209 protein-coding genes and 2 tRNA genes (2 of these 211 running past the window's edge) are annotated in these 230686 nt (G+C 65.6%); 85 read left to right on the top strand and 126 right to left on the bottom strand.

Going from position 1 to position 230686, the window contains the following annotated elements; all coding sequences use genetic code 11:
• The 6 genes from DNX69_RS02970 to DNX69_RS02995 form a co-directional block, all read left to right on the top strand.
• Window positions 1–1192, top strand: partial view of an ABC transporter substrate-binding protein gene (locus DNX69_RS02970; protein WP_425327288.1) — the 3' portion only. 23 nt of this gene lie to the left of the window's left edge; 1192 of the gene's 1215 nt are visible here — the last part of the coding sequence; the start codon falls outside the window, past its left edge; it ends in the stop codon at window positions 1190–1192.
• 196 nt (window positions 1193–1388) lie between these two features.
• Window positions 1389–2264 carry a branched-chain amino acid ABC transporter permease gene (locus DNX69_RS02975; RefSeq protein WP_110784525.1) on the top strand — a complete coding sequence of 292 codons (876 nt, stop codon included), beginning with the start codon at window positions 1389–1391 and terminating at the stop codon, window positions 2262–2264.
• A gap of 1 nt (window position 2265) precedes the next feature.
• On the top strand, window positions 2266–3189 hold the full coding sequence (locus DNX69_RS02980) for a branched-chain amino acid ABC transporter permease (RefSeq protein ID WP_110784526.1): 924 nt from the start codon (window positions 2266–2268) through the stop codon (window positions 3187–3189).
• Window positions 3189–4673, top strand: coding sequence for an ATP-binding cassette domain-containing protein (locus tag DNX69_RS02985; RefSeq protein ID WP_110784527.1), 1485 nt, complete (start codon window positions 3189–3191; stop codon window positions 4671–4673). Before DNX69_RS02980 ends, DNX69_RS02985 begins: the two co-directional genes overlap by 1 nt.
• A 42-nt stretch (window positions 4674–4715) precedes the next feature.
• Window positions 4716–5495 (top strand): SDR family oxidoreductase, encoded by a 780-nt coding sequence (locus tag DNX69_RS02990; RefSeq protein WP_110784528.1) that lies wholly within the window; start codon window positions 4716–4718, stop codon window positions 5493–5495.
• A gap of 199 nt (window positions 5496–5694) precedes the next feature.
• On the top strand, window positions 5695–7071 hold the full coding sequence (locus tag DNX69_RS02995) for a GH1 family beta-glucosidase (protein ID WP_110784529.1): 1377 nt from the start codon (window positions 5695–5697) through the stop codon (window positions 7069–7071).
• 15 nt (window positions 7072–7086) lie between these two features.
• Here the strand turns inward: DNX69_RS02995 and DNX69_RS03000 are convergent, their stop codons facing one another.
• Window positions 7087–8199: an SbmA/BacA-like family transporter gene (locus tag DNX69_RS03000; protein WP_110784530.1), complete on the bottom strand. Its 1113-nt coding sequence runs from the start codon at window positions 8197–8199 to the stop codon at window positions 7087–7089.
• Window positions 8200–8297: 98 nt separating this feature from the next.
• Between DNX69_RS03000 and DNX69_RS03005 the strand changes: the two genes are divergently transcribed.
• The 6 genes from DNX69_RS03005 (at window position 8298) to DNX69_RS03030 (ending at window position 14517) form a co-directional block, all read left to right on the top strand.
• The gene (locus tag DNX69_RS03005) at window positions 8298–9770 is read left to right on the top strand and encodes an amidase family protein (protein WP_207803105.1); all 1473 of its coding nucleotides are present in this window, start codon (window positions 8298–8300) and stop codon (window positions 9768–9770) included.
• 99 nt (window positions 9771–9869) lie between these two features.
• Window positions 9870–10097 (top strand): ferredoxin, encoded by a 228-nt coding sequence (locus DNX69_RS03010; protein WP_110784532.1) that lies wholly within the window; start codon window positions 9870–9872, stop codon window positions 10095–10097.
• A 68-nt stretch (window positions 10098–10165) separates the two neighbouring features.
• Entirely contained in the window at window positions 10166–11365 is a 1200-nt protein-coding gene (locus tag DNX69_RS03015; protein ID WP_110784533.1) for a cytochrome P450, read from the top strand.
• A 21-nt stretch (window positions 11366–11386) separates the two neighbouring features.
• Entirely contained in the window at window positions 11387–12052 is a 666-nt protein-coding gene (locus DNX69_RS03020) for a sulfite oxidase-like oxidoreductase (protein WP_110784534.1), read from the top strand.
• Between the two features lie 227 nt (window positions 12053–12279).
• Window positions 12280–13503, top strand: coding sequence for a bifunctional alpha/beta hydrolase/OsmC family protein (locus tag DNX69_RS03025; RefSeq protein ID WP_110784535.1), 1224 nt, complete (start codon window positions 12280–12282; stop codon window positions 13501–13503).
• Between the two features lie 51 nt (window positions 13504–13554).
• Window positions 13555–14517 (top strand): fatty acid desaturase family protein, encoded by a 963-nt coding sequence (locus DNX69_RS03030; RefSeq protein WP_110784536.1) that lies wholly within the window; start codon window positions 13555–13557, stop codon window positions 14515–14517.
• A gap of 464 nt (window positions 14518–14981) precedes the next feature.
• On the opposite strand, the gene DNX69_RS03035 is transcribed toward DNX69_RS03030, so the two are convergent.
• Both DNX69_RS03035 and paaZ read right to left on the bottom strand, forming a co-directional pair.
• Window positions 14982–15719 (bottom strand): hypothetical protein, encoded by a 738-nt coding sequence (locus DNX69_RS03035; RefSeq protein ID WP_110784537.1) that lies wholly within the window; start codon window positions 15717–15719, stop codon window positions 14982–14984.
• Between the two features lie 229 nt (window positions 15720–15948).
• On the bottom strand, window positions 15949–17988 hold the full coding sequence (gene paaZ, locus DNX69_RS03040; protein WP_110784538.1) for a phenylacetic acid degradation bifunctional protein PaaZ: 2040 nt from the start codon (window positions 17986–17988) through the stop codon (window positions 15949–15951).
• A 150-nt stretch (window positions 17989–18138) separates the two neighbouring features.
• Between paaZ and paaG the strand changes: the two genes are divergently transcribed.
• Genes paaG through paaK form a run of 3 tightly spaced genes read left to right on the top strand, consistent with a single transcriptional unit; the run spans window position 18139 to window position 20725 of the window.
• Window positions 18139–18924 (top strand): 2-(1,2-epoxy-1,2-dihydrophenyl)acetyl-CoA isomerase PaaG, encoded by a 786-nt coding sequence (gene paaG, locus DNX69_RS03045; protein WP_110784539.1) that lies wholly within the window; start codon window positions 18139–18141, stop codon window positions 18922–18924.
• A 53-nt stretch (window positions 18925–18977) separates the two neighbouring features.
• Window positions 18978–19379, top strand: a complete 402-nt coding sequence (gene paaI, locus DNX69_RS03050; RefSeq protein ID WP_425327289.1) for a hydroxyphenylacetyl-CoA thioesterase PaaI — start codon at window positions 18978–18980, stop codon at window positions 19377–19379.
• A gap of 14 nt (window positions 19380–19393) precedes the next feature.
• A complete protein-coding gene (paaK, locus tag DNX69_RS03055; protein ID WP_110784541.1) occupies window positions 19394–20725 on the top strand; it encodes a phenylacetate--CoA ligase PaaK in 1332 nt (443 codons plus the stop codon).
• A 178-nt stretch (window positions 20726–20903) separates the two neighbouring features.
• On the opposite strand, the gene DNX69_RS03060 is transcribed toward paaK, so the two are convergent.
• Genes DNX69_RS03060 through DNX69_RS03070 form a run of 3 tightly spaced genes read right to left on the bottom strand, consistent with a single transcriptional unit; the run spans window position 20904 to window position 23738 of the window.
• On the bottom strand, window positions 20904–22133 hold the full coding sequence (locus DNX69_RS03060; protein WP_110784542.1) for an MFS transporter: 1230 nt from the start codon (window positions 22131–22133) through the stop codon (window positions 20904–20906).
• Window positions 22134–22170: 37 nt separating this feature from the next.
• Window positions 22171–22824: a DNA oxidative demethylase AlkB gene (alkB, locus tag DNX69_RS03065; RefSeq protein WP_110784543.1), complete on the bottom strand. Its 654-nt coding sequence runs from the start codon at window positions 22822–22824 to the stop codon at window positions 22171–22173.
• Window positions 22821–23738, bottom strand: coding sequence for a LysR family transcriptional regulator (locus DNX69_RS03070; RefSeq protein WP_110784544.1), 918 nt, complete (start codon window positions 23736–23738; stop codon window positions 22821–22823). The genes alkB and DNX69_RS03070 overlap by 4 nt, the downstream gene beginning before the upstream one ends.
• 102 nt (window positions 23739–23840) lie before the next feature.
• On the opposite strand from DNX69_RS03070, the gene DNX69_RS03075 reads away from it, so the two are divergent.
• Both DNX69_RS03075 and DNX69_RS03080 read left to right on the top strand, forming a co-directional pair.
• Window positions 23841–24461 carry a pyridoxamine 5'-phosphate oxidase family protein gene (locus tag DNX69_RS03075; protein ID WP_110784545.1) on the top strand — a complete coding sequence of 207 codons (621 nt, stop codon included), beginning with the start codon at window positions 23841–23843 and terminating at the stop codon, window positions 24459–24461.
• A gap of 68 nt (window positions 24462–24529) precedes the next feature.
• Entirely contained in the window at window positions 24530–24922 is a 393-nt protein-coding gene (locus DNX69_RS03080; protein ID WP_110784546.1) for a YkgJ family cysteine cluster protein, read from the top strand.
• Here the strand turns inward: DNX69_RS03080 and DNX69_RS03085 are convergent.
• Entirely contained in the window at window positions 24868–25275 is a 408-nt protein-coding gene (locus DNX69_RS03085) for a hypothetical protein (protein ID WP_110784825.1), read from the bottom strand. The genes DNX69_RS03080 and DNX69_RS03085 overlap by 55 nt on opposite strands.
• A gap of 246 nt (window positions 25276–25521) precedes the next feature.
• On the opposite strand from DNX69_RS03085, the gene DNX69_RS03090 reads away from it, so the two are divergent.
• On the top strand, window positions 25522–25905 hold the full coding sequence (locus DNX69_RS03090; RefSeq protein ID WP_110784826.1) for a hypothetical protein: 384 nt from the start codon (window positions 25522–25524) through the stop codon (window positions 25903–25905).
• A 45-nt stretch (window positions 25906–25950) separates the two neighbouring features.
• Here the strand turns inward: DNX69_RS03090 and DNX69_RS03095 are convergent, their stop codons facing one another.
• The 4 genes from DNX69_RS03095 to DNX69_RS03110 all read right to left on the bottom strand — a co-directional run bounded on the left by DNX69_RS03095 (window position 25951) and on the right by DNX69_RS03110 (window position 30673).
• Window positions 25951–28167, bottom strand: a complete 2217-nt coding sequence (locus DNX69_RS03095; RefSeq protein ID WP_110784827.1) for a sensor domain-containing diguanylate cyclase — start codon at window positions 28165–28167, stop codon at window positions 25951–25953.
• A gap of 293 nt (window positions 28168–28460) precedes the next feature.
• On the bottom strand, window positions 28461–28865 hold the full coding sequence (locus tag DNX69_RS03100) for a DUF3307 domain-containing protein (RefSeq protein WP_110784547.1): 405 nt from the start codon (window positions 28863–28865) through the stop codon (window positions 28461–28463).
• 238 nt (window positions 28866–29103) lie between these two features.
• Window positions 29104–29988, bottom strand: coding sequence for a DUF6537 domain-containing protein (locus DNX69_RS03105; protein WP_110784548.1), 885 nt, complete (start codon window positions 29986–29988; stop codon window positions 29104–29106).
• 10 nt (window positions 29989–29998) lie between these two features.
• On the bottom strand, window positions 29999–30673 hold the full coding sequence (locus DNX69_RS03110) for a Crp/Fnr family transcriptional regulator (protein ID WP_110784549.1): 675 nt from the start codon (window positions 30671–30673) through the stop codon (window positions 29999–30001).
• Between the two features lie 302 nt (window positions 30674–30975).
• Between DNX69_RS03110 and DNX69_RS03115 the strand changes: the two genes are divergently transcribed.
• Complete coding sequence (locus DNX69_RS03115; RefSeq protein ID WP_110784550.1) at window positions 30976–31758, top strand: enoyl-CoA hydratase/isomerase family protein; 783 nt, start codon at window positions 30976–30978, stop codon at window positions 31756–31758.
• A gap of 355 nt (window positions 31759–32113) precedes the next feature.
• On the opposite strand, the gene DNX69_RS03125 is transcribed toward DNX69_RS03115, so the two are convergent.
• The 8 genes from DNX69_RS03125 to DNX69_RS03160 all read right to left on the bottom strand — a co-directional run bounded on the left by DNX69_RS03125 (window position 32114) and on the right by DNX69_RS03160 (window position 41841).
• The gene (locus DNX69_RS03125) at window positions 32114–32809 is read right to left on the bottom strand and encodes a nitroreductase (protein WP_110784551.1); all 696 of its coding nucleotides are present in this window, start codon (window positions 32807–32809) and stop codon (window positions 32114–32116) included.
• Between the two features lie 163 nt (window positions 32810–32972).
• Window positions 32973–34217, bottom strand: a complete 1245-nt coding sequence (locus DNX69_RS03130) for an acyl-CoA dehydrogenase (RefSeq protein ID WP_110784552.1) — start codon at window positions 34215–34217, stop codon at window positions 32973–32975.
• A gap of 146 nt (window positions 34218–34363) precedes the next feature.
• Window positions 34364–35611, bottom strand: coding sequence for an acyl-CoA dehydrogenase (locus tag DNX69_RS03135; protein ID WP_110784828.1), 1248 nt, complete (start codon window positions 35609–35611; stop codon window positions 34364–34366).
• Window positions 35612–35726: 115 nt separating this feature from the next.
• Window positions 35727–36854: an acyl-CoA dehydrogenase family protein gene (locus DNX69_RS03140; protein ID WP_110784553.1), complete on the bottom strand. Its 1128-nt coding sequence runs from the start codon at window positions 36852–36854 to the stop codon at window positions 35727–35729.
• Window positions 36855–37001: 147 nt separating this feature from the next.
• Complete coding sequence (locus DNX69_RS03145; RefSeq protein WP_110784554.1) at window positions 37002–38876, bottom strand: AMP-binding protein; 1875 nt, start codon at window positions 38874–38876, stop codon at window positions 37002–37004.
• Window positions 38877–38925: 49 nt separating this feature from the next.
• Complete coding sequence (locus tag DNX69_RS03150; protein WP_110784555.1) at window positions 38926–39732, bottom strand: enoyl-CoA hydratase/isomerase family protein; 807 nt, start codon at window positions 39730–39732, stop codon at window positions 38926–38928.
• Window positions 39733–39956: 224 nt separating this feature from the next.
• A complete protein-coding gene (locus tag DNX69_RS03155; RefSeq protein ID WP_013503496.1) occupies window positions 39957–40715 on the bottom strand; it encodes an SDR family NAD(P)-dependent oxidoreductase in 759 nt (252 codons plus the stop codon).
• A 460-nt stretch (window positions 40716–41175) separates the two neighbouring features.
• The gene (locus DNX69_RS03160) at window positions 41176–41841 is read right to left on the bottom strand and encodes a TetR family transcriptional regulator (protein WP_425327290.1); all 666 of its coding nucleotides are present in this window, start codon (window positions 41839–41841) and stop codon (window positions 41176–41178) included.
• Between the two features lie 142 nt (window positions 41842–41983).
• Here DNX69_RS03160 and DNX69_RS03165 point away from each other — a divergent pair, with 142 nt between their 5' ends.
• The 4 genes from DNX69_RS03165 (at window position 41984) to DNX69_RS03180 (ending at window position 47816) form a co-directional block, all read left to right on the top strand.
• Complete coding sequence (locus tag DNX69_RS03165; protein WP_110784557.1) at window positions 41984–43159, top strand: acetyl-CoA C-acetyltransferase; 1176 nt, start codon at window positions 41984–41986, stop codon at window positions 43157–43159.
• 222 nt (window positions 43160–43381) lie between these two features.
• Window positions 43382–44935: an acyl-CoA synthetase gene (locus DNX69_RS03170; RefSeq protein WP_110784558.1), complete on the top strand. Its 1554-nt coding sequence runs from the start codon at window positions 43382–43384 to the stop codon at window positions 44933–44935.
• Between the two features lie 120 nt (window positions 44936–45055).
• Window positions 45056–45910: a hypothetical protein gene (locus tag DNX69_RS03175; RefSeq protein WP_110784559.1), complete on the top strand. Its 855-nt coding sequence runs from the start codon at window positions 45056–45058 to the stop codon at window positions 45908–45910.
• 433 nt (window positions 45911–46343) lie between these two features.
• Window positions 46344–47816, top strand: a complete 1473-nt coding sequence (locus tag DNX69_RS03180) for an amidase (protein ID WP_110784560.1) — start codon at window positions 46344–46346, stop codon at window positions 47814–47816.
• Between the two features lie 130 nt (window positions 47817–47946).
• Here DNX69_RS03180 and DNX69_RS03190 read toward each other — a convergent pair whose 3' ends face one another.
• Window positions 47947–49734, bottom strand: a complete 1788-nt coding sequence (locus tag DNX69_RS03190) for an acyl-CoA dehydrogenase family protein (RefSeq protein WP_110784561.1) — start codon at window positions 49732–49734, stop codon at window positions 47947–47949.
• Window positions 49735–49877: 143 nt separating this feature from the next.
• Here DNX69_RS03190 and DNX69_RS03195 point away from each other — a divergent pair, with 143 nt between their 5' ends.
• Window positions 49878–50621, top strand: coding sequence for a sulfite exporter TauE/SafE family protein (locus tag DNX69_RS03195; RefSeq protein WP_110784562.1), 744 nt, complete (start codon window positions 49878–49880; stop codon window positions 50619–50621).
• A gap of 11 nt (window positions 50622–50632) precedes the next feature.
• Here DNX69_RS03195 and DNX69_RS03200 read toward each other — a convergent pair whose 3' ends face one another.
• A complete protein-coding gene (locus DNX69_RS03200) occupies window positions 50633–50839 on the bottom strand; it encodes a DUF1127 domain-containing protein (RefSeq protein WP_110784563.1) in 207 nt (68 codons plus the stop codon).
• Window positions 50840–51084: 245 nt separating this feature from the next.
• Here DNX69_RS03200 and DNX69_RS03205 point away from each other — a divergent pair, with 245 nt between their 5' ends.
• On the top strand, window positions 51085–51582 hold the full coding sequence (locus tag DNX69_RS03205) for a CinA family protein (RefSeq protein WP_425327285.1): 498 nt from the start codon (window positions 51085–51087) through the stop codon (window positions 51580–51582).
• 66 nt (window positions 51583–51648) lie between these two features.
• Here the strand turns inward: DNX69_RS03205 and DNX69_RS26515 are convergent, their stop codons facing one another.
• The 3 genes from DNX69_RS26515 to DNX69_RS03220 form a co-directional block, all read right to left on the bottom strand.
• Complete coding sequence (locus tag DNX69_RS26515; RefSeq protein ID WP_234826848.1) at window positions 51649–51858, bottom strand: PepSY domain-containing protein; 210 nt, start codon at window positions 51856–51858, stop codon at window positions 51649–51651.
• A gap of 357 nt (window positions 51859–52215) precedes the next feature.
• Window positions 52216–52851 carry a pyridoxamine 5'-phosphate oxidase family protein gene (locus DNX69_RS03215; protein WP_110784565.1) on the bottom strand — a complete coding sequence of 212 codons (636 nt, stop codon included), beginning with the start codon at window positions 52849–52851 and terminating at the stop codon, window positions 52216–52218.
• A 19-nt stretch (window positions 52852–52870) separates the two neighbouring features.
• Window positions 52871–53254: a M20/M25/M40 family metallo-hydrolase gene (locus DNX69_RS03220; protein ID WP_234826827.1), complete on the bottom strand. Its 384-nt coding sequence runs from the start codon at window positions 53252–53254 to the stop codon at window positions 52871–52873.
• A 229-nt stretch (window positions 53255–53483) separates the two neighbouring features.
• On the opposite strand from DNX69_RS03220, the gene DNX69_RS03225 reads away from it, so the two are divergent.
• Window positions 53484–54344 carry an AraC family transcriptional regulator gene (locus DNX69_RS03225; RefSeq protein WP_110784566.1) on the top strand — a complete coding sequence of 287 codons (861 nt, stop codon included), beginning with the start codon at window positions 53484–53486 and terminating at the stop codon, window positions 54342–54344.
• Between the two features lie 67 nt (window positions 54345–54411).
• On the opposite strand, the gene crcB is transcribed toward DNX69_RS03225, so the two are convergent.
• The 3 genes from crcB to DNX69_RS03240 all read right to left on the bottom strand — a co-directional run bounded on the left by crcB (window position 54412) and on the right by DNX69_RS03240 (window position 56968).
• The gene (gene crcB, locus DNX69_RS03230) at window positions 54412–54786 is read right to left on the bottom strand and encodes a fluoride efflux transporter CrcB (protein WP_110784567.1); all 375 of its coding nucleotides are present in this window, start codon (window positions 54784–54786) and stop codon (window positions 54412–54414) included.
• A 151-nt stretch (window positions 54787–54937) separates the two neighbouring features.
• On the bottom strand, window positions 54938–55534 hold the full coding sequence (locus DNX69_RS03235) for a superoxide dismutase (protein WP_110784568.1): 597 nt from the start codon (window positions 55532–55534) through the stop codon (window positions 54938–54940).
• Window positions 55535–55732: 198 nt separating this feature from the next.
• Window positions 55733–56968, bottom strand: coding sequence for an MFS transporter (locus DNX69_RS03240; protein WP_110784569.1), 1236 nt, complete (start codon window positions 56966–56968; stop codon window positions 55733–55735).
• Window positions 56969–57241: 273 nt separating this feature from the next.
• On the opposite strand from DNX69_RS03240, the gene DNX69_RS03245 reads away from it, so the two are divergent.
• Together DNX69_RS03245 and DNX69_RS03250 are read left to right on the top strand one after the other, a co-directional pair.
• Window positions 57242–58615 (top strand): MATE family efflux transporter, encoded by a 1374-nt coding sequence (locus DNX69_RS03245; RefSeq protein ID WP_110784570.1) that lies wholly within the window; start codon window positions 57242–57244, stop codon window positions 58613–58615.
• Between the two features lie 132 nt (window positions 58616–58747).
• On the top strand, window positions 58748–59194 hold the full coding sequence (locus DNX69_RS03250) for a DUF2147 domain-containing protein (RefSeq protein ID WP_110784571.1): 447 nt from the start codon (window positions 58748–58750) through the stop codon (window positions 59192–59194).
• Here DNX69_RS03250 and DNX69_RS03255 read toward each other — a convergent pair.
• The 5 genes from DNX69_RS03255 to DNX69_RS03270 all read right to left on the bottom strand — a co-directional run bounded on the left by DNX69_RS03255 (window position 59184) and on the right by DNX69_RS03270 (window position 61884).
• Window positions 59184–60353: a DUF3095 domain-containing protein gene (locus tag DNX69_RS03255; protein WP_110784572.1), complete on the bottom strand. Its 1170-nt coding sequence runs from the start codon at window positions 60351–60353 to the stop codon at window positions 59184–59186. The two genes, DNX69_RS03250 and DNX69_RS03255, sit on opposite strands and share 11 nt — an antisense overlap.
• A 71-nt stretch (window positions 60354–60424) precedes the next feature.
• Window positions 60425–60559: a hypothetical protein gene (locus DNX69_RS26760; protein WP_283809320.1), complete on the bottom strand. Its 135-nt coding sequence runs from the start codon at window positions 60557–60559 to the stop codon at window positions 60425–60427.
• A gap of 125 nt (window positions 60560–60684) precedes the next feature.
• Complete coding sequence (locus DNX69_RS03260) at window positions 60685–61068, bottom strand: GNAT family N-acetyltransferase (RefSeq protein ID WP_349626948.1); 384 nt, start codon at window positions 61066–61068, stop codon at window positions 60685–60687.
• A gap of 135 nt (window positions 61069–61203) precedes the next feature.
• Complete coding sequence (locus DNX69_RS03265; protein ID WP_110784574.1) at window positions 61204–61479, bottom strand: DUF1778 domain-containing protein; 276 nt, start codon at window positions 61477–61479, stop codon at window positions 61204–61206.
• 328 nt (window positions 61480–61807) lie between these two features.
• Window positions 61808–61884, bottom strand: a tRNA-Met gene (locus tag DNX69_RS03270).
• A gap of 288 nt (window positions 61885–62172) precedes the next feature.
• Here DNX69_RS03270 and DNX69_RS03275 point away from each other — a divergent pair.
• Window positions 62173–63606 carry a coniferyl aldehyde dehydrogenase gene (locus DNX69_RS03275; protein ID WP_110784575.1) on the top strand — a complete coding sequence of 478 codons (1434 nt, stop codon included), beginning with the start codon at window positions 62173–62175 and terminating at the stop codon, window positions 63604–63606.
• 68 nt (window positions 63607–63674) lie between these two features.
• The gene (locus tag DNX69_RS03280; RefSeq protein ID WP_110784576.1) at window positions 63675–65279 is read left to right on the top strand and encodes a GMC family oxidoreductase; all 1605 of its coding nucleotides are present in this window, start codon (window positions 63675–63677) and stop codon (window positions 65277–65279) included.
• Between the two features lie 320 nt (window positions 65280–65599).
• Here DNX69_RS03280 and DNX69_RS03285 read toward each other — a convergent pair whose 3' ends face one another.
• Complete coding sequence (locus DNX69_RS03285; protein ID WP_110784577.1) at window positions 65600–66361, bottom strand: glucose 1-dehydrogenase; 762 nt, start codon at window positions 66359–66361, stop codon at window positions 65600–65602.
• A 108-nt stretch (window positions 66362–66469) separates the two neighbouring features.
• On the opposite strand from DNX69_RS03285, the gene DNX69_RS03290 reads away from it, so the two are divergent.
• On the top strand, window positions 66470–67252 hold the full coding sequence (locus tag DNX69_RS03290; protein WP_110784578.1) for an SDR family oxidoreductase: 783 nt from the start codon (window positions 66470–66472) through the stop codon (window positions 67250–67252).
• 54 nt (window positions 67253–67306) lie between these two features.
• On the opposite strand, the gene DNX69_RS03295 is transcribed toward DNX69_RS03290, so the two are convergent.
• Entirely contained in the window at window positions 67307–67933 is a 627-nt protein-coding gene (locus DNX69_RS03295; RefSeq protein ID WP_110784579.1) for a response regulator transcription factor, read from the bottom strand.
• A 446-nt stretch (window positions 67934–68379) separates the two neighbouring features.
• On the opposite strand from DNX69_RS03295, the gene DNX69_RS03300 reads away from it, so the two are divergent.
• A complete protein-coding gene (locus DNX69_RS03300) occupies window positions 68380–70971 on the top strand; it encodes a hybrid sensor histidine kinase/response regulator (protein WP_110784580.1) in 2592 nt (863 codons plus the stop codon).
• Between the two features lie 26 nt (window positions 70972–70997).
• Here the strand turns inward: DNX69_RS03300 and DNX69_RS03305 are convergent, their stop codons facing one another.
• The 6 genes from DNX69_RS03305 to chpT all read right to left on the bottom strand — a co-directional run bounded on the left by DNX69_RS03305 (window position 70998) and on the right by chpT (window position 77865).
• Window positions 70998–72251 carry an EAL domain-containing response regulator gene (locus DNX69_RS03305; RefSeq protein WP_110784830.1) on the bottom strand — a complete coding sequence of 418 codons (1254 nt, stop codon included), beginning with the start codon at window positions 72249–72251 and terminating at the stop codon, window positions 70998–71000.
• Window positions 72252–72471: 220 nt separating this feature from the next.
• Window positions 72472–72783, bottom strand: a complete 312-nt coding sequence (locus DNX69_RS03310) for a PilZ domain-containing protein (RefSeq protein WP_110784581.1) — start codon at window positions 72781–72783, stop codon at window positions 72472–72474.
• Between the two features lie 11 nt (window positions 72784–72794).
• Window positions 72795–73670: a CheR family methyltransferase gene (locus DNX69_RS03315; RefSeq protein WP_110784582.1), complete on the bottom strand. Its 876-nt coding sequence runs from the start codon at window positions 73668–73670 to the stop codon at window positions 72795–72797.
• 53 nt (window positions 73671–73723) lie between these two features.
• Window positions 73724–74194: a chemotaxis protein CheW gene (locus DNX69_RS03320; RefSeq protein ID WP_207803111.1), complete on the bottom strand. Its 471-nt coding sequence runs from the start codon at window positions 74192–74194 to the stop codon at window positions 73724–73726.
• Between the two features lie 26 nt (window positions 74195–74220).
• Window positions 74221–77019: a hybrid sensor histidine kinase/response regulator gene (locus DNX69_RS03325; protein WP_110784831.1), complete on the bottom strand. Its 2799-nt coding sequence runs from the start codon at window positions 77017–77019 to the stop codon at window positions 74221–74223.
• Window positions 77020–77208: 189 nt separating this feature from the next.
• The gene (gene chpT, locus DNX69_RS03330) at window positions 77209–77865 is read right to left on the bottom strand and encodes a histidine phosphotransferase ChpT (protein ID WP_110784584.1); all 657 of its coding nucleotides are present in this window, start codon (window positions 77863–77865) and stop codon (window positions 77209–77211) included.
• Window positions 77866–77999: 134 nt separating this feature from the next.
• On the opposite strand from chpT, the gene DNX69_RS03335 reads away from it, so the two are divergent.
• Window positions 78000–78827, top strand: a complete 828-nt coding sequence (locus tag DNX69_RS03335) for a 3'(2'),5'-bisphosphate nucleotidase CysQ family protein (RefSeq protein WP_110784585.1) — start codon at window positions 78000–78002, stop codon at window positions 78825–78827.
• Between the two features lie 8 nt (window positions 78828–78835).
• Here the strand turns inward: DNX69_RS03335 and DNX69_RS03340 are convergent, their stop codons facing one another.
• Complete coding sequence (locus DNX69_RS03340; RefSeq protein ID WP_110784586.1) at window positions 78836–79342, bottom strand: YHS domain-containing (seleno)protein; 507 nt, start codon at window positions 79340–79342, stop codon at window positions 78836–78838.
• A 111-nt stretch (window positions 79343–79453) separates the two neighbouring features.
• Between DNX69_RS03340 and DNX69_RS03345 the strand changes: the two genes are divergently transcribed.
• The 3 genes from DNX69_RS03345 to DNX69_RS03355 all read left to right on the top strand — a co-directional run bounded on the left by DNX69_RS03345 (window position 79454) and on the right by DNX69_RS03355 (window position 81785).
• Window positions 79454–80047, top strand: a complete 594-nt coding sequence (locus DNX69_RS03345; RefSeq protein ID WP_110784587.1) for a DUF1134 domain-containing protein — start codon at window positions 79454–79456, stop codon at window positions 80045–80047.
• Window positions 80048–80287: 240 nt separating this feature from the next.
• The gene (locus tag DNX69_RS03350) at window positions 80288–81571 is read left to right on the top strand and encodes a hypothetical protein (RefSeq protein ID WP_110784588.1); all 1284 of its coding nucleotides are present in this window, start codon (window positions 80288–80290) and stop codon (window positions 81569–81571) included.
• Window positions 81572–81710: 139 nt separating this feature from the next.
• Window positions 81711–81785: transfer RNA gene (locus tag DNX69_RS03355), tRNA-Val, on the top strand.
• A gap of 230 nt (window positions 81786–82015) precedes the next feature.
• Here the strand turns inward: DNX69_RS03355 and DNX69_RS03360 are convergent.
• Window positions 82016–82864, bottom strand: coding sequence for a hypothetical protein (locus DNX69_RS03360; RefSeq protein WP_110784589.1), 849 nt, complete (start codon window positions 82862–82864; stop codon window positions 82016–82018).
• A 244-nt stretch (window positions 82865–83108) separates the two neighbouring features.
• Between DNX69_RS03360 and DNX69_RS03365 the strand changes: the two genes are divergently transcribed.
• Window positions 83109–83426 (top strand): hypothetical protein, encoded by a 318-nt coding sequence (locus DNX69_RS03365; RefSeq protein ID WP_110784590.1) that lies wholly within the window; start codon window positions 83109–83111, stop codon window positions 83424–83426.
• Window positions 83427–83628: 202 nt separating this feature from the next.
• Here the strand turns inward: DNX69_RS03365 and DNX69_RS03370 are convergent, their stop codons facing one another.
• Both DNX69_RS03370 and DNX69_RS03375 read right to left on the bottom strand, forming a co-directional pair.
• The gene (locus DNX69_RS03370) at window positions 83629–84060 is read right to left on the bottom strand and encodes a DUF5413 family protein (protein ID WP_110784591.1); all 432 of its coding nucleotides are present in this window, start codon (window positions 84058–84060) and stop codon (window positions 83629–83631) included.
• Between the two features lie 109 nt (window positions 84061–84169).
• Entirely contained in the window at window positions 84170–85714 is a 1545-nt protein-coding gene (locus DNX69_RS03375) for an acetolactate synthase large subunit (protein WP_110784832.1), read from the bottom strand.
• 185 nt (window positions 85715–85899) lie between these two features.
• Between DNX69_RS03375 and DNX69_RS03380 the strand changes: the two genes are divergently transcribed.
• Both DNX69_RS03380 and DNX69_RS03385 read left to right on the top strand, forming a co-directional pair.
• Window positions 85900–86481 (top strand): L,D-transpeptidase, encoded by a 582-nt coding sequence (locus DNX69_RS03380; protein WP_110784592.1) that lies wholly within the window; start codon window positions 85900–85902, stop codon window positions 86479–86481.
• 68 nt (window positions 86482–86549) lie between these two features.
• Window positions 86550–87392 carry a DUF2927 domain-containing protein gene (locus DNX69_RS03385; protein WP_234826829.1) on the top strand — a complete coding sequence of 281 codons (843 nt, stop codon included), beginning with the start codon at window positions 86550–86552 and terminating at the stop codon, window positions 87390–87392.
• Here the strand turns inward: DNX69_RS03385 and DNX69_RS03390 are convergent.
• Both DNX69_RS03390 and DNX69_RS03395 read right to left on the bottom strand, forming a co-directional pair.
• Window positions 87389–88183 carry a class I SAM-dependent methyltransferase gene (locus DNX69_RS03390; RefSeq protein WP_110784593.1) on the bottom strand — a complete coding sequence of 265 codons (795 nt, stop codon included), beginning with the start codon at window positions 88181–88183 and terminating at the stop codon, window positions 87389–87391. The two genes, DNX69_RS03385 and DNX69_RS03390, sit on opposite strands and share 4 nt — an antisense overlap.
• 104 nt (window positions 88184–88287) lie before the next feature.
• The gene (locus DNX69_RS03395; protein ID WP_110784594.1) at window positions 88288–89460 is read right to left on the bottom strand and encodes an isovaleryl-CoA dehydrogenase; all 1173 of its coding nucleotides are present in this window, start codon (window positions 89458–89460) and stop codon (window positions 88288–88290) included.
• 345 nt (window positions 89461–89805) lie between these two features.
• On the opposite strand from DNX69_RS03395, the gene DNX69_RS03400 reads away from it, so the two are divergent.
• The 5 genes from DNX69_RS03400 (at window position 89806) to mdlC (ending at window position 96338) form a co-directional block, all read left to right on the top strand.
• Window positions 89806–91071 (top strand): cytochrome P450, encoded by a 1266-nt coding sequence (locus DNX69_RS03400; protein WP_110784595.1) that lies wholly within the window; start codon window positions 89806–89808, stop codon window positions 91069–91071.
• Window positions 91072–91105: 34 nt separating this feature from the next.
• A complete protein-coding gene (locus DNX69_RS03405) occupies window positions 91106–92278 on the top strand; it encodes an acyl-CoA dehydrogenase family protein (RefSeq protein WP_110784596.1) in 1173 nt (390 codons plus the stop codon).
• 205 nt (window positions 92279–92483) lie between these two features.
• The gene (locus DNX69_RS03410; protein WP_110784834.1) at window positions 92484–93578 is read left to right on the top strand and encodes a CaiB/BaiF CoA transferase family protein; all 1095 of its coding nucleotides are present in this window, start codon (window positions 92484–92486) and stop codon (window positions 93576–93578) included.
• Window positions 93579–93602: 24 nt separating this feature from the next.
• Window positions 93603–94460 carry an FAS1-like dehydratase domain-containing protein gene (locus DNX69_RS03415; RefSeq protein WP_110784597.1) on the top strand — a complete coding sequence of 286 codons (858 nt, stop codon included), beginning with the start codon at window positions 93603–93605 and terminating at the stop codon, window positions 94458–94460.
• A gap of 249 nt (window positions 94461–94709) precedes the next feature.
• The gene (gene mdlC, locus DNX69_RS03420) at window positions 94710–96338 is read left to right on the top strand and encodes a benzoylformate decarboxylase (RefSeq protein ID WP_110784835.1); all 1629 of its coding nucleotides are present in this window, start codon (window positions 94710–94712) and stop codon (window positions 96336–96338) included.
• Between the two features lie 64 nt (window positions 96339–96402).
• Here the strand turns inward: mdlC and DNX69_RS26520 are convergent, their stop codons facing one another.
• From DNX69_RS26520 to grxD, 4 genes are all read right to left on the bottom strand, one after another.
• On the bottom strand, window positions 96403–96864 hold the full coding sequence (locus tag DNX69_RS26520) for a hypothetical protein (protein WP_234826830.1): 462 nt from the start codon (window positions 96862–96864) through the stop codon (window positions 96403–96405).
• A gap of 219 nt (window positions 96865–97083) precedes the next feature.
• A complete protein-coding gene (locus tag DNX69_RS03430; protein WP_110784599.1) occupies window positions 97084–98364 on the bottom strand; it encodes a serine hydrolase domain-containing protein in 1281 nt (426 codons plus the stop codon).
• Between the two features lie 58 nt (window positions 98365–98422).
• Window positions 98423–98965 (bottom strand): O-acetyl-ADP-ribose deacetylase, encoded by a 543-nt coding sequence (locus DNX69_RS03435; RefSeq protein WP_110784600.1) that lies wholly within the window; start codon window positions 98963–98965, stop codon window positions 98423–98425.
• Window positions 98962–99288, bottom strand: a complete 327-nt coding sequence (gene grxD / locus DNX69_RS03440; protein ID WP_110784601.1) for a Grx4 family monothiol glutaredoxin — start codon at window positions 99286–99288, stop codon at window positions 98962–98964. The genes DNX69_RS03435 and grxD overlap by 4 nt, the downstream gene beginning before the upstream one ends.
• A gap of 285 nt (window positions 99289–99573) precedes the next feature.
• Between grxD and egtB the strand changes: the two genes are divergently transcribed.
• From egtB to DNX69_RS03455, 3 genes are all read left to right on the top strand, one after another.
• Window positions 99574–100833 (top strand): ergothioneine biosynthesis protein EgtB, encoded by a 1260-nt coding sequence (egtB, locus tag DNX69_RS03445; protein WP_110784602.1) that lies wholly within the window; start codon window positions 99574–99576, stop codon window positions 100831–100833.
• A 45-nt stretch (window positions 100834–100878) separates the two neighbouring features.
• Window positions 100879–101859: an L-histidine N(alpha)-methyltransferase gene (gene egtD / locus DNX69_RS03450; protein ID WP_110784603.1), complete on the top strand. Its 981-nt coding sequence runs from the start codon at window positions 100879–100881 to the stop codon at window positions 101857–101859.
• 358 nt (window positions 101860–102217) lie between these two features.
• Complete coding sequence (locus DNX69_RS03455; protein WP_110784604.1) at window positions 102218–103306, top strand: fatty acid desaturase; 1089 nt, start codon at window positions 102218–102220, stop codon at window positions 103304–103306.
• 41 nt (window positions 103307–103347) lie between these two features.
• Here DNX69_RS03455 and DNX69_RS03460 read toward each other — a convergent pair whose 3' ends face one another.
• Both DNX69_RS03460 and DNX69_RS03465 read right to left on the bottom strand, forming a co-directional pair.
• Window positions 103348–104070, bottom strand: a complete 723-nt coding sequence (locus tag DNX69_RS03460; protein WP_110784605.1) for a hypothetical protein — start codon at window positions 104068–104070, stop codon at window positions 103348–103350.
• 139 nt (window positions 104071–104209) lie between these two features.
• The gene (locus DNX69_RS03465; protein WP_107346500.1) at window positions 104210–104446 is read right to left on the bottom strand and encodes a BolA family protein; all 237 of its coding nucleotides are present in this window, start codon (window positions 104444–104446) and stop codon (window positions 104210–104212) included.
• A gap of 164 nt (window positions 104447–104610) precedes the next feature.
• On the opposite strand from DNX69_RS03465, the gene DNX69_RS03470 reads away from it, so the two are divergent.
• Both DNX69_RS03470 and DNX69_RS03475 read left to right on the top strand, forming a co-directional pair.
• Window positions 104611–104973: a DUF427 domain-containing protein gene (locus DNX69_RS03470; protein WP_110784606.1), complete on the top strand. Its 363-nt coding sequence runs from the start codon at window positions 104611–104613 to the stop codon at window positions 104971–104973.
• Window positions 104974–105047: 74 nt separating this feature from the next.
• Window positions 105048–106229, top strand: a complete 1182-nt coding sequence (locus DNX69_RS03475) for an acyltransferase family protein (RefSeq protein WP_110784607.1) — start codon at window positions 105048–105050, stop codon at window positions 106227–106229.
• A gap of 50 nt (window positions 106230–106279) precedes the next feature.
• On the opposite strand, the gene DNX69_RS03480 is transcribed toward DNX69_RS03475, so the two are convergent.
• Window positions 106280–107527, bottom strand: coding sequence for a cytochrome P450 (locus DNX69_RS03480; protein WP_110784608.1), 1248 nt, complete (start codon window positions 107525–107527; stop codon window positions 106280–106282).
• Window positions 107528–107647: 120 nt separating this feature from the next.
• Window positions 107648–108877, bottom strand: a complete 1230-nt coding sequence (locus tag DNX69_RS03485; protein WP_110784609.1) for an ABC transporter substrate-binding protein — start codon at window positions 108875–108877, stop codon at window positions 107648–107650.
• Window positions 108878–109144: 267 nt separating this feature from the next.
• Between DNX69_RS03485 and DNX69_RS03490 the strand changes: the two genes are divergently transcribed.
• On the top strand, window positions 109145–109813 hold the full coding sequence (locus DNX69_RS03490; RefSeq protein WP_110784610.1) for a TetR/AcrR family transcriptional regulator: 669 nt from the start codon (window positions 109145–109147) through the stop codon (window positions 109811–109813).
• Between the two features lie 269 nt (window positions 109814–110082).
• Here DNX69_RS03490 and purL read toward each other — a convergent pair whose 3' ends face one another.
• Window positions 110083–112293 carry a phosphoribosylformylglycinamidine synthase subunit PurL gene (purL, locus tag DNX69_RS03495; RefSeq protein ID WP_110784611.1) on the bottom strand — a complete coding sequence of 737 codons (2211 nt, stop codon included), beginning with the start codon at window positions 112291–112293 and terminating at the stop codon, window positions 110083–110085.
• A gap of 403 nt (window positions 112294–112696) precedes the next feature.
• Window positions 112697–114061 carry a TrpB-like pyridoxal phosphate-dependent enzyme gene (locus DNX69_RS03500; protein ID WP_110784612.1) on the bottom strand — a complete coding sequence of 455 codons (1365 nt, stop codon included), beginning with the start codon at window positions 114059–114061 and terminating at the stop codon, window positions 112697–112699.
• Window positions 114062–114219: 158 nt separating this feature from the next.
• On the opposite strand from DNX69_RS03500, the gene DNX69_RS03505 reads away from it, so the two are divergent.
• The 8 genes from DNX69_RS03505 (at window position 114220) to DNX69_RS03540 (ending at window position 119869) form a co-directional block, all read left to right on the top strand.
• The gene (locus DNX69_RS03505; RefSeq protein ID WP_110784613.1) at window positions 114220–114708 is read left to right on the top strand and encodes a PaaI family thioesterase; all 489 of its coding nucleotides are present in this window, start codon (window positions 114220–114222) and stop codon (window positions 114706–114708) included.
• Window positions 114709–114790: 82 nt separating this feature from the next.
• A complete protein-coding gene (gene murI, locus DNX69_RS03510) occupies window positions 114791–115585 on the top strand; it encodes a glutamate racemase (protein WP_110784614.1) in 795 nt (264 codons plus the stop codon).
• Between the two features lie 53 nt (window positions 115586–115638).
• On the top strand, window positions 115639–116034 hold the full coding sequence (locus tag DNX69_RS03515; RefSeq protein WP_110784615.1) for a cupin domain-containing protein: 396 nt from the start codon (window positions 115639–115641) through the stop codon (window positions 116032–116034).
• Window positions 116034–116810: an acyltransferase gene (locus tag DNX69_RS03520; RefSeq protein ID WP_110784616.1), complete on the top strand. Its 777-nt coding sequence runs from the start codon at window positions 116034–116036 to the stop codon at window positions 116808–116810. The genes DNX69_RS03515 and DNX69_RS03520 overlap by 1 nt, the downstream gene beginning before the upstream one ends.
• A 50-nt stretch (window positions 116811–116860) precedes the next feature.
• Complete coding sequence (locus DNX69_RS03525) at window positions 116861–117115, top strand: hypothetical protein (RefSeq protein ID WP_110784617.1); 255 nt, start codon at window positions 116861–116863, stop codon at window positions 117113–117115.
• The gene (locus DNX69_RS03530) at window positions 117099–117641 is read left to right on the top strand and encodes a helix-turn-helix transcriptional regulator (RefSeq protein WP_110784618.1); all 543 of its coding nucleotides are present in this window, start codon (window positions 117099–117101) and stop codon (window positions 117639–117641) included. The genes DNX69_RS03525 and DNX69_RS03530 overlap by 17 nt, the downstream gene beginning before the upstream one ends.
• Before the next feature lie 204 nt (window positions 117642–117845).
• The gene (gene rpsD / locus DNX69_RS03535) at window positions 117846–118463 is read left to right on the top strand and encodes a 30S ribosomal protein S4 (protein ID WP_110784619.1); all 618 of its coding nucleotides are present in this window, start codon (window positions 117846–117848) and stop codon (window positions 118461–118463) included.
• Between the two features lie 338 nt (window positions 118464–118801).
• Complete coding sequence (locus DNX69_RS03540) at window positions 118802–119869, top strand: threonine aldolase family protein (protein WP_110784620.1); 1068 nt, start codon at window positions 118802–118804, stop codon at window positions 119867–119869.
• A 3-nt stretch (window positions 119870–119872) separates the two neighbouring features.
• Here DNX69_RS03540 and DNX69_RS03545 read toward each other — a convergent pair whose 3' ends face one another.
• The 3 genes from DNX69_RS03545 to trhA all read right to left on the bottom strand — a co-directional run bounded on the left by DNX69_RS03545 (window position 119873) and on the right by trhA (window position 121906).
• Window positions 119873–120148 (bottom strand): hypothetical protein, encoded by a 276-nt coding sequence (locus tag DNX69_RS03545; protein WP_110784621.1) that lies wholly within the window; start codon window positions 120146–120148, stop codon window positions 119873–119875.
• Between the two features lie 202 nt (window positions 120149–120350).
• Entirely contained in the window at window positions 120351–121151 is an 801-nt protein-coding gene (locus tag DNX69_RS03550) for an SDR family oxidoreductase (protein WP_110784622.1), read from the bottom strand.
• A 59-nt stretch (window positions 121152–121210) separates the two neighbouring features.
• Window positions 121211–121906, bottom strand: coding sequence for a PAQR family membrane homeostasis protein TrhA (gene trhA, locus DNX69_RS03555; protein WP_110784623.1), 696 nt, complete (start codon window positions 121904–121906; stop codon window positions 121211–121213).
• A gap of 243 nt (window positions 121907–122149) precedes the next feature.
• On the opposite strand from trhA, the gene DNX69_RS03560 reads away from it, so the two are divergent.
• The 4 genes from DNX69_RS03560 to DNX69_RS03575 all read left to right on the top strand — a co-directional run bounded on the left by DNX69_RS03560 (window position 122150) and on the right by DNX69_RS03575 (window position 127035).
• Window positions 122150–123619 carry a YcjX family protein gene (locus DNX69_RS03560; RefSeq protein ID WP_110784624.1) on the top strand — a complete coding sequence of 490 codons (1470 nt, stop codon included), beginning with the start codon at window positions 122150–122152 and terminating at the stop codon, window positions 123617–123619.
• On the top strand, window positions 123616–124722 hold the full coding sequence (locus tag DNX69_RS03565; RefSeq protein WP_110784625.1) for a YcjF family protein: 1107 nt from the start codon (window positions 123616–123618) through the stop codon (window positions 124720–124722). Before DNX69_RS03560 ends, DNX69_RS03565 begins: the two co-directional genes overlap by 4 nt.
• Window positions 124723–124815: 93 nt before the next feature.
• Window positions 124816–126594, top strand: a complete 1779-nt coding sequence (locus tag DNX69_RS03570) for an adenylate/guanylate cyclase domain-containing protein (protein ID WP_110784626.1) — start codon at window positions 124816–124818, stop codon at window positions 126592–126594.
• Between the two features lie 198 nt (window positions 126595–126792).
• Complete coding sequence (locus tag DNX69_RS03575) at window positions 126793–127035, top strand: hypothetical protein (RefSeq protein ID WP_110784627.1); 243 nt, start codon at window positions 126793–126795, stop codon at window positions 127033–127035.
• A 72-nt stretch (window positions 127036–127107) separates the two neighbouring features.
• Here the strand turns inward: DNX69_RS03575 and DNX69_RS03580 are convergent, their stop codons facing one another.
• On the bottom strand, window positions 127108–127755 hold the full coding sequence (locus tag DNX69_RS03580; RefSeq protein ID WP_110784628.1) for a hypothetical protein: 648 nt from the start codon (window positions 127753–127755) through the stop codon (window positions 127108–127110).
• A gap of 147 nt (window positions 127756–127902) precedes the next feature.
• Here DNX69_RS03580 and putA point away from each other — a divergent pair, with 147 nt between their 5' ends.
• The 3 genes from putA (at window position 127903) to DNX69_RS03595 (ending at window position 133372) form a co-directional block, all read left to right on the top strand.
• On the top strand, window positions 127903–130911 hold the full coding sequence (putA, locus tag DNX69_RS03585; protein WP_110784629.1) for a bifunctional proline dehydrogenase/L-glutamate gamma-semialdehyde dehydrogenase PutA: 3009 nt from the start codon (window positions 127903–127905) through the stop codon (window positions 130909–130911).
• A gap of 165 nt (window positions 130912–131076) precedes the next feature.
• A complete protein-coding gene (locus DNX69_RS03590; protein WP_110784630.1) occupies window positions 131077–132285 on the top strand; it encodes a CaiB/BaiF CoA transferase family protein in 1209 nt (402 codons plus the stop codon).
• 313 nt (window positions 132286–132598) lie between these two features.
• Window positions 132599–133372, top strand: a complete 774-nt coding sequence (locus DNX69_RS03595) for a ferredoxin--NADP reductase (RefSeq protein ID WP_110784631.1) — start codon at window positions 132599–132601, stop codon at window positions 133370–133372.
• Window positions 133373–133580: 208 nt separating this feature from the next.
• Here DNX69_RS03595 and DNX69_RS03600 read toward each other — a convergent pair whose 3' ends face one another.
• Entirely contained in the window at window positions 133581–134546 is a 966-nt protein-coding gene (locus DNX69_RS03600; RefSeq protein WP_110784836.1) for a hypothetical protein, read from the bottom strand.
• A 209-nt stretch (window positions 134547–134755) separates the two neighbouring features.
• Here DNX69_RS03600 and DNX69_RS03605 point away from each other — a divergent pair, with 209 nt between their 5' ends.
• Complete coding sequence (locus tag DNX69_RS03605; RefSeq protein ID WP_110784632.1) at window positions 134756–135367, top strand: glutathione S-transferase family protein; 612 nt, start codon at window positions 134756–134758, stop codon at window positions 135365–135367.
• Window positions 135368–135400: 33 nt separating this feature from the next.
• Here the strand turns inward: DNX69_RS03605 and DNX69_RS03610 are convergent, their stop codons facing one another.
• From DNX69_RS03610 to DNX69_RS03640, 7 genes are all read right to left on the bottom strand, one after another.
• On the bottom strand, window positions 135401–136291 hold the full coding sequence (locus DNX69_RS03610) for an NAD(P)/FAD-dependent oxidoreductase (protein WP_110784633.1): 891 nt from the start codon (window positions 136289–136291) through the stop codon (window positions 135401–135403).
• 9 nt (window positions 136292–136300) lie between these two features.
• Window positions 136301–136741, bottom strand: a complete 441-nt coding sequence (locus tag DNX69_RS03615) for an RrF2 family transcriptional regulator (RefSeq protein WP_110784634.1) — start codon at window positions 136739–136741, stop codon at window positions 136301–136303.
• Window positions 136742–136839: 98 nt separating this feature from the next.
• On the bottom strand, window positions 136840–137337 hold the full coding sequence (locus tag DNX69_RS03620) for a TPM domain-containing protein (RefSeq protein WP_110784635.1): 498 nt from the start codon (window positions 137335–137337) through the stop codon (window positions 136840–136842).
• Window positions 137338–137350: 13 nt separating this feature from the next.
• On the bottom strand, window positions 137351–138268 hold the full coding sequence (locus DNX69_RS03625) for a TPM domain-containing protein (RefSeq protein WP_110784636.1): 918 nt from the start codon (window positions 138266–138268) through the stop codon (window positions 137351–137353).
• Window positions 138269–138272: 4 nt separating this feature from the next.
• A complete protein-coding gene (locus tag DNX69_RS03630; RefSeq protein ID WP_110784637.1) occupies window positions 138273–138887 on the bottom strand; it encodes a LemA family protein in 615 nt (204 codons plus the stop codon).
• Window positions 138888–138964: 77 nt separating this feature from the next.
• The gene (locus tag DNX69_RS03635) at window positions 138965–141295 is read right to left on the bottom strand and encodes a xanthine dehydrogenase family protein molybdopterin-binding subunit (RefSeq protein ID WP_110784638.1); all 2331 of its coding nucleotides are present in this window, start codon (window positions 141293–141295) and stop codon (window positions 138965–138967) included.
• 277 nt (window positions 141296–141572) lie between these two features.
• Window positions 141573–142448, bottom strand: coding sequence for a dihydrodipicolinate synthase family protein (locus DNX69_RS03640; protein ID WP_110784837.1), 876 nt, complete (start codon window positions 142446–142448; stop codon window positions 141573–141575).
• Window positions 142449–142578: 130 nt separating this feature from the next.
• Here DNX69_RS03640 and DNX69_RS03645 point away from each other — a divergent pair, with 130 nt between their 5' ends.
• From DNX69_RS03645 to DNX69_RS03655, 3 genes are all read left to right on the top strand, one after another.
• Window positions 142579–144696, top strand: coding sequence for a S9 family peptidase (locus tag DNX69_RS03645; RefSeq protein ID WP_110784639.1), 2118 nt, complete (start codon window positions 142579–142581; stop codon window positions 144694–144696).
• Window positions 144697–144858: 162 nt separating this feature from the next.
• Window positions 144859–146154 carry an O-acetylhomoserine aminocarboxypropyltransferase gene (locus DNX69_RS03650; protein WP_110784640.1) on the top strand — a complete coding sequence of 432 codons (1296 nt, stop codon included), beginning with the start codon at window positions 144859–144861 and terminating at the stop codon, window positions 146152–146154.
• Between the two features lie 3 nt (window positions 146155–146157).
• Entirely contained in the window at window positions 146158–146940 is a 783-nt protein-coding gene (locus DNX69_RS03655; protein ID WP_110784641.1) for an alpha/beta fold hydrolase, read from the top strand.
• 319 nt (window positions 146941–147259) lie between these two features.
• Here the strand turns inward: DNX69_RS03655 and cbbX are convergent, their stop codons facing one another.
• The 6 genes from cbbX to DNX69_RS03685 all read right to left on the bottom strand — a co-directional run bounded on the left by cbbX (window position 147260) and on the right by DNX69_RS03685 (window position 155489).
• Window positions 147260–148198, bottom strand: a complete 939-nt coding sequence (cbbX, locus tag DNX69_RS03660; protein ID WP_110784642.1) for a CbbX protein — start codon at window positions 148196–148198, stop codon at window positions 147260–147262.
• A 2-nt stretch (window positions 148199–148200) separates the two neighbouring features.
• Window positions 148201–148623, bottom strand: coding sequence for a ribulose bisphosphate carboxylase small subunit (locus DNX69_RS03665; protein ID WP_011157119.1), 423 nt, complete (start codon window positions 148621–148623; stop codon window positions 148201–148203).
• A gap of 120 nt (window positions 148624–148743) precedes the next feature.
• Complete coding sequence (locus DNX69_RS03670; RefSeq protein WP_110784643.1) at window positions 148744–150201, bottom strand: form I ribulose bisphosphate carboxylase large subunit; 1458 nt, start codon at window positions 150199–150201, stop codon at window positions 148744–148746.
• A gap of 230 nt (window positions 150202–150431) precedes the next feature.
• Window positions 150432–153821 (bottom strand): PAS domain S-box protein, encoded by a 3390-nt coding sequence (locus tag DNX69_RS03675; RefSeq protein ID WP_234826831.1) that lies wholly within the window; start codon window positions 153819–153821, stop codon window positions 150432–150434.
• Window positions 153822–153919: 98 nt separating this feature from the next.
• Complete coding sequence (locus DNX69_RS03680; RefSeq protein WP_110784645.1) at window positions 153920–154771, bottom strand: response regulator; 852 nt, start codon at window positions 154769–154771, stop codon at window positions 153920–153922.
• A 22-nt stretch (window positions 154772–154793) separates the two neighbouring features.
• Window positions 154794–155489, bottom strand: a complete 696-nt coding sequence (locus DNX69_RS03685; RefSeq protein ID WP_110784646.1) for a response regulator — start codon at window positions 155487–155489, stop codon at window positions 154794–154796.
• Window positions 155490–155906: 417 nt separating this feature from the next.
• On the opposite strand from DNX69_RS03685, the gene DNX69_RS03690 reads away from it, so the two are divergent.
• Window positions 155907–156875, top strand: a complete 969-nt coding sequence (locus DNX69_RS03690; protein WP_110784647.1) for a LysR family transcriptional regulator — start codon at window positions 155907–155909, stop codon at window positions 156873–156875.
• Between the two features lie 357 nt (window positions 156876–157232).
• Here DNX69_RS03690 and hemA read toward each other — a convergent pair whose 3' ends face one another.
• The 14 genes from hemA to bchF are packed head-to-tail and all read right to left on the bottom strand — an operon-like array spanning window position 157233 to window position 173063.
• Window positions 157233–158444: a 5-aminolevulinate synthase gene (gene hemA / locus DNX69_RS03695; RefSeq protein WP_110784648.1), complete on the bottom strand. Its 1212-nt coding sequence runs from the start codon at window positions 158442–158444 to the stop codon at window positions 157233–157235.
• Entirely contained in the window at window positions 158441–159502 is a 1062-nt protein-coding gene (gene puhE, locus DNX69_RS03700; RefSeq protein WP_110784649.1) for a putative photosynthetic complex assembly protein PuhE, read from the bottom strand. The genes hemA and puhE overlap by 4 nt, the downstream gene beginning before the upstream one ends.
• A 13-nt stretch (window positions 159503–159515) precedes the next feature.
• Window positions 159516–160613 (bottom strand): magnesium-protoporphyrin IX monomethyl ester (oxidative) cyclase, encoded by a 1098-nt coding sequence (acsF, locus tag DNX69_RS03705; protein WP_110784650.1) that lies wholly within the window; start codon window positions 160611–160613, stop codon window positions 159516–159518.
• Window positions 160610–160909 carry a hypothetical protein gene (locus DNX69_RS03710; RefSeq protein WP_011157110.1) on the bottom strand — a complete coding sequence of 100 codons (300 nt, stop codon included), beginning with the start codon at window positions 160907–160909 and terminating at the stop codon, window positions 160610–160612. Before DNX69_RS03710 ends, acsF begins: the two co-directional genes overlap by 4 nt.
• A 2-nt stretch (window positions 160910–160911) precedes the next feature.
• Complete coding sequence (gene puhC, locus DNX69_RS03715; protein WP_110784651.1) at window positions 160912–161418, bottom strand: photosynthetic complex assembly protein PuhC; 507 nt, start codon at window positions 161416–161418, stop codon at window positions 160912–160914.
• Window positions 161419–161430: 12 nt separating this feature from the next.
• Window positions 161431–162093, bottom strand: a complete 663-nt coding sequence (gene puhB, locus DNX69_RS03720; RefSeq protein WP_110784652.1) for a photosynthetic complex putative assembly protein PuhB — start codon at window positions 162091–162093, stop codon at window positions 161431–161433.
• A complete protein-coding gene (puhA, locus tag DNX69_RS03725; RefSeq protein WP_110784653.1) occupies window positions 162090–162857 on the bottom strand; it encodes a photosynthetic reaction center subunit H in 768 nt (255 codons plus the stop codon). Before puhA ends, puhB begins: the two co-directional genes overlap by 4 nt.
• A 22-nt stretch (window positions 162858–162879) precedes the next feature.
• Entirely contained in the window at window positions 162880–164313 is a 1434-nt protein-coding gene (locus tag DNX69_RS03730; protein WP_110784654.1) for a BCD family MFS transporter, read from the bottom strand.
• Window positions 164310–165011, bottom strand: a complete 702-nt coding sequence (gene bchM / locus DNX69_RS03735) for a magnesium protoporphyrin IX methyltransferase (RefSeq protein WP_110784655.1) — start codon at window positions 165009–165011, stop codon at window positions 164310–164312. Before bchM ends, DNX69_RS03730 begins: the two co-directional genes overlap by 4 nt.
• Window positions 165011–165949 (bottom strand): ferredoxin:protochlorophyllide reductase (ATP-dependent) iron-sulfur ATP-binding protein, encoded by a 939-nt coding sequence (gene bchL, locus DNX69_RS03740; protein WP_110784656.1) that lies wholly within the window; start codon window positions 165947–165949, stop codon window positions 165011–165013. Before bchL ends, bchM begins: the two co-directional genes overlap by 1 nt.
• On the bottom strand, window positions 165946–169692 hold the full coding sequence (locus DNX69_RS03745) for a magnesium chelatase subunit H (protein WP_110784657.1): 3747 nt from the start codon (window positions 169690–169692) through the stop codon (window positions 165946–165948). The genes bchL and DNX69_RS03745 overlap by 4 nt, the downstream gene beginning before the upstream one ends.
• Window positions 169667–171289: a ferredoxin:protochlorophyllide reductase (ATP-dependent) subunit B gene (bchB, locus tag DNX69_RS03750; protein ID WP_110784658.1), complete on the bottom strand. Its 1623-nt coding sequence runs from the start codon at window positions 171287–171289 to the stop codon at window positions 169667–169669. Before bchB ends, DNX69_RS03745 begins: the two co-directional genes overlap by 26 nt.
• Before the next feature lie 2 nt (window positions 171290–171291).
• Window positions 171292–172581 (bottom strand): ferredoxin:protochlorophyllide reductase (ATP-dependent) subunit N, encoded by a 1290-nt coding sequence (locus tag DNX69_RS03755; protein ID WP_110784659.1) that lies wholly within the window; start codon window positions 172579–172581, stop codon window positions 171292–171294.
• Window positions 172578–173063, bottom strand: coding sequence for a 2-vinyl bacteriochlorophyllide hydratase (gene bchF, locus DNX69_RS03760; RefSeq protein WP_110784660.1), 486 nt, complete (start codon window positions 173061–173063; stop codon window positions 172578–172580). Before bchF ends, DNX69_RS03755 begins: the two co-directional genes overlap by 4 nt.
• Before the next feature lie 279 nt (window positions 173064–173342).
• Between bchF and DNX69_RS03765 the strand changes: the two genes are divergently transcribed.
• Together DNX69_RS03765 and DNX69_RS03770 are read left to right on the top strand one after the other, a co-directional pair.
• Window positions 173343–174275 carry a cobalamin B12-binding domain-containing protein gene (locus DNX69_RS03765; RefSeq protein ID WP_234826832.1) on the top strand — a complete coding sequence of 311 codons (933 nt, stop codon included), beginning with the start codon at window positions 173343–173345 and terminating at the stop codon, window positions 174273–174275.
• Window positions 174276–174335: 60 nt separating this feature from the next.
• Window positions 174336–174998, top strand: coding sequence for a heme oxygenase (biliverdin-producing) (locus tag DNX69_RS03770; RefSeq protein WP_110784662.1), 663 nt, complete (start codon window positions 174336–174338; stop codon window positions 174996–174998).
• A 33-nt stretch (window positions 174999–175031) separates the two neighbouring features.
• Here the strand turns inward: DNX69_RS03770 and DNX69_RS03775 are convergent, their stop codons facing one another.
• The gene (locus tag DNX69_RS03775; RefSeq protein ID WP_110784663.1) at window positions 175032–177227 is read right to left on the bottom strand and encodes a GAF domain-containing protein; all 2196 of its coding nucleotides are present in this window, start codon (window positions 177225–177227) and stop codon (window positions 175032–175034) included.
• Window positions 177228–178616 carry a transcriptional regulator PpsR gene (gene ppsR, locus DNX69_RS03780; protein WP_110784664.1) on the bottom strand — a complete coding sequence of 463 codons (1389 nt, stop codon included), beginning with the start codon at window positions 178614–178616 and terminating at the stop codon, window positions 177228–177230. It lies immediately after the preceding gene.
• Between the two features lie 322 nt (window positions 178617–178938).
• Here ppsR (DNX69_RS03780) and DNX69_RS03785 point away from each other — a divergent pair, with 322 nt between their 5' ends.
• On the top strand, window positions 178939–179358 hold the full coding sequence (locus DNX69_RS03785; RefSeq protein WP_110784665.1) for a c-type cytochrome: 420 nt from the start codon (window positions 178939–178941) through the stop codon (window positions 179356–179358).
• A 181-nt stretch (window positions 179359–179539) separates the two neighbouring features.
• Here the strand turns inward: DNX69_RS03785 and DNX69_RS03790 are convergent, their stop codons facing one another.
• The 17 genes from DNX69_RS03790 to DNX69_RS03870 form a co-directional block, all read right to left on the bottom strand.
• Window positions 179540–179812, bottom strand: a complete 273-nt coding sequence (locus tag DNX69_RS03790; RefSeq protein WP_110784666.1) for a hypothetical protein — start codon at window positions 179810–179812, stop codon at window positions 179540–179542.
• Window positions 179813–179845: 33 nt separating this feature from the next.
• Window positions 179846–180310, bottom strand: coding sequence for a TspO/MBR family protein (locus DNX69_RS03795; protein WP_110784667.1), 465 nt, complete (start codon window positions 180308–180310; stop codon window positions 179846–179848).
• 20 nt (window positions 180311–180330) lie between these two features.
• A complete protein-coding gene (locus DNX69_RS03800) occupies window positions 180331–181536 on the bottom strand; it encodes a geranylgeranyl diphosphate reductase (RefSeq protein ID WP_110784668.1) in 1206 nt (401 codons plus the stop codon).
• Between the two features lies 1 nt (window position 181537).
• Entirely contained in the window at window positions 181538–182860 is a 1323-nt protein-coding gene (locus DNX69_RS03805; protein WP_110784669.1) for a BCD family MFS transporter, read from the bottom strand.
• A 2-nt stretch (window positions 182861–182862) separates the two neighbouring features.
• Window positions 182863–183756, bottom strand: a complete 894-nt coding sequence (chlG, locus tag DNX69_RS03810; protein ID WP_110784670.1) for a chlorophyll synthase ChlG — start codon at window positions 183754–183756, stop codon at window positions 182863–182865.
• Window positions 183749–185182 carry a transcriptional regulator PpsR gene (gene ppsR, locus DNX69_RS03815; RefSeq protein ID WP_110784671.1) on the bottom strand — a complete coding sequence of 478 codons (1434 nt, stop codon included), beginning with the start codon at window positions 185180–185182 and terminating at the stop codon, window positions 183749–183751. Before ppsR (DNX69_RS03815) ends, chlG begins: the two co-directional genes overlap by 8 nt.
• A gap of 283 nt (window positions 185183–185465) precedes the next feature.
• A complete protein-coding gene (pufM, locus tag DNX69_RS03820) occupies window positions 185466–186389 on the bottom strand; it encodes a photosynthetic reaction center subunit M (RefSeq protein WP_110784672.1) in 924 nt (307 codons plus the stop codon).
• A 27-nt stretch (window positions 186390–186416) separates the two neighbouring features.
• Complete coding sequence (gene pufL / locus DNX69_RS03825) at window positions 186417–187250, bottom strand: photosynthetic reaction center subunit L (protein ID WP_110784673.1); 834 nt, start codon at window positions 187248–187250, stop codon at window positions 186417–186419.
• A 131-nt stretch (window positions 187251–187381) separates the two neighbouring features.
• Window positions 187382–187573, bottom strand: a complete 192-nt coding sequence (pufA, locus tag DNX69_RS03830; protein WP_011157087.1) for a light-harvesting antenna LH1, alpha subunit — start codon at window positions 187571–187573, stop codon at window positions 187382–187384.
• A 15-nt stretch (window positions 187574–187588) separates the two neighbouring features.
• A complete protein-coding gene (gene pufB / locus DNX69_RS03835) occupies window positions 187589–187786 on the bottom strand; it encodes a light-harvesting antenna LH1, beta subunit (RefSeq protein WP_011157086.1) in 198 nt (65 codons plus the stop codon).
• Between the two features lie 154 nt (window positions 187787–187940).
• A complete protein-coding gene (locus tag DNX69_RS03840) occupies window positions 187941–188165 on the bottom strand; it encodes a hypothetical protein (RefSeq protein ID WP_110784674.1) in 225 nt (74 codons plus the stop codon).
• A 77-nt stretch (window positions 188166–188242) separates the two neighbouring features.
• A complete protein-coding gene (gene bchZ, locus DNX69_RS03845; protein ID WP_110784675.1) occupies window positions 188243–189691 on the bottom strand; it encodes a chlorophyllide a reductase subunit Z in 1449 nt (482 codons plus the stop codon).
• Complete coding sequence (bchY, locus tag DNX69_RS03850; RefSeq protein ID WP_110784676.1) at window positions 189691–191280, bottom strand: chlorophyllide a reductase subunit Y; 1590 nt, start codon at window positions 191278–191280, stop codon at window positions 189691–189693. Before bchY ends, bchZ begins: the two co-directional genes overlap by 1 nt.
• Window positions 191281–191303: 23 nt before the next feature.
• Window positions 191304–192302, bottom strand: coding sequence for a chlorophyllide a reductase iron protein subunit X (locus tag DNX69_RS03855; protein ID WP_110784838.1), 999 nt, complete (start codon window positions 192300–192302; stop codon window positions 191304–191306).
• On the bottom strand, window positions 192302–193240 hold the full coding sequence (gene bchC / locus DNX69_RS03860) for a chlorophyll synthesis pathway protein BchC (RefSeq protein WP_110784677.1): 939 nt from the start codon (window positions 193238–193240) through the stop codon (window positions 192302–192304). The genes DNX69_RS03855 and bchC overlap by 1 nt, the downstream gene beginning before the upstream one ends.
• Before the next feature lie 88 nt (window positions 193241–193328).
• Window positions 193329–194450: a methyltransferase gene (locus DNX69_RS03865; protein WP_110784678.1), complete on the bottom strand. Its 1122-nt coding sequence runs from the start codon at window positions 194448–194450 to the stop codon at window positions 193329–193331.
• 49 nt (window positions 194451–194499) lie between these two features.
• On the bottom strand, window positions 194500–195366 hold the full coding sequence (locus tag DNX69_RS03870) for a polyprenyl synthetase family protein (RefSeq protein WP_110784679.1): 867 nt from the start codon (window positions 195364–195366) through the stop codon (window positions 194500–194502).
• A gap of 120 nt (window positions 195367–195486) precedes the next feature.
• Between DNX69_RS03870 and crtD the strand changes: the two genes are divergently transcribed.
• Both crtD and DNX69_RS03880 read left to right on the top strand, forming a co-directional pair.
• Window positions 195487–197046 (top strand): 1-hydroxycarotenoid 3,4-desaturase CrtD, encoded by a 1560-nt coding sequence (crtD, locus tag DNX69_RS03875; protein ID WP_110784680.1) that lies wholly within the window; start codon window positions 195487–195489, stop codon window positions 197044–197046.
• 4 nt (window positions 197047–197050) lie between these two features.
• Window positions 197051–198004, top strand: a complete 954-nt coding sequence (locus DNX69_RS03880) for a carotenoid 1,2-hydratase (protein WP_110784681.1) — start codon at window positions 197051–197053, stop codon at window positions 198002–198004.
• Between the two features lie 37 nt (window positions 198005–198041).
• Here the strand turns inward: DNX69_RS03880 and DNX69_RS26215 are convergent, their stop codons facing one another.
• The 7 genes from DNX69_RS26215 to DNX69_RS03905 all read right to left on the bottom strand — a co-directional run bounded on the left by DNX69_RS26215 (window position 198042) and on the right by DNX69_RS03905 (window position 204344).
• Window positions 198042–198194 carry a hypothetical protein gene (locus DNX69_RS26215; protein WP_165825171.1) on the bottom strand — a complete coding sequence of 51 codons (153 nt, stop codon included), beginning with the start codon at window positions 198192–198194 and terminating at the stop codon, window positions 198042–198044.
• A complete protein-coding gene (locus DNX69_RS26765) occupies window positions 198191–198325 on the bottom strand; it encodes a hypothetical protein (RefSeq protein ID WP_283809321.1) in 135 nt (44 codons plus the stop codon). Before DNX69_RS26765 ends, DNX69_RS26215 begins: the two co-directional genes overlap by 4 nt.
• A 73-nt stretch (window positions 198326–198398) precedes the next feature.
• Entirely contained in the window at window positions 198399–199313 is a 915-nt protein-coding gene (hemF, locus tag DNX69_RS03885) for an oxygen-dependent coproporphyrinogen oxidase (RefSeq protein WP_110784682.1), read from the bottom strand.
• Window positions 199314–199660: 347 nt separating this feature from the next.
• Window positions 199661–200728 (bottom strand): phytoene/squalene synthase family protein, encoded by a 1068-nt coding sequence (locus tag DNX69_RS03890; RefSeq protein WP_110784683.1) that lies wholly within the window; start codon window positions 200726–200728, stop codon window positions 199661–199663.
• Window positions 200725–202260 carry a phytoene desaturase gene (locus DNX69_RS03895; RefSeq protein WP_110784684.1) on the bottom strand — a complete coding sequence of 512 codons (1536 nt, stop codon included), beginning with the start codon at window positions 202258–202260 and terminating at the stop codon, window positions 200725–200727. The genes DNX69_RS03890 and DNX69_RS03895 overlap by 4 nt, the downstream gene beginning before the upstream one ends.
• A 75-nt stretch (window positions 202261–202335) precedes the next feature.
• Window positions 202336–203223, bottom strand: coding sequence for an alpha/beta fold hydrolase BchO (gene bchO / locus DNX69_RS03900; RefSeq protein WP_110784685.1), 888 nt, complete (start codon window positions 203221–203223; stop codon window positions 202336–202338).
• Between the two features lie 158 nt (window positions 203224–203381).
• Entirely contained in the window at window positions 203382–204344 is a 963-nt protein-coding gene (locus DNX69_RS03905) for an alpha/beta fold hydrolase (RefSeq protein ID WP_110784686.1), read from the bottom strand.
• A gap of 140 nt (window positions 204345–204484) precedes the next feature.
• On the opposite strand from DNX69_RS03905, the gene hemE reads away from it, so the two are divergent.
• Window positions 204485–205501, top strand: a complete 1017-nt coding sequence (hemE, locus tag DNX69_RS03910; RefSeq protein WP_207803113.1) for a uroporphyrinogen decarboxylase — start codon at window positions 204485–204487, stop codon at window positions 205499–205501.
• 345 nt (window positions 205502–205846) lie between these two features.
• Window positions 205847–206575 carry a PilZ domain-containing protein gene (locus DNX69_RS03915; protein WP_110784687.1) on the top strand — a complete coding sequence of 243 codons (729 nt, stop codon included), beginning with the start codon at window positions 205847–205849 and terminating at the stop codon, window positions 206573–206575.
• A 42-nt stretch (window positions 206576–206617) separates the two neighbouring features.
• On the opposite strand, the gene DNX69_RS03920 is transcribed toward DNX69_RS03915, so the two are convergent.
• Genes DNX69_RS03920 through hemC form a run of 3 tightly spaced genes read right to left on the bottom strand, consistent with a single transcriptional unit; the run spans window position 206618 to window position 210407 of the window.
• A complete protein-coding gene (locus DNX69_RS03920; RefSeq protein ID WP_110784688.1) occupies window positions 206618–208390 on the bottom strand; it encodes a magnesium chelatase subunit D in 1773 nt (590 codons plus the stop codon).
• A complete protein-coding gene (gene bchI, locus DNX69_RS03925; protein ID WP_110784689.1) occupies window positions 208387–209409 on the bottom strand; it encodes a magnesium chelatase ATPase subunit I in 1023 nt (340 codons plus the stop codon). Before bchI ends, DNX69_RS03920 begins: the two co-directional genes overlap by 4 nt.
• Before the next feature lie 5 nt (window positions 209410–209414).
• On the bottom strand, window positions 209415–210407 hold the full coding sequence (gene hemC / locus DNX69_RS03930; protein ID WP_425327286.1) for a hydroxymethylbilane synthase: 993 nt from the start codon (window positions 210405–210407) through the stop codon (window positions 209415–209417).
• A gap of 237 nt (window positions 210408–210644) precedes the next feature.
• Between hemC and DNX69_RS03935 the strand changes: the two genes are divergently transcribed.
• From DNX69_RS03935 to DNX69_RS03955, 5 genes are all read left to right on the top strand, one after another.
• On the top strand, window positions 210645–211958 hold the full coding sequence (locus DNX69_RS03935; RefSeq protein ID WP_110784841.1) for a DUF3422 family protein: 1314 nt from the start codon (window positions 210645–210647) through the stop codon (window positions 211956–211958).
• On the top strand, window positions 211958–213562 hold the full coding sequence (locus DNX69_RS03940) for an alpha/beta hydrolase (RefSeq protein WP_110784690.1): 1605 nt from the start codon (window positions 211958–211960) through the stop codon (window positions 213560–213562). Before DNX69_RS03935 ends, DNX69_RS03940 begins: the two co-directional genes overlap by 1 nt.
• On the top strand, window positions 213562–214050 hold the full coding sequence (locus tag DNX69_RS03945; RefSeq protein WP_110784691.1) for a CIA30 family protein: 489 nt from the start codon (window positions 213562–213564) through the stop codon (window positions 214048–214050). The genes DNX69_RS03940 and DNX69_RS03945 overlap by 1 nt, the downstream gene beginning before the upstream one ends.
• A gap of 60 nt (window positions 214051–214110) precedes the next feature.
• Complete coding sequence (locus DNX69_RS03950; RefSeq protein ID WP_110784692.1) at window positions 214111–215340, top strand: Coenzyme F420 hydrogenase/dehydrogenase, beta subunit C-terminal domain; 1230 nt, start codon at window positions 214111–214113, stop codon at window positions 215338–215340.
• Window positions 215341–215450: 110 nt separating this feature from the next.
• The gene (locus tag DNX69_RS03955) at window positions 215451–215900 is read left to right on the top strand and encodes a ferritin-like domain-containing protein (RefSeq protein ID WP_110784842.1); all 450 of its coding nucleotides are present in this window, start codon (window positions 215451–215453) and stop codon (window positions 215898–215900) included.
• A 457-nt stretch (window positions 215901–216357) separates the two neighbouring features.
• On the opposite strand, the gene DNX69_RS03960 is transcribed toward DNX69_RS03955, so the two are convergent.
• From DNX69_RS03960 to pufB (DNX69_RS04000), 9 genes are all read right to left on the bottom strand, one after another.
• Window positions 216358–216813, bottom strand: a complete 456-nt coding sequence (locus DNX69_RS03960) for a hypothetical protein (RefSeq protein ID WP_110784693.1) — start codon at window positions 216811–216813, stop codon at window positions 216358–216360.
• 115 nt (window positions 216814–216928) lie between these two features.
• Window positions 216929–220096 carry a multidrug efflux RND transporter permease subunit gene (locus tag DNX69_RS03965; RefSeq protein ID WP_110784694.1) on the bottom strand — a complete coding sequence of 1056 codons (3168 nt, stop codon included), beginning with the start codon at window positions 220094–220096 and terminating at the stop codon, window positions 216929–216931.
• 9 nt (window positions 220097–220105) lie between these two features.
• Window positions 220106–221293 carry an efflux RND transporter periplasmic adaptor subunit gene (locus tag DNX69_RS03970; protein WP_425327287.1) on the bottom strand — a complete coding sequence of 396 codons (1188 nt, stop codon included), beginning with the start codon at window positions 221291–221293 and terminating at the stop codon, window positions 220106–220108.
• A 394-nt stretch (window positions 221294–221687) separates the two neighbouring features.
• The gene (locus DNX69_RS03975; RefSeq protein ID WP_234826834.1) at window positions 221688–223229 is read right to left on the bottom strand and encodes a flavin-containing monooxygenase; all 1542 of its coding nucleotides are present in this window, start codon (window positions 223227–223229) and stop codon (window positions 221688–221690) included.
• Between the two features lie 140 nt (window positions 223230–223369).
• Window positions 223370–223663: a hypothetical protein gene (locus DNX69_RS03980; protein ID WP_110784696.1), complete on the bottom strand. Its 294-nt coding sequence runs from the start codon at window positions 223661–223663 to the stop codon at window positions 223370–223372.
• A gap of 16 nt (window positions 223664–223679) precedes the next feature.
• Entirely contained in the window at window positions 223680–224327 is a 648-nt protein-coding gene (locus DNX69_RS03985; protein ID WP_110784697.1) for a hypothetical protein, read from the bottom strand.
• 18 nt (window positions 224328–224345) lie between these two features.
• Window positions 224346–225782: a PucC family protein gene (locus tag DNX69_RS03990; protein WP_110784698.1), complete on the bottom strand. Its 1437-nt coding sequence runs from the start codon at window positions 225780–225782 to the stop codon at window positions 224346–224348.
• Window positions 225783–225969: 187 nt separating this feature from the next.
• Window positions 225970–226149 carry a light-harvesting protein gene (locus DNX69_RS03995; protein WP_011157053.1) on the bottom strand — a complete coding sequence of 60 codons (180 nt, stop codon included), beginning with the start codon at window positions 226147–226149 and terminating at the stop codon, window positions 225970–225972.
• A 12-nt stretch (window positions 226150–226161) separates the two neighbouring features.
• On the bottom strand, window positions 226162–226317 hold the full coding sequence (gene pufB, locus DNX69_RS04000) for a light-harvesting antenna LH1, beta subunit (protein ID WP_011157052.1): 156 nt from the start codon (window positions 226315–226317) through the stop codon (window positions 226162–226164).
• Between the two features lie 420 nt (window positions 226318–226737).
• On the opposite strand from pufB (DNX69_RS04000), the gene DNX69_RS04005 reads away from it, so the two are divergent.
• The 3 genes from DNX69_RS04005 to DNX69_RS04015 form a co-directional block, all read left to right on the top strand.
• Entirely contained in the window at window positions 226738–228975 is a 2238-nt protein-coding gene (locus tag DNX69_RS04005) for a GAF domain-containing protein (RefSeq protein WP_234826835.1), read from the top strand.
• Between the two features lie 18 nt (window positions 228976–228993).
• Entirely contained in the window at window positions 228994–229665 is a 672-nt protein-coding gene (locus tag DNX69_RS04010) for a response regulator transcription factor (RefSeq protein ID WP_110784844.1), read from the top strand.
• Between the two features lie 132 nt (window positions 229666–229797).
• Window positions 229798–230686: the 5' portion of a CaiB/BaiF CoA transferase family protein gene (locus DNX69_RS04015; protein WP_110784700.1), read on the top strand. 320 nt of this gene lie beyond the right edge of the window; the window shows 889 of its 1209 coding nt (coding positions 1–889); its start codon is at window positions 229798–229800; the stop codon falls past the right edge of the window.

Raw genomic sequence — 230686 nt, forward strand, 5'->3', positions numbered from 1 at the left:
TGCGATCGGATTCGGTGCATCGTCGGCACTCGCCGCCGATCCGATCAAGATCGGCGTGATCGCCGAAGCACAGGCTATCGCCGGCGCATCGATTCCGCAGGCGGCCCAGCTCGCCGCCGACGAGATCAACGCCAAAGGTGGGGTCGACGGCCGTAAGATCGAGATCATCAGCTACGACAATCACTCGTCCTCGGCCGATTCCGTGCGTGCATTTCAGCGCGCGGTGAATGAGGACAAGGTCAATGCGGTGATTGCCAGCTATATTTCCGAGGTCGTGCTGGCCTTGATGCCCTGGGCATCGCGATTGAAGACGCCGTTCGTCACTCCCGGCGCGGCCTCGAACGAGATCACCAAGGCGATTCACAAGGACTACGAGAAGAACAAATACACGTTCCACGGCTACCTCACCTCCGGCGAACTCGCACAGTCGGTGTGCGACGCGGCCAAGGATCTGCTGGTCGACGCCCGCCACATGAAGAGCGCGGTGATCATGAGCGAGGACGCCGCCTGGACCAAGCCGCTCGACGTCGGCTACCAGGAGTGTCTGCCGAAGATCGGCCTGAAGGTTCTCGATCACATCCGGTTCTCTCCCGACACCACCGATTTCACCCCGATTTTCAACAAGATCGAAGGCTCGAAGCCGGACGTGATCATCACCGGCATCTCGCATGTCGGCGTGCAGCCGACGGTGCAGTGGAAGAACCAGCAGGTGCCGATTCCGATGTTCGGCATCTCCTCGCAGGCCACCAACGAGACCTTCGGCAAGGATACCAACAACGCCTCCGACGGCGTGCTGTATCAGGGCGTGTCGGGACCGGGTGTCGCGGTGACGCCGAAGTCGGTGCCGTTCGCCGAGAACTTCAAGAAGAAGTACGGCAACTATCCGTCCTACGCCGGCTACACGTCCTATGACGAGGTCTACTACATCGCCGATGCGGTGAAGCGTGCCGGCTCGACCGACAGCGACAAGCTGGTCGAAGCGCTGGAGAAGACAGACTACGAAGGCACGATCGGCCGCGTCCAGTTCTACGGCAAGGACGATCCGTTCACCCACGGCCTGAAATACGGCAAGGGCCTGCTCACCGGCCTGATGCTGCAGTGGCAGGATGGCAAGCAGGTCGCGGTGTGGCCGCCCGAAGTGGCCAAGGCCAAGATCAAGTTCCCGGCCTTCATCAAGGCCGCCGCGAACTGAGCGCTCCGCCGAAATGCTCCCGCCGCCAACGACGGGAGCATTTTTCGTCGGGCTGCAAGCTTCTCCACATCGTCATTCCGGGGCGCGGGCAACGCCCGCGAACCCGGAATCTCAGAACAGCTCGGGATTCCGGTTCTGCGCGCCCGCGGCGCGCATCCCGGAATGACGTCCCGGATTTGGCAACTGAAAGTCCCGAATGCTCGCCCTGCAAATCCTGATCGACGGTTTCGCCATCAGCGCGTTGTATGCGCTCGGCGCGACCGGCTTCACGTTGATCTTCGGCGTCTCCGGCGTGCTGAACCTGTCGCACGGCGCCATCATGGTGGCTGCTGCGGTCGCAGCCTGGGCGGCGTCGAGCACCTTCGGCATCGGCAGCTACGCCGGCGCGCTGGTCGGCATCGCCACCGCGCTGGTGATCGCGCTGCTCACCTATTTCGCAGTGGTGCAGCCGATCCAGCGCTCACGGCGGATCGCCAATGAGGAGAAGGAGATCTTCGTCCTCACCGGCACGCTGCTGTGGGGCATCATGATCCAGGAGGCGATCGCTTACTTTTTCACCAACAACGCCAAGACGGTGTTGCCGATCGTCACCGGCGTCGTCGAGATCCTCGGCGTGCGCACCCCGCGCAACCAGATCTTCACCGCGCTGGTCTGCTGCTTGGTGATCGCCCTGCTCTGGCTGCTGGTCAACCGCACCAAGATCGGCAAGGCGGTGCTGGCGGCGTCGATGAACCCGCGCGGCGTCACCCTGCTCGGGCTCGAACTGACCAACATCTATGTGGTGGTGTGGATCATCTACGGCGTGCTCGCCGGCATCGCCGGCGTGCTGCTCGGCATGTTCCTCGGCGTGTCGTCCTACAGCGTCGGGCCGCTGACCGCGAGCGCGTTCTCGATCGTGGTGCTCGGCGGCCTCGGCAGCGTGTCCGGTTCGCTGATCGCCGCCTTCGTGGTCGGCTATCTCGAAACCATCACGGCCTACATGATTTCGCCGGCGTATCGAACCATTCCGGCGCTGCTGCTGCTGGTGACCGTGATGTATCTGCGGCCTCAGGGCCTGCTCGGGAGGCGCTGAGATGGGTTTGTTCACATCACGACTGTTCTGGATCTCGCTTCTCGTCGTCGCGGTCGCAGCGACGCTGCCGCTCTACGTCTCCGGCTACATCCTCGGGCTGCTGACGGTGGCGTTCTATTTCGGGGTGTTCGCGATGTCCTGGGACCTGCTGTTCGGTTTCGCCGGCGAGGTCAATTTCGGCCCGACCTTCCTGATCGGCACCGGCGCCTACACCGCAGGCATCATCAACAACCTCTACGGCGTGTCGCCCTATATCTGCATCTTCATCGGCGCGATGGCCGCGGTGGTCGCAGGCTTCATCCTGGCGCTGCCGGCGCTGCGGGTGCGCGGGCCGTATTTCGGCCTGACCACGCTGGTGGCGGTGCTGATGCTGCAGAATTTCATCGTGGTGTTCGCCGAACTCACCGGCGGTGAGATCGGCCTGACCATCCCGGACGTGATCACCATCAATGCCGGCGCCAACTACTGGATCGCGCTCGGCTTCATGACGGTGAGCGGCGCCATCCTGTACGGGCTGTCGCAATCGCCGATCGGCCTGGTGCTGCAGGCCTCGGGGCAGGATCCGGTGCAGGCCGGCGCGCTCGGCTTCAACATCGTCAAGCACAAGCTGTTCGCCTTCGTGGTCAGCGCGTTCTTCTCGGGCCTGTCGGGGGCGCTGCTGGTGTTCTACTTCGGCACCGCCTCGGTCGGCACGGTGGTCGACGTCGCGGTCGGCGTGAACGTGATCGTGGCGGCCGTGTTGGGCGGACGCCGAACCGTGATCGGCGCGGCGCTGGGCGCGGTGTTCCTGATCGTCGCTGGCGAGTTCCTGCGCCCGACCGGCGAACTCGCCACCTTCATCGTCTCGGCGATCGCATTGCTCGTCGTGCTGTTCTTCCCCGGCGGCTTCCTCGGTGCCGCCATGTCGCGCGAGGCTCGGACCTGATGGACGCGGTCTCCGGCAACTTTGCTCCCACCCTCGAAGTCCGCGGTCTCACCAAACGGTTCGGCGGCCTCACCGCGGTGAAGAACCTGTCGTTCGATCTGCGCGCCGGTGAGATCTTCGGCCTGATCGGGCCGAACGGCTCCGGCAAGTCTACCGCGATGAAATCGATCATGGGGATCGAGCGCCCGACCGCCGGCGAGGTCGTATTCCAGGGCGAAGACGTCGCCGGGCTGCCGGCGCACAAGATCGCCCGCAAGGGCTTCGGCATGGTGTTCCAGCATTCGCGCCCCCTGAACCGGCAGACGGTGCTGGAAAACATCATGGTGGCGCTGCTGCCCGACAGCCTGCTGGCGCTGTTTCACGATCGTGCCCTGGTCGAGCGTGCCGAGGCGATCGCCGAACGGGTCGGCCTCGGCGCGGTGATGCGGCGCAAGCCCCCCACTCTGCCATTCGCCGATCTGCGCCGCCTCGAGCTGGCGAAAGCCATCGCGCGTGATCCAAAAGTGGTGCTGGTCGATGAGCCGTTCGCCGGCCTGACGCTGGCGGAGGTCGGCACCTTTTCCGAGCTGATCGCCGGCTTCCGCGACGAAGGCCGCGCGGTGCTGCTGGTCGATCACAACGTCAAGAGCGTCGCTGCGCTGGTCGACCGCGTGCTGGCGATGTATCTCGGCGAAGAGATCTGCACCGGCGCGGCCAGCGAGGTGATGAAGAACGAAACCGTCCGCCGGGTGTATCTCGGCGGCGCGATCGAAACCTCGGCACGTCCGGAAACCAGCTTCCACGACAAGCGGCCGCTGCTGCAGGTCGAGAACGTCAACGTGTTCTACGGCAAGGCCCAGGCGCTGGAGAACGTCTCGATCCACGTCCACGAGAGTGAATTCGTCTCGGTGGTCGGCCTCAACGGCGCGGGCAAGACCACGCTGTTCAACACCATCTCCGGCCTCCTGCCCTACACCGGCGCGATCAAGCGCGGCGGCGAGGCGCTGCGCGGCACGTCGGCGGCCAAGATCGCGCGCGACGGCATCGTGCAGTGCCCCGAGTCCCGCGAGTTGTTCGGCGAGATGACGGTGCGCGAGAATCTCGATCTCGGCGGCTATCATCTGGCCGACGACGTCCGCGACAAGCAGATCGAATGGCTGTTCGAACTGTTTCCGATCCTGCGCGAGCGCCACGGCCAGCTCGCGCAGACGCTGTCCGGCGGCGAGCAGCAGATGCTGGCGATCGGCCGCGCGCTGATGATGCAGCCGAAGATCCTGATCCTCGACGAGCCGACGCTGGGGCTTGCACCGGTGATCCTCGAGCAATTGTCGAAGGCGCTGGAGAAGCTGCGGCAGACCTCGTCGATCACGGTGCTGCTCGGCGAACAGAACGTCACCTTCGCGCTGCCGCACGCGGACCGTGTCTATGTGCTCGAGCACGCTCGGATCGTGTGGGAAGGCGATCCCGCACGCTTTGCCGCCGAGGCCGGAGAAGGCTATCTGTAGCGGCGGCGTCCGGCCGACCCGGACTTCTCCGAAGGGCACTCGATGGACCTGCATCTGCGCGGCAAGCGCGTCCTCATCACCGGCGCGTCGAAAGGCATCGGCGCCGCGGCGGCCGAAGCGTTCGCTGAAGAAGGCTGCCACCTGCGGCTCGCCGCCCGCAACAAGGATGCGCTGGAAGCCCTCGCCGCGCGGCTGCGCGATCAGCACGGCATCGACGTCGCGGTGCATGTCGCCGATCTGCGGAGCAAGACCGACCTCGCCGAGCTCGCCGCGCAGGCGAGCGACATCGACATCCTGATCAACAATGCCGGCGACATTCCGCGCGGCACGATCGATGCGATCGACGAGGCCGCCTGGCGTCACGCCTGGGATCTGAAAGTGTACGGCTTCATCGATCTGACCCGGCTGGTCTACGCGCAGATGAAAGCGCGCGGCGGCGGCGTGATCATCAACGACATCGGCGCGGCGGGCGAACGGCTCGACGCCGGTTACATCTGCGGCTCCGCCGGCAACGCCGCGTTGATGGCGTTCACCCGCGCGCTCGGCGGCCGGAGTCTGGCCGACAACATTCGCGTGGTCGGCATCAATCCCGGGCCGGTCGGCACCGATCGTTATCTCGGCCGCATGAAGGGCCGGGCCAAGGCCGAGCTCGGCGACGACAACCGCTACCTGGAGCTCCAGAAGCATCTCCCGCTCGGCCGCCCGGCGCAGCCGCGCGAGATCGCCGACATGATGGCTTTTCTGGCGTCCGACCGCTCCGGCTACACCACCGGCGCGATCTTCACCGTCGACGGCGGTCTCAGCGCCGGCTGGCCGGCCTGACGCGCGTGGCGGATCGTCCAGCGGATCGTGCGGCCCGCAACCCTGCCATGACGATGTGACGGTGCTGCGGGTTTTGCTCCTGCCACGATAACGGAGCAGCAACCTCCGCAGGCGGCACAACGTCGCTGTTTGATTCAGCGCAAGCGCGGCCTCGCGCGCACAGGCGTATCAAACGATACCATCAATCGGAGTGCCCGCCATGGCGTCGTCGCCCACTTCAGCCTCAACCGATTCCGCGCCGGGCTTGCCGGCGCTGTCGCATATCGACCGGGATTTCGTCTGGGGCGTCTCGACCGCCAGCTTCCAGATCGAGGGAGCCGCCAACGAAGACGGCCGCGGCCAGAGCATCTGGGACGTGTACTGCCGCGCCGGCTATGTCGCCAACAACGACACCGGCGACGTCGCCTGCGATCACTACCATCGCTATCAGGAAGACGTCGCGCTGATGAAGGCGCTCGGAATTCAGGCGTATCGGTTCTCGATCGCCTGGCCGCGGATCCTTCCGCAAGGCACCGGCCCGATCAACGAGCCTGGGCTCGCCTTCTACGACCGTCTGATCGATGCGCTGGAAGCCGCCGGCATCGAGCCGTGGATCTGCCTGTATCATTGGGATCTGCCGCAGGCGCTGGAAGAGCGCGGCGGCTGGCTCAACCGCGACATCGTGAGCTGGTTCGCCGACTACGCCCGCATCATCGGCCAGCGCTACGGCAAGCGGGTGAAACGCTTCGCCACCCTCAACGAACCCGGCATCTTCAGCCTGTTCAGCCGCTCGTTCGGCGTCCGCGACCGTAGCGCCGACGACAAGCTGCACCGCTGGATTCATCACGTCAATCTGGCCCACGGCGCCGCAGTCGACGCGCTACGCGAGACCGTGCCGGATGCCTCGATCGGACTGATCACCAACTACCAGCCGGTCTATCCGTCGAGCGACAGGCCCGAAGACGTCGCCGAGGCCAGACTGATCAGCGACTACTGGAATCGCGCTTTCGCCGACCCGCAATATCTCGGCGAATATCCCGAGCTGATCCGCGACGCCCTCGAGCCGCATGTCCTGCCCGGCGACATGGCACACATCCAGCGGCCGCTCGACTGGTTCGGGCTCAATCACTACAGCCCCGTCTACATCAACTCCGATCCGAACGCGATCGTCGGCCTCGGCTGGGGCGCCAAGCCCGCGGGCATTCCGCGCTCGCCGATCGACTGGACGATCGAGCCCGATGGGTTCCGGGACACGCTGATCGAGATCAGCCGCCGCTACGGCAAGCCGGTCTACGTCACCGAGAACGGCTATGGCAGCAACGTCGAGACTCCGGACGCCAATGGCGAGGTGATCGACCCCGGCCGCATCGGCTTCCTGCGCGACTACATCACCGCGCTCGATCAGGCGATCGCAGCCGGCGCCGACGTTCGCGGCTACATGGTGTGGTCGTTGCTCGACAATTTCGAATGGGAATCCGGTTACGGCGTGCGGTTCGGCCTCGTCTATATCGACTATGCCACGCTGCAGCGGATCCCGAAGGCATCGTTTAACTGGTTCGCCGACGTGATCCGGCACGCCCGCGGCGGCGGTGCGTGAGCCTGCCGGCTTTGCTTACGACGGCGCCAGCTCGCGCGCGGCGCCGGACGGCCCGGCCGGGAGCCGATCCGGCATCTGATCGATCGCGGCGAGCAGCGCCGCGACGCGATTGGCGGAGGACCGCCAATCCGCCAGCCGCTGGTAATTATCGACCAGCCAGTTCACCGCGCCCTGCACGGTGACGAAAGCGGCCGCGCTCTGCGTCACCTCGCCGAGCGTCATCGCGCCGGCGAGATATTTCGGAAAGCACAGGAAGTACGCGGCGACCGGCGCGAACAGGAAGTTGCTGTGCGACACCAGCGTCATGTCGACGAGCTGCCAGCACAGGTCGCGCCACGACCGCAGCACTTCCTGCAGGCGCCGCGCCAGCTTCGCCATCCACGCCTTCTCGTCGGCCTCGCTGGCCGGACGGCCGCCACGCATCACTTCGGCGGCAGCGCGGAATTCCGCCTCGTTCTGATTGCGCCGTTCGCTGATGCTGGTCATGCGCCGGCCGAACCACAGCATCAGCGCCGTCATGATCGTCGAATAGCCGATCACGCCGACGACCAGATAGCCGGGGATCTCGGCGCGATAGCCGAACACGGTGAGATCGATGCTGCCGCCGACGCTCCACAGCACGCTGAAGAAGGTCAGCGCCGTCAACACCGAAGACAGGAACGCCAGGATCAGATCGACCGGAGAGTCAGTGGCGATCCGGACGTCCTCGGCGAGGCGATATTCCGGGTTCTCGGCGCCGTGATCTGTACCATCGATTGGAACGTTGTGGTCCTTTCGCGACCAGCGCGCGAGGATTTCACATGTCATCGACTCGCGCCATTTGCGTTGCCCGGTCATGCGGCCCCACACCGAGGTCGCGGCGAGCATCACGCTGGTGACGGCGAGCGCCACGAAGATCCCCGTCTGCGCCCACAGGGCGCCGGCGTCCTTCCGCTCCAGCGCATCGAAGAAATGCCGATTCCACAAATTGAGATAAAACTGAACCAGCAGCTGCGCCAGCACCACGCCGATCAGCACCACGATCAGCCCCGTGACGCGAGGCTTGCCGCTCAGCCAAAATTTGCGGGACAGCAGCCAGAACCCGGTCAGGTTGTGGCCGTTGGAGTCGTTATGTGAGAAGAGTCCCATGACGCGATATAAGGCCCCGGCCGGCGGGTTGTGAAGCGCTCCGGGGCTACCCATTGCGTCTAGTCTTGGTATCCGGTCCAACGCGCCGACGTGATGCGATGACGTCGCCGGCGCAATCAACTCAGGGGAGTTACAGGGTGGCGGCAGATCAGGCGCTGGTAAAGGAAACCGCTTGTGCAGTGGTGGGCAAGCTCAAATCCGGCGAGGTGACGCCGCTCGAGCTGCTCGACGTGCTGGAAGCGCGGATCGCCGAGGTCGACGGCGCCGTCAACGCCTTGCCGACGCTGTGCTTCGACCGCGCCCGCGGCCACGCCGCCGAGCTGATGAAGAAGCCGCCCGCTGAGCGCGGTCTGCTGGCCGGGCTACCGCTGCCGATCAAGGACCTCACCGCGGTCGCCGGCGTGCTCACCACCCAGGGCTCGCCGATCTACAAGGATCACGTCCCGGCCCGCTCCGACCTGATGGTCGAGAATCTCGAAGCCAACGGCGCGGTGGTCTACGCCAAGTCCAACACCCCCGAATTCGGCGCCGGCGCCAACACCTTCAACGAAGTGTTCGGAGCGACCCGCAATCCGTGGGACCTGTCGCGCTCGGCGGCCGGCTCGTCCGGCGGCGCCGCGGCGGCGCTGGCATCCGGCACCGCATGGCTGGCCCAAGGCTCCGACATGGGCGGCTCGCTGCGCAACCCGGCGAGCTTCTGCGGCATCGTCGGCCTGCGCCCGAGCTTCGGCCGGGTCGCGCATACGCCGGCGGCCAAGATCGACCGCAATCTCGGCGTCAATGGCCCGATGGCGCGCAACGTCGAGGACGTCGCGCTGCTGCTCGACGCGATGAGCGGCGAATTCGCCGCCGATCCCTTGTCGATCCCCTCACCCGCGACTTCGTTCCTCACCGCGGCGCGGTCGCGGCAGAAGCCGCTGCGCGTCGCCTATTCGCCCGATCTCGGTATCACCCCGGTCGATCCCGAAGTCGCCGCCGTCACCCGCAAGGCGGCCGAGCGCTTCGCCGAGGCCGGCGTGACCGTCGAACAGGCCAAGCCCGACCTGTCCGAAGCGCATGAATGCTTCCACGTGCTGCGCGCCTTCGACTTCGCGATCAGCAAGGCCGAGTTGCTGCGCACCAAGCGCGACCTACTCAAGCCGGAAGTGATCTGGAATATCGAGCAGGGCCTGAAGCTCAGCGTTGACGATCTCGCCAAGGCCGAAGCGCAGCGCGTGGCGATGGCGGCGCGCACGATCGAGTTCTTCCAGAGCTACGACCTGCTGCTGTGCCCGGCGACGATCACCGCGCCGTTCCCGGTCGAGCAGCGCTACCTCGCCGAATGCAACGGGCACACCTTCGACAACTACGTCGAATGGCTCGGCATCGTCTATGCGATCACGCTGGTGTGCTGCCCCGCGCTGTCGCTGCCCTGCGGCTTCACCAAGACCGGGCTGCCGGTCGGCCTGCAGATGGTGGCGAAGCCGCGCAACGAAGCCGGCCTGCTCGCTGGCGCCGCGCTGCTCGAGGACATTCTCGGTCTGAAGGGCACGACCCCGATCGACCCGCGTCCGGCGCCCGCCAGCCTGTAGGCGCCGACGGGACTGGCGGTTGCAACACGCTGTGCTACTCTCCGGCGTGTTGCAACACCGATAGATCCGCCGACAAAGGCGGACGATGGGGAAACGCCAATGTCCGATCACCTGAATGCGTCCGAAACGCTGAAAATCCACGTCGACCAGGACAAGTGTCAGGGCCATGCGCGCTGCAAAGCGCTGGCTCCGGAGCTGTTCGAGCTCGACGATTACGGCAATGCTCACGAGATCGGCGACGGCGCGGTGCCCACCGCGCTGATCGACCAGGCGTGGCTGGCCAAATCCAACTGCCCGGAGAACGCGATCGTCATCGACGAGGCCTGATCACTCCGTCTTCTCCCGTTCGAGCGGCGCCAAGACCGCAACGACTTCTCGCAGAGGAAACGCCAGACATGAGCGACCGAGCACCCGTCACCGACTGGGTCAACGACTTCGACCACACCGATCCGCGTTGGACCGAGAATCCGTATCCGATCTGGGACGAGCTGCGCGCGGCCAGCCCGCTGATCCATACCGAGCGCTTTCTCGGCTGCTACATGCCGACCACCTTCGCGGCGGTGAAGGAGATTTCCTACGACACCGAGCACTTCTCGTCGCGGCGGATCATCGTCCGCAACGTCCGCTCGGCATCGCCGCCGCCGGCGCCGCCGATCACCTCCGATCCGCCCGAGCACAAGCCGGCCAAGCGCCTGCTGTTGCCGCCGTTCACGCCGGATGCGGTCGCCAAGCTGGAGCCGCGGGTGCGCGCGATCTGTAACGAGCTGATCGACGCCTTCATCGAGGACGACGGCTGCGACGCCGCGACCGCCTATACCAAGCACATTCCGGTCAAGACGATCTGCCACATGCTCGGCATTCCGGAAGACGACAGCGACATCTTCATCCGCTGGATTCACGAAATCCTCGAACTCGGTATCAACGACGATGCCATCCTGATGAAGGCGGTGTTCGAGATGAGCACCTACTTCGCCGGCCACATCGCGCACCGCAAGCAGAAACCGACCGACGATCTGATCACCACGCTGATGAACGCCCGCGACGACAACGGCCAGCCGCTGTCGGACGCGCATGTGCTCGGCTCGCTGCGGCTGCTGCTGATCGCCGGCATCGATACCACCTGGAGCGCGATCGGCGCGGCGCTGTGGCACCTCGCCACGCATCCGGCCGACCGTGAGCGGCTGATCGCCGAGCCGGAGCTGATGCCGACCGCGATCGAGGAATTCCTGCGCGCCTATTCGCCGGTGACGATGGCGCGCGAGGTGATGAAGGAGACCGCGATCGCCGGCTGCCCGGTGAAGCCGGGCAACATGGTGCTGCTGTCGTTCCCCGCCGCCAACCGCGATCCATCGGTGTTTCCCGACGCCGACAAAGTGAAGATCGACCGCAAGGAGAATCCGCACGTCGCGTTCGGTCTCGGCATCCATCGCTGCGTCGGTTCCAACCTGGCGCGGATGGAGATGACGGTTGCGATCGAGGAGTGGCTGAAGCGGATCGCTTCGTTTAGGCTCGACCCGTCACAAAAAGTGCGGTGGTCGGAGGGCACAGTCCGTGGCCCGCGCAGCCTGCCGCTACTATTCGACAAGCCGAGCTGAGCCACGCCCGAAAGGTCGCCGATGTCCGACGATGCCGAACTGCCGCCGGAGTCCAAACTCACCCGCAGCAAGCAGCGCTGGGCGGCAGAAGGCAAATTCCTCACCGGCCGGCACGTCCGGCCGGATGAGCAGCGGCTGCCGCCGGGCCAGCATCTGGTGAAAGACTGGCCGGTGCTCGATCTCGGCCTGACGCCGCAGATCGGCCGCGACCGATGGCGGCTCGACGTCTACGGCTCGGTGGCGCAGCCGGTGTTTTGGGATTGGGCGCAGTTCATGGCGCAGCCGCAGGCCGACATCGTCTCCGATATCCACTGCGTGACCACCTGGTCGCGCTACGACAATCGCTGGCGCGGGCTCGCGACGCGAACGCTGCTCGACGCCTGCCAGCCGACCGATCATGCCCGCTACGTCGTGCTGCACAGCTATGACGGCTACACGACGAATCTCGCGATCGAAGACTTCGCCGCCGCGGATGCGCTGCTCGCGCACAGCTGGTCCGGCGCGCCGCTCGATCAGGAGCACGGCGGTCCGGTGCGCCTCGTCGTGCCGCATCTGTATTTCTGGAAGAGCGCGAAGTGGCTGCAGGCCATCGAATTCCGCGACGGCGACGCGCCCGGCTATTGGGAGGTTCGCGGCTATCACAATCGTGGCGATCCATGGGCCGAGCAGCGCTATTCCGGTGATTGACGCCGCGCCGGTCATTCCGGGGCGCGCCGACAGGCGCGAACCCGGAATCTCGAGGTGCTCTGAACTTCTGGATTCCGGGTTCGCGCTCCGCGCGCCCCGGAATGACGATCTGTAGCAAAGAGAATCCACCCGTCATTGCGAGCGAAGCGAAGCAATCCAGCCTCGTGCACTGAAGTGGATTGCTTCGCTTCGCTCGCAATGACGACGGAACATCAGGAGCATGCACTATGCCCACCGAACGTTTCCAATTCCCAGGCAGCGGCGGGCATCAGCTCGCGGCGGCGCTCGATCTGCCGGATGCGCAGCCGCTCGCCTATGCGCTGTTCGCGCATTGCTTCACCTGCAGCAAGGACAACCTGGCGGCGCGGCGGATCTCGGCGGCGCTGGCGGCGCGCGGCATCGCGGTGCTGCGGTTCGACTTCACCGGGCTGGGCGCCAGCGAAGGCGAATTCGCCAATGCGACGTTCTCGTCCAACGTCGCCGATCTGGTTCTGGCAGCCGATCATCTGCGCGCGACGCATCGGGCGCCGTCGCTGCTGATCGGCCACAGCCTCGGCGGCGCCGCCGTGCTGGCGGCTGCAGCACAAATCCCCGAAGCGAAGGCGATCGCCACCATCGCGGCGCCGTCCGATCCGTCGCACGTCACCGGACTGTTCGCCGACCAAGTCGACACGATCCGCCACGAGGGCAGCGTCGATGTTTCGCTCGCCGGCCGGCCGTTTACGATTCGGCGCGAGTTTCTCGACGATATCGCCGAACACAATCTGATGGCCGGGATCGCCAAGCTGCACAAAGCGCTGCTGATCCTGCACGCGCCGACCGACGACACTGTCGGCATCGACAACGCCACCAAGATCTTCCTCGCCGCCAAGCACCCGAAGAGCTTCGTCTCGCTCGATCATGCCGACCATCTGCTGAGCGATCGGCGCGACGCGAACTACGCGGCCGGCGTGATCGCGGCGTGGGCGCAGCGCTACATCGATGCCGAGCCGCCGGCCCCGACCGCGGGCGCACCCGAAGTGCCGCGCCTCGTCACCGTGCAGGAGACCGGCGACGGCAAATTCCAGCAGCAGATCAACGTCGGCCCGCATCGGCTGGTGGCCGACGAGCCGGCCAGCGTCGGCGGCCGCGACAGCGGTCCCGGGCCTTACGATCTCTTGCTGTCCGCGCTCGGCGCCTGCACCTCGATGACGATGCGGCTCTATGCCGAACGCAAGGCGCTGCCGCTCGATCGCGTCACGGTGACGCTGAGCCATGCCAAGATCCACGCCGAGGATTGCGCCGAGTGCGAAACCAAGATCGGCCTGCTCGACCGCATCGAGCGGGTGATCGGCATCGAGGGTGACCTGTCCGACGAGCAGCGCGCCAAGCTGATCGAGATCGCCGACAAATGTCCGGTGCACCGCACCCTCACCTCGGAAGTCAGCATCATCACGCGCAGCGCCGATTGACGCTGCCGGCCGCTTCCCCGACACTGCTAAAAACAAATCAGGGAGGCGGCGATGCCGGCAGTGGCGCGGATCGACCCGAAGACCATCTTCACGGCCGACGAATGGGCGCGGCTGACGCATCGCAGCTCGGCCCGCGGCCTGTGGCTGGTGGCTCATGCATGGGGAACGATCGCTCTCGCCGTCGCGCTGGTGACGATCTGGCCGAACCCGCTGACCTGGCTGCTCGCGGTGATGATCGTCGGCACCAGGCAGCTCGGCCTCGCCATCCTGATGCACGAGGCGGCGCATGGCGGGCTGCACCGCAATCCGAAGCTCAACGAGGCGATCGGGCAATGGCTGTGCGCGGTGCCGGTCGGCGCCGATCTGCCGGCGTATCGGCGCTATCATCTGCAGCATCACAAATTCACCCAGCAGCCGGAGGATCCGGATCTGGTGCTGTCGGCGCCGTTTCCGATCAGCAAGGACAGTTTTGTCCGCAAGGCGATCCGCGACCTCACCGGACAAACCTTCCTCAAGCAGCGGCTGCCGGCGCTGAAGGCGTTGTTCGCGCCGGCGGACAGCGGCGCACCGAAGCACGACAGCTTCGTCGCCAGCGGCAAGGCGCGCACCCAGCGCTTCCTCGCCGCCAACGCCGTGCTGCTGGCGCTGTTCTGGCTGGCCGGCGCCGGCGTCTGGTTCGTCGGCGTCTGGCTGGTGGCGATGGCGACCTGGCTGCCGCTGGTGACGCGGGTGCGCAACATCGCCGAACACGCCTGCACCTCGACCGGCCTTGATCCGTTCAGCCAGGCCCGCACCACGCTGGCCAATCCGCTGGAGCGGGCGCTGATCGCGCCGTACTGGGTCAACTACCACGCCGAACATCATCTGTTCATGTATCTGCCCTGCTACAACCTGCCGGAAGCGCACCGGCTGCTGCAGCAAAAGGGCTTGATCGACCGCGTCACCGTGGCGCCGTCCTATCGCGACGTGCTGAAGCTGGCGACGACGCGGCCGCGCGCCGTGGCGGCGGAGTAGCTGCGCGCGGCGGTGCCTCGGATCAGCGCCGCACGCCTCTTCGTCGTCATCCCATCTTCCGTCGTCGTCCCCCGCGCATGCGGGCGACCCAGTATTCCAGAGTGCGGTGGCGCAAATTTCGCACGGAGCAACGAGCGCTCTGGGATACTGGGTCGCCCGGACAAGCCGGACGATGACGGTTATGGCTGGAGCGAGCGCTCCGCTCTGCGCTGCCCTCCTCCCCTTCATGACGCTCTTACTTTCTGCGCAGTCGTACTGCTGATCGTCGGAGAGTGCACGGTCACGTATATCGCAAGCCATAAGCCTAAGAGGAAGTGATAATCACTCCGCAGCAAGGTCCCTATAGGGTTCGCGAGCTGGCGCTCGTGCCTCCGCATAAAGGAGCGAAATCGTAACGGACAACGCAGCGAACCTGCTGGTTCGGAACGATAATCGCTGGGTCGCGCGACGAGGCGGCCGACGCTTCAGCGCAGCCGGACTCCGATGGTGTAGGACGGCCGTTGCGCGGCTTCGCGCTGGCTTCGGATCAGGCGCAGATCGTCGTCGAGGTAGATGTTCTGCATCATCGGCTTGGCCTGAAACGACTTCGCCAGCCGCTTCGCTGACGCCGCGTCGAGGCCGCTGAGGTCGGGAGCGGCCAGGGTGGCGTTCGGGGCGTCGGCGTGATCGAGTTTGTGTTCGAGCACCGCGTCGAACCACGCCTCGGCGTCGTCGATGCTGAGGCCCTTGTCGCGGCGGCCGCGCGCCAGCTCAATGCCGATGTTCTCGATCAGCCAGCGCCCGTCCGCCACCTCGAAGCGCTGCACCAGCATCAGGTTGCAGGCGAGGCCGAGCGGCGTGAGCTTGTTCAGCAGCGCGTTCTGATGCCCCGGCGCATGATGCGCGACGTTGGCGTAGAAGCCCCGGTCCCGGAAGATCTGGTAGGACTGTGCGGGAATCCGGCCGGGCAGCGCATGGTGAAACGGGATGGTCGACCACAGCGGCGTCCAAACCCCGATCACCGCCGCGACCTGATCCTCGGCGCGTGGATGCGGATTGCGCCGGGTCAGCTCGTCGACATAGGGCATGAGCGTGGCGTCCAGCAGGGCGAGCTTTTCGCTCAACCGCTTGTCGTCCTGCCCTTCCACCAGTTGCAGCAGCCGGGCCTTGAGAGCCTGGGTACTCAGCAACGCGAGATCGGCGCTGTTCACCTTGTCCAGCATGGGCAGGGTTCTCCGGTGGTGATCGAACCTCGCGCCTTCCCTTCGGATTGAGCTATCTATCCGAGGCCTGCCACCGCGGCGGCAGAGAATAGCAAAGCCGCCGTGCTACCAATCGTCGTTCGATCGTGGCGACTGGCGACACCTCAACCACCGCCGCCGCCGCAAAGTTCCTGTTTTGAAACCGGTATAATAAGCGGGCCTGCGTCTGCCTAGATCCAGTGCGGCGATGCTACGCCGCCGGCCGCGCGCTCATCGTCAAGAGATCGTAGCGTGCCACCGGTTCGCCGTTCTGGTTGACGACCTCGACGTCCCAGCGCACCTCGCCATATTCCGGGCGCCGCGCCGGCGATTTCTGCTTCACCGTCAGCTTCACCTTGATCGTATCGTCGGGCGACACTGGCTTCAGGAAGCGCAGATTGTCGAGGCCGTAATTGGCGAGCAGCGGGCCCGGCGCCGGATCGACGAACAGGCCGGCGGCGAAGGCCAGGATCAGATAGCCGTGGGCGACGCGACCGGGAAAGAACGGATTGGCCTTGGCGGCGGCTTCGTCCATGTGGGCATAGAAGGTGTCGCCGGTGAAATGCGCGAAGTGCTCGATATCGTCCAGCGTGATCGGCCGGCTCGCAGTCTCGATGCTCTGGCCGATTTCGAGCTGGTTGAAGTTGAGCTTGAACGGATGTACCTCGGCGGCCGGCGCCGGCGCGCCGCGGCTCCAGGTGCCGGTGAGCGCCGCCAGCCGGCGCGGCGACGCCTGGATCGCGGTGCGCTGTAGGTAGTGATGCACGCTGCGCAAGCCGCCGAGCTCCTCGCCGCCGCCCGCCCTTCCGGGCCCGCCATGCAGCAGCGCCGGCAGCGGCGTGCCGTGGCCGGTGGATTCCGCCGCGTCGTCGCGATCGACGATCAAGAGCCGGCCGTGGAACGGCGCCACACCAAGGATCATTTGCTCGGCGACCGCGTCGTCATAAGTAAACAGCGACGCCACCAGGCTGCCCTCGCCGCGCGCCACCAGCTCGATCGCCTGATCGACATCGTCATAGGCCAGCACGGTGGCGACCGGTCCGAACGCCTCGGTGGCGTGGACGAGCCTCGCCTGCATCGGCTCACGCGCGCGTAGCAGAACCGGCGCGAAGTAAGCGCCGGCCTCGACATCGATCCCGTCGCCGGCGCAAGCGTTGGGATCGCCGAACACGATCTCGGCCTCGCTCTGCAGCGTCGCGATCGCGGCGCGCACCGCCTCGCGCTGGGCGCGGCTGACCAGCGGCCCCATCGCCTTGTCGTCGGTGCGCGGATCGCCGAGTTTCACCTCGGCGAGCTTCGCCTTCAACGCGTCGATCACTGCGGCCTCCAGCGCGCGCGGCACCAGGACGCGACGGATCGCGGTGCATTTCTGCCCGGCCTTGGCGGTCATCTCGCGCACGATCTCACGGACGAACAGATCGAACTCCGGCGCGTCCGGCGTCACGTCCGCCCCGAGGATCGCGGCGTTCAGCGAGTCGCGTTCGGCGATGAAGCGGATGGCGTGGCGGGCGACGTTCGGATGCGCCTGCAGCTTCTCGGAGGTTTCCAGCGAGCCGGTGAAGGCGATCACGTCCTGACCATTGAGGTGATCGAGCAGATCGCCGATGCTGCCGCAGATCAGTTGCAGCGCGCCTTGCGGCAGCAGCTTGGACTCGTCGATCAGTTTCACCAGCGCTTCGGCCACATAGGCGGTCGCGGTCGCCGGCTTGGCGATCACCGGCACCCCGGCGAGCAGCGCCGGCGCCAGCTTTTCCAAGAGGCCCCAGCACGGGAAGTTGAAGGCGTTGATATGCACCGCGACGCCGCGGCGCGGCACGAGGATGTGCTGGCCGACGAAGCTGCCGCGCTTCGATAAGGACTCGACCTCGCCCTCGGAGATGAACGGCGTATCCGGCAGTTCGCGGCGGCCACGCGAGGCGAACGCCGCCAGCGTCACCAGACCGCCGTCGATATCGATGGCGTTGTCGCGGCGGTTGGCGCCGGCCTCAGTGGCGAGCGAGTAGAGCTGCTCCTTGCGCTCGGTCAGGTAAGCGCCGAGCGCTTTCAGCATATCGGCGCGCTGATGAAACGACAGTTTGCGCAGGTTCGGCCCGCCGACCGTGCGGGCGTGATCGACCATCGCCCTGAAATCCAGGCCCGCGCTGGAGGCGCGCGCCACCGGGCGGCCGTCGATCGCGCTTGCGATCTCGACCAGACCGCCCTCCGGCGCCACCCAGCGATCGCAGACGAGGCTTTGCAAGGTGATGGTCATGGCGTCCTCCCGATGGCGGTCCGCGGTTCGCGGCGCGGTTTGACGTCCACGCCGGCCGTTGACACGATGTTGGCTTGGGCTAATAATTGACTGACCGATCGTTCAATTCAAGAGGCTTTTCAAAAGCCCGATACGGTGAGGGAGAGAAACGTGGACGAGATCCTGATCGACGATCGGGGGGCGTGGCGCGTGATCACGCTGAACCGGCCGGACCGGCTGAATTCGTTCAACGCCGCGATGCACCGTGCGCTGGCCGATGCGCTCGACGCGGCGCGCGAGCCCGCCTGCCGCGCGGTGCTGCTGACCGGCGCCGGGCGCGGCTTCTGCGCCGGCCAGGATCTCGCCGACGTCGCGGTGACGGACGGCGCTGCGCCCGATCTCGGCGTCACCATCGAGGAGTTCTACAATCCGCTGGTGCGGCGCATCCGTGCGCTGGACAAGCCGGTAGTGTGCGCGGTGAACGGCACCGCGGCCGGCGCCGGCGCCAACATCGCGCTGGCTTGCGACATCGTGCTGGCGGCGCGCTCGGCGAAGTTCATCCAGTCGTTTGCCAAAATTGGCCTGGTGCCGGATTCCGGCGGCACCTGGTTTCTGCCGCGGCTGATCGGCGATGCCCGCGCCAAAGCGCTGGCGATGCTGGCCGAACCGATCGGCGCCGAAACCGCGGCGGATTGGGGCCTGATCTGGCGCGCGGTCGACGACGATCAGCTCCGCGGCGAAGCCGAAAAGCTTACCGCGCATCTCGCCACTCAGCCGACGCAGGGGCTGGCGCTGATCAAGCAGGCACTCGCGGCGGCGGCGACCAACACGCTCGACGCCCAGCTCGATCTCGAACGCGATCTGCAACGCCAGGCCGGCCGCACACCGGACTACGCCGAGGGCGTCGACGCCTTCATCGCCAAGCGCGCGCCGAACTTCACCGGGAGAGCATCGTGACCGTACAGGACGAATTGTCCGCGGACGAGCTGGCGCGGGCCTGCGCCGATGCGATGTGGGCCAACGACCATGCCAGCAAGGGGCTCGGCATGGAGATCGTCGAGATCGGCGCCGGCTTCGCGACGCTGGCGATGACGGTGACCACCGAGATGGTCAACGGCCACGGCATCGCCCATGGCGGCTTCATCTTCACGCTGGCGGACAGCGCCTTCGCCTATGCCTGCAACTCCTACAACGACACGACCGTCGCGGCGCAGGGCGCGATCAGCTTCATCCGCCCCGGCAAGCTCGGCGCCCGGCTGGTGGCGAGTGCGCGCGAAGTCTCGCGCTCCGGCCGCAGCGGCATCTACGATGTCCGCGTCACCTCGGGATCGGTGGTGATCGCCGAGTTCCGCGGCCATTCGCGCGCGATCGGCGGCGCGCTGGTGCCGCCGCAACAACCAGAGCAACGTTGAGGGAGGAGACGGCGATGGCCGCGACCGTGCACCAGATCAAGCCCGGCACTTACAATCCCGAACTCGACGACGCCGAGCGCGCCTCGCGCGACGAGATTATAGCGCTGCAGACCAGGCGGCTCGCCTGGTCGCTGCAACACGCCTACGACAACGTCGCGCATTACAAGACCGCATTCGACCGCAAGGGCGTGCATCCGTCGGATTTCCGCCAGCTCTCCGATCTGTCGAAGTTTCCGTTCACGGTGAAGACCGACCTGCGCGACAACTACCCGTTCAAGATGTTCGCGGTGCCGCGCGAGAACCTGGTGCGGGTACACGCCTCGTCCGGCACCACCGGCAAACCGATCGTGGTCGGCTACACGGCGGGCGACATCGACATTTGGGCCACCGTGATGGCGCGCTCGCTGCGCGCCGCCGGCGCGCGGCGCGGCATGATCATCCATAATTCCTACGGCTACGGCCTGTTCACCGGCGGGCTAGGGGCGCATTACGGCGGCGAGAAGCTCGGCTGCACCGTGGTCCCGGTGTCCGGCGGCATGACCGAACGGCAGGTTCAGCTGATCAACGACTTCCGCCCCGATATCATCACGGTGACGCCGAGTTACATGCTGGCGATCCTCGACGAGTTCAAGCGCCAGGGCCTCGACCCGCGGGCGTCGTCGCTGAAATACGGCGTGTTCGGCGCCGAGCCGTGGACCAACGCGATGCGCGCCGAGATCGAGCAGGCGTTCGACATGGACGCCACCGACATCTACGGCCTGTCGGAAGTGATCGGCCCCGGCGTCGCGCAGGAATGCGTCGAGACCAAGGACGGGCTGCACATCTGGGAGGATCATTTCTATCCGGAAGTGATCGATCCGGAGACCGGCGAGGTGCTGCCGGACGGCGAGAAGGGCGAACTGGTGTTCACCTCGCTGACCAAGGAAGCCTTCCCCGTCGTCCGCTATCGCACCCGCGATCTGACGCGGCTGTTGCCCGGCACCGCGCGGCCGGGGATGCGGCGGATGGAGAAGATCACCGGCCGCTCCGACGACATGATCATCCTGCGCGGCGTCAACGTGTTTCCGACCCAGATCGAGGAAGTGCTGCTCGCCACCGACTGGTGCGGCGGACACTTCATCATCGAGCTGACCCGCGAGGGCCGGATGGACGAGATGACGGTGCTGGCCGAAGCCCGTTCCGAGAGCTGGGACGGCGCCGGCCTGGTGCCGCACGCCGAACGCGTGGCCAATTACATCAAGAACACCATCGGCATCTCCACGACGATCAAGGTGGTGCCGCCCGACACGCTGGAACGGTCGCTCGGCAAGGCTCGGCGGGTGTTCGACAAGAGGCCGAAGGGTTAGCGCGACGACCGTCGCCACAGCCACGACCTCATGGTGAGGAGGCGCGCAGCGCCGTCTCGAACCATGCGCCACAGGCCGTGCGCGTCATCTCATCCTTCGAGACGCCCGGCTGCGCCGGGCTCCTCAGGATGAGGTCGGAGTCTGTGGATGGCCTCGCGTCGGCGCGCTCGTTCGGACGCTACTCCGCACTGCGGAGCCGCGACGCCGCCAGCAGCACCAGGCCGGCGCCGGCGACCGACCAGCACGCCACCGGCGCCCATTGCAGCAGCGGCGCGTAGTCCGGCAGCTTCCGCATCCCGCCGGCGACAGCCGCCATCCGCGCGAAGGTCGCCAGCGCCAGCGCCGAGAACACCAGGCCCGCAAGCTTGCCCTCGGCGCCGGTGCGGCCGATCGCCAGCGCCGCCGACACCGCGCTCATCAGCATGCAGCCCCACGCCGCGCCGGCGACGAATTGCGCGGCGATCAGCACGGTGAGCGAGCCGGCCAATTCGGCGATGCCGACCGCGCCCGCGCCGAAGAGACCGGCGACGCCCATCACGATCAGTCCGCCGCGATGCTTGACCACCACGCTGGCCGGAAACAGCGCGAGGTTGAAGCCGATCCAGAACACCGGCATCAGCCATTGCAGATCCTCCGGTGCGGCGAAGCGCGAAAACAGGTTGGCGCTGTTGATGCTGAAGTGAAACTGATAGCCGAGCGCGAGGATCAGCATCGCCGCCACGAACAGCGCCGGCGCTTTGCCGAGCGGCTTGGCCACCGCGCGCGGCGGAGCCGACGGGCGCTGTCCGGCGAGGTCACGTTCGACCTTGATCAGCACCAGCGTGGTGAGCACCAGCACCGCGCTGGAGATCGCGAACGGCAGCAGCGGATCGACGCCTCGCAGCACCACGCCGAGATAGGGCGACACCGCGCCGGCGAGGCCGTAGCCGAGCATGGTCAGCGCCGAGAGGAACGGCAGCGACGGCCGCGCGCCGTATTTGCCGAACAGCGTCAGCGGCGGCGCGCGCAGCACCGACGAGGTCATGGCCCACACCACGATCAGCGCAATCAATGCGGCTTGCGCGCCGGGCCCCTGCCCGGCCACAAGCGGCATGGCGGCGAACGCCGCGCAGGACAGCGCGGTGGCGACCGCGACGAAGATGCCGAGCCGTCCGACCAGCGCCGACACTCGGTCGGCGGCGATCCCCATCGCGGTGTCGGTGATGGTGAAGATCGCCTGGTCCAGCATCAGGATCAGAATGACCATGCCCGGGGCGATCCCGACCTCGGCGGCGAGTGTGGGCAGATAGATCACATAGGTGGTCCACAGCAGCGTGAACAGCAATTGCAGCAGCGCCACATAGACTCCGGCGCGGGTGACGCCGCTGATCGGCTTCGCCTCGACCTCGTCGTTCGCCAGATCGGTCATGAGCCCCCTTTGCGCCGTGCCTCTGTGCCGCGCACCGCTACAGCGCCTTGCGGAAGGTGAGATTGACCCTCTGCCGGCCGAGCAGCGGATGCTCGCCGTCCTTCAGCGTCAGCACGCCATGATACACCAGCCGCGACGGGCCGCCCCAGACGAAGACGTCGCCGTGGCGCAATTGGTAGTTGCTCGGCTTGTCGCGGCGGTTCATTCCGCCGAACTGGAAGGTCGCCGGCAGGCCGAGCGACACCGACACGATCGGCGCCGAAAAGTCGGCCTCGTCCTTGTCCTGGTGCAGCGCCATCTTGGCGCCGGGGACATACCGGTTGATCAGGCAGGCGTCGGGATCGAAGCCGGCAAAGCCGGCCTCAATGGCGGCGCGCTGCGCCAGATCGCGCAGCACCGCGGGCATCTCCGGCCACGGCGCCGCGCTGTCGGGATCGGTCGGCGAATAGCGATAGCCGCGGCGGTCGGTGATCCAGCCGGCGGTGCCGCAGCTCGTCATCGCCACGCTCATGGTGTGGCCGCCCGGCGTCATCATGTGGCGGAACGGCGCGCGTGTGACAACGGCGTCGATCGCAGCGAGCACGTCATGCTCGGTGTCGCGGGCAAAGCCGCGCAGCAGCGCAGCGCCGGGCGCGATGTCCTCGCGGCGCGGCAGCGGCGCATCGAGACTGTCGAACAGATCCGCCATCACGCGCTGCTCCCCTTCACATTGCCGCCGAACTGCCAGTCCGCCGTCTCCACCGCAAGATCAATGAAGGCCCGTACCTTGGCGGACAGCAGCCGCGCGGTCGGATACACGATCGCGATCGGCAACGGCGGCACTTCGTAGTCGGCGAGCACGATCTGCAGCCGCCCCGCCGCGATCGCGTCCGCGGCCTGATAGGCCAGCACGCGTGCGAGCCCGCCGCCCCGCTCGGCATCGAGAATTGCGACATCGGCGACATTGCTGACGAGGCGCGGCACGCACGGCACCCGGACGTCACGGCCATCGACCACGAACCGCCAGTCCACCGGCGCACCGGTCTGGCCGAAATGCACGACGTCGTGGGCAGCGATCTCGGCCGGCGTCACCGGCACGCCGCGCGCCGCCAGATAGGCCGGCGACGCCACTACGATCCGCCGCATCGCGCCGAGCTGCCGCGCCACCAGACTGGAATCCGACAGATGCCCGATCCGGACCGCGCAATCGACGCCGTCCTCGACCAGATTGATCATCAGGTCCGACAGCCGCAATTCGCCGGCAACGTCCGGATAGCGCCGCAGATAATCCGACAGCAGCGGGGCGACATAGCGCCGGCCGAAACCGACCGGCGCCGACACCACCAGCCGTCCCGACGGCGTGACGCGCTCGGCCGCGGCTGACGCCTCGGCCTCTTCGAGATCGGCGAGCACCCGCCGCACGCGCTCCAGATAGCGCGCGCCGGTGTCGGTGAGGGCGACCGAGCGCGTGGTCCGCTGCAGCAGCCTGGTGCCGAGCCGCTGTTCCAGCGTCGCGACCATCCGCGTCACCGCGGACGGCGACAGCCCAAGCTTCCGCGCAGCCGGGGCGAAGCCCTGCATATCGGCGACGGCCACGAAGGCGCTCATGGTGTCGAAACGGTCCATAGCATCATTTCAAATGGGGCAACAATGAAGTGTCAAATCAACTGATTGTTCTGCGCCGAGGAAGGGACGATCTGTCGGGAAGCCATCGAGCAGGAGGGTCTCATGACCGAAGCCCAGCAGGTTTCCAGCGACATCGCCTTCACCCCGGCCGTCAAGGCGATCCAGGCGCGCAAGGGATCGCGCGAGTCCTATGCCCGCGTCGAACGGAGTGGCGGCTGGGCCACCACGATCGACGACAACCTCGCCGCCTTCCTCCACGCCCAGACCAGCGTGCTGCTCGCCACCGCCAGCGCAGACGGACAGCCTTATATCCAGCATCGCGGCGGACCGGCGGGCTTCCTGAACGTGCTCGACGCCCACACCATCGGATTCGCCGACTTCAAGGGCAATCAGCAGTTCATCACCCAGGGCAATCTCGCCGAGAACCCGAAGGCCTATCTGTTCGTGATCGATTATGCGCACCGCCGCCGCATCAAGATCTGGGGCCGCGGCCGTGTGATCGAGGACGATCCGGAGCTGATCGCCCGGCTGATGCCGAAGGGCTACAAGGCAAGGCCCGAACAGGCGATCCTGTTCGAGGTCGCGGCCTGGGACAGCAACTGCCCGCAGCACATCCCGCAAAAATTCGATGCGGCCGACGTCGCCGCGGCGATCACCACCCGCGACATCCGGATCGCCGAACTGGAGGCGCTGCTCGCCGCCGCCACCCAGGCGAAGGAATAACGGCGCACCGGACGATTTGCCCGCGTCCGGCGGTTTCGCGCGCGGCCGGGCCGGGATAAACAGGGCCGATGACCGCCCTCGCCCCGATCAACGGCAACACCTGCCAAACCTGCGGCGCCTGCTGCGGCTATTCGGCGAACTGGCCGCGCTTTACGATCGAGGACGATGACGCGCTCGACGCCATTCCGGCGGCGCTGGTCAATGCGCGGCTGTCGGGGATGCGGTGCGAGGCGGATCGCTGTGCTGCGCTGAGCGGTGTGATCGGGCAAGCCACCGCCTGCACGATCTACACGCTACGCCCGGAAGTCTGCCGCGACTGCCAGCCCGGCGATCCGGAATGCGCTATGGCGCGGCGAAAGTTCCGTCTGCCGCCGCTGCCGAGCCGTTTCGCCGGGGACGAGGCCGATCAGTTGGCCGCGTCGGACACCTCGGAGTCGTCGGGTTCCACATCGGAATCCTGATCGAGCGGCGCGAAGCTGGCGAGCGGCGCGGTCGACAGCGTGATCGCCTTGCGCTGCGAGTAGTTGCTGATGTTCGGCGTCCGCCGCTCGTGGGCGAGCGCGTACAGCACGGAACCGGCGCGGCCACCGGCCTGGATCAGATCGCGCTCGTCGCAGCTCGCCGCCACGGCGAGCGCTAGCGGCTGCAAATGAGCGCGGCGATAACAGAACAGCGCCAGCATCGCCCGAACGTCGCCCGACACACTGTCGACGAGTTGCGGCAATCCATTTTCGTTGGCGCGGTACATCTGGCCCAGCAGTTCCTCGCGGACCGGGCAAGCGTCGTTCTCGAAAGCTTCACGGCTGGACCACATCGGCATTCTCCCGAACAGATGACGATCGTGAGGATGCGACCCATTCTGTTAATGAGCTCTTAACTACACAACCTGATACCACTACTGACCCTTGCGCCCAGTGCATGGAACTAAACGCCGATCACGATTTGCGACCATGCTCGTTTTCGTCGTGACGCCGACATCTAATCGTTTAACTATTGGACGCCGCCTTCGTGCGGCTCGCGGTTCAGTGAGTTGATTCATCTGGAAATGATGGAGAGTACCATGACTGATCCGGTCACCTTGTTCCCCAATCTGATGCAGCCGGCGGCGAAGACCTACGCCCCGATGGGAATCAAGTTCTGGGAGAGTGAGGAAACTGTCCTCGACAACATGAAGGAATTCGCCGACGGCTGGTTCGAACGCCGGCGGATTGGAACCCGCGCCGCGCTGGAGACGGCACGGCGGATCGGCGAAGCGACCAGTCCGCTCGACGCTTTTCGCGAATATCAGGACTGGCTCGGCGGCGCGATGGCGCGAATGCTGGAAGACGGCATGGCATTCCAGCAGCAATTCATGAAAACCAACGCCAAGCTGGCCCCGCATCCGGACCACCATGACGAGCCGGGCGAGCCAGACCCCGCGCCGGAGGCGCGACTGAGCGCATGAGAAGCTGACCGATCAGCTCGTCGCCCTCGGCCTGACCGCGATACGCTATGCTGTCGGCGACAGTTCCAGCGGGTCAACCACCGGCAGGCTGAGTTCGGCCCGATTGCGACCGTTGAGTTTGGCGCGGTACAGCGCATTGTCGGCGCGGGCAACGAGAGTTTCGGCGTTGTCGCCCGGAAGTACCTGGGCCACGCCGAAACTCGCGGTGACGGTGCCGACCTGTTCAAAGAGGGTGTGGGCGACGAGAAGGCGCAGCTTGTTGGCCGTTTCATACGCCGCCTGAGCATCGGTATCGGCGAGCAGCAGCGCGAATTCCTCGCCGCCCCACCGCACCAACAGATCGGCGCGCCGCACGCTGGCCGCCACCGTCTGCGACAACCGGATCAGCACCTGATCGCCCATCGGGTGACCGTAGATGTCGTTGACCTCCTTGAAGTGATCGATATCGAACAGGACCAATGAAAACGGCCGGCCGCTGCGCTCCGAGCGCGCCAGTTCCTCGTCGAGCCGCTCGTTGAACGTCATGCGGTTGAACAGCCCGGTGAGTGCATCGGTCGCGGCCTGCCGCGCGAGCTCCTGAGAGCGGAACTGCAGCTCTTCGTGGAGCTGGCGTTGCAACCGATCCCGCACGCCGCTGTCCAGCCCGAAGAAGTAGAACAGCGCCGCAATCGCGACCTGCAGCGTGATCACGATGCCGAGCAGACGGCTGGCGAAAATGCCCTTCACCGGAACGGCGAGCACCAGTGACGCGGAGGTCTCGGCGATCGGCGCGCGCAGCACGTAACTGCGCCGTCCACCGAAGTCCATCCAGCCGCTGCCGAACACTTCGTGCGCCAGCATCGGTTGCCGTGGCGGCTCACCGAGCTGCTCGCTGAGCAACTGCCGCGGCAGATCCGGGCGGGGCCAAAGCGTGCGCAGCAACTCGTCGCGCTGGTTGGTGATGATCACCACGCCGCGCCCATCGACCACGAAGAAGGCCTGATCATAGCGGCCCATGACCGTCGCCAGACTCTCCAGCGAACTCTCCAAAACCGCGACGCCCACGATCGATCCCTCGGCGCTGCGGATCGGATAGGCTGTCAGATACGCCCGGATGCGCTCCGGCGGATCGACGCGGAACTCCCGGACCGCGCGGCCCGCAAGCGCCTGCTGGAACCAGTGCACCTCCTGCAGATTCGGTTGGCCCAGCCAGCTCTGCTCGGAGGCATCGGCGGCAAGGACGATGGCGCCCGAGCGGTCGACGATGAAACTGCGGACGGTGTGAACGGCGCCGGCATCGAGCTGCAGCAGCGCTCGCACGGCATCCGGGCTTTCGCCGCGCGCGCCACCCAGCAGCCGTTGCACCGGTGGCGACTGCGCGAACGCCTTCACCAGCGCATCGGCAATCGCGGTCTCGCGTTCCAGACCGCTGATCAGCAGCGCCGCGTCTCCGGCCGCCTCGGTTTCGACATCCTGGCGATGGATCTCGCCGAGATAGTTGGTCAGCGCCCAGCCCAGCAGCAGAATCGTCAGCAGGGTCGTGACCACGCCGACGAACTGCCGCTTCAGGTGGCGTGAGTAGCCTGGATAGGCGAGCGTCTGCATCACCCGGCGCCCCCATGCCGCCCAGGCCAGCGCCGCCAGCATCACCGCAATCAACCCACGCACGAGCTGGACCGGAACCCCGGTGAGTCGTTGGAAGCCGTCTTGATTGATGACGTCCGCTGGCCAGAACGGCGCCGGCGCGACGATCAAGCCGGCTGCGACACCGTAGCCGATGAACCCGGCGGCGACCGTGATCATCAGCCATCGTCCGGTTTCCGGATGGTTGTCGCGAAGCGGAAACAGCGCGAAGCCGACCGCAATTGCACCCGGGGCCGCGAGCAGATAGCGCGCCGCAGCTTTGGCCGACAGCAAACCGTCGAAGACGCCGACTGCGACGATCGCCAGCAGAATCGGAACCAGGATCCACGGGCCGGGAACCGGCACGCCTCGCGACTGCAGGCCTTGCCGGCCGGCCTCCGCCAGCAGCACGAACGACGCCGTCATCAGCACCGCGCGCGCAAGCAGGAACTCGCTGGCATCGCCCGCGATCAGCGCGATCATGTCCAGCCATTCGCTGGCGCCGTGAACACAGCCGAACAGTCCGGTCAGGCGGATCAGCGGACGATGGTCATCGTCGAGGCGGCGCGCGAATGCCAAGCACAGCACGCCGAGCAGCATGAACGCCAGCCCGTAGAAGAAGAAGATGAAGTCGAGCTGGGATTCGAGATAACGGGCCATGGGACTCGGGCTTGCTGCTCCTTCCGCCACGACCTCTCGCGCGGTCAGCATCCTTTATTGGTCGTCAGTACGCTACTCGATCGCATGTCATGCAGCGGTTAATGCGCCACCACGTACAACTACGTGCTCGGGCGAAAAGCTACCCGGTCGCTTGCGTCATCGATAATGAGTGTGAGTTTTCCGTGGACGGAGCCCTGCAAAAGGACGGTCACCCGCACCGCAGGTTGCGCGACGATCGCACTACCCGCCACATGCTCCGCCGCGCAGGGGCGCCTGAGATCGAATATCGGCGATCAGACGTTGGCGGCGATTACGATCGACAGACCAAAGCCGGTCAGATGATGCAGCGCCTGGTCGGTGCCGATCAGCCACCAAAACACGGTATCCTGATTAGTCACGTCGTAGGTCGCGACGATGAAGCCCTTCAGGCGATCGATCGCCAGATGAATCAAAAAATCGATCGGGCCGATGAACCAGAACTGCGGCGCAAGGATCAGCATCAGCAGCGTCGTCATCACCAGATGCACGCTGCAATGCGCCAGCAGCGGCAGCGCCCAGCCGGTCTTGGCATCCTTGCCCATCGCCATCCACTTGTTCTGGAAGATGAAGTCCGCGAACACGTGTTTGATGGTGAGGAGCAGCATCCAATAGATCAGTGCGCCCACCGCAATCGACGACGACAAATCGGGAAGGATCAAGCTCGCACCTTCGCTTGGGCCTTGCGGGCGGTGATGGCGGCGGCTGCCGGCTCCCGACAGTCCGATCGTCCGCCCTCCCGCGCAGAGGCTTCGCATCGCAGCCGGTCGGCATCGACCAGCGCGTTTTTATGACATTTCCGGCGAGCGAATGCACGCGGCGGACGGCGTGCCGGGCTGCCATGCCTGTGAACTTCCCGCACCGCACCCGCCAATACCGGCAAGCCTCGCACAGCCGCCGTCACGATGCCGCGGCCTGGATCGGCACGTCGCCGCATCTTGCCTTGATGGCTTCGATCGCGCGCTTCAGGCTGGTCTGCTTGCGCTCCGGTGTGGCGGCCGCACGCGCTTCCGCGATCGCCTGTGCAAGATCCGGCAGCGGCAACCTGCCGTTGACCGCCGGCTTGACCAGTTCGTCGACGATCAGCGTCCAATTCGCCATGCCGTAGCGATAGGCGTCACCATAACCGTGGACCATGGTGGCGCTTTCGATCACCGCAACCGCGGCGTCGGGACGAACCGCCAGGCTGCGGTCAATCATGTGCAGCCAGCGCTCGACCCATTTGCGCTCGTGGGCGTAGCGAATCGACAGCAGCCGCCAACGCCGCAACCACGAGATGATCCGCAGCTTGCGGGTGCCGAGCCATCCGCCGGCGTTGAAGCGCATCTTCACCGGCATGTGCTGCCAGCCGAGATAGTCCAGCACTCTGAGTGTCGGAGCGGCCACCACCACCGGCAGCGCCGCCACCACCTCGTCGATCCGAAACCGGCATCTGTGGTCGATCCGCGGCTTCCCTCGGCCGGCCGGCACGCTCGCCGCCTCCTGCAGCGTGAGCTGTGCGATCCGGATCGGATCCTCATAGGCCATCCGGATCGCGAGCAGCTCGGCGATCCGCAGCAGCATCGCGTCGTCGACGTCGCGGCGACCGACGAAGCGTAGCAGCCGGTCGAGATACAGCCGCGCGTAGCGGCGGCCCTGATAGATCACCAGCCGCTCCGCCGCGTCTTCGAGGGCCCGCGCAACCGACGGCGGCGCGGCGGCGGGCGCATTCAGCACCACCACGCGATCGTTCTCGCCGAGCATTTCGGCGAGCGTGAATCGCAACGCGTCGATGTAGCCGGCCAAGTCGGCGTCCTCAGCCGGTGCGGCCGACGGCGTCGGCCCGCGGCGGCTGCGTGGTCTCGGCCAGCCTCGCCTGCAGCGACTCGATGTTTTCGAACAGCCGGGCGCTGGCGAGCCGCAGGAAGTAGAAGCCGAATTCCGGATTCTGCACGTACAGCTCTTCGACCTGGCGATAGCTCACGCTGAGCACCATCCCTGATTCGACGCATTCCAGCGTCTGCGTCCTGGTGTGGGTCGGTGACAGCATGCCGAGCTCGCCGACGATCGCGCCGACCGGCAGTTCGATCCCGGACTCGACCAGGCGAAACCGGCCGCTGACGATGTAGAACATCTCCTCGGCCGGCTCGTCCTTGTAGAACAACTCCTCGCCGGCGACGCATTTACGTTTGGTCATGAACGGCTTCAGCCAATCCATCGACAGGTCGCTGCTGACCGACTTCTTCACGTCGCGCACCAGCTGCAGCATCTGGTGCAGGCGCCAGGCGTTGAGCGGCAGCAGCACCGCGTGCAACGCCAGCGTCGCATAGTTGTGGGTCGGGATCGACACCGCGATCAGCAACGCGTTGGTGAGGATGCCGAACACCCGCAGGGGAATCATCGTCCGCATCGTGGCGGTGGCGAGCACGAAGATGGTCGCGAACACGCTACTCGCCATGCCGGCATTCTGCGCGATGACAGACATATCCATGTGGGACCCACCGTTGCTTGCGATCGAAGGCGACGATTCCAGCGGACACGCCAAGGCGCCGCTGCGAACCGTCGCCGGGCACCGCGAAGCCTTACACGCTGGTGCGGACGGAATTATAAACAGCCCCCGCGGCTTACGCGAGCGGTGCCGGCCTTGCCAAGCGCCGACGTGTTGACGGCCCCCGGGCCGCCGGGCAGTTTGCCCCGCCCGCTTTCACCATCCGCCGCGGCCCTCCCGCGGCCATTGCAGGGCCGGCGCCCGCTCCGGCAGCCGCCCGCTTCGCTTTTCAGGAGATTTTGCCGATGACCGACAGCGAATCCGCCGGCCCGCCGGCGCTGACCATTGACGGGCCGCGCGCCACCATCCGGCTGAACCGTCCGAAGCATCTCAACCGGCTGCAGCCGGACGATCTCGCCGTCTTGCTCAATCAGTTCGCGCGGATCGACGGCGATCCCGCGGTGCGGGTGCTGGTGCTCACCGGCACCGGACGGTCGTTCTCGGCCGGCTTCGATCTCGGCGAGGTCGCCGAGCGCGCCACCGCCGAGGTCGAGGCCGAATCCCCCGGCTCGGCGTTCGAGGTCGTTGCCAACCGGCTGGAGGATCTGCGGGTGCCGACGATCTGCCGACTCAACGGCGGGGTCTATGGCGGCTCGACCGATCTGGCGCTGGCCTGCGACTTCCGCATCGGCGTCGATACCGCCGAGATGTTCATGCCGGCCGCAAGGCTCGGGCTGCACTACTATCCGGGCGGCATCAAACGCTACGTCTCGCGCCTCGGCATCGACAACGCCAAGCGATTGTTCCTCACCGCACAGCGGATCGACGCCGCCGAGATGCTGCGGATCGGATACTTGACCCAGATGGTGCCGATGGACCGGCTCGACCGCGAGGTCGACGCGTTGGCGACGACGCTGGCCGGCAACGCGCCGAACGCGGTCGCCGGCATGAAGCGCGCCATCAACGAATTCGCCCGCGCCGCCTTCGACGAACCAGCCGCCGACGCCCGCGCCCGCGCCTCAATGCGCAGCGACGAGATCAAGGAAGGCATCGCGGCGTTCACGGAGAAACGCGCGCCGCGGTTTTGAAGGCGACGCTTCGCAGACTCCGTTGTCATTCCGGGGCGCGAGCGAAAGCTCGCGAACCCGGAATCTCCGGCGCATTGCAAGCATCAGATTCCGGGTTCGCTCGCTGACGCGAGCGCCCCGGAATGACGGGGAGAGACGGTGCTCGGCTTTCGCTCGATCATCAGGAGGGGACGCAGCGCCACAACGGCAGCGCACTCCCTCGCCCCGCTCTCGCGGGGAGAGGGTTGGGGTGAGGGGCGACGCGAGTCGCGGACTCTCGACTGAGCGGAAACGCCCCCTCACCCGGCTCAGCGCTGCGCGCTGATCCGACCTCTCCCCGCGCGCGGGGAGAGGTTCGAACTCGGCCGCGCAGCAGCTACTCCACGAACGTCGCGACTTCGCCCAACGCCGCACGGTTGGTACGATAGCTGTTGGCCTTATGCTCAGGGTCGGCGTAGCCGAACGAGATGCCGCAGACGACGCGGCGGTCGTCGGACAGGCCGAAATGCTTGCGCACCACGCCGGCGTGAAACGCCAGCGCCGCCTGCGGCACGGTGGCGATTCCCAGCGCCTGTGCGGCGAGCAGGAACGAGGTGACGTAGCCGCCACAGTCGACCGCGCCATAGACGCCGAGCGCTTCATCGGTGGTGATAATCGCGACATGCGGCGCGCCGAAGAAGTTGAAGTTCTGCAGCGCCTGCTGAGCGGCCGCGGCCTTGTCGCCGCGGGAGATGCCGACCGCGTTGTAGAGCTGAAAGCCGCTCTCGCGGCGGCGGTCGAGATAGACGCCGCGATACTCGCGCGGAAACTCGAAATCGCCCGACATCGGCGCGCCGCCGGCCGCCGCCGGATAGATCACCTCGCGAAACTTCGCCGTCGCCTCGCCCGAGGTGATCACCACCTGCCACGGCTGGCTGTTGCACCACGACGCGGTCTTCTGCGCCGCCGCCAGGATCCGCTCGATCACCTCGCGCGGCACCGGATCGGCTTTGAACGCCCGGCACGAGTAGCGGGCCGCCATCAACTGTTCGAGGACGTCGATCGGGGCGACAGTTGCAGCGGCGTCGGTCATGATGGCCTCATTGCTTGATGGTCGTCATTCCGGGGCGCTCACGAAGTGAGCGAACCCGGAATCTGAAACGCACTGTGGCGCCGGCAATCGAACAACTTCGGGATTCCGGGTTCGCGAGCTTTCGCTCGCGCCCCGGAATGACGGCCCGTGGTTGATGATCGCCTCACCGCCCCTTGGTCGGGATCTTGTTGAACGGCACGTCCTTGTCGACCCGGATGTCGCCGGGTAGGCCGAGCACGCGCTCGGCGATAATGTTGCGCAGGATCTCGTCGGTGCCGCCGGCGATGCGCATCGACGGCGAGCCGAGCAGCATCGCCTGGAAGCTGCCGCCGGCTTCGGCCTCGGCCGGATCGGTGAACACGCCCGCGGCGCCTTCCAGATCCATCGCGAACGCGGCGATGTCCTGCAGCATCGGGCCGGCCACCAGCTTGCCGATCGAATTCTCGGGACCGGGCCGCTGGCCCTTCGACAGCGCCGAGATCGAGCGATACGAGGTGTATTTCAAGCCGCTGGCCTTCACCGCCCAGTTCGCCAGCTTGCTGCGCACCGCCGGATCGTCGATCGCCGGGCCGTTCTCGGTGACCAGGTCGTTGCAGAACGCGAAGATCTCCGGGAAGCCGGTGGCGAGCCGCGCGCCGATCGACATCCGCTCGTTCATCAGCGTGGTCAGCGACACGTTCCAGCCGTCGCCGACTTCGCCGAGGCGCTGGCTGTCCGGAATCCGCACGTTAGTGAAGAACACCTCGTTGAATTCCTGCATGCCGTTGGCCTGCTTGATCGGCTTCACCTCGACGCCCGGGCTCTTCATGTCCAGGAAGAACATGGTGAGGCCCTTGTGCTTGGGCACGTTCGGATCGGTGCGGGTGATCAAGAGACCGTAGTCCGAATAGTGCGCGCCCGAGGTCCAGATCTTCTGGCCGTTGATGATCCAGTCGTCGCCGTCCTTCTCGGCGCGGGTACGCAGGCCCGCGACGTCCGAGCCGCCGGCGGGCTCCGAAAACAGCTGGCACCAGATGTTCTCGCCGGAGGCGAGCTTGGGCAGATACTTGCGCTTGTCGTCCTCGCTGCCATAGGCCATCACGGTCGGACCGCACATGCCCTCGCCGATCTGGAACGGCTGGGTGAGCTTGCCGTAGACGCCCTCCTCCTGCTGCCAGATCACCTTCTCGATCGGGGTGGCGCCGCGGCCGCCATATTCGGCCGGCCAGGTCAGGCAGGCGAAGCCGCCGTCGGCTTTCTTCTTCTGCCACGCCTTGCCGACCTCGACGATGTCGGCGTTCTTCAGGCTGATGCGGCCGAGGCCGGACTTCGCCAGTTCCTGTTCGAACTGCTTCGGCGCGTTGGCGTCGATCCACGCGCGCGCCTTGGCGCGAAACTCGGCTTCCTGCGGGGTGTCGTCGAAATTCATCTCAGCCTCTCGTCACTCTGTTCTTGTCGGCCCTCATGGTGAGGAGCGCGCATCGCGCGCGTCGCGAACCATGAGTTATTCGGCTCATCCTTCGAGACGCCCGGCTGCGCCGGGCTCCTCAGGATGAGGTTCGTGCGTGGGGCGACCTATGCCCGCCCCCGCGTCGGGATCTGGTTGAACGGCACGTCCTTGTCGACGCGGATGTCGCCGGGCAGGCCGAGCACGCGCTCGGCGATGATGTTACGCAGGATCTCGTCGGTGCCGCCCTCGACCCGGGTCGCCGGCGAGCGCAGCAGCATCGCCTGGAAGCGGCCGGCGACCTCGGCGTCCTCGGCGCCGCTGAGCACGCCGGCGGCGCCCTGCAGGTCGATCGCGTACATCGCGACCTCCTGGATCATCGAGCCTGCGACCAGCTTGCCGATCGAGTTCTCCGGGCCCGGGCGCTGGCCCTTCGACAGCGCCGAGATCGAGCGGAACGAGGTGTAGCGCAGACCGCTGGCCTTCACCGCCCAGTTCGCCAGCTTGCTCCGCACCGCGCGATCGTCGAGCGCCGGGGCGCCGTCGAGCGTCAGCGAGTTGCAGTAGTCGAACAGTTCCGGGAAGCCGGTCGCGACATTGGCGCCGATCGACATCCGCTCGTTCATCAGCGTCGTCAGCGACACGTTCCAGCCGTCGCCGACGGCGCCGAGCCGCTGGCTGTCCGGGATTCGCACGTTGGTGAAGTACACCTCGTTGAAGTCGGAATTGCCGTTGGCCTGCTTGATCGGCCGCACCTCGACGCCTGCGCTCTTCATGTCGAGGAAGAACATCGTCAGACCTTTGTGCTTGGGCACGGTCGGGTCGGTGCGGGTGATCAGGATGCCGTAGTCCGAGTAGTGCGCGCCCGAGGTCCAGATCTTCTGGCCGTTGACGATCCAGTCGTCGCCGTCCTTCTCGGCGCGGGTGCGCAGGCCCGCGACGTCGGAGCCGCCGGCCGGCTCGGAGAACAGCTGGCACCACACCTCTTCGCCGGAGCCGAGCGGCGGCAGATAGTGCCGCTTCTGCTCTTCCGAGGCGTAGGCCATCATGGTCGGGCCGCACATGCCCTGGCCGATGATGAACATCGCGGTGAGCTTGCCGAACACGCCCTCTTCCTGCTGCCAGATCACGCGCTCGATCGGCGAGGCGCCCCGGCCGCCATATTCCTTCGGCCAGTGCGGCACGGCCCAGCCGGCGTCGGCCTTCTTCTTCTGCCACGCCTTGGCGACGTCGAGGATGTTGGCGTTCTTCAAGACGACGCGGCCGAGCGACGCTTTGCGCAGCTCGTCCTCGTATTGCTTCGGCGCATTGGCGTCGATCCAGGCGCGCGCCTGGGCGCGGAATTCGGCTTCCTGCGGGGTATCGTCGAAGTTCATCGGGGCATCCTCGAAAGCGTCCTCGTAGGATGGGTTGAGCGAAGCGAAACCCATCGACGAAGTGAAGGCGGAAGATGGGTTTCGCTGGCGCTCAACCCATCCTACGGAGCCGTTGTTACGCCGCGTTCTTCTGGCGCATCCGGTCGATCAGTTGATCTTCCCAATACGACTGGCTGCCGAGGCTGAGCGCCAGCGCGTTGGCGCGGCGATAGTACAGATGGCAGTCGAACTCCCAGGTGAAGCCCATGCCGCCGTGCACCTGGATGTTCTGCTTGGCGCAGTGCTGGAACGCCTGGGTGGCGCTGATCCGCGCCGAGGCCGCGGCCTCGGGCAGCTCGGCCGCATCGGTCGAGAGCGCCCAGGCGCCGTAATAGGAGTTCGAGCGCGCCAGCGTCGCCGAGACGTACATGTCGGCGAGGATGTGCTTGATCGCCTGGAACGATCCGATCTGCCGGCCGAAGGCGATGCGGTCGAGCGCGTAGTCGCGGCCCATCTCCAGCGCGCGGTCGGCGCCGCCGACCTGTTCGAACGCGATCAGCACCGCGGCGCGGTCCATCACACGCGACAGGATGCTCCAGCCTTCATTGGCCGCACCGAGCGGCTCCGCCTTGGCGCCGGCGAAGGTGAGCTCGGCCTGCTGCCGCGACGGATCGACGTTCTGCAAAGCCTTGGCGGTGACGCCGCCGGCCTTGAGGTCGACCAGGAACAGCGAGACGTCGGTTTCGCGGCCGCTGGTGCCGGTGCGCGCCGCGACGATCGCGAAGTCGGCGATCGCGCCGTCGGCGACCGGTTTCTTGGTGCCGGTGAGCGTGCCGTTCGACACCGCCAGCTTGACTGCGGCCGGCGACGGATTGCCGGTGCCTTCGAACAGCGCCAGCGTGCCGATCGCCTCGCCCGAGGAGATCTTCGGCAGCCACTTCTGCTTCTGCTCTTCCGAGCCGGCGAGCAGCAGCGCTTCGGCGGCCAGGTACACGGTCGACGAGAACGGCACCGGCGCCAGCGCGCGGCCGAGCTCTTCGGCGATCACGCAGAGCTCGAGATGGCCCGCACCGGTCCCGCCGTATTCCTCCGGAATCGCGACGCCGAGGAAGCCCATCTCGGCGAGGCCCTTCCACAGCTCGCGGTCGTAATCCGCCTTGCCTTCGAGCACCGCACGCACCGCCTTCGGCGAGCACTTCTCGGCAAGAAACCGCCGCGCTTGATCACGCAGTTGCTTCTGATCGTCGGAGAAATCGAAATTCATGGGCGGAGTCCCGTTGTTGTTAGGTGTTAGATCTGAACGTTGTCGCCGTCATTCCGGGGCTCGCCGACAGGCGAGAGCCCGGAATCTCGAGATTCCGGGTTCGCGCTGCGCGCGCCCCGGAATGACGGAGAGTTAAGTTCGCACGTCTCACTGCAGCACCATGACATCCGGGTCCGGATGTTCGGCGTACAGCCGCTCGACCAGGGCGGCGCGGCGGTCGAGGCCGGCGCGCTGGTTGATGTAGCCTTTGTCGGTGAGTTCGTTGCCGTCGATCGACGGCGGCTCGACCATCAGCATCGCGCGCGCGATCCGCATCGAGCTGGCGCCTTCGACCTCGCGGTTGTGCTTCTCCAGGCCGACGCGCAGCGCGGCGATCACCGCCGGATGCTTGACCACGTCCTCGAAGCTCGCATTCGGATCGCCGATCATCACCCGGCAGGCGTTGAGGTTGGGCCAGGCCAGCAGGCCGATGTAGGCGCGGTCCTGCCCCGCCACCAGCGCGTCCTGGATCACCGGGCTGGCCGCGGCGATCGCGTCGGTGCGCACCGTGCTGACGTGGACGAAAGTGCCGGTCATCAGCTTGAAGTCTTCGGCGACGCGGCCGGCGAAGATGATGCCCTTCACCGGATCGTTCGGGTCGACGAACACCCCGGCGTCGCCGATCTTGTAGAAGCCCTCTTCGTCGAACGCCTTCTCGGTCAGGTCCGGCTGGCCGTGATAGCCCGGCATCACGTTGACGCCGCGCAGCCGCAATTCGTACTTGTCGCCGACCGGCAGCATCTTCAGTTCGACCCCGGGGAACGGCAGCCCGATCAGGCCGACGCGCTCGGTGTCCCAATAGGTCCCGGTCGAGGTCGGCGAGGTCTCGGTCGAGCCCCATCCGGTGTAGAACACCAGCCTATGCCCGGTGGCGCGCACCGCCAGCGCCTGCATCCGCTCGTACAGATCGTCGGGCAGCCGCGCGCCGCCATAGGCCATCAGCTGCATGTCCTTGAAGAACGAGCGGCACAGCGCGTCGTCCTTCTCCATCGCGCTGGCCAGCGCCGCATAGCCGGCCGGCACGTTGGCGTAATAGGTCGGCGAGATCTCGCGCAAGTTACGCAGCGTCTCTTCGATCTGGCCGGGCACCGGGCGGCCGTCGTCGATGTACAGCGTGCCGCCTTCGATCAGGAGCGGGTTGAACGCGGCGTTGCCGCCCATGGTGTGATTCCACGGCATCCAGTCGAGCTGCACCGGCGGCGGACCGTTGGGATCGCGCGGCCGCACCTGCATCATCATCGCGGCGTTAGCGCACATCATGCGCTGGGTGTTGATCACCGCCTTCGGCATCCCGGTCGAGCCGGAGGTGAACAGGAATTTGGCCACCGTGTCGGGCGTGATCTTCGCGATCGAGGCTTCCACGTCGGCGGTCACCTTGGTAGCCGCCATGTCGGCGAACGACAGGCTGGGGATGCCGTCGGCGGTGCCGTCGACATGAATCACGGCGACACCGGTCAGATCCAGCGCGTGCAGCGCCTTGGTGAAGGGCGCGCCGTTCTGCACCATCACCGCCGCCGGCTTCACCAGGTCGAACAGATATTTCAGCTTGAGGTGATCGTGGCTCATCAGCGAATAGGCCGGCGACACCGGCGCGGTCGGAATCCGCGCCTGCATCGCCGCCATCATCATCAGCGCGAATTCGATCGAGTTGCCGGACAGCACCGTCAGCGGCCGGCCTTCCGGCAGCTTCAGGTCGAGCAGCGCCTGAGTGAGCGAGTCGACGATGCGCTTGGCTTCGGCGTAGCTGACCTTGTGCCACTGCCGCGCCTCGCCCTTGCGCTGCGCCAGCCAGATGTGGTCGGGGCGTTGTTTGGCCCACTTCGCCAGCGCCATCGGCAGGTTGGGATCGTGGTCCATCAGCGGGAAGCGCGACTTCATCACGATGACGCCGCCCTCGCGGCGATCGACCTCGATCTCGCGCGGCAGCCAGTTCACCTTGCGGAATGGCGGCTTGGTCAATACCGCGGCAGCGCTGGCAGTCATGTGGTGTTCTCCCGTCTTCTCGGCCTCTTGCCGGGCCAACGTTGTCTGGTCAGCGGTTGCCGTAGACCGGCTTGCGCTTCTCGAGGAAAGCGGCGACGCCTTCCTTGAAATCCTCCGAGCGCGAGCACAGCACCTGATTGCGATCCTCCATCGCGATCACCTGCTCGATCGAGCCGGCATCGACCGCCATGTTGAGGCATTCTTTGGACAGCCGCAAACCGACCGGCGACGCCGCCATCATCGCATCGACGAACGGCTGCGCCGCGGCTTCGAGCTGATCGTCTTCCACCAGTTCGGAAACGAGCCCGGTCATCAGCGCGCGTTCAGCGCCGATGAAACGGCCGGTGAGGATCAGTTCGGACGCCACCGAGACGCCGACCAGGCGCGGCAGAAAGTAACTGGTGCCGATATCGCAGCCGCCGAGACCGAGCTTGATGAAGGCGCAATTCATCCGCGCGCTGCGTCCTGCAATGCGGACATCGGAAGCGAGCGCCAGCGCGAATCCGCCGCCGGCAGCGGCGCCGCGGATCAGCGTGATGATCGGCTGCGGGCAGCGGCGCATCAGCATCACGATGTCGGCGATGCGGCGCTGCGAATCCAGCGACTCGGTGACGCCTGGCGTCGCGTTCTCGCCAGCGCGGCGGGCCAGCGCGTGCTTGAGATCGAGGCCGGCGCAGAAATTGGCGCCCGCGCCCTTCAGCACCACGACGCGCGTCGTTCGGTCACGCTGCAGGCGGCCGAAATAATCGTTGAGCGCATCGATCAGGCTGGGATCGAGAGCATTGAGGCTGTCCGGCCGATTGAGCGTCACCCAATCGACCCCGTCACGATGATCGACCAGCAAGGCCTCGGTCACGCTGTCACTCCCGTACAATTCTTGTTCTTATACGCCGCTGCTGCGACGTTTAGTCGGATCGCCGCTTCGGCGATAGTCGCTCCCCTCCGAAATCCAGGGAGAGAACCAATCGTGCGTATTTCGAATTCCGCCGCGCGAGAGATCGTCAGTCTGTCACGAACTACACGCGGCGAAGATCGACGATCTCACCCTCTCCCGAAACGGAAAGGGTGAGAAGTGCGCGTTTAGCGCGGCGCCATGCGGATGGCGCCGTCGAGGCGGATGGTCTCACCGTTCAGCATCGGGTTCTCGACGATCTGCACCGCGAGCGAAGCGTATTCCGACGGATCGCCGAGGCGGGCCGGATGCGGCACCTGGGCACCGAGGCTCTTGCGGGCGTCTTCCGACAGACCCATCAGCAGCGGGGTGAGGAACAGGCCCGGCGCGATGGTCATGACGCGGATGTTCATCGAGGCGAGGTCGCGCGCCACCGGCAGGGTCATGCCGACGATGCCGCCCTTCGAGGCCGAGTAAGCGGCCTGGCCGATCTGGCCGTCGAACGCCGCAACCGATGCGGTGTTGATGCACACGCCGCGCTCTTCGCCGATGGTCGGCGCGCTCTGCATCCGCTCGGCGACGAGCCGGATGCAGTTGAAGCTGCCGATCAGGTTGACGTTGATGATGCGCGAGAAGTGGTCGAGCGGATAGGCGCCGTTCTTGCTGACGGTCTTGACCGCGCCGCCGATGCCGGCGCAGTTCACCAGCACGCGGACGATGCCGTGCGCGGCTTCAGCCTTGGCGATCGCCTCCTTGACCGGAGCTTCCTGCGACACGTCGCCGACGCAGGCAACGCCGCCGATCTCGGCCGCGACCTTCTCGGCATTGTCCTTGTTCATGTCGAGCACGGCAACCTTGGCGCCCTTGGCGGCCATCGCCCGCGCGGTCGCGGCGCCGAGCCCCGAACCACCGCCGGTGATGAGAACGGAGACGTCTTTCAACTGCATTGGATATCCCTTTCCTTGGGCGCTTTCTTGAAGCCTTGTCTCGAACGCCACCGACTGCCGCTCTCGTGAGCGACCGAACCGATGGCGTCCCGGTATGGTTATTGCGCTGTTGGTCCGGGCCTTCAACGGGCCCCTTGGGCGTTTCCCCGATCATAGCGTCCGACAAAAGGTCGCGACATGGGCCGCGGCCGATCCGGTTCGAGGTCTCTCCTTGGGTAGCGTTTCGTTGCGCTCGCGTTCCGACAGATTGCTTGGGCGTTTCCTGGCGTTTTCTTGTTATTGAGACACAAACAATGTCCCGGGGGTGCCTGAAGCTCCATTCCGCCTACCTTCTGACGGGCAGGTTCCGTGAACTGATCCTTGGGCGTTATTGTTGTTTTTCGGATTTCCTTGGCTTGTCCCGGGTCGTAATTGAAAGGTCTCTGGAGTCTGGGTGGGGTGGTTTCTTCTTTTTGTTAGCTCATGATCCTGCGACGGAGGGCCGACGCGCCTTGGTCGTCAGCAATCCGCCGAGAATGACTTTTTCGATATGGGCGATGTAGGCGCGGCAGACCTCGTCGGTCACCGGCCCAACCCCGGCAGCACGCATCATCGTCTGCCGGCCGAAGAACAGATGATCGCAGGCGCCGATCAGCGTGGTGTAGAACAGCACCGGATCGACGTTCTGAAAATCCCCGGAGGCAACGCCTTCGGCGATCAGCCGACGATGGAAGTCGAGCAGCGGCCCGACGAAGAATTTGGTGACCTCATCGGCGGTGTCGGGGTTCTGCCCGTGCAGCAGATAGTGGATCAGCCGGTTGAGGTAGGGAAACTGGTGATAAGCCTTGATGATGCCGGCGATGTGCAGCTTCATCTTGGTGGTCGGCGACAACGGCTGCGCCAGCAGGAATTCGAGATGGGTCATCTCGTTGGCCGCGTCGCGCTCGAGCAGCGCCAGCAGCAGGCCATCCTTGTTGCCGAAATGATACTTCACCAGCGCCGCGTTGACGCCCGACTTCTGCGCGATGTCGGCCAGCGAGATCTCGACCGAGTTGCGCTCGATCATCAATTCGCCCGCAGCAACCAACAGCTTCTCGGCGGTCGCGCTTTTCGCCGCCGATGCCCTGGGAGCCGTTGACTGGTTCAAATGCACTGCCATCGTCATCGCACTTACAGCATCGTTTGACATGGCTCAAGCGTTAATTGATCGATTGACTAAAACCCTCCCCACCACTTAAATCGCCGCGACCCAAGACCAATACTCAACAACCATTACAGGGAGAGAACACATGGCAGAGGCCTATATCGTCGCCGCCGCCCGCACTGCCGGCGGCCGCAAGGGAGGCCGTCTGGCCGGCTGGCATCCGGTCGATCTCGCCGCCTCCGTGATCAATGCGCTGGTCGACCGCTCGGGCGCCGCGCCGGATCAAATCGAAGACGTGATCATGGGCTGCGTCGGCCAGGGTGGCGAGCAGGCCGTCAATGTCGGCCGCAACGCGGTGCTGGCCTCGAAGCTGCCGGAGAGCGTGCCGGGCACCTCGGTCGACCGGCAGTGCGGCTCGTCGCAGCAAGCGCTGCATTTCGCCGCACAGGCGGTGATGGCCGGCACCATGGACATCGTGATCGCCGCCGGCGTCGAATCGATGACCCGCGTGCCGATGGGCTCACCGAGCATCCTCGCCGCCAAGGCCGGGCTCGGCAACTACAAGAGCCCGAAGATGGAAGAACGCTACCCGAACATCCAGTTCAGCCAGTTCGTCGGCGCCGAGATGGTGGCCAACAAGTACAATCTGTCGAAGGACGAGCTCGACGAATTCGCCTTCCAGAGCCACCAGCGCGCGATCGCGGCGACGCAAGCCGGCAAGTTCAAGGACGAGATCATTCCGCTCGAGATCACCCGCGCCGACGGCTCGACCGACATCCACCACATCGACGAAGGCATCCGCTTCGACGCCACGCTCGACGGCATCAAGGGCGTCAAGCTGATCAACGAGAATGGCGGCAAGCTGACCGCCGCGACCGCCAGCCAGATCTGCGACGGCGCCTCCGGCGTCATGGTGGTCAACGAGAAGGGCCTGAAGCAGCTCGGCGTGCAGCCGCTGGCGCGCGTCCACCACATGACGATGCGCGGCGGCGATCCGGTGATCATGCTCGAAGCGCCGCTGCCGGCGACCGAATACGCGCTGAAGAAGGCCGGGATGAAGATCGACGACATCGATCTGTTCGAAGTCAACGAAGCGTTCGCGTCGATCCCGACCGCGTGGCTGAAGGCGACCGGCGCCGATCCGGCCCGGCTCAACGTCAACGGCGGCGCGATCGCGCTCGGCCACCCGCTCGGCGGCTCCGGCACCAAGCTGATGACCACGCTGATCCACGCGCTGAAGCAGAACAATAAGCGCTACGGCCTGCAGACGATGTGCGAAGGCGGCGGCATGGCCAACGTCACCATCGTCGAGCGGCTGTAAGGCCCAACTCGGACGCCTGGGCGGCGCCCGAGTTGCACCCCGTCCCTGATCCGTAGCGCCTAACCATCGTCAGTCGCCGAAACTAGAGACTTTCGCCGTCATTGCGAGCTAAGCGAAGCAATCCAGCCCCTTGCCCCGGACTCCTGGATTGCTTCGTCGCTTCGCTCCTCGCAATGACGAAACAGAGCGGAAACAATCCGCCGCATCCCCTAAGGAAACGCCATGACGCATCCGTCGATTCACGCCCGCTCTACGCCCGACAAAGTCGCCTACCGGATGGCATCGACCGGCCAGGCCCTCACCTATCGGCAGCTCGACGAGCGCTCCAATCAGGGCGCGCATCTGTTCCGGTCGCTCGGGCTGAAGGCCGGCGATCACGTCGCGCTGCTGATGGAGAATCGGCTTGATTTCATGGAGATCTGCTGGGCGGCGCAGCGCTCGGGCCTTTATTACACCGCGGTCAGCCGCTATCTGACCAAGGACGAGATCGGCTACATCGTGCAGGACTGCGGCGCCAAGGTGGTGATCACTTCGGCCCAGGGCAGCGAGACGATGAAGTCGCTGCTGTCGGACGCCCCTAGCGCGCCGCTGTATTACATGGTCGATCAGCCGATCGCCGGCTTCCGCTCGTGGCAGCAGGAAACTGCCGCACAGCCGACCACGCCGATCGCCGACGAGGTCGCCGGTTACGACATGCTGTATTCCTCCGGCACCACCGGCCGCCCGAAGGGCATCAAGCGCGAATTCGAAGGCAACGCCATCGACGTGCCGAGCCCGTTCCTGCGCCTGTTGTGCGAAAAGATGTGCGGCATGAATGCGAACAGTATCTATCTGTCGCCGGCGCCGCTGTATCACGCAGCTCCGCTGCGCTTCAACATGATGGCGACCACGCTCGGCGGCACCTCGATCATCATGGAGCATTTCGACGCCGAGCAGTTCCTGGCGTTGGTCGAGAAGTACAAGGTGACGCAGTCGCAGCTGGTGCCGACGATGTTCGTGCGGATGCTGAAGCTGCCCGAGGAGGTCCGCAGCCGCTACGACGTGTCGTCGCTGAAGGGCGCGATCCACGCCGCCGCGCCCTGCCCGGTCGACGTCAAGGCCAAGATGATCGAGTGGTGGGGGCCGATCCTGATCGAGTACTACGCCGGTTCCGAAGGCAACGGCGTCACGGTTTCGACCTCGCAGCAATGGCTGAGCCATCGCGGCACGGTCGGCAAGGCTGTGGTCGGCACCATCAAGATCCTCGACGACGAGGGCGAGGAGCTGCCGGTCGGGGAAGTCGGCACGGTGTATTTCGCCGACGCGCCGTCGTTCAGCTATCACAACGATCCGGACAAGACCAAGAAGGCCTACAACGACAAGGGCTGGTCGACGCTCGGCGACGTCGGCTATCTCGACGACGAGGGCTTCCTGTATCTCACCGACCGCAAGAGCTACATGATCATCTCCGGCGGCGTGAATATCTACCCGCAGGAGACCGAGGACGTGCTGCTGACTCACCCGGACGTCGCCGACGTCGCGGTGTTCGGCGTGCCGAACCCCGAGATGGGTGAAGAGGTCAAAGCGGTGGTGCAGCTCCGCGACGGTGCGGCTCCGAGCAGCGAGCGCGCGGCCGAGCTGATCGCGTTCTGCCGCGAGCGGCTGTCGCCGATCAAGTGCCCGCGCTCGGTCGATTTCGAGGCCGAGCTGCCGCGCACCCCGACCGGCAAGCTGGTCAAGCGGCATCTGAAGGATCGCTACTGGCCGGCGCAGCAGAAGGCCGCAGCGACCGCCTGAGCGGTCCCGCAACGATCCTCCATCCTCGCCGCCCCGGCGGCGGGGATGTCGCCTCTGGCCCATAGCCGAAGGCCAAGAACGACTCCGCTCCGTCGTCGTGCCGCGCTATGCTGGCGGGCAATGCGGCTTCGTCGTGATCCGATATCGCCCTCTCCCTCTGCCCACCGTGCCGGCGCCGCCGTCTCGGTGTTGGCCCATGTCGGGCTGGTCGGCGCGGTGTTGCTGTTCGCCGAGGTGCATCCGTTTGCCGAGGTGCCGGAGCAGCGCATCGAGGTCGAGGTGGTGACGGCCGACGAAGCGCCACCGGTGCCCGAGCAGGAGCCCGCACCGAAGCCGGACGAACAGCCGACGCCGAATTTCGAGGTGTCGCAGACACCGGCCGAACAGCCCAAGCCGGAGCAACAGGCTGCCGCCGCCAAACAACAGCCGGCCGCAGCCGAGACCAAGCCGCCCGCTCCCGCTCCGCAGCCCCCGCCGCAACAGACCGCCCAAGCTCCGGCGCCTCCGCAACAACCGCCCGCCCCACAACAACAGCCGCCGCAGGCAACCGCGCCTGCGCCGTTCCCGCCGGCGATTCCGCAGGAGCCGGACATCACCGTGAAGTACTCGGTGGCGCTCGGCCTGCCGGCCGAGGGCGGCGGCTTCGACGCGCCGGCCGAGACCGTCGCCAATATCAGCGCCGAAGCGGTGGCAGCGCTGCGCAAACGGCTGAAAGCCTGCGCCGCGCTGCCGGCGGGGCTGTCGCGCTCCGACAACGTCAAGATCGTGATCCGGGTCGGGCTGACGCCGGAGGGCCGCCTCGCCCAGGAGCCGTTCCTGATCGAGGCCAGCGCCTCGGCCAAGGGGCCGGCGCTGATGAAGGGCGCCATTGCCGCGCTCGAAGCCTGCCAGCCCTACACCATGCTGCCGGCCGACAAATACCGGGAGTGGCGGGTGCTCGACATCGGCTTTACGCCGCAGGATTTCGGTGGCTGAAACCGTCGCTCCGCCGGCCGATTTCGACCAGCCGACATAAAGAAAGCTCCGGAACCGCCGGAGCTTTAAGTCAAGGGAGACTCGGTCCGCCACAGCGCCGACGCTCGTCGGCTGGCGGGAATTCATCCTGTCGTGATCGCTGCGCCTCGTCCGCGGCGATCACTGCGCTGGTCTCGGCCAGCCGATCGACTCCGCAGATCATCGAACGCGGACCACAGAGGCTCGGCAGGCACCACCCATACGAGTATCGAATAGGTTATTCGTGCAATGATCTTTGACGTAGGTCAAGAATATCTCGTTTCACGGAAATAGCTGCGGCGATTGCCCGTGCATCACAGCAATGCGGCGGCAAAGCGCTACCGCATGCCCGAGAACCGACTAAGCTCGCGCGCGCACCCACCCCCGCCCCCGCCCGTACTCGGAGTCAGCCAACTTGCCCGCCTCGTCCTGGAGCTTCGCGACCGTCACCGACCTCACCAAAGCCCTCACCGCCAAACAAGTCTCCGCCGTCGAGCTCGTGCAGGACGCGATCGGGCGGATCGAGCGCCACGACGACAAGATCAACGCGGTTTGCGTGCGCGACTTCGATCGCGCACTGCAAAGCGCCCGTGCCGCCGATCAGGCGCTGGCGCGCGGCGAGCAGCAGCCGCTGCTCGGGATTCCGATGACCGTGAAGGAGAGCTTCAACGTCGCCGGCCTGCCGACCACCTGGGGCTTCGTCGATCAGAAAGACTTCGTGGCGGAGCACGACGCGCTGGCGATCGAGCGCGTCAAGGCCGCCGGCGGCGTGATCGTCGGCAAGACCAACGTGCCGGTCGCGCTCTCCGACTGGCAGAGCTACAACGAGATCTACGGCACCACCAACAATCCGTTCGATCTGTCGCGCACGCCCGGCGGCTCGTCCGGCGGCTCCTCGGCCGCGCTCGCCGCCGGTTACGGTGCGCTGTCGCTCGGCTCGGACATCGGCGGCTCGCTGCGGGTGCCGGCGTTCCATTGCGGCGTCTACGCCCACAAGCCGACCTTCGCGCTGTGCCCGGCGCGCGGCCACACTCCGCCCGGCCTGCCACCGCTGCCGTCCAACCGCGACCTGTCGGTGATCGGGCCGATGGCGCGCTCGGCGTCGGACCTGGCGCTGCTGCTCGACGTCATCGCCGGCCCGGACCCGACCTTCGACGGCATCGCCTACAGGCTCGACCTGCCGGCGCCGCGCCACACCGCGCTGAAGGATTATCGCGTGCTGCTGCTCGACCAGCATCCGCTGCTGCCGACCGGCAAAGCGGTGGGCGGCGCGCTGGAGACGCTGGCTGCGAACCTCGCCAAAGCCGGCGTCAGCGTCACCCGCTCCTCGCCGCTGCTCCCCGACCTCGCCGAGACCACGCGGGTGTATATGCGGATGCTGCTGTCGTTCCTCGCCGCCGGCTTCGCCCCGGACCTCTACGCGGGCGCGCAGGCGATGGCGGCCGGGCTCGACGCCAAGGACGACAGCCTCGCCGCCGAGCGGCTGCGCGGCATCGTGCTCAGCCACCGCGATTGGTTGATTGCAGATTCGCGCCGCACCGGGCTGCGGGCGCAGTGGCACGTACTGTTCCAATCGTTCGATGCGGTGATCTGCCCGGTGATGCCGACGCCGGCCTACGTGCAAGACCATTCGGAGCCGCAGGAAGACCGCCGCATCGACATCGACGGCCAATCGCATCCTTACGTCGACCAGCTCGTCTGGCCCGGCATCGCCACCCTGCCCGGCCTGCCGTCGACCGCGATCCCGTTGGGACTGTCGGACGACGGCCTGCCGGTCGGCGTGCAGATCGTCGGCCCGTGGCTGGAAGACCGCACCCCGCTGAAGCTGGCCGAACTGATCGAACGCGAATTCGGCGGCTTCACCCCGCCAAAGGCGTTCATCGATTAGTTAGGGACGAACGTCACAACAACCCTCGTCATTGCGAGCGAAGCGAAGCAATCCAGAGCTCCGAGCACAGCGCTGGATTGCTTCGTCGCTTCGCTCCTCGCAATGACGGGAAGATTTGAGACCTCGCACACTACGCCGTCAGTAGCGGCGCGATCTCCTCCATGGGGGCGACGCGGTCGCCGAGCAGGTGATCGGCGATCGCGAGTTCGAGCTTGCCGTCCTGCGGGGCGAACGGATCGGGCTGATACAGCCGATGCTCGACGGCGAGCCGCGACAGCAACACGCGGCGAGCGTCGCCGCGCGTCGCTTCGATCTTCGCGCCTTCCCAGGCGAACACCACCGCGCTGGCGACGTGATACAGCGCGCTCGTGGCGCGGCGGGCATCGGCTTCGTTGCCCGAGCCGCGCGCGACCTCGCGAGCAAACTCGATCGACTTGTCGATCAGCCCGCGCAGCCGGTCGCGCCAGACTTGCGGCACGCGCGCCGCATCGTCGAGCCGGGCATGCAGATCGGCGGCGAGCGCCGACTCCGCGCCGTGCCGACCGATCGCGCGCTTGAGCGCATCGATCGCCACGATGTTGCCGGTGCCTTCCCAGATCGAGCCGAGATGGGCGTCACGCAGCAGCCGCGCGGTCGCGAACTCCTCGACATAACCGATGCCGCCGCGCATCTCGAGCGCGTCGCCGCAGACTTTGCGGGCGTCGCGGGTCGCACGGAATTTCAGCGTCGGGGTGAGGATGCGCAGCAGCGCCGCGGCGTCCTGGCTGCCGCCCTCGGCGCGGTCGAGCGCGTCGGCTGTGAGGAAGCTGATCGACATTCCCTGCTCGGTCGGCAGCAGGATCTTCATCAGTTGCCGCCGCGCCAGCGGCAAATCGATGATGCGGCTGCCGAACACCACGCGGTTTTTCGCCACCGTGATCGCATCGTGCCAGGCACGGCGCATCAAGGCGGTCGACTTGACGCCGTTCGACAGCCGCGACGAGTTCACCATCTCGGCCATCTGCACGAAGCCGCGGTCGAGCTTGCCGACGGCGTAAGCGATCGCGCCTTCGAGCTTGATCTCGCCCGACGCCATCGAGCGGGTGCCGAGCTTGTCCTTCAGCCGGACGATCCGGTAGTGATTGGGCGTGCCATCGTCGAGCACGCGGGGCATCAGGAACAGCCCGACGCCGCGGGTACCCGGACCTGCGCCCTCGGGGCGCGCCAGCAGCATCACCACCTTGGCGTCGGCGTTGGAGCAGAACCACTTCTCGCCATACAGGCGCCAGTGATCGCCGTCCGGCACCGCCACCGACGTCAGCGTGCCGACGTCGGAGCCGCCTTCCTTCTCGGTCATGAACTGACCGCCTTGGGTCAGCTTGCTCATGTCGGTCTGGGTCAGACCGTCGAGATACTTCGCCTTCAGGTCGTCGCTGCCGAATTTCGACAGCAGCTTGGCGCAGCCGTCGGTGACGTTGATCGGGCAGCCCATGCCGAATTCGGTCTCGTTGAATAAAAGCGTAAAGGCGTGCTTCGCCGTCACCGGATAGGTTTCCGGCCAGCCCATGATGCCCTTGCGGTGCGACAGCGCGTGGATCCCGAAGGTGCCGAACGCGGCGTTCTCGAGCTCGCGATATGCCGGGTGATACTCGATCGATTGCGCATCGCTGCCGAAGCGGTCGCGCTGATGCAGGATCGGCGTGTGGCGGTCGGCGAGCCGCGCGCAGTCGTCGAGACGGCCGCCGGCCAACGCGCCGAGCGCATCGAGATGTGGCTCGATGTGATCGACCAGCTTGTTCGGCAGATGGATGCGGAGCAGATCGGCGAGCGACGGATCGGCGCGATAGAAATTGATGCCGGTGGTGTCGGGCGCGATCAGATTCGCGGCGTTGCCGGGCTTGGACGCGGGCGCGGCGGCTTGTTTGTTTCCTGCCAGCATGTGCAACTCTTGTTTGGTTCTTTTGGGCCTGTCAGATGCTATAAGCCCGAACCACAGCCTGCACAAAGCTGCCCGCCACCACAATCATCCAAGGACGCGCGACGAGTTCCGCCCGGCGGAATTGCGCAGCCGCATCGACGCCGATGGAACTAACTGCCCTCATGGTCCTGATCGCCGGCGCGCTGTGCGGCGGCTTCGTCTCCGGCCTGTCGGGCTTCGGCATGGCGCTGGTGTCGCTGGGGTTCTGGCTCTACGTATTCCCGCCGACGCTCTCGGTGCCGCTGGTGCTGCTGTGCTCGATGGCCTCGCAGGCCTCGACGATGCGGATGGTGTGGCAGCACATCGACTTCAAACTGGTGACGCCGTTCCTGATCGGTGGGCTCGCCGGGGTGATCCCTGGCAGCATGCTGGTGGCGTATGCGGACCCTTGGGGCTTCAAGCTGTTCGTCGGCCTGTTCCTGCTGATCTTCCCGCCGGCGCTGTATTTCACCCCGCCGATGGCGCTGACGTTCGGCGGGCGCTGGATGGACGGCGTGATCGGCTGGATCGGCGGCGTGATGGGCGGCTTCGCCGGACTGTCGGGGCCGCCGCCGATCCTGTGGGCGAGCATCCGCGGCTGGGACAAGCACCAGCGCCGCGGCGTGTTTCAGGCGTTCAACTCGACCGTGCTGGTCGCCGCACTGATCCTGCAGGCGGTGCACGGGCTGGTGACTTGGCAGGTGGTCCATGCGGCGCTGTTCGCGCTGCCCGCCATCCTGATCGGGGCCTGGCTCGGGGCGCGGACCTACCATGCGCTCAGCGATCGCTCGTTCCGCAACGTGGTGCTGGCGCTGCTGTTTCTATCCGGCGCGAGCCTGGTGTGGAGCAGCCTCGCCGCGCTGCGCTGAGCCGCCGCCGATCAGGCGCGCCAGAACGGCTTGGCCACTTCTTGGATCATGTCGCCGCGCGACAGGCCGAGATCGCGTAGTTCGCGCGCCGAGAACCCGGCGAGGTCGATGCGCCCGCTCCGCCGCATGCGCCACAGCGCGAGCGTCGCGCGGAGCCGCGCCCACGGGCCCCTCTTCCGGTGACGATCGATCGCCGCGCCGGCTGTGCACGTCGACATCGCTGCTTTCCCGAATAAGTCGTGACGACGCGAAGTATCCGACGCAGCGATGCTCGGCCACAAACGACATTTCCGCCGGGATCGCTGAGATAATCTCACGCACCGCACCGGCTAGGCGACGCCGCAAGATCAGCTTGCCGGAAGCCCGGCGGTTCTATCTCGTAAGCGCGAGGCGAGCTTCGATTCGCCGATGATCCGAACGGTCCCGCACCGGCTGCCGGCGACCGCCAACACGGGACGATGCGATGATCAATGAGTTGCTGCCGCTGGCGGAGAAGGTCGCGATCCGGCTGATCGCACAGAAGCAGACCATCGCGGTGGCGGAATCCTCGACCGGCGGATTGATCTCGGCGGCGCTGCTCGCGGTCCCCGGCGCGTCGGCGTATTTCCTCGGCTCGGCGGTGGTCTATACCCGGCAGGCGCGTCGGGTGCTGATGGACATTCCCGATGCCGAGATGAAGGTGGAGGGCGTCCGTTCGTCCTCGGAGCCTTATGCCGAGCTGCTGGCGAAGCAGATCCGCTCGCGGCTCGGCGCCGATTGGGCGCTGTCGGAGACCGGCGCGGCCGGCCCGTCCGGCAATCGCTATGGCGATGCTGCCGGCCACACCTGCATCGCGGTGGCCGGGCCGAACCAGGCGGTGATGACGCTGGAGACCGCCAGCGACGACCGGCTAGACAACATGCACATGTTCGCCTCGACCGCGCTGTCGTTTTTGCTGCGAATGATGACACCGATCGGGTGACGCAAGCTCGAAGCCGGCCGATTTAAATCCGTGATGTTCCTCGTCATTGACCCGCACGGGACGGCCTCACTCCCAGGGCTCGCCGATAAGGGCTGCGCTTCGCCCGGCATTCGCTCGAAGCTGCGGCCGCCGCACGAGCCAAAGGTAGACTCCCGTTCCAAGAACGATGATCGCAATGACATCAAGAGCCGCCCAAACGATCTTCAAGGGAAGTCCGCCATAATCGCCAAAGTGCAGCGGCTTCGATAGTTCCGGTAACCGAAGATACCATGGCATCGACAGCAGCCGCTCGAGCCGTCCGTCTCTCGCGTTGACGAGTATCGGCTGAAACAATTTTGCCGTGAGTGGCGACTTCAAAACTGTACCGGGAGTATCTTTGACGAAAGGACTGAACCGCCCCGGGTTTACCGAACGAATAATGGAGACAAAGAGCTCAGACGTCTCTCCGTCGATGCTCTTGGGATAGCGGAATATCCTGCTTCAACTTGCTGATAGAGAGTTTTCGGTTTTGGCGACGGCAGACGCCGGCGGACGGTTGGTCACAGCGATGCCCCGCCGGGCAGTTGCCGGCGTCGTCTCGTAATCGAACGACGCGCCGGCGCGTTTCCCGCCAGAACGTTGACGTCGTCATCCTCAGTAAAGCCTGGTACGGTAAGCTTCTTCCATCGCCTTCTCGGCATCTGCAACCTCGATGGCAGCGGTCTGTTCGGCAATGATCCGGCCAAGCGTCGGAAAGCTGTTTCGCTCGACCTGTGTGGCCGGATTCCACAGCTTCGAGCGCATGAGAGCCTTGCCGCAGTGGAAATAAGTTTCCTCGACACGGATCTTGAGCCCAATCACGGGGACAACGTCCTGCACCGCCAGCGGCGTCAGCAGTTCCGCATCCTGCGATATCTCGGCGCGGCCGTTAACCCGCAGGGTCTCGTTGATACCCGGCACAAGGAAAATTAGGCCGATTCCGGGCGAGGCGATGATGTTGCCGAACGTATCGACGCGGTTATTGCCGCGCCGGTCGGGGATCAACAGCGTCTTGTCGTCGAGCACGGCGACGAAGCCGGGGGCATCGCCCCGTGGGCTTGCGTCGGCATGGCCGTTACCATCGTTGGTCGCAAGAACGAGGAACGGCGACAGCGCGATGAAGTCCCGGCAAAACTTGTCGAGATGGTTGAGAACCTTTTTCTCCGCGAGCGGGCTCAACTGCCCGAAATGCGCGCGAAGATCGTCCTGCGACTTGATCGACGGCTTCCCGCCTGCACCCTGGCTGTCCATTTACGAACTTCCCTCTGAGTTATGCCGGCTCGATGCCGCACCAGCTCGCGGTGAATAGTGCGAGCGCCTTTGTGACTCGCTTCACCGAAGCGAGATCGACGCGCTCGTTGAAGCCATGCGCTCGTTCCATCGTGGCACCGAAGCAGAACGCCGGAACACCGAAATCGAGGCCATAGAAGCGGGCGTCCGTCAGGGCGGTCGACGAGAAGCTGGTCAGCTTGCGCCCGAACACATGCTCGTAGACCGAAGCCAGAACGGCTTCACTCTCCTGAATCTCAGTCGCCTCGTAGCCCGGCGAGAGAAAGCCGGACCAGACGATCTCCGGCGGGTTGTTGTGTATTGCGGCCTTGATCGCATTCGAACCAGTGCCGGCGCGCGCAACATGGACGGGTATGCCGCGCACTGAATTCGCGTCTGTTCATCGAGCTCTCCGTGGTCGCATATCGACATGAGATTGACTTCGCCAAGCCCGCATCCGGGTTCGGCGAATGATGTGGGCGCCGGTATTGTTGCCGGATGCCCTGTCCCGCGCTACCTGATCGGGGACAACAATCATCGCGATCGGGCCATGTCTGGCCCGGAAGATGCATGAGAGCGCTGCGAAAACGCCACGGATCGGGAGTTCACGACCCATGAAAGTCGCAACGCGGCGAAAAGACACTGCTGAATTGCGCGCCTACCGCAGGCAGGAAGGCCGAGTAGCAGCCGCAAATTGTGCGGGACATCTTCAGACCATTGCGCGACCGGTCGCCGCGATGACGGCCACCTATCCGAACGAGAGCACCAGTACGCGTCACTTGCATCGGCGCGACCAGTTCATCCTGCAGATCACGGGTGTAACCGCCATGATGACCGAACGTGGTCATTTCGTCGTGCCGCCCGGTCATGGCTTGTGGATTCCTGCCGGCGTCGTGCATCAATCGCGTGCCTGGGGTGAGGTCGAGGCGCAGACGATCTACGTCACGCCGAATCGCGAGCGGAAGGCCGCCGATACGTGCCGCCTGATCCGCGCCTCGTCGCTGGTCGAAGCGCTGATGGACGAGGCCGTACGCATACCTGAGATCTACGACCAGAATGGACGCGACGGCACGCTCATCGAATTTCTCCTCACTGAGATCGCGCGGATGCCGGAGGTGACGCTGCACGTGCAGGTGCCGCCGGACCCGCGCCTTGCCGAGATCTGCAAGGCGGTGCTGGTCGATCCGTCGTCAAACCTCACTCTTGACCACTGGGCCGACAAATGCGGCCTCAGCCGCCGGACGCTAACCCGGTTATTCCGCCGAGAGACTGGCCAGAGCTTTTCAGGCTGGCGGCAGCGCGTGCGACTTTTGGAAGCCTTGGCACGTCTCGGAGCAGGCGAAACTGTGACTGGCGTCGCGCTCGACGTCGGCTACGATAGTCCAAGTGCCTTCGCCGCGATGTTCAAGCGCGAGCTTGGCGCAGCACCGCGGCACTATCTTCGTTGGACGGATCAGGAGGTGGCGCTGCGCTAACGTCCTCAGATCGCTCGAAAACGCTCTAAGCTGGATTGCTTCGCTCCGCTCGCAATGACGCGCAGCATCAGGTGACGGCGCGGATCAGCGCCATCCCCGCGAACAGGCCGGCGATCGCCAGCCCCACCGAGCCGAGCACGTACAGCACCGCGAGCCACACTGCGCCGCGCTCGTACAACAGCGCCGCATCGAGCGAGAACGCCGAGAACGTCGTGTAGCCGCCGAGAATTCCGGTCATCAGGAACAGCCGGACGTGCTGCGACGAGCCGCCTTTGAAGGCGAAATAGCCGGCGATCAGTCCCATCACGATCGAGCCGGTCACGTTGATGAAGAAGGTGTGGTAGGGGAACGCAGTGCCGAGCAGCCGGCCGCTGAACGTGTTGATGAAGTGGCGAAACATCGCCCCGAGCCCGCCGCCCAAGAACACCACGAGATAGGCCATCCGAGAATTGCTCCGTATCCGACTGTCGCCCTGAATTCGTTCTTGCAGCAGCAGGGGTGCGACCGCAAGCCGCATCGCCGGGCGCCGCTGCCAAAAGAAAAGGCGGCCGCACCGCGACCGCCTTTTCGATGTCGTGATCGAGCTGCGCCGATCAGGCCTTGGAGTACATCTCCTCGACGTACTCCCAGTTGATCAGGTTCTCGATGAACGCCTTCAGGTAGTCCGGGCGCTTGTTGCGATAGTCGATGTAGTAGGAGTGCTCCCAGACGTCGACGCCGAGGATCGGGGTGGCGCCGTGGACCAGCGGGTTCTCGCCGTTCGGGGTCTTGGAGATCTCGAGCTTGCCACCCTTGACCGACAGCCAGGCCCAGCCCGAGCCGAACTGGCCCGCGCCGGCGGCGGCGAAATCGGCCTTGAACTTCTCGAAGCCGCCGAGATCCTCGTCGATCTTCTTGGCCAGCGCGCCCGGAACCTTGGATCCGCCGCCGTTCGGCTTCATCCACTTCCAGAAGTGGATGTGGTTGTAGTGCTGGGCGGCGTTGTTGAACAACGGGGCGTTCTTATTGAACGAGCCCTTGACCACCTCCTCGAGCGACTTGCCCTCGAATTCGGTGCCCTTCAGCAGGTTGTTGCCGTTGGTGACATACGCCTGATGGTGCTTGTCGTGGTGATATTCGAGCGTCTCCTTCGACATGTACGGCTGCAGGGCGTCGTAGGCATACGGCAATTCGGGACGCGTGAAGGTCATGATTCATTTCCACGATGGGTGGGGGACGTCGTCTTAACAGGAACCCTTATAAAAGGTTCCAGGCTGGGACCCAATATCTATTCTAACTTGCAACAGCGTGTCGCAGCGGCGGCGCCGAAGCCAATACCGCTGCGAGATGAACAGCTTACCGCAAGGGGGTGATGCTACCGCCGCAGGCGGCGTCGGTTCGCTCTACACTCAAGCCGCCACCGGCACCACCAGCTCCTCGCGCCGACGCGGCGGGCGGACGTTCATCAGCATCTGGGCACAGCCGGCGATCAGGCCGATCAGCACCGCAGCCTGCCAGGCGCGGTCGTAATTGCCGAGGTGGTCGTAGATCACCCCGCCGCCCCAGGCGCCGAGGAACGAGCCGACCTGATGGCTGAGGAAGGCGATGCCGGTCAGCGTCGCCATGTAGCGCAGCCCGAAAAGCTGCACGACCAGGCCGTTGACCAGCGGAATCACCCCGAGCCACAGCGAGCCCATGATCGCGGCGAACACGATGGTCGTGGTCGCCGAGGCCGGAAAGTAGAAATACGCCGCGACCGTCAGCGAGCGCACGATGTAGATGCCGCCGAGCAGATACTGCTTCGGAAACCTGCCGCCGAGCCAGCCGAACGCGTAGGAGCCGAACACGTTGAACAGGCCGATCACCGCCAGCGCCGAGGCGCCGAGCGACGGATCGAGCCCGCAGATCGCCAGATAGTTCGGCAGATGCGTGGTGATGAACACGAGCTGCAGACCGCAGACGAAGAACGCGAGCGCCATCACCACGAAGCCGGAATGGCCGAGCGCGGCCTGCACCACCTCGCCCGCCGACTGCTTGACGTCGTCGGCCTTGTCGATTTCCAGTCTGTCGGCGCGGCCGGCGAACAGGGCGGACGGCAGCATCGCCGCGGCGAGGCCGAGGAAGCCAATCAGCGCCATCTGCCAGCCGGCGGTCGAGATCAGCGTCTGCGCCAACGGCGAAGCCAGCACCAGGCCGAGCGAGCCGGCGGCCGACACCGCGCCCATCGCAACGCTGCGCTTGGCCGGCGACACCGTGCGCGAGGTCACCGTCATGGTCATGCTGGAGGCGGTGCACGACAGCGCAATGCCGACACACACCCCGCAGCCCAGCGTGAACATCAGCGCCGAATCCGCGACCATCATGAGGACGAGACCGGCCGCATAAACTACGACGCCGCCCAGCATCACCCAGCGGGTGCCGTAGCGATCGGCGAGCAGGCCGACCATCGGCTGGGTGACGCCCCAGATGATGTTCTGCAGCGCCGTGGCGAAGGAGAAGTCGGCGCTGGTGATACCGACATCGCGGATCACCGAGGGCTGAAACAGCCCGAAGCTCTGGCGCATGCCCATGGCGAGACTAAGCAGCACCGAGGCGCCGATCAGGATCGACCAGCGCTGAAACGGACTGAGCTGAGCAGCCTTCATGAGCGAATTCCTTCCCGGGAGAATATTTGTCCGCCTTCATGCCCTGGTTTGGGAGATTTGACCATCCGTGCCGGCGGTATCCGGGTTCTGCGCAAGATGCAGGGGTGAGGCCTTCCACAATCGGCGGTCCTGAGCCCTGCACGAAACGCCGCCACGCCCGCGCGCCGCGCAATGCCCTGGCGCTTGTGTCCGGCGAGGCGTTGCGCTTATTATATTTTGATCATCATACAAAAGACCACCGCACACACAAGGCGGCATTCGGGGAGCGACAGCATGACCATCGAAGCACCTGCCGACGCGCCCCTGCCCGCTCCGCCACTGAACCGGTTGCTGACCGCGCCGATCCTGCCGACGCTGCTACGGCTAGCGACGCCCAACGCCATCGCGATGCTCGGTACCGCCTTGGTGGCGGTGGCCGAGACCTCCTATATCGGCCGGCTCGGCACCGAACCGTTGGCGGCGATCGCGCTGGTGTTTCCGTTCGCGATGCTGACGCAGATGATGTCGGCCGGCGCGATGGGCGGCGGCGTCTCGTCGGCGATCAGCCGTGCGCTCGGCGCCGGCGATCCGCTCCGCGCCGGCGTCCTGGCGCTGCATGCGATCCTGATCGGGATCGGCGGCGGGCTGGTGTTCACGCTGGTGATGCTGACGTTCGGCCGCTCGCTGTTCGCACTGCTCGGCGGCCACGGCGAGGTGCTCGAGCAGGCCTGCAGCTATTCGGTGGTGCTGTTTTCGGCCGCCGTATCGATCTGGCTGGTGAACACGCTCGCCTCCATCCTGCGCGGCACCGGCGACATGATCCTGCCGGCCGCCGTCCTACTCGGCGTCGCGGCTCTGCAGGTGGTGATCGGCGGCGCGTTCGGGCTCGGCCTATTCGGAATGCCGCGGCTCGGCATGCCCGGCGTCGCCTCCGGCCAGGCGATCGCGTTCACGCTCGGCTCGCTGTTTCTGTTGGTCTACCTCGCCAGCGGTCGCAGCCGGCTGCGGCTGCAGTTGCGGTCGTTCCAACTGCAATGGCCGATCTTCATCGACATCCTCAAGGTCGGGGCACTGGCCTGCCTCGCTCCGCTGCAATCGGTGCTGACGATCCTGATCTTCACCAAGGTGCTGGCGAGCTACGGCACCACCACGCTCGCCGGCTACGGCATCGGCTCGCGGCTGGAATTCCTGCTGATCCCGATCGCGTTCGCAGTCGGCGTCGCCTCGATCCCGATGGTCGGGATGGCGATCGGCGCCGGCGACGTGGCGCGGGCGCGGCGCGTGGCCTGGACCGCAGGTGCGGTGTCGGCGGTGATCGTCGGAGCGGTCGGCGCGGTGCTGGCGATCTGGCCTTCGCTGTGGGTGTCGCTGTTCACCACCGACCCGGCCGTCACTGCGGCGGCGCATGCCTACTTCCACCTCGCCGGCCCCGGCTTCGGATTTTTCGGCCTCGGCGTGACGCTGTATTTCGCCAGCCAGGGCGCCGCCAAGGTCGGCGGCCCGGTGCTGGCGGCGACCGCGCGGTTGGTGTTGGTGGCCGTTGGCGGATGGGCGTTGGTCGCCTTCGGCGCACCGGCGTCCGCAATGTTCGCGATGGTGGCGGTGGCGATGGTGGTGTACGGGCTCGGCAGCGCCGCAGCGATCCATCTGACACGCTGGGTCAAATGAATCGGATTTATCCCCAGCGCGCGGTGGGGGTCACACGATTGCACGAATCGGGCGCTCTGTTATCCAACCGCCCGCCGCGCCGCTTCTGAATGCTGTTCGCGGCTCCCCGCGCGTATCGTTTGGAGGTATGGAATGGCCGTTCGGTCCGGTTTCGTCGTTGCTGCTGCCCTGGCTGTCCTGGTGTCGCTGCCGCCCGCAACGGCGGTGGCCCAATCGGCGGGGCCGCAGGGGACCTGGTTGACCCAGGCCGGCGACGCCAAGGTCCGGATCAAGAGCTGCGGCAACGCGCTCTGCGGTACCATCGTCTGGCTGAAGCAGCCAACCGATCCCAACACCGGTAAGCCGCAGATCGACGACAAGAACACCGATCCGCAGCTGGCCTCGCGTCCAATCATTGGCCTGCAGATCTTCGGCGACATGCGCCCGGTGTCGCAGGGCAAGTGGAGCGGCCACATCTACAACGCCGACGACGGCAAGACCTACCAGAGCAGCATCTCGCATACCGGCCCGACCACGCTGCTGGTCGAGGGCTGCGTCGGCACGCTGTGTGGCGGCGAGACCTGGACGCTCAGCCGCTGAGCGACGCGTCGCCGCGCATCGCCTTCAAAGCCAGCGCGGCGGACGCATAGCCGCCGCCGGCGCCGTCGATGAAATGCACATGATCGCTGCGCGCCACCGAGGGCGTAAAGCACGTCACCATTGCCGATTGCTGCCGCGACACACCATAGCGCGCGACACCGGCGGCCGCCGCCGTGGCCAACTTCTGCTCCAGCGCGTCGGCAAGCTCCGGCGCGCAGTCGACCACCATGCGTAGGCCGTCATCATATTTGCGGAAGTCGGAGTTTTCGACCAGCTCGGCCAAATAAGCGCGCGGCACGAAACCGCGCACCGTGATGCCGAGGCGGATGATCAAATAACTGAGCAACGTCCGCACCAGCAGGCCGGCACGGCGCAGCGTCAGCGATCCGCCGTGCTCGGCGCGGGCTTCGAGGTCGAGGCCCCGCGGCGGCCAGCGCAATCCCGGTCCTTCGCGAGGCACCGGCCGTCCAGCCTCCGGGCTGCGCTCGACCAGGGCCACGATATCTTCGATCAGGCTGCGATACGCCGCCGCATCGGCCTGCGCGGTCGGCACGATCAGCACCGACAGGATGACGCCGCGCCGGGCCGGCATTTCCTCGAATCGGCACGACAGGCCGGAGAGATCCGGCGCGGTGCCTAGCGGCGCCGGCGGAATCGAAAACTCGCCGCGCTTCATCGCCGCCTCGGCCCAGCCCAATCCGCCGCCAGCGAACATCGCGTAGCTGACGTGCGGCGACGGCGCGAACCGCGCGACGCGGACCTCGAGCCCACTGGCGCGGATCGCCGCGACCGGCACCAGCGCGATCCGCATCGTCAGGTCGAGCTCGTCGTGCACCCAGGCGGCTGTGGCCGCCAGCGCGTTCCGGGCCGCCGCCACATCGGCCGGCGCCACCGCGAAGCCGGCGCCGTCGCCGCCGAACACGAACGGGAATTCGCGCCCCTCGAGCGCGTTGGTCACCGCCGCGATCACGGCCGCTCCGGCCATATTGACGGATTTGTAGCGCTGCTCGGCGATGGCGCGGGTGGAGTCGACGATGTCGGCGACGCCGATGCTCCAATCGTCCGGCAGCAGCGCGTAGAGGGCAGGATCCATCAGGCTGCGGAAGCCGCGAAACACCGCAACGCCCTCGTAAAAGCCGCCGCTGTCGCCTGCGCTCATGGCGCCCGCCCCTCCTCGATTGGTGACGATGAGTTATGTCCGCAAACCCGATCGGTTGCGAACGGCCGAGGTCAGTCGCCGCCCGAGCACAGGCCGAGCGCAGCCGTGATGGTCCCGCGCGTACAGCGGGTCAGCGTGATGTCCGAATACAGCCCATAGGCGAACACAGCCACGGCCAGCAGGAAAATAATGCCAAGCGATTTCACGTCAGATGTCCGGTTCGCCGCCAGCCGGCGCAAGCACAGCGCTCGCTGGCGACGACTGAGATGGTCGCCCGTTAGATCAGATCGGGAGCGGCAGGATCAAGCCTGGGCGATTGAGGAAGCGTCCATCAGATGGCGGCACCGAACTGTTGCTGCAATTCCGACATCCGAATGATCATCGCACGCCGAGGATCAAACGGCAGATCCCTGAATCCCCAACTCGCATAGAACCCGCGGACGCCGTCGTCGAGCGGATGGGTGACCACGCCGACACATCCCACGATCTCAGCGGCACGCAGCGCCGATCTCAACGCGAACTGCAGCAATGAAGCGGCGTGCCCATGACCTTGATAGGCTTTGTCCACCGCAAGCTGGCCCAGTAGCAAAACCGGCACTGGATCCGGCTGGTTGCGCTGCTGCGGCTTCGGCAGATAGGCCCGTTCGATTTGACTGGCGCTCAGCGTCACATAGCCCATGATCCGGTGTGATTCCGAGTTGGTGATGACGTTCACCCGCGACGCCCCGCTGACATGGTTCGCCCAGGCGTGCCGACGAAACCAAGCGTTCAACGACTCTCGCCCGCAATCGAACCCGTCGCGATCGTCCGCTTCCGAGAGTGGGCGCGGCGCGTTCGCAAACGCAGTCACCTAGCGATCCCAGGTCGGCTTCAGCCTTGCCAGCTTCTGCAAAGCCGGATTTGGTTCGGGCGGGGTCGCCAGCCAGCTCTCGAACGCTTCCCAATCCTTCGCAGAAATGGTGACGACGCTGCGACTGAGAACATCGATCTCCGCGGCTTCGACCGACTTCCGGCGCACGAACTCACTCAGACTTGTGCGCGACTGCTCGGCCGCAGCTTCGAGCATCGCGCGCTCCTCGCGGCTGACCCGGACACTCAGAACCGTTGTGGCGTTGGGCTGATCCATCGTGCGTATGACAATAGCATACAAGCAGTTGCATCCCCACCCCAAGCTGACTGCCTATCGGGTGGAATTGCGTAATCCACGGCTGGCAACGCCGCCACTTTGGCCGATCCGGAATTCATGTAACATATTGATAAGATTTATAAAAATTAGATCATCGAGCATATTTGGCCGATCTCTTGGCCGATCTTCAGCGTTGGCTCTGGCGCCGGCTGCGCGATCGGCTGCCGCTGCGGGGCCTGAATAACCATCGCGCCCGATCGAACTCGGCAAGCAGACATGAAAAAGCCCGCACGCGGCGGGCTTTTTCACTGATCTGACGATCGAGATTTGGTTGCGGGGATAGGATTTGAACCTATGACCTTCAGGTTATGAGCCTGACGAGCTACCGGGCTGCTCCACCCCGCGTTAAACCTTGCGCGGCTTTCAGAAAACCGATGACCATCAACGCCTTGAAGCGCTGATCGATCCTCCCGGAGGCTTCCTGAGAAGGTGCCCGGGGCGAATGCCCGGGGCGCGAGGGGTGTCTACCAACACCGGCGGGATTTGCAAAGCCCCAAGGGAGGGTTTGGGCGAAGATTTTCAAGATTATATGACGGACGGAACCCGGTGTGGTTGCCGGATCGCCTTTCCCCTGCGACACTTCGGCAAAATCGGCCCATTCGGCAACAAAACGGGCAGCGCAGGGAGCGAAGGATGGACCAGCCGGTCGGCGGTTTCGGGGGCAATGCGCTCCACGACAGCTTTCATCGCATGTTCGACCTGTCGCGGGCCGAGCCGCCGCCGACGCTGGAGCAGCGCCAGGACCGGCTCGCCCGGCTGCGCGCACTGATCAAGGACAACGAAAAACGATTCGAGCAGGCGATCTGTGCCGATTTCGGCCATCGCAGCTCGACCGAGACGCTGATCGCCGAGACGCTCAGCCTGCTCGGCGACATCAAGCACACCTCGCGGCATCTCAAGCGCTGGATGGCGCCGCGCAAGGTGTCGACCCAGCTCCAATTCCTGCCCGGCAAGAACCGGCTGCTGCCGCAGCCGCTCGGCGTGGTCGGGGTGATCGCGCCGTGGAATTATCCGCTGCAGCTCACCATCGCGCCGGCGATCGGGGCGATCGCAGCCGGCAACCGGGTGATGATCAAGCCGAGCGAATTGTCGCCGCACTTCGCCGCGCTGCTGCAGGAGACTGTCGCGGCCAAGTTCGACGCCAGCGAAATGATGGTGACCGGGATCGAGCCCGGCATCGCCGAGGCGTTCGCACGGCTGCCGTTCGACCATCTGATGTTCACCGGCTCGACCCGGGTGGGCCGCATCGTCGCGGCGGAGGCGGGCAAGAACCTCACCCCGGTCACGCTCGAACTCGGCGGCAAATCGCCGACCATTGTTGACCGCTCCGCCGATCTCGACGAGGTGGCGCCGCGGATCGCCTACGCCAAGCTGATGAACGCCGGCCAGACCTGCATCGCGCCCGACTACGTGCTGGCTCCGCAGGACCGGGTCGAAGCCCTCGCCGGCAAGATCTGGGGCGCGATGCAGCAGATGTGGGGCACCGATCCGGCCAATCCGGACTACACCTCGATCATCGCCGAGCATCACTACGCGCGGCTGAAGGGCCTGGTCGACGACGCGGTCGCGCACGGCGCGCGGCTGCTGCAGCCGGCCTCCGCGAGCGACGCGGCCTGGCAGGATAAGCGCAAATTCCCGCCGACCATCGTGCTCGGCGCCACGCCCGAGATGAAGATCATGCAGGAGGAGATCTTCGGTCCGCTGCTGCCGATCCTGCCCTACAGCGAGCCGACCGAGCCGATCGACTTCATCAACGGCCGCGATCGGCCGCTGGCGCTGTACTGGTTCGGCACCGATGACGCCGCGCGCGATCAGGTGCTGGCGCGCACCGTGTCGGGCGGCGTCACCATCAACGACTGCCTGGTGCATTTCGCGCAAGCCAACCAGCCGATGGGCGGCGTCGGCGCCTCGGGCACCGGCGCGTATCACGGCGAATGGGGCTTCGCCACCTTCACCAAGATGAAACCGGTGTTCTATCGCTCGCCCTACAACCGGTTCGCCGATCTGTATCCGCCCTATGGCGGAAAGATCGCGCGGCTGTCGAAGATGCTGCGCCTGATGTCGTAAAGCGTAACACCGCACGGCCGAAGAAGCCGGCGGCAACAAACAAAACAACATCGCGGAGGGAAACGCGCATGAGCGAAACAGTGGATTTCGTCGTGGTCGGCGGCGGCTCGGGCGGCTGCGCCGTCGCTGGAAGGCTGTCGGAAGATGCCGGCACGTCGGTGGTGCTGCTCGAAGCCGGCGGCACCGCCGACAATTGGGTGGTGAAGACGCCCTACGCGCTATCGCTGATGGTGCCGAGCAAGCTGAACAACTGGCATTTCGAGACCGTGCCGCAGTCCGGCCTCAATGGCCGGATCGGCTACCAGCCGCGCGGCAAGGGCCTCGGCGGCTCGTCGGCAATCAACGCGATGGTGTATATCCGCGGGCACAAATGGGACTACGACCACTGGGCCGAGCTCGGCAATGCCGGCTGGTCCTATGCGGACGTGCTGCCGTATTTCAAGCGCTCGGAGAACAACACCGAGTTCAACGGCGCGTATCACGGCCAGAGCGGTCCGCTGCATGTGAACCGGCTGCGCACCGACAATCCGGTGCACGAGATCTTCCTGCAGGCGGCGCGCGAGGCGCAGTTCCGCATCCGCGATGACTTCAACGGCGAGGAGCAGGAAGGCCTCGGTCCGTATCAGCTCACTCAGCACAACGGCGAACGCTGGAGCGCCGCGCGCGCCTATGTGCATCCCTACATCGGCACACGTCCCAATCTGCGGGTCGAGACCGAGGCGCAGGCGACGCGGATCCTGGTCGAAGGAGGCCGCGCGGTCGGTGTTGCCTATCGGCAGAACGACCAGATCCGCGAGATCCGCGCCCGCCGCGAAGTGATCCTCGCCTCCGGCGCGTTTCAGTCGCCGCAATTGTTGATACTGTCGGGCATCGGCGACGCCGCCGCGCTGAAACCCCATGGCATCGACGTCGTGCATCATTTGCCAGGCGTCGGCCAGAACCTGCAGGATCACCCCGACTTCATCTTTTCCTATCAGTCCGACGCGCCGTACTTCACCGGCACCAGCTTCACCGGGATCGCGCGGCTGCTGTCGACGATCGGTCAGTATCGCCGCGAGGGCCGCGGACCGCTGACCACCAACTTCGCCGAATGCGGCGGCTTCTTGAAGACCCGGCCCGACCTCGACGTGCCCGACATCCAGTTGCATTTCGGTATGGCAATGGTCGACGATCACGGCCGCAAGCGGCACTGGGGCACGGGATTCTCCTGCCATTTCTGCCTGCTGCGGCCGAACAGCCGCGGCAGCGTCAGCCTCGCTAGCGCCGATCCGTTCGCACCGCCGCGGATCGATCCGAATTTCCTCGGCGATCCGTCCGATCTCGAAACCATGGTGGCGGGCTACAAGACCACGCAGCGGCTGATGCAGACGCCGGCGCTGCGCGCGCTGCAGCAGAAGGATCTGTTCACCGCGAACGTCCACTCCGACGACGACATCCGCGCCATCCTGCGGGAGCGCGTCGACACCGTGTATCACCCGGTCGGCACCTGCAAGATGGGCAGCGATCCGATGGCGGTGGTCGATCCACGTTTGAAAGTGCATGGCGTCGGTGGCTTGCGCATCGTCGACGCCTCGGTGATGCCCACCTTGATCGGCGGCAACACCAACGCCCCTACCATCATGATCGGCGAGAAAGCCGCCGACATGATCCGCGAGGAGATGCGGGCGCATTGAGGTCGTCTTGCTGGTGACGTCATTCCGGGGCACGCGCAGCGCGACCCCGGAACCCAGCAGTTTGGTCCCCGCGATCCCCGCCGCGGATGAACTCATCGAGATTCCGGGTTCGCTCACTTCGTGAGCGCCCCGGAATGACGAGGGATAGAGCCTGCCCGCCGAGCGCACAGAACATCCAGCGCAGTCATTACCAGATGCGTCCGCGGTCAAGCACACGTGAGAAACACTCATGCTTGGCATCGCGCCGCAGCGCGTAGGAATGTCGTGCTCGCGAGTTGCACTCGCCTCCTGGAACGACAATTGAAAGGCGGAGCCGATTGTTACCCCAGCAAGAACCCACCATCTACCGTCACCACGCTGCCGGTCATGTAGCGCGAGGCGCTGGAGGCCAGCAGCAGGATGGCGCCGTCGAGGTCGCTTTCGTGGCCGACGCGACGCTGCGGGATGCTCTTGATCAGCTTCTCGCCGGCCGGCGTCGCCCACAGCTCGCGGTTGATGTCGGTGTCGATGTAGCCCGGCGCCAGCGCGTTGACGCGGATGCGCGAGCTCGCGAGCTCCAGCGCCATCGCCTTGGTGGCCTGGATGATGCCGGCCTTGGAGATGGCGTAGGGCGAGACGAATTTCAGCACGCTCTGTCCGAGCACCGAGGCGATGTTGACGATGTTGCCGCCCTGCTGCCGCGCGATCATCCGCCGCGCGACTTCGGTGGCGAGGAAGTACGCGCCCTTCAGATTGGCGCCGATCACCTTGTCCCAATCGGCCTCGGTGGTGTCGACCGCAAGTTTCTCGGTGGCGACGCCGGCGTTGTTGATCAGCACGGTGATCGAGCCGAGCGCGGCCTCGGCCTGATCGAGCGCCGCAGCCATCGAGCCGAGATCGGTGACATCCATCTGCACCGCGACAGCACGGCCGCCGCCGTCCTTGATCTCCTGTTCGAGCGTTTTCAGCTTGTCGATCTGCCGCGCCGCCAGCACGATCGCGGCGCCGCGTGCGGCGAGCACGCGGGCGAATTGCCGGCCCAGCCCCTGCGATGCGCCGGTGACCAGAATGACTTCGTTGCTGACGTCGAACAGTTGATCCATGCCGCGTTTCCCGTTGATGTGTTATGCGTGGCCTTCCCCTTACCATGCCGAAGCCGCTTGGCTAGAGTGCCGCCCTCACCGACATCGCCATCCATGCTGGAGTGAAACGTGGATCTTGGAATCAAAGGCCGCCGCGCGCTGGTGTGCGCATCGAGCAAAGGATTGGGACGTGGCTGCGCTGCGGCGCTCGCCGCCGAAGGCGTGCATGTGACGATGACCGCACGCGGCGCCGAGGCGCTGGCACAGGCCGCCGCTGAGCTGCGCAAGGCCTATCCCGACGTCGAGATCATCGATGTCGCCGGCGACATCACCACGCCGGAAGGCCGCGCCGCAGCGCTGAAGGCGTGCCCGGAGCCGGACATCCTGATCAACAATGCCGGCGGACCGCCGCCCGGTGATTTCCGCGACTGGAACCGCGACGACTGGATCAAGGCGCTCGACGCCAACATGCTGACGCCGATCGAGCTGATCAAGGCGACCGTCGACAAGATGATCGAACGCAAGTTCGGCCGCATCGTCAACATCACCTCGGCCGCCGTGAAGGCACCGATCGACGTGCTCGGCCTGTCCAATGGCGCACGCACCGGCCTGACCGGCTTCGTCGCCGGCCTGTCGCGCAAGACCGTCCGGCACAATGTGACGATCAACGCGCTGCTGCCCGGGCCGTTCGACACCGACCGGCTGCGCGGCGTCGCGGCCGGCCAGGCGAAAGCGTCGGGCAAGCCGGCCGAGCAGATCCTGGAAGCGCGGAAGAACGAGAATCCGGCGGGCCGGTTCGGCACCGCCGACGAGTTCGGCGCGGCCTGCGCGTTCCTGTGCAGCGTTCACGCCGGCTATATCACCGGCCAGAACCTGCTGCTCGATGGCGGCGCATTTCCCGGCACGATGTAAAGATCGCGCCGACGTTCCCACCGGCAGCGGCAACGCTGCCGGCGCACGGCCCGGCTATTTCTGAGCCGTCATCACGATCCGCACCAAATCGGTGGCGTTGCGCGCCCCGAGCTTCTTCATGATGTTGGCGCGGTGATACTCGATGGTGCGCGGGCTGATGCCGAGCTGGCGACCGGCCTCCTTGTTGGTGTTGCCAGAGGAGAACAGCTCCAGCACCTCGCGCTCGCGCAGCGTCAGCGGTTCCTTGCCGGGGAAATTATAGGACGGCGCCTTGCTGGCCTGACCGGCGTCACGGCGGCGTGAAAACGCCTCGATCGCTTCTTCGACCCGCGACACGATCTCCTTACCGCGGAACGGCTTCTCGATGAAATCGAGCGCGCCATTCTTGATGGCGTTGACCGCCATCGCGATATCGCCTTTGCCGGAAATCATGAATATCGGCGCCGGATAATCTTCGGCATGGAGCTCGGCGAGAATATCCAGACCGGACCGACCGGGAATATGCACGTCGAGCAGAATGCAGGCCGGGCTGCGGTTGCGCGCCACCGCAAGCAACGATTCACCATCGGCGAAGCAAATCACCTGATAGCCCGCGGCCGAAAGCACGATCGACAGCGTTTCGCGGACCGCCGGATCGTCATCGACGACGAAGACCTCTCCCCCCGATGATTGCTCGTTCATTGCACGACCTCCCGGTAAATAACCATGATGGAACGCACCACTTTGGTTTGAACCCGTAATTGTACGAGGAACCAAGTTAACTCGAAGACAGCACCAAACCGTTATAGTGATCTGGTAATTTGCGAGGTCGGCGGTGTTATCTGCCTCCTCTGTACTAACTGAAAAACAACTCCAAGGTCGGACGCTCGACTATCGTCACGCGGATCACTCGTCGCCCTGCCCTGATCGGATACGACCGACGAGCCGAAGCGTTTCACGCCACGGTCGAGGACTATAATGGCCCGAATATCACTATGAGCCGGATTCGAGCAAGCAAACCGTCCGATTCAGTACGGCGCCGGGTGGATAACCCGGCTTGTCACGATCCGCGAAGCCGGCGCCGGCCCACGACCGAGCGCTGCCGCACCCCTGCCCCGCCCTCGCACCGCTGACCGAGAGGCCCGTCGATGCTGCCGCCGGCCCGCCCGAATCTCAAGCGCTCGCTGGTCACCCTGCGGCTGACGACCGTAGTCCTGATCGTCACCATTGTCGGCACCAACCTGATCTTTCTCAGCAACCTGCGCGAAACCACGCTGCAGACCGCGGAAACCAACCTGTCGCGCTATGCGCTGACGCTGGCGGAGGAAGCCGACCGCTCGTTCAAATCGGTCGACCTGCTGCTGTCCAGCATCCGCGACTACGTCTCGCGCGCCGGGGTCATCGACAGCGAGTCCTATCGCCGGCTGATGTCGCTACAGAACACGCACGCATTGCTCAGCGAGAAGATCACCGGCCTACCTCAGATCGAAGCCGTCACGATGATCGACGCCAGCGGCGAGCTGATCAACTTCTCCCGCTATTGGCCGATTCCCAAGGTCAACATTGCCGACCGGGACTACTTCAAGGCGCTCAGCGGCGATCCGACCCTCTCGACTTTTGTCAGCGCGCCAGTCCGGAACCGCGGCACCGGCACCTGGAACATCTACTTCGCGCACCGCTTGAGCGCCCCCAAGGGCGGATTCATCGGACTGCTGCTCGGCGCAATATCGCTGCAGTATTTCGAAAATTTCTTCGCAGCAACGTCGCCGGGCCTCGGCACGGAGATCTCGCTGATCCGGACCGACGGCATGTTGCTGGTCAGCTATCCGATCTCCGGCAGAATCGGAACCGCGGTAACCGACGGCGGAAGGGTGGCCGCGGCGACAGGGGGCACGGCACAGGAGACGACCACCGCAGGCACCCACCTTCGGGCAACGCGGGCCCTCCCGAACTATCCGATCGTGGTGCAGGTGACGCAGCCGCTGGAGAGCGCGCTACAGAGCTGGCACAACATGGCGGCGCTGATGATCGCGATGTCCCTGATCAGCGCCCTCGTGATCATCACCGGCAGCGTCGCAATCGCACGCTGGTGGGGCAAGCAGCATCTCTACGCCGAGGCGGCCGAAGCAGCCAGCGCAGCCAAATCCAGCTTCGTGGCGATGATGAGCCATGAGATCCGAACCCCGATGAACGCGGTGATCGGGCTCGCCACCAACCTGCTCGAGACACGTCTCGACGCCGAGCAGCGCCAGGCGGTCGCCAGCATCCACGACGCCGGCGACAACCTGCTGCAGATCCTCGACGACATCCTCGACTTCTCCAAGCTGGAAGCCGGCCGGCTCAGCCTGGAGCCGATCCCGTTTGCGCCGCGCAGCATCGTCGACAACACGCTGAGCGTGATCAGCCCGCGTGCCGTCGCCAAGGGGCTGGTGATCCGCCAGGAGACGCGCGGCGAAATTCCAGAGGCATTGACCGGCGACGCCGGCCGCATCCGCCAGATTCTGCTCAACCTGCTGTCCAATGCGGTGAAGTTCACATCGACCGGCGAGATCGTCGTGACCACCGAATGCGTGTCGCGGGATTCGACCGGCGCGCGGATGCGATGGATCGTCACCGACACCGGGATCGGGATCGCTCCCAACAAGATCGAGTCGCTGTTCAAGGACTTCGTCCAGGCCGACAGTTCGATCAGCCGGCGGTTCGGCGGATCCGGCCTCGGTCTGGCGATCAGCAAACGGCTGATCGAACAGATGGGCGGCAAGATCGGCGTGGTCTCGACACCCGGCCGAGGCTCCGAGTTCCACTTCTCTTTGACCCTGCCGATCGCCGACGACGCCGCCCCGCCGGAACAGGACGACCAGGACGTGTTCGCGCAGTTCCGCGCCAGGATCGAGGCGTCGGGCAGGCCGCTGCGGGTGCTCGTGGTCGACGACAATCCCACCAACCGGACGATCGCGGCGCAGATGCTCGGCGAATTTCGGGTGCAGACCAACACCGCCTGCGACGGCACCGAAGCGGTCACCGCGGCGACACGGTTCAGCTACGACGTCATCCTGATGGACGTGCGGATGCCGGAAATGGACGGGCTCGACGCCACCCGCGCGATCCGCGCGCACGGCGGGACGCTCGCCGCAGTGCCGATCATCGCCTTCACCGCCAATGCCTTCGCCGAGGACGCCGCTGCCTGCCGCGCCGCCGGCATGAACGATCACGTCGCCAAGCCGGTACGGAAGAAAGCGCTGGTGGAGGCGATCCTGCGGGCGCTGCCGCCGATTGCGCCGGTCGCCAAATCAGCCGCCGAACCTGCCGCTCCGGTGACCGTCAACGAGCCGACGGCACCGGCATCAGAACCGGCGGAGCCTGCGCCGGGGACCGTGAAGGCGGGACAGCTCTATGTCGGCCGCAAGGCGTTCGGCCACCTCGTCGACGAGATCGGCAGGGACGCTACCCTGGCTGTGCTCTCGGTGTTCGTGCGTGATACCGCGCTGCGGGTCTCGCTGTTCGGCACGCTGGACGTGAGCACCGACCATCGCCGGATCGAGCGCGAGGCGCATTCGCTGAAGAGCGCGGCGGCGACTTTCGGCCTCGACCGGCTGTCGGCGCTGGCGCGGGAGCTCGAACAGAACGCGCCGCACCTGACGCAGACCGACTATCTGGTACTGGCCGGCCGGATCAAGGATGCGTTCGAGGCGAGCCGCCGCGAACCGGCCGCCGACGACGAACTGATCGAGCTGGCCTGACGGTCGCCGCCTGATCGCTGCGGCGCTCAGGCTCCGCGCTGCAGCATCGCCGCGGCGTCGCCACGGGCCGCGGGGTGAAGCGCCGTCCAGCCCTGATACCAGTCGACGAACGCATCGCGCGGTAGCGCGCGCGAGAATTCAAAACCCTGGCCGATATCGCAGCCGAGCGCGTCGAGCGCACGCCACGTGGCGGCGTCCTCGATGCCTTCGGCGACCGCTTTCATGTTGTACTGATGCGCGATCGCGACCGACGACGAGACGATCTTCCACATGTCGGCGTCGGTCAGGCAGTCCTTGACGAACGAGCGGTCGATCTTCAATTCGCTGAACGGCATCCGCGCCAGCGCCGACAGCGACGAATAGCCGGTGCCGAAATCGTCCATCGAGATGCCGATGCCCTTGAGGCGAAGCCGCAGCAGCACGTCCATCGCGCGGCCGACGTCGGACATCGCCGTGGTCTCGGTGATCTCGATCATCAGTGCGCGCGCCGGCACGCCGATCTCGGCGAGCAGACGTTCGATCTCCTCGGGCAGCGAGGTGTCGGACAGCAGAGATGCCGACAGGTTGACCGCGACGACAAATTTCGGCTCGGTTGAGATGAACGCCGCGGCGAACCGCATGCTGTCGCGCAGCATGTTGAATGTGATCGCCTTGATCAATCCACCCTGCTCCGCCAGCGGGATGAACCGATCCGGTCCGACGGCGCCGAAGGTCGGGCTGTCCCACCGCGCCAGAGCCTCGCAGCCGATCACCTTGCCGCTCGCCAGGTCGATCTTCGGCTGAAACGCCGCATAGACTTCACCGCTCTCGATGCCGCGCAACAGATCGCCTTCGGTGATCTGCGCCGCTCCGGCGTTGGACCGGCGGCGCGACGCCCCCGCTTCCGGAGACGTCGACAGCGCCCCCCGGAGCAGCGTCAGGTCGATCGGCTTCGGCAGCGACACGGTATCGAGCATGCCGACGGCGTGCGCCATGCGCACCGTCGCATTGAGAATCCGCTGGTCGCACCCGCTGATCACGATGATCCGACGCGGCTTGGTGTCGTGGTCGGCGATCAGCCGCAACAGCTCGATGCCGTCGTGGTCGCCGAGCGACAGATCGATGGTGACGTAGTCGTATCGGCCGGTCGCGAGCCGATCCGCGGCCTCGTGATAGGACGCGGCGAAATGCGGGTGATAACCGAGTTTGATGCAGACGCCGCTGATAATCGCGCCTTGCAACGGGTCGTCGTCGACCACCAGGACATCGATCGTCGGGCTGGGTGAAATTCCATCTCGCATCGCGGTGGCTCGCTCTGGGAGCTGTCGGAGCATCTCGGCACGGTCTCGATCGGCGCCCTGTCCCGTTCGTCTGCCGAAGCGGTTCGAGCGCCAACCAGCACGCGAAACCACATTATCACTCGACTATTGAACGATGTGTTTGCGGATATCGGACTCGGACGAAGTCGGGCCGAAATCGTTAGCAATCGCCTATCCCGATCGCTCGGATTTTTGGAAACGGTCAGGTGGTGCGGTCTTCCCGGGCAGGCAATTTATTGGGCTTGTTGCGAGTGTTGAGAAAGCGGACGTCGATCTCGGAGCCGTTGACGCGGACCAGTTCGCAGCGCCGATACGCCAGCCCGGTCGACGACAGCAGCAGGAAGAATTCCTTCAGGTTCAGGCCTTCGATCGAACCTTCGAGCTCGAGCTCGGCATCGACACTGGAGACCGCCTTGAGGACGCAGTTCCGTCGCCAGGTGCCGTCGATACCCATAATCCAGACGTTGTAGCCCCGCCCGAACGACACCCTCTCAGCTCCGGTCTCGGACGTCACTTCGGTCTCCTTTATCGCCCGGTCAAGGCCCCCGCCCGCAGACCGCCGGCGGCGAGACTCGGCGCCGCCGCTGCGGCGCCGGTGTTCGGCAGATACACGCCGCGCCGTTTCGGGCAGATCCGGTAAGCGTCGGTGAGGCCGACCACGGTTTCGGCGGCGCCGAGGAACAGATAGCCGTCCGGCTCGGTCGCTCGCTGCAGCCGGTTGAAGATGTCCGACTTGGTCGCCTGATCGAAATAGATCAGCACGTTACGACAGAAGATGATGTCGAACTTGCCGAGCGAACCGAAATCCTGCAGCAGGTTGAACTGCCGATATTGCACCATCGACCGCACGTCGGCATTGAGCTGCCACATCGTGCCGACCTGCTTGAAGTACTTGACCAGAAGCTGGATCGGCAGACCGCGCTGCACCTCGAACTGGGTGTAGAGGCCGGCCTTGGACTTCTCCAACACCTCGGGCGACAGATCCGTGCCGATGATTTCGATCCGCCAGCCGGCGAGCTCGGAGGCCTTCTCCTTGAGCAGCATCGCCAGCGAATACGGTTCCTGCCCGGTGGACGACGCCGCGCACCAGATCCGCAGCGACTTACGCCCGGCCCGCGCCTTGATCAGTTCCGGGATGACACTGTCCTTGAAGTGATCAAACGGCGTCTTGTCGCGGAAAAAGAAGGTCTCGTTGGTGGTCATCGCCTCGACGACGTCGTGAATCAACGCCTCCGAGCCGGCCTTCATCTTCTGCACCAGATCGGTGATGCCGGGGACACCAGCCTTGCGGGCGAGCGGCAGCAGCCGACTTTCAAGCAGATATTTCTTGTCGGCCGACAACACCAGGCCAGAACGGTCCTTCAGCAGTTTTTGCAGGTACTCGTAATCGAGCGGTGTCATGCGATTCTTCCCGGACAGAGCGTGAGCGGTGAACTGGTTCGGCGCGCGTTACGTCAAGCAGCCAATCGTTGGGTTGCGATTTCGAGGACTTTGTCGACGTCGAGGACGACCATGAGCTGTCCGTCGAGGCGGTGGACGCCGTTGGCGAAGGAGGCCATGCGGGGGTCGAGGTTGACCGGGTTGGTCTCGCGGCCCTCGTCCGGCAGGGTCAGCACCTCGCCGATGGAGTCGATCAGAAGGCCGTAGGATTCGCCGCGCAGGTCGACGCCCATCGCCATCGGCGGCTTGCCGTCGTCGTTCTTCGGCAGCCCGAGACGGGCCCGCATGTCGATCGCGGTCACGATCCGGCCACGCAGGTTCAGAACGCCGGCGACGTCGTCCGGCGCCAGCGGCACCCGGGTCAGCCGCTCCGGCATGAACACGTCCTGCACCCGGCTGATCGGCAGTCCAAATAACTGGCCGCCAATCATCGCGGTAGCGAACTGGGTGGTGTTGCCGCTGATCGTGTCGACGGTCCGGGTCATCGCGGGGGTGTCTTTCCTGGTCTCGCTCATGCCGCCTGCTCCACCAGAACTTCGGGCGTCGCGTGCATCGTGGTCTGCTCCTTCAGCGCCGCGATCAGGCCGGGACGGTCGAATTTGGCGATGTAGTCGGTCAGACCGGCCTGACGGCCGCGCTCGATCGCCGCCGGCGACACCAGCGACGACAGCGCGATCACCGGCAGGTTCGACATCTTGGTGTCGCCCCGGATCGCCTCGGCGAACTCGAAGCCGTTCATCTCCGGCATCTCGATATCGGTCAGGATCACGTCGAACTGCGCGCCCGAGCGCAGCACGGCCAAGCCCTCGACCGCCGAGGTCGCGACCCGCACCTTGTAGCCCGCAGCCTTCAGCACCGGGCCCAGCATGTTGCGGAAGAACGCACTGTCGTCGACCAGCAGCACCGAGCGCGTGGTCAGCGTCTGCCGCATCTCCTTGCGTGCCAGCCAGTCGGAGAACGCCATCGGGAGGAAGTGCGCGACGTCGATCACTTCGGTGGCCTGGCCCTTGATCACCGCAGAGCCGAGAATGCCCTCACGGCTGGAGCCGACCTGGATGTGCAGATGCTCCTCGACGATGTCGACGATCTCGTCGACGACGAGGCCCATCGAACGGTCCTCGTCGGCGAACACCAGGATCGGCTGCACGCCGCTCGACGCCACAGCGACGCCTTCCATCAGCACCAAGGGCATCAGCTGGTCGCGGTACTGCACCATGTAGCGGCCGTTCGACATCTCGATCTTGTCGGAGGCGATCTCTTCCAGCCGCGTCACCAGCGACAGCGGCACCGCCTTGGGCTGGCTCGAGCCGGCGCGGAACACCAAGAGCGAGGTGAGCTGTTCGGCCGAGGCGTTGCGGCTCGCCGCCGCCTGATCGGAGATGTCGTGCTGCGCCGACACCGCGGTGCCGAGCGCCTGCGCGATCCCGTTCGGATCGACGATCATGATCACCGCGCCGTCGCCCAGGATGGTGTTGCCCGAGAACATCCCGATGTGACGCAGCTTGGTCGACATCGGCTTGACGACGATTTCTTCGGTGTGGAACACGCCGTCCACCACGATGCCGAAGGTCTGGCTGCCGACCTGCGTCACCACGATGAAGCCGTTCTCCGGCTCGGTCGAACCGGTGCCGTCGTCGATGTGCAGCAGCTTCTTCAGGTGCATCAGCGGCAGCAGCTTGTCGCGCAATCTGAGCACCGGGGTGTCCTTGATCCGCTCGATGCGGTGCTCGGAATTGGCCCGCGCCCGCACCAGCTCGACCACCGCCAGCTGCGGGATCGCGAACCGGTCGCCGCCGGCTTCCACGATCAGCGCCGACACGATCGCCAGCGTCAGCGGGATCTTGATCGTCACGCTGGAGCCTTCGCCGGCCACCGACTTGATCTCGATGGTGCCGCCGATCTGGTCGATATTGGTCCGCACCACGTCCATGCCGACGCCGCGGCCGGACACGCTGGTGACGGCGGCGGCGGTCGAGAACCCGGGCGCGAAGATGAACTTGTGGATCTGCGCCTCGGTCATCTTCTCGAGCTCGGCCTCGGTGGCCAGCCCGTTGGCCAAGGCCTTGGCCTTGATCTTCTCGGTGTCGAGACCGCGGCCGTTGTCGGCGATGCAGATCACGATGTGGCCGCCCTCGTGATAGGCGCTCAATCGGATCGTGCCCTGCTCGGGCTTGCCGTTCCGGACCCGCTCCTCCGGCCGCTCCAGGCCGTGGTCGGCGGAGTTGCGGACCATGTGGGTCAGCGGATCCTTGATCAGGTCGAGCACCTGGCGGTCGAGCTCGGTGTCGGCACCGTGCATCTCCAGCTCGATATGCTTGCCGAGTTCGGACGCCAGATCGCGCACGATCCGGGGCAGCTTCTGCCAGGCGTTGCCGATCGGCTGCATCCGGGTCTTCATCACCCCGTCCTGCAGCTCGGCCGTCACCGTCGACAGCCGCTGCAGCGGCACCTTGAACTCGTTGTCCTCGTGGCGCCGGCTGATCTCCAAGAGCTGGTTGCGGGTCAGCACCAGCTCGGACACCATCGTCATCAGATGTTCGAGGGTGTCGACATTGACCCGGATCGACTGGTTGGCGACACCGCCGCCGGAGCCGCCTTCGGCCGCCCCTTCAGCTTCGCCGCCGGACTTCTTGGCCGCCGGCTTGGCGGCCTTCGGCTTGGCGGCCGGCTTCGCCTCGGCCGGCGCGGCTTCGGCCACCACGGGCGCTTCGTCCGCCGGCTGCAGCGGCGGCGAGGCCATCTCGGTCTCGGTCTCGCGGAAGGCGCGCTCCAGCTCGTCCAGCGACACTTCGCCCGGACGCAGCGGGCGTTCCAGCGTCTGCGGCACCAGGCTGCCTTCGGTCGAATTGGAATTGGCCGCCACCACCTCGGCAGGCGCCTCGGCTTCGGCCACGGCTTGCGGCGCCGCGCCGAGCTCGGCTGCGATCTCCTCCGCCGTGCGCATCGACAGCCGCTCCAGCTCCCCGATCAGGTCGCCGTCCTCGCCCTCCGGCTCGGCCTGGGTCGCTTCCAGCTGCGTGAGAATGTCCTTGATCCGGTCGATCGTGGTCAGGATCAGCGTCACCGCCTCGCCCGTCACCGGCATCCCGTCCCGGAATTTGCCCATCAGCGTCTCGGCCGCATGCGCAAGCGCCTCGAGACGCGGCAATCCTAGAAACCCGCAGGTCCCCTTGATGGTGTGAACAAGACGAAAAATATTGTCCAATATCTTCGCGTTGTTCGGCTCCTGCTCGAACCGGACCAACTGGTTGTCGACCGTATCCAGGCTCTCGAAGGTCTCCGTCAGAAACTCACGAAGAAGATCGTCCATACGCGTGGCCTTCATTGCACGCGGGCATGCGACCGTCGCCAATGCCCGACTAACGCGGCCACTGTGTGCGGAAAGCGTTTAATATTGGTTGCGGGCCGCGGCTGATGCGGCGGAAGTTCAAACAGTTAGCGGCTTCGTACGTTTCCGAGGCACCGCGTCAATACACCGTTTACTATTTTCCCGCGCGTCTTAGCACGCAGTTACCACCATCGTGTCGCCCTCAGGGGCGAGCGTCACGGTCAATCCGCAGGCCTGCGCCAGCAGCCGCGTGTAGTACGGCTGCACGCCGTGCGACTCGATCGGACCGCTCTGAGTACCGTTGAGCAGGTCGACGATGTTGTGCGGCGTGCGGGCGTTCATCCCTGCCGCAACGATGCGGAAGGATAAATTGTCGCCCTCGCCGACCGGATCGATCGTCAACATCCCGCCGCGCGGAATCGTCTGCTGCGCGATGATCAGCATGTTGAGCAGCAGCTTGACCCTGTTCTTGGCGAGCAGCAGCCGCGGCAGATTCCAGATCAGCTTGGTCTTGTCGTCTTCGAGATGACCGCGCGCCATGTTCTGCGCGTCGCCGAGATCGATCTGCGCGCCGGCCGAGCCGGCGGCGCCGAACGCCAGCCGGCAGAACTGCAGCCGCGCCGACGCCGTCTTGGCGCTCTTGCGGATCAGATCCAGCGCGAAATCGCGATCTTCCTGCTTGGAGCTGTCGTCGAGCACCTCCAAGCCATTGACGATGGCGCCGACCGGGCTGATGAGATCGTGACACACCCGCGAACACAGCAGCGCTGCCAGCTCCAGCGCATCGGGAGCGGGAGCCTGCATAGCGGGAGATTGGGTGTCGGACATCAGTCTGTTCCTCGGAAAACCGCTCGCAAGACGAATCAGCCTTGGTTAATGGCTTGATACACTGCAGCCGCTGGCTGTGCCAACATAACGGTCCGGCGCGAACCGGGCCATCCGACCGAGGATGACACAGCCCGATGACCGCCGCGTTCGAACACCCCGTCGCTGTCTCGTCCGAGCACGCCTTCGCCTTGCTCACGCCGCTCACCGAACTGGCGCTCCGCGCCGGCGCCGCGATCATGGCGATTCCGGGCGACGCAAAGGTCGCCCACAAGCCGGACGGCTCGCCGGTGACGCCCGCCGATCTCGCCGCCGACCGGGTGATCGCCGAGGGCTTGGCGGCGATTGCGCCCGGCGTGCCGGTACTGTCGGAAGAATGCTGCGATCGCGGACGGCCGACAACCGGCAGCTTCTTCGTGGTCGACCCGCTCGACGGCACCAAGGAATACATCGCCGGCCGCGACGAGTTCACCGTCAATCTGGCACTGGTGAGCGACGGCGTGCCGGTGCTCGGCATCGTCGGTGCGCCGGCGCTCGGCGTGGCGTGGCGCGGCGTCGCCGGCCATGGCGCCGAACGGCTGACGGTCGCCGCCGACGGCGCCGGCTTCACCGCAAGTCCGATCCGCACCCGGCCGCTGCCGAAACCCGGCGAGCCGTGGGTCGCCACGGTCAGCCGCTCGCATCTCGATGCCGCCACCGTCGCGTTTATCGACGCCCGTCCCGGCGCGGTGCGAACCACGCAGGGATCGTCGCTGAAATTCTGCCGGATCGCCGAGGGCGAAGCGGACATCTATCCGCGGCTGGCGCCGATCTGCGAATGGGACATCGCGGCCGGGGCGGCGCTGGTGATCGCGGCCGGCGGCAAGGTGACCGAAGCCGGCGGCGCGCCGCTGCGGTTCGACGCGCCGCGGCCGAATTTCATCGTGCCGAACTTCATCGCCTGGGGCGATCGCGACGGGCGATAGCGCAGCGCCTATTCGGCCAATGTCGCCAGCAAGGCAGGCCAACGCTCGCGGGCGGCGTGCAGATAGCGTTCCGGATCGGCCGCGAAGACGCGGCGGTTCTCGTCGCGGTCGAACAGATACAGCCGCTGGCCGACGATCAGCCACACCAGCGCATTGCCGGGAAGCGGCACGCTGCGCGCCACCGCGACCGGATCGTAGCCGCCGAATTGCGGGCCGTAGATATCCGGCCGGGCGAGGAAAAACTTGCGGTTGTCCTCGTTGCAGAACCGCCAGACCGCGCCGCTGGCGGACGCTTCGAACTGCGACTGGCCCTGCCGCGGCTGATGATCGGTGAAATAGGCCACCGGATCGAACCCATCGATCGCAAGCCCGGTATTGCGGTCCGCCACCACCCGCTCGGTGGTCGCGGCTTGTACGCCGGGCGACGGTACGGCGGCGGTCACACCGAGCGCCAGCAGCCCGATCCAGGCGATTCCAAGGCGGATCCGGTTTCGTTCCTGCCGTTGTGCCGTCATAGTTGCTGCCGATAACGTTCCGAGTCGGGGACAAGCGCCGCTACCCAAAAGGATGCAGGTCAGCATCCGGTTAAAGCGGTGCAAGGGATTTGAGACCCAGGGGTGAAATCCATGAGCTTCGTGACGCGTCGCGCCGCGCTGGCCTTTGTTGCGCTGGCAGCCCTGAATGCACCGGCCGTGGCGCAACAGCAGCCAATGCCGCCGCGGTCCCAGGCGGGCCCGAACACCTATGCGCCGGAAGAACTGATGGGCGCCGGCCACCGCTTTTTCGGAAATGTCTCGCGGGGGCTGGCGTCGGTGATCGAGCGCGCGGTGAGCCAATGGGGCCTGCCCAACGGCTATGTGCTCGGCGAGGAAGGCTCCGGCGCGTTCGTGGCCGGCCTGCGCTACGGCGAAGGCACGCTCTACACTAAGAACGCCGGCGATCTGAAAGTGTATTGGCAGGGTCCGTCGGTCGGCTTCGACTGGGGCGGCAACGGCGCCCGCACCATGACGCTGGTGTACAACCTGCCCTCGACCAACGCGATCTACCAGCGGTTCGGCGGCATCGACGGCTCGGCCTATGTGGTCGGCGGCTTCGGCATGACGGCGCTGACCGCCAACGGCATCGTCTTGGTGCCGATCCAGTCCGGTATCGGACTGCGGCTCGGCGCCAATATCGGCTATCTGAAGTTCACGCCGAACGCGACCTGGAATCCGTTCTGACCCGGGCCGGCGGCCCGGACCACAGCCGGGGCGCGTAGCCCACCACAGTTTCACGCGCCTGCGGCAACGCACTGGCGCTGAGGTGGCCGGTCATGGCATTGTGCCGCAACTGGATTTGCGGCCGGACGGCGACGTTCGCCCGCGCCATGAGCGGTTCACATCTCGAATTCGCGCCGACGCGATCCGCGCCAAGCTCAGCGGACCGCGCGCGCATCGCCTAAGCGCGTGTGGGAGACATCGATGATCGAACAGATCATGTATCTGGCGATCGGCTTTCTGGTCGCGATGCTGCTCGCGCTGATGATCGCGCCGCTGGTGCATAATCGCGCGGTGCGGCTGACCACCAAGCGGCTGGAGGCGGCAACCCCGCTGTCGATGGCCGAGATCCAGGCCGACAAGGACCAGATCCGCGCCGAATTCGCGATATCGGCGCGGCGGCTCGAGCTCAGCGTCGACCAGCTCAAGAACAAGACCACCAGCCAAGCCGCCGAGATCGGCCGCAAGACCGACGCGATCAACCGCCTCAAGCTCGAAATCGCCGAGAAAGACGCCGCGATCGCAACGCTGCAGGCCAGCGAGGCGACGTTGCAGGAGCAGCTTCGGACCTCCGAGCAGAACTTCGCAGCCAAAGCCGAGGAGTTGCGCGGTACCGAGGCCACCCTGGCCGAGAAGCAGGCCGAGATCGTGCGCCTGAGCGCCGAGCTGACCGAGCGCTCGGCGCTGGCCGACACCCGCCAGGTCGAGCTGGTGACGCTGGGCACCCAGATCGAGGAATTGAAAGCCCGGATCACCGACGCCGAGAAGTCGTTCGCCGACGCCCGCAGCCGGCTCGAAACTCAGCGCGGCGAAACCGCCGCCACCTCGCGCGATCTCGACGACGCCCGTGCCCGGATCGAGGCCCTCAGCTTGCGGGTCGGCGATCTCGACCGGCAATTGGTGCTGCAGGTCAAGGAAGCCGAACTGCTCGGCAGCCGCGCCCGCGAGCTGGAAGACCAGCTCGCCGCCCAGACCAAGCGCCTCGCCGAGCGCGAGCTCGAAAACAACCAGCTCCGCGCCGCCAACGAGGCCGCGCTGCGCACCGTGGGCGAGCTCCGCAACGAGCTCGACGCCGCCGGCACCGGCGCGCCCGACCTCGCCCGCATCCGCAAGGACAAGGCCACGCTCGAAGACCAGCTCACCGAGGCCCGCGACGACCGCGCCAAGGCGCAGCGCGAATTGCTGTCGCTGCGCCAGCAGGCCGAAAGCTCGTGGGAGACCGAGCGCAAGGAGAACGCGCTGCTGCGCGAGCGGATCAACGACATCGCCGCCGAGGTCGCCAAGCTGGCGATCACGCTGGAAGGCCCGGATTCGCCGATCCAGGCGATGCTGACGGCGCAGACGGCCAAGCCGGCGAAGGGCGGCAAGGCCACCAACGGCAGCAAGAGCGCCGGCGCCGCGGTCGCCCCGGTGGTCGCCGGCAGCACGCTGGCCGACCGCATCCGGGCGCTGCAATCCCAGGCCTCGCGCGCCCGCCAGGCCGGCTAGACCGGACCTTCGTCGATCAAGCTGGGAAATCTGCCCAAGCCGCCCCTTGCCGCTTGACACCCCGGCCCCGCACTTCGTAAATCGCGCCTCTACGGTGGTTCGACCGGCCGCTTCGCGGCCCCTGTCCTCGACCGGTCCCGGGCGCATAGCTCAGCGGGAGAGCGTTCCCTTCACACGGGAGAGGTCCAAGGTTCGATCCCTTGTGCGCCCACCATTTTATATTCAAGCCTACAGCTGAATTTGCTCTGTCTCGGAACGCGGATGTTCCCATAACGCCCCACTGAACAACTCGGGCTTATAGCTCTTTGGCGCCGCACGCTCGCTATCTGTACGAGCGACGATTGACACAAGCTCATGCGCGCCTTTCGATCTTGACACAGCACAACGCGCCGTTGCCCTAGACCGCCCCAAACTCAGGCTTCGGATGCCGAAGGACGCGACCAACTAAAGAGGCCACCTCTTTCGACTAAGCAAGAACGCGTCATCCACTTGATAGCCGTTGAAGAACTCATAGTGCCCGAAGAGAGTCTCGAACCCCGTTTCATACCCTTTGGTATCAGTGAGCTCCCCAAATATGCCAGCCAGCCACCGAACAATCGAAAGAGTATAGAAGCGCCCGTATTTCTGCGCCCATTTGGTTTGTCCGCTGCGTTCGGAAGCGGTCTCGACATCATTCATCCAATCGCCACTCTCATCTAGGAAATTGATCGAAGACATTCGGCCAATCATCCCATCGATTATCTGCGCCCTAGTCTTCACGCCGACCTCAGCCCTTGCACCTCGATAATGTCGTGCAAGGACCGGCTCGACCACCTCACGCCACCATTTCGCGACAGGTTCGTTCGCAGCATTGAAGGAGGGATTTCCAATCACTTGGTAGTTCGCGTAACGCCCTTTTGAAGCATCAGCAAAGGCGTCGAGACAGTCGACAATCGCAGCTGGGATCGCTCCGTCAGGCTTCACAAAGTGCAGCTTTAGATAGCGCTTCTGGGAGACATTATCCGCTTCGACCAAAAGCTTCTTGAGCTGATGTCCGCACTTCCTGACAACATTCTGATCGGGAAGTCGTCCCCAGTGATCGAGAGCGTAATCCGCAATCAAAATCAGTTTAGCCAACCGCTCGATTCCGATCGAAAGACCGAAGAACGCGGTATAATAGTCTCCGAAGCCTGAAGCATAGCTCGCGCGACCAAGGGCCGTCGCGCCCGCCCCGATAAGCTGGCTAACTAAGTTCGCCTCGCGGTGAAGGGCCTGCCATTCTGGTAAACTCAGAGGATCTCGTCGGTCATTCATATCAGAGCACCATCGAACTGATTTTGGGAGAATCCTGCTCGCACTGCAACTTTATTAACACATCCAAAGATCGATTGATTATGAGCAATAGCCTGCTCGCATCACCTACTAATCCATCCTCCTCGTCGCCACGCCGCACACCATCGCACCGCACCAATTGATCCGGCACAATGCGGCCGCACTGCACGCTCGTTTAGCGACGATCGCAGATGGCGTTTGTCCATCGTCGGGAAGGGAGCGACCCATGCCTCACACCATCGATCAGAAGATCAACGCGTTGCTCGAACAGCAGAGCTCGCTGCGGCAGTGGCTGGAGCAGATCCGGGCGCTGACCAAGGACGCCCGCGGCGCCACCGTGATCGCCGGCCTGACGCAGAAGGAGACCGAGGACTTTCTGCTGCTCAGCCCGCTGGTGCACGCCCACGACAGCGGCATGACCTCCGACCATGCCGCCGCGGCGCGGGCGCGCCATGCCGAATTGAAGGCCAAGCTGGAAAGCGCGCTGCAGGACAATGCGATCGAAGGACTGAGCGGCTGGGGCGAACCGGCCACCGCGCGCTGAGCACAGGGTGGCGGAGTCCTCGCTGCAGCGAAGACCAGCCGCCGTCATGTCCGCTGCCGCCGGCTATCGCGTTCGGTAAAGAATGCTCATCGCTGGCTCGGCGACGAGCGGGATGGGTTTCGCTGGCGCTCGACCCATCCTACGGGCGACGAACGGTTAGTTCAGAGCGTACAGCTCACGCCTGGGTGTTACGCCTGGGACATTACACTTGGGCTTGCTTGGCTTCGGCGGTGACCGGCGCGCAGTATTTCTGCGCGAGCCAGGACGACAGCGTCGCCGGCACCAGGCCGACCAGGCCGTACAGCACGAATTGCAGGACGCCGGCGTCGGCACCGCGATTGCCGTACATGAAGGCGGTGGTGAGGAAGCCGATCACGCCGACGATCACCACCCGGGCGCCGGGACCGACGCGGCGGATATGGCAGATGATCTCGTCGATCGCCGCCAGCATCAGCGCCGGCAGCAGGCCGAACAGGTAGCTGTATTGCAGCGACCTGAACAACACGACGAAGAACTTCTTCACTTCGGTCAGGTTGGTGTGCGCCCAATAGCCCGACAGATAGGTCGTCGCGAACAACAGCAGCAAGCCGCCGATCAACGGACCGATCGCGGCAAAGATCAGATAGCGCTTCATGCCTGCTCCACCCGCGGCCATTCCCGGCCGCGGGTGGCAGGCTACGCTGTCGGCGACGGGTTCGACAACTGTCCGAAACGCGAACGCTCCAGCGGCGCCGCCCTCGGCGTTACATCTGCACCGCGATCAGGTTCGGGCCGCCGCTGGCGAGGCCGGCGGCGAGCGCCGCATTCAGCTCGTCGGCGGTCGACACGTTCCGGGCCGGCACGCCCATGCCCTTGGCCAGCGCCACCCAGTCGAGGTCCGGCCGGTCCAGCGTCAGCATGTCCTCGGCGCGCTGGCCGGGCTTGCCGGCGCCGACGCCGTCGAATTCGCCGCGCAGGATCTGATATTTGCGATTGGCGAACACCACGGTGGTGACGTCGAGATTCTCGCGCGCCTGGGTCCACAGCGCCTGCAGCGTGTACATCGCGCTGCCGTCTCCGACCATGCAGATGACCTTACGGTCCGGGCACGCCACCGCGGCGCCGACCGCTGTCGGCGGCGAGAACCCGATCGAGCCGCCGAGATTCTGCAGCCAGTCGTGCGGTTTCGCCGCCGCCGTCGGCGGGAAGAAGCCGCGGCCGGTGGTGATCGATTCGTCGATCACGATGGCGTTCTCCGGGATCGCGACGGCGATCGCCTGAGCGATGTTGTCGAGGCTCAGTGCGCCGGTCGGCCTCGCGATGTCGACCAGCTTCTGCGGCGCGGCGTCGCTCGCCTTGGCGCCGAGCGCGCCGGCCAGCGCTTCCAGCGCCGCGACCGAATTCTCGCCGACCTCGGTGACGCGATGCGCCTCGCAGCCTTCCGGCTTGAGCAGGCTCGGCTTGTCCGGATAGGCGAAGAACGCCACCGGATCCATCGCCTCGACCAGCACGATGTGGCGGAACTGCTTCAGGATCGGCAGCGCGGCATCGACCACGTAGGGGATACGCTCGATCCAGTAGCGGCCCTGCCCGCGCGCCATCCGGGCGTTGTAGGTCTGGCCCATCACCTTGCAACCGGTCTTGCCGGCGATGCGCTGGGCCAGCGCCAGGCCGTGCTCGGTGAGCGCGTTGCCGGAGAGCAGCAGCAGCGTCGGCTCGCCGGAGCGCAGCACCTTGGCGGCGGCCTCGACCGCGTGCGGCGAATAGGTCGGGCGCTGGCTGTCTTCCGGCACGTCGGCGACGCCGTCGGCCTCGTTCCAGGCGGTGTCGGCCGGCAGGATCAGCGTGGCGATCTGCGCCGGCGAGCTCTTGGCCGCGGCGATCGCGGCGGCACCGTCGCGCGCCACCGACTTGGCGTCCGGCGAGGTGCGGACCCAGGCCGACATCGGCCGCGCCAAGCCCTCGATGTCCGAAGTCAGCGGCGCGTTGTAGTCGATGTGGTAGGTGGCGTGCTGGCCGACGATGTTGACGATGCCGGAGGCCGCCTTCTTGGCGTTGTGCAGATTGGCGAGGCCATTGGCGAGACCGGGGCCGAGATGCAGCAGGGTCGAGGCCGGTGTGCCCTTCATCCGGTAGTAACCATCCGCGGCGCCGGTGACGACGCCCTCGAACAGGCCGAGCACGCAGCGCATCCCCTCGACCCGGTCGAGCGCGGCGACGAAATGCATTTCCGACGTGCCGGGATTGGTGAAACACACATCGACGCCGCCCTTGACCAGCGTCCGCACCAGACTCTCGGCACCATTCATCGTTTCGCTCCCGATTTGCAATTTCTGCGCCCGATCAATCATTGTTCCACCGCTTCGTCAAAGGGGGACGACGCGCGGCAGGACTGCGGCGGGCGCGCGGCGTGCTGCGACCGACCGCCGCCGGCTTGCGCAATCGGCGCGATTGTGGCCAGTTCTGAGCGAAACGAAGATTGCGAGGTTTCGGAATGGTTCGTCGACTTGCCGCCAGCGCGCTCGCGCTGATCTCGATCGCCACCGCTTTGCCGACCGCGGCTTCGGCCCAGGAAATGGATTTGCGCGCGGTGATGGGCTTCGGGCCGTTCTATCGCTCCGGGCCCAGCGCCAACCCGATCCCGCGCGAGACCGTGATGTTCCAGGGCAACTACGCCCCGGGAACCATCGTGATCAGCACCCGGGAGCGCCGGCTGTATCTGGTCCAGGGCGACGGCACCGCGCTGCGCTACGGCATCGGCGTCGGCCGCGACGGCTTCCGCTGGGCCGGCACCCACCGCATCACCGCCAAGAAGGAATGGCCGGGCTGGACCCCTCCGCCGCAGATGCTGCGCCGCCGCCCCGACCTGCCGCGCTACATGGCCGGCGGCGAGGACAATCCGCTCGGCGCCCGCGCGATGTATCTCGGCTCGACGCTGTACCGCATCCACGGCTCCAACGAGCCGGAGACGATCGGCCAGGCGGTGTCGTCGGGCTGCTTCCGCATGACCAATGACGACGTCAAGGACCTGTACGACCGGGTCCGGGTCGGCACCGTGGTGGTGGTGAAGAACTGAGGCGTCCGGGCGCTCGCCCGCATGCACAGCCGGCCTCTGCCGAATTGCCGGTTGTGCCGCGGACCGGAATGCGGCAGCTATTCGCGATGCAACACGGCGCCCGGCATCTTCGACCTGCGCTCGCGGCGGCCCTCGCCGTGATCGGCGTGCTCGCCACGATTGCCCCGCTCGCTGCGGCGCCCGCGGGCGCCAGCGCGGCGACCGACTTCTCCGGCCATCAGCGCAGCGAGAAGACCGACTTCACCGACGGCCAGATCATCGACGGCTTCTTCCGCACCGCGTTCGGCGCCGAATTCCACATGGCCGGACGGGTCGACCGCATCCGCAAATACGATGCCCCGGTGCGGGTCTATGCCGAGGGCGAAGGTCACGCCCACCGCCGCGCCGAGCTCGCGCGAATCGTCGCCGACATCGCCGGCCGGGTCGAGCATCTCGACATCGCGATGACCAATGATCCCGACGAGGCCAACGTCACCGTCCACCTCGTCCGCGACCGCAATCTCGGCAAGACCATCGCGACGTTCTACGGCGAGGAGCGCGCCCGCGAGATCCGCGAAAGCCTGGATCCGCAGTGCCTATCCGGCTTCCGCAAGAACGACCGCTTCGAGATCGAGCGCTCCGACGTCATCCTCACCATCGACAACGGCGACTTCGTATTCCGCGACTGCGCCTATGAGGAGCTGCTGCAGTCGCTCGGCCCGATCAACGACACCGACAAGGTGCCGTGGACGATGTTCAACGACGACGTCCAGAAGGGGTTCTTCGACGTCTACGACCAGTACCTTCTGAACATCCTGTACCACCCTGCGATCCGGCCGGGCATGACCGTCCCCGAAGTCAAAGCCGTGCTGCCGCAAGTCCTCACCGACGTCAGGAGCTACGTCGCCAGGGTGAACCGGCTGACGCGTTAAAGCGCCTTCGGAAGCCTCGCGCGGACATGCAGAAAGATCGGCGCGACGCGCGTGTCGGCCACGATCGGCTCTGCTGCAGCGGCCGCTTCCGAGGCCATCGGCTCCCCGAACGCCTCGATCGTGAGCCCGACCCCGACGATCATCGCGACCCAGGTCGACAGCGTGCGGTGAAACCGCGGAACCGCAAACGGCGTCAGCGTGGCCTGCTGCTCGGCCGAAATGCCGGAAAACAACCAACGTTCGACACGGCCATCGCTCTCGTCGAAGTAATCGGCCACTTCGACGGCCACCGGAGTGCCCTCAGCATCGCGGATGTTCCGGCGCGTCGGCGGAACGAAGCAGGGATGCAGGATGGAAAACTGCAGGAACCCGCCCGGCCTCAAGAGTCGCGCGACCTCCCGGAGCACAGCCGCTTGGTCGACCATATCCATCATCGACATGAAGGCTGTGACGAAGTCGAAACTGCGATCGGCGAACGGCAGGGTAAGGCCGTCTCCGAGCACGTAGTCGATCCCGAGCGGGTCGAGACGTTCAACGTCGCGGGCATGTGCCAGAAACGTCGGCGCGATGTCGAGGCCGGTCATCGCGGCCCCCAGCCGCGCGACGCTGCGCGTGTTGGTGCCCTCGCCGCAGCCGAGATCGAGCCCTTTAAGGCCGGCGACCGGCGGCAACATCGCGAGGAATGCCGGCGTGTTCAGCGCATCGCGATAGCGATCGTGGCCGGCACGAGAGAGCATCGTCCACGTCTCGGCATTGCTCTCCCAATGCGCTGCGACCTCTTGCGCGTCCATTTCGTCTCCCTCGATTCTGAAGCGAGGGAGGAGCTATAGGGTCGGCTGATGTCGAAGCAAGGGCGCCAAAGTGGCGACACCGGCGCGAGGCGGGACAGGCCGCGTCACGCCGTCTTGGTGAACAGCTCCCGGCCGATCAGCATGCGGCGGATCTCGCTGGTGCCGGCGCCGATTTCGTAGAGCTTGGCGTCGCGCAAGAGGCGGCCGGTCGGATAGTCGTTGATGTAACCGTTGCCGCCGAGCAACTGGATGGCGTCGAGCGCGCATTGGGTGGCGCGTTCGGCGGCGTACAGGATCGCGCCGGCGGCGTCCTCGCGGGTGGTCTCGCCGCGGTCGCAGGCCTTCGCCACCGCATAGACGTAAGCGCGCGAGGCGTTCATCGTCACATACATGTCGGCAACCTTGCCCTGCACCAGTTGGAACATGCCGATCGGCTCGCCGAACTGCTTGCGCTCGTGCACATAGGGCAGCACGACGTCCATGCAGGCCTGCATGATACCGACCGGACCGGCGGCCAGCACCGCGCGTTCGTAATCGAGCCCGCTCATCAGCACGTTGACGCCGCGGCCGACCTCGCCGAGCACGTTCTCCTCAGGCACCTCGCAATCCTCGAACACCAGTTCGCCGGTGTCCGAGCCGCGCATCCCGAGCTTGTCGAGTTTTTGCGCGGTGCTGAAGCCCTTCATGCCCTTCTCGATCAGGAACGCAGTGATGCCGCGCGGCCCGGCGTTCGGATCGGTCTTGGCGTAGACCACCAGGGTCTCGGCGATCGGGCCGTTGGTGATCCACATCTTGTTGCCGTTGAGGACGAAGCGGTCGCCTTTCTTCTCGGCTCGGGTCTTCATCGACACCACGTCGGAGCCGGCGCCCGGCTCGCTCATCGCCAGCGCGCCGACATGCTCGCCCGAGATCAGCTTCGGCAGATACTTCTGTTTCTGCGCTTCGTTGCCGTTGCGGCGGAGCTGATTGATGCAGAGGTTGGAATGCGCGCCGTAGGACAGGCCGACCGAGGCCGACGCGCGCGAGATCTCTTCCATCGCGATGCAGTGCTCGAGATAGCCGAGCCCGGCGCCGCCGTAGTCTTCCTCGACGGTGATGCCGTGCAGACCGAGCGCACCGAGCTTCGGCCACAGGTCGCGCGGGAACGTATTGGTCTTGTCGATGGCCTCGGCGCGCGGCGCGATCTCATTGGCGGCGAAGTCGCGAACGGTCTCCCGGATCGCGTCGGCAGTCTCGCCGAGATCGAAGTTGAACAGGCTCTGCGCGTTGGGAATCATGCTGGGTGCTCGCTCCGCTCGGCGGCACCTGGGAGCGCCGCCGTATGTTGTTTGCGCGCACCATGTCACGGCGCCGGGAGCCTGAGAAGGCTCCAATGGTGGGGCGGCGCAGCATGCCGTCCAGCTTGTCGACGCAAGTCGCCGGACGGGCGCTTTTCTACCGTCAAATCAATTTGTTCGGGCGGCGAGCCAACTCTGCGATGCCGCCTTGCCGTCGCCGCGTATTGACGATCTGATCAGACGGCCGAACCCGCCGGACCGAACCATGGCGGGACCGAAAATCCGACCGCGACCGCCGCCGCTCCGTTGCGGCGAGCGTCCATGACATTGCCAGGGAGGACGACGATGCACGGCACCATCGAGACCGGAAAAGCGGCGCGGCTGCGGGCGGCACGCGAGGAAGCCTACGCCACCCCGCTGAAGGACTTCCACCCCGGCGCGCCGCGACACTTCCGAGACGACACGCTGTGGCCGTGGTTTGAACGGCTGCGCGCCGAAGAGCCGGTGCATTACTGCACCAACGCGCCGATCGAGCCGTATTGGAGCGTCGTCAAGTACAACGACATCATGCATGTCGACACCAGCCACCAGATCTTCTCGTCGGACTCCACGCTCGGCGGCATCTCGATCCGCGACGCGCCGGTCGGCTACGACTGGCCGAGCTTCATCGCGATGGACGAGCCGCGGCACTCGGCACAGCGCAAGACGGTGTCGCCGATGTTCACGCCGGATCATCTGGACGAACTCGCCGTGCTGATCCGCAGCCGCACCCAGAAGGTGCTCGACGGCCTGCCGCGGGGCGAGACGTTCAACTTCGTCGACCGCGTCTCGATCGAGCTGACCACCCAGATGCTGGCGACGCTGTTCGATTTTCCGTTCGACGAGCGCCGCAAGCTGACGCGCTGGTCGGACGTCGCCACCGCGCTGCCGAAGAGCGGCGTGGTCGAATCCGAGCAGCAGCGCCGCGACGAACTGAACGAATGCGCCGCGTATTTCGCCCGGATGTGGAACGAGCGGGTGAATTCCGATCCGCGGAATGATCTGTTGTCGATGATGGCGCATCACGACGCCACCCGGGAGATGGACCGCGACAATCTGATCGGCAACATCCTGCTGCTGATCGTCGGCGGCAACGACACCACCCGCAACACCATGTCGGGCTCGGTGCTGGCACTGAACGAGAACCCGCAGGAATTCGAAAAACTACGGGCCAACCCGAAGCTGATCGACACCATGGTGCCGGAGGTGATCCGCTGGCAGACGCCGCTGGCGCATATGCGCCGCACCGCCCTTCAGGATACCGAGCTCGGCGGCAAGACCATCCGCAAGGGCGACCGGGTGGTGATGTGGTACGTCTCCGGCAACCGCGACGACGAGGTGATCGAGCGGCCGAACGAGTTCATCATCGACCGCAAGCGGCCGAAGATTCACCTCTCGTTCGGTTTCGGTATCCATCGGTGCGTCGGGATGCGTCTGGCCGAATTGCAACTGAGGATCGTATGGGAGGAGATGCTCAAGCGTTTCGAGCGTATTGAAGTTGTCGGGGAGCCGAAGCGGGTGTATTCGAGCTTCGTCAAGGGCTACGAGTCCTTGCCGGTCCGGGTCTCATGACCCTCCCCCCAAAACCAACAAGAAGACGCAGCCGATGAAACACCATGCCGCGGAGCAGGACGAATACCACGACATCCGCGACGCCGTCGCCAAACTGTGTGCGCAGTTTCCCGGCGAGTACTGGCGCAAGCTCGACCGCGAAATGGCCTATCCGAAGGCGTTCGTCGACGCCCTGACGGAGGCGGGCTACCTCTCTGTGCTGATCCCCGAGGAATACGGCGGCGCCGGCCTGAAGCTGTCGGCGGCTGCCGCGATCCTGGAAGAGATCCAGCGTGCCGGCTGCAATGGCGGCGGCTGCCACGCCCAGATGTACACCATGGGCACCCTGCTGCGGCATGGTAGCGACGAGCAGAAGGCCAAATGGCTGCCGAAGATCGCCAGCGGTGAACTCCGCCTGCAGGCGTTCGGCGTCACCGAGCCGACCTCAGGCACCGACACCACCTCCCTGAAGACCTTCGCCAAGAAGGACGCGAACGGCGACTACGTCGTCAACGGTCAGAAGATCTGGACCAGCCGCGCCGAATATTCCGACCTGATGATCCTGCTGGCGCGGACCACGCCGAAGGATCAGGTGACCAAGAAGACCGAAGGCCTGTCGGTGTTCCTGGTCGACATGCGCGAAGCGCGCGGCAACGGCCTCGAGATCCGGCCGATCCGCACCATGATGAACCACGCCACCACCGAAGTGTTCTTCACCGACATGAAGGTGCCGAAGGAGAACCTGATCGGCGAGGAGGGCAAGGGCTTCCGCTACATCCTCTCCGGCATGAATGCCGAGCGTATCCTGATCGCCTCGGAATGCGTCGGCGACGCCAAGTGGTTCATCGCCAAGGCCAGCGCCTACGCCAAGGACCGCACCGTGTTCGGCCGGCCGATCGGCCAGAACCAGGGCATCCAGTTCCCGATCGCCAAGGCCTACGCCAACATGCGCGCGGCCGAGCTGATGGTGAAGGAAGCCACCCGCAAGTACGAAGCCGGCATGGATTGCGGCGCCGAGGCCAACATGGCCAAGATGCTAGCCGCCGACGCCTCGTTCGAGGCGGCCAACGCCTGCATCCAGACCCACGGCGGCTTCGGCTTCGCCGAGGAATACGACGTCGAGCGCAAGTTCCGCGAAACCCGGCTGTATCAGGTGGCGCCGATCTCCACCAACCTGATCCTGTCGCATCTCGCCGAGCACGTGCTCGGGATGCCGCGGTCGTATTGAGGGCGCGGGTCATGCTGATCAGCAATGAGGCGATGAACGCGCGGCGCATCGCAGCGCGCTCCCTCGCCCCGCTCTTGCGGGGAGAGGGTTGGGGTGAGGGGCGACGCGGGCACCGAGGCTCGGCTCCGTTGAGACGCCCCCTCACCCGACCGGCTTCGCTACGCTTCGCCGGTCGACCTCTCCCCGCAAGCGGGGAGAGGTGAGCATGCTTCCGCTCGAAGGACTGACCGTCATCGCCGTCGAACAGGCGGTCGCGGCGCCGTATTGCAGCTCGCGGCTGGCCGATGCCGGCGCGCATGTCATCAAGATCGAACGGCCCGAAGGCGATTTCGCTCGCGGCTATGACGCCGCCGCCAAGGGCCAGAGCAGCTACTTCGTCTGGCTCAACCGCGGCAAGGAATCCGCGGTGGTCGACCTCGCCACCAAGGAGGGCCGCGCGGAGCTGGAAAAGCTGATCGCCTCGGCCGACGTGCTGCTGCAGAATCTGAAGCCCGGCTCGATGGACAAGCTAGGCTTTGCCCGCGAGCGGCTGCGCCAGGACTATCCGAAGCTGATCATCTGCACGATCTCCGGCTACGGCGACGACGGCCCCTACGCCCATCGCAAGGCCTATGACCTCCTGATCCAGGCCGAGAGCGGTCTCGCCTCGATCACCGGCGGGCCGGAAAGTGCCTCCCGCGTCGGCATGTCGATCGTCGACGTCGCTACCGGCGCCACCGCGCACGCCGCGATCCTGGAAGCGCTGATCGGCCGCGGCCGCACCGGCCAGGGCGCCGACATCCGGATCTCGATGTTCGACGTGATGGCCGACTGGCTGACCGTGCCGCTGCTCAATGCCGAGGCCGGCAATCCGCCCAAGCGGCTCGGCCTCGCCCATCCGTCGATCGCGCCCTATGGCGTGTTCACCAGCAAGGACGGCAAGGACATCCTGATCTCGATCCAGAGCGAGCGGGAGTGGAAGAAGCTGTGCTCGGACGTGCTGCGCCAGCCGGACCTGCCGAACGATCCCCGCCTGTGCAACGGCGTTGAGCGGGTCAAGAACCGCGCCTACACCGACAAGATCGTCGCCGACGCCTTCGGCGCGCTGACCCGCGACGATCTGCTCGAACATCTCGCCAGCGCCGACATCGCCTTCGCCGAAGTCAACGCGATGGAAGACCTGTCGCACCATCCGCATCTGCGCCGGATCGAAGTCGATACCCCGAACGGCAAGGTCAGCTATCCGGCGCCGGCGGCGATCATCGTCGGCGAGGACCGGCATTACGGCGCGGTGCCGGGCATCGGCGACAAGCGCAAGTAAGCGGGCAAGTAAGCGAGGACCAGCATGACCGACGCGCTCGATATCGATCACCTGCGGCAATGGATCGGCCGCAGCGAACAAGCCACCGACACCGTCACCCCGCAGCTCGTGAAGGGACTGCGCGCGACGCTGTTCCTCGACATCGGCAAGCCGCAGGCCGGCGACGCCGCGCCGTTCACCGTGCACTGGTGCCTCGGCCAGCCGGTGTACCCGATGGACCAGCTCGGCCCCGACGGCCACCCGACCCGCGGCGGCTTCCTGCCGCCGGTGCCGCTGCCGCGCCGGATGTGGGCGGGCGGCGAACTGCAGTTCGTGGACGCGCTCAAGGTCGGCGACGAGGTGACCCGGACCTCGACGATCGGCGACGTGACGATCAAGCAGGGCTCGACCGGCACGCTGTGCTTCGTCACCGTCAATCACGAGATCACCACGCCGCGCGGCGTGGCGATCCGCGACCGCCAGGACATCGTCTATCGCGACGTGCCGCCGTCGTCCGCCGCTCCCGCAGCGCCGGTCAAGGCCGCCGCGGCGCCGCCGGCCGCCAAGCATCGCGAGAGCCATCTCGCCGATCCGGTCCTGCTGTTCCGCTATTCGGCGCTGACCTTCAATGGCCACCGCATCCACTACGACCGCGACTACGTCACCAAGGTCGAGGGCTATCCTGGCCTGATCGTCCACGGCCCGATGCAGGCCGCGCTGCTGGTCGAATTCGCCGCCAAGCTCAAGGGCAGCGTGCCGAAGACCTTCAGCTATCGCGGCGTCCAGCCGCTGTTCGACGGCGCCGACTTCACCGTCAACGCCAACGAGACCGCAGCCGGCCTCGACCTGTGGACCGCCAATGCCGATGGCGTGCCGACCATGAAGGCCACGGCGAGCTGGTAGCTCTTGCAACATGCACGTCATTCCGGGGCGCTCACGAAGTGAGCGAACCCGGAATCTCGAGCTGTTCAGCCTTATCGTTCCACAACCTCTGGATTCCGGGTTCGCGCTACGCGCGCCCCGGAATGACTGTGCATGTTCGCACGCACGCGCCGCGTAATGACGCGTGATCCGTGTTGACTCCCCTCGCCGCCTGCGGATTTGATCGGTGCAAACAACAACACCGGCATCCGCCGCCCGAGGAAACCGCCTTTGCCCGCGAAGAAGTCCAAGCAGCCGAGCGCTGCCGTCAGCACCGTCAAATCCGCCACTCTCGATCTGCTCCGTGCCTTCAAGATCGACAAGGTGTTCGGCAATCCCGGCTCGACCGAGCTGCCGTTCCTCAGCGACTGGCCGGACGATATCGACTACGTGCTGGCGCTGCAGGAGGCTTCGGCGGTGGCGATGGCGGACGGCTATGCGCAGGCGACGCGCAACGCCGGCTTCGTCAATCTGCATTCGGCCGCCGGCGTCGGCAACGCGCTCGGCAATATCTACACCGCCTTCAAGAACCAGACGCCGCTGGTAATCACCGCGGGGCAGCAGGCACGTAGTCTTCTGCCCTTGCAGGCCTTCCTCGGCGCCGAGCGCGCGAGCGAATTTCCGCGACCTTATGTGAAATACAGCATCGAGCCGGCGCGCGCCGAAGACGTACCGGCCGCTATCGCCCGCGCCTACTACGTGGCGATGCAGCCGCCGTGCGGCCCGACCTTCGTGTCGGTGCCGATCGACGATTGGGCGCGGCCTGCGGCACCGGTGCCGCCGCGCACGATCACGCGGGAGCTCGGCCCGGATCGCGCGGCGATGCAGGCGCTGGCCGATGCGCTGGCCAAAGCCAAGACGCCCGCATTGGTGGTCGGGCCCGCGATCGACCGCGCCGCGGCGGTCGGGATGACGGTGCAGCTCGCCCAGCGCGCGCAGGCGCCGGTGTGGGTGTCGCCGTTCTCGGCGCGCTGCAGCTTCCCGGAACGGCATCCGCTGTTCGCCGGCTTCCTGCCCGCGTCTCCGGGGCAACTCTCCGAAGCGCTCGGCGCATACGATGTCGTGGTGGTGATCGGCGCGCCGGTGTTCACCTTCCATGTCGAAGGCCACGCTTCGATCTTCGGCGGCACCAGCAAACTGTTTCAGATCACCGACGACGACGACGACGCCACGGTCACACCGCTCGGCACCAGCATTATCGCGACGGTGACGCCCGCGCTGACCGCGCTGCTGGAGCTGCTCCCGGAAACCAAGCGCGCCGCGCCGCCAGCCCGCGTGGTGCCGCCCGCGCCCCAACCGGCCGAGCCGATCCCCGCGGCCTATCTGCTGCACACGCTGCGCGCCGCGATGCCGAACGACGCGATGCTGGTCGAGGAAGCGCCATCGCATCGGCCGGCGATGCAGGCCTACATGCCGATGCCTGGCCAGGACAGCTTCGCCACCATGACCAGCGGTGGGCTCGGCTGGTCGCTGCCGGCCTCGGTCGGGTTCGCGCTGGCGGATCCGAACCGCCGCACCGTCTGCCTGATCGGTGACGGCTCGGCGATGTACTCGATCCAGGCATTGTGGACCGCTGCGCAGCGCAAGCTACCGCTGACCATGGTGGTGCTGAACAACGGCGGCTACGGCGCGATGCGCTCGTTCAGCCAGGTGATGCAGGTGCGAAACGTGCCGGGCCTGGATGTGCCGGGCATCGACTTCGCCGCACTCGCACAATCGCTCGGCTGCGACGCGGTACGGGTCAATCGCAGCGCCGAGCTGGCTCCGGCGCTGGCGCGCGCGCTTTCGCTGGACGGCGTCAGCGTGGTCGAAGTGATGCTCGATACCGCAGTGCCGATGCTCTACGCGCGCAACGGCTGAGCACCGACCCGCGAGTCACAACGGCGGCGAGGATCGCCGCCGTTGTGACGCTCGATGGCCGGACTCAGTAGCAGACGCGGAAGCCGCCGGCGTTGATGAAGCAGTCGCGATGGCCCCGGCCGCGACCACTTCCACGCCCGCGGCCACGCATCTCACCGCGCCCCCGACCGCGGCCACGCATATCGCCGCGGCCTCGCCCACGGCCATCGCCGCGCTGGGCGTTGGCGGCCGTGCTGGTCGCGCCCGAGACGAGCGCCGTCACGCCGATCATGCTGAAGCAATAGATGCTCGTCAGAATCATCGCGGCGAGCGCTCGCGACACGATGCTGCGACGACCGGGTTGGTGATGGGTCATAGGAGTCCTTTCGATGACGGCATGAAGCCGGTTGCCGCGCGGATCGGTGGGGAGAAACAGACGGCAAGAGCCCGCGCGGAAAACCGTCGAACCGGCTGTCGAGATCGTCGAAGCGGCGCGACGGTGTGCGGCCGCGCAAATCAAGACCGTATCGAACTGACTAACGAGCAATCGATCGCATATGCCGGACTGTGAGGTCGGGGCCCGGATTGGTCCGGCCGACGGGACGTGGCACAGCCCGATCGAGTAGACGGGCTGCCCGGCCGAATTGCAAGGCTCGTTGCGGCAAAATGCGCCGCAGCGAGGCACTTTAAGCGCCCGCTCGCGGCCTTAATCGGACGATGAGTACGTCAACTGGACAGCCCGGCCGGACGCGACCCGGGCCGGGCGTTAATTCTCCAGCGCCTCGTACACCAGCTTCTTTAATTCGCGCTGCACCGGCTGGCGCTGCGACGGGGTCTGCTCCATCAGCACGAAGAACATGTCGAGCTTCGGATCGACCACGAAGTAGCAGCCCGAGGCGCCGTCCCATTTCAATTCGCCGAGCGAGCCGGGCGGCGGCGGCTTGGCGTTGCCGGCATCGGTGCGGACGCCCAGACCGTAGCCGTAGCCGAAGCCGTCACCGGGGAAATAGAAGTAATCACGCTCGACGCCGGAATTCGGGCCGATGTGATCGGTGGTCATGTCCTTGAAGGTGGCTTCGCTGAGATAGCGTTTGCCGTCGAGTTCGCCCTTGTTGAGCAGCATCCGGACGAAGCGGATCACGTCGTGTGGCGTGGAGCTCAGTCCGCCGCCGCCGGATTCCCATTTGCGGACGATGTCCGGCCCGACCAGCCGGCCGACGCGGAAGTTGGAGTCGTTCGGCATCGGCTGCGCCAGCCGCGGCTTCTGCGCCTCGGACTGGAAGAAATACTGCGTATCGGTCATCCCGAGCGGATCGAACAGCTTCTGCTTCTGGAACTGATAGAACGACTGGCCGGACGCCGCCTCGATCACGGCGCCGAGCACCTCGTAGGAATTGCCGTAGTCCCACAGCGTGCCGGGCTGCTCCTGCAGCGGCAGCTTGGCGATCCGCTCGGCGAATTCGCGCGTCGACGGATCGCCGTCATAGATCTTGGCGGCGTCGATCGCCTTGCGCACCAGGCTGTCGCCGTAGAAGCCGTAAGTGATGCCCGCAGTATGCAGCAGGAGATCGCGGACCTGGATCGGCCGTTTCGGCGCGACGAAATCGAGATACTTTTCGCCGTTCTCGCGCTGCTTCTCGACACCGACCTTGGTGTCGGCGAATGCCGGGATGTATTTCGACACCGGATCGTCGAGTTTGATCTTGCCCTCGTCGACCAGCATCATCACCGCAAAGGCGGTGAACGGCTTGGTCAGCGACGACAGCCGGAAGATGGTGTCGTCGGTGATCGGCCGCTTGGTGGCGACGTCGCGGACGCCGAAATGCTTGTGGTACACCGGCTTGCCGTGGCGCTCGATGTACACCACCGCGCCGGGGATCTTGCCCTCGGCAATGATCTTGTTGAAGAACTCGTCGATCCGCTCCAGCTTCTGAGCGGAGAACTGCACGCTCGGCGGCAGGTCGAACGTTCCTTCGGCGATCGCCGGGCTCGCGACCATCGCGGCCAGCGCTCCTGCCATCAACCACCGCGCGGCGCGATGCAGCATTCTTGACTCCTCCGGGTGTGTCTCGTGGATCGTGATGGTAGCGGCGCCCGGTGTGGTTTCAAGGGGCCGCTTCCGCAAGCGCGGCGCGGTGCAGCTCGGCACTCGCGGGCGAAAAGCAGCAGAACACCGCTCGGGTGACCGAGGTGGTGGACCGGAATGCGTCGAGGGTGGTTCGAACCGCGATCGGCGCGGCGCGCTCGGGCGGAAAGCCATAGACCCCGGTCGAGATCGCCGAGAACGCGATCGAGCTCAGCGTATGATCATGGGCGAGCTGCAGGGCGCGGGCGTAGCACGAGGCGAGCGCGGCATCCTCGCCATGGCCGCCGCCGTGCCAGATCGGACCGACGGCGTGGATCACATGACGCGCCGGCAGCCGATACCCGCGAGTGATCTTGGCATCGCCGGTGTCGCAGCCGCCGAGCGTGCGGCATTCGGCGAGCAGCTCGGGACCTGCGGCACGATGGATCGCACCGTCGACACCGCCTCCGCCAAGCAGGGATGCATTGGCTGCGTTGACGATCACGTCGACGGCGAGCGTGGTGATGTCGGCGACGACGACCTCACAGGTCGCCGCGCCGATCTGGCGGATGAAGGGGCTCAGGCGGCGGCCTTGATGCCCTTGTCGGTGAACAGCTTCTGCAGTTCGCCGGCCTGGAACATCTCGCGCACAATGTCGCAGCCACCGACGAATTCGCCCTTCACGTAGAGCTGCGGAATCGTCGGCCAGTTCGAATACTGCTTGATCCCGTCGCGCAGCTCGGCGTTCTCGAGCACGTTGTGGCCCTTATACGGGACGCCGATGTGATCGAGGATCTGCACCACCTGACCGGAGAAGCCACACTGCGGAAATTGCGGCGTGCCCTTCATGAACAGCACGACGTCGTTGGCCTTCACTTCGTTGTCGATGAATTGCTCGATGCTCATGGCGAATCCTTTTGCGGCGCGGCCGGCTGACCACCAGCGGCCGGGTCGAACAGTCATATATGTATCCTGAAACCGGCGAATAGCCCAAGTCAAAACCGATTGAGCCCGGCTTGCAGCCTTGACTTCGTTACCGTTTTCGCCGGCTCCCTGCGAAGGGAGGGGTCTGGGCGCCGGGGGCGCGAATCGCCGCTGGTACGCCGGCGACCTTACATCCCGATTGTCAGCCCCTATCTTGATCAGCCTGGAACTCAGACCGAACAGCAGCGTTTTTCCTCCAAACCGGAGATGCTCGTGACGATCCTGTCCTCCGCTGCGACTTCAGCAGTCGAATCTTCCCCGTCGCCCGTCTCCGACCGCGACCTTGGCAACCGCCTCGCCACTGCCTATCGGACGGTGCGCGACGAAACCGAGCGACGGGCCGCACCGCTATCGCCCGAGGATCAGGTCGTACAGTCGATGCCCGACGCCAGCCCGGCGAAGTGGCACCGCGCCCACACCACCTGGTTCTTCGAGCAATTCCTGCTCGGGCCGCATTGCCCGGGCTATCAGGTGTTCCACCCGGACTACGCCTTTCTGTTCAACTCCTATTACGTCTCGGCCGGGCCGCGGCACACCCGATCCGCACGCGGACTGCTGACCCGGCCCGGGGTGGCCGACGTCGCGGCCTATCGCCGCCATGTCGACGCGGCGATGCTGGACTGGTTCGCCACCGCCGATACGGCGAAGCTCGAGGAAATCGCGCCGCTGATCGAGGTCGGGCTCAACCACGAACAGCAGCATCAGGAATTGCTGATCACCGACATCCTGCACGCGTTCGCGCAGAACCCGATTCCGCCGGCCTACGATCCGGCGTGGCGGCTGCCGGCGACGGACCACAGCGGCGAGGATTGGGTCGCATTGCCGGAAGGCATCCACCCGATCGGCCATGCCGGCGACAGCTTCCATTTCGACAACGAAAAGCCGGTGCACCGCGCGTTGGTCGGGCCGGTCAAGCTGGCCCGCCACCTCGTCAGCAATGCTGAGTGGCTCGAGTTCATGGCGGACGGCGGTTATCGCACCGCCACGCTGTGGCTGATGGACGGCTTCGCCTGCGCCGAGCGCGAGGGCTGGGAGGCGCCCGGCCACTGGCGGCAGGTCGACGGCGAATGGAAGATCATGACGCTCGGCGGCCTGCAGAGCATCGACCCCGGCGCCCCGGTTTGCCACGTCAGCTACTACGAGGCCGACGCCTTCGCGCGCTGGGCCGGCAAGCATTTGCCGACCGAGATGGAATGGGAGGTGGCGGCACGCGCCGGGCATCTTCCCGACGCGTTCGGCACGGTCTGGCAATGGACCCGCAGCGCCTATGCGCCCTACCCGGGCTACAAAGCGATCGAAGGCGCGCTCGGCGAATACAACGGCAAGTTCATGGTCAATCAGCTGGTGCTGCGCGGATCGTCCTGCGCCACGCCAGAGGGCCACAGCCGTGTCAGCTATCGCAATTTCTTCTATCCGTATCACCGCTGGCAGTTCACTGGGCTGCGGCTCGCCGACTACGGCGCTTAATTCAAGAATCTGAATGCGCCACGCGCGCAGCCTGGAGGACCGCCTATGAACGTGCACGTTGCCGTGCAGACGCAAGCGCATCGGCTCGATCCAAACACGGCGGCGTTTGCGCGCGACGTGCTGGACGGGCTGACGCGACCGCAGAAGGAGTTGTCACCGAAGTACTTCTACGACGACGCCGGCTCCGAGCTGTTCGTCGACATCACCCGGCTGCCGGAATACTACCCGACCCGCACCGAGCTCAGCATTTTGCACGATCGCGCCGCCGAGATCGCGGAACTGATCCCGCCCGATGCGGCGGTCGTCGAATTCGGCGCCGGCGCCACCACCAAGATCCGCCTGCTGCTCGCCGCCCATCAGGTTGCGGCCTATGTGCCGGTCGATATCTCCGGCGATTTCATCGTCACCCAGGCCGAAGCGCTGCAGCGCGATTTCCCGCAGCTCGCGGTGCACCCGCTGGCCGCCGATTTCACCAAGCCGTTCGCGCTGCCCCCCGCGGTGCGCGAGCTGCCGAAAGTGGGCTTCTTCCCCGGCTCGACGCTCGGCAATTTCGAGCCGCAGGAGGCGCGGCGCTTCCTGGAGAGCGCGCGCGACATCCTCGGCCACGGCGCGCGGATGATCATTGGCGTCGACCTGGAGAAGGACGAACGCGTATTGGTGCCGGCCTATGACGATGCCGCCGGGGTCACCGCGAGGTTCAATCTCAACCTGCTGATCCGCATCAACCGCGAGCTCGGCGCGGATTTCGATCTCGAGGCGTTCGCGCACCGCGCGATCTACAATCGCGATCAGCACCGCATCGAAATGCATCTGGTCAGCCTGCGCGACCAGACCGTGCACCTGTTCGGCGAACGCATCGGCTTCCGCGCCGGCGAGACGATCCACACCGAGAACAGCTACAAATACAGTTTGGAGCGGTTTCGCGCGCTGGCGCAGCAGGCCGGCTGGACGCCGAAGCAGTGCTGGACCGATCCGGACGCGATGTTCTCGGTGCATGCGATCGAGGCCGACGGTTCTCGGGTGTGACGCGCAACAAGCCTGCGCGCGACCCGAGGATGGATTTGAAGGCCCAGCGGTTGCGGTCGACCCGACCGCCCCCATATTGAGTTAGTAACGCGTCTCTGGCGCACCGGCTGCGGGCTCACACTTGCGCCCGCGGGTGGGCGAGCGGCCACACGGGCCGATCTGGATCGACCGCGAGCGCCTGTCAACTCGTCAGGCTGATTCATCGTCGGCGACACTACTGGTGGTCGGGCTTGCCAAACGAGATCGGCACACCCCGGTATCGACTGCAATAGCCATTCTCGTTCGCATTCCGTCACGGTGGCGCACGCCCGCGCACCCTGTCCTCTTTCATCACGTGCGATCGCAGGATCTCTTCGCCATGCCCTCGAACATGAACCATGACGCGGAGGCCCCGGTCTCTGACGCGCGGCTTTGGACTCGCATTCTGGCCAACTACGGCACGCCGAGTCACGCGCGCAGCATCGCCGAGCTGGCAATCACGGCTTTGCCGCTGGTGGTGTTATGGGGAGCGGCCTGGTTCGCGTATTCGATCGGGCACGCTTGGGCATCCCTGCTGATCGCGATTCCCGCATCAGGATTTTTGCTCCGCCTGTTCATGATCCAGCATGACTGCGGCCACGGCGCGTTCTTCCGCAAGCGGCAGGCCAACGATTGGGTCGGCCGTGTGATCGGTGTGCTGACGCTGACGCCGTACGACTGCTGGCGCCGCCAGCACGCCACGCATCACGCCACCACCGGCAATCTCGATCGTCGCGGGGTCGGCGATCTCGATACGCTGACCGTGCGCGAGTACAGCGAGCTGAGCTGGTGGGGCCGTTTGAAATATCGTCTCTACCGCAACCCGCTGGTGATGTTCGGCCTCGGGCCGGCCTACGTGTTTCTGCTGCAGCAGAGACTGCCGGTCGGACTGATGCGCGATGGCTGGCGGCCTTGGGTGAGTGCGATGGCGACCAATGCGGCGATCGCCATCATCGTGGTGACGCTCACCTGGTTCATCGGCATCAAGGCATTCCTGCTGGTGCATCTCCCGATCATGCTACTGGCCGCGACCGCCGGGGTGTGGCTATTCTACATTCAGCATCAGTTCGAGGCCACGACGTGGGAGCACAACGAACGCTGGAGCCTGCATCAAGCCGCGCTCTATGGCAGCTCGTACTACGATCTGCCGGCACCGCTGAGCTGGTTCACGGCCAATATCGGGATGCACCACGTGCACCATCTGGCCAGCCGCATTCCGTATTATCGCCTGCCCCGCGTGTTGCACGATCACCCCGAACTGCGAGCCATCGGCCGCGTCACGCTGTGGCAGAGCTTCCGTTGCATCCCGCTGGCCTTGTGGGACGAGGCCCAGCGACGTCTGGTGTCGTTCCGCGACGTCCGCGCCCAAATGCAGAAGCAAGCGACCGCGAATATCGCGACGCGGCAGTTGTCGAAAGTCTCCAAGTAAAGCAGCAGCGCCGCGCGCACCCCGACGCAGCTTCGTGGGGCTCAGGCGTGCTCGGTCGCCGCAAGGCGGGCGGAGCGCCGATCGCGCGCCTCGGTCGCGCATTTGGCGGCGTGGACCTCGCGATTGATCACCTGCAGGTTCGGCAGGCCCCAATAGCCGAGCAGCTCCGGCCAAGCGCGATCGCGGTGCTGCCGCCACACCTGAAACAGCGGCACGAGGTGATCGACCTCGGCGGTTCGCAGCAGCCGGCGGTTGGTCTCGCGACAGCGGCGGCCCTGCAGGCGCCGCAGCAGCTTGGTCTGGCCGCTCGGCGCGTTCCAGAACTGCCAGGCGGTGACGCAGGCGCTGTGCCAGGTGGCGTTCTTGTTGATGCCGGCGTCCCACAGATCGGCGTGCCAGCCGAACCGATACACCGGCTGGCCGCAGACGCAGCAGAAGCCCGGTCCGCGCTGGTGCGCCTTCTCCCGATACGGCGCAGGCGGAATGCGGAACGAGGCCGGCAATCCGCCCGCGGGATCGCCGACTTGCCATTGCCAGCCGGCCGGGGCGCCGCTGCGCGCCGCGAGCACACGTGCCAGCCGCTCGGCCCGCAGCGGATGCGCCCGCCAATATGAGTCGACCGCGACCCGCAGGGTCGAGGGCACATAGGCACGGGCTTTGGCGTGGATCAGCACGGCCTGCGGGAAGACATCCGGCAGCCGCTTGGTCAGCCGCGCAAGCGCCGCAGCGTTGGCCTTCGCCTTTTCGTCCCGCCAGTTCGACATGCCACCCCTGCCCCGCGCCGACGGTGCCTCCCGGCTGTTAAGCCACCGTTAACGCCGAAGCGTCGGGGATAGGCGCGGCCGGGTCACCGGCCGTGCTCGCGCGCGCCGATTTGGCGGGGGGAAAGTCAGAGCGGATGCGTCAGGCTTCCGGCACGCCGGTCTGCAGGGCCAGCGCGTGCAGCACGCCGCCCATTTGCCCCTGCAGCGACTGGTAGACGATCTGATGCTGCTGCACCCGGGACTTGCCCCGGAACGACTCCGAGATCACGGTCGCGGCGTAATGATCGCCGTCGCCGGCGAGGTCGCGAATCGTCACCTCCGCGTCGGGGATCGCGGCCTTGATCATGGCCTCGATGTCGCGGGCATCCATCGGCATTCGGTCGTCCTCCAGATCGTCGCGGGCCGCCTGCGCGGGACGCGCAGTGGCAATCCTGAACCGCCATCCTATATCGCAGTGCGTCCCTTTCAAAGCCACGACGCCGGGCACTCTCGGCGAGGTGACTGTGGCGCCGGTCCGATTCGTCACCCAGAGGTCCGCCCATGAAGCTCCCCGGTCCCGATCACCCGATCACGATCACGGCAAATCCGAACGGCGTCAGGATCAGTGCGGACGGCAGGGTGATCGCCGAGACCCGTCGCGCGCTGACGCTGCAGGAGGCAAGCTACCCGCCCGTGCAGTACATTCCGCGGGAAGACGCCGACATGCGGCTGCTGGAAAAGACCGCCCGCGTCACCCACTGCCCTTATAAGGGCGATGCCAGTTATTTCAGCATCGTCGCCGTCGGCGAGCCACAGGCCAACGCGGTGTGGAGCTACGAGCAGCCGTTTCCGGCGATGGCGGAGATCGCCGGCTATCTGGCGTTCTATCCGCAAAAGGTTCAAATCGAAGAATTCAAACCCTAGCAATTCGCCGAACAGGCGATTCAGCTAAGGCGCAGTATCGTATTCCACCGGCGGCATCGCGCGGGGCTCATTTCGTGACTGTAACTTATCCCACCACCGGCGGCATGACCGCGCACGCGGCCTCCCATGTGCGCGACCTGTCGCTCGACCGCACCCGCACCTTCCTCACCATCCTGGTGCTGATCCACCATTCGGTGATTCCCTACACCTATTTCGGCCACACCGACCCGACCTCGTTCATCGGCTTCGACTGCGTGGTGCTCGCCACCGACAGTTTCTTCATGGCGATGTTCTTCATGCTGTCGGGACTGTTCCTGTGGCCGAGTCTCGACCACCGGCCGAAATTCGGCTCGCTGGCGCGCGACCGGCTGATCCGGCTCGGCATCCCGTTCGTGATCGCGGCGTTCACCGTGATTCCGATCGCCTATTACGCGCTGGCGTTGCGCGCCAACCCGACCGAAACCTTCGCGCAGTTCTACGAGCACATGATCACGGTCGGCCCGTGGCCGAGCGGACCGTTGTGGTTTCTGTGGGTGCTGTTCATCTTCAGTGCAATCGGCGGCGTGCTGTACCGGATTTCGCGGCACACGCTCGACCCGATCAATCACCTCGCCAAGCTCGGCTACAAATCTCCGGCGCTGTTCATCGGCGCGGTGTTCGTGATCACCGCGATCCTCTACGTGCCGTCGCGGCTGTACTACACCTCGACCTATTGGTTCGAGTGGGGCCCGTTCGCGGTGCAGGCCAGCCGGGTGTTGCTGTACACGGCGTACTTCTTCATCGGCGCCGGCATCGGCGCCTGCCATCCGGAGCAGAGCGTACTCGGCGCCGGCGGCAGACTGGCGAAGCAATGGTGGGTGTGGCTGCTGGTGGCGCTGGTGCCGTATCTCGGGATGTGGACCCTGATCGGGATCAAGCGCGGCATTCTCGACAATCCGGACGACCTGCCGATGTGGTACGAGGCGAGCTACAGCATCGCCCTCACCGCGTTCAGCGCCGCGATCATCTTCGCCATCCTGGCGATTTTCCTCCGCTTCCGCCGCAGCGGCTGGAGCCTGCTCGATCCGTTGCAGCACGACGCCTACGGCATCTTCCTGGTGCACTACGCCTACATGCTGTGGCTGCAATACTGGCTGTACGACTACGACCTGCCGGCGATCGTCAAAGCCGCCATCGTGTTCACCCTCGGCCTGCTGCTGAGTTGGGCAACGACGTATCTCTTGCGGAAGATTCCTGGCGCCTATCGGGTGCTGTGAAGAAAGCAGCGGCGCCGGGGCAGACCGCGCTTGCGGTCGATACGCGCCGGTCAGCCGGCCATCCGGCGGCGCGTTTCGCCGGTCTCCGCCGTCGAGGCGGTGAAGGCGATCGGCAGACGCGTCGGCCCCTGCAGGCCGTGCGGCGGCCGCCATTCGCACGGCCCGTCGAGCTCCAGCGTGACGAAGGCGCGCGACAGAACCAGCAGCGCCTCCTCGAGCTCTGCTTTGGCCAGATGCAGACCGAGACAGGTATGCGGGCCGAAGCCGAAAGTCAGATGCGGCGCCCGCACCACCGGGCGTTCGATATCGAAGCGGTGCGGCTCGGTGACGATGGTCGGGTCGTAGTTCAGCGCCAGCAGCGACAGCGCGATCGCCGTGCCCTTCGGAATAGCGATGCCGTTGACGTCGACGTCGGTCGACGCGTAGCGCGAAATGAAGCCGCCGGCCGGTGCGCAGCGCAGCATCTCATCGACCGCGCGGCCGACCAGTTCGGGGCGCTCGCGCAGCTTCTGCCATTGGTCGGGATTCTGCGCGAACAGATACAGGCCGCTGCCCAGCACATAGCGCGTCGTGTCGGTTCCGGCGGCGAGGAAGCCGCCGATCATGTTGACGATTTCCTGCCGCGTCAGTCGGTCGCCGTCCTCTTCGGCCCGCAGCAGATGGCTGAGCATGTCGTCGCCGAGCCGCGTCTCGCGGCGCTCGATCACTGGAAGCAGATAGGCGTCCATATCCAGATGCGCGGCGTAGGACACGGCGGCAGCGCCGGTGCCCATATGCATGAACGCGACCCAATCGGCGGAGACGCGGGAGAAAAAATCAATGTCCTGATCCGGAATGCCCATCAAGGCGCACACCACCGGGATCGGATAGGGCCGCAGCAGCGCCTCGACCGCTTCGCAGCAGCCTTGCGGCAGCACCGGCGCAACCAGGTTTTCCATGATCGCGCGCATGCGGGCGCGATAACCCTCTACGGCCCGCGGCGACATCGCCGTCATCGTCAGTTGGCGCAGCCGCAGATGATCCGGCCCCTCCATGCTGAGAAGCTGTTTGGTGCGACGCTCGATGAACGCCGGATCGACCGCCGGATCGGATCGCAGCATCGCCAGCGCCAGGTTGACCAGGCGTTTGTCGCGAAACGCCGTGCGGACGTCATCCTGATCCTGCAGGAGAATGCCGTCGGGCAACCGCAGGGCGCGCGCATCGCGCGGCGGCAGCCGTTCCCAGAACGGCCCGTCGCCGGGCAGGATGCCGGCCGGTGCGGTTGGAAGCTCCGTCACCGAAATCGCTGCACTGCTCATCGCAATCTCCCAACCGGCTGTCGATCTGAACGAATGTCGTTGCCTGCGAGGCAGGCCCGCGCACGCAACCGGCCTTGCCGGCAGCGGCCCCCGGGTGATGCGCGCAATGGACGCACTCCGCTATTCGGAGACGGGCTTGTCGGAAATGTCCCAGTCCGCGCCGTTGAACGTCGACACGAACAGCGTCTTCATCGGCGTGTAGTCGTCCGCCGTGAAGCTGTGACTGATACCTTCGAGGAAATACGGCGGACGGAAGCCGGCGAGCCCGATCGCCTGCTTGAGCACGTTGGCGCGGGTGAGGTCGTCGCCGCAGCGGCGCAGCACTTCCGCCATCGTCACAGCCTGGCCGTAGCCGGCGAACGCTATCGTGTTGTCCGGATCGATGTTGGGCAGGTAGCGTTTACGTAGCTGTTCGAACGCCAGCACGTCGGGATCGTTGGCCCATGTCGGGCCGCCGACCTCTTTGGCGTAGCGCACCGCGACGATGCCGGTGGCGTTCGCGATCCCCGCGGCGCTCAGGATGGACCGCCCGGTCGAGCTCGAGAACAGCAGATGCAGCGGCTTCCAGCCGAGCTCGGCGACCTTGCGGATCGACTGCGACGCCGCCTTGCCGGTCGAGATGTTGAAGAACACATCCGCGCCGGACTTGGACAAATTGATCAGCTGCGAATCCACCGTCGGTTCGGTGAGGTCGTAGCTCTGCTCGATGATCACCTGCGCGGTGCCGCCCGCATCCTGCAGCACCTTCTTGAATGGGCCGAGGAAGTCACGGCCGAAATCGTCGTTCTGATACAGAATGCCGATGCGGGCGTTCGGCCTCGTCGCAAGGACGTACCGGGCGAGGATCCGCGCTTCGGTCGGATACAGCGGCAGGCCCGCCATGGTCCATTTGAATTGCTTCGGGTCGTTCCATTTCGACGCGCCGCTGTTGAGCAGGAGCTGCGGCACGCCTTTGGAGTTGAGATATTTGTGCACGGCCGTCTGCGGCGCGGTGCCGAGCGAGCCGAACAACGCCAGCACCTCCTCCTGCTCCACCAGCCGCCGCGTCGCCTCGACGCACTTCGGCGCGCTGTAGCCGTCGTCGACGCTGAGGAATTTGACCTTGCGGCCGTTGATGCCACCGGTCTCGTTGAGCATCTGGAAATATGCCTCGCCAACACGACCGAGCACACCATAAAGCGAGCCAGGCCCGGAATGCGGTCCGGTCTGGCCGAGCTTGATCTCGGTGTCGCTCGCGCCTGGACCGTAGGCCTTGCCGGCGGCGCGGACGAATGGCGCCGGCAGTGTCGAGGCAAGGACGGTGGCGAGCGCAGTGACGCCGAATTCACGCCGCGTCTGTCGGCCCGTCATGCCCGCCGCTCCGTTCGGGCTTCGCCGGAGCCAGCCGTCGCGGCAGCAGATGCGGCGGCCGTAGCCCCACCGAACCGCGCGGCCGAGTGACGAAGATGTCGATGAAGGGAATCGAAGATGAGCGCCATCAATCAAGCCTCCCTGATCTTTGATGCTGAACGCATCCGTCCGTTTTCGGACTTGGATCGACGGTAATTGAACGCGTTTAATTATGCAAGTGAGTTTCATGAGAGGCGATTTCGCCGGGCGAACGCGATAGGATCGCGCATGCTCAGAAGGTCTCCTCCGGATCGCGGCGCGGTCCGCAGCCGCGCCACATCGGCCGAAGCTAAGGCACGAGTCCGGGCTGCGTTCGTCGCTGCCGGTCGAAAGCTGCTAGCGAACAAGGAATCGGAAGCCTACTCGCTGCGCGCCGTAGCGGCGGCCGCCGGTTACTCACCGGGCACGATCTATCAGTACTTCTCGGATCATCGTGACCTGCTGTTCGCAATCCGCGAACAGGACATGCTCGAAGCGACAATCGCACTGGAACGCGTCGCCGAAGCGGAGTCGGACAGCGAACTGCGGGTGCGAAAGCTGCTGCTCGGCGCGATGCGTTATTGGCTCGACCATTTCGAACATTTCGAGACGCTGTTCGCGCTGGCGCCGTCCATGCAGATCGTGCAGAGCGGCGATGGCCTTGCGTTCGGCCGTTCGGCCGTGGTGGTGCGCGCCTATGCGGTGTTCGAGCGCGCCGTCGGCGCGTTTCTTCAGGAGCACGCGCGCTCCGAGGTCGACCCCAAGGCGGCGGTGGACTGCCTGATCGCCGCTGTCCACGGCATGATCTGGTTTCCCCACGCCACTCGGACGATGAGCTGGACGAAGACCGAGCCGATGATCGGCATGGTGATCGACGCCGTTCTGGCAAGCTGGAAACGCGGGGAGCACCAGGAGTAATCGCTCGTGCCCCTCAGCCGCATGCGCTCTCTGTTCTGTCATTCCGGGGCGCGAGCGCAGCTCGCGAGCCCGGAATCCATAACTACCGAATCTGTTGCTGGCGCACGGCGTCACCCGCCGTGCTCATCCGCGAGCGCAGGGGTTAGGGATTCCGGGCCTGCGCTGCTACGCAGCGCATCCCGGAATGACGATGGAGAGTGTGGGTGTCGCGGCGAGATTCCGGGTTCGCTCGCTTGCGCGAGCACCCCGGAATGACACGGCGACTGCGGTTAGTTCTTCCCGCCCATGTAGTCCGGCAGCCAGTGCTCGTGCGCGTGACGTAGCGCCTTGATGTCGACGCTGCCTTCGCCTTCGATCTTCAGGGCGTGGCCGCCGGTCAGGCCGATCTGGGTGCAGGGCACGCCGATCGTCTTCAGCTTGGTCATCACCGCGAGCAGATCGGCTTCCTTCACCGTGACGACGTAGCGGGCCTGATCCTCACCGAACCACCAGGCGTGCGACACGGTCTCGCCGGGAGGCGCGTCGAGCGCGGCGCCGATGCCGCCCGCGATCGCCATCTCGGCAAGCGCGACCAGGAGGCCGCCGTCGGACACGTCGTGCACAGCGGTCGCGGTGCCGGCGTGGATCATGCCGCGGACGACGTCGCCGTGGCGCTTCTCGACCGCAAGATCGACCGGCGGCGGCGCGCCTTCTTCGCGGCCGCAGATCTCGCGCAAGTACACCGACTGGCCGAGCCAGCCTTTGGTCTCGCCGATCAGCAGGATCGCCTCGCCTTCGGCCTTGAAGGCCAGCGTCGCCGACTTGGTGAAGTCGTCGAGTACGCCGACGCCGCCGATCGACGGGGTCGGCAGGATGCCGCGGCCGCTCGTCTCGTTGTAGAGCGAGACGTTGCCGGAGACGATCGGCGAGTCGAGCGCGATGCAGGCTTCCGAGATGCCCTTCAGGCAGCCGACCAGCTGGCCCATGATCTCCGGCCGCTCCGGATTGCCGAAGTTCAGGTTGTCGGTGATCGCCAGCGGCTTGCCGCCGACCGCGGTGATGTTGCGATAGGCTTCGGCCACCGCCTGCTTGCCGCCCTCGAACGGATCGGCCTCGCAATAGCGCGGCGTGACGTCGACGGTGAGCGCGAGGCCCTTCGGGCCATCCTCGATCCGCACCACCGCGGCATCGCCACCTGGACGCTGCACGGTGTTGCCGCCGATGACGTGGTCGTACTGCTCCCACACCCAGCGCTTAGAGCACAGGTCCGGCGTCGCCAGCAGCTTCGCCAGCGCCTCGGCGGCGCCCATCGGCGCGTTGATGTCGCGCGCGTGGATAACGGGCAGCTTCGGCGTCTCCACCCAGGGGCGATCGTACAGTGGGGCTTCGTCGCCAAGCTCCTTGATCGGCAGATCGGCCTTCACCTGCCCGCCATGCTTGACCACGAAGCGCTTGGTCGGCGTGGTGTAGCCGACGATCGCGAAGTCGAGGCCCCACTTCTTGAAGATCTCCTCGGCTTCCTTTTCCTTCTCCGGCTTCAGCACCATGAGCATGCGCTCCTGGCTTTCGGAGAGCATCATCTCGTAGGCGGTCATGCCGGTCTCGCGGGTCGGCACCGCGTCGAGATCGAGTTCGACACCGAGGTCACCCTTGGCGCCCATCTCGACCGCCGAGCAGGTCAGGCCCGCCGCGCCCATGTCCTGGATCGCGATCACGCAATCCTTGGCCATGATCTCGAGGCAAGCCTCGAGCAGCAGCTTCTCGGCGAACGGGTCGCCGACCTGCACGGTCGGACGCTTCTCCTCCGAGCCCTCGTCGAACTCGGCCGACGCCATGGTGGCGCCGCCCATGCCGTCACGCCCCGTTTTCGAGCCGAGATAGACGATCGGCATGCCGACGCCCGAGGCGGCGGCGAGGAAGATCTTGTCGGCATCCGCAAGGCCCACCGCCATGGCGTTGACCAGGATGTTGCCGTCGTAGCGGGTGTGGAACCGGGTCTGGCCTCCCACCGTGGGCACGCCGAACGAATTGCCGTAGCCGCCGACGCCGGCGACGACGCCGGACACGAGATGCCGGGTCTTGGGATGCTTGGGATCGCCGAAGCTCAGCGCATTGAGGCAGGCGATCGGCCGCGCCCCCATGGTGAAGACGTCACGCAAAATACCGCCGACGCCGGTGGTGGCGCCCTGATACGGCTCGATATAGCTCGGGTGGTTGTGGCTCTCCATCTTGAAGACCACCGCCTGATTGTCGCCGATGTCGATCACGCCGGCGTTCTCGCCCGGCCCCTGCAGCACCCACGGCGCCTTGGTGGGCAGCCCCTTGAGGTGGATGCGCGAGGATTTGTACGAGCAATGCTCGTTCCACATCGCCGAGAAGATGCCGAGCTCGGTGAACGTCGGCTCACGCCCGATCAGATCGAGAATGCGCTGATATTCGTCCGGCTTGAGGCCATGGCTGGCGATCAGGTCCGGGGTGATCTTCGGCTCGGGAGCGGACATAGGGCAGCATTCCTCGGCGCGCCGGAGGGGCCGGCGCGGACCGCTGTTATGTAGAAAGAACGGCCCAAGGGGGAAAGGTTTTTCTGCACGCCCGGGGATGGCGAACCGCCCCCGGCCGGGATTGAAGGCACGCCTTTTCAATAAGTTGCAGCTTCCGCCCCAGCCACGGCCAGCTCCTTCTCCCCGCTCTGGGCGCGGAGAAGGGTGGGATGAGGGGCTGGGCAGAGAATCGGACGCGGTTGAAGTCGCGCGGAGAGCGGGCGATGCCGCGCTGTGCCGGCCTGAGAAGCAGACTCCGGATTGACGCCGTGCCACGCCCCTCACCCGGATCGCTGCGCAATCCGACCTCTCCCCGCGCAGGGCGGGGAGAGGTTGGGTCAGTGCCTTGCGGCTGGCTTCAGAGCTATGCCGCGACCGCCGGCAGGCCGGCCAGCGCGGTGGCGAGGTCGGCTTCGTCGTAGTCCTGATCGACCAGCTTGCCTTCGAAGTAGTTGATGTAGGCCTGCATGTCGAAATGGCCGTGGCCGGAGAGGTTGAACAGGATCGTTTCCGACTTGCCCTCCTCCTTGCAGCGCAGCGCCTCGTCGATCGCGCAGCGCACCGCGTGGGTCGATTCCGGCGCCGGCACGATGCCTTCGGTGCGGGCGAACTGCACGCCGGCGTCGAAGCAGCCGACCTGCTTGTAGGCGCGCGCCTCGATCAGGCCGAGCTCGTAGGCGTGCGACACCATCCCGCTCATGCCGTGATAGCGCAGGCCGCCGGCGTGGAAGCCCGGCGGCATGAAGGTCGAGCCGAGCGTGTGCATCTTCACCAGCGGGGTGAGATGCGCGGTGTCGCCGAAATCATACGCGTAGGTGCCGCGAGTCAGCGTCGGGCACGCCGCCGGCTCGACCGCGATGATGCGCCGCTTGCGGCCACCGCGCAGTTGCAGGCCGAGGAACGGGAACGCGAGGCCGGCGAAGTTCGAGCCGCCGCCGGCGCAGCCGATGATCACGTCCGGATCGTCGCCCGCCATCTCGCACTGCTTGATGGCTTCCTGGCCGATGATGGTCTGGTGCAGCATAACGTGATTGAGCACCGAACCGAGCGCGTATTTGATATCCGGATTCTTGGCGGCGACTTCCACCGCCTCCGAGATCGCGATGCCGAGCGAGCCGGGGCTGTTCGGATTCGCTTCCAGAATGGCGCGGCCGGAATCGGTCTCGGTCGAGGGCGAGGCGATGCAGCGCGCGCCGTAGGTCTCCATCAACGCGCGGCGATACGGCTTCTGATCGAACGACACGCGGACCTGAAAGACGAGGACGTCGAGCCCGAACAGCGAGCCGGCGAACGCCAGCGACGAGCCCCACTGCCCGGCGCCGGTCTCGGTCGACAGCTTCTTGATGCCGGCCTGCTTGTTGTACCAAGCCTGCGGCACCGCGGTGTTCGGCTTGTGCGAGCCGGCCGGCGAGACGCCTTCGTATTTGAAGTAGATCTTGGCCGGGGTGCCGAGCGCCTGTTCGAGGCGGCGGGCGCGGATCAGCGGCGCCGGGCGCCACATCCGAAACACGTCGCGCACCGGCTCGGGAATCTCGATGTAGCGCTCGGTCGCGACCTCCTGGAGGATCAGCTCCATCGGGAACAGCGGCTCCAGATCGCTCGGGCCGACCGGCTGATGGGTGCCGGGATGCAGGACCGGCGGCATCGGCGTCGGAAAGTCGGCATTTAGATTGTACCAGGACTTCGGGATGTTCTCCTCGTCCAGTACATACTTGATCTGGTCGCTCATTCTGGTCTCCCTCACGCGGCCCGTTTCTTGCGGGGCGAGAGGGTATACAGCGCCGGCTTGCCTGCCAATTGCGCAGTGTCAATTCAGATTGACCGATTTGCATTGCACCGCCGCATCGGTTTTATGGACCAAAACGATAGACCAAAGGATAACCCCCCTTGCAGCCCACCGCCGAACCCACGCGTCCCGGTCGCCCGGACCTTTTCACTGCCACCGAAGGCGAATTTGCCGGCTGGCGGACTTGGACGCGGGACACTTTCGAATCCCACAATGGGCCGTTCTGGCACCGCATCGATGACGACGGCCGCGTGCGCTGCGCCTTCCGGGTCGATAAGAAGCATCTCAACGGCATGAAGGCGGTGCACGGCGGCTGCTTCATGACCTTCGCCGATTATTGCCTGTTCGCGATCGCCGTCCGCGAATTGCAGGGGCCGGGCGTGACAGTGGCGTTCGGCGCCGAATTTCTCGACGCGGCCTACGAGGGCGAACTGATCGAGGCGACCGGCGAAGTCACCCGCGCCGGCAAGTCGCTGATCTTCGTCCGCGGGATGTTGAAATGCGGCGAGCGGCCGCTGTTTACGTTCTCGGGCACGATCAAGCGGGTCAGGCGCAACGTGCCGCCGACCGAGGTCGCCGACAGCCATTGACCGGAGCGGCCTTGCCGCCGCCGCAGGGCTGCGTCGCGCGATCGGCAACCGAAAGCTAACCAAGATCGGGTAAGGTCGCGCCGTGACCTCGCTCCCCACAATCCTGGTGTTCGATTCGGGCCTCGGCGGCCTCACCGTGCTGCGTGAGGTCGTCCGCGCCCGGCCCGACGCGCACTACGTCTATGTCGGCGACGACGCGTTCTTTCCCTACGGCCAGCGCAGCGAAGAGGCGGTGATCGGCCGCGTCGTGCCGCTGATGGGCGAGCTGATCGCCGCGCACGCGCCGGACCTCGTCGTGATCGCCTGCAACACCGCCTCGACCATGACGCTGGCGCCGCTGCGAGCGCGTTACCGGGTGCCGTTCGTCGGCACCGTGCCGGCGATCAAGCCGGCCTGCGCAGGCTCCCGCACCAAGCGCGTCTCCGTCCTCGGCACCAACGCCACGGTGCGGCTGGAATACACCCGCGCGCTGATCCGCGATTTCGCCCAAGACTGCGAAGTCTCGCTGGTCGGCTCGATCCGGCTCGCCACCCTCGCCGAAACCGCGCTCGGCGGCGGCGAAGTGACCGACGCGGCGATCCGCGCCGAGATCGCGCCCTGCTTCGTCGAGGCCGACGCCGCACGCGGCCGCACCGATGCGGTGGTGCTGGCCTGCACACATTACCCGCTGCTGCTCGACCGGCTGGTGCGACTCGCACCCTGGCCGGTCGAATGGATCGATCCGGCTCCCGCAATCGCCCGCCGCGTCGTCACCTTGCTCGGCGAGACCAGCGGCCATGCCGCGAGCCCCGATGCCGAGATGATCTTCACCTCCGGCCGGCATCCCCGGGCGAGCGCAGCGCTCGCCCCTTATTTCGGCGGCCGGATTCCGGCCTGAGCGCTTTTCCGCTTGCCGGGACGCTGCTAGCGTCGGCACCCGGAGGAGCCCCAATGACAATCAAATTTGCTCGTCACATCCTGGTCGCGTGCGCCGTGATAGCTGCTGCGGGCACTTCCGTCGCCCAGCAGAGCGGTATCAAGCGTACGCCGCTGCAGAAGATCGAGTTCCCGGACGGCTATGTCACCGTCAGCGGCCTCGCGGAACTGCCGCCGGGCGGCAGTATCGGCCGCCACACCCATCCCGGCATCGAGACCGGTTATCTGCTCGAGGGCGAAGCAGTGATGAGCATCGACGGCCAACCCGACCGGCACCTCAAGGCGGGCGAGTCCTACGTGATCCCGGCCGGCGTGGTGCACGACGCCAAGGTGCACGGCGACAAGGGCGCCAAGGTGATGGCGGTGTGGGTGGTCGACAAGACCAAGCCGCTCGCGACGCCCGCGAAGTAATGCGGGGCAGAACTCGCCGGATTTCGGCGCCGCGTCGCCTGATCGCGGATCTGATGCACGCCTCGCAGGGCGTCCCGCTGATCAGCTACCAGCGCACGCTGCACCTCGGCCCGCTGGCGCGGGCCCGGGCCGCCGCCGCGTCGCCGCCCGGCTTCGCCGCGATCTTCGCCAAGGCGTTCAGCCTGGTGGCGCGTGACGAGCCGCTGCTGCGGACGCTCTACATCGATTTCCCGTGGCCGCATTTCTTCGAACTGCCGAAGAGCGTCGGCATGATCGCGGTCGCCCGCCGCATCGACGGCGAAGACTGCGTGCTGATGCAGAAGGTGACCGCCGCCGATACGCTGCCGCTGCACGAGGTCGACGTGATCATCCGCGACGCCCGCACCGCCCCGATCGACGAAGTGCCGATGTTCCGCAAGCTGCTGCGGATCAGCCGAATGCCATGGCCGCTGCGGCGGATCGCCTGGTGGGTCGGGATGTCGCTGGACCGGCCGCGGGCGAATTTCTTCGGCAGTTTCGGCGTCTCCTCGGTGTCGGCGTTCGGCCCCGGCGACCTCTGCCCGGTCAGCCCAGGGCCCTATATCCTCAGCTATGGCCAGCTCAGCGACGACGACCGCCTGAACGTGATCGTCCGGTTCGACCACCGGGTGATCGACGCCGCCCCGGTCGCGCGGCTGATGACCCGGCTGGAACAGGTGTTGAACACCACCATCGCGGCCGAGATCGAAAGCCTGGACCGTCCGGCCCGGCCGATCAGGGCCGCGGCCCGATCTTGAAGGCAAAGCACTGTTGACATATGTTAACGCCAGTTCGTGCTGGCGCTACGATGGCAAAGCGGCCGTCCCATCCAAACAAGGAAATCGAGTCAGCGGTCAGCCGTGCCGAAGCCCTGGGCTGGAACTGGAGCAAAGTCAGCGGCCATGCGTGGGGCCGGTTGCTTTGCCCGCACCACGATCGGGACGGCTGTGTGCTGTTCGTCTGGTCGACGCCGCGGAATCCGGAGAACCATGCGCGGCAATTGCTGCGGCAGATTGCGCGCTGTCCGCACAGCAAGCTGGAGGATGATGGTGAAGACCTATGAATTCAGCATCGTCGCTTCCGGTCTCGACCCGGAGGCTGAGGGGTTCGCCGACCGGTTCTTCACCGCCGGATGCGACGACGCCGCCATCGCGTTTCAGAAGGGCCACATCGTGCTCGACTTCGCGCGCGAGGCCGAATCGATCGGGCATGCGATCGCTTCGGCGGTTGCCGCGGTCGAGCGCGCCGGCGCCAAGGTCGAGCGGATCGAGCCCGACCCGCTCGTCAATCTGTCCGACATCGCGGCGCGCTGCGGCCTCACAAGGGCGGCGCTGACGCAATATGCGAAGGGCCAGCGCAGCCGGGATTTTCCCGCTCCCAGCGTCCGGGTGACCTCGGATAGCCCGCTGTGGGACTGGGCTACGGTGGCGCGGTGGCTTTACGCGCAGCGAAAGCTCAGCCGCGAAGCGGCTGTCGAGGCCGAGGCGGTGCGCCTCGCCAATACCGCTCTCGCCGCTGGCGACCAGCCTTTGGCCGCTTCCCTTGCCCAGCGACTTCGCGCTTACGAGCAGGCGCTGGAAGCCGCCTAAGCTCGCCTTGGCCTGCCCTGCCGCGAATTGACATCCCAGGGCTTTGCCCCTAGAAAGCCCCCGCTCGCGGGCCGGTTTCGGCCCGCGTTGCGTTTCGCGACCCGTGGTCCTCCCCTTATGCTTTAAGGACGGACCTGTCGGCAGGGGATTTTCCCCATGCACAGGAGGGCGCGTTTCCTCATAACTCCAACCACAGAGGACGCGATGACAAAGCGCGCTGAAGCCAAGTATAAAATCGACCGCCGGATGGGCCAGAACATCTGGGGCCGCCCGAAGAGCCCGGTCAACCGCCGCGAATACGGCCCCGGCCAGCACGGCCAGCGCCGCAAGGGCAAGCTGTCCGACTTCGGCGTCCAGCTCCGCGCCAAGCAGAAGCTGAAGGGCTACTACGCCAACATTTCCGAGCGTCAGTTCCACGCCATCTACGTCGAGGCGACCCGTCTGAAGGGCGACTCGGGCGAGAACCTGATCGGCCTGCTCGAGCGCCGCCTCGACGCGGTGGTGTACCGCGCCAAGTTCGTCGCCACGATGTTCGCGGCGCGCCAGTTCATCAACCACGGCCACATCCGGGTCAACGGCAAGCGCGTCAACATCCCGAGCTACAAGGTGCGGGTCGGCGACGTGATCGAGGTCAAGGAAGCCTCCAAGCAGCTCGCCTTCGTGCTCGAAGCCAGCCAGCTCGGCGAGCGCGACGTGCCGGACTACATCGAGGTCGACCACAACAAGATGACCGCGAAGTTCGCGCGCATCCCGGCTCTGTCCGACGTGCCGTTCGCGGTGCAGATGGAGCCGCACCTGATCGTCGAATTCTATTCGCGCTGATTTCGTCGCACAGTTTTCTTCGCACTGATTGCTGCTCAGTTCGATGCATCGAGGCCCCGGTTCGCCGGGGCCTTTTTGTTTGCGCGGCGCATTCGAACCTCGGCTTTGTCATTCCGGGCGCGCGAAGCGCGAACCCGGAATCTCGAGGATGTTGCGAAGGTTAGTTCAGCTGGTGTGTGGCAAAGGCCGCATCCGTTCACTGCGAGATTCCGGGCTCGCTCACTTCGTGAGCGCCCCGGAATGACGTGTGTGTGGCGATCGTAGAGATCACATCGCGCTGACCTGATCGTGTCCGAGCAAATACCTTTCACTCCGCGCGCGTCGTGTTAGCCTTGGGCATGGCCTACATCCCTTCCCCGCCCGATCCGAACGCACCGCCGGTGCGGATCAATCTGTTGTCGGATACCCAGACGCGGCCGACGCCGGCGATGCGCGAGGCGATGGCGCGTGCCGAGGTCGGCGACGAGCAGACCGGCGACGATCCGACCACCAACCTGCTGCAGGAGCGCGTCGCGGCGCTGCTCGGCAAACAGGCCGCGGTGTTTCTCCCCTCGGGGACGATGTGCAACGTCACCGCGACGCTGGCGACCTGCCGGCCCGGCGACGAGATCATCGCGCATCGCACCGCCCATATCCTGTCCCGCGAAGGCGGCGCGCACGCCGCGCTCGGCGGCTTTCAGATCACCGGCCTGGATGGCGACGACGGCCAGTTCTCGCTCGACGCATTCCGCGCCGCGCTGCATCCGAAGACGCGCTACGAACCGCCGCAAGTCATGGTCAGCGCCGAACAGACCGCCAATATCGGCGGCGGCACGATCTGGCCGCAGGCGACGCTGGACGCGGTCGCCGCCGCCGGCAAGGCCGCCGGACTGTGGACGCATATCGACGGCGCACGCCTGATGAATGCCGTGGTGGCCACCGGTCTCAGCGCCAAGGACATGACGGCGGGCTGGGATTCGGCGTGGATCGATTTCAGCAAGGGACTCGGTGCGCCGGTCGGCGCCGTGCTGGCCGGCCCGCGCGACTTCATCGACGAAGTGTGGCGCTGGAAGCAGCGGCTCGGTGGTTCGATGCGGCAGTCCGGCATCATCGCCGCGGCCTGCCTATACGCACTCGATCATCAGGTCGATCGCCTCGCCGACGATCATGCCAACGCGCGTCGTCTCGCCTCCGGGCTGGCGCAGATCGACGGCATCGAGGTGCAGACGCCGCAGACCAATCTGGTGTTCTTCAGGCCGGACGGCGCCGGCGTCTCGGGCGCTGAGATGGTCGGGCAGCTCCGCCAGCGCGGCGTGGTGCTGGCGATGATGGACGGACGGATCCGCGCCTGCACCCATCTCGACGTCAGCGCGGACATGATCGAGCAAACGCTCGACCACGTCCGCGAGATCGTGCGGGCGGCCTGACGGTTACAGGCAGATCCGAACGCCGGCGGCGTTGACGACGCAGCGGCGGCCGTAATGACCGCGCCCACGTCCCCGGCCGCGTTGCCAGCCGCGTCCGCGGCCCCGGCCACGATAGCCTCTGCCGCGTCCACGCCCGCGCTGGGCGTGCGCTTCCGTGCTTGTTACGCCGGACACCACCGCCGCCGCGCCGGCAAAGCTGAAGCAATAGATGCCGGTAAGAACGATCGCCGCGAGGCTGCGCGACACAAGGCTTGGTCGACGATGGGGATGATCAGTCATCAAGATCTCCGTTGGCTGCCGAGATGAAAAGCACCGATAAAACAGTGCGCTAGCGTGCAAAGAAGCGGCCGACGAGCCGCAGAATACGATCGCACTTGATCCGAACGCATGACGGCCGATCCGGCCCCGGAGATCGAGTGCGACATATTGAAGCGCACCGGCGCCCCACGCGCGGGGCAGCGCCAGGCGCGCGAGGCTGAAGCTACGCCTTGGCGCCGAAAGTCTCGCGCAGCTTGGCCTGGATCTTGGCCATGCCGCCGATCCAGCGGTCGTAGTTCTCGGTCTTCTTGCGCATGTAGTCGATCACCTGCGGGTGGGGCAGGATCAGGAAGGTCTCCTGCTCGATGCCCTGCAGGGCATCCTTGGCCACCTGCTCGGCAGAGAGGTCACCGTCGGCGGATTGCGGCCCCTTCGGGATCGAGCGCAGCATGTTGGTGTCGACGCCCTGCGGGCACAGGATCGAGACCCGGATGTTGTGCGCCTTGTGGGCGATCGCGAGGCTTTCGGCGAAGCCGACCGCACCGTGCTTGGTCGCCGAATAGGCCGGGCTGCCGACCTGCGACAGCAGACCCGCCGCCGAAATCGTGTTGAGGAAGTAACCGCCGCCGCGCGCCCTGTAGCGCGGCACTAGATGCCGTGCGGCGTAGACATGCGCCATCACATGAACCATCCAGCTCTTCATGAACGGCTCGTCGGAAGAACCGCCGGCGTTCTCCGCCACCGGATCGAAGCCGCCGCCGATCCCGGCATTGGAGCAGAACAGATCGATCGGCCCGAACTGACGCTCGGTCTCCTCGATCACGTGCTTGATGTCGGCCTCGCTGGCGACGTCGCATTTGAAAGCCGCGCCGCCGATCGATGCGGCGACCGCTTCGGCGCGGGCCTGATCGAGGTCGGCGACCACGACCTTGGCGGCGCCTGCCTTGCAAAAAGCCTCGCACAGCGCCTGCCCGATTCCATTGCCGCCGCCGGTGACGACGACGACTTTGCCCGCGATCTGCATGGTTGTTTCCCCCGCTTGTTGTTGGCGGAGGCGTTCATATCGGAAAGGGCGGGCGACCGCTACGCCAGCACCAGATCCATCACCGCGACGTAATGGCAGCCGGCGGCGACCAGCACGAAGGCGTGCCAGATCGCGTTCTGGAACCGCAGCCGCCGCCACGCGTGGAAGATCACACCGAGCGTGTACAGCAGACCGCCGATCGCCAGGAACCACATTGCCGTGGTCGGCAGCGTCTCGACCACTTGGTCATAGGCGATAATGCCGCTCCAACCGAGCGCGAGGTACAGCCCGACTGACAACTTGTCGAATTTGCCGGGCTTGAACAGCTTGAGCAGGATCCCGACAACAGCGACGCCCCAGACGCCGGCGAGCAGCGCCAGACCGAACATCTGATCCTTGATCTGGCTGATGATCGGTGTGTACGTTGCGGCGATCAGAATGTAGATCGCCGAATGGTCGAACCGCCGCAGCAGCCATTTGCGCGGGGACACCGGCCAGAGGTTGTACGCGGCCGACAGGCCGAGCATCGCCAGCAGCCCGACAACATATACCGATACCGAAACGATCGTCGGCGTGGACGCGAACACGCCGGTCAGCGTGACCAGCGCGGTGGCGGCGATCAAACCGGCGACGAGGCCCAGCACATGCACCACGCCATCGGCGATCAGTTCGGCGCGATCATAGTTCCAGTGCACGGCGCCCTTGGCGTCGATCCTGGCATGCGACACGATTTGCTTGAGGCGGAAGATCGTCATTGCGGAGCAGGCATCCCTTTGGCGGACAGCTTATCTGAATTGATCTGGCGCATTCATGACGTGGTGTGGCAATGCGATACACGCAAGGCGGCACGCTCGGCCACCGCCACCGTGCGATCATGCGCGAATTTTCCGCCGGAAAGGCGGCAAAGCCAAGACCGGCATCGCAGGTCGGATTGTCGCACGAATCGGCGGTTTCCGGTTAGTTTCGCCGGCAACTCTGACGATTGAACCTTGGCGCGCATGGCCTTCAATTTTTCCAATCTGATCGAAGATGCGTGGCTGTCGGCGCGGGCGCTCAAGGACTACGGCGAGAACCTGTTCAATCCCACCATCCGGCTCGGCGTCACCGGTCTGTCGCGCGCCGGCAAGACGGTATTCATCACCGCGCTCGTCCACGGGTTGTGCCGCGGCGGCCGGTTTCCGATCTTTGAATCGATGTCGACCGGCCGGATCGCCACGGCGCGGCTGGCGCCGCAGCCGGACGACGCGGTGCCGCGCTTCGCCTACGAGAATTTTCTCGCCACGCTGATCGAGCAGCGGCAATGGCCGAGCTCGACGGTGGACATCAGCGAGTTGCGGCTGGTGATCGACTATCAGCGCAAGAACGGCTCCGAGCAGACGCTGACGCTCGATATCGTCGACTATCCGGGCGAATGGCTGCTCGATCTGCCGCTGCTGACCAAGAGCTACGAGCGCTGGGCGTCCGAGAGTCTCGCCCTGTCACGGCAGGATCCGCGGGCCCGGGTGGCGCGGGAATGGCACGCGCATCTCGCAACGCTGGATCCGAAGGGCCGCGAGAACGAGCAGGCGACGTTGCAGGCGGCACGACTGTTCACCGCTTACTTGCGCGCCTGCCGCAACGAACAGTTCGCGATGAGCCTGCTGCCGCCGGGCCGCTTCCTGATGCCCGGCAACCTCGCCGGTTCGCCGGCGCTGACCTTCGCGCCGCTCGACGTGCCGGACGGCGGCACTGCGCCGGACGGCTCGCTGTGGGCGATGATGCGGCGGCGGTTCGAGGCCTACAAGGACGCGGTGGTCCGGCCGTTCTTCCGCGATCACTTCGCCCGGCTCGACCGCCAGATCGTGCTGGCGGACGCATTGTCGGCGTTCAACGCCGGTCCCGAGGCGCTGCAGGATCTCGAAGCCGCGCTGACCGGCATCCTCGAATGCTTCCGGGTCGGCCGCTCGACGCTGCTCAGCTCGGTGTTCCGGCCGAGGATCGACCGCATCCTGTTCGCAGCCACCAAGGCCGACCACCTGCACCACTCCAGCCACGACCGGCTCGAAGCGATCCTCCGCAAATTAGTCGAGCAGGCGATGCTGCGGGCCGAATACGCCGGCGCCAAGGTCGATGTGGTGGCGATGGCCGCGGTGCGCGCCACCCGCGAGGCGCAGGTGCAGCGCGGACGCGACCGGCTGCCATCGATCGTCGGCACCCCGATCGCCGGCGAAATGGCCGAGGGCGAGGTGTTCGACGGCGAGACCGAGGTCGCCACCTTCCCGGGCGATCTGCCGACCAATCTGCAGGGCCTGTTCCGCGGCGAGGATACGTTCCGCGGGCTGGCCGCCGGCTCGCACCAGGAGGCCGACTTCCGCTTCCTGCGGTTCCGCCCGCCGCGACTCGACGGCCATGACCCGGACGGTCCGGCGCTGCCTCACATCCGCCTCGACCGGGCGCTTCAGTTCCTGATCGGAGACCGACTGCAATGACCGAGCGGGTTCCTCCTCGCCGGCCGGCGACCTTCAAGCTCACCGACCCGAGCGTGATGCTGATCGATTCCGACGACGGCGGCGGCAGCTATTCGGCCAAATCGGCGAAAGCGGACGCTAGGCCTGCCGCGGCTGCGGCCGGCGCTGCGCCGCCGCCTCCGCCGCCGCGCGCCCGGGTCGAACTCGCCCGCGAGGCCGAGCCGCCGATCTCGGCGCCGAAAGCGCCGAAGAGCATCATCAACCCGAAGAAGGGCTTTCGCTGGGGCACGCTGTTCTGGAGCGCCGCGACCGGTCTCGTCTCGCTGGCGTTCTGGCTTTGGCTCAGCAAGCTGGTCGAGGATCTGTTCGCGCAGAGCCAGACGCTCGGCACCATCGGCATGGTGCTGGCGATCCTGGCCGGCGGCTCGCTGGCGATCATCATCGGCCGCGAGGCGTTCGGGCTGATCCGGCTGGCGCGGATCGAACAGCTCCACGCCCGCGCCGCGCGGGTGCTGGAGACCGACAACAGCGCCGAGGCCCGCGCCATCATCCGCGAGCTACTGAAGTTCGAACATCCCAATCCGCAGCTTGCGCACGGCCGCGCCACGCTGCAGAAGCACGTCGACGACATCATCGACGGCGCCGATCTGATCCGGCTCGCCGAGCGCGAACTGATGACGCCGCTCGACCTCGAAGCCAGAGTGATGATCTCGAAGGCCGCCCAGCGGGTGTCGCTGGTCACCGCGATCAGCCCGAAGGCGCTGATCGACGTGCTGTTTGTGGCGATCGCCGCGACCCGGCTGATCGGCCAGCTGGCGCGGCTTTACGGCGGCCGCCCCGGCGCGCTCGGCATGTTCAAGCTGATGCGACAGACGGTGTCGCACCTTGCCATCACCGGCGGGATCGCGCTCAGCGACAGCGTGATGCAATCGGTACTTGGCCACGGCCTCGCCTCGCGGCTGTCGGCCAAACTCGGCGAAGGCGTCGTCAACGGCATGCTCACCGCGCGTCTCGGCCTCGCCGCCATCGACCTCACCCGCCCGCTGCCATTCGACGCCCTGCCCCGCCCGCAGCTCGGCGATCTGGTGAAGGACCTGATGAAAAAGCGGGAAAAGGACGAGTAGTGGCGCTCTGGCAACCGGGGCAGACGTTAGGCAATGCACTTGCTGGGGGCACAGCGTGTTGACGCTGGCCGCTATTCCTTCGACAACTGATCGATGAAGCAGTCCCCTGCCCCAGCCGGCTCGTCCAAGACTCGGAAAGCCAAACCCAAAGGTCTGAAAGCCTGGCTTCGCCGCATCGGCGTTCGGCAAATCCGAATGTTCTGCGGGCTGGTGATGTTCACCTACCTGCTCAGCCACTTCCTCAACCACGCGCTCGGCATCATCTCGCCGGAGGCATTGCACGCCGGGGTGATGTGGCACCTTGCGATCTGGCAGTTCCTGCCGGTGGCGATCCTGTTCTACGGCTCGGTGACGGTACACGCCGGGCTGGGGTTGTGGACGCTGTATCAGCGCCGTCAGTTCCGCTGGAAGACACTGGAGCCGTTGCAGCTTTTGCTCGGCCTGTCGGTCCCGTTGCTGATCTACAGCCACGTCATCGTCATGCGGCTCGGCAACGCGCTGTACGATCAGGACCGGCTGTATCCGCAGGTGCTGTACAATTACTTCGTCCTCGCGCCGTCCTATCGGGCCTGGCTGATGGTGGCGGTGATGCTGATCGCCTGGACCCACGGCTGCATCGGTCTCTACCTCTGGCTGCGGATCAAGCCGGCGTTCCGCCGCGCGATGCCGTGGCTGCTCGCCGCCGCCGTTCTAATCCCGACGCTGGCGGTGCTCGGCTTCTATCAGGGCGGTCGCGACGTGGCGCGCGAGGCCGCCTCGGCGCAATGGCAGGCCGATAATCTCGCGCCAGCCAATCTCGGTACGCCGGAGCAACAGCAGACCCTCGACGCGATCGGCAACGGCTTCCTGATGTTCTATCTCGGCTTGATCGGCGTGGCGCTGACTGCCCGCGCGGTGCGCGCGATCATCGAGCGGCGCGGCGGCATGATCCGCCTGACCTATGACGGCGACCGCAGCATCCGGGTGCCCAGAGGGCTCACGGTGCTGGAGGCGACGCAGCGCCACAACATTCCTCATGCGTCGGCCTGCGGCGGCCGGGCGCGTTGTTCGACCTGTCGCATCCGCGTGCTCGACGATCCAGCCACGCTGCCGCCGCCGTCGCCGCGCGAAGCCTTCGTGCTCGCCTCGATCGGCACCGGGGACGATCCGTCGATCCGTCTCGCCTGCCAGCTCAGGCCGGACCGCGACATCAGCTTCGTGCCGGTGTTTCCACCGCGCAACGTCACCGCGACCCGGAAGGCGCTGCGCGCAGCCCGGGTCGGCGAGGAGCGCTATCTGGTCAGCATGTTCGTCGACATGCGCGGATCGACCAAGCTCGCCGAGAGCCGGCTGCCGTTCGACACCGTGTTCATCGTCAACCGCTTTCTCGGCGCGGTGTCGCGCAGCGTGATCGCCTGCGGCGGCCAGCCCAATCAGTTCGTCGGCGACGGCATGCTGGCGCTGTTCGGCCTTACAGAAGGAAAGCGCGACGCCTGTCGCAACGCGATCCGCGCCGCCAGTCTGATCTCTGCGGCAATCGACGAGCTCAACAGTTTTCTCGGCCACGATCTGCCCGACCCGATCCGGTTCGGCATCGGCATTCACAGTGGCGAAGTCGTCGTCGGCGAGATCGGCTATCGCGACAACATGGTGTTCACCGCGCTCGGCGACTCCGTCAATGTCGCATCCCGGCTGCAGGACATGACCAAGACGCTCGGCTGCGAAGCTCTGCTGTCGGACGAACTTCGCGCCACTGCCGGATTGTCCGAACAGGCGCTGCCGACGCTGGAGCTGGAGATCCGAGGCCGCACCGAACCGATGCTGGTCTGCGTCGTCGAGCACTCCGGTGATCTCGCCGCCGCGCTGGATGACGGCGAACTGGCACTGGCCTGATCAGCCGCCGGGATCGCGCCGCGGCCCCGATCCCTCGTCCCCCATCTGCCGAAACAAAACCCGCACGCACGGCATGAACCGGTACGCGACGGCTTGCGACGAACGGGCGATGGGCAGGTCCGATCGACCATCGACGGGCCAAGCAGACTTGAACCGAACAACGAACCGCGCATCGCGCGTATTTCGAGGAGAACGACCATGCTTCGCAAGATTGCTCTCGGACTGTTCGCCGCCGCTTCGCTGAGTGCCGTCGCGCTGGCGCCGACCACCGCCTCCGCAGGCGGATGGAAGCATCATCACCACGGCTGGGGCCACCATCACTGGCACGGCCCGGCGATCGGCATCGGCTATGTCGGTTACGGCTACGGCAACTGCTACGTGACCCGCCGCGTTCCGACGCCTCACGGCTGGCGCTGGCGTACCTTCAACGTCTGTGACTGACGCGCTGCCGACGTCCAAGATCGAGGCTCCGGTTCTGATCGGATCAGGACCGGAGCCGGACTCGCCAGTGACTCAGTCCAGCTTGACCCACTGATCGACCGGCATCACTTCCGGGCTCTGCGCATAGCCGCGAGTCCACATGTCGACCACCCATTGGGCACCGGTGGCACGTTCCGTCAGCACGGCAGTATTGTGCGGCGTCTGCAGCACCAGCACGTTGCCACGATACTTCGGATCGCCGACGCTGTGATACTTGAACAGCCCCCATTGCTGCATCACCAGCAGCAGGCTGGTGGTGTTGCGGGTGGTGTCCCAGCAATCGAAATTGTGCTTGTCGTCGAAGTAACGAAAATCCGCGCGGGCGATCCGCTTATCGGTACCAAGCACCGGCCCGAGCCGGCGGTCGAGCCATACCACCGCCTTCTGCACCGCGGCACGCTCGGCGGCAGCGGAGGCCTTGCCGGACGCCATGATCCGCGACAGCGCCGCGCGATCGCCGGCCGAGAACGCCAGCTCGTAGCGGCGACGGCAGACGAAGCCGTAGCACACCGTCATGCCCTTGGCGGTCGGTGGAAAGATCGAGACCGAACTATAAAGATAGGACACCTGCGAGCTGAGCTCGGCAGCGCCAGCCGGCACGCCGAACCAGGCGGCGGCCAGCGCCGCAGCCGCGAGCGCACCGAAACGTCGTGCGTTGGACTTGCCGCGCGTCACCTTCATACCCGCTCCCTGGCCTTCCCTATGGTCGGTGCGACGCTAGCGTCACAGCCTGACCGTGCCAATATGTCAGTCTGGGTGGCATCGCATTTGCCGGTAGCGCTGATGCATGCCGTCCACAGTTGTCTCCGGCTTCGGGAGCCGAACGCCATGCCGCCAGAACCGCCGCTTGCCGCATTCGCCGCCGCTTACGCGCCGGACGACGCCGCGCTGGCGGCGGATCTGCTCCCAACCTCCAGACTGACGTCCGATCGCGAAGCGCAGATCGACACGGTTGCGACCGGACTGATCACCGCAATCCGCAGCGCCGAGCACGGCTTCGGCGGCGTCGAGGCGATGCTCCGCGAATTCGCACTGTCGACCAAAGAAGGCCTGGCCTTGATGGTGCTGGCCGAAGCGTTGCTGCGGGTTCCGGATGCGGCGACCGCCGACGCCTTCATCGAAGACAAGCTCGGCCAAGGCGATTTCGCGCATCACCAGATCAAGTCCGACGCGGTGCTGGTCAATGCATCGGCCTGGGCGCTCGGCCTGTCGGCGCGTCTGGTCCACGCCGGCGAGACGCCGCAGGGCACGCTCTCGGCATTGACCAGGCGGATCGGCGCGCCGGCCGTGCGCGCCGCGACCCGGCAGGCAATGCGGCTGATTGGCTATCACTTCGTGCTCGGCGAGACGATCCAGTCCGCGCTCGGGCGCGCGCAGGCGCATCCGCGCCAAGGCTTGCGCTATTCCTACGACATGCTCGGCGAAGGCGCCCGCACCGCCGAGGATGCGGAGCGTTACTTCCAGTCTTACGCCGACGCGATCACGGCGATCGGCCGCAGCGCCGGCAACGCCGCGCTGCCGGCGCGGCCGGGCATCTCGGTGAAGCTGTCGGCGCTGCATCCGCGGTTCGAGGCGATCAGCCGCGACCGCGTGATGCGTGAGCTGACGCCGCGGCTGCTGGAGCTGGCGCGGCTCGCCAGGGGCCACGATCTCGCCTTCACGGTCGACGCCGAAGAAGCCGACCGGCTCGAACTGTCACTCGAGGTGTTTGCCGCCTGCTTCGCCGATCCATCGCTCGCGGGCTGGGAGGGCTACGGCCTCGCCGTGCAGGCGTATCAGAAGCGCGCTGCCGCGGTGATCGATCACGTCGCCGAATTGGCCCATGCACGCAACCGCCGCGTGATGCTGCGGCTGGTGAAAGGAGCCTATTGGGACACCGAGATCAAACGCGCGCAGGAACGCGGTCTTGCGGACTACCCGGTGTTCACCAGGAAGCCGATGACCGATCTCAACTACCTGTTCTGCGCCGGCAAGCTGCTGTCGCTGCGGCCGCGGCTGTTTCCGCAATTCGCCAGCCACAACGCGCTGACGGTCGCAACCATTCTGGAGCTCGCCGACGGTAGCGGCGGCTACGAATTCCAGCGGCTGCACGGCATGGGCGAAGCGCTGTACGCGCGGCTGCTCGCCGAGCATCCGCAGGCGGTGTGCCGGATCTACGCCCCGGTCGGCGGCCATCGCGATCTCTTGGCCTATCTGGTCCGGCGGCTGCTCGAGAACGGCGCCAACTCGTCGTTCGTGGCGCAGGCGGGCGACGACAACGTGCCGATCTCGGCGCTGCTCACGCGACCTGCTACGCAGATCGGCCGCCCCGAGGATGCACGCAACCCGGCGATCCCGCTGCCGCGCGATCTGTACCAACCGCAGCGGATCAACTCCCGCGGAATCGAATTCGGCAATCGTGCGGCGCTCGCCGCGCTGCTTGGCGAAATCGACAGCGCGCGACGGCCACTGCCGTCGATCGCGTCCGCTACGCCGGCGCAGGCCGCTACCGCGGTCGGCAAAGCGTGCAAAGGCTTCGAAGCGTGGAGTCGGACTTCCGCCGATCACCGCGCCGCGATCCTGCAGCGCGCCGGCGATCTATTGGACCAGCGCCGCGCCGAACTGATCGCGCTGCTGCAGGACGAAGCTGGCAAGACCCTCGACGACTGCGTGGCGGAACTGCGCGAAGCGATCGACTATTGCCGCTACTACGCGAGCGAAGGCCGCCGGCTGTTCGGCGAGCCCGCCGTCCTGCCCGGCCCGACCGGCGAGTGCAACACGCTGACGTTGCGGGGGCGCGGCGTGTTCATCGCGATCAGCCCGTGGAACTTTCCGTTGGCGATCTTCCTCGGCCAGATCACCGCAGCGTTGATGGCCGGCAATGCGGTGGTGGCCAAGCCCGCCGAGCAGACGCCGGCGATCGCCGATGTTGCGGTTCGCCTGCTGCACGAAGCCGGCGTGCCGCGCGCGGCGCTGCATCTGGTGCAGGGCGACGGCCGCATCGGCGCGGTGCTGGTCGAGCAAGCCGACGTCGCCGGTGTCGTCTTCACCGGATCGACCGAAGTGGCGCGCGCGATCAATCGCACGCTCGCCGCCAAGGACGGCCCGATCGTGCCGCTGATTGCCGAAACCGGAGGCATCAACGCCATGATCGTCGACGCTACCGCGCTGCCCGAGCAGGTCGCCGACGACGTGATCGCTTCCGCGTTCCGCTCCGCCGGGCAGCGTTGCTCGGCGCTGCGGCTGCTGTGCGTGCAGGACGACATTGCCGACCGTGTCATCGCGATGATCGCCGGTGCGGCGCGCGAACTGAAAATCGGCGATCCGCGCGATCCGGCAACGCATGTCGGACCGGTGATCGACGCCGAGGCCAAGACCCGGCTCGATGCGCATATCGTCACGATGACACGCGAGGCCCGGCTGCATTTCGCCGGCATCGCGCCGACCAGCGGCAACTTCGTAGCGCCGCACATCTTCGAACTCAGCCACGCGTCACAACTGACCGAGGAAGTGTTCGGCCCGATCCTGCATGTGGTGCGCTACAAGGCGGCGCAGTTTGGCGACCTCCTCGACGAGATCGCCGCAACCGGCTACGCGCTCACGCTCGGCGTGCAATCGCGGATCGACGACACGATCGCGCGCGTGATCGCGCGGCTGCCGGCCGGCAACGTCTATGTGAACCGCAACATCATCGGCGCCGTGGTGGGCGTGCAGCCGTTCGGCGGCTCCGGGCTTTCCGGCACCGGCCCCAAAGCCGGCGGCCCGCATTATCTGCCACGCTTCGCACTGGAACAGACGGTCTCGATCAACACCGCGGCCGCGGGTGGCAATGCTGCTTTGCTGACGGACGGCGAGTAGCCGCCGTCACCCGACAACCTGCGCGCGTTGTCGGAAGACCTCCATGCAGGTTCCAATATTGCATCGTGCTGATAACCCGGTTCATATGCGACAGAACCGGATCGATGCGCACTCGCGCGAATTTCCGGACAACGAAATAACAAAAGCACAAGGGAGCTCACGCGCATGGACGACAACGGCATCTTCAGCGGCCTCAAGGTGCTCGATTGCGCGAGTTTCATTGCTGCACCGGCGGCCGCGACCGTGCTGTCTGATTTCGGCGCCGATGTCATCAAGATCGAGCCGCCGGTTGCCGGCGATCCCTATCGCAACCTGCCGAACCTGCCGGGCTATCCGATCAGCGACCATAACTACGCGTGGATGCTGGAGGCCCGCAACAAGCGCAGCCTTGCGCTCGACCTCGCCAAGCCCGAAGGCAAGGAGGTGCTGCGCAAGCTGGTCGCCGAGGCCGACGTGTTCATCACCAACTTCCCGCCGCCGGTGCGGGCGCGGCTCGGCGTGTCGTATGCCGACCTCGCGCCGCTGAACGAGCGGCTGATCTATGCGAGCTTCACCGGCTACGGCGAACGCGGCGCGGAAGCCAACAAGCCCGGCTTCGACAGCAATGCCTGGTGGGCACGTTCGGGCATGATGGACCTGGTGCGCGCCGACGAAGACTCCACCCCGGCTCGTTCGGTCGCCGGCATGGGCGATCATCCCTGCGCGATGTCGCTGTTCGGCGCGATTGTCACCGCTTTGTACAAGCGCGAGCGCACCGGCAAAGGCAGCGAGGTGAAGTCGAACCTGATGGCTAACGGGCTGTGGTCGACCAGCGTGCTGGCGCAGGCCAAGCTGGTCGGCGCCGAGTTCCAGCCGCGGCGGCCGCGCGAACGCGCCCTCAACGCGGTGGCCAATCACTATCGCTGCCGCGACGGCCGCTGGCTGATCCTGTCGCTGCTCAACGAAGAGAAGCAGTGGCCGACGCTGACGAAGTGTCTCGGCCGCGAGGATCTCACCGACGATCCGCGCTTCGCCACCAAGGCGGACCGTCACGCCCGCTCGATCGAACTGATCGGCATCTTCGACGAGACCTTCGCCACCCGCGATCTCGCCGACTGGCGCAAGGCGCTGGACGGCACCGGCATCGTGTTCGGCGTCGTCGGCATTCTCGACGACATCACCACCGACCAGCAGTTGATCGAGAACGAGGTGCTGGTGCCGTTCGAGAACGACACCACGCTGACCATCAACAGCCCGATCTGGATCGAAGGCAGCTCCAAGACCCGGCCGCGCAAGCCGCCGGGCCTCGGCGAGCACAGCGACGAGGTGCTGCGCAGCGCGGGCTACGACGACGCCGCGATCCAGGCGCTGCGTGCGTCGGGCGCCGTCGGTTAACTGCCGACGCGACAGTCCGCGATTCTGCCGTCAGGGACGCGAGATCGACCTCGACCTCGCCGATAGCGTGCACGGTCACCATGAGGGACCTGCTGTCGCAAGGGCTTAGGGCGAGGTGCGAGGTCGCAGTCCGCCCAGCAACAAATTTGCTTCGATCGGACAGATAACAGCACGTCGTGCCTCTTGGCGGCGACCTCCGGGAAATTTTGCAACAAATTGCGCGTGAGTGTGATTTCGCAATTGCGAAAAGGGGGCGATATCCGCGACATCCTCTCATCGGACGCAGGAATGACCTGCGGTTCAGGAGAAAAGGATGAGTGCATTCCAAACCGAAACGGTGTTGTCGGTCCGGCATTGGACCGACTCGCTGTTCAGTTTCACCGCGACGCGCGATCCAGGTTTCCGGTTCCAGAGCGGACAGTTCGCCATGATCGGCCTCGAGGTCGACGGCCGGCCACTGCTGCGCGCCTACAGCATGGCCAGCGCCAATCATGAGGAAGAGCTGGAGTTCTTCAGCATCAAGGTGCCCGACGGGCCGCTCACATCGCGGTTGCAGAAAATCAAGCAAGGCGACCAGATCCTGGTCGGGCGCAAGGCGACCGGAACGCTGATCGCCGGCAATCTGATTCCCGGCAAGCGACTGTTGCTGCTGTCGACCGGCACCGGGCTGGCCCCTTTCGCCAGCCTGATCAAGGATCCGGAGATCTACGACCTCTACGAATCCATCGTGCTGGTCCACGGCTGCCGACAGATTCCCGAACTGGCCTATGGCGAGCGGTTGGTCGAGGGCCTGCGCGACCATGAGTTCCTCGGCGAGCTGATCCGCGACAAACTGCACTACTACCCAACCGTGACCCGCGAGCCGTTCCGCAACCGCGGCCGCGTCACCGATCTGATCGCATCGGGCCAGCTGTTCGACGATCTCGGCCAGTCTGGTCTCGACCTCGAATCCGACCGGGTGATGCTGTGCGGCAACCCGGCGATGCTCGCCGAACTGCCGGCGATGCTGAGCGAGCGCGGTTTCCGCGAGGGCAACCACAGCGAGCCAGGCCACTTCGTGGTCGAGAAGGCGTTCGTCGAGCGCTGACATCGACGAGCGGCTGCAGGCCGTCGACCCAGCCACGTTCGGCCGCCTCGTGCACAAGGCTGCGGACGCTCGCGGCCTGAACGCGAGCAAGGCCGGAGCCGACGCGTAAGCCGCGACAGATCCGCGAAGCGCCGCTGAAAGCCAGAATCAAAACGGCGCCGCCTGTCTCACAGGCGGCGCCGTTCACGTTCCAGAAGAAGGCGACAGATCAGCGCGAGACGATCAGCCCGCGGTTGGTGACCACCACCCAGCGGCCATCCTGGCGACGGATCGCGTCGACGCGGCCGAGACCGGGCACCGGATCGCCGGCATAGACTTCGTAGGTGCCGGTGCGGCCTTCGATCACCGCGCCGCCGTCGTACACGTCGCGCAGCACCCAGCCGTCGATCGTCGGCAGCCGGCCCGGCTGCGATTTCGCCGGTTCAGGCTTCGGCGCGATCGAGCCGGTGACGTCTTTGGCATTCGCGTCCTTGGCTGCGACGGAGGCCACGTTCGCCGGCGCCGCAGTCTGAGCCTGCGCGGTGCGCAGCTTTTCTACCGTCTCGGTCAGCTTCGCCAGTTTGGCCGCGGGCTCCGCCTGTGCCTTCTCCAGCTTCTCGATCCGGTCCGCGGTCTTGCCGAGCTGCGCCGAATTCTGCTTGGCGGCGTGATCGAGGTCCGCCTTCACGGCGGTCAGTTCGCTCTTGAGCTTCGCAACCTGCATGTCGAGCGTCTTGACCTCGGCCGACGCAGAGGTGGTCTCGGTCTCGCCGCGATGCGACAGGCCGGCGGTGGCGAGCGCACCGCCGACGGCGCCGGCGAGCGCTGCAAGAATCACCGCGGCAGCGACCGCCGCCAGCTTGCGCAGGCCGAAGCGTTGGGCCGCGGACTGGCTGGCTTCGTCCGGCGCCTCGACTTCGATCTCGTCGTCCCAGTGCCGATACCAGTCTTCGCGACGCGGCGGCGCCATGATGGTCACCGTGCCCGCGCGCGGACGGCTGCCGCCGGATGCCCCGGCTTGCGACTGCACCGCATCCGGCTTCGGCGCTTCGAGCTTGGCGGCCTGTGTTCCTGCGGCGGGCGCGGGCGTAGCGGCCGAGCTGTCGTTCGGTGCGCCTGCGGACTGCGCTCCATCGGCCGCGGCGGCCGCGCCGGTCTGCTGTTCGCCGATGGGCTCGTTGCGATGCTCGTCCACGTCTCTCATCCTCCGGATCAACCTACTACTAATCGCTAACTTTGATTACTTGCGAAATCGTTACTTCCCCCGCCGGTTACGGAAATTTCACGAATCGTGAAGAGCGCGCACAGAAATTCGCACCGCGCGGCTTTGCACCGCACGGTGTCCCGGGCTAGGACAGATCGATCATCACAAGGCGCAGCCAAGCGCCGATCAGGGAGACGACCATGAAGCTGTACGATTCGATCGGACCCAATCCTCGCCTGGTGCGGATGTTCATCGCCGAGAAGGGCCTGACGATTCCGACCCAAACGCTCGACATCCGCGCCGGCGAGAATCGCAAGCCCGAACATCTCGTGCGCAATCCCCACGGCCAGACGCCCACTCTCGAACTCGACAATGGCAGCTTCTTGGCAGAGGTCACCGCGATCTGCGAATATCTCGAAGAGAAGCATCCAGAGCCGCCGTTGATCGGCACCACGCCGGAAGAGCGCGCCGAATGCCGGATGTGGACGCGGCGGATCGACCTGTACATCTGCGAACCGCTGACCAACGGCTTCCGCTTCGCCGAAGGCCTGAAGATGTTTCAGAACCGCATGGTGTGCGTGCCAGAAGCGGCACCGGGCCTGAAGAAGATGGCGGCCGATCGCATCCGCTGGATGAACGAGCAGATGCAGGGCAAGGACTACGTCTGCGGCTCACGACTGACGCTGGCCGATCTGCTGCTGTACGGCTGGCTCGATTTCGGTGCCCAGGTCGGCCAGCCGCTCGATCCCGCCAACACCACGATCGCCGAGTGGTTCAAGCGGATCGCCGCGCGACCGTCGGCGAAGGCGTAGCGTTTCGTCCGGCGTGAGCGCTCTGCGCGGCGCTCACGCGTCCGGCCAGACCAGAGACCGATGCAGGCTGGCGCCGGCCCAGGCTCCATCGGCAACTGCCAGCGACAGAGAATGCGGCACACGCGCCGCATCGCCGCAGGCGAACGCGCCGGGCACGCTGGTCTGTTTGCCGTCGTCGGTTTGAATCTGGGTGCCGAACGGGGTTTCGGCGAGCGCGCAGCCCAACGCTTGCGCGATCGGCGTCGCCGGTTCGTTGCGGCTCGCGGTGAAGATGCCGGCGAACGGCAACTTCCGTCCGTCGCTCAGCACGACGTCGGCACGGCCTTCGATCCGCGCGATCGGTGTCTCGTCGATCGCAACGCCACGCGCGGCAAGATCCTCCCGCCCGGCCTCGTCGAGCGCCAGCGCGGCGTTGGTGAACAGCGTCACCTCGCCCCATTCCGGCAACAATTGCGCCTGATGCAGCGACATCGGCCCGGTGGCGATCACCGCGATGCGGCCGTTGTCGAGTTCGTAGCCGTGGCAATACGGACAGAGGAATACGCTGTCGCCCCAACGCTCCTGCAGCCCTTCGATCGCCGGCAGCGTGTCGGAGACGCCGGTGGCGAACAGCAGTCGCCGCGCATGATGGCGCGCGCCGTCGCCGGTCTCGACCACGAACGCATCTTTGCGGCCGCTCGCCGCGTGCGCGGTGTCGTCGACCCAGCTCAGCGTCGGATAGGCCTGGAGCTGACGACGTGCGGTTGTGGCGATCGCCGCCGGATCGGCGCCGTCCTGCGACAGGAAGCCATGCGAATGCGCGGCGAAGCGGTTGCGGCGCTGGCCCGCATCGATCACCCGCACGCTGCGGCGCGCGCGAACGAGCTGGAGCGCGGCCGCCATTCCAGCATAGGAGCCGCCGATGACGATGACGTCGTGGTGCATGTGAACTCCTTAAGTACGCGTCCGATGCGCGGCGTAGCGGCGGTTGAAGTCGGCCGACAATCTGGCCAACGTGATCTTGCCGAGCCGGTCCAGCAGCAGCGCCTCGGCTTCGGCGAATGCGTCGTCGAGCGCAGCGTTCACCGCCTGCTCGACCAGGCATTGCGGCGCTTCGTGGCGGTTGCCGATCGCGAACACCGTCGGCTCGCCGAGCGCATCGTAGAGATCGCGCAAGGTGACCGCGTTCAGATCGGCGACGATCTGCCAGCCACCCGATGGTCCGCGCGCAGAGGCGACGAGCCCTGCATCGCGCAGCAGGCCCATCGTCCGCCGCACCACCACCGGGTTGGTACACATGCAGGCGGCGAGGGTTTCGGAGGTCATCGGCTCGCCGCGCTCCGCCATATGCAGCAGGGCGTGCAGGACCGAGGACAGGCGACTGTCTCGTTTCATGTAACTTCAAATATTACGAATTAGTCGCAGATGCAAGGGCCACGTCTCGGCCTTGTCGAAGACAGCCTTTCTGCGGCCAACCGAGGGGCTTGCGCCGACTAGACCACTACCGGTGCGTCGGGCAGTTCGTTGTCGTTGGGGCCGTTTCGTGGAAAGTGTTCGGCCAGATGCGCGGTGATGCGGTCGATGCCACGCAGCACGCCCTGCTCGAACCGGCCTTCGCGAAACTCCGCCTCCATCTCGCGGCAGATCGCTTCCCAGGAGTCGGCGTCGACGCGTCCGTCGATGCCGCGATCGGCGATGATCTCGACGTTGTGGTCGGCGAGCAGCAGATAGATCAACACGCCGTTGTTATGCTCGGTGTCCCAGATCCGAAGCTGCGAGAAGATGTCGAGCGCGCGCTCCCGCGCCGGCTGATCGCGAAACAGCGGTGCGCCGTCGAGCGCGCCTTCGACGACGAAGCGGATCTGCCCGGCGTGGCGGGCCTCGCTGGCCTTGATGGCGCGCTCGATCGCGTCGAACGCAGCCGGCGAGAACGCGCGGTGAACCTTGCCGCGGCTGGTGAACAGATGCTTGCCGATCCGCCGAATGCCCATCGCGTATCTCCGCTCACCAGTTGCCCGAGGCGCCGCCGCCACCGAAGCTGCCACCCCCGCCGCTGAAACCGCCGCCGCCGCTGCCCGACCCGCTCGACCACGACGAGCCGCTGCCGCCGCCGGACCAACCACCGCGGCGCCCGGAGGGCATCATCGGCCCGCCGAACAGATCGATCACCAGCGCCAGCAGAAACGCGGCAAAGCCGGCCACCAGCGCGATGTACCAGACCAGACCGAACAGCATCGCTACCGTGCCGACGATGACGCCGGTGAGCCCGGAGGCGGCGACGCGGCCGAGCGCCGCCTTCAGAAATCCGTTGAGCACCAGCGTGCCGAACAGCAGCGGGATCGCCCAGCCGGTCAACTCGTCCATCGATTCCGGCGACGACCACTCGTGCTGCGGCTGCGGCGTCGGCAGCGGCTCGCCGTCGATCACGCTCATCATCCGGTCGACGCCGGCCTCGACGCCACCGTCGAAATCCCCGGCCTTGAATTTCGGCGTGATGATCTCGTCGATGATGCGCTTGGCGGTGACGTCCGGCAGCGCGCCTTCGAGACCGTAACCGACCTCGATGCGCAGCTTGCGGTCGTTCTTGGCGACCAGCAGGATCGCGCCGTCGTCGACCTTGTTGCGGCCGATCTTCCACGCTTCGGCGACCCGGATCGAGAACTGCTCGATCGCCTCGGGCTGCGTCGTCGGCACGATCAGCACCGCAATCTGGCTGCCCTTGCGGGCCTCGAACGCCTTCAGCTTCTGATCGAGCCGCGCGATCGCACCTTCGGACAGCGTGCCGGTCTGATCGACGACGCGGCCGGTCAGTGCCGGCACCGCCACGTCGGCCCACGCGAACGGCGCCAGCGCCGCCGCGATCACGCACAGCAGCGCCGCCAGCCATCCGGCGCGGACGGCGCGCATCGTGGCCCCGACCATCGGCTTACTTGGCCGGCGCTGGCGCCGGGGTCGGGTTGAAATCGACCTTGGGCGCGGTCGAGATTTCCTTCTCGTTCTCCACGGTGAAGTTCGGCTTTTCCTTGTAGCCGAACAGCATCGCGGTGAAGTTGGTCGGCACCGAGCGCACCGTGACGTTGTAGGCCGCTACAGCCTTGATGTAGCGGTTCCGCGCCACGGTGATGCGGTTCTCGGTGCCTTCGAGTTGCGCCATCAGGTTCTTGAACAGCTCGTCGGATTTGAGCTGCGGATAGTTTTCGGTGACGACCAACAGCCGCGACAGCGCGCTCGACAGTTCGCCCTGCGCCTGCTGGAACTTCTGGAACGCGGCGGGATCGTTCAGCACCTCGGGCGTCGCCTGGATGCTGCCGACCTTGGCACGGGCGTTGGTGACGCCGAGCAGCACGTCCTTTTCCTGCTGGGCGAAGCCCTTCACCGAGTTGACCAGGTTGGGCACCAGATCGGCACGCCGCTGATATTGGTTAACAACTTCCGACCAGGTCGACTTCACTTCCTGGTCTTCGCTCTGGATGGTGTTGTAGCCGCAATTGCTCAGGCTGAGCGCGGCGAGCGCCGCCAGTACCGTCAGAAACTTCCGCATCGATCTCTCCCGCACGCGAACCGGCGCAGCATAGCATGCGCCGGTGTATCTTTGTCGGTATTGGGGGTGTCGAGGGTCTAAGCCGCCTGGGCCGACTTAGCGTCCTGGATCGCGCGCCAGACCTTTTCCGGGGTCAGCGGCGTGTTCAGGGTGGTGACGCCGAGCGGGGCCAGCGCGTCGAGCACACCGTGCACCACGCAAGGCGGGCCGCCGATCGCGCCGGATTCGCCGCAGCCCTTGGCACCGAGCGGGTTGGTCCGGCACGGCGCCGACGGATCGAGCGTGACGTTGATCGGCGGCAGATTGTCGGCGCGCGGGATGCAGTAGTCGAGATAGCTCGCGGTCAGGAGCTGGCCGTCGTCATTATAGGCGGCGTTCTCGTACAGCGCCTGGCCGACGCCCTGGGCGACGCCGCCATGGATCTGGCCGGCGACCAGCATCGGGTTCACCGCATTGCCGACGTCGTCCACCGTGGTGTAGCGCACCACGCGGCTGACGCCGGTCTCCGGGTCGACCTCGACCTCGCAGATGTGCGCGCCGTTCGGCCACGACGGTCCGTCGACCTCGCCGGTGGAGTCGACGCTGAGGCGCGCGCCCTTCTCCTTGGCGGCGATCTCGAACAGGCTGATCTTGCGGTCGGTGCCGGCGATGGTCAGCATGCCGCCGGAGTATTCAATGTCCTCGACCGAGGCTTCGAGGATGTTGGCGGCCTTCTCGCGCGCCTTGGCGATCATCTCCACCGACGAGACCGCCACCGCGGTGCCGCCGACGAATAGCGAGCGCGAACCGACGCTGCCGAAGCCGACCGCCAGATCGGTGTTGCCCTGCACGACGTCGATCCTGTCGAGCGGAATGTCGAGCGCCGCGGCGATCATCTGGGTGTAGGTGGTCTCCAGCCCCTGCCCCATCGCCTGGGTGCCGGAATGCAGCACCACGCGGCCTTCGGCTGTGGCGTGCAGCTTGACGTTCTCGGTGTGGGCGCGGCCGCCGGTCCATTCGATGTAGCTGGTGACGCCGCGGCCGTAGAGCAGGCCCTTCTTCTGTGCCGCCTTCTTGCGGGCCTTGAAGCCGTCCCAGTCGGACAGTTCGGCAGCGCGGTCCATCATGTGGGCGAACGCGCCGCTGTCGTACACCTGGCCGACCGCGTTGGTGTAGGGCAGTTGCGACGGCTTGATGTAGTTGACCTTGCGGATCGCGCGCGGATCCATGTTGAGTTGGCGCGCGGCGGCGTCCATCAGCCGCTCGACGATGTACACCGCTTCAGGCCGCCCGGCGCCGCGATAGGCGCCGACCGGCGCGGTGTGGGTCATCACCGCCTTGATGTCGAAATGCACCACCGGCAAGTGATATACGCCGGTCTGCACGAACGGACCGAGCACCAGCGGGATGATCACGCCAGCGCCGGCCAGATACGCACCGGTGCCGCCGATCGAGCTGACGCGATAGGCCAGCACCTTGCCTTTGGCGTCGAGCGCGAACGAGGCGGTCGAGGTCAGGTCGCGGCCGTGGGTACCGCCGACGAATTCGTCGGTGCGGTCGCCGCGCCAGCGGATCTTGCGATTCAGCTTCACCGCCGCGTAAGCGACCAGCGCGTCTTCCGGATAGACGCCGGTCTTCTGGCCGAAGCCGCCGCCGATGTCGCCGACCAGCACCTGGATGCTGTCCTTCGGCCGCTTCAGAATGGCATCTGCGAGGGTGTCGCGGGTCGCGCCTGGCGTCTGCGACTGGGTGTGCAGGATCAGCCGGCCGGTCTTCTTCTCGATCTCCGCAATGGTCGAGCGCGGCTCCATCGCCGACGGGATCAGCCTCTGGCTGACGAGATCGAGCGACACGGTGTGGGCGGCGCTGGCAAACGCAGCATCGACCTTGGCGGCATCGCCATAGCTCATCGCGGCGACGACGTTGTCCGGCGTCTCCGCCCACACCGCCGGCGCGCCGGGCTGGATCGCCGCGGTCGGATCGGTCACCGCCGGCAGTTCGTTGTATTCCACCGCGATCGCCTCGATCGCCGCCTGCGCGGCGAGCTGCGAGGTCGCGACCACCGCGGCGACCGGCTCGCCGACAAAGCGCACCTTCTCATGCGCCAGCAGCCGGCGCGGCGGCAGCGCCATCGGCGAGCCGTCCGGCCGCTTGAAGATCGGCAGCGTCGGAATGGTGCCGACATCGTCAGCGACGAGATCGGCGCCGGTCAGCACCGCTTCCACCCCCGGCATCCCCTTCGCCGCCTCGGTGTCGATCGAGACAATGTCGGCATGCGCATGCGGGGAGCGCATCACCACCAGCCACAGTGCGCCATCGGCGGCCCTGTCGTCGAGGTAGCCGCCGTGCCCGGTGAGCAGGCGCTGATCCTCGAGACGCTTGACGGGCTGGCCCGCACCGAACCGCATGGAGCCGGGGAGAATGTTCATGCCGTTTCCTTTTGTTGCTTGCTTGGCCGCAGTTTTAGCGGAGAACCAAGCGGTACGCCAAGAGGGGCGCCTCTTCTCCCCTCCCCCTTGCGGGGAGGGGGGCGAGGGTGGGGCCACGAGCGAGGCGCCCGCCGCGCATGGAGTCACACTTTAGACCTCTCCGTCGTCATTCCGGGGCGCGCGAAGCGCGAGCCCGGAATCCATAACCACCACCTGTGAGTATGGATTCCGGGCCTGCGCCCCGATGGGGCGCATCCCGGAATGACGATGGCGAGGTTTACGCGATCTCCGCCAGCACCTTCTCCACCGCTTTCCGCTCCTCCGTCGTCAGCGCGGCCTGCGGCGGGATCGGGTCGCCGACGTCGTAACCTTGCAGCGCCAGGCCGGCCTTGATGCAGGCGGCGAGGTTGAATTTGGCGAAGGATTCGTTGACGCGCCACAGCTTGCGCTGCAGCTTCAAGGCCTCGTCCCAGCGCTGCGCCTTGCACAGCTCGTACAGCTCAACGCTCTGGCGCGGCGCGATGCAGGCGGGGCCGGCCATCCAGCCCACACCGCCGATCAGCATTACCGCCGCCGGAATGTGCGCAGAGGCCGAGAACACCTGCAGCGCATCGCCGCAGCGACCCATGATCGACAACAGCCGGCCGGTGTTGGTCGAGGCATCCTTGATGTAGCGAATCCGCGGATGCTCGGCGAGCCGCGCAATCACGTCGAGCGTCAGATCGGAGCGCTGGAATTGCGGGTTGGTGTAGATCACCACCGGGATCTCCACCGCGTCCGCGATGGCGCGGAAATAGCTTTCGATCTGCGCATCCTTGAGCGGGAAATAAGCCTCCAGAATCGCCAGGATGCCGTCGGCGCCGAGCTTCTCGTACAGCTTCGCCTGCGCCACCGCATCCGCCACCGAGGTCGAGGCGACGCCGGCGACCACCGGCACGCGGCGCTGCGCGGCCTCGATCGTCGCTCGCACCACCGCCTCGCGTTGCGCGGAGCCGAGATAGGCGAATTCGCCGGTCGAACCGAGCGGCGTCAGCCCATGCACGCCGGCCTGGATCAGATCGTCGCACAGCCGTCCCATCACATCGGCGCGAACGCGGCCGTCCGCATCGATCGGAGACACCAGATAAGGGAATACGCCGTGAAAATCCGCCATCATCCAATCCGCCAATTGTCCACATCCGACCGCCGGAACCGGCGCCCGCGCCTATCCAGCGCAATCCGCCCGGCGCCGCAAGGCAGAAACGTGCTAAGCCTGCCTGCCCCACCCTGAACGAGACCTGCCGATGACCTCTGCCCTGCCCCGTGCCACCAACCAGCAACCGCCGGTCGCGCCGCGCCGTCCGCATCAATTCACCACTCACGGCATCACGCTGACCGACGACTATGCCTGGCTGAAGGATCCGAATTGGCAGGAGGTGCTGCGCGATCCGTCGCTGCTCGATCCGGACATTCGCGCCTATCTCGAAGCCGAGAACGGCTACACCGACAGCGTGCTCGGCCACACCGACGCTTTGCAGAAAAAGCTGGTCGCCGAGATGCGCGGCCGGATCAAGGAGGACGATTCCAGCGTCCCGTCGCCGGATGGCCCTTACGCTTACTTGCGTAAGTATCGCGAGGGTGGTCAGCATCCGCTGTACGGCCGCGTCGCCCGCGACGGCAGCGGCGAGATCGACATCGTGCTCGACGGCGACGAACTCGCCAAGGGCCACGACTACTTCCAGTTCGGCGACCGTCGGCACTCGCTGGACCACAAGCTCGAAGGCTGGAGCGCAGACACCAAGGGCTCGGAATACTACACCATCCGCGTCCGCGACTGGGTGACCAAGCAGGACCTGCCCGATGTGGTCGAAGAGACCGACGGCGGCTTGGTGTGGACCGCGGATTCGACCGCGTTCTTCTACGTCAAGCTCGACGACAATCATCGCCCGATGCAGGTGTGGCTGCACAAGCTCGGCACCCAGCAGGCCGACGACCTTCTGGTTTACGAAGAACAGGACTCCGGCTGGTTCACCCACATCCATGAAAGCACCAGCGGCCGGTTCTGCGTCATCGCCGGCGGCGACCACGAGACCTCGGAAGCGCGGCTGATCGACGTGACCGATCCGACCGCGCCGCCGCGCCTGGTCGCCAAGCGCGAACTCGGCGTGCAGTATTCGCTCGGCGACCGCGGCGACGAACTGTTCATCCTCACCAATGCCGACGGTGCGATCGACTTCAAGATCGTCACCGCGCCGCTGGCCCAGCCGACCCGGGACAATTGGCGCGACCTGATCCCGCACCGCGCCGGGATCTATGTGATCGACTTCGATCTCACCACCGGCCATCTGATCCGGCTGGAGCGCGCCAATGCGCTACCGTCGATCACCATCCGCGATCTCAAAAGCGGCGACGAACACGCCATCGCGTTCGCCGAGACCGCGTATTCGCTCGGCACCATCGGCGGCTACGAGTTCGACACCACCAACCTGCGGTTCTCATATTCGTCGATGACGACGCCGTCGGAGGTCTACGACTACGACATGGCGACGCGGCAGAGGGTCTTGCGCAAGCGCCAGGAGATTCCCTCCGGCCACAATCCGGCCGATTACGTCACCACCCGGATCATGGCGAAGGCGGACGACGGCGCCGAGGTGCCGGTGTCGATCCTGCATCGGGCCGGCCTCAAGCTCGACGGCCAGGCGCCGCTGCTGCTGTATGGCTATGGTTCCTACGGCCACGCCATGGGCGCCGGCTTCTCGGCCAACGCGCTGTCGCTGGTCGACCGCGGCTTCGTCTATGCGATCGCCCATATCCGCGGCGGCGCCGACAAGGGCTGGGGCTGGTATCTCGACGGCAAGCGCGAGAAGAAGACCAACTCGTTCGACGACTTCGCGGCCAGCGCCCGCGCGTTGATTGCGGCGAACTACACCGCGCCCAAGCGCATCGTCGCCCACGGCGGCAGCGCCGGCGGCATGCTGATGGGCGCAGTCGCCAATCGCGCCGGCGAGCTGTTCGCCGGCATCGTCGCCGAGGTGCCGTTCGTCGACGTGCTCAACACCATGCTGGACGACACCCTGCCGCTGACGCCTCCCGAGTGGCCGGAATGGGGCAATCCGATCCAGAGCGAAGCCGACTTCAAGACCATCCTGTCGTATTCGCCCTACGACAACGTCGAGCCTAAGGAGTATCCGGCGATCCTGGCGATGGGCGGCCTCACCGATCCGCGCGTCACCTATTGGGAGCCGGCCAAATGGGTCGCAAAGCTGCGCGCCACCATGACGGGCGGCGGCCCGGTGCTGCTGCGCATCAACATGGGCGCCGGCCACGGCGGCGCCTCCGGCCGCTTCAGCCGGCTCGACGAAATCGCGATCGTCTATGCGTTCGCGCTGTGGGCGGTCGGTAAGGCTGACGCCGCCGCGTGAGCGTGGCATAAAGCCCCAAACGACGCCCTCTCCCCGTCATTGCGAGCGCAGCGAAGCAATCCAGAAGCGCCGAGCACCGGGCCCCTGGATTGCTTCGTCGCTCCGCTCCTCGCAATGACGGACACAAACTAACAAATTTTCAGGAAACAACCCGAGCACATCATGGCCGCACCCAAACCGCCCGGATTTGAAACCCTCAGCCTGCACGCCGGACAACATCCCGATCCGCTGACCGGCTCGCGTGCGGTGCCGATCTATCAGACCACGTCCTATGTGTTTCAGGACACCGACCACGCCGCCGCGCTGTTCAACATGGAGCGGCCCGGCCACCTGTACACGCGGATCTCCAACCCGACTATCGCGGTGCTGGAAGAGCGGATCGCCGCACTGGAGAACGGCGTCGGCGCGGTGGCGACGGCGAGCGGCATGGCGGCGCTGCATCTGGCGATCGCGACGCTGCTGAACGCCGGCGATCACATCGTCGCATCATCCTCGCTGTACGGCGGCACGATCAACCTGCTCGCGCACACGCTGCCGCGGTTCGGCATCACCACCAGTTTCGTCGCGCCGCGCGACCACGCCGGCCTCGCGGCGGCGATCCAGTCGAACACCAGGCTGATGATCGGCGAGACCATCGGCAATCCGGGCCTCGAAGTGCTCGACATCCCGAAGGTCGCGGCGATCGCCCACGAGGCGAAGATTCCGCTCTTGATCGACAACACCTTCGCGACGCCCTACCTGAGCAAGCCGATCGAGCTCGGCGCCGACATCGTGATGCATTCGGCGACCAAATGGCTCGGCGGCCATGGCATCGCGATCGGCGGCGTGCTGGTCGACGGCGGCCGGTTCGACTGGCGCAGCTCCGGCAAGTTTCCGACGCTGACCGAGCCCTATGCCGGCTATCACGACGTCGTCTTCGACGAGCAGTTCGGCCCGCCCGCCTTCGTCATCCGCGCGCGGATGGAGGGGCTTCGCGATTTCGGCGCGTGTCTTTCGCCGACCAACGCGTTTCAGCTGCTGCAGGGCATCGAGACGCTGCCGGTGCGGATGGATCGGCACGTCGCCAACACCAAAGCGGTGCTCGATTTCCTCCAGGCCAACAAAGCGGTCGATTGGGTGCTGCATCCGACGCTGGAGAACCACCCGGACTACGACCTCGCTAAGACGCAGCTGCCGAACGGCGCCGGCTCGATCATCTCGTTCGGCATCAAGGGCGGCCGCGCCGCCGGCCGCAAGTTCATCGAAGCGCTGCGGCTGACCAGCCATCTCGCCAATGTCGGCGACGCCAAGACGCTGGTGATCCATCCGGCTTCGACCACGCATCAGCAGATGAGCGCCGAACAACTGAAGGCCGCCGGCATCGGCGAGGAGCTGATCCGGCTGTCGGTCGGGATCGAGACCGCCGACGACATTATCGCTGACCTGGCGCAGGCTCTGCGCGTGTCGCAGAAGGGCTGAGCCATGCAGATCAAGGTCAACGGAACAGACACCTTCGTCGCCACCGGCGGCAAGCCGTTCGACGCGTCGCTGCCCGCCGCGGTGTTCATCCATGGTGCCGGCTTCGATCGCTCGGTGTGGGCGCTGCAGACACGCTGGTTCGCGCATCATGGCTACGCCGTGCTGGCGCCGGATCTGCCCGGCCACGGCCGCTCCGGTGGCGAGCCGCTGAAGACGATCGCCGAAATGGCCGACTGGATCGCGGCGCTGCTCGACGCCACGGGCGCGCAAGCTGCCAAGCTGATCGGCCACTCGATGGGCTCGCTGATCGCGCTGGAGACCGCCGCACGGCACCCGGCCAAGGTGGCGTCACTGGCGCTGATCGGCACCACCTCGACCATGGCGGTCGGCCCCGATCTCTTGAAAGCCGCCGAAGCCAACGATCCCGCCGCAGTTGCGATGATGACGATCTGGGGCCTCGGCCCGGATGCCGAGATCGGCGGCAACCTCGCGCCCGGCCTGTGGATGCACGGCGGCTCGGTGCGCGTGCTCGAGGCCAACAAGCCCGGCGTGATCTTCAACGATCTGTCCGCCTGCAACGACTACAAGGATGCGCTGGCGGCGGCGGCAAAGATCACCGTGCCGACGCTGTTCATCCTCGGCGAGCGAGACATGATGACCCCGACCAAGAACGGCAAGACGCTGGCGGCGGCAATCGCCGGCTCACGCACCGTGATCCTGAAAGGCGCCGGTCACACCATGATGGTCGAGCGCCCGGACGACGTGCTGAAGGCGCTGCAGGGATAAGCGTCCGCCAGCCCCACGCTCGTCATTCCGGGGCGCTCGCGAGAGCGAGCGAACCCGGAATCTCGAGCTTGTGGAGCACCCGTCGTCGCAACAACTTCTGGATTCCGGGTTCGCGCTTCGCGCGCCCCGGAATGACTATGTTGGGCTAGGCTGGAATGCATCAACCCCGAGCGCAGCGAACTCCCTCGCCCCGCTCTTCGCGGGGAGAGGGTTGGGGTGAGGGGCGACGCGGGCACTGAGTCTCGACCACGATGAGACGCCCCCTCGCCCGGATTGCTGCGCAATCCGACCTCTCCCCGCGCGCGAGGAGAGGTGACAACTACGTCCCGTTTCCAGCACCACTCCCCTCACCCTTCCCGAACACCCGGCTCGCCAGCACATCGCCCGCTTCGATCGTCATGATGTCCTCGGCGGTGAGCGAGCGGTCGAGGTCGGCGATCAGGCGGTTGGCCTGGCGGAGGCGGATGCGGTCGAGGGCGTTGCGGATCGAGCGGGCGTTGGCGAACAACGGCTGGGTCTTGCGGATGCCGATGTAGCGCTCGAACGCGGCCTTCGCTTCGGGGGAGAAGTGATAGTTCTGCTCGGTCAGCATCCCCTCGGCAATTCCCAGCAGTTCACCGTCGGTGTAGTCCGGGAAGTCGATATGGTGGGCGATCCGCGAGCGGAAGCCGGGATTGCTCTGGAAGAACTTCTCCATCCGGTCGGCATAGCCGGCCAGGATCACCACCAGATCGTCGCGCTGGTTCTCCATCACCTGGAGCAGGATCTCGATCGCTTCCTGGCCGTAGTCGCGTTCGTTCTCCGGGCGATACAGATAGTAGGCCTCGTCGATGAACAGCACGCCGCCCATCGCCTTCTTCAGCACTTCCTTGGTCTTCGGCGCGGTATGGCCGATATACTGCCCGACCAGTTCGTCGCGGGTCACCGAGACGACATGGCCGCGGCGAACGAAGCCGAGCTTGTGCAGGATCGAGGCGATGCGCAGCGCCACCGTGGTCTTGCCGGTGCCGGGATTGCCGGTGAACGACATGTGCAAGGTGGGGTTGCCGGTGGCGAGCCCCATCCGCTTGCGCAGCCGTTCGACCAGCAGCAGCGCCGCAATCTCGCGGATCCTGGTCTTCACCGGCCTCAGCCCGATCAGCTCGCGATCGAGCTGATCCAGCACCTCGCCGATGCCGACCTCGTTGAACTCGGCGCGGAGGTCGACGCGCGCGGGCGGCGCGTCGTCTCCGTCGGGCGTCGTTGCGGTCGTGTCCACGATCAGCCTCCGTAGCGGCGGCCTTCAGGCTTGTCGGCCGAATAGGCGCGCGTGGTGTAACGCATGTTGCGGCCGTCGGACTCCTGACGGTCGAGCCGGAAGCCGGGCTCGTCCTTCGGGCGGTTGACGATGAACGACAGCCGCACCGATTCCCAGCCGTGCGAAGAATCGAACGCCGACAGCCGGATGTAACGATCGCCGTAGATCTTGCGGCATTCGTTCAGTTCCATCATCACGCCGGCGGCGTCCTGCAGATCGAACATCGGCAGGCCCCACATGTCCCAATAGGTGTTGCGGGGATGCGGATCGTCGGTGAATTCGAGGTTCACCGCCCAGCCCTTGGACAGCGCGTATTGCACCTGGGCGGCGATCTGCTCGTCGGTGAGATCGGGCAGGAACGAGAAACAGCCTTGGGTCAGTCGCATGGAATTACTCCTTATATCTTGCCAATCGATGAGACCCGTCATTGCGAGCGAAGCGAAGCAATCCAGTGCGTCGAGCACGGAGCCTGGATTGCTTCGTCGCTTCGCTCCTCGCAATGACGGCTACACCGAGACCGACGGGGTCGGCGCGTAATCGGGCGTGTCGGTGGATTCGTAGTTGAAGGTCACATTCTTCCAAGTATCGAGCGCGGCCTTCAGCGGCGTGCAGGTTTGCGCCGCCTTGGCGAGGATTTCCGGACCCTCGTGCAGGTAGTCCCGGCCCTCGTTGCGGGCGAGGATCATCGCTTCCAGCGCGACGCGGTTGGCGGTGGCGCCGGCCGCTATGCCCATCGGATGGCCGATGGTGCCGCCGCCGAACTGCAGCACGACGTCTTCGCCGAGCAGGTGTAACAGCTGATGCATCTGGCCGGCGTGGATGCCGCCGGAGGCCACCGGCATCAGCTTGTTGAGGCTGGCCCAATGCTGGTCGAAGAACAGGCCGTTCTCCAGCGCCATCGGGTTGAAGTCCTCGCGGCAGATGTCGTAGTAGCCCTTGGTGGTCGCCGGATCGCCTTCGAGCTTGCCGACCACGGTGCCGGCATGGATGTGGTCGACGCCGGCGAGCCGCATCCACTTGGCGATGACGCGGAACGACACGCCGTGATTGCGCTGGCGGGTGTAGGTCGAGTGACCGGCACGATGCAGATGCAGAATCATGTCGTTCTTGCGCGCCCACTTCGCCATCGACTGGATCGCGGTGTAGCCGATCACGAGGTCGATCATCACGATGATCGAGCCGAGCTCCTTGGCGTATTCGGCGCGCTCGTACATGTCCTCCATCGTCGCCGCGGTGACGTTGAGGTAGGTGCCTTTGATCTCGCCGGTCTGGGCCTGCGCCTTGTTGACCGCCTCCATGCAGTATTGGAAGCGTTCGCGCCAATGCATGAACGGCTGCGAGTTGATGTTCTCGTCGTCCTTGGTGAAGTCGAGACCGCCCTTCAGCGCCTCGTACACCACGCGGCCGTAGTTGCGGCCCGACAGGCCGAGCTTCGGCTTGACGGTGGCGCCGAGCAAGGGACGTCCGAACTTGTCCATGCGCTCGCGCTCGACCACGATGCCGGTCGCCGGGCCCTGGAACGTCTTCACATAGGCGATCGGCAGCCGCATGTCCTCGAGCCGCAGCGCCTTCAGCGGCTTGAAGCCGAACACGTTGCCGATGATCGACGCGGTCAGATTGGAGATGGAACCCGGCTCGAACAAATCGAGGTCGTAGGCGATGTAGGCGAAGTACTGGCCGGGCGAATTCGGCACCGGGTCAACCCGGTAGCATTTGGCGCGATACTTCTCGGCCGCGGTCAGGCGGTCGGTCCACACCACCGTCCAGGTCGCGGTGGACGATTCACCGGCGACGGCCGCGGAGGCTTCGATCGGATCGACGCCGTCCTGCGGGGTGACGCGGAACAACGCGATGACGTCGGTGTCCTTCGGCTCGTAGTCGGGCTCCCAATAGCCCATCTTCTTGTATTCCATCACGCCGGACTTGTAGCGGTCCTTGCCGCGGATGGTGACAGCTTCGTTCATGTCGTCCTCCTTGAAAGCCTTGAAAGCCCTGGCCGGCCGAGGCGGCGGGATGCGTAGGCACCTTGGCGAAGATGGAGGTGTGAGCGTCGTCGATGCGTGAACTCCGCCGCACCTCAGTGGTTGCGGAGCGAGTTTGATCACATCGGTTGTAATAAGAGAAATTTCATTATCTTCGACAATGCCAAAGTTTGTCTTATATCTGTCCTCGCGGAGGATATATCCCTTCCCGCTCAAGCGACTTTGGCAGCATCGGCTCCAATCTCGGGCGCCGCCTCCTTGATGGCCGCCTGAAGCGCCACGAACGCTTGCGGGACATCGGCACCGTGCAGACAGGCTTGCTCCAACCTGCGGCACGCGTCGGCCAGCCGGACAAAGCCGAGCTGACCGGCGATCGATACGGTCTTGTGAGCGACCCGTGCGAGCTCCTGCGTCGGATCGTCGCCCGGTGCGGCGCCGTCCGACGCGGGCGGCCATTGCGGCGGAATGCTGCCGAGCGCGCGGCGCAACTGATCGACGAACCCCGCGATCTCTGCATCGCCTGCGAACATCCGCAGCTCCTCGAGCACGGCCTGATCGCGCACCACGCCCTCGGGCTCGATCGGCCCAGGCTGTTGCGGCCCGGACTGCCTGCGGCACGGGCCGGGCTCGCCCCAGGTCGCGACGGCGGCCAGTAGCTCGGCACGATTGATCGGCTTGCCGATGTGACCGTCGATCCCGGCGGCGCGATAGCGTTCGACCTGTTCGGGCAACACGTTCGCCGTCAGCGCGACAATCGGCACGTTGTTGCATTCGCTGTTCAGCGCACGGATGCGCCGCGATGCTTCCATGCCGTCGATCTCGGCCATCTGCACGTCCATCAGAATGAGATCGTAGCAGCGCCCTGCCGCCGCCATGCTGATCGCCATGGCGCCGCTGTCGGCGAGATCGACCTCGTGGCCGGCACGGCTCAGCATCGCTTTGCAAAGATCGCGATTCATCTCGACGTCGTCGACCACCAGGATCCTCAGGCTGCGGCCGACCGCCACGGGCGCTTCGCTGCGTTCGATATCGAGCTCCGCGGCGATCGGCAGTTCGATCTGGAAGCCGAACGTGCTGCCCCTGCCGGGCTCGCTGTCGATACTCATTTCTCCGCCCATCGCCTGAACGATGCATTGCGAGATCGCGAGCCCGAGCCCGGTGCCGCCATATTTGCGAGAGATCGTCTCGTCCGCTTGGCTGAAGCGCTTGAACAATCCCTTCTGATCCTGTGCGGAGATGCCGATGCCGGTATCGCTGACAGCGATGGTGAGACGAACGCGATTCTCCGCAGCGGCTGCACAGGCGACGTGCAGTTCGACGGAGCCGGCGGTGGTGAATTTGACGGCGTTGTTGAGCAGATTCAACAACACCTGTCGCAACCGCGCGCCGTCGCCCATCAGCACCGCGGGCACAGCGGGCGCGTTCACCCGCAGCTCGAGCCCCTTCTCGTCGGCTTTCGGCTGGATGATCGACACGCTGTTGTCGATGAGTTCGTGAAGGTAGAGAGGCTTGCTCTCGAGCGACACGCCCATTGCCTCGATCTTGGAAAAATCCAGGATGTCGTCGATGATCACCCGCAGCGAGTCACTGGCCTCGAAGATCCGCTCGACTTGACGGCGCGTCGTCGGTGCCAGCGTCTCGTCTTCCAGCACCAGATCGGCGTAGCCGATGATGCCGTTGAGCGGGGTGCGGATCTCGTGGCTCATATTGGCGAGGAAATCGGCCTTGGCGGCGCCCGCCTGTTCGGCGCTCTCCCGCGCTGCCTTGAGCTCGTCCTCGTATTTGAGCTGCTCGGTGAGGTCGACCGCAATTCCCAGGATCCCGAGATTGACGCCGTCCTCGGATCGCAACCGACTGAGGGTCAGACGCACCGGAATTCGCGTACCGTCGCGGGCGATGAACGTCCAAACGCTGGTGTAAGGATCCTGATGCGCCAGTTGGGCTCCCACAACGCCGAAGCCCGCCTCGGGCTCGATGCCGTTGGCGCGAAGCTTTGCGGCGCGGACCGCAATCTCGTGTAGATCGTGAAACAGCGCCGGCGTCTGGATTCCGATCAGCTCAGAGGATTCGTAGCCCAGCATCCGCTCAGCCGCCGGATTGAACAACGAGATCTTGCCGTCGGTGTTGGTCACGATCACCGCATAGGCGGCGCGCTCCAGAATCGCCGTCTGCAGCGTCATCGTCTTCTTGAGCTGCGCCGTGCGCTCGGCAACCTGCAGCTCGAGCGAGGCGTTGAGACTGCGGATCTTTTTCTCGGCCGCCACCAGATCGGTGATGTTGCGCGCCGCGGTCGCGACGCCGAGCAACTTGCCGTTTTCGGAACGGATCGGCGAAACGCTGACGGCCACGTCGATCAAATCGCCATTGCGATTGTTACGCTTGGTCCGAAAATAGCTGACCGTATGTCCATCTCGAATATCGGCGAGAATCCGAGCTTCCTCGTCCCACAGATGTTTCGGGACGATCAGTTCGGTCGCCGGGTGGCCGATCGCTTCTTCCGCCGTGTAGCCGAACAACCGCTCCGCCGCCTTGTTCCAGTCAATCACCGTGCCGTCGATCGTCTTGGCGATAATGACATCGTTGGAGCCCTCGAAAATCGCCGCGAGCCGCGAGCGTTCGATATTCTGCTCGGCGCGACGGGCCTGATAGGACGTCTGCTGATCGAGCAGTGCCGTGAGCAGCAGGCCGATCGCCAGCGTCATGCCGAAGGTGAACCAGGGATTCGGCAGGTCCAACGCGTCGACGAACGGTGGCAACGCCCACAATTCGATGCGCCAGGTGCGTCCATATGTGACGATCGAGATTTCGCTCGTCGGCAGCGAGAGCGCCGCGTCCCGCGGCTGGCCGACGATGTGGAAAGGCGCTCCGCCGTCGTCCGCCACCGAGAAACCGAACTCGCCGTCGCCGCTGTGCAGGTCGGCCAGGATCGAGTAGATGTCGACCGCGGTGAAGGTCCAGCCGATCAGTGCCCGTCGCCGCTGCTCCTCGGTCGCAACCGGATCACCAGCGCGATAGACCGGCAACAGGATCAGAACCCCGCTGTCCATCCCGCTCATCGGGAGCAGTTCGATCGGCGCCGTCATTGTCGCCTCGCCGCTCGCAGCGGCCAGGTCCGCTGCGGTCCTGCGGTTCGTCTCCGAGGCAAGGTCGAGCCCGATCGCGGTGGCATTGCGATTGTGCGGTTCGAAAAAAGTCACCAGATAGCGGAGACCGTCGTGCGGAGCGAATTGGACCACCTTGTAGGTCGGCCGACCGTTGGCGCGAAGATGGGCGACGAACGCCGCCACGTCCTGCTGTGCAACGGGACGAACGAAGCCGAATCCTCGCACGCCGGGAAACTCGACCGAAAAGTTGCGCGCCTCGGCATATCGATGGAAGGCGTCGAAGCTGATCGTCTCGCCGCCGCCGGCGAGAACGGCGCCGCGCGCGGCCATCAGCCCGTAGCGATAGGTTTCGAGCTTCTCCTTGACGCGATCGGCGAAATTGAGAGCCAGCACATCGAATCGGCGCTCTGTGGTGTCGACGTTCGCGCGCGCAATCCAGTAGGCGGCGAGCGCGCTCAGCAGCGCGCTGACGACCGCTCCGATCACGATGTGGGTCAATCTCCGGCGCGCCGCCTGCGCACGCGCGCCTGCCGCCGGAGTCGACGGACGCCATATCGAATCGGACTTGGCAGAATGCATCCTGCAATCCAGTTCGGTCACGAGGGCATCGTCGCGCTCGGCTCGAACGCGCAGAAATTCTGAATCATCTGAAACAGTTCGGAGACGTCGAACGACTTCTTGAAGATTCCGACGGCGCCGGCGTGGCCCAACACCTCACGCGTCAGCGCCTCGGCGGACGCCTTGTCGAAGTCGCGTTCGCTGAGAACCAGCACCGGAATGTTCGCGGTCTCGGGGATCGAGCGCAGTCTGGTGATCAGGAACTCCGCGCCGCCTTGAGGCATGTAGTAGTCGGTCACGACGACGCTGGGGCTGCGCCGCACCGCCAGCCGCAACGCCCGTGCCGCATCCGGCGCATAGACGGTCTCGACCCCGAGCTTGTTCAACCGGCTCGCCAGGAACGTGCCGACCTGCTCGTCGTCGTCGACGATCAGCACGCGCGGCCGGTTCGGCACCAATTCGGGGTGGTCCGCCACGGCGTCGCTGTGCGCGGTGATCGCCACGGCCCGATGCGGGAAGATCTCGATCAGCGCCGCCTTGAGGTCGGCCCAAAACTCGGGGCCCTTGCGGGCGTAGAACAGCCCCATCGATTCGCAGCGCTCGATCGTGGTTTCGTCGGAGCTGCCGGTCACGATCAGAATGTCCAACGCCGGACCGCCTTGGTCGAGCAGATGAAACGACGCCGTCAGGCCGTCCAGCTTGGGCATGTTGACGTCGACGATCATCAGGTCCGGCGCGGTGCGGCGCGCCTTGAGCAGCATCTGCATGCCATTGCAGGCAGTGTCGACCGCGAAGCCCATTTTCTCGCAGCGGCTCGACAGCACCTTGACGACGGCGGGATCGTCGTCGGCGATCAGGATTCTCGGCCGCTTCTCGCTGGACGCATCCATGACGTTCTCCTCATCGGTTTCGTCACCGTTCCGTTCGTGCGACGTCGGTCTCCTGCCGAAGCAGATCCAGCAGCGCGTCGAGCAACGGCAGAAGCTGAGACGCAGATTCTCCCTCGCGCGTGACCCGTGTGATGTCCTTGTCGAGTTGCGCGGCGGCTTCGCTGATCGCGCTCAGGCCGTAGATTCCCGCGACGCCCGCCAGCTTGTGCACCACGTTGCGCAGCACCGGTGAAGCGGACCCAGCAGCCACCTCGGCGCGCATTGCCGTCAGGCTGGCCGCGTCGGCACGCAGACGCCCGTCGATTCCGACATCCGGCGGCGGCGATGGATCGAGCATCTCGGCTTCCGCCACATCGAGATATTCACGCACCCGGCTCGCCAGATCGCCGAGCCTGAACGGCTTGACGATGACGCCGACCGCGCCGCGCGACAGATATTCGACGAGATTGTCGGTTCCGCCCCGCGCGGTGGTGAACACCACGGGAATGTGAGCCGTGATCTCCGTGTCCCGAAGGCGCGCCAGGACAGCGAAGCCGTCCATCCCCGGCATCGAGACGTCGCTGAGAATCAGATCGGGCAACCAGTCGGCCGCCGCTGCGACACCTTCGTCGCCGCTGAGAACCCCTTTGGTTTCCAGCGACGGATCGCGCGACAACACCGACGCGACGATCTTCAACATCGCCGGATCGTCGTCGATTTGCAGGATACGATTCTTCACGCGAGCCCCCTCGCCGCTGAAATCACGCTCCCTGCGCGCCGTCGCCCATTGGGGCACACGGTTAGCAGATCCCAAAACTCTGCAATCATCACGCTAACAGAGCGTTATGATACAATCGAATCTATCAGCAATCCTGCGACACAGGCCGATTAGTTACTTGTTACTTTCAAATTCTATGATGCATTTCGCGCATTGCTACGTGCTGTTACGAGGAAGCCGGCGACGGCGAACGACATCCTCATGAGCGTTGTCATTCAAACCTGGTACAATCACGCAGACGCACGAAGGTGACGCACTGCGATCACCGCAGCGCACGCGCCGGAGGGAGGCCGCGGACGCGACGGCACGCGGCGTTGACGCCCGGTTCGAATTCAATAAAACTTCGCACACGATGGTTGCGGCGAAAGTTTTTGTTATATGAGTCGGCAGTTCCGGGCGGTCTCGATCCGCCAGTTGCGCGCGCTCGCGGCGCTGGCCGAAACCGGCAGCATGACGGCCGCGGCAGCCAAGCTCAACCTGACCCAGCCGGCGGTGACGCTGCAGCTCCGCAATCTGCAGGCACTCGCCGACCTGCCACTGATCCAGCGCAGCAGCGACGGCATGCGGCTGACCGATGCCGGGCTCGAGGTGCTGGCGCTCAGCGAGCGGATCGAGGCGGCGATTGCGGCTTGCGAGACATCGCTGGAGATGATCGCCGGCAAGACCGCGGGCCGGATTTCGATCGGCGCGGTGTCGACCGCGAAATACTTCGTGCCGTTCGCGATCTCCGGCTTCCTCAAGCGCCACCCGAAGATCGACGTACACCTGTCGATCGGCAATCGTCAGGAGATCGGCGCCGAGCTGCGCAACTACGAGCTCGACATCGCCATCATGGGGCGGCCACCGGTCGATCTCGAAGTCGACGTCCACCTGATCGGCGACCATCCGCACGTCATCATCGCGCCGACCGCACATCGGCTGGCGCGCAAGGACCACATCGATCCGCGCAAACTGGCGAGCGAGACCTTCGTCACCCGCGAGCCCGGCTCCGGCACCCGCAGCCTGATGGAGCAGTTCTTCGGCGGCGCCGGGATCAGTCCGGCGATCGGCATGGAGATGAGCAGCAACGAGACCATCAAGCAGGCGGTGATCGCCGGACTCGGCGTCGCCTTCATCTCGGCCCACACGGTGGCGACCGAGCTCGACGAGCGGCGGCTGGTGATCCTGGACGTCGAGGGCCTGCCGGTCGTGCGGCAATGGTTCGTGGTCAGCCGCAAGGACAAGGTGCTGCTGCCGCCGGCGCAGGCGATGCTCGACTTTCTCAAGGCGGAGGGACCGCATTTCCTGCCGCGCACCCATGGCCGAATGCGGCTGACCCGGCCCTCGCCCCGCGGCAAGCGCGGCTGAAGGGGGCGGGCAGTTCTGATCCGCTGAGCCCGGCCTTCCGCCGTCGAAAGATTTCCGAAGCTCGGCTATGCAGAAATGCTCCCTCACCTGGATTGCTGCGCAATCCGACCTCTCCCCGCCCTTCGCGGCGAGAGGTTGGGCCGTGCGCGAGACCGCGACTCTCGAGCGCCCGAGCCAGTGCGGGCTCGGGCGCCGACCGAAGCACAGCTCACTCCCGCTCCCCGCCCTTCGCGGCGAGAGGGCCGGGCTGAGGAGCGGACACCGCCGCAGCGCAGAGTCTGAAGCGCTGAGTCTGACAAAACAAAAGCGCGCGCCGTGAGGCGCGCGCCAGTCTTGCTCGGGTCGAACGGTTCGGGCTCAGGCGGCCTTGGCGAGGCCGACGCGTGCCCAGATTTCGGCGAGCGCCTGCACCAGATGCTCGATGTCGGCGTCGGAGTGCTGCGGCGACGGCGTGATCCGCAGCCGCTCGGTGCCGCGCGGCACGGTCGGATAGTTGATCGGCTGCACATAGATGCCGTAGCGGTTGATCAGCTCGTCGCTGATCTGCTTGCACAACACCGCGTCGCCGACCATCACCGGGACGATGTGGCTCGGATTGCGCATGTGGGCGACGCCGACCTGATCGAGCCGCATCCGCAGCCGGGCGACGCGATCCTGGTGGCGATCGCGCTCGGCCGAACTCGACCGCACATGACGAACGCTGGCCAGCGCACCGGCGGCAACCGCGGGCGGCAGCGAGGTCGAGAAGATGAAGCCCGAGGCAAAGCTGCGGACGAAATCGCACAACGCCGCCGAGCCGGTGATGTAGCCGCCGACGATGCCGAACGCTTTCGCCAGCGTGCCTTCGATCACGGTGAGACGATGGCTGAGGCCTTCGCGGTCGGCGATGCCGCCGCCGTTCGGGCCGTACAGGCCGACGCCGTGAACCTCGTCCAGATAGGTCATGGCGTTGTGCGCGTCGGCGACGTCGCAGATCTCGGCGATCGGCGCGATGTCGCCGTCCATCGAATACACCGACTCGAACGCCACCAGCTTCGGCGCGTGCGGATCGAGATCGGCCAGCTTGCGCTCGAGGTCGCGCGGATCATTGTGGGCGAAGATCCGGGTCTCGCTGCGGCTGTGGCGAATGCCTTCGATCATCGAGGCGTGGTTCAGCTCGTCCGACAGAATCACGCAGCCGGGCATCCGCGACGCCAGCGTCGACAGCGTTGCCCAGTTCGACACGTAACCCGAAGCGAACAGCAGGCCCGCCTCCTTGCCGTGCAGCGCCGCCAGCTCCTGCTCGAGCAGGACGTGATAATGGTTGGTGCCGGCGATGTTGCGGGTGCCGCCGGCGCCTGCACCGCAGGAGTCCAGCGCCTCGTGCATCGCCTTCAGCACGTCTGGGTGCTGGCCCATGCCGAGATAATCGTTCGAGCACCACACCGTGACTTCGTTGGTGCCTTCGGGCCGATGATGGGTCGCGCGCGGGAACGAGCCGGCATGGCGTTCCAGATCGGCAAACACCCGGTAACGACCCTCGCGATGGAGGCTTTCGATCTGCCGCTTGAAATAGGCTTCGTAGTTCATGACGTCCTCCCGTTGAGCGTCGCGGCGGGTTCTGCGACCCGTGCCGATGCCAGGCCGCTCCGTGGATGCTGCTCCAGGAACGTCTGGCGGAACTGATCTTCCAGCCGCTGCCGGGCGCACACCTGGCGCGCCTTCGGCTGCGCCTCTTCGGCGCGGGCGTTGGGGACGACGACAAGCTGCGGCGCCGCGGGACGCGTCTCGACCGTGGCCTGCGAATCAGCCGGCTGCGAAGAGCCCTGCGCGGACGCAGCAGCGATGGTGGCGGAGGGTTTCTGTTCCATGACGATGTTCTCCGGCGAGAAACCTGGACGAATGCCCCAGCTCCACAACGTGATGGCAGGCAGGGGCAGCAGCATGAACCAATGCTCGACGACACCGAGCGCAAACAGCGTCGACACCAGCGTCAGTCCGACCACTTCAAACGGCGTATCGGCGACTTCCACAATGCGCTGGATCATAACCACCAGCACTGCGGTCGCCAGCGTCACCGAAATCGGGAAAAACGCACTGACCGGCTTGCGTGCGAAATAGGTCTTCAGGAACTGAACGGCGTCCGGCATCAGCTCGTCATTGGTGACGGGTACGCCGAGGAACAGATTGATCTTGGCGCTCTGGCGCAGCACCCACAGCGCCGCATAGGTCCACAGCCCGACCTGATTCTCCGCGCCAAAGGTCACGGCCAGCACCACCGCGCCGCACGCCAGCAGGCAGATCTCGTGATACAGGATCGCCTGCAGCGCGTAGCTGAAGCGCACAAAGCCCTTGGCGCCGGGCGGACACGGCTCGGCCCGTGGGCCGGTGAGCCAGCCCGACAGGAACGCGATCTCCTGCGCGCCCCACAGGAAGATGATGCAGCTGAACGCCATGTAGGCCGCGCCGACGCTGACGTCGTGCGCGGTGACCGACAGGCCGCACAGCGCGATGGTGAGCATTCCCCCGGCGCACACCGCCCGCAGCAGTTCAGAGCGGCCGACGCTGCCGACCAGCAGCAGCACCGCACCGGTGGAGAACCACCAGACGAAGGCTGCGAAGATCGGCGGGCCGAGGTAGCTGACCATCACATCGTCCCCCTCACCACGCCGGACGCAAGCCGATGACGCGCGGCAGTTCGTTGTGCTTGGCCGGCAGCAGGAACAGCCGGCCGAACGCTAGCGCGGCGGAGGCGGCGTAGAACGGCCGCTTCAGCTTGCCGACGAAGCCCTCGCTGTGGCTCCGGTCGATCTTTTCCGCCACCACCCGCAGCCGCTCCAGATTCTTCAGGAAGCGCGGGTCGTCGAGATTGATCATCACCGGGAACACCTGCTTGGAGATCTCGGTGGTGACGCGGAACACCTGCATGCCGTACTCGGTGGCATCGACCCCGAGCGCCTCGTAGAACGCCGGCCGCATGTGGTCGCGGACGTACATCGTGGCGAACACCGCGAGCAGGAAGAACTTGATCCACAGCTTGTTGACGCCCGACAGCAGCGACGGATCGGCACGCATCAGAAGCGCGAACGCCTCGCCGTGGCGGAACTCGTCGTTGCACCAGCGCTCGAACCACTTGAAGATCGGGTGGAAGCGGCGCTCCGGATGGCGCTCCATCTGGCGATAGATCGTGATGTAGCGGGCGTAGCCGATCTTCTCCGACAGATAGGTCGCGTAGAAGATGAATTTCGGTCGGAAGTAGGTGTACTTCTTGACCTTGGTCAGGAACGACAAATCGACGCCGATGCCGTGATCCTTGAGGATCTCGTTGATGAAGCCGGCATGGCGAGCTTCGTCGCGGCTGAGCAGGCCGAACAATTCGCGGATCTCGGGATTCTTGATCCGCTTCTTGATCTCGGCGTAGAGCACGCAGCCGGAGAACTCGGCCGTCAGCGACGACACCAGAAAGTCCTTGAACTCCGCGCGCAGCTCCGGCGGCAGCTTGTCGAGATCGGCGTTGATGAACTCGTCGGTCTTCTTGAAGTGCGACTTGTTATAGTCGGCGCGCAGCTCGTTCATCATCGCGGTCCATTCGGCCCGCACCAGGCTGACGTCCAGCTTGTCCATCGCCGCGTAGTCGGTGGTGTAAAACCGCGGCGTCAGGATGGTGTCCTGCTTGGCGATGTTGAGACTGTCGACGCTGCCCTTGATGTCCGGTCGTGATCGCAGCGCGCCTTGAGCGCCGCCCTCCATTGGAATCATTGAACCCTCCCGGTCGAAAAGCTGACTTCGTACAGTTCGGTCAGTTCACGGTAGCCTTCGAACCGCGCACGGATCTTGTCGAGAAGACCGGCACGGACCACGGTTGCGGTGCGACGAACGACCAAACGTTCGCCGAAGTCGACGTGGGTCGGCGCATCATGAACCAGGACCTCGTCGCCGGGTCCGATTTCGATGTCGCCGTCGAGGACGACGTGCGCGTGCAGGGTCTCCGAGGTCTGTTCGATCTCGACCGTGCAGGGGACGTCGAAGCTCGTGCGTTTCCCTAGTCCGAACATGCTTATTTCGAAGCGCCTTTCTCGGTGAGGTTCTCGTTATTGGAGGTGGTTTGGTCGGTGCCGGTACCGGCAGGCATCAATTGCGAGAAGGCGCGGAGATTGTCGGCGCCGAACGCATTGAGGTCGATCACTTTGTCGGTGACCGGATCGGTCAGCGTGTACTGACCGTTGACGTAGCGGGCGAGCTTGAACGACGGCTGCGAGCCGACGCCGGCTTTCTGGCGCTCGCGCGCCAGACCGTGCAGCACCACGCGTACGAAGCCGGACTGGCCCGGCTGCAGCGATTTGAGCAGGCTGCGATCGGAGGTGCGATACACCAGCACTGCCCCGTCGGGACTGTCTTCGAAATTCAGGTCGAGGCTTTCGACCATCGCCGGAGGGGTCATTCGGGAATGACCGACCCCGGTCAGGCGTGCAGTCGCCGCCACGGCAATCGTGAAAAACACGACCGCCGCAGCCGCGATCAAAACACCCTTCGGAACACTGAGATTGTGCGCGGCCTCGCTCATCTCGATCTCCGATTAGGCTATTGCCGTTGCGGTGGAACTCGGCAGCGGTCCGTCTTCTGAGCCGCTGTTGGTGGATTTTACGATCGCCAGCGCAGAGCTCTCGGTCTGCGCCTTCACCGCTTCCGTCAGCTTGGCAGCGACGGCTTCGACGTCCGGGACCGAATTGAGCATCGGCTCCGGAGTGTTGATGTACCAGGGCCGCACATGCGGCCACAGCAGCACGTAGGATGCGCGCTTGTCGTCGATGATCCGCAACGGGATATCGCCGCTGCCGTCGCGATTACGGCGGAGGTCGGCGTTGGCGATCCTGGTCAACGGGATGTTGATCGTGATCGGCAGCGCCACGCCCATCTGGAGCAGAACGCGCTTTGAGGTGATGGTGTAGCAACTCGCCCGGCGGAACAGCCAGACGAGCAGAGCGAGCAGGCCGAGGCCGACCGCCGCCGGGATCAGAAGCATCGACGCGGACGTCAATGCTTCCGCCGGCGACTGGCCGTTCGACCAGTGCGACCAGGCCTTCCACACGATCAGCAGAGCGAAATAAATCGCCACGGCCCGCATGTGGAAGGACCGGATGGCCAACCCCTTGTAGGTCGGCTTCCCCTGCCAGATGACGCGCTCTCCCTCCGGCAAGGGCGATGGAAGCTCACGAAACTGGCTGGGGGTGTCCGTCATACCAGCGACTCCGAACGCAGCGGCGTGGCGTAGAGCGTGCCGGCGCCGTAGTACGCGCAGATCTTGTCTTCTTCGAGCTTGGTGACCTGGTCGCCCTTCGCGATGGTCGGGACGCCGGCGAACTGATCGCCGCGGATCGCGTCGACCGACACCTTGCCGAACGGATCGTTGATCAGCGCGAACGGCACCGGGAGCAGCACGCGCTTACGGGTCTTGGCGACCTCGACCTCGAGGTAGCGGGCGATCACTTCGGCGCGGTCGACCCAAACTTCGGTCACCGTACCACCGACCACACCGTCGCAGCCGACGACCGGCATACCGACCGGGTTCGGGTCACGCGGGTCGAGGAACATGCCCTTCGCGGCGCGCAGCGGCGCGATGATCGGCAGGTTGTCGAGGCCGAGTTCCGGCACGTCGGCACGCTGAGCGTAGGAGCCGGGGCCGACGCCATCGGCGAACGGATTGCCGGTCGGAACGAACGGCGCACCGGGCCACGGCGCGGACGGAGCGAGCGCCACGTTCGGGCGGTCGTTGCTGGTCGACGGCACGGTCTTGGTCGCGCCACCACGCAGCAGGTAGGTCTTCGGATCCGGCGGCGCAGGCACGCCGACCTTCGCCAGACGAGTGCCACTGCCCGCATCAGCGACCAGCGGATAGCCCTCGCGCTTGTCTTCCCGGCGGAGATAGAACAGCAAGCCGGCGAAGAAGATCCAAAATACGTACAGGGTAACCTGTGCTAAGTCCAAATACGCTCCGGGTTGCATGGAACAGACCCCTTCCTCTTAGTTAACCTGGAAATTCGGCGAGGCCGAATTTGGCTGACGACTGCGCGTAGTCCATTCGTGTCGTGCGCACGAGCGGACCAACGGCAACGAGCGTTGCGAACAGCAACGCAATCTCGATGTAGTAGACGAAGCAGTAACCGATCGCCGGCCCCGACAGCACGGCGCCGAGCGCACCGTCACTGGCGAGCGAAGCGACGGCGTCGCGAATGCCGCCGCCGAGCAGGATGCCGCCGCCGGCTGCGGTGGCCTGCACTGCGCCCCACGTACCGAGCGCCATTCCTGAATCGCTGCGCGCCGCCACCGCCATCGCCGCGGTCAGCGTGCCGGCCGCGAACAGGCCGCCGCCGAAACCGATCAGTGCGGTGCCGACCCTGAACAGCAGCGCCGATTGCGCCGGGGCCGAAATCACCACAGCCGCGAAAGCGAACATGCCGATCATCGCGCCGAGCCCTGCGAGCCGATACGGATCGCCGGCACGGCCGAGCGTGCGCGCCGCCAGCGCGAAGCCCGCCAGCGTGCCGAGCGCGAAGAACGCGGTCAGTGCCGTGGTCTGCCCGACGGTGAGCTGCAGCACCTGGGCGCCGTAGGGCTCCAGCAGAATGTCCTGCATCGAGAACCCGGCGGTGCCGAGCGCGACCGCGACCAGCATCCGGGTCGAACCGCCGGCATCGCGGAACTGAGCCCAGGACTCGGCGAATTGCGGACGCCGGCGCGAAGCGGACGTCAGCGCCGGATTGCGGGCTTCCTGCTTCCACAGCGCGACGATGTTGAGCAGCAGCTGCATCACTGCCACGCCCTGGATCACCTGAATCAGACGAAGCTCGCTGAAGTCGCGCAGCAGCTCGCTGAAGATCAGCGCGCTGCCGGTCATACCGACCAGCAGCATCACATAGAGAAACGCCACCACCCGCGGCCGGGAATCTTCCGGCGCGATATCAGTGGCGAGCGCGAGCCCGGCGGTTTGCGTCGTATGCAGACCGGCGCCGACCAAAAGGAACGCCAGCGCCGCACCGATCTGGCCGTACACCGCCGGATAGGCGCCCTCGCCCGACAGCACCAGCAGCGCGAACGGCATGATGGCGAAGCCGCCGAACTGCAGCAGCGTGCCCATCCAGATATACGGCACCCGGCGCCAACCGAGCACCGAGCGGTGATGGTCGGACTTGAAACCGATCAGCACGCGGAACGGCGCGAACACCAGCGGCAGCGACACCATCAACGAGACCAGCAGCGTGGTCACACCGAGCTCGACGATCATCACCCGGTTGAGCGTGCCGTTGAGCAGCACGACCGAGGCGCCGACCGAGACCTGGAACAGCGACAGACGCAGCAGACGACCGAGCGGAAGCTCTTTGGTCGCCGCGTCGGCAAACGGCAGGAAACGCGTGCCAAGACGCATCCAGCCTTTCGCCAATGTCGCCGCCAGCTGGCTCATCGTCGAACCATCTCCAGGGCCTGCGAGGTGTAGAAGCCGGACGACACCCGATGGGTGCGGCCGGGCTGCCATTGCGCCAAGAGCGGCTCTGCCGCCACCAGGCTGCGGAGTGTTTTTTCGCTGATCGGCTCGATCGCCGGCGCGCGGTCGGAGCGCGGGAAGAACCCGCCGACGAAATGCATCACCGTCAAAAGCGGAGTCTTCGGGGCGAACGTCACCGCCATCGACTGATGGGTGCGCGAGGCGAGCGTCGCCAGCATGCGGCAGATGTCGTGCGGCAGGTAGTGGATCAGCGAGTCCATCGCGACCACGAAGTCGAATTCGCCGAGTTCGGGGTCGAGCATATCGCCGGAGCGGAAGTCGATCGCGGCCGGATCGATGTCGGCCGGCAGACGCTCACGCGCCACCGCCACCAGCGTCGGCGACAGATCGATCGCAACGATCTTGGCACCGCGCCGCGCCGCCTCGATCGACAGCGCGCCGGTGCCGCAACCGGCGTCGAGCAGCCGGGTGCCGGTCATGTCTGCCGGAAGCCACGACAGCAGCGTGCTCCGCATTTCGTCGCGGCCAGCGCGCACGGTGGCGCGAATGCCGCTGACGGGAGCATCCGAAGTCAGCTTGGCCCAGGTGTCGGCTGCGGTGCGGTCGAAATAGGTTTCAAGCTCGCCGCGTCGCTCGATGTAGCTGCCCAACGCCATCAATCAAATCCCAAGAGATCAAAGATGTCGCGATCCTTCAGCGGCTTGCCCTGGACCGGGGGTTCCTTCGCCTCCCACAATTCAGTGGCGAGCCGAAGATACTCATTTTGCACAGCTTCGATTTCTGCGGTGTGATCCATCTCAAAAAGTGTCATCTTTTTGAGACGGCTCTTCCGGATGACATCGAGATCCGGCAGATGCGCGACGCGATTGATACCGGTGCGCTCGCCGAACTTGTCGATCTGGTCGGTTTCGCGGCTGCGATTGGCAATCAGTCCCGCCAGACGGACGCTGTAGTTCTTCGACTTCGCCTGGATCGCCGCGGCGATGCGGTTGGCGGCGAAGATCGAATCGAAGTCGTTGGCGGCGACGATCATCGCTCGCTCGGAATGCTGCAGCGGCGAGGCGAAGCCGCCGCACACCACGTCGCCGAGCACGTCGAAGATCACCACGTCGGTGTCTTCGAGCAGATGGTGTTCCTTGAGCAGCTTGACGGTCTGGCCGACGACGTAGCCGCCGCAGCCGGTGCCGGCCGGGGGACCGCCGGCCTCGACGCACATCACGCCGTTGTAGCCCTCGAACACGAAGTCTTCGGGGCGCAGCTCCTCGGAGTGGAAGTTCACCGACTCCAAGACGTCGATCACCGTCGGCATCAGCTTCTTGGTCAGCGTGAAGGTGGAGTCGTGCTTGGGATCGCAGCCGATCTGCAGCACGCGCTTGCCGAGCTTGGAGAACGCCACCGACAGGTTCGACGACGTCGTGCTCTTGCCGATGCCGCCCTTGCCGTAGATCGAAAACACCTTGGCGGAGCCGATCTTGACGTCGGGGTCGAGCTGGACCTGGACGCTGCCGTCGCCGTCGCCCTCGGCGCATTTCGACGCGTTGAGGTCGGCGCAGCCAGAGGTCTTCAGCTTCAGGGGATCAGTCAGGATGTTCATGCGGCCACTCCCACGCCTTCCAGGCGATCCTCGAGCTCTTCGCCTGCCTTGCGCAGGGTCTCGAGCATTTCCGGGTCCGGAGACCAGTAGTTGCGTTCGTGCGCTTCGATCAGGCGGTGGGCGACCTTTGCCGAAGCCACCGGATTGAGCGCGGCGAGGCGTGCCCGCATTTCAGGGTCGAGCACGAAGGTCTCGGTGAGCTGCTTGTACACCCACGGGGCGACTTCGCCCGTGGTCGCCGACCAGCCCATAGTATTTGTCACGTGCTCTTCGATCTGCCGCACGCCTTCGTAGCCATGCTTGAGCATGCCCTCGTACCACTTCGGATTCAGCATCCGCGTGCGAGTTTCGAGCGCGACCTGCTCCGACAGCGTCCGCACCGTGCCGGCGCCGCGGGTCTGGTCGCCGATATAAACCGGCGCCGCCTGGCCGCCCTTCGCCTTGCGCACCGCGCGGCTGATGCCGCCGAGCGTGTCGAAGTAATGATCGACCGTGGTGACGCCGAGTTCGACCGAGTCGAGGTTCTGATAAGCGAGATCGACGTCGGCCAGCGCGCTCTTGAGCAGGTCGGCGTGCTGCACCGGCTGGCCCTTGAGGCCGTAGGCGAAGCTCTTGCGCTTGGTGTAGGTGTCGGCGAGCTCGTCCTCGTCTTCCCAGCGGCTGTTCTCGACCAGATGGTTGACGTTGGAGCCGTAGGCGCCGTCGGCATTGCCGAACACCCGCAGCGACGCCGTCTCCATGTCGCATTTGTGCTCGGCCTGATAGGCCAGCGAGTGCTTGCGGATGAAGTTCTGCTCGGCCGGCTCCTCGGCGCTCGCCGCCATGAAGGCGGCTTCGGCCAGAAGCTTGATCTGCAGCGGCAGCAGGTCGCGGAAGATGCCCGACATCGTGATGATCACGTCGATGCGCGGTCGGCCGAGTTCTTCCAGCGGGATCAGGTCGGCACCGGCGAGACGGCCGTAGCCGTCGAACCGCGGCCGCGCCCCCATCAGCGCCAGCGCCTGGCCGATCGGCGCGCCTTCGTTCTTCAGGTTGTCGGTGCCCCACAGCACGATCGCGACCGTCTCGGGCAATTGATTGCCTTCGGCGATGTGCTTGTCGATCAGACGCTGCGCCTGTTTGGCACCGTCCTGCAGCGCGTAGGCCGACGGGATCCGGAACGGATCGAAGCCGTGCAGGTTGCGGCCGGTCGGCAGCACCTGCGGCGTGCGCAGCAGATCGCCGCCCGGCGCCGGCCGGATGAACTTGCCGTCGAGCGCGCGCAGGATCGCGGCGAGTTCGTGATCCTCGGCGAGCAGCTTGTCGATGCCGGCCAGCTCCTTGAGCATGTCGAGATTGGCCTGCGCTTCCGGACCATTGCCCGACAGATGTTCGGGATGGCCGCCGCGCACCAGCGCTTCGAGCATCGCCTTGTCGGGACGCTTGCCGTGCATCGCATCGGCGACCGCTTCCAATGTCTCGACCCGTTCCTCTTCGGACGGCACGTTGCCGACCACATGGAGGCCGTGCGGGATCAGCGCGTACTCCATTTCGAGCACCGCATCGGCCAGCTTGGCGATGGCCGCCCCTGCCTCCTCGGCGGTCCAGGCCGGCTCGGCCGGGACCAGATCGAGGCCGGCGGCCTGCGCCTGCACCAGCGTCGCCAGATTCTCGCGCTCGGTCTCTTCCTCCGGCGTCAAGCCGCGCCAGCGCTCGAGCGAGGATTTCAGTTCGAGCAGCCCGCGATACAGACCGGCATGCGCGACCGGCGGCGTCAAATAGCTGACCAGCGTCGCCGCCGACCGCCGCTTGGCGATCGCGCCTTCCGACGGGTTGTTGGAGGCGTACAGATACATGTTCGGCAGATCGCCGATCATGCGGTCCGGCCAGCAGGTCCCGGACAGGCCGGTCTGCTTGCCGGGCATGAATTCGAGCGCGCCGTGGGTGCCGAAATGCAGCACGGCGTGGGCGCCGAAATCCTGCTTCAGCCAGCGATAGAACGCCGAGAAGGCGTGCGTCGGCGCGAAGCCCTTCTCGAACAGCAGCCGCATCGGGTCGCCTTCGTAGCCGAACGCAGGCTGCACGCCGACGAACACGTTGCCGAAGCGCTCGCCGAGAATGAAGATCGACGAACCGTCGCTCTGATGCTTGCCGGGCGCCGGACCCCACTGCGCTTCGATCTCGCGCAAGTAACGCTCGGCCTTGACGTGATCGCCGGCCATCACCCGGGCATGGACGTTGGCATTGGCGCCGAACCGCGCCGCATTGCCGGTGATGATCGCCTCGCGCAACGCGTCGACGCTTTCGGGCACCTCGACGGTGTAGCCTTCAGCCTTCATCGCCTTCAGCGTGTTGAACAGCGACTCGAACACGCCGAGGAATGCCGCGGTGCCGGTGTTGCCGGCGTTCGGCGGGAAGTTGAACAGTACCGCAGCGACCTTGCGGTCCTTGCGCTCGCTCCGCCGCAGCGCGATCAGCCGCGCCGTACGCGACGCCAGCATCTCGGCGCGCTCGGCGCAGACATGCATGTCGCCGCCGCTCTCGTTGCGCTCGAACTTGCAGAACTTCTCGCAGCCCGGGCAGGCGACGTTGCCGCCGTCGGAGCGACCGCCATAGACCATCGGATTGGAGCAACCGTCGAGCTCGGGGATCGCCACCATGATGGTGCTTTCCACCGGCATCAGGCCGCGGTCCGACGTGGCCCACTGCTCCAGCGTCTGGAACTCGACCGGGTGCGCCGACAGATACGGCACGTCTAGCGCGGTGAGGATGTCCTCGGCCGCCTTGGAGTCGTTGTAGGCGGGACCGCCGACCAACGAGAAGCCGGTGAGCGACACCACCGCGTCGACGACCGGGCGGCCGTTCTTGATGAAGAATTTCTCGATTGCCGGACGCTGATCCAGCCCCGATGCGAACACCGGGATGACGTGCAGTCCCTTGGCCTCGAACGACTCCAGCATGCCGTCGTAGTGACCGGCGTTGCCGGCGAGCAGATAGGAGCGCAGCAGCAGCACGCCAACCGTACCCTTGGCCTCGGCCGGGCCCGTCGGAAGCTTGTCGACCGTCTCGGCGATCCGCCCCTTCATCTTCGGGTGGTACACGCCGATGTCCGGATATTCGACCGGCGGTTCGACCTTGGCGACGCCGCGCAGCCCCTTGCGCGGGCCATTGGCGTAACGGTCGATCAGCAGACGCACCATATTGGCGATGTTCTGCTCGCAGCCGGCCAGCCAGTACTGCAGCGTCAGGAAGTAGGCGCGCATGTCCTGCGCGGTGCCGGGCACGAAGCGCAGCAGCTTCGGCAGCTGCCGCAGCATCTTCATCTCGCCCTTGCCGGCCGAGCCTTCGTGCTTCTTGCCGCGCAGCTTCTTCAGCCAGTTGATCATGCCGAGCGCTTCGGCGCTCATGTCGAACTTGCCGATATGGGTGAGCTTCACCACTTCGGCCGCCGACATGCAGCACACGATCGCGTCGCATTCGGTGCGGCGCGCCTGCAGCGCCGGCATCACCGCACGGACGTGATCGTCCATGAACAGCATGGTGGCGATGATGATGTCGCCGGTGGCGATGTCGGCGAGGCAGCGCTGCAAGGCGTTGCCATCGCTGCCCCACTCGTCGGCGGAGTGCACCGTCAGCTCGAGTCCGGGATAATCCTTCCGCAACACGTTGCGAGCACGTGCGGCGGCACCGGACAAATGGCTGTCCAGCGTGACGATGACGACCCGAACCGGGGTCTTGTCAGCGGGCGAAGTGCGCTTTGGCATCGTACAAGGTCTCGACAGTAATGGTTGCGACACCATTTTCGTTGGCGAAGCGCTCGGTATTTCGTCGAGCCTTGCCGCGGACGAAGAACGGTATCTTCAGCAGTTCCTTTTCGGCTTCCGGCGCCCACACAGCTCCCGAAGGAGCGGTTGCGACCGGGACCGGTTGAGATGCTGCACCGTCGAGAACCGGCGCGCTTTGCGGCAGCGCAACCGCGACCTCCGCCGCTGCAGGCGCGGAAGCGGGTGCGTGGCCAGTGCCGAGATGCGACGGCAGCGCGCCGTCCTTGAATTCGAAATCGTCCTTGAACATCGCCAGAAGATGCTCTTCGAGGCCCATCATCAGCGGATGGACCCAGGTGTCGAAGATCACATTGGCGCCTTCGAATCCCATCTGCGGCGCGTAGCGCGCGGGGAAATCCTGAACGTGCACCGGCGCCGAGATCACCGCGCAAGGCACGCCGAGGCGCTTGGCGATGTGGCGCTCCATCTGGGTGCCGAGCACCAGCTCGGGATGCAGTTCGGCGACCTTGGCCTCGACTTCCAGATAATCGTCGGTGATCAGCGCCTCGACGCCGTATTTCGCCGCCGCCTCGCGGACGTCGCGGCCGAATTCGCGGCTGTAGGTGCCGAGCCCGACCACCTTGAAGCCGAGCTCTTCCGATGCGATCCGCGCCGAGGCGATCGCATGGGTGGCATCACCGAAGATGAAGACGCGCTTGTTGGTGAGATAGGTCGAGTCGACCGAATGCGAGTACCACGGCAGCCGGGTCGAGGCCGCCGCCAGCACCGGCTCCGGATCGACGCCAGCGAGGCCGGCGACTTCGCGCACGAATTCGCGCGTCGCCGAGACGCCGATCGGAACGGTCTTGGTGAACGGCTGATGGAAGATCCGCTGCAGCCAGGAGGCGGCCTGCGAAGCGACCTCCGGATACAGCACGACGTTGAAATCGGCCTCGCCGAGCCGGGTCAGATCGACCGGCGTCGCCCCCATCGGCGCCACCACATTGACGTCGATGCCGAGCTGGCCGAGCAGCCTGGTGATTTCGGTGACGTCGTCGCGATGACGAAAGCCGAGCGCAGTCGGCCCCAGCAGATTGCACTTGGCGCGCTCGCCTGGCGCACGCTCGGGCCGCTTGGTGCCGGGCGCCGGCGCCTTCGGACCGGCGATCGCACGCACGAGCTGATAGAACGTCTCCGACGCGCCCCAGTTTTCCTTGCGCTGATAGGCCGGCAGATCGATCGGGATCACCGGGATCGAAAAACCGAGCGACTTGGCGAGCCCGCCCGGATCGTCCTGGATCAGCGAGCCGGTGCACGAAGCACCGACGATCATCGCCTGCGGCTTGAACCGCGCATAGGCATTGCGGGCCGCGGTCATGAAAAGCTCGGCGGTGTCCTTGCCGAGATCGCGCGCCGCGAACGTCGTGTAGGTCACCGGCGGCCGCTTGTTGCGGCGCTCGATCATCGTGAACAACAGATCGGCGTAGGTGTCGCCCTGCGGAGCATGCAGCACGTAGTGCAATTGCTCCATGCCCGTGGCAACGCGCATCGCGCCGACATGGGGAGGGCCTTCATAGGTCCATACGGTGAGCTGCATGGTCAGGCCACCAACTTGGCGCGCCGCACCAGCGGCCGCGCGAACAATTCAGCAAGATCGGCCGCCTGCTCGTATCCCTGGATCGGGGTGAACACGAGTTCGATCGACCATTTGGTGGTGATGCCCTCCGCTTCGAGCGGATTGGCGAGGCCGAGGCCGCACACCACGATGTCGGGACGCGCCAGCCGGCAACGATCGAGCTGATCGTCGACGTCCTGGCCTTCGGTCAGCGCGACACCCGCCGGCAACAGTTTCAGCTCCTCGGCGAGCTGCTCGCGATGCAGATACGGCGTCGCGACTTCGACGAGCTGCATGTCGAGCTCACGCGACAGGAAACGCGCCAACGGAATCTCGAGCTGTGAATCGGGGAAGAAGAAGATCCGCCGGCCGCCCAGCTCGCTCTTGAACGCAGCGAGCGCGCGCTCGGCGCGGGCGCGATTGGGCGCCGTGACTTGCTCGAACTTCGCCGGATCGATTCCGAACGCATCGGCCGCCGCACGCAGCCAGCCGGTGGTGCCTTCGACGCCGAGCGGAAACGGCGCCGCGAGGCGCTTGGCGCCGCGCTCTTCCAGCGCCCGCACCGTGTCGGGCAGGAATGGCTGTGCCATCAGAATCTTGGTGTTCGGCCCGACGCTCGGCAGCGCGGTCGATTTGCGCGGCGGGAAGAACGCGACGTTGCGAACGCCGAGCGCGTCGAACATCCGCATGAACTGATCTTCGACCACGTCGGCGAGCGAACCGATCACCAGCAGCGACGTCTCGGCGCTGGTCTGCGCCGGCAATTCCGGCACCAGCGACGCCAGACAGGCGTCCTCGCCTTGCGTGAAGGTGGTTTCGATGCCGCTACCGGAATAGTGCAGAATGCGCACCTCCGGAGAGAACCGCTGCGACAGCCGCAGCGCTGCGCGCGACAGATCGAGCTTGATCACTTCCGACGGGCACGAGCCCACCAGGAACAAAAGCTTGATATCGGGCCGGCGCGCCAGCAGCTGAGTGACCACGCGGTCGAGCTCGTCATTGGCGTCGGTGAGACCGGCCAGATCCTTCTCTTCCATGATCGCGGTGCCGAACCGCGGCTCGGCAAAGATCATCACGCCGGCAGCCGACTGGATCAGATGCGCGCAGGTACGCGAACCGACCACGAGGAAGAACGCATCCTGGATCTTGCGATGCAGCCAGACGATGCCGGTCAGCCCGCAGAACACTTCGCGCTGACCGCTCTCGGTGCGGATCTCGCGCGACACCAGCTGATCCGCGGTCGCGGTCGAACAACCTGTGACATGAACGGTCATGCGCGTCCCCCGGACACCGAAGGCTCACGCAGGCCGGCCAGCCGCTCGTCGCGGCGCGCAGCGCGCAGCTTGAGCACGAACTGAGTTGCGTTGATGACGTAGGCCGCATAGGCGGCGAGCGCGACGTACATCTGATCGCGCGCATCGCCGAGGCCGAAGAACAGCATCACCAAATAGGCGGTGTGCAGCGCCAGGACCAGGAAGCTGAACACGTCTTCCCAGAAGAATGCGGGCGCGAACAAGTAACGACCGAAGACCTCGCGCTCCCAAATCGCGCCGGTGATCATGATGGTGTAGAGCACCAAAGTCTTGATCACGACCGACACGGTCGCAGCGGTGTAGCCATCGCCGGTACCGAGATAGCGCAGCACCAGCCCAAGGCTGATCAGGAAGACCACGAACTGGACCGGCGCCAGGATCCCCTGCACCAGCGTCCATTTTGTTGCGTCTCGGCGAACCCGCTCTTCGGGCGTGTAAAGCATCTTAACTGTCTGCTTTTGCTCAGGATCCGCACCAACGGTACCATTATGCTGCACAGCACACTCCGCGCCCGTCATGTAAAGAACGTTTGACACATGCGTATCGCGGTGGTGCGATACCTGAACGCTTGATTGGGAGGCCGGGACTGTCGCACCGAGACCCTCTTTTTCTTGATCTGATGCTGACGAACGATGCACCGCGCCACTCCCTAAAGTGCGGCTGATCAACAAAGGCTAGTCTCCACTTATGCCACTGTCAATCAAACCATACGTAAATTAAACTTGACGGCCTGTCGGCCGTCAGCCTTAAGTCGAGGTCAGGGAGTACCGCTCATGACGGACTGGGACGACCATCCGATCGCGGCGATTGCCGACGCTGAACCGGCCACTTTCCCGGCCCCTGCCCTGCCCCCACCCATTCCGGAGCCGCTGTGGCGGGCGCGACCACCGCTGCAGACCTCTGCCATTGCCCTGTCGCTTCGATCGCTCGCCCATTCCCGGATCAAGCTGCGCACAGACCCACTTCCGAACATGTCCGCCCCGGTCGATCCTGGTACGCCTTTCGGTGTGCAGCACTTCACTTTGCTGGTTCTCGGTCACGACGAGGCTGCCGCCTTCGATTACGTGGAGAGTCTTATCGCGCGGGGGACTGCCACCGAATTGATCTTCCTCAACCTGCTCGCGCCGACTGCGCAGCGTCTCGGCGAGATGTGGGAGGACGACACTGCGAACTTCCTGAACGTCACACTCGGCGTGAGTCGGCTGCAACGGATTCTTCGCCATCTCGGCGAAAGCGTCGCCGATGATCACCGCGTCAGTGGCAGCGGCACGGTGCTACTGACGACGATTTCCGGCGAACAACACAGCTTCGGGCTGACCATGGTCGCCGAGTTCTTTCGGCGCGACGGCTGGGACATCTGGACCGGCCCGTTCGACTCGCACCTCGAGTTGATCTCGTTGGTCCAGGACCGCGCGTTCGACGTGGTGGGATTTTCGATTGGCGGCGATCGACACCTCGATCAACTGAAGCGCGACATCGAGAACATCCGTCGCGAGTCGCGCAATCGCCACGTCGCAATTCTGCTCGGCGGCCCACTTCTGGTCCACCAGCCGGAATTGGTCAGCGCCACCGGTGCGGACGGCTACGCGATCGATGGCTCGACTGCGCCGCGGCTCGCGCGCGTTCTGGTCCACGCCGCGCGAAACAGGGGTTGACATCGGCTCGCACCCGCGAATCGATCTCTGCTATAAGGCGTCCTGCATTGGAGGCCTGATATGGTGGTGGAAGCAGCGGAGCGCGGCGCCGTCGATAGCGTCGTGACCGCGTTATATGTGCGAACCCGGCAATTGCATCTCGAAGCGGAGAAGTCGGGCATCCTCGCAGACATCCTACACGGCACCGCGGGGCGCGACAGCTACACGCTGCTCTTGCGCAATCTGCATCCGGCCTATCGGGCGCTCGAGGCCGGCATCGAGCGCCACCGTGACAATCCGATCCTGGCGCCGCTGGCGGCGCATCCGCTCGCGCGGACACCGGCGATCGAATCCGATCTCGTCGCTCTGGCAGGCGCAGAATGGACCGAACGGCTACCGGTGCTGCCTGCGGCGGAAGCTTATGCCGAGCGGATCACCGAGGTCAGCGAAGGCGACGGCAGCCTGCTGATCGCGCACGCCTACACCCGCTATCTCGGCGATCTGAACGGCGGACAGATCGTGCGGCGGCTGCTGGAAAAGACCATGCGGCTCGGCCCGGACGAATTGGCGCACTACGATTTCTCCGCGATCGGCGATCCGGCGACGCTCAAGACCGACTATCGCAACGCGCTGGAACGCGCCGGGACTGCGGCCCCCGACAAGGCCGCGGTCGTCGAAGAGGGCGCGGTGGCATTTACCTGCAACATCGCGCTGTCGATGGACGTGCAGCGGCACTTCGCCTGAGGGCTAGCCTTCCGCGGCAAGCTGAGGCGCGAACTACGTATTGTTGCGCGATCCGCCCTCGCCATCTTCGCTACGCGTGGTGCGGGCGGAATGCTGCACCAGGTGGCCGAGGACTTCGGCAGTGCGCAGCATCGACTGCCGCACGCCCTCGAGCAGTTCGGCGATCCGTCCGGTTTCGACACCGTAGGTAATTTCCAGCGCCGCGAGCTGCGCATTCTCGACCAGCGCCGACAACAGCTTCTCGTGCAGCAGGTCGGATTTCGAATCCAGCCGAACGCCGGGTCGTGCGCTGGCGAGCAGGCCCTCCTGGAACCTGGTGCGAGCCGCTTCTGCCGTGCGACGATCGGTAGCGTCGCTGAAGATCAACACGAAGCCAAGCGCCCGATCGCGCGACGGGGTCACCGGATCGGCGCGGACCAGCAGCGGCTGCGGCGCATTGCCGGAGCCGCGCAGCAGCACCTCGCCGCGCCAACCGCGGCCGTAATCGAGCAGTTCCGCCACGTTGAGCAGGAAGTCGCGCGATTCGACGAACAGACCGGCGAGATCCTCCAGATGCCCCAGCGGGGGCGTACCGGCCGGCAACATCGCGCGAAATGCGTCGTTCATCAGCACGACGTGGCCGTCGGCATCGGAGATCAGCACGGGCTGAAGCGAAGCGTCGAGCTGGCCGGAAAATTGCTCGTATTGCTCGCGCGCGATCAGCGTCCGCACCGCACGGAATTGCAGCACGATGTCGGCGACGGTCTGGCCGATATTGCGAGCCGCGGCGAGATCGGCGGCAGTCCAGGGATCGGACGTTCCCTCGACCACCTGGTGCCACTTGGCAAAGGAGCGCCGCGGCGACAGATCGGCCGGGGTGTCGCCCATCGTGAACGGCTTCTTCGGATCGCCGCCCCAGGTGACGGTGTGGACGCGCTCGGGACGAAACCAGATCAGCAACTCGCCGCGATGATCCGAGATCGGAGCGGCCACCACGCCACTCGCCTCTCGGGTCAGATGCGCCAAGTGCGGCACGTCGAGACCGAGCGAAGCGGTCGAGGTCACCAGCGACCGCGGCAAGCCATCGAGCCAGGCTGCGATCGCGCGGATGTCCTGGGTGCTGGGCACTTCGCCAATCGTTCTGATCTGGCCCTCGTAGATCAGCGCGCAGCCGGCGGCCGCGAGCGGCTGCAGGATCGATTGCGCAGTGTCGAAAATCGCCGGACGCCAGTCGCCCTCGCGGGTGATCGATTCGATCATGCGCTGCTCGAGCCGCTGGACGAACAGCTCCGACTGACTCTGCGCGAAACTCTCCAGCGCGGTGATACGGGTCGCGATCGCCTCGGCGAGCAGCTCGCAGATCGCGCGCAATTCGAAATGAATGAAGCGTGGCAAATAATGATGGCAGGCGACCAGCCCCCACAGCTTGCCGCCGACCACCAGCGACACCACCAACGTGGCGCGCACGCCCATATTCTTCAGGTACTGAAGATGGATCGGCGACATCGAGCGCAGGAAACAGCCCGACATGTCGAGATCGCGCCCGGTCAGTGGCGACAGCCGCGGCTCGATCGGCACCGGCTGATAGCCGACGTCGACCAACACGCGCACGCGCTGGCGCTCATAGAGCCGACGCGCCATCTGCGGGATGTCCGACGACGGATAGCGATTGCCGAGATAGGATTCGAGGCCGGGGACGTGGCGCTCGGAGAACACCTCGCCGTGGCCCTCTTCGTCGAAGCGATACACCATCACCCGGTCGTAACCGGTGCGTTGCTGGAACAGCAGCGCGGCATCGTCACACAGCGCGCGCAGCGAACCTGCGCCGCGAATCCGCTCCAGCGCCGGCGCCAGCGTGCCCGACAGATCGATCGGGGGGCCGGCACGTTCGAGTTCGATCACGAGACCGCCGTCAGGCGGCCGGTGGATCAGCCCGTCGTAATCGGCAGCCGGCTCGCCGATCCGACAGCGCACCGCGACCGGCGCGCCCGTGTGAGTGGGATCGAGATGCGGCAGGATCTTGATCAGGAGATCGCCGTCGATCTCGGCGAGCGGAACACCGAGCACCCGTTTCAGATTCAGGAATTCGGCCGCATTGGCGCTGGCCTGGATGACACGATGGTCCGGCTCGCTGACGATCAGCAGCGCGCCGTGCGGCTGAATCGAGCCGGCGAGATGGATCTCTTCACGTTCGCAATTCGAAAGATCAGCTGTCCCAAATGCCGGGCTGCTCGAGGCAATAGCTGCCACTCAATCCTCTGCGTCGTCTGGAGCACCGTCCGCGTCGTCCAGAACAGCGGGATCGGCACCTTTGTCGTCGAATCCATATCGATTGAGCTTGGCATAAAGACTCTGCCGGCTCAAACCGAGTAATTCGGCGGTGGCGGTCCGGTTCCCTCTCGATCGCAGCAGAGCTTCCTTGACGTAATGCTGCTCGACGATGCTGACCGCATCCTTGACCAGCTTGCGCAGCGAAGTTCTCCCGAGTTGCCGGCTGATCGGCCCGAGCGCGTGATGCAACGGGTCGCTATCGGCCGCGCCGTCGAGCCGGCGCGACACGTTGCGGATCAGAACGGCGATGTAGTTGTCCTCGTCGCCGTCGACGGCCGAGATCTCGATGTCGGTCTCGGTGCCGAGCTCGCCACGAATCGTCGTCTGGAACAGGCGGACGGCATTGAAGCGGCGCAGCAGCGTCAACAAGCTGGACAGGTCGGCGCCGGGCCGCCCCAACCAACGTCCGAGCGAACAACCGATCGCCGCCGGTTTCGACCCGACCTGCACCAGATCGAGAAATGCCTGATTGACGTGATGGATGACACCGGTCGAATCCATCGCCACGAAACCGTCGGGGACGCGGTCGATCAGCCCCCGCAGCATCGTGTCATCGTCGGCCTCTTCGACGACGGGCGCGGTCGCGACCGGGGTGAAGTGCAGCAAAAATACCTGCCGCCGGTCCGCCGACATCATCGAGCCGCGCAGGGTCCACGCCCGACCGTGGCGACCGAAATGAACCAGGACGCTCAGCGCCGAGCCACGCTCGCGAACCCGCGCCAGCATGTCGCAAACGGCATCCCGATCTGCGGCAGCGACCTGGGCAAGAAAGTCATTCCCGGCCAAATCGTTATCGTTGTTGCCGCGATCGCCGCCAATCGCGTTGATCGCAGCACGATTGGCCTCCACGATCCGAAAGTCGCCGGCGGTGACGATCATCACGGCATCAGCAGCAGCGTCGAACACCAGCCGGTAGCGCGTCTCGAGTTCACGCAGTCGCCAATAGTCGCGCTCCATCGACTGCTGCGCGGCGATCAGCCGCGAATGCAGCTCGCTGACCGCCTGCATGTTCTTGCCGACCGCGATCATCCCGGTGCGGTCGCCCAGCAGCATGGTGGTGAATTCGATCGGGATTTCGACGCCGCTGGGGAAGGTCTGATTGACTTGGCGGAAGGCCGAAATTCCGCTCCGCCGGGCATCATCCATGATGCGGCGCACACTCTCGTCGCCGGCGATGTCGCTCCACCGCCGACCGAGCCAGCCATCGACACTCTCAGTCGCCATTGCCGGCGACAATGTCACCTCTCGAATCACCCCATCCATGTCGAGCAAAAGGGTGACGTCGGCGTGAACGGATTTTGCGACCATCGGCTCCGCTCGCACACAGCAGGGCGTCAATACGACGCATTGTCGAGAGACTGCCGTGTTCACAAGGACTTAGTCGTCCTGCCCGGCCATGGCAAGAGTCTTCCGCAGGCTCACACCGGAAAATTAGCCGAATTGCCTACATGGAAATAAAATTTCGAAAGATCAACGTCATCAAGCAGAATTGCTTCCTGCAACCTGTCGTCATTCACGTTAGAACGACTTTACAGAACGGTTCAGAAGGGGTTTGGATGCGACTGTCTGTCGTGGCTTACAAGGCCCAGGGTCGCTCGACGCCAAAGACGGGTTCTTCAAGGAGAGAGACGTGGTCAAAAAAATTCTCGCAATTGTCAGCATCGCCGCCACCGCGGGCGCTCTGTCGGTCGGCTCGGCCGCGGCCCAGGACGCCGCGAAGGGCGAAGCCGTGTTCAAGCAGTGCATGACCTGCCACCGCGCCGACAAGAACATGGTCGGTCCGGCGCTGGCCGGCGTGGTCGGCCGCAAGGCGGGCACCGCTCCGGGCTTCAGCTATTCGCCGCTGAACCACCACTCGGGCGAAGCCGGTCTGGTCTGGACCCAGGAAAACATCATCACCTATCTGGCCGATCCGAACGCCTTCCTGAAGAAGTTCCTGACCGACAAGGGTCATGCTGATCAGGCCGTCGGCGCCACCAAGATGACCTTCAAGCTGGCCAACGAGCAGCAGCGCAAGGACGTGGTCGCCTATCTGGCCACCCTCAAGTAAGTCGTCCGACTTCACTGACGTAGGGACGTCACGAGGGCTTCGGTTCGCACGAACCGAAGCCCTTCGTGTTTTTGGGTGCTTGTTTTCAGATGCGTGTTTTCCGGTGGGTGTTTTCGGCAGCCGCCTGTTGTTGAAGGCGCCCTGCCGCGCCCGGAGCGTCGGCCGCGGCGCCTGCCCGGCCTCAGCGCCAGCGCCGCAGCACGTCCACTAGATGCGCGCCGCCGGCGGCGAGCAGGCACAAAGTCGGCACCAGCCAGCCCGCGCCGGCCAGCACGGCGCGCAGCGCCAGCAGCATCAGCGCCCCGGAAATCATCCCCGGCAGGAAATCGGCCGGAGCGATGCCGCGCTTGCGCCACAGCCAATAGCCGATCACCGCGGCCGCCTCGACCACGAGGAAGATCAGCACCCAGTCGACGAACGCGCCGCTGGCGAACAGTTCGGACATCATCTGCATGGCAGCCCTCGGCGCGGCACCATCGTCACCCGTTCAGAACGGCGTGTTCAGCGCGACCACGGTCCAGTTGAGATAGGCCGCGAAGCTGACCCAGATCAGATACGGCAGCAGATAGTAGCTCGCGGTACGGGCATTGCGCCAGAACACGACGACGCCGATCAGCACCGACAGCCAGAGCAGCGGCACTTCCAGCAGCGCCCAATCCGGCCGCCGCACCGTGAAGAACAGCATGCTCCACAGCACGTTGAAGAAGCCGTTGGCGGCGAACAGCCCGATCACGAGATCGCGCTGCGCGCGGCTGCGGGCGCCGCGCCAGGCGTACACCGCCGACATCGCGGCGAGCGCGAAGATCACCGTCCAGGCCGGACCGAACGCCCAGTCCGGCGGCTGCCACCACGGCTTCACGAGGCTTTGATACCAAGTTCCGGTGTCGGTCAGCGAACCGCCGAGCAGACCGACGAAGATCGCGACGGCGGCCGCGACAAAGATCGGATTCACGAGGCCACCGCCTGTAGCAATCAAACCGACGCCAGCCCCGTCATGTGGGCCAGGTTCTTGAAGAAGATCCGAACATGCGCGATCGGCTTGGCTCGCACCAGCCTTTTGTTCATGTAGGAATCCCACGTCAGCTTCTGGACGTCGCGATCGCGGCAGATGCTGACGAATTGTTCGCGGCGCTTGTCGTTGGCGTACCAGTACCATTGCATCAGGCCGAGGATCCGGAACACCGAGCCGTTGTCGCGCATGAAGCGCTTGCGGGCGAGCTTCAGCGCCTTGGCGTCGGCGGTCTGCAGGAATTCGCCGACCGCTTCGGCGGCGAGCCGGCCGCCGAGCAGCGCGTAGTAGATGCCCTCGCCCGAGGCCGGCGCCACCACGCCGGCGGCGTCGCCGGCGAGCAGCACGCTGTGGCCGTCGTCCCAGCGCGGCAGCGGATGCAGCGGGATCGGCGCGCCTTCCTTGCGGATGGTCTCGACCTCGTCCAGCCCCGTCTGCTTGCGCAGCTCCGCCACCGAATCACGCAGCGAGAAGCCCTTGTGCATCGAGCCGGTGCCGACGCTGACGGTCTGGCCGTGCGGGAACACCCAGCCGTAGAAGTCCGGCGAGACGTGGCCCTGGTAGTACACGTCGCAGCGCCGGCTGCCATAGGCGGCCTTCTGCTCCGGCTGCGGCGCCTTGATGATCTCGTGATAGGCGAACACGAACGGCACCCGGTCGGCGTCCTTCAGGAACTGTCGCGCCACGCCCGACACCGCGCCGTCGGCGCCGATGATCGCGCGGCAGCGCACCGTCTGGTCGGCCATCGTGCCGTCGGGCCCGCGCTCTTCGTAGTGCACGGTGTTGACGCCGGTTTCGTCGCGGCTGAACCGCTTGAACAGACCGGTGCGCCGTTCGGCGCCGACGGTGGCGGCGCGCTGGCGCAGCCACTCGTCGAAATGCTCGCGGTCGACCATGCCGACGAAGCCGCCGTCGATCGGCATGTCGACCTCGACATTGCTGGGCGACACCATCCGCGCGGCGTTGATCTTGGCCACCAGCATGCTGTCGGGAATCGCGAAGTCCTGGATCGCGCGCGGCGGAATCGCGCCGCCGCACGGCTTGATCCGGCCGGCGCGGTCGAGCAGCACCACGCGCTTGCCGGCGCGCGCCAGATCACACGCCGCGGTGGCGCCGGCAGGGCCGCCGCCGACCACCACGACATCGTAAATTGCGGAGTTCTCGCTCATTTCAACCTCCGGCTACTGCTGCGTTGGACAAATCGACGGCACGACGGTTCTGCGCGCGATGCACCCACACGGCCATCGCAGCCGAAACCAGGAACAGACCGGCTTCCGCGGCGAACACCGCCGCATAGGACAGCGCCGGCGACGACAGGATCAGCCGCGCCAGATCGCTCGCCAGGGTGCCGATGAAGCCGCCGATCCCGAACGCGATCGCCTGCGCGGCGCCCCACAGCCCCATCCGCACGCCTTCGCGATGCTCGCCGCCGGCGCCGACCAGTTCCATCATCGAGCCGATCGCCGCGACCGCATAGGCGCCGTTGGTGACGCCGAGCATGAACACGGTGGCGCGCAGCGGCCAGGACGGCCCGATCATCGCCGCCGACGACAGGCCGAGCAGCGCGATCGCCGAGGCGACGCAGCCGCCGATCGTCCACAATTGCAGATTGCCGCGCGATTTCGGAAACAGCGCGCCGATCATCGGCACCATCGCCATCCCGATCAGCGTGCCGCCGTGCTGCACGCTGGACAGCTTGGTGGTCTCGCCGGGCGTGAAGCCGAACACCGCGCCGGCGAACGGCTCCAGGATCAGGTCCTGGGCGCTGTAGGCCAGCATCGACACGAACACGAAGATCGCGAACCGCCGCGCCTGCGGCTCGTGCCAGACGTCGGCGAACGCCTTGCGGAACGATTCCTGCTGCGCCGCCGGCTTCGCCGGTGCGGCCGCAGCGGCGCGGCCTTCGACGCCCCAGACGCCGAGCAAGGTCAGCACCATCGCGATCAGCGACACGCCGCCCGAAACCGCGACCAGCCGCTGCGGCGAGAACGGATCGAGCAGATGCCCGGCGATCGCGGTGGTGACGATGAAGCCTGCGATCATCATCACCCAGACGATGGTGGCGGCTGCGGCGCGGCGCTTTTCATCGACCCGCTTGGCGAGCAGCACCAGCAGCGACGTGCCCGCGGCCCCGACGCCGCCGCCGATCAGGCAGAACGCCACGATCGCCAGCGCCGTGCCGGCCAGCGGCTGCACCGTCATCAGCGCGGTCGCGCGGGCGGCGAGAAACCCGCCGAGCGCCAGCACCGCCATGCCGCCGATGATCCATGGCGTGCGGCGGGCGCCGCGGTCCGAACCATGCCCCCAAGCCGGACGGAACACCTGCAGCGCGTAGTGAATCGCCACCAGCGCGCCGGGCAGCATCGCCGGCAGCGCCAGCTCCACCACCATCACCCGGTTCAGCGTCGAGGTGGTCAGCACCACGATGGCGCCGAGGCCGGTCTGCACCAGCCCCATCCGAACAATGCCGAGCCAGGACAGCGGACGCATCATGATCAGGCAGCTCCGAACGACGACACGGCGACGGCGCTGGCCATCATGCCGGAAACATACAGCGCGACACCGAGGCCCGAGAACCAGGTGGCGCGTTCGACCGGCGAGCGCAGAAACCGAACCATCAAGACGAGTTGGACGGCGAGCACGAAGCCGACGATGTCGGCCTGGATCGGCCGATCCCACGACAGCAGCAGCGCCACCACGATCACCTGCGGGATCGCCATCACGGCACAGAGCACCCGCGCGGCGTTGTCGACGCCGAGCTTGACCGGCAGCGAACCGACGCCGGTCTTGATGTCGCCTTCGATCGACTTGAAGTCGTTGAGCGTCATGATGCCGTGCGCGCCGGCGCTGTACAGCAGCGCCAACGTCACGATCCACCACGGCGGCAGGCCGGCGAGCATCACGGCGGCGCCGGTGAACCAGGCGAAGCCCTCATAGGTGATGGCGCAGGCGGCGTTGCCGAGCCAGCCGTTCTGCTTCAGCCGGAACGGCGGCATCGAATACATCCAGGCCAGCACCAGCCCGAGCGCCGCGGCGCCGAACACCCAGGCGCCGAGCAGGCTCGCCAGCAGCAGCGAAGCGGCCGTCCACAGGAACGACAGATACAGTCCCCACCGCCCCGGAATCCGCCCGGACGGAATCGGACGGTTCGGCTCGTTGATGGCGTCGACGTCGCGATCGAACCAGTCGTTGACCACCTGGCTGGTGGCGACCAGCAGCGGACCGCACAGCACGATGCCGGCGATCACCTCCAGCCAGCGGCTCGAGACCGGCACGCCGGCGGAAACCACGCCGCAGGCGAACGCCCACATCGGCGGAAACCAGGTGATCGGGTGCAGCACCTCGAGCACCGCCGACGGCGCCGGACGCAACGCCACACTGTTACTCATCGACTCCGTCTCCTTCCGGCGCGTGTTCGGCCAGACCGTAGCGGCGCAGCTTGACGTACAGACTCTGCCGGCTCAATCCGAGCATATCGGCGGCCGAGGCGCGATTGTCTCCGGTCAGTTCCAGCGCCGCTTCGATCGACAGTTTCTCGATCACATCGGTGGTCTCGCGCACCAGATCGCGCAGCGGCACCCGGCCGATCAGTTCGGTGAGCTGCGCCACCGAGCGCGGCAGTTCCCGCTTCGACGTCGCCGCAGTGGTCAGCCGCTTCTCGACATTGCGGATCGCAAAGCCGAAGCAGGGTTTGTCTTCGACGTCCTTCAGCGCCACCGCCGAGACTTCGACCTCGGCAGCCGCACCGTACTCACCGCGCAGCACCGTGGCGAACAGCTTGATCGCGCCGCTTTGCCGCAGGTTGGCGAGCGCCACCGACAGGTCGACCCCGGTGCGGCCGAGCCAGCGATCGAGCAATTCGCCGCGCGCCTGCTCGGCGCTGCCGAGTTGCGCCATTTCCAGGAACGCCAGATTGGCGCGCACGACGCGGCCGTCATATTGGGTGACCACCAGCGCATCGGCCGCCGATTCGAAATACTTGACCAGCAACGACGTGCCTTTGGCGTTGCCGATTTCAGGCGAGGCTCCGTGCGGCGCCAGCCGCACCAAGAACAGCGAGGCGTTCTCCTGACGGAACAGCGACGCCGACAATTCGCATTCCCGCTCGCCGTCGGCGAGCTTGATGCGGGCGCGGCCGTCACGGCCGCTGGAGCGCACCTCGGCGAACAGGCTCAGAACGGTCTGCTGATCGGCGCCGCTGACGAAACCGAGCACGGGCGCATTCAAAGCTTGCGGTGCGCTGGTGTCGAACAGCGCGAGCGTCGCCGGATTGGCGTCCACGATCAGTTCACTGGTCGCATCCACGATCATCACTGCTTCCGACGACACCTGGAACAGCAGCCGGTATCGCGTCTCGGCGTGCCGCAGCCGGATGTAGTCACGTTCCATCGATTGCTGGGCGTTGATTAGCCTCTGTTGCATGGTCGCGAGTTGACGCAGATCACGACCGACCACCAGCAGGCGATCCTCTCGCCCGAAATTGATCGCCGAATACAGCACCGGAATGTCATCGCCGTTCAGCGAGGGGTGGTTGACCTGGCGCCAGACCGGCACATCGCGCAACGTGGCGTCGAGCAACAACTCGCGAATCTTCGGCTGAGTGTCGGAGGTGACGATGTCGACCAGTCGCGACCCGAGCCAACGGCCCTGGCGATCGAGTTCATGCGCCAGTTCGTCTTTGTTGAACGCCGTGTCTCGGATCATGCCCTGCTGATCGATCACCAGCGCGACATCGGTCGCGGCAGCGATCAGTTTCGCAGCGGCCTGGGCCCCGAGATCCCCCAGCGACTCCTTCGGAGATTTGAACACTTGCACCAGGGCAAATATCCTCCAGCGAGAACTCGTCCTCCACTCCGACGTCCTGCGACTTGACAGGTCGAGCCCTGTTGCTGTCGCGGTCTTTTAGGCTTTCTGTCGGCCTCTCAGGCGGAGATGAGGCGCTTCGTTTACAGCAGGTCGCTTCCCTCGTCACCAGCTTGCGGTACAAAACCACCACCGATCGACGACTTCTCGGAAGCTGAAAGCAGCAGCGCGCGCCTGATCGGATTTATACCATCAGGCGCGCGCATCATTCGCTCAGATAGACGTGCGGTTGTGCTTACCGCGGCGGCGCCAGACCGTGCTTCACGCCCCAATCGAACCAGTTGTCGACGACCGGACCGGTCAGGATGATGCCGATGGCACCGGTCAGCGGGCAGAGCACAGCGAACCACCAAGCCCAACGATGGATCGATTCGGCCGTGGCGTTGAAGCCCATCGTCCAGCGCCAGAACAGAGCAGCGCGTTCAAGTGCGGTACCGCGGTCCAGCATCTGCTCGATTTCGCGCTCGCCACCGTAGCGGCTCACGGCCAGGATGGTCGCACCGTGCATGGCGAACAGCAGGGCCGAGCCATACAGGAAGGCGATCGAGAGACAGTGGAAGGGGTTGTAGTACAGGTTGCCGTACTTGATCGAGAAGTTGTTGGTCCAGTCGAGGTGCGGGAAGATGCCGAACGGCGGCGCCTCGCTCCAGGTCCCCATCAACAGCGGCTGAATGAAGCCGAGCGACAGGTAGAGTAGGATCGCCGAGGCGAACGCCCACGACACGTGGGTGCCCATGCCGAGCGCCCGCGACCGCCGATAGGTGCGAACCCACCACAGCATGATCGAGACAGTCAGGAAGAAGCCTGCCATCAACCACCAGCCGCCTTCCTTGAGCGGCGGAATGGTCAGGCCGTATTCCGGCTTCGGCGGCTCGAGCGCCAGCCAGCAGAACTGGCGCAGGAATTCGATCGGGCTCCAGTCCACCGACGCCAGCATGTTGAGGCCGATGATCTCGATCGCGACGAAACCGCACAGCAACGAACAGACACCGGTAAACCCGAGATAGACAGGACCGACCTGCGCGTCGCCGATTTTGCCGAGCCAGTAGTTGAACGTCGTCTGGGTCTCGCGAGGAGAGCTGCCGGGACGTAGCGGCACCCCCGCATAGGCAGGTCCTTCAACCTGGACCTGCGTAAAGATGTTCTGGTATTGGGCCATGACAAGACTCTCTTGTGACCGGTTGAATTACGGATTCCAGATCGGCAGGTTGCGCCACCAATTCCACCAATCGGGCCACGAACCACCTTCCGCCAGCACCGGACCGCTGAGGATCATGCAGACCGCGCTGAAGAACACCGCAGACAACGCCAGGAACAGACCGAGGCGGTGAATGCCGATGGTACCAATCGAGTAGCCGACGAGATCACGGAACACGGTGTTTTCATGTTCCGGAGACTTCACGGGTTCGCCACGGTCGGGATTGAGCGCCGACAGCACCAAGCCGCCGTGCAGCGCGAGCGCCAGACAGGTGGTGAAGAAGAACGTGATCGCGATCATGTGCGCGGGATTGTAGTGGAACTGGCCGTAGGCGTAGCCGGTGTTCGACACCCAATCGAGATGCGTGAAGATGCCGTAGGGGAAGCCGTAGCTCCAGGAGCCCATCAGAACCGGACGGATCACCACCAGCGTGACGTAAGCGAAGATAGCAAAGCTGAAGGCGAACGGAACGTGGAAGCCAATGCCGAGCTTGCGGCAGATTTCGACCTCACGCAGCGCCCAGGTGACGAACGCGCCGGTCGCGCAGATGCTCACCCACTGCCAAATGCCGCCCTCGGCGAGCGGCGCGAATCCCAGACCGTACTTCACGTCCGGCGGGTTGACGCTGATCTGCCAGAGATTCCAAGTGGGGCCGAGCGCGGTATTCCACGCGATCAGCGCAATGCCGATCAGCGAGAAGAACACGGTCATGACCCCGAAGATCCCAACGTAGAACGGGCCAACCCAAAAATCGAACAGGTCGCCCCCGATTAGCGTTCCGCCACGAACGCGGTATTTTTTCTCAAAGCTGAGCATTGCCATCGATCGTTCCTCCGCGTGCGAGCCAGGGAAAATCCATCGTCGTCGTCCAGTCCATGTCGCTTCCCGGAAGGGTGTGGGCCCGGCAGATCGGTCCGTTTCCCAGCCCTTCCGGCAAGCAGTGAGTCACGCCATTAGACCGGCATGCTCGGCGGAGTGAACGGCAGCGAGATCGACGCCGCCTTCGCCGCACGCGGACCATCGAGCCAGTTGAACCGGCTGGTGCTCAGCAGGATGAAGTGGATGATGATGGCCAGGCCGAACAGGAACACGAACAGCAGGACCAGCGCGCGACGCGGATCAAACAGAAGCCAAATTCGCCACATAGTAGTCGTCTCCCCTTAGCACAGGAACGAGGTCAGTTGATGAACGCTGTCCATCGCGTAGCCGGTCGCTTTGGGCAGCCACGGACGCCACATCCAGGCGAGGATGTGAGCGACAACCGCAACGACGATGAAGAGGAAGAAGCTGGTCACGAAGATCGAGTGGAATTCCTTGGCTTCCGCTTCGGAAAGTCCCGAGATGGAACCGTCACTCATTTGGTCACCTCCTAGTGATGGCCTTTCGGCCGACACGCCGCCCGAGCGAGGGCGGCTACGATTGCCGTATCGTTTCCGAAACGACAGCGATTTACCGTTTCGTCTCCAAAACGGCAGCCTTCCGTCCGGCGGAGGCCGGACGAAATCTCTCGAATTACATCCCCATGAACGACGAGGTCACCAGAACGCTCGCTGCGTTGTGCGCCTCGCTGAACACCGATTCCTGCTGTCCGGACTTCTTGCGCCAAGGCATCGCCCGCGTGACGATCGCCCGGGTCAAGAACAACACGTAGCAAGCACCGAACATCGCGCGGCACTCGAACGCGGCACTATCCGGAAGAACCCTCGAGCGACGGCCGGTGTGGACATAGTCGGACATCGATCATCTCCTCACTCTTGGATTGCTCATATTTGGTCGCGACATTGTGAAGCGCATTGTTCTAGCTCAAATCATCGTTACGCAGATTGACCGTCGAGCAGCGCAGCACGGGCTTTACTGACGAATTCGGTCGTGACTTTTTCTTGCCCGGCACGGCGCGCGCTGTTTTCAGCGGCGTCACGCAGACGTTTTGCAGCCGAAATCCGCACCAACACCGGATGCGCTTCGAGCACTTCGTCGAGCAGCGCCTTCGCCTCGTCGCTCCACAACAATTCTTCATGCCGGCGCGCGGGCGTCGGATCGACGCGATCGAGATCGCTGCCGAGTGGAAGGATGTTGAAAAGCGCGTCGAACAGCGCGTTGCAGACTTCCTGCACCAGGTAAGTGGCGCCGGAGTAACCCATGAAAGGTGTGCCGGTGTGACGGCGGATCACCGCGCCGGGGAACGACGCCGGAATGTACACGGCGCGACCGCCGGTCTCGGCCAAGTACATTCTTTCGTTGTAGCTGCCGAACAGAATCAGTGGCGGCGTCTGGCGAATCGCCGCGCGCACCGCCTCGTTGTCGGTCTTCTTGCCGACGCGGCGCGAGATCGCGAAGCTGCACGGCAGCCCCATCTCGTCCTCGAGGAAATGCCGTACGCCGCGGGCATATGTATCGGTGGCGACCACCGCGAAGCTGGCGGTCCCGAAGAAGTCCTGGGTCACCGACCGCCACAGATCCCACAGCGGCTTGATGGTGGTGTTCTTCTCGCGCTCGATGAACGGCTCGGGGTCGAGCCCGGTGAGCTCGCCGAGCTTGCGGAGGAAGCGCGTCGTCGAATGCAGCCCGATCGGCGCCTGCAAATACGGGCGCTCCAGCGATTCGCACAGCAGCCGGCCAAATTCGCGATACATGCAGACGTTGACGTCGGCGTTCACCAATTTCGGAATGTCCGACAGGTGCGTGCCGAGCGGAAACACCATGTTGACTTCGGCGCCGATGCCTTCGATCAGGCGGCGGATCTCGGCGAGATCGGACGGCATGTTGAAGGTGCCGTAGATCGGGCCGATGATGTTGACCCGCGGCTTGTCGCCATCCTTGCGCTTGCGCTCGGGAATCTTCTTCGGGCCGTATTCTTTCCACAGCCACGAGATCGCGCGGTCGGCGCTCTGCCACTGATCCTCGTCGATGGTACGCGGCAAGAAGCGCTTGATGCCGGTGCCTTCCGGGGTGACGCCGCCGCCGATCATCTCGGCGATCGAGCCGGTGACGACGACTGCCGGCAGATAGGGATCGAGGGCCTTGTGGGCGCGGTGCATCGCGCCTTCGGTGCCGAGCTTGCCGAGCTCTTCTTCGCCGAGGCCGGTGACGACGATCGGCAATTCGTGCGGCGGCAGCGCATCGGTGTAGTGCAGCACCGAGGTCACCGGCAGGTTTTCGCAACCGACCGGACCGTCGATGATCACCTGCAGGCCCTTCACCGCGGTGAAGGCGTAAACGGCGCCCCAATAGCCGCCGGCGCGATCATGATCGAGGACGAGCATCAGATCATCTCCTCCGCCTTGCGCTTCTTGGCTGCGGCTTCGATCTGCTTCTTGTACTTCTCGCGATAGGCCGGAACGTCCTTCGGCGTGTCTTCCCAGACGCCGGCGGCATAGCCCTGCCCGACCTCGCCGAAGAACTCTTTCATCTCGTCGAATCGCGCTTTGTTGCCGAGCGCGGCGTTGATCACCTGCGCCAGCGAGCCGGCACCGGCGGGACCGAACAGCGGCCGCGCCGAGATCAGGTTGGTGAAGTACAAGGCCGGGATCGACATCGTCTTGGCCTTCTGCACCACCGGGGTGGTGCCGATGGCGAGATCCGGCATGAATTCGTCGACCGCCGCGAAGTCCTGTTCGAGCGAGGCGCGGTATTGAACCTTCACGCCCTTGGCTTCGAGCCATTCGCGATCCGGATCCGACCATGGCGTGCGCGGCACCGCGGTGCCGACATAAGGCACGTTCGCGCCGCTCTCGATCAAAAGCCGCGCAACCAGGAGCTCGGAGCCCTCGTAGCCGGACACGGTGATACGCGCGTTGATCGGCTTCGCCGCGAGCGCGGCCTTGATCGCCGGCAGGAAGCGGTTCTTGGCGGCATCGATCTTGTCGCGCGACACGTTGCAGGCGGTGCCGATCGCTTCCAGCCACGCCTCGGTGCCATCGTGACCGACCGGCGCCGAGCCCACGACCTTGCGGCCGGCGAGATCGAACTGACGGATGCACGATTTGTAGAACGGGTGAATCGCCGCGACCACCTGGCAGTCGAGCGCGGCATAAAGCTCGCGCCATTCGCGGGTCGGCACCACCGGACCCACGGCAAGGCCGAGCGGATCCAGCATCAGGTTAATACCGACCGGATCGGCCGGGAACATCTCGCCGAGCAGCGTGACGGTCGGGCGCTCGCTGCGGCCGCCGCGCGGCGCCTGCACCGGGCCCTGCTCCGCTTCCTTGCGGGCGTATTCGAGCATTGCACCGGACAGCACGTCCTTGGCTTCGGCATGAGTCGGCACGCCGAAGCCCGGCACGTCGATGCCGATGATACGGACGCCGTTGATTTCCTTCGGCAGCAGATCGAGCGGCACGCCCGAAGCGGTCGGCACGCAGAGATTGGTGATGATGATGGTGTCGTACTGCGCCGGGTCGGCGAGCTTGTACACCGCTTCGCGGATGTCTTCGAACAGCTTGCCGGTGACCAGCGTTTCCGAACTGAACGGCACGTAGCCGACGGTGCGGCGCGCGCCGTAGAAGTGCGACACGAAGGTGAGGCCGTAGACGCAGCAGGCCGAGCCGGACAGCACCGTGGCGGTGCGGCGCATCCGCAGGCCGACGCGCAGCGAACCGAACGCCGGGCACATGCTCTGCGGTTGATCATGCGGCCCCTTCGGATAGTCGGTCGCATAGCGCGCGAGCGTCTCACTCTTGCCGGCCGCTTCCGCCGCGGCCTTCATCTCGGCGGCACCGGCGTGGCAGCCGAGGCCGTCGGTCTTGGTCGCCGCTTCGTTGATCGCGGGCGCGGCGTCGCCGGCGGCGACTTCGGCTGCATCATCACCGATCGATCCGGCGATGGGGCCGGAATAACGAGACATGACGTTCATGACGAACTCCCGATCACCCGATCTCAGACCTCGTCGTAGATCACTTCGAGCGACGGCTTGTTCAGCACCGAGGCGCCGCACATGTCTTCCATCGTCGCCGGCTGGAGCACGACATCGCGCCCGGTGACGTCGCTGGAGAACAACCCGAGCAGGCCATCCTGGGTGAGCGGCTTCGGCCGCACCGGCGGTGCGGTGGCGACGTTCTCGGCGAGCGTCGCGAACAGCGGACCCCACTGCCCGTCCGGCAGGCCGACGATTTCGTAGTTGGCGCTCTTGCGGCGAATGCCTTCGTCGGCGGGAATCGCCGACAGCACCGGGATTCCGGCGGCTTGCGCGAACGCCTGCGCCTCGCCGGTGCCGTCGTCCTTGTTGATCACCATGCCGGCGACGCCGACATTGCCGCCGAGCTTGCGGAAATACTCGACCGCCGAGCAGACGTTGTTGGCAACGTACAGCGACTGCAGATCGTTGGAGCCGACGATGATCACCTTCTGGCACATGTCGCGGGCGATCGGCAGGCCGAAGCCGCCGCACACCACGTCGCCGAGGAAGTCGAGCAGAACGTAGTCGAAGCCCCACTCGTGGAAGCCGAGCTTCTCCAGCGTCTCGAAGCCGTGGATGATGCCGCGACCGCCGCAGCCGCGGCCGACTTCCGGACCGCCAAGCTCCATCGCGAACACGCCGTCGCGCTTGAAGCAGACGTCGCTGATGGTGACTTCCTCGCCGGCGAGCTTCTTCTTCGACGAGGTCTCGATGATGGTCGGGGTCGCCTTGCCGCCGAACAGCAACGACGTGGTGTCGCTCTTCGGATCGCAGCCGATCAGCAGCACTTTCTTGCCCTGCTGCGCCATCATGTAAGACAGGTTGGCGAGCGTGAAGCTCTTGCCGATGCCGCCTTTGCCGTAGATCGCGATGATCTGGGTTTCCTTGGTGACGGGAGTCGTCACCGGAGCATCGGGTTCAATCGACGCTTCGGCCCGGAGTTGTGCGTCTTGCAGCTTGATCTGCGGAACGACGTTCATCAGCTCGGTCTCCAATTCAGAACCATTTTGAGGCAAGCAGGGTCTTCGAAAGCGATCCGATAGGCGTCGGGGGCCGACGCCGCCTCCTGGTGGTGTGTGATCAGTCCGTCGAGCGAGAGCTTGCCGCTGTCGATCAGCGCCTTGGTGGCGCCGATGTCCGGCGGCTGCCATTCCGCCGCGACCCGAATGCGTGCTTCACGCATGAACGCGGGCGGGAACGAGAACGACAGCGGCTCGCTGTAAAATCCAGCGAGCACGATCTCGCCGGTGGCCGCGATGCGCGAGATCAAAGTGTCGAGTAATTTCGGATCGCCGCTGACGTCGTAGATGCTGCGATAGTCACGACGTTCGTCGGATGCGGGATCGATCACCGCATAGCCTTCGGCACCGCCGGTGCGGATCGGGTTCTTCTCCCACACCACCGGCGGCGGATTGCCGAGCGCGATCGAAATCCGCGCTAATAGCCGTCCGAGCACGCCGTGACCGACAATGCAGTCCGGCGGTGTCGCGCCGCGCGCCGCGATCGCGTGATAAGCCGTCGCCGCCAGCGCGATCAGGATACCGCGCTCGCCGAGCTGCGAATCCAAAGGCACCACGCGCTTGGCCGGAACCACCAGCCGCGACGCCGAAGCGCCGAACAGGCCGCGCACCTCGCCGAAGCACTTCGCCCCGGGCACGAACACCATCTGTCCCGGCTTGAGGTCGGTAGCCGCTCCGGCCTCGACGACCTCGCCGACCGACTCGTAGCCGGGGACCAGCGGATAGCCCATGCCGGGGAATTGCGGCATCCGGCCCGACCACAACAGCCGCTCCGTGCCGGTGCTGACGCCACTCCAGGCAACATCGACAACGATGTCGTCGTCAGTCGGCGCCGTGAGGCTCAATCGACTGAGTTCGACCTGTTGTGGCTGCTTGAGTACGACCGCGATGGTGTCCATCGCCTACTCCAAATTCCGAACGGCAGAGCTCTGCCGCCGACTGTTATGCTAAACTGACGGATCACAGTGTCAAGCCAGATTAACACAACTACCGTTTGGAGGCGGTAATCACGGAAGCAACCAGCGGCATCGGAACCGGGTGCAGCACGACCTGGGAGAAGCCCGCATTCTCCAGCATGGCCTGCAGCCGAGGGAAGCTCCGGGCCTTCCCGGAGCCCATCGCGTAAAGGTAAAAGGCGAAATAGGCGTCGGAGATCGCCGCGGTGCCGGGAAGCCCCGCGATCGGCTCGGCGATCAGCAATTTGCCGTTGTCAGGCAGAGCCTTGTGGACAGCGCGCAGCAGCGCCTCGACCACCGCGTCGTCGTGATCATGGATCACCCTGACCAGCGAAATGATGTCGGCGCCTTCGGGGAGCGGGTCGGTCGTGAAGCTGCCGCCCACCGCGGTCGCCCTGCCCGCGAGCCCATTGGCCGCGAACCGCGCCGCCGCCTTCTCGGCTACCGCCGGCAGGTCGAACAGCATGCAGCGGAGATCCGGCGCCTGGGCGGCGACCGCCGACAGGAACGAGCCGTCACCGCCGCCGACGTCGAGCAGGCAGCGGTGGTCGCGGAACGAATAGACGTGGAGCACCTCGCGCGCGATCATCGGCTGCGACGCCGCCATCAGTTCGGTATAGGACGCAATCGCATCGGCCGGCAGCTCGCCCGGCCGCTCGCCCCGCACATACGCCCAATACGCCGCAAGCTCCCCGCCCCCGCGCGCCCCGCACAGCAGCCTCACAGGATCAGCAAGGTCCCGATACAGCATCGCGTGATGCGCAACGAGCGCCAGCACGCCGGCATTGCCGCGCAGCTCGGCGCCGAGCTGGCCGAGGCCGTAGCGATCGCCGCTGCGGCCCTGAAGCAATCGGAGCGCGACCGCGCCGTCGAGCAGCATCCGCATCGACTCGACCGGTAGCGACAGCCGCGCGGCGAGGTCTTCGGCGGTAGCGGGGCGCTCGGCGACGATGTCGAACAGCCGGAGCTGCACGCAGGCCAGCAGTATCTGCGAATAGACGAAGCCCGCAACCAGATCGAACATCGCGACGGCACGCCGACGGGCGACCGGGCGCATCAGTGGAAACACCGCAGCAAAGCGCTGAAAACGCGGATTCGACAGGATCGAATCGCGCCAGCCGAGCAGCCGGTCACGCAGGCTCAAGGAGACCATCTGGTTCTGCTAACACCGGCCGGCCGCGAAGGCCAAGCCGGCGGCCGCATCAGGCCGCAGACGCGGCGAGCTTGGCCGGCACCAAGCGGGTCGCTTCCGACATGATCAGCGACCGCAGCTCGTTGCCATTGGTGCATTCCGGCATCGCCTCGACGGCGCCGCGCACCAGGGATTTGAGGTGATAGATCGCGCCGTCGATGCCCATCTCACGCACCGCACTGGGGCGATCGTGGGCGACGTCCTGCCCGACCGGCTTGCCGATCTCTTCGACGTCGGCAGCGGCGTCACGCAGGTCGTCGGCGACCTGATAGGCCTCGCCGATCTTGTCGCCGACCATCCGCCACGGTTCCGGATCGGCACCGGCCGAAGCCGCGCCCATCGCGGTGGCGGCGACGAACAGCGCGCCGGTCTTGGAGCGGTGATAATGCGCGAGGTTGATCTCGGACTCGCATTCCCAGGCCTGACCGGCGACGATGCCGAACGGCACGCCGACCGCACTGCCGATCAGCTGGGTCAGCTTCAGCAGCCGGTCCGCCGGGCCCTCGGCCCGCGCGATGGTCTGGAACGCCAGCACGATCATCGCGTCACCGGCGAGCACCGCGAGCGGTTCACCGAACGCCTTGTGCACCGAGGGGCGACCGCGGCGCAGGTCGGCGCCATCGAAGCACGGCAGATCGTCATGGATCAGCGAAGCGCAATGCATCAACTCGAGCGCGGCGCCGGCAGCTTCGGTAATGCCCGGATTGTCTTCGCCGCAGGCAAGCGCCACGCTGTGGCAAAGCCGTGGCCGAACCCGCGCCCCACGCGGGAACACCGCGCTCCGCATCGCCGCCGCCAGACGCGGCGGGCATCCGGCCATGTCGGCCTGATTGAGCGCATCCGTCAGAGCACGCTCGATCCGATTGGTCACATCCATGGCCACACTCCCGCGCTGAGGCACAAGTGTCAATTAACTTGTCATGCGAAACTGTAAGTTATTATGGACACCTGTCAATGATATGGCTCAAAGATAGCTAAGGTCGGAGTGGGAAAGCGGATGCGGGATCAGACCGCGAGGAATCGCGTCGTAGTGATCGGCGCCGGCGTCGCGGGACTAGCCTCTGCGTTGGCTCTCGCCGCGCGCGGCTTCGACGTGACGGTGCTCGAACGTGCCGACGGCCCCGGCGGCAAGATGCGCGAAGTCGCGATCGGAGGAGCGCGGATCGACAGCGGCCCGACCGTGTTCACGATGCGCTGGGTTTTCGAGGAGCTGTTCGCCGGCATCGGTCTGAATTTCTCCGAGCATGTCCGGCTACGACCTTTGTCGGTGCTCGCCCGCCACGCCTGGGACGACACCCAGCATCTCGACCTGTTCGCCGACGAGGCCCGCTCGGCCGATGCGATCGGCGTCTTCGCCGGCGCCGCTGAAGCCAGGCGCTACCGCCAGTTCTGCGCCGACAGCCGGCGTATCTACGAGATTCTGGAACAGCCGTTCCTGCGTGCCACCGCGCCGAGCCTGCCGAAGCTCGCGACCGCCGGCGGGCTCAGCGGCCTGATCGAGCTACGCAAGATCCGCCCGTTCACCACGATGTGGAAAGCGCTCGGCGATTACTTCCACGATCCGCGGATGCGGCAATTGTTCGGCCGCTATGCGACCTATTGCGGATCGTCGCCGTTCGATGCGCCGGCGACGCTGATGCTGGTGGCCCACGTCGAACACGAGGGTGTCTGGATCATCGAAGGCGGCATGCACGCGCTGGCGCGGGCGCTGGCCGATTGCGCCGCCAGGTTCGGCGCGACGATTCGCTATCGGCAAAGCGTGCGGGAAGTGATGGTGTCCGGCGGACGCGCCGCCGGCGTGATCCTGGAGAGCGGCGAGCGGATCGAGGCGCATTCGGTGATCGTCAACGCCGACGTCGGCGCGCTGCCGGCGGGCCTGTTCGGCGAGGCGGTGCGCGCGGCGGCGGCACCGCTCGCGCCGCGGCTGCGCTCGCTGTCGGCGATCACCTGGAGCATGGTGGCGAAGACCGCAGGATTTCCGCTCAGCCGACATTCGGTGTTCTTCTCGCGGGATTATCCACGGGAGTTCGCCGAGATTTTCGGCCGCGGCGAGGTGCCGAGCGAACCGACGGTGTATGTCTGCGCGCAGGATCGTATCGACGACGAGGCGCGCCTGGCCGCAGGCGGCGAAGAGGAATTGCTGGTGCTGATCAACGCGCCACCGGTCGGCGATCGCAACAGCTTCGATCAGGACGAAATCGCCCGCGCCGCCGAGCGTGCATTCGGCGCGCTGCAGCGCTGCGGACTGCGGCTCGACATCGATCCGAGCAAGGCCGAGGTGACAACCCCGGCGGATTTCAACCGGCTGTTCCCGGCGACTGGCGGCGCGCTGTATGGTCGCGCCTCGCACGGCTGGAGCGCCTCGTTCGAACGCCCCGGAGCGCGTACAAGGATTCCCGGCCTGTATCTGGCCGGCGGCAGCACCCATCCGGGTCCCGGCGTGCCGATGGCCGCGCTCTCCGGTCGCGCCGCGGCAGCGGCGTTGTTCGCCGATCTCGACTCCAACCCGGCCGGGCCGAGGCCTGCGCTTCGTCCGGCTTCATCGAAGACGACGTGAGACTATGATTGCCTGGCCTAACGAGACCGACGAACGCCGCGCCGGATTCAATGTCGACATTCCGCGCAACGGCTACGCCTGGTGGTACGTCGACGCGATCAGCGACGACGGCCGCGAAGGGCTGACCATCATCGCCTTCATCGGCAGCGTGTTCTCGCCGTACTACGCGTTCGCGCGCCGCCGCGCGCCGGCAGATCCGCTCGACCACTGCGCCATCAACGTCGCACTGTATCACCAGGCCGGCAAGCGCTGGACCATGACCGAGCGCGGACGCGGCCGTGTCGCGCGCAACGTCAACTCCTTCCTGATCGGGCCGAGCGATCTCGGCTGGAACGGCAAGACGCTGACCATCAACATCCGCGAAACCGGCGCGCCGGTGCCGGGGCGGATCGAGGGCCGCGTCCGGGTGACGCCGGCCGCGATCACCAAGGATTTCTTCGTCCTCAACCCGCAGGGCAATCACCGCTGGTGGCCGATCGCGCCGCGGGCGCGGGTCGAGGTCGAACTGCGGCGGCCGAACCTGTCGTGGCAGGGCGAAGGCTATCTCGACAGCAACGCCGGCGACGAGCCGATCGAAACCGGCTTCAGGCATTGGGAATGGGCGCGGGGCGCGATGCGCGACAAGACCGTGATCCTGTACGAAGCCGAACGCCGCGACGGCAGCCGGGTCGATCTCGCCGTCACCTTTGATGCTGCGGGCAACAAACAGGAATTCACCCCGCCGCAGCTGCTGCCGTTGCCGCGCTCGGGGTGGCGGGTCGACCGCAGCGCGCGCAGCGAGGCCGATGCGAAACTCGTCCGCACCCTGGAAGACACCCCGTTCTACGCCCGCTCGATGGTGGAGACGACGCTGCTCGGCGAGAAAGTCACGCTGATGCACGAAAGCCTGTCCCTCGACCGCTTCCGCATGCCAGTGGTGCAAGCCATGCTGCCGTTCCGGATGCCCCGGCGGAGGTAGCTACCACGACTAACACCGTTACGCTGTCATGGCCGGGCTAAGTGCGCTCGTTCTCGGAGGTTGTTCTTTCCCTCTCCGCCTCCCGCTTGCGATCCAGTCGCCTGCCTTGCCACTCCAGCACGGCCCAGCCGGCGGCGAACATGCCGAGCATCAGGATCTCGAAGTAGTTGAAGGCGCTGTCGCTGTTCATGGCGCGCGGTCCTCGTCGCGCTCGGCGCGGGCGCGGTCGAGGCGCTTGCCTTGGCGCTCCAGCACCAGCCAGCCGACCACCAGACAGGCGAACACCGCGATCAGTTCGATCAGCCCGTAATACTGCTCCATCGCAGGCTCCATTGATCCACCGCGACCCGCGTGCGGGCCGCGGCCGGTCCAGGCGCGCTCCTGCGCGCCGCGATCAACTCCAGCTCACCAGCGGCGGCATCGAGCTCATGATGGTCTCGGTGTTGCCGCCGGTCTGCAGGCCGAACATCGTGCCGCGATCGTACAGCAGATTGAACTCGACATAGAGGCCGCGGCAGGCGAGCTGCTGCGCCCGCTCTTCATCTGTCCACGGCTCGGCCATGCGCTTGCGCACGATGGCCGGATAGACCTCGAGCAACGCCGAGCCGACGTCGCGGGCGAAGGCGAAGTCGCGATCGAAATCGCCGCTGTTGAGATGGTCGAAGAAGATCCCGCCGATGCCACGGGCGACGCCGCGATGCGGCAGGAAGAAGTAGCTGTCCGCCCACGGCTTGAACTTGTCGTAATAGCCGGGATCGTGGGCGTCGCAGGCCCGCTTCATCGCGGCATGGAAGGTCACCGCGTCTTCGGCGTCCTGGCTGCGCTGCTCCGGCAGCATCGGCGTCAGATCGGCGCCGCCGCCGAACCAGCCCTGCGACGTCGACAGAAATCGCGTATTCATGTGCACGGTCGGCACCCGCGGACTGCGCGGGTGCATGATCAGGCTGATACTGGTCGAGACATAGTCCAGGCTGACGCCATCGCCCGGCAGGTTTCTGGCCATCTCCGGCGTCAGTCTTCCGTTCGCCGACGAGGTGTGGATGCCGATCTTCTCGAACAGCCGGCCGTTCGACAGAAAACCGCCGACGCCGCCGCCGGAGCCGGTCTTGCGCTGCCAAGGCTTGTAGGTGAACGTCGCCGGCTCGCCGGGAAACAGCTCTGCCGGCGCTTCGCGCTCAAGTGTCTCGATCTCGGCGCAAATCCGATCGCGCAATCCCTCGAACCAAGCTCGCGCCTCGGTGCGGCGGGCCTCCACGGATGTTTGTTGCAAAGATGCGGGCGAGCGTTCGAGGTCTGTATCGATGGCCATGGTCGTGATCCGTTGAACAATGTCAAGTATCGGTATCACGCTAGTGTGGCGGCTTCGAGAGATTTTGCAAATAAGTGGCGTTTGAACGGCGCCGAGGTGGTCACGCTCGCGGCCCATCCTTCGAGACGGTCGCTACGCGGCCTCCTCAGGGTGAGGTCGAAGCGAGCGGATGGCCTAGTTGAGATTCGCGGAGTGTCGCTACTCGCGATGTCCTCATGGCGAGGAGGCGCGCAGCGCCGTCTCGAACCATGCACCACCAAATGTCGGCGCAACCGCAGTTCGTGGATGTCCGGGTCATGCGCGGGCGCCAGCCCGGGCACGACGAAATTGAGACGGAGATCTGCCAACTACACCCTACTGCGTTGCAGCATCTGGTCGCGGCGTTCGAGGCGGGTGAACAGGTCGACCAGCCAAGCGACCTTCTGCTCGATCGGTTTGACCTTCTGGCGCGGCGGCAGTTCGCGCACCGGATGCGCGATCACCGCGTCGACCAGAAACTTGGTTTCTTCCATGTCGCCGAACCTGGCGGGCAGATACTTCGCCGGCGCCCATTCGGTTTCCTGGAACGCCAGCAGCCGCGCCAGCACGGCGAGCTTGCGGCCGGTCGAGACCACCGCGCGGCTCGACACCGAATCGAGGCCGGAGCGTTCGACCTCGCGGCCGATCTCCGCATACAGCGCGCGCGCCGCGAAGATGCCGGGACGGCAGGAGCGCGGCAGATTGGCGATGCCGAGCGTGGCGCGATCGTACAGCGTATCCGCGGTGTCGATCAGCCGTTTGACGATGCTCGCGATCTCCGGCGTGAACTGCGGATTGGCGAGCCAGGTTTCCGGATCGAGGCCGGCTTCGCGCATCCACGACAGCGGCATGTAGATACGGCCGTTGCGCGCGTCCTCGCCGATGTCACGGGCGATGTTGGTGAGCTGCATTGCGCAGCCGAGATCGCAGGCACGCGCCACGATGTCGGGTTTGCGCTGGCCCATCACCAGGGTCATCATCACGCCGACGGTGCCGGCGACGCGGGCGCAATACGAATACAGGTCCGACAGCGTCTCGAAGCGGCGGCCCTGCGCGTCCCACTCCAGGCCCTCGATCAGCGCCTCGGGAATCGCCGGCGGAATCGAAAACCGCGCCACCACATCAGCGAAGGCGCGGTCGGACGGATAGGCGCGCGGCACGCCGCGGCAGGCGCGATCGAGCCGGTCCTTCAGCACCTCGACGGCAGCAGCGCGATCGAGGCCGAGATCGACCGCGTCGTCGGCGACGCGACAGAACGCATACAGCGCGATCGCCGGATCGCTGATCCGCCGCGGCAGCACCTTGGAGGCCGCATGGAAGGTGTGCGAGCCTTCCTTGATCATCTCACGGCAGGCCAGCATGTCGGATTGGGCCAACATATCGGATTGCAGACTCATGATGTCACCAGACTGTCGGCCTCGGGGACCAGCGCATCGACAACCCGCGCCGAGGACAGCACCCCGGGCAGGCCAGCGCCGGGATGCGTTCCGGCGCCGACGAGATAAAGCCGTTTGACGTCTTCGCTCTGATTGTGCGGCCTGAACCAGGCGCTCTGCCACAACACAGGCTCCAGACCGAACGCAGCGCCGCGGAACGACGACAGGCGGTCCTGGAAATCGAGCGGAGTCGTGATCTTGGAGGTCGCGATCTGGTTTTCCAGATCCGGCAGCACGGTGGCGCCGAGCATCTTGGCGATCGCGGCGCGATAGGGCTCCGCCTTGCTGTGCCAGTCGACATTGCCGAGCAGATTCGGCACCGGCGACAGCACATAGAAGGTATCGCACCCTTGAGGCGCGAGCGACGGATCGGTCGCGGTCGGGCGATGCAGATACAGGCTGAAATCGTCCGCGACCACCTTGCGGCTGAAGATGTCGCTGATCAGTTCCTTGTAGCGCGGCCCGAGCAGAATGGTGTGGTGCTTGACGTCTTCGTAACGGCGCTTGGTGCCGAAGTACCAGACGAACAGGCTCATCGAGTAGCGCGACTTCTCGATCTTGGCGTCGGTCCAGCGCTTGCGCGTCTCCGGCGGCAACAGATAGCGATAGGTCGAGGCCGAATCGGCGTTCGACACCACGATGTCGGCCTTAATCACTTCGCCGTCGGCGAGCTTGACGCCGCAGGCGGTGCCGTTCTCGACGACGATCTGGCGGACATCCTGGTTGTAGCGGATCTCGTTGCCCTGGCCTTCGATCAGCTTGACGAGGCCGGTGACCAGCGCGCCGGTGCCGCCCATCGCCGAATGCACGCCCCACTGCTTTTCGAGGTAGGTGATCAGGCAGTACACCGAGCTCGACATGAACGGGTTGCCGCCGATCAGGAGCGGATGGAAGCTGAACACCTGCCGCAGCTTCGGATCCTTGAAGTGCTTGGCAACCAGGCCGTAGACGCTGCGATAGCTCTCCAGCTTGATCATCGCCGGCGCGATCTTCAGCATGTCGGTGAAATGGTTGAACGGCTGATCGCCGAGCTGCTCGAAGCCGACTTTGAAGATCTCGTGCGAGGCCGCCATGAAGCGGTCGTAGGCCGGCACGTCGTCCGGGCAGAACTTCGCGATCTGGTCGAGCACCGCGTCGCGGTCGTCGGAGTAATCGAAATGCGTGCCGTCGTCGAAGCGGATGCGATAGAAGGGTGACATCGGCTTTAAGGTGATGTCGTCCGACATCCGCTTGCCGCACAGCTTCCACAGCTCTTCGAACAGATACGGCGCGGTGACGATGGTCGGCCCGGCGTCGAACGAAAAGCCGTCTTGCTTGTGGACGTAAGCGCGGCCACCGGCCTTATCGAGCTTCTCGAGAACGGTTACTCGATACCCTTTAGCGCCAAGTCGGACCGCCGCGGCCAAGCCGCCGAAGCCGGAGCCGATCACCACCGCATGCGGGGCACAATCACGAGGAAGACGGGGAGCAGGGTTGGGGCCAGGATCCAGCATGGGTACCACTGTAACAAAAAATTGACAGAGGGCTAGCGGCAATCTGTAAGCGGGTCCTGACAAGCCGTCTTTGATCTATTCGATATTCTCCGGTTTTTCCGCGTAGCGTTCGATCAGGGCTGCGATCAGGTCCGGACGCTCCTCGTGGGCCAGATGGCCCAGCGCCGGGATCCGCTCGATCACCGCTTTCGGCAATATTTCCCGGACCTTAACCGCCACCGACGGCGGAATCGCGCGGTCGCCCTCGGCCGCCACCAGCACCAGCCGCGGCTTCAAATTCGGCAGTGCCTTCAACAGCGGTTCGAGATCCCAGTTCGCCATCATCCGCAGCGCGGCGGCGACGTGATGCGGGCTGGAGACCAGCTTGCCGTAGAGCTTGATGCCGGCCGGATCGATGGTGGAGCCGGTGTTGCCGAGCAGCCGCTCGACCGCGCCGCGGTGTCCGGCCTGCCAGGCAAACAGGCTGGGCACGAAGGGATTCATCACCAGCATCTTGGCGAGCGGCGAGAAGAAGCTCGCCGCCGGCCCGCCATAGGGCAGGAATGCGCCGTTGAGGCTGAACAGGATTTTGGGATCGATCGCGCCGTCGAGGCACATCCGGGCCAGAATCGCGGCGCCGGCCGAGTGCCCGACGACCAGTTCCGGCGAGACTTGGACCGCGCGCAGCAGCGCAGCGAGGTCGGACGCCATGCCGGGCAGTGACATCCGATGCCCGCGCGGCGATTGGGTGAAGCCGTGCCCGGGCAAATCGGGCGCGACGACGTGATAATGCTGCGCCAACAGCGGCGCCAAGCCACGCCAGGAGTGCGAGGCCGCGCCGGTGCCGTGGATCAGCAGGATCGCCGGAGACGTCGGCGATCCCATGCGTTGCACATGCCAGCGGAAGCCGCCGGCTTCGATGAAGCGGCTGGCCTCGCGATGAGGCCAATCCAGACCGTCGCGACTCCAGACCAGATCGCTCACGGCACGCCTCGACTACAGGCCCCTCATGGTGAGGAGCCCGCTCTGCGGGCATCTCGAACCATGAGGATGCAGGACGCCATCCTTCGAGACGCGGCCCTGCGGGCCGCTCCTCAGGATGAGGCCCGTTGTGGGGAGAGGCAGTGAAATCGTTGCCGCCACTACAGCGTCGCCCTACCCGTCCCCGTGACGCGGCCGAGAAACTCGTCGTAGGTTCGCATGAATTCCCCGGGCACCTCAAAATGCGGCATCGCGCCGGTTTGAAACACCGTGACGGTCCAGTTCGGACGCCCCTCCACCGTGGTCTTCAAGGTGTAGTCGACGAAGTCGCCGCGCACGCCGTGGCTGAACCACACCGGCATCGACAGGTCCTGATAGATCCGCAGGATGTCCTGGCTGAACAGATAGCCGGCGACGAAGTAATACGGCGCGTGCTGGGCGCCCAGCTGATGCGTCGTTAGATAGTCGTAGTCGAGCATGCCCTGGTCGATGTTGGGCGTACCGAACGCCTTCTTCAAGAACCAGGCGATCACCGGCTTGGCGGTCAGCGCCTTGAAGATGCCCTCGCTCCACACCGGATTCTCGAAGAACGAATGCAGCCACGGAATCGCCCGCGAGCCGCGGGTCCAGCGTTGGTTCTTCTTGTCGAAGCCGGTCGGCGCCACCAGCGCCAGGCTGCGGAACGCCTGCGGCGTTTCGCTCGCCGCGCGGGCGAGGAATTCGCTGCCGAGCGACAGCGCCAGCGCGTCGATCGGCGTGTCGGCGTGCGCCTTCTGAATCTCGGCGACTACGGAATGCACCGCATCCGTCATCATCCGAATGGTGTATTGACGCTTTGCGCGCGACGAATGACCAAAGCCCGGCAATTCGATCGCATAAACCGGTCGGCTCCGTGCGTAGTGCTCGAAGATCGGCCGAACCTCGTAGGCCGAGCCTGCGGCATTGACGCTGTGGATCAGCAGCAAAGGCGGCTCGGACGTCGGCTCCGCCGGCGTTGCGGACCAGTAGGTCAGTCGACCGCCGAAACTGTCGATGTCGTGACGTTCGCCCGGGACCGGCGGCGGAAGCGCCGGATTTCCGCTGAGCGTCTCGGACGAAGCGGGGGTGGGTGCGGTTGCATTCATCTCGAAATTCCTATTCGCGGCATCTCCGCCGCAGGTCGGCGTGGTCAAGACGGTGCGCGCAGTGTATCAGACCGTCAAGAAGACTTGTCGTACAACAGTGGGTAGCTCTCTTGACACAGAATCTGGTGACCAAACCGTTCATGGAAGTGCTTTCCGGCAACCGGCAGGCCTCTCCTCCGATGTGGATGATGCGGCAGGCCGGACGTTACCTGCCGGAATACCGCGCAACGCGGGCGCAGGCCGGTAGTTTCCTCGATCTGTGCTTCAACGCGGAGCTCGCCGCCGAGGTGACGCTACAGCCGATCCGCCGATTCGGCTTCGATGCCGCGATCATCTTCTCCGACATTCTGGTGGTGCCTTACGCGCTCGGCCGCTCGGTGCGGTTCGAAGTCGGCGAAGGCCCGCGGCTCGACCCGCTGAACTCGCCCGATCTGGTCGGCACACTGAACAACGCGATCGATCTGTCCAAACTCGAGCCGGTGTTCGAAGCGCTGCGCATCGTCCGCCGCGAACTGAAGCCGGAAACCACGCTGATCGGCTTCTGCGGCTCGCCGTTCACGGTGGCGACCTACATGGTGGCCGGTCAGGGCACCTCGGATCAGCATCCGGCGCGGCTGATGGCGTATCAGCACCCCGGCGCGTTCGCCAAGATCATCGACGTGCTGGTCGAGAGCTCGATTGCCTATCTGCTGAAGCAGCTCGAGGCCGGCGCCGACGTGCTGCAGATCTTCGACACCTGGGCCGGCATCCTGCCGCCGCGCGAATTCGAGAAGTGGTGCATCGAGCCGACCCGCCGGATCGTCGAGGGCATCCGCAAGGTCAAGCCGGGCACCAAGATCATCGGCTTCCCGCGCGGCGCCGGCGCGCTGCTGCCGGCCTTCGTCGAGCGCACCGGCGTCGACGCCGTCAGCATCGACTGGACCGCCGAGCCCGCCTTCGTGCGCGAGAAGGTGCAGACCAAGGTCGCAGTGCAGGGCAATCTCGATCCGCTGCTGCTGATCGCCGGCGGCTCGGCGCTCGACGAAGCGGTCGACGACGTGCTGAACAACTTCTCTGCCGGCCGTCACATCTTCAATCTCGGCCACGGCATCACACCCGACGCGTCGATCGCGCATGTCGAGCAGATGGTGAAGCGCGTCCGCGACTACAAGGCTTGAAGCCAGGTCAGTTCGCGTCTGTCATGATTACCAAGAGCCGGCGCTCACCCGTCGGCTCTTTTGTTTTGCCGCGTAGCGGCCAGTCCCCACAACCGTCCGCGGGAACTCGGTTGTGCAGACGCTTAGTTCCCGTTTCGAACCAACCAGCAACCCAGACGAGCATCGAAGCCGCTGCACGGCTGCGCCGGACGCCGGAGTTCCAGGTTCCCGAACAAGCTTATTCGCGACCACAACACTCCGATAACCAAAGTCGAAACGATTGGCGTGTAACGATCGATCCCCAAGATCATCTGGGCTTCGAGTGCGTTACTGATCGACAGGTATTTCCCCGGGGGTCATTCCGCCGTGTCCGTCCAGCGATTTCTCAAGCAGCGCGCCGTCAACGTCACCGTCGGCGGGAACTACTCGCTCGCGAACTGGTACGATCAGCACGGCAAGCTGCGTCAATTTGCCTGTCGCACCAGCCGTGTCTCGCCGTTCCGGATGATCGTCGACGTTCCGGTGATCGGCCGCGTCGGTGATCGCATCTCGTCGTACTTCAGCGAGTTCGGCAAGCTGGATGGACACATCAGCGACACCCTGCCCGGTGGGTTCCTGCTCGAACTGGCGGTGACCCGCGCGATGCGCGAACGGCTGTCGAACCAATTGAGCTGGCTCGAACGGAAGATGCTGGACCCGGAGATCAGGGACGCGCGGGAACAGGCGCGAATCGTTCCGGCCTGCCCGCATTCGACGTTGATTCTGGCCGACGGTTCGATGCACACCTGCTTCGTGATCGACATGTCGATCTCGGGTGTTGCGGTGTCGGCGGACGTGCAGCCGGAGATCGGCACGCCGCTGGCGGTCGGGGGCTGTGTCGGCCGGGTGGTGCGTCACCGCTCCGACGGCTTCGCGGTGAAGTTCACAGAGCTGCAGAACCGCAGCGAGCTCGAGTGGCGGATCGCCCGTCCGCCGCAGCGGAACTCGACGGTCGGGGCGCGGGTCGAACGACTCGCCACCATCGAGACGTCGCCGCCTCCTCCGGTCACGCCGCGCGGTGCCGGAGACGACGACGCGTTCGTGCTCGACGCTTGAGATCCAAAGTTTCCAGCAAACAAAGCGACAGCGGGACGACGATCAGTCCTGCCGGGTCGCGGCCGTCACCGCCTGCGCCAGCACGGTGGCGTCGGCATGCGGCAGCGGTAGATAGCGCGCGTCCATTTCCTTGGCGAAGGCTTCCGCCTGCGGCCCCGGTCGCGGCGACATGTCGATCACCACCGAGCTGATTCCAGCGACGCGGAACTGGCGAGCCGACGCCTTGGCGTCTTCTTCGGCCTGCGGCCGGCCCGGCGCGCCATCGCGCGCGATATTGGCGCGGCCGTCGGTGAGCACGATCACGGTCGGGGTCTGGCCTTTGCGCTTGATCGAATCCGCCAGCATGAACGCGCTGTCGAGCCCGGACGCCAGCGGCGTGCCGCCGCCGCCGGGCAAGCCCGCGAGGCTGCGCTTGGCGCGCGCCAGCGACCGCGTCGGCGGCAGCAGGATCTCGGCGATGGTGCCACGGAACGAGATCATCGCCACCTGGTCGCGGCGCACGTAGCAATCGGCAAGTAACAGTTCGACCGCGCCCTTGGCTTCGGCGAGGCGATGCAGCGCCGCCGAGCCCGAGGCGTCGACCACGAAGATGGTAATGGTCTCGGTGCGCTGCTTGAAGCGCGCGATCCGGAAATCATCCTTCTCGACCAGGATGCGCGGCGCGCTGCCGCTCCGCCCCTCGGCCTGGCGCCGCCGCAGCGGCTGCCACGGCGCCGCGGCGCGCAGCGTCTCGATCACGTTGAGCTTACTGCCGTCGCGCAGCTCGCCGCGGATGCTGCCGGCGGGGCGGCCGCGCTTCTTCGACTTCTGCAGTTCGCCGGCCTTGCCGGCGGAGCGGGCGCGCGACCGTCCGACCGAGGCGCGCATCGCCTCCAGCACGCCGGGCGGCATCGCCGCCTTGACGGCGGCGATGATCACTTCGTCCAGCGCCTTGTCGATGTCGGGCGTCTGCTGCTCTTGGTCGTTATTGTCCTGATTGTCGTCTTCCGGCGGCGGCGGCTCGGGCGGCGGCGGCTCGTCGGCCTGGTCCGGCTGCTCGGCTTGCGGAAACACAGTGGCGCGCGGCGCTAGCACGAGACGCGCGGCGAGCGTGATGTCGTCCTGCGCGATTGTAGGTCGATCGAACAGCGCGGCGCTCGCTTTGGCGGCGCGGATCGCCAACAGCGGCGCGCGCAGAGAGATGATGCCGAGCGCAGCAGCCGCGGTACACACGGCCTCGATCTGCTCGCTCTCGACCTTGATCTCGGGCAGGCGCGCGCGAGCGGCGCGAATGTCGTCGAGCGAGATCGGGAAATCGTCGGTCTCGCGCCAGGCGAACTGATCGAGATCGAGATGGAAGCCGAGCCGGTCGCGCAGCCCGGCCGGCGCGAACTCGTCCTCCAGGCCCTCGTCGAGCGCGACCACGCCGAATCGCGCCGGCATCCGCAGCGACAGGCCGTCGCGCTCCACTGCGGTTTCGTGCGCGTCCATCGCCGCGGTCAGATACACATTGGTCGAGGACTGCAGCCGCTCGGCCATCGCCACCACCAGCACGCCGCTATCGGCTTCCGACAGCAGGCCGCGTTCGGCGACCGGGCGGCCGGCGAGCAGCGTCGCCGACAAATCGAGCCCGCCGAGCAGGCGGCCGTCGGCGATATGCAGCGGCAGATGCTTGTAGGGCTGTTCAGGCGGCAGCGCAGCGCGCAGCATCGCGAGCCAGCGGTCGCGCACCGGGCCGGCGCGCGAGCGCAGCAACACGCCGCCGGTGCCGACCGGATCGACCGCGAACAACTGCGCCGCGGTCACCGCATCGGACCATGCGAGCGCGATGCTCATCCGAAGATTTCGGCGAGCGCGCGGTCGACCCGCACGCTGGAGCCGGCGTCGTCGAGCGGATTGCGGCGCAACCGGTGCCGCAAGGCAGAGGGCGCGATCCGCTTCAGGTGTTCATCGGTGACGGTCTTGTCGTGCTCGATCGCGGCGAGCGCACGCGCGGCACGCATCAAGGTCAGTTCGCCGCGAAGGCCGTCGGTACCGAGCGTCATGCACAGCTTGGCGGCGCGCTCGAGCGCAGCGTCGGGCACGGTCACTTCGGGCAGACGTTCCTTGGCCTGCGAGATCTTGCGGCGCAGCTTGGCCTCTTCCTTCGACCAGTCGGCGATGAAGGCGGCCGGATCGTTCTCGAACGCGTCGCGGCGGCGCACCACTTCGATGCGCTCCGGCAGCGTGTCCGGCGTCTTCACTTCGACCGACATGCCGAAACGATCGAGCAATTGCGGACGCAGCTCACCTTCTTCCGGGTTGCCGGTGCCGACCAGCACGAAGCGGGCCGGATGACGGATGCTGAGGCCTTCGCGCTCGACCACGTTCTCGCCGGAAGCGGCGACGTCGAGCAGCAGGTCGACGAGATGATCTTCGAGCAGGTTGGCTTCGTCGATGTAGAGGAAACCGCGATGAGCGCGCGCCAACAGGCCGGGCTCGAACGCCTTCTCACCCTTGGCCAGCGCCCGTTCGAGATCGAGCGCGCCGACGACGCGATCCTCGGTGGCGCCGAGCGGCAGATCGACCACCGGCACCGGCACCTGCGCGGTCTTGAGCTTGCCGTGCTTGACCTTCTCCTTGCACTCTTCGCAGTAGCGCTCGGGCAGATCGGGATCGCAATTGTAGCGGCACCCGACCACGGTCTTCATCTTCGGCAACAGCGCCGCGAGGGCGCGCACCGCGGTCGACTTGCCCGCGCCGCGATCGCCGAACGCCAGCACGCCGCCGACCTTCTGATCGACCGCTGCGATCAGCAGCGCCAGCTTCATCTCGTCCTGGCCGACGATCGCGGAGAACGGAAACACTATGGCCATTGCGATTACTCCGGCCGGGTCTTTTCGATCACCGCGGCTGCGCCCTTGTCGAGCAGTTCGAGGCCCACGGTCCGGCCGAGTTCGCGCGGCCGATTGGCCGGGCCGGAGCTGACCGCCTCGATGAACATCCCGCCCTCGAGGTCGAGCACCGAGGCACGCAACGTCATCTCGTCGCCGGTGATCACCGAGTGCGCCGCGATCGGCGAGTTACAATGGCCGTTGAGCACCCACAGCACCTCGCGCTCGGCGTCGCAGCACATCCGCGACTGCTGATCGTCGATCAGCGCCAGATACTGACGGGTCTTCCACTCGTGCACGGGGCATTCCACCGCGACGATGCCCTGCCCGGCTGCGGGCAGCATTTCTTCCGGCGTGAAGTCGTGAGCGATACGATCGACGAAGCCGACACGCTCGATTCCGGCGCGCGCCATGATCAGCGCGTCGGCGGGACCGACCTCGCTGCCGTCGGGCAACCGCTGCTTCTCACCATTGTCGAGCTTACGCATCCGGCTGTCGGCCGCGCCGCGGAAATGGATCACCTCGACTTCCGGGAACAGCCGCTTGGCATAGGCCGCCCGGCGCACCGCGTTGGTCCCGATGGTGTAGCCCTTGCCGCGCGACTTCTTCAGCTCTTCGAGGGTGAGCCCCTTGCGTAGCACCAGCGAGTCGCAGGCCGGATCGCGCGCCAGCGTGGCGGCGACGATCAGACCCGGCGTTTCTTCGTTGGCCGGCATGTCCTTGAGCGAGTGCATCGCGCAATGCAGTTCGCCGCGCAGCATCGCGGCGCGAATCTCGGCCACGAAGGCTCCGCCCTTGCCGCCGTGCGGCAGGAGCTTGCTGATCTGATCGCTGTCGCCGACGGTCTCGAACTTGATGATCTGGGGATCGAGCTCACTCGCAGCGGCACTCAGCTGCTTGGCGATGTCCTCAGTCTGGGCAAGCGCCATCACGCTCTTGCGCGTACCAATACGGACTGGAAATTTCACCACACGCTCCATTCGACAACCGCGACGGGCCCGCGGCGAAGTTCGGCCGAACCTTATGACCAGCCCGAGCCAGATTGCAAACGGATGACACCGACGTCTCGTAGAAGCCCGGCGGGGTTCCGGGGTCGTTGATCTCGGACAATTCCGGCGCCTGCGACAGTCTTCTGCAGAACCTTTCAGCTTCTGTCTATCGCCACGCAATGGTACTCAAGTCAACTAGGCGCAATATTGAGCAAGGTCAAAAGCGAGATGACGGCTGAGGTTCTGATCGGAGACGGCAACGTTCGACTTTCGCCGCATCCATTGCGCGCGGTCGTGCTGGGTGAAGTGCACGCACGTCCGTTCACTGCGCTGAGCGTTCCGGCGCGCGTCCTACACTTCGCCTTCGACACCTCGGGCACACGCGCCGCCGCCGACCGCACTGCGATGATCAGCTTCTGCGAGTCGCGCGGCCTGCAGCCGCCGCCGCCAGGCGAAAAGCATCATCGCGCCCGGTTCGGCACCACGATGCTGCGCTGGGAGCAGCACTCCGAGTTCACCACCTACACCTGGGAAATCACCGCCGATCCGTCCGCGACGCCGTTTCACCCGGAAGCGTCTTCGCTCGCTTCTCCGATGCGGCTGCTGCCGCAGCCGGGGCCGCTGCTGGTCGCGGTCGACCTGCATGTGATGCCGGAGGATCCGCCGCGAACGTCACCGGAGCGCTTGTTCGATCGCGCCAGCCTCGCCGTCGCCGAGAACTCCGACGGCGCCGCGATGTTCGCCACCGATTTTCAACCGGGCCCATCCGGCTTCGTGCGGGTGCTGGTGATCGATCGCGGCATGTCGCCGGAGCGCGCCGGCGCCTTGGTGCAGCGCGTGCTCGAAGTTGAGACCTATCGGACATTGGCGCTACTCGGCCTGCCGGAGGCGCAGCGGCTCGCCCCATCGATCGCCGCGAGCGAAAGACGCCTCGCCGAAGTCACCGCGGAGATGCGCCACGTCGGCGATCTCGCCAACAACAACAAACTGCTGCAGGAGCTGACCGAGCTCGCCGCCGAGGTCGAGGCCGGCGCGGCTGCCAGCCTGTATCGGTTCGGCGCCAGCCGCGCTTACGACGAGATCATGAACGGCCGGCTCGCGACGCTCGGCGAACGCAAGGTCGGCGGCCTGCCGACTTGGTCGTCGTTCCTCGCCCGCCGGATGAAGCCGGCGATGCGCACCTGCGCCACCACCGAGGCGCGGCAATCCGATCTGTCACTGAAGCTTGCCCGCGCCGCCAATCTGCTGCGCACCCGCGTCGACGTCGAGGTCGAGCAGCAGAACCAGGAGCTGCTCAAATCGATGAACGCCCGCACCCGGCTGCAGCTTCGGCTGCAGACCACGGTCGAAGGCCTGTCGACCGCGGCGATCACCTATTACGTGGTCGGTCTGTTCGGCTACATGGTGAAGGGCGTCGCGGAGGCCGGCCGTCTGAAGATCGATCCCAATCTCCTGACCGCCGGGTTCGTTCCGATCGCCGCCCTGTCGATCTGGTGGACGATCCGCCGGATCCGCAAGAAGCACGTCCCGGACGTCGACTGATGGCCAAGCGCCGCACGCCAAAGCCACTCCGCATTCTGGTCGGCCTCGCAGCCCTGGTGGCAATCGCCGTCGGGCTGTGGCAATTGCAACGCGGCAAGGACGGCCTGCTGATCAGCCACGCGACCGTCGGTCAGACACCGGTCACGGTGTTTCGGCAACCCGCCGTCACTAGCGCCCCGGTGGTAGTGATCGCCCACGGCTTCGCCGGCTCGCAGCAATTGATGCAGCCGTTCGCGCAGACGCTGGCGCGCAACGGCTACATCGCGGTCACCTTCGACTTCACCGGCCACGGCCGCAATCCGGTGACGATGGTGGGCGACGTCGACGAGCCGACCAAAATCACCGGCGTCCTGGTCGACGAACTCGGCCGCGTCACCGACTTCGCCCGCAAGCTGCCGGAAAGCGACGGCCGCGCCGCCGTGCTCGGCCATTCGATGGCCTCCGACATCGTGGTCGCCTATGCGGTGGCACATCCGGAGATCGCCGCCACCGTCGCCGTGTCGGTGTTCACCCGCAAGTCCACCGCCACGCTGCCGCACGATCTGTTGGTGATCGTCGGCGCGCTCGAGCCGCAGATGCTGAAGGACGAGGGCTTGCGCATCGTCAATCAGGTCGTCGGCGGCGGCGCCGTCGCAGGCCGGACCTACGGCAGCTTCGCCGACGGCACGGCGCGGCGCTTCGTGCTGGCTTCGGGCGTTGAACATATCGGCGTGCTGTACAGCCAGGACTCGATGCGCGAAGCGCTGCACTGGATGAACGACGCCTTCGGCCGCACGAGCTCGGGCTGGATCGATCAGCGGCCGCGCTGGCTGGCCTTGCTGTTCGGCGGCCTGATCGCGCTGGCCTGGCCGCTGTCGAAGCTGCTGCCCCGCGCCGCCGCGGTGCCGATCGGCGCGAACCTGACCTGGAAGCAACTTCTGGTGACTGCGATCGTGCCGGCGGTGCTGACGCCGCTGCTGCTGTGGAAGGCGCCGACCGATTTTCTGATCATCCTGCTCGGCGACTATCTGACGCTGCACTTCCTGCTGTACGGCTTGCTGACCGCAGGACTCCTGGTACTGATCCGGCTGCGCAGCCGGCGCGCGGCGCCGCAGCTCGCGCCGCATCACCCGCACGGGCTCATGGCGCTCGACGCCCTGCCCGATCCCGATCGTCCCCGCGTCGTGATCGGCGCGCTGATCATCGCAGCGATCGCGGCGACCGCCTACAACATCCTCGGCTTCGGCTTCGCGCTCGACAGCTATCTGTTCTCGTTCATGCCGATCGAGCCACGCATCCATCTGATCGCCGCGGTCGCGTGCGGCACGATCCCGTATTTTCTCACCGCGGAATGGATGGCGCATGGACAACGGGCCAAACCCGGCGCCTATGCGCTGGCGAAATTCTGCTTTCTCGCCTCGCTCGCCGTCGCCGTTGCGCTGAATTTGCAGAAACTGTTCTTCCTGATCATCATCGTGCCGGCGATCTTGCTGCTGTTTGTCGCCTTCGGCCTGATCAGCAACTGGACCTACAAGGCGACCAATCACCCGCTGCCCGGCGCGCTCGCCAATGCGGTGCTGTTCGCCTGGGCGATCGCGGTGACCTTCCCGATGGTGATTCGCTGATGCAGCACGAGCTATGGCCTGCGGCAGGACAGCGGAATTGGCGGGTGATCACCGACACCGTGATGGGCGGCGTCTCGCTAGCCACGCTGCAGCTCGCCGAGGTCGAGGGCCGGATGGCGGCGCGGATGCGCGGCGCGGTCTCGACCGAGAACAACGGCGGCTTCATCCAGATCGCGATGGATCTGTCGCGGGACGGCGGCGCCTTCGATGCAGGCAGCTTCTCGGGCATCGCGGCCGAGCTGCTCGGCAACGGCGAGGCTTACGGCCTGCATCTTCGCACCACCGATCTGGCGCGGCCGCAGCAATCCTATCGCCACCCGTTCCGGGCGGAGCCGCACTGGCAAGTGATCGAATGTCCGTTCGCCGCCGTCATGCCGCACCGCACCGACATGCCGTTCGATCCCCGGCGGCTACGGCGGGTCGGACTGGTGGCGATCGGCCGCGAATTTGACGCAGATCTATCGGTCGCCCGGCTTTGGCTCTATTGATCGAGATAGCAACTTAAGGCGAATGGCGACGCCGTCCGCCGGTTCCTAGAAGACGCGCTCATGGACGATCGCAACATTCAGTCTGCGCTGTGGACGCCGCCGCTGAACGCGCCGGCGGAGCGCGAGCTGTGTACTGATTGCGGCGTGTCGCGGATGAGCGATCCGAAGCAGTGTGGCCAGGCCTGCCAGTTCATCAAGCCTGACTACCCGGCGATGGAACAGCGGGTGCACGGCCGCACCCGCGACGCGGCGTCCGGCGACGAGGCGTTTTTCGGTCCGTATCGCCGAATGGTGCAGGCGGCGATGAAAGAGCCGCGCGACGGCGCGCAGTGGAGCGGCATCACCACGACGATCGCGCAGCGGCTGCTGGAGACTGGTGCGGTCGATGCGGTGATCGCGATGGCGCCGGACCCGGCCGACAAATGGAAGCCGATGCCGGTGCTGGTGACCCAGCCGGAAGGCATGGCGCAATGCCGCGGCATGCGGATGGGCTACGCACCATCGCTGGCGCTGCTGGAGCCCGCGATCGCCGCCGGCTACACGCGGCTCGCGGTGATTGGCGTGCCGTGCCAGATCTACGCGCTGCGGCGGCTGGAGCAACAGCTCGGCCTCGAAAAGCTGTACGTGATCGGCACGCCGTGCTCGGACAACACCACCACCGAGGCGTTTCACGGCTTCCTCGATCTGTTGTCCGACCAGCCGGAAACCATCACCTATCTCGAGTTCCGCGCCGACTATCACGTCGAGCTGCGATTCGACGACGGCCGCAGCAAGGCGATCCCGTTCCTGCTGCTGCCGATTTCCAAGCTGCCGCCGGACTTCTTCCCGATCACCTGCCGCACCTGTGTCGACTACACCAACACCCTCGCCGACATCACCGTCGGCTACATGGGCGGACGCGGCGAGCAATGGCTGCTGCTGCGCAACGCGCGCGGCGAAGAGCTGCTGAATCTGCTCGGCGACGACGTTCGCTTGAGCGAGCCGACCAGCGCCGGGAACCGCGTCGCGCCGGTGAAGGGCTTCCTCAAGAACACCGAGCTCGCCGCCGGCGGTCTGCCGGTGCGCGGCATGCCGACCTGGCTACGGCCGTTCATGGGGTGGCTGATGCCGAAAGTCGGCCCGCGCGGGCTCGAATTCGCCCGCGCCCGTGTCGAGATGAAGGCGGTCGAGACCGTGCTGCACCTGCGGCGCCACTACAAACACAAAATGAAGAACATGATACCGGCTCACGTCTGGGCTCTGGTAAAACCCTACGGCCTCGAACCGCACGACGGTGAGCAGCGCAACTAATTACGTTCCACGCCGCGGTTGCTGGCGGAACCGAGCTTCCTGATTCCGGTTGTCGCGCACGAGATGGCGGGCTCCGCTCGCGCATCGCTGAAGCCAGCATGGAGGCTGACGTGGACAACGATATCATCGAGCACCTGAAGACGCTGCACACCAGTGCGATCGACGCCCGCAACGGCTACGAGGAAGCGCTGGAAGACGCCGAAGGCAAGGGCCTGACGCCGCTGTTTCGCGACATGATCGCGCTGCATCACGGCAACGCCGAAGAGCTCGCCGGGATGCTGATCAATGCCGGCGAGACCGCCGACGATTCCGGCTCGTTCATGAGCGTGGTTCACCGCACCATCATGAGCGTGCGATCGCTGTTCGACGGCCTCGACGGCAGCGTGCTGCCCGGCCTGATCGACGGCGAGAAGCGCAATCTGTCGAAATACGACGATGCGCTGAAGGCCGCCGCAGCATCGCCCGGCGTCGCATCCACGCTGACGGCCCAGCGCGCCAAGATCGGCGAGAAGATCACGCTGATGGAACAGCAGAATGCGGCCTACGAAGCGGCGCATTGATCCACGCTCTGCCATCAGGGACGACTTCGGGGGCCTCGGGCCCCCATTTTTGTGCGAGGCACGGCCACGCTCTCCGACCAAGCTCTATGAAGAGTGGTCCCAGAGCCTCGTGGTGAGACGGCGCGAAGTGACGTCTCGAACCATGCGCCACAAAGTCTGCGGCTCCTCATCCTTCGAGACGCCCGGCTTTACCGGGAATCTCAGAATGAGGACTTCAGGGCCTGTAGCATGGGCAAGTCATGACCGGGCTTGTCGGCCATCCACGCGATCTTGCAGCTCCGCTGCAACGACGTGAACTGCCCGCCGGCATTCGGCCAATTTCTCAGGATGCCAGTTCGGTGCATTTCGCCGCTCGCTGTTTCAGGCAGCCCGTAGACGCTCAGCCGCCCACGAACGAGCGAAGGCCCCGGTCGTTCGACCGAGGCCTTCGTATCAGTCTTGCACCAGCCGTTCGCGGTTACTTCGTCACCGTCCCGGTCGAGCCCGGTGAGGCGCCGACGCCGGCATCGGAAGCGGTCGGAGCGACGCGCGTATCGGTGCCCGGATTATTGGGCTGATAACGCTTGGGGTCATTCTGAACGCCCTTCGGCTGCGCCATCCCGGTGGTGCCGGTGGTGCCGGCGTCGGACGCAGGGCCGCTGACCTGGGCGGTGGCGCGCTCATCGGACTTGTAGGTCGCGCCCGCCGCGAGCAGGCCCATCGCGATGAATGCGAACACCACGACGCCGGCTAGTTCTGGCAGCGCGCCGTCCGCTGCGGCACCGCGGCCCGAACCATTGCCTTCGAGCGTGTTCGCGGCAATCTCGCGGTTAGAGCGCGAGCGGATGAAGTTGACGAAAGCGAGTCCGACTACCACGACGCCTGCGGCGAGCGTGAAGAACATCAGCCAGCTAATCGGTTGGTCTCCGTTCATGAATTACCTCCGGTTGTCGACGGGTCGAATTGTTCACCTGTCGACAACTAACTGGAGATAATTGGATTCGTTCCGCCCCGATGGTTGTGGCGAATCCCTACGAACTCAGCCGCGTTCAAGCCTCATCGTGCGGCAGCTGGGCGTGCATGGGAACCTGATGTGTCAGGGTTTCCACGACAGGATCGTCGGACCGGTCGCGGGCAAACGCCCGCTGCACGACGACGAAGAACACCGGCACCAGAAGCAGCGCCAGGATCACCACCGCGATCATGCCGCCCATCACACCGGTGCCGAGCGCTTGCTGGCTCTTGCCGCCGGCGCCGTGCGCGATCACCATCGGCAGCACGCCGGAACAGAACGCCAACCCGGTCATCAGGATTGGCCGGAACCGGAGATGGCAGGCTTCCATCGTCGCGTCGCGCAAGCTCTTGCCCTCCTTTCGGAGGTCCTTGGCAAATTCGACGATCAGAATCGCATCCTTGGCGGCCAGACCGATGATGGTGATCAGGCCGACAGTAAAATACACGTCGTTCGGTAGCGACCGCATCGATGCAGCGATCACCGCACCGGCGATGCCGAGCGGAACCGTGAGCAGCACCGACAGCGGAATCGTCCAGCTCTCGTAAAGCGCCGCCAGCACCAGGAACACCACCAGCGCCGACAGCGCCAGGATGATCGGCGCCTGCGAACCGGACAGCTTCTCCTGCAGGGACTGGCCGGTCCAATCGTAGCCGAAGCCGCGCGGCAGCTGGTCGGCGAGCCGCTCCATCTCGGCGATCGCATCGCCGGAGGTGAAGCCGGGTCGCGCCTCGCCGCTGATCCGGATCGCCGGATAATAGTTAAAGCCGACAATCTGGGTCGGTCCCTTGGCCCATTCGACCGTCGCAAACGAGGAGAACGGCACGAGCTGACCGCGGCTGTTCTTCACCGTGTAGGCGAGGATATCATCGCCATTCATCCGGCCGGCGGCGTCGGCCTGCACGATCACGCGCTGCATCCGGCCGCGATTGGGGAAGTCGTTGACGTAGGCCGAGCCGAGATTGGTCGATACGGTAGAGTTGATGTCCTCGAAGGTGACGCCGAACGCGCCGGCCTTCTCGCGGTCGATCACCAGATTCAGCACCGGGGCCGGCGGCAAGCCTTCGACATAGACCTTTTGCAGCACGGGGCTGGCATTGGCGGCGGCGACGAGCTGGTCGCTGGCTTTGACCAGCGCAGCGTATCCCTTCTGGCCGCGATCCTGCAGGCGGAAGCTGAAGCCCGAGGAATTGCCGAGGTTGTCGACCGGCGGCGGTTGCAATGCCGAGATGCGCGCGTCGCGGATGCCGCCGAGCTTGCGGTTGGCGTCGTCCACAATGGCCGCGGCCGACGAATTGTCGTCACGCTCGGCCCAATCCTTCAACGTCACGAACGCCTGCGCGGCATTCATGCCCTGACCGAGAAAGCTGAAGCCGGTCAGGAAGGTGACGTTCTCCACTCCGTCGCGCTTCAGCAGATAGTCCTCGACCTGCTTCACCACGTCGTAGGTGCGGTTGTAGGAGGAGTCCGACGGCGTCTGGACGTCGACGGTGATGAAGCCCTGGTCGTCGACCGGCAGGAACCCGCCCGGCATCCGCACCATCGCCCAGCCGAGCACGCCGACCAGCACCGCATAGATCACCATCAGCCGGCCGGTGCGGCCGAGATTCCAGCGCACGACGCTCGAATAACGCTCGCGGACCGTATCGAGTCCGCGGTTGAACATCCCGAAGAAGCCGCGCTCGGCGTGGGCGTGACCCTTGTTCACCGGCTTCAGCAGCGTGGCGCACAGCGCCGGCGTCAGCGTCAGCGCCATCAGTGCCGAGAACGCGATCGCCGACACCATCGTCACCGAGAACTGCCGATAGATTATGCCGACCGAACCCGGGAAGAACGCCATCGGAAGGAACACCGCGATCAGCACCAGGGTGATGCCGATGATCGCCGAAGTGATCTGCGACATCGCCTTGCGGGTGGCTTCCTTCGGCGGCAGCCCCTCCTCGGACATGATGCGTTCGACGTTCTCGACCACCACGATGGCGTCGTCGACCAGGATGCCGATCGCCAGCACCATGCCGAACATCGACAGCATGTTGATCGAATAGCCGAACAGCAGCAGCGACGCGCAGGTGCCGAGCAGCGCCACCGGCACCACGATGGTCGGGATGATGGTGTAGCGGATGTTCTGCAGGAACAGGAACATCACCACGAACACCAGCGCCACCGCTTCCAGCAGCGTGTGCACCACCTTGGTGATCGAGGCTTCGACCACCGGGGTGATGTTGTAGGGGATCTCGTATTTGATGTTGGCCGGGAAGAAGCGCGACAGCTCCTTCATCTTGGCCTCGACCGCCCCAGCCGTGGCCAGCGCGTTGCCGGTCGGCGACATCAGCACCGAGAGGCCGGCGGTCGGCTTGCCGTTGAGGCGGGTGTTGAACTGATAGGAGAAGCCGCCGATCTCGATGCGGGCGACGTCGCGCAGCCGCTCCGTCGAGCCGTCCGGGTTGGCGCGCAGCACGATCGCGCCGAACTCGTCCGCCGAGGACAACTGGCCTTTGACCAGCACCAGCGTCGACGTCTTCTTGTCCTTCGGCGACGGCTCGGCACCAATACTGCCGGACGCGACCTGGGCGTTCTGCGCCTCGATCGCCTTGGTGACGTCGTCGGCGGTGAGATTGTAGCCGACCAGCTTGTCCGGATCGATCCAGATCCGCAGCGCCCGTTCGGTCGAATACAGCGTCGCACGGCCGACGCCGGGAATGCGGCGGATTTCACCGAGAACGTTGCGGATCATGAAGTCGCCGAGGCCGACTTCGTCGAGCGAACCGTCGGTCGAACTCAAGGTGATGATCTGCAACACCGCGCTGGAGGCTTCCTCGACCAGGATGCCTTGCTGCAGCACCGCCTTCGGCAGGCGGGACTCGATCCGCTTGATGCGATTCTGCACGTCCACCGAGGCGAGCTGGGTGTCGGTGCCGGGAACGAAGTTGGCGGTGATCTCGACCTGACCGAGCGAGTCGGAGGTCGATTCGAAGTTGAGGATGCCGTTGGCGCCGTTCAGCTCTTCTTCGATCAGCCGGGTGACGCTGTTGTAGAGGTTTTCCGGCGAAGCGCCCGGATAGGCGGTGGCGATCGCGATCGACGGCGGCGCGATGATCGGATACTGCGCGACCGGCAGAAACGGAATCGAGATCGCGCCGATCAAGCAGATGAACAGCGCGATGACCCAGGCGAAGATAGGCCTGTCGATAAAGAATGAGGGCATACGCGGCGCCTACCGCACCGCGCTGGTGGAACCCGTGGTCTCGGCCGTGACGGCCGCCGACCGACGTTCGGCGACACTCACCGGGATCACCGTGTCACCGGCAGCGAATTTCTGAAAGCCTTCGACCACGACACGTTCGCCCGCCTTCAGACCATCGAGCACCAGCCACTGGCCGTCCTGCTGCGGGCCGAGCCGCACGGCCTGCACGGCGACACGGTTGTCGGGCTTGACGACGAACACTTCGCTGCCGCCGCCGCTGTTGCGCTGCACGGCCTGCTCCGGCACCGCAAGCGCGTCCGCATCGATGCCCTGCTCGATCCGAACCCGGACGTACATGCCCGGCAGCAACTCGCGCTTCGGGTTGTCGAATTCGGCACGCAGCGTCACCTGACCGGTGTAGGCGTCGACCTTGGCATCCGAGAACAGCAGCTTGCCATGAACCGGATACTGGGTGCCGTCGTCGAGCACCAGATGGGCGCGGACGGCGTCCGGCGCGATCTGGTCGAGCTCGCCGGAATCGAAAGCCCGGCGAAGCCGCGCCATCTCCGACACGGGCTGGGTGAAGTCGGCATAGACGTGATCGAGCTGCTGGATCGTCGCCAGACTGGTGGAGTCGTTCTGCACCACCAGCGCGCCCTCACTCACCAGCGCCGCGCCGATCCGGCCGCTGATCGGCGCACGGATTGTCGCATATTCGAGATTGAGCTTGGCGCGGGACACCTCGGCCTCGCGCACCGAGACTTCGGCGACGGCTTGGCGCAGATTGCTGGTCGCGACCTCGTTGGATGCGCGCGACGCCGCCTGCTCGTGCGCCAGCATCGACACGCGCTTGGCATGCATGTCCGCATAATCGCGTGCGGCGGTCGCCTTGGCCAGCGCAGCTTCGGCGGCCTTCAACTCGACTTCGAACGGGCGCGGATCGATCTGATACAGCGGATCGCCGGCGTTGACCTCGCTGCCCTGCTGGAACATCCGCTTCAGAATGATCCCGGACACCCGCGGGCGCACATCCGCGACCCTGACGGGCGCAATTCGTCCCGGCAATTCGCGCACGATCGAGCGCGGATGCGGCTTGATGGTGACGATGCTGACTTCCGGCTTCTCCGGCGACGACGCATTGGCGACGGACGGCTCGTTGCAGCCGGCCAGACCCGGCGCCAAGAAGGCGAGCGCCAGCGCCGTCAAACCAAAGCTCATCCTTCGTGACATCTGTAACCTCATATCGTGCGTCTCAACCGGATCGAGCAAGGCCCGTGCCATCAGCGACATGAAAGACCGCCGACAACCGTCCTCGACCGTGAACGCGACTGATGAACAGATGTTAATAGCGAAATTGTGCAGCACAACATGGGGTGGCGGCGGCGCAATGTCACACGGCCGGGAACCGCATGATCCGGCTCGTTTTTCGCCGCCTCACAGCTCCGTGAAATTAGAAAAATGCGAACAAATGCCGCAGGTTAATGCGTCGCCTGCGCAATTAACGGACACTTAACTTCATCCCTTGAAGGCATCACTTCTTCCCTTGAAGGGATGTCGGCCGCCGCCTTGGCGACGACCGGCGATGTCGGTTTGGCGACAATCGTGCTCGGCTTCAGGTCGCGTAGACGAAGGCTGGGTCGGCAAGGTCGATCGTCGGGAACTGGTCCTTCTCGGTCCAATAATCCTGGCTATGCTGCCACTCCGGCTTGTCGCCCCGCTTCGGCAGCAGATGCATGCCGCGCATCAGGTAACCCGGATTGAAGTTCTCCGGATCGATCCACGGCAAGAGCGGCATGTCGCGATCCTCTGGCCGCAGCGCCGGCACCACGCTGCGATAACCGCTGGCTTTCATATGCTCCAGGAGGCGGCAGACGAAGTCGGCCACCAGATCGGCGCGCAGCGTCCAGCTCGCACGGAAATAGCCGAACACCCAAGCCATGTTCGGCACGCCAGTGAACATCATGCCGCGATAGGTGACGGTGTCGGCGAAATCCAAAGCCTTGCCGTCGATCGAAAACGCGATGTCGCCGAGGACATTGAGATTGAATCCTGTCGCCGTCACGACGATGTCGGCCTCGAGCGTGTCGCCGGATTTCAGCTGGATGCCGGTCTCGGTGAAACGCTCGATCTCGTCGGTGACCACCGAGGCCTTGCCCGCCGCGATCGCCTTGAACAGATCGCCGTCCGGAACGAAGGCGATGCGCTGCCGCCAGGGCCGATAGCTCGGCGTGAAATGCGGATCGAGCTCGGCATCGGGGCCGAGATGGGCGCGAACGCCGGCCAGCAGTTCCTGCTTCACCACCTCCGGCTCGCTCATCGACCGCCGGGTGAAGGTCGCCTGATCGAACAGGATCTTGCGGCGAACGATCTCGTGGATCCAATCCTCGGAAACGCCGAGCTCGCGGAGCGTGTCGGCGATCTCGATCTTGTTGCGGCCGGGAATGAAATAGGTCGGCGAGCGTTGCAAGACCGTGACGTGTTCAGCCGCAGGGGCGATCGACGGCACCAGGGTCGCCGCCGTCGCGCCCGAACCGATCACGACCACCCGCTTGCCGGAAATGTCGAGATCGTCCGGCCAGGTCTGCGGATGCACGATCCGGCCCTTGAACTCGGCCATGCCGGGCCACTCCGGGGTGTAACCTTCGCTGTGGCGATAATAGCCCTGGCACATCCAGAGGAAATTCGCGGTGAAGCGAACCGTCTCGCCGCCCTCTCCGCGCAACGCTTCAATGGTCCAGCACGCATCCTCGCTCGACCAGCTCGCCGAGACGATGCGGTGACGGTAGCGAATGTGCCGGGCGAGGTCGTGATCGTCGATCACCTCCTCTAGATAGTCGCGGATTTCGGCAGCAGTGGCGATCGGCTTGCCGGTCCACGGCTTGAAGCGATATCCGAACGTATAGAGATCGCTGTCGGAGCGGATGCCGGGATAGCGATGGGTCCGCCAGGTGCCGCCGAAGCCATCCTGGGCTTCGAGCACCGCAAAACGTGTGCCGGGGCACTGCGTCGTCAGATGATAGGCGGCACCGATGCCGGAAATTCCGGCGCCGACGATCAGCACGTCGACATGTTCGCAATCGGTCTGGGGAGCGGGACCGCTGAACGGCGCGGAGGCAGCAGCTCCGCTGGCCGCGGGGGAGGCAGAGTGGGTCATGTTTCCTCGACTTTTTTTGTGTCGTTGGAAACAGATTGGCCTCTGCGGGCGACTTTGCCCAGCGTTTTCTGAGGGGCCAAACGCACGGCGCCGCGGACATTGCTGCTCGCGGCGTCATGGGACCTGTGATGCTGACAAGCTCAGATGTTGAGCAGCAGCGGATAGCCGGAGTACGACTTGTACGCGCCTTCCTGCTTCAGGATCAGCGGCATGCCGGAGAAGCCCCGATACTCGCCGTCGTCCTTCAGGATCAGCGGAGTGCCGGAGAAGCTCTGGTACTCGCCCTTCTGCTCGAGGATCAGCGGCGTACCGGAGTAACCCTTGTACTCGCCTTCCTGCTTCAGGATCAGCGGCTCACCGGAATAGCTCTTGTATTCGCCGTCCTGCTTGAGGATCAGCGGATGTCCGGAATGTCCTTTGTATTCTTCGCTCATGGTCGATTCCTTTTACTTAGAGGAGCACTGGCAGGCCCAGCCAGGAGGAGAAGGGTGTGGAGTTGTTGATCAACAGCGGTTCGCCCGAGTACGACTTGTACGGACCGCTGGTGTCCAGCAACAGAGGAGTCCCTGAGAAGGACTTGTATGGGCCGCTGCTGTCGAGCAACAACGGTGTTCCGGAGAACGACTGATACGGGCCATCGCTGCTGATAACCAGCGGCGTACCAGAGAAGGTCTTGTCGCTGTCGACCAGCAGCAAGTCACCGGAATAGGATTTGTACGGGCCGGACGTGTCGAGCAGCACCGGCGCGTGGATCATGTTGGAGAACGGCGCGGCATCGCTCAGTTCGGCGGCACGCGACGACGACGACTTCAGGCTGATCGGGTTCGGCCCGTAGCCGTCGAGAATCTTGGTCAGCTTGGCGCCGTAGCCGAATTCGGCCTGCGCGGCGACGACAACGCCGCCCTTCTTCAGATAGTCGGCGTAAGTCGCAGCTTCCGAGCGCGACACGCCGGCCTTGACGAGCGCAGCGGCGGTCTCGTCGGCCGACGACCGGCCTGCCGAGACCACGGCGTATTGGAAATTGCCGCTCTTCAGATCGTTCTCGAGCGCCGACAAGCGGCTGCCGGAGTCGTACAAGCGGGCGATCGTTTGCGTCATGGTTACTCCGTCTCAGTCTTAGGACCTGGTCAGCTGGCCCTGCATCAGAATCGTGTCGCGCCGCCGCGTCAGAGGGAACATCGTCACCAGCGTGGCAATGAGCAACACCAGTTCGAGGTAATAGACAAAGTGATAACCCGCCGCGGCGCCATCCCACCCGTGCGGCGCGTAAGCGGTTACCAGGTCACGCAAAATACCACCGAGCGCGATGGCGATACCGGCGGCGGACGCCTGCACCGCGCCCCATGCGCCCAGTGCAAGACCGACCTGATCCCTCGGAGCCGCATTCATCGTCGCCGTCAGCGTGCCGTGGCCGAACAGGCCGGCGCCGAAGCCAATCATCAATGTGCCGAAGCCGAACACCAGCGCCGAAGCCATCATCGAAGACAGGCTTGCAGAGAAGATCACGGCCAGGAACGCGGGAATACCAACCAGCGCGCCGGCGCTTGCCATCCGAAACGGATCGGCACCGCGGCTGAGCACGCGCGAGGCATAGCCGAAGCCGAGCAAGCCGCCGACCGCAAGAGCCGCGGTGAGCTTGGTGGTATCACCGACCGTCAGATTCAGGATCTGCCCGCCGTAAGGTTCGAGCAGCACGTCTTCCATGCTGAACGCCATGGTACCGAAACCGACCGCCACCAGCCGGCGCATCGCGTTCGGCCCTTGGATGAACGCATCCCAGGACTGGCGGAAGCCGGCACTCGGCGCATCGGGATGCGCGGTCGCCTGATTGGGATTGTCGCGGCGGCGCGCCTCCATCTTCCACGAGGCGATGCCGTTGAGAACGATGGTGACCACCGCGGAGCCCTGGATCACCTGGATAAGGCGACCGGGCGAGAAGTCGGCGAGCAGGATGCCGAAGATGATCGCGCTGGCGATCATACCTAGCATCAGCATGGTGTACATCAGGCCGACGACCTTCGGCCGCGAATCCGGCGGCGCCAGATCGGTTGCGAGCGCGAGGCCGACGGTCTGCGTGGTATGCACGCCCGCGCCGATCAGCAGGAACGCCGTAGCGGCCGCGACCTGTCCGACCCAGACCGGCGCCTGACCGGCGTCACCGCCGCCCGACAGCACCAGCAGGGCGAACGGCAGGATTGCCAGACCGCCGAACTGCACCATCGTGCCTTTGTACAGGAACGGGACGCGGCGCCAGCCCAGCGCGGATTTATGGACGTCGGATTTGAAGCCGATCAGCGCTCGGAATGGCGCGAAAATCAGGGGCAGCGAGACCATGATGCCGACGATCGATGCCGGCACGTTGAGCTCGACGATCATCACCCGATTCAGCGTGCCGACCAGCAGCACCAGCGACATGCCGACTGCCACCTGAAACAGCGACAGGCGCAGCAACCGGGATAACGGCAGATCCGGCGTGGCCGCATCCGCGAAAGGCAGAAAGCGGGGCCCAAGCGAGGCCCAGACTTTCATCATCTTTTGGCTGACTGTGTTCATCGTGCAGCGATTCCAGCTTGCGTGAGCCCGGCGGTCACGTCCGCCGGTGTCCGATCGAACAGCACCACTTTGAGGCCAAAGATGAACTGCGGCAGATCAAAAGTCCGCACCTCGATCCGGCTACAAAGCAAGCGACCGGGACCCTTGGATCCCGGTCCAGCCACAACAGCTTCAGAAAGAAGCTGAATTAGCCGATGGAGACCGAGCTCTCGATCGCCGCAGCCTTGCCGTTCCAGTACTTCGAGAACCAGGTGGTGTTGCTGAGAACAGCAAAGTGCACCAGGATCGCGATCACGGTCACGCTGCCGAGCAGGAGCGGAAGACCAACGGTCGGCTTCACAACAGTCCAAATACGACCTTGATTCATCTTACGTACTCCTTAGTGCAGCCAGGGCGAGTAAACATACGCCAGGAAGTGAGCGACGATGGCGATCGCGCCGAAGATGCGCGTGCCGTCGATCACATGCTTGTGGAGCTCTTCCGATTCCGCGATCGTCAGACCGGTCGGCCAGACCTTGTTGGGATCGTCTGCCATAGTAAATCCTCCAGAGAGACTTACAGTGTCGTGCTGAACCTGCACGTAGGTTGATTGTCGCTGCTACGCCGAACATTCGTTCGCTTGGTCTCAGCATTTCCTTTCAGCCCCGACACCCGGCCGACAACGACGAGACTCGTCTCGCGTTGGGGTGGGCCGATGCGGATGCTTCCAGCCCTCGGATGACGAGGACTCACGCCCTGATCACATCCGAGTGATTGTAAGAGTATCCTGACACACATCTTTGTCAATTTAACATGACACCGTGAACTGTCCGTGTCATACCGGACAGCCTCAAACCGGTCCGACAAGTCCCGGACACGGAAAATTGAGTAAATTGTGATGCACTCTGGTCTTGACAATTTGACCGAGTTTGATGTCGCGGATTGCCCCGCATCTGGTCGTCCCGGCGGCCGGCGCGTGGGGGCGCTTCTTCCCGGTTCGATCCAGCCTCACGCAGCTTTGCTGGCGCTGGCGCCGGACGATTTGGAGATCGTTCACGCCGGAGGGGCGACCGAGGCGTTGTTCGGCGCGCCCGCAGAGCTGCTGCCGGGGGCCGCGGCCACCACGGTGTTTTCCTCCGACCAGATCGACCGGCTGCGCTCGCTGGCGATTGCGGACTTGCCGATCGAGCAGCCCTTATACGCGTTCACTTTCGACGCGCCCAACGCCATGCCGACCGACGTGATCGCCCATCATGCCTCCGGGCTGCTGGTAGTGGAGCTCGATCCGCGACGCGAACCGCCGCCCGACAACTCGCTGGCGCTGGTACAGTCGATGATCCGGCGCGTGCAGACCGCTTCCACGGTGCAGGGTTTCTGCGAGTCCATGGCGACCGAGTTGCGCAGCGTCACCGGCTTCGATCGGGTGATGGTGTATCGCTTCGCAGCGGACGGCAGCGGTGACGTGATCGCCGAGGCGCGCGCGCCGGAGGTCGGATCGTTTCTCGGGCTGCGCGATCCGCAACCGGATATTCCGAAGCAGCCGGAGCCCGGCAGCCGTATCCAATTGCAGCCCGACGCCCGAGCGATCGCAGCACCGGTGCTGCCGGGAATCGATCCGCGCAGCGGTGCTGCGCTGGACCTCTCCCACAGCTCGATCCGCAGCGCCTCGCCTGAACACCGGCTGTATCTGGCTCAACTCGGCGTCGCGGCTTCGTTGTCACTGTCGTTGATCGTCGATGGAGTCCCCTGGGGACTGATGGTCTGCCATCACGCCACCCCACGCTTTCTGCCCTACCGGATGCGCGAAGCCTGCGCGCTGTTCGCCGAGATGGCGTCGTCGCAGCTCGAAGCACGGCTCGCCGCCGAACAGCTCGCCACCAGCCTGCGCAGCGCCCGCATCCGTGAGGAATTGGTGACGCGGATGAGTCAGGAGTCCGACCTCGCCGAGGGGCTCATTCGGTTCTATCCCGATCTGCTCCATTTCATTTCGGCGGCCGGGGTCGGTTTGTGGATCGACGGCCAGTTCACCGGAACCGGCATCACGCCGACCGCCACGGAGATCGCCGCGCTGATCGGCTGGCTGCATGGCGTGGCGCATGGCGGCGTGTACCATACCGACTGCTTGCCGCTAGCCTATCCGCCGGCCAAAACGTTCGCCGCACAGGCCTGCGGCCTGATCGCAATGTCGCTGTCGAATACGCCGCGCGACTACGTGCTGTGGTTTCGCCCCGAAATCGTCCGCCGGGTCACCTGGGCCGGCGCGCCGAACAAGCCGGTGGGCATCGACAGCAGCGACGTTCGCTCGACCAAGGGCTGCCCCGCGAGCTGGGAAGAAACGGTGCGGCTGCACGGCGAGCCTTGGCATGACGCCGAGATCGACGCCGCGCACCGGCTGCGCGAGTCGCTGCTCGAGGTCGTGCTACGCCGGATCAACGGCATCGCCCGCGAGCGCAGATCGGCGCTGTTGCTGCAAGAGCAATTGATGCGACAGGTCGAGATCGGCCTGAGCCGATCGAAGGACGTCGCGCAGACGCTGCAGGAGGAAAAGCGGCGCCGTGTGCTGGTCGAGGCCGACCTGTCCCAGGTGCTGCGCCGGACAGTCGAGGACCAGGAGGCGGAGCGGCTGCGGATCGCGCGCGAGCTGCACGATACGCTCGGCCAGTCGCTGACCTTGCTGCAGCTCGGCTTCGACAAACTCGGCCAGGCCGCCGGCGACGTCCCGGAATTGAAGCAGCGGATCGCCGAAATGAAGAGCCTGACCGCAGACATCGGCAGCCAGGCCAATCGGCTCGCCTGGGAAATCCGCCCGACCGCGCTCGACGATCTCGGCATCGAGACCGCGATCCAGAATCTGCTGGATTCCTGGAGCGAGAAATCGGGCATCGAATTCGATCTGCACATTACGCTCGGCGCGCGCCGGCTGCCGTCCGCGATCGAAACCACGCTGTATCGCGTCTTGCAGGAAGCACTGACGAATGTCGTCCGCCATGCCGCGGCCCGCCATGTCGGAGTGGTGCTGCGGCTGCACGACGATCAGGTCACGATGATCGTCGAAGACGACGGCCGTGGCTTCTCCACCGCAGGCCCGGGAAAACCGGCAAACCGGCTCGGCCTGCTCGGCATTCGTGAGCGGCTGTCGCTGGTCGGCGGCACGCTCGAACTCGAAACCGCGCCGGGCAAGGGCACCGCGCTCTACGCCCGAATTCCGTTGTGACCTATGGAAGTGACCGCGATGGACCAGCAAGCATCTTCCCGACTGCGCGTCTTTCTCGCCGACGATCACCCGGTCGTGCTCAGCGGCATGAAAGCTCTGGTGGCTGACGACCCCGGCCTCGAGGTGGTCGGTGAAGCCAACGACGGTCCCAACGCGCTGCGACGCGCCACCGAACTCAGACCCGACGTTGCCGTGCTCGATCTGTCGATGCCCGGTCTCAACGGCATCGAGGTGGCTCGGAAATTTCTCGCCGCGTGCCCTGATTGCCGGGTGCTGGTGCTGACCGTGCACGAAGACGGCGCTTACTTGCGGCAACTGCTCGACCTCGGCGTCGCCGGCTACGTGCTGAAGCGCTCCGCCACCGAGGAGCTGATCCGCGGCATCCATGCGGTCGGCACCGGCGGCATCTATCTCGACCCGGCGATCGCCGGCCGGGCGATCGGCCGCGCCACGACGCACCCGCACCATGGCGAAGAGCACAACGCGGTGTCGGAGCTGTCGACCCGCGAAATCGAGGTGCTGCGGCTGGCGGCAATCGGCCACAGCAACAAGACCATCGCCGCCAAGCTGCAGATCGGCGCCAAGAGCGTCGAGACCTACAAGGCACGCGGAATGGCGAAGCTCGGGTTCCACAACCGCGTCGAGGTGGTGCGGTTCGCGCTCAGCATGGGCTGGCTGTCCGACCCATAGGCACTTCAGACCTGCAACCGTTGATCCGGTCCTGACGACCCGCTAGCTTGCTCGCTGGTTGAGCAAGCAAAACGTCCCGCGGGGCGGCGCTTCAGACGCCGTCATCCAAACGGGAAGCATGGGGAGGACCGAATGACCGTCGACACGCGGACACAGAAGCCGCAGGCCACCGCCGCTCGGGTTTCCACAGCCAAGGCCCTCGACGGGCTCCGTGTGCTCGATTTCTCCACCACGATCGCCGGCCCGCATTGCACCCGGATGCTGTCCGACATGGGCGCCGAGGTGATCAAGATCGAAGCCGCCGAAGGCGATACGATGCGCAACCGTCCGCCGGTGCGCAAAAACTGCAGCACCGCGTTCGGCCAGCTCAACGTCGGCAAGAAGAGCATCGTGCTCGATCTGAAATCGGCGGCCGGGCTCGAAGCCGTGCAGCGGCTGGTCGCCTCCGCGGACGTGCTGGTGGAGAATTTCCGCCCCGGCGTGATGCAACGGCTGCAGATGGACTACGAGTCGCTGCGCGGCTTCAATCCGGAGCTGATCTACTGCTCGATCTCCGGCTATGGACAGACCGGGCCGTCGGCGGAATTGCCGGCCTATGCGCCGGCGATCCATGCGGCGTCTGGCTTCGACATGGCGCATCTCGCCTATCAGCCCGGCCGCGACCGCCCCGACTACTGCGGCATCTATCTGGCCGACGTGGTCAGCGGCATCTACGCCTATGGGGCGATTACTTCGGCACTGTATCAACGCGTGCGCACCGGCGAGGGCCAGCACATCGACGTCTCGATGCTGGAATCGATGCTGACGCTGACGCTGAACGAAATGCAGTGGTCGCAGTTTCCGGTGACGCTGCCGGCGCGGCCGCAATTCGGCCCGGTGGAAACCTCCGATGGCTATGTGATGATCGCGGTCGCCAGCGAGAAGTCGTTCCGCAGCTTCATGTTGGCGGCCGAGCGTCCCGACCTGATCACCGACCCGCGATTTGCGAAATATGCCGACCGGCGTCTCAACTGGGGCGAGC

Source organism: Rhodopseudomonas palustris (genome assembly GCF_003226555.1).
In the GTDB taxonomy this organism is placed as follows: Bacteria; Pseudomonadota; Alphaproteobacteria; order Rhizobiales; family Xanthobacteraceae; genus Rhodopseudomonas; species Rhodopseudomonas palustris_I.

Bases quoted from the DNA above. Each gene is read 5' to 3' on its own strand.
- DNX69_RS02975 (WP_110784525.1), top strand. From the start codon at position 1,389: ATGCTCGCCCTGCAAATCCTGATCGACGGTTTCGCCATCAGCGCGTTG.
- DNX69_RS02980 (WP_110784526.1), top strand. From the start codon at position 2,266: ATGGGTTTGTTCACATCACGACTGTTCTGGATCTCGCTTCTCGTCGTC.
- DNX69_RS02985 (WP_110784527.1), top strand. From the start codon at position 3,189: ATGGACGCGGTCTCCGGCAACTTTGCTCCCACCCTCGAAGTCCGCGGT.
- DNX69_RS02990 (WP_110784528.1), top strand. From the start codon at position 4,716: ATGGACCTGCATCTGCGCGGCAAGCGCGTCCTCATCACCGGCGCGTCG.
- DNX69_RS02995 (WP_110784529.1), top strand. From the start codon at position 5,695: ATGGCGTCGTCGCCCACTTCAGCCTCAACCGATTCCGCGCCGGGCTTG.
- DNX69_RS03000 (WP_110784530.1), bottom strand. From the start codon at position 8,199: ATGGGACTCTTCTCACATAACGACTCCAACGGCCACAACCTGACCGGG.
- DNX69_RS03005 (WP_207803105.1), top strand. From the start codon at position 8,298: ATGACGTCGCCGGCGCAATCAACTCAGGGGAGTTACAGGGTGGCGGCA.
- DNX69_RS03010 (WP_110784532.1), top strand. From the start codon at position 9,870: ATGTCCGATCACCTGAATGCGTCCGAAACGCTGAAAATCCACGTCGAC.
- DNX69_RS03015 (WP_110784533.1), top strand. From the start codon at position 10,166: ATGAGCGACCGAGCACCCGTCACCGACTGGGTCAACGACTTCGACCAC.
- DNX69_RS03020 (WP_110784534.1), top strand. From the start codon at position 11,387: ATGTCCGACGATGCCGAACTGCCGCCGGAGTCCAAACTCACCCGCAGC.
- DNX69_RS03025 (WP_110784535.1), top strand. From the start codon at position 12,280: ATGCCCACCGAACGTTTCCAATTCCCAGGCAGCGGCGGGCATCAGCTC.
- DNX69_RS03030 (WP_110784536.1), top strand. From the start codon at position 13,555: ATGCCGGCAGTGGCGCGGATCGACCCGAAGACCATCTTCACGGCCGAC.
- DNX69_RS03035 (WP_110784537.1), bottom strand. From the start codon at position 15,719: ATGCTGGACAAGGTGAACAGCGCCGATCTCGCGTTGCTGAGTACCCAG.
- paaZ (WP_110784538.1), bottom strand. From the start codon at position 17,988: ATGACCATCACCTTGCAAAGCCTCGTCTGCGATCGCTGGGTGGCGCCG.
- paaI (WP_425327289.1), top strand. From the start codon at position 18,978: ATGTGGGCCAACGACCATGCCAGCAAGGGGCTCGGCATGGAGATCGTC.
- paaK (WP_110784541.1), top strand. From the start codon at position 19,394: ATGGCCGCGACCGTGCACCAGATCAAGCCCGGCACTTACAATCCCGAA.
- DNX69_RS03060 (WP_110784542.1), bottom strand. From the start codon at position 22,133: ATGACCGATCTGGCGAACGACGAGGTCGAGGCGAAGCCGATCAGCGGC.
- DNX69_RS03070 (WP_110784544.1), bottom strand. From the start codon at position 23,738: ATGGACCGTTTCGACACCATGAGCGCCTTCGTGGCCGTCGCCGATATG.
- DNX69_RS03075 (WP_110784545.1), top strand. From the start codon at position 23,841: ATGACCGAAGCCCAGCAGGTTTCCAGCGACATCGCCTTCACCCCGGCC.
- DNX69_RS03080 (WP_110784546.1), top strand. From the start codon at position 24,530: ATGACCGCCCTCGCCCCGATCAACGGCAACACCTGCCAAACCTGCGGC.
- DNX69_RS03085 (WP_110784825.1), bottom strand. From the start codon at position 25,275: ATGTGGTCCAGCCGTGAAGCTTTCGAGAACGACGCTTGCCCGGTCCGC.
- DNX69_RS03090 (WP_110784826.1), top strand. From the start codon at position 25,522: ATGACTGATCCGGTCACCTTGTTCCCCAATCTGATGCAGCCGGCGGCG.
- DNX69_RS03095 (WP_110784827.1), bottom strand. From the start codon at position 28,167: ATGGCCCGTTATCTCGAATCCCAGCTCGACTTCATCTTCTTCTTCTAC.
- DNX69_RS03110 (WP_110784549.1), bottom strand. From the start codon at position 30,673: ATGGATATGTCTGTCATCGCGCAGAATGCCGGCATGGCGAGTAGCGTG.
- DNX69_RS03115 (WP_110784550.1), top strand. From the start codon at position 30,976: ATGACCGACAGCGAATCCGCCGGCCCGCCGGCGCTGACCATTGACGGG.
- DNX69_RS03125 (WP_110784551.1), bottom strand. From the start codon at position 32,809: ATGACCGACGCCGCTGCAACTGTCGCCCCGATCGACGTCCTCGAACAG.
- DNX69_RS03130 (WP_110784552.1), bottom strand. From the start codon at position 34,217: ATGAATTTCGACGACACCCCGCAGGAAGCCGAGTTTCGCGCCAAGGCG.
- DNX69_RS03135 (WP_110784828.1), bottom strand. From the start codon at position 35,611: ATGAACTTCGACGATACCCCGCAGGAAGCCGAATTCCGCGCCCAGGCG.
- DNX69_RS03140 (WP_110784553.1), bottom strand. From the start codon at position 36,854: ATGAATTTCGATTTCTCCGACGATCAGAAGCAACTGCGTGATCAAGCG.
- DNX69_RS03145 (WP_110784554.1), bottom strand. From the start codon at position 38,876: ATGACTGCCAGCGCTGCCGCGGTATTGACCAAGCCGCCATTCCGCAAG.
- DNX69_RS03155 (WP_013503496.1), bottom strand. From the start codon at position 40,715: ATGCAGTTGAAAGACGTCTCCGTTCTCATCACCGGCGGTGGTTCGGGG.
- DNX69_RS03165 (WP_110784557.1), top strand. From the start codon at position 41,984: ATGGCAGAGGCCTATATCGTCGCCGCCGCCCGCACTGCCGGCGGCCGC.
- DNX69_RS03170 (WP_110784558.1), top strand. From the start codon at position 43,382: ATGACGCATCCGTCGATTCACGCCCGCTCTACGCCCGACAAAGTCGCC.
- DNX69_RS03175 (WP_110784559.1), top strand. From the start codon at position 45,056: ATGCGGCTTCGTCGTGATCCGATATCGCCCTCTCCCTCTGCCCACCGT.
- DNX69_RS03190 (WP_110784561.1), bottom strand. From the start codon at position 49,734: ATGCTGGCAGGAAACAAACAAGCCGCCGCGCCCGCGTCCAAGCCCGGC.
- DNX69_RS03195 (WP_110784562.1), top strand. From the start codon at position 49,878: ATGGAACTAACTGCCCTCATGGTCCTGATCGCCGGCGCGCTGTGCGGC.
- DNX69_RS03200 (WP_110784563.1), bottom strand. From the start codon at position 50,839: ATGTCGACGTGCACAGCCGGCGCGGCGATCGATCGTCACCGGAAGAGG.
- DNX69_RS03205 (WP_425327285.1), top strand. From the start codon at position 51,085: ATGATCAATGAGTTGCTGCCGCTGGCGGAGAAGGTCGCGATCCGGCTG.
- DNX69_RS26515 (WP_234826848.1), bottom strand. From the start codon at position 51,858: ATGCCATGGTATCTTCGGTTACCGGAACTATCGAAGCCGCTGCACTTT.
- DNX69_RS03215 (WP_110784565.1), bottom strand. From the start codon at position 52,851: ATGGACAGCCAGGGTGCAGGCGGGAAGCCGTCGATCAAGTCGCAGGAC.
- DNX69_RS03225 (WP_110784566.1), top strand. From the start codon at position 53,484: ATGAAAGTCGCAACGCGGCGAAAAGACACTGCTGAATTGCGCGCCTAC.
- crcB (WP_110784567.1), bottom strand. From the start codon at position 54,786: ATGGCCTATCTCGTGGTGTTCTTGGGCGGCGGGCTCGGGGCGATGTTT.
- DNX69_RS03235 (WP_110784568.1), bottom strand. From the start codon at position 55,534: ATGACCTTCACGCGTCCCGAATTGCCGTATGCCTACGACGCCCTGCAG.
- DNX69_RS03240 (WP_110784569.1), bottom strand. From the start codon at position 56,968: ATGAAGGCTGCTCAGCTCAGTCCGTTTCAGCGCTGGTCGATCCTGATC.
- DNX69_RS03245 (WP_110784570.1), top strand. From the start codon at position 57,242: ATGACCATCGAAGCACCTGCCGACGCGCCCCTGCCCGCTCCGCCACTG.
- DNX69_RS03250 (WP_110784571.1), top strand. From the start codon at position 58,748: ATGGCCGTTCGGTCCGGTTTCGTCGTTGCTGCTGCCCTGGCTGTCCTG.
- DNX69_RS03255 (WP_110784572.1), bottom strand. From the start codon at position 60,353: ATGAGCGCAGGCGACAGCGGCGGCTTTTACGAGGGCGTTGCGGTGTTT.
- DNX69_RS03265 (WP_110784574.1), bottom strand. From the start codon at position 61,479: ATGGATCAGCCCAACGCCACAACGGTTCTGAGTGTCCGGGTCAGCCGC.
- DNX69_RS03275 (WP_110784575.1), top strand. From the start codon at position 62,173: ATGGACCAGCCGGTCGGCGGTTTCGGGGGCAATGCGCTCCACGACAGC.
- DNX69_RS03280 (WP_110784576.1), top strand. From the start codon at position 63,675: ATGAGCGAAACAGTGGATTTCGTCGTGGTCGGCGGCGGCTCGGGCGGC.
- DNX69_RS03285 (WP_110784577.1), bottom strand. From the start codon at position 66,361: ATGGATCAACTGTTCGACGTCAGCAACGAAGTCATTCTGGTCACCGGC.
- DNX69_RS03295 (WP_110784579.1), bottom strand. From the start codon at position 67,933: ATGAACGAGCAATCATCGGGGGGAGAGGTCTTCGTCGTCGATGACGAT.
- DNX69_RS03300 (WP_110784580.1), top strand. From the start codon at position 68,380: ATGCTGCCGCCGGCCCGCCCGAATCTCAAGCGCTCGCTGGTCACCCTG.
- DNX69_RS03305 (WP_110784830.1), bottom strand. From the start codon at position 72,251: ATGCGAGATGGAATTTCACCCAGCCCGACGATCGATGTCCTGGTGGTC.
- DNX69_RS03315 (WP_110784582.1), bottom strand. From the start codon at position 73,670: ATGACACCGCTCGATTACGAGTACCTGCAAAAACTGCTGAAGGACCGT.
- DNX69_RS03320 (WP_207803111.1), bottom strand. From the start codon at position 74,194: ATGACCCGGACCGTCGACACGATCAGCGGCAACACCACCCAGTTCGCT.
- DNX69_RS03325 (WP_110784831.1), bottom strand. From the start codon at position 77,019: ATGGACGATCTTCTTCGTGAGTTTCTGACGGAGACCTTCGAGAGCCTG.
- chpT (WP_110784584.1), bottom strand. From the start codon at position 77,865: ATGTCCGACACCCAATCTCCCGCTATGCAGGCTCCCGCTCCCGATGCG.
- DNX69_RS03335 (WP_110784585.1), top strand. From the start codon at position 78,000: ATGACCGCCGCGTTCGAACACCCCGTCGCTGTCTCGTCCGAGCACGCC.
- DNX69_RS03340 (WP_110784586.1), bottom strand. From the start codon at position 79,342: ATGACGGCACAACGGCAGGAACGAAACCGGATCCGCCTTGGAATCGCC.
- DNX69_RS03345 (WP_110784587.1), top strand. From the start codon at position 79,454: ATGAGCTTCGTGACGCGTCGCGCCGCGCTGGCCTTTGTTGCGCTGGCA.
- DNX69_RS03350 (WP_110784588.1), top strand. From the start codon at position 80,288: ATGATCGAACAGATCATGTATCTGGCGATCGGCTTTCTGGTCGCGATG.
- DNX69_RS03360 (WP_110784589.1), bottom strand. From the start codon at position 82,864: ATGAATGACCGACGAGATCCTCTGAGTTTACCAGAATGGCAGGCCCTT.
- DNX69_RS03365 (WP_110784590.1), top strand. From the start codon at position 83,109: ATGCCTCACACCATCGATCAGAAGATCAACGCGTTGCTCGAACAGCAG.
- DNX69_RS03370 (WP_110784591.1), bottom strand. From the start codon at position 84,060: ATGAAGCGCTATCTGATCTTTGCCGCGATCGGTCCGTTGATCGGCGGC.
- DNX69_RS03375 (WP_110784832.1), bottom strand. From the start codon at position 85,714: ATGAATGGTGCCGAGAGTCTGGTGCGGACGCTGGTCAAGGGCGGCGTC.
- DNX69_RS03380 (WP_110784592.1), top strand. From the start codon at position 85,900: ATGGTTCGTCGACTTGCCGCCAGCGCGCTCGCGCTGATCTCGATCGCC.
- DNX69_RS03385 (WP_234826829.1), top strand. From the start codon at position 86,550: ATGCGGCAGCTATTCGCGATGCAACACGGCGCCCGGCATCTTCGACCT.
- DNX69_RS03390 (WP_110784593.1), bottom strand. From the start codon at position 88,183: ATGGACGCGCAAGAGGTCGCAGCGCATTGGGAGAGCAATGCCGAGACG.
- DNX69_RS03395 (WP_110784594.1), bottom strand. From the start codon at position 89,460: ATGATTCCCAACGCGCAGAGCCTGTTCAACTTCGATCTCGGCGAGACT.
- DNX69_RS03400 (WP_110784595.1), top strand. From the start codon at position 89,806: ATGCACGGCACCATCGAGACCGGAAAAGCGGCGCGGCTGCGGGCGGCA.
- DNX69_RS03405 (WP_110784596.1), top strand. From the start codon at position 91,106: ATGAAACACCATGCCGCGGAGCAGGACGAATACCACGACATCCGCGAC.
- DNX69_RS03410 (WP_110784834.1), top strand. From the start codon at position 92,484: ATGCTTCCGCTCGAAGGACTGACCGTCATCGCCGTCGAACAGGCGGTC.
- DNX69_RS03415 (WP_110784597.1), top strand. From the start codon at position 93,603: ATGACCGACGCGCTCGATATCGATCACCTGCGGCAATGGATCGGCCGC.
- DNX69_RS03430 (WP_110784599.1), bottom strand. From the start codon at position 98,364: ATGCTGCATCGCGCCGCGCGGTGGTTGATGGCAGGAGCGCTGGCCGCG.
- grxD (WP_110784601.1), bottom strand. From the start codon at position 99,288: ATGAGCATCGAGCAATTCATCGACAACGAAGTGAAGGCCAACGACGTC.
- egtB (WP_110784602.1), top strand. From the start codon at position 99,574: ATGCTCGTGACGATCCTGTCCTCCGCTGCGACTTCAGCAGTCGAATCT.
- egtD (WP_110784603.1), top strand. From the start codon at position 100,879: ATGAACGTGCACGTTGCCGTGCAGACGCAAGCGCATCGGCTCGATCCA.
- DNX69_RS03455 (WP_110784604.1), top strand. From the start codon at position 102,218: ATGCCCTCGAACATGAACCATGACGCGGAGGCCCCGGTCTCTGACGCG.
- DNX69_RS03460 (WP_110784605.1), bottom strand. From the start codon at position 104,070: ATGTCGAACTGGCGGGACGAAAAGGCGAAGGCCAACGCTGCGGCGCTT.
- DNX69_RS03465 (WP_107346500.1), bottom strand. From the start codon at position 104,446: ATGCCGATGGATGCCCGCGACATCGAGGCCATGATCAAGGCCGCGATC.
- DNX69_RS03470 (WP_110784606.1), top strand. From the start codon at position 104,611: ATGAAGCTCCCCGGTCCCGATCACCCGATCACGATCACGGCAAATCCG.
- DNX69_RS03480 (WP_110784608.1), bottom strand. From the start codon at position 107,527: ATGAGCAGTGCAGCGATTTCGGTGACGGAGCTTCCAACCGCACCGGCC.
- DNX69_RS03485 (WP_110784609.1), bottom strand. From the start codon at position 108,877: ATGACGGGCCGACAGACGCGGCGTGAATTCGGCGTCACTGCGCTCGCC.
- DNX69_RS03490 (WP_110784610.1), top strand. From the start codon at position 109,145: ATGCTCAGAAGGTCTCCTCCGGATCGCGGCGCGGTCCGCAGCCGCGCC.
- purL (WP_110784611.1), bottom strand. From the start codon at position 112,293: ATGTCCGCTCCCGAGCCGAAGATCACCCCGGACCTGATCGCCAGCCAT.
- DNX69_RS03500 (WP_110784612.1), bottom strand. From the start codon at position 114,061: ATGAGCGACCAGATCAAGTATGTACTGGACGAGGAGAACATCCCGAAG.
- DNX69_RS03515 (WP_110784615.1), top strand. From the start codon at position 115,639: ATGACAATCAAATTTGCTCGTCACATCCTGGTCGCGTGCGCCGTGATA.
- DNX69_RS03520 (WP_110784616.1), top strand. From the start codon at position 116,034: ATGCGGGGCAGAACTCGCCGGATTTCGGCGCCGCGTCGCCTGATCGCG.
- DNX69_RS03525 (WP_110784617.1), top strand. From the start codon at position 116,861: ATGGCAAAGCGGCCGTCCCATCCAAACAAGGAAATCGAGTCAGCGGTC.
- DNX69_RS03530 (WP_110784618.1), top strand. From the start codon at position 117,099: ATGGTGAAGACCTATGAATTCAGCATCGTCGCTTCCGGTCTCGACCCG.
- rpsD (WP_110784619.1), top strand. From the start codon at position 117,846: ATGACAAAGCGCGCTGAAGCCAAGTATAAAATCGACCGCCGGATGGGC.
- DNX69_RS03540 (WP_110784620.1), top strand. From the start codon at position 118,802: ATGGCCTACATCCCTTCCCCGCCCGATCCGAACGCACCGCCGGTGCGG.
- DNX69_RS03545 (WP_110784621.1), bottom strand. From the start codon at position 120,148: ATGACTGATCATCCCCATCGTCGACCAAGCCTTGTGTCGCGCAGCCTC.
- DNX69_RS03550 (WP_110784622.1), bottom strand. From the start codon at position 121,151: ATGCAGATCGCGGGCAAAGTCGTCGTCGTCACCGGCGGCGGCAATGGA.
- trhA (WP_110784623.1), bottom strand. From the start codon at position 121,906: ATGACGATCTTCCGCCTCAAGCAAATCGTGTCGCATGCCAGGATCGAC.
- DNX69_RS03560 (WP_110784624.1), top strand. From the start codon at position 122,150: ATGGCCTTCAATTTTTCCAATCTGATCGAAGATGCGTGGCTGTCGGCG.
- DNX69_RS03565 (WP_110784625.1), top strand. From the start codon at position 123,616: ATGACCGAGCGGGTTCCTCCTCGCCGGCCGGCGACCTTCAAGCTCACC.
- DNX69_RS03570 (WP_110784626.1), top strand. From the start codon at position 124,816: ATGAAGCAGTCCCCTGCCCCAGCCGGCTCGTCCAAGACTCGGAAAGCC.
- DNX69_RS03575 (WP_110784627.1), top strand. From the start codon at position 126,793: ATGCTTCGCAAGATTGCTCTCGGACTGTTCGCCGCCGCTTCGCTGAGT.
- DNX69_RS03580 (WP_110784628.1), bottom strand. From the start codon at position 127,755: ATGAAGGTGACGCGCGGCAAGTCCAACGCACGACGTTTCGGTGCGCTC.
- putA (WP_110784629.1), top strand. From the start codon at position 127,903: ATGCCGCCAGAACCGCCGCTTGCCGCATTCGCCGCCGCTTACGCGCCG.
- DNX69_RS03590 (WP_110784630.1), top strand. From the start codon at position 131,077: ATGGACGACAACGGCATCTTCAGCGGCCTCAAGGTGCTCGATTGCGCG.
- DNX69_RS03595 (WP_110784631.1), top strand. From the start codon at position 132,599: ATGAGTGCATTCCAAACCGAAACGGTGTTGTCGGTCCGGCATTGGACC.
- DNX69_RS03605 (WP_110784632.1), top strand. From the start codon at position 134,756: ATGAAGCTGTACGATTCGATCGGACCCAATCCTCGCCTGGTGCGGATG.
- DNX69_RS03610 (WP_110784633.1), bottom strand. From the start codon at position 136,291: ATGCACCACGACGTCATCGTCATCGGCGGCTCCTATGCTGGAATGGCG.
- DNX69_RS03615 (WP_110784634.1), bottom strand. From the start codon at position 136,741: ATGAAACGAGACAGTCGCCTGTCCTCGGTCCTGCACGCCCTGCTGCAT.
- DNX69_RS03620 (WP_110784635.1), bottom strand. From the start codon at position 137,337: ATGGGCATTCGGCGGATCGGCAAGCATCTGTTCACCAGCCGCGGCAAG.
- DNX69_RS03625 (WP_110784636.1), bottom strand. From the start codon at position 138,268: ATGGTCGGGGCCACGATGCGCGCCGTCCGCGCCGGATGGCTGGCGGCG.
- DNX69_RS03630 (WP_110784637.1), bottom strand. From the start codon at position 138,887: ATGCGGAAGTTTCTGACGGTACTGGCGGCGCTCGCCGCGCTCAGCCTG.
- DNX69_RS03635 (WP_110784638.1), bottom strand. From the start codon at position 141,295: ATGAACATTCTCCCCGGCTCCATGCGGTTCGGTGCGGGCCAGCCCGTC.
- DNX69_RS03640 (WP_110784837.1), bottom strand. From the start codon at position 142,448: ATGGCGGATTTTCACGGCGTATTCCCTTATCTGGTGTCTCCGATCGAT.
- DNX69_RS03645 (WP_110784639.1), top strand. From the start codon at position 142,579: ATGACCTCTGCCCTGCCCCGTGCCACCAACCAGCAACCGCCGGTCGCG.
- DNX69_RS03650 (WP_110784640.1), top strand. From the start codon at position 144,859: ATGGCCGCACCCAAACCGCCCGGATTTGAAACCCTCAGCCTGCACGCC.
- DNX69_RS03655 (WP_110784641.1), top strand. From the start codon at position 146,158: ATGCAGATCAAGGTCAACGGAACAGACACCTTCGTCGCCACCGGCGGC.
- DNX69_RS03665 (WP_011157119.1), bottom strand. From the start codon at position 148,623: ATGCGACTGACCCAAGGCTGTTTCTCGTTCCTGCCCGATCTCACCGAC.
- DNX69_RS03670 (WP_110784643.1), bottom strand. From the start codon at position 150,201: ATGAACGAAGCTGTCACCATCCGCGGCAAGGACCGCTACAAGTCCGGC.
- DNX69_RS03680 (WP_110784645.1), bottom strand. From the start codon at position 154,771: ATGGATGCGTCCAGCGAGAAGCGGCCGAGAATCCTGATCGCCGACGAC.
- DNX69_RS03690 (WP_110784647.1), top strand. From the start codon at position 155,907: ATGAGTCGGCAGTTCCGGGCGGTCTCGATCCGCCAGTTGCGCGCGCTC.
- hemA (WP_110784648.1), bottom strand. From the start codon at position 158,444: ATGAACTACGAAGCCTATTTCAAGCGGCAGATCGAAAGCCTCCATCGC.
- puhE (WP_110784649.1), bottom strand. From the start codon at position 159,502: ATGGTCAGCTACCTCGGCCCGCCGATCTTCGCAGCCTTCGTCTGGTGG.
- acsF (WP_110784650.1), bottom strand. From the start codon at position 160,613: ATGATTCCAATGGAGGGCGGCGCTCAAGGCGCGCTGCGATCACGACCG.
- DNX69_RS03710 (WP_011157110.1), bottom strand. From the start codon at position 160,909: ATGTTCGGACTAGGGAAACGCACGAGCTTCGACGTCCCCTGCACGGTC.
- puhC (WP_110784651.1), bottom strand. From the start codon at position 161,418: ATGAGCGAGGCCGCGCACAATCTCAGTGTTCCGAAGGGTGTTTTGATC.
- puhB (WP_110784652.1), bottom strand. From the start codon at position 162,093: ATGACGGACACCCCCAGCCAGTTTCGTGAGCTTCCATCGCCCTTGCCG.
- puhA (WP_110784653.1), bottom strand. From the start codon at position 162,857: ATGCAACCCGGAGCGTATTTGGACTTAGCACAGGTTACCCTGTACGTA.
- DNX69_RS03730 (WP_110784654.1), bottom strand. From the start codon at position 164,313: ATGAGCCAGCTGGCGGCGACATTGGCGAAAGGCTGGATGCGTCTTGGC.
- bchM (WP_110784655.1), bottom strand. From the start codon at position 165,011: ATGGCGTTGGGCAGCTACATCGAGCGACGCGGCGAGCTTGAAACCTAT.
- bchL (WP_110784656.1), bottom strand. From the start codon at position 165,949: ATGAACATCCTGACTGATCCCCTGAAGCTGAAGACCTCTGGCTGCGCC.
- DNX69_RS03745 (WP_110784657.1), bottom strand. From the start codon at position 169,692: ATGCCAAAGCGCACTTCGCCCGCTGACAAGACCCCGGTTCGGGTCGTC.
- bchB (WP_110784658.1), bottom strand. From the start codon at position 171,289: ATGCAGCTCACCGTATGGACCTATGAAGGCCCTCCCCATGTCGGCGCG.
- DNX69_RS03755 (WP_110784659.1), bottom strand. From the start codon at position 172,581: ATGACCGTTCATGTCACAGGTTGTTCGACCGCGACCGCGGATCAGCTG.
- bchF (WP_110784660.1), bottom strand. From the start codon at position 173,063: ATGCTTTACACGCCCGAAGAGCGGGTTCGCCGAGACGCAACAAAATGG.
- DNX69_RS03770 (WP_110784662.1), top strand. From the start codon at position 174,336: ATGGTGGTGGAAGCAGCGGAGCGCGGCGCCGTCGATAGCGTCGTGACC.
- ppsR (WP_110784664.1), bottom strand. From the start codon at position 178,616: ATGGTCGCAAAATCCGTTCACGCCGACGTCACCCTTTTGCTCGACATG.
- DNX69_RS03790 (WP_110784666.1), bottom strand. From the start codon at position 179,812: ATGCAGATGATGTCCGAACTGTTCGCCAGCGGCGCGTTCGTCGACTGG.
- DNX69_RS03800 (WP_110784668.1), bottom strand. From the start codon at position 181,536: ATGAGCGAGAACTCCGCAATTTACGATGTCGTGGTGGTCGGCGGCGGC.
- DNX69_RS03805 (WP_110784669.1), bottom strand. From the start codon at position 182,860: ATGATGCGTCCGCTGTCCTGGCTCGGCATTGTTCGGATGGGGCTGGTG.
- chlG (WP_110784670.1), bottom strand. From the start codon at position 183,756: ATGAGTAACAGTGTGGCGTTGCGTCCGGCGCCGTCGGCGGTGCTCGAG.
- pufM (WP_110784672.1), bottom strand. From the start codon at position 186,389: ATGGCCCAATACCAGAACATCTTTACGCAGGTCCAGGTTGAAGGACCT.
- pufL (WP_110784673.1), bottom strand. From the start codon at position 187,250: ATGGCAATGCTCAGCTTTGAGAAAAAATACCGCGTTCGTGGCGGAACG.
- pufA (WP_011157087.1), bottom strand. From the start codon at position 187,573: ATGTGGCGAATTTGGCTTCTGTTTGATCCGCGTCGCGCGCTGGTCCTG.
- pufB (WP_011157086.1), bottom strand. From the start codon at position 187,786: ATGAGTGACGGTTCCATCTCGGGACTTTCCGAAGCGGAAGCCAAGGAA.
- DNX69_RS03840 (WP_110784674.1), bottom strand. From the start codon at position 188,165: ATGTCCGACTATGTCCACACCGGCCGTCGCTCGAGGGTTCTTCCGGAT.
- bchZ (WP_110784675.1), bottom strand. From the start codon at position 189,691: ATGCTCGTCCTCGATCATGATCGCGCCGGCGGCTATTGGGGCGCCGTT.
- bchY (WP_110784676.1), bottom strand. From the start codon at position 191,280: ATGAACGTCATGTCTCGTTATTCCGGCCCCATCGCCGGATCGATCGGT.
- DNX69_RS03855 (WP_110784838.1), bottom strand. From the start codon at position 192,302: ATGAACGTCGTTCCGCAGATCAAGCTGCAAGACGCACAACTCCGGGCC.
- bchC (WP_110784677.1), bottom strand. From the start codon at position 193,240: ATGGACACCATCGCGGTCGTACTCAAGCAGCCACAACAGGTCGAACTC.
- DNX69_RS03865 (WP_110784678.1), bottom strand. From the start codon at position 194,450: ATGGTCTCCTTGAGCCTGCGTGACCGGCTGCTCGGCTGGCGCGATTCG.
- DNX69_RS03870 (WP_110784679.1), bottom strand. From the start codon at position 195,366: ATGGATGTGACCAATCGGATCGAGCGTGCTCTGACGGATGCGCTCAAT.
- crtD (WP_110784680.1), top strand. From the start codon at position 195,487: ATGCGGGATCAGACCGCGAGGAATCGCGTCGTAGTGATCGGCGCCGGC.
- DNX69_RS03880 (WP_110784681.1), top strand. From the start codon at position 197,051: ATGATTGCCTGGCCTAACGAGACCGACGAACGCCGCGCCGGATTCAAT.
- DNX69_RS26215 (WP_165825171.1), bottom strand. From the start codon at position 198,194: ATGAACAGCGACAGCGCCTTCAACTACTTCGAGATCCTGATGCTCGGC.
- DNX69_RS26765 (WP_283809321.1), bottom strand. From the start codon at position 198,325: ATGGAGCAGTATTACGGGCTGATCGAACTGATCGCGGTGTTCGCCTGT.
- hemF (WP_110784682.1), bottom strand. From the start codon at position 199,313: ATGGCCATCGATACAGACCTCGAACGCTCGCCCGCATCTTTGCAACAA.
- DNX69_RS03890 (WP_110784683.1), bottom strand. From the start codon at position 200,728: ATGAGTCTGCAATCCGATATGTTGGCCCAATCCGACATGCTGGCCTGC.
- DNX69_RS03895 (WP_110784684.1), bottom strand. From the start codon at position 202,260: ATGCTGGATCCTGGCCCCAACCCTGCTCCCCGTCTTCCTCGTGATTGT.
- DNX69_RS03905 (WP_110784686.1), bottom strand. From the start codon at position 204,344: ATGAATGCAACCGCACCCACCCCCGCTTCGTCCGAGACGCTCAGCGGA.
- hemE (WP_207803113.1), top strand. From the start codon at position 204,485: ATGGAAGTGCTTTCCGGCAACCGGCAGGCCTCTCCTCCGATGTGGATG.
- DNX69_RS03920 (WP_110784688.1), bottom strand. From the start codon at position 208,390: ATGAGCATCGCGCTCGCATGGTCCGATGCGGTGACCGCGGCGCAGTTG.
- bchI (WP_110784689.1), bottom strand. From the start codon at position 209,409: ATGGCCATAGTGTTTCCGTTCTCCGCGATCGTCGGCCAGGACGAGATG.
- hemC (WP_425327286.1), bottom strand. From the start codon at position 210,407: ATGGAGCGTGTGGTGAAATTTCCAGTCCGTATTGGTACGCGCAAGAGC.
- DNX69_RS03935 (WP_110784841.1), top strand. From the start codon at position 210,645: ATGACGGCTGAGGTTCTGATCGGAGACGGCAACGTTCGACTTTCGCCG.
- DNX69_RS03940 (WP_110784690.1), top strand. From the start codon at position 211,958: ATGGCCAAGCGCCGCACGCCAAAGCCACTCCGCATTCTGGTCGGCCTC.
- DNX69_RS03945 (WP_110784691.1), top strand. From the start codon at position 213,562: ATGCAGCACGAGCTATGGCCTGCGGCAGGACAGCGGAATTGGCGGGTG.
- DNX69_RS03950 (WP_110784692.1), top strand. From the start codon at position 214,111: ATGGACGATCGCAACATTCAGTCTGCGCTGTGGACGCCGCCGCTGAAC.
- DNX69_RS03960 (WP_110784693.1), bottom strand. From the start codon at position 216,813: ATGAACGGAGACCAACCGATTAGCTGGCTGATGTTCTTCACGCTCGCC.
- DNX69_RS03965 (WP_110784694.1), bottom strand. From the start codon at position 220,096: ATGCCCTCATTCTTTATCGACAGGCCTATCTTCGCCTGGGTCATCGCG.
- DNX69_RS03970 (WP_425327287.1), bottom strand. From the start codon at position 221,293: ATGAGCTTTGGTTTGACGGCGCTGGCGCTCGCCTTCTTGGCGCCGGGT.
- DNX69_RS03975 (WP_234826834.1), bottom strand. From the start codon at position 223,229: ATGACCCACTCTGCCTCCCCCGCGGCCAGCGGAGCTGCTGCCTCCGCG.
- DNX69_RS03980 (WP_110784696.1), bottom strand. From the start codon at position 223,663: ATGAGCGAAGAATACAAAGGACATTCCGGACATCCGCTGATCCTCAAG.
- DNX69_RS03985 (WP_110784697.1), bottom strand. From the start codon at position 224,327: ATGACGCAAACGATCGCCCGCTTGTACGACTCCGGCAGCCGCTTGTCG.
- DNX69_RS03990 (WP_110784698.1), bottom strand. From the start codon at position 225,782: ATGAACACAGTCAGCCAAAAGATGATGAAAGTCTGGGCCTCGCTTGGG.
- DNX69_RS03995 (WP_011157053.1), bottom strand. From the start codon at position 226,149: ATGAATCAAGGTCGTATTTGGACTGTTGTGAAGCCGACCGTTGGTCTT.
- pufB (WP_011157052.1), bottom strand. From the start codon at position 226,317: ATGGCAGACGATCCCAACAAGGTCTGGCCGACCGGTCTGACGATCGCG.
- DNX69_RS04010 (WP_110784844.1), top strand. From the start codon at position 228,994: ATGGACCAGCAAGCATCTTCCCGACTGCGCGTCTTTCTCGCCGACGAT.